Source organism: Streptomyces sp. LS-MS-L19, from assembly GCF_058382285.1.
Window position 1 is genome coordinate 9,217,223 of record NZ_JBYCLL010000001.1, and the last position, 226,897, is coordinate 9,444,119.

The 226,897-nt window shown below is 72.1% G+C and carries 204 protein-coding genes and 1 pseudogene (2 of these 205 cut by a window edge); 124 read left to right on the forward strand and 81 right to left on the reverse strand.

Annotated elements, in window-relative coordinates; all coding sequences use genetic code 11:
• Positions 1-575, forward strand: partial view of a hypothetical protein gene (locus AC2XR2_RS41155; protein ID WP_491517921.1) — the final stretch only. It extends 1,117 nt beyond the left edge of the window; 575 of the gene's 1,692 nt are visible here — the last part of the coding sequence; the start codon falls outside the window, past its left edge; it ends in the stop codon at positions 573-575.
• 13 nt (positions 576-588) lie between these two features.
• Positions 589-2,421, forward strand: coding sequence for a hypothetical protein (locus AC2XR2_RS41160; protein WP_491517922.1), 1,833 nt, complete (start codon positions 589-591; stop codon positions 2,419-2,421).
• 35 nt (positions 2,422-2,456) lie between these two features.
• On the opposite strand, the gene AC2XR2_RS41165 is transcribed toward AC2XR2_RS41160, so the two are convergent.
• Positions 2,457-2,909, reverse strand: a complete 453-nt coding sequence (locus AC2XR2_RS41165) for an NUDIX domain-containing protein (protein WP_381298131.1) — start codon at positions 2,907-2,909, stop codon at positions 2,457-2,459.
• Entirely contained in the window at positions 2,906-3,553 is a 648-nt protein-coding gene (locus AC2XR2_RS41170) for a nucleoside/nucleotide kinase family protein (protein ID WP_381298133.1), read from the reverse strand. Before AC2XR2_RS41170 ends, AC2XR2_RS41165 begins: the two co-directional genes overlap by 4 nt.
• A 47-nt stretch (positions 3,554-3,600) precedes the next feature.
• Between AC2XR2_RS41170 and AC2XR2_RS41175 the strand changes: the two genes are divergently transcribed.
• From AC2XR2_RS41175 to nicT, 7 genes are all read left to right on the forward strand, one after another.
• Complete coding sequence (locus tag AC2XR2_RS41175; RefSeq protein ID WP_381298135.1) at positions 3,601-4,041, forward strand: YybH family protein; 441 nt, start codon at positions 3,601-3,603, stop codon at positions 4,039-4,041.
• A 43-nt stretch (positions 4,042-4,084) separates the two neighbouring features.
• Positions 4,085-4,822, forward strand: coding sequence for a beta-phosphoglucomutase family hydrolase (locus AC2XR2_RS41180; protein ID WP_491517923.1), 738 nt, complete (start codon positions 4,085-4,087; stop codon positions 4,820-4,822).
• Positions 4,819-7,173: a glycoside hydrolase family 65 protein gene (locus AC2XR2_RS41185; RefSeq protein ID WP_491517924.1), complete on the forward strand. Its 2,355-nt coding sequence runs from the start codon at positions 4,819-4,821 to the stop codon at positions 7,171-7,173. Before AC2XR2_RS41180 ends, AC2XR2_RS41185 begins: the two co-directional genes overlap by 4 nt.
• A 136-nt stretch (positions 7,174-7,309) precedes the next feature.
• Positions 7,310-8,797, forward strand: a complete 1,488-nt coding sequence (locus tag AC2XR2_RS41190) for a hypothetical protein (protein ID WP_491517925.1) — start codon at positions 7,310-7,312, stop codon at positions 8,795-8,797.
• Positions 8,794-9,735: a lysylphosphatidylglycerol synthase domain-containing protein gene (locus AC2XR2_RS41195; protein WP_491517926.1), complete on the forward strand. Its 942-nt coding sequence runs from the start codon at positions 8,794-8,796 to the stop codon at positions 9,733-9,735. Before AC2XR2_RS41190 ends, AC2XR2_RS41195 begins: the two co-directional genes overlap by 4 nt.
• A 110-nt stretch (positions 9,736-9,845) precedes the next feature.
• Positions 9,846-10,700 (forward strand): proteasome subunit beta, encoded by an 855-nt coding sequence (gene prcB / locus AC2XR2_RS41200; protein WP_491517927.1) that lies wholly within the window; start codon positions 9,846-9,848, stop codon positions 10,698-10,700.
• Between the two features lie 128 nt (positions 10,701-10,828).
• Positions 10,829-11,986 carry a Nickel transporter NicT gene (nicT, locus tag AC2XR2_RS41205; protein ID WP_491517928.1) on the forward strand — a complete coding sequence of 386 codons (1,158 nt, stop codon included), beginning with the start codon at positions 10,829-10,831 and terminating at the stop codon, positions 11,984-11,986.
• Between the two features lie 22 nt (positions 11,987-12,008).
• Here nicT and AC2XR2_RS41210 read toward each other — a convergent pair whose 3' ends face one another.
• Complete coding sequence (locus AC2XR2_RS41210) at positions 12,009-12,971, reverse strand: hypothetical protein (protein ID WP_381298148.1); 963 nt, start codon at positions 12,969-12,971, stop codon at positions 12,009-12,011.
• An 11-nt stretch (positions 12,972-12,982) separates the two neighbouring features.
• The gene (locus AC2XR2_RS41215) at positions 12,983-14,455 is read right to left on the reverse strand and encodes an APC family permease (protein ID WP_381298150.1); all 1,473 of its coding nucleotides are present in this window, start codon (positions 14,453-14,455) and stop codon (positions 12,983-12,985) included.
• 347 nt (positions 14,456-14,802) lie between these two features.
• On the opposite strand from AC2XR2_RS41215, the gene AC2XR2_RS41220 reads away from it, so the two are divergent.
• Positions 14,803-15,270, forward strand: coding sequence for a DUF5709 domain-containing protein (locus AC2XR2_RS41220; protein WP_330262465.1), 468 nt, complete (start codon positions 14,803-14,805; stop codon positions 15,268-15,270).
• A gap of 19 nt (positions 15,271-15,289) precedes the next feature.
• On the opposite strand, the gene sthA is transcribed toward AC2XR2_RS41220, so the two are convergent.
• Positions 15,290-16,693, reverse strand: coding sequence for a Si-specific NAD(P)(+) transhydrogenase (gene sthA, locus AC2XR2_RS41225; RefSeq protein ID WP_491517929.1), 1,404 nt, complete (start codon positions 16,691-16,693; stop codon positions 15,290-15,292).
• Positions 16,694-17,622: 929 nt separating this feature from the next.
• Between sthA and AC2XR2_RS41230 the strand changes: the two genes are divergently transcribed.
• Positions 17,623-18,744 carry a sulfite oxidase gene (locus AC2XR2_RS41230; RefSeq protein WP_491517930.1) on the forward strand — a complete coding sequence of 374 codons (1,122 nt, stop codon included), beginning with the start codon at positions 17,623-17,625 and terminating at the stop codon, positions 18,742-18,744.
• A gap of 93 nt (positions 18,745-18,837) precedes the next feature.
• Here AC2XR2_RS41230 and AC2XR2_RS41235 read toward each other — a convergent pair whose 3' ends face one another.
• Positions 18,838-19,044 (reverse strand): hypothetical protein, encoded by a 207-nt coding sequence (locus AC2XR2_RS41235; RefSeq protein WP_330262462.1) that lies wholly within the window; start codon positions 19,042-19,044, stop codon positions 18,838-18,840.
• 190 nt (positions 19,045-19,234) lie between these two features.
• Here AC2XR2_RS41235 and AC2XR2_RS41240 point away from each other — a divergent pair, with 190 nt between their 5' ends.
• On the forward strand, positions 19,235-21,508 hold the full coding sequence (locus AC2XR2_RS41240) for an MMPL family transporter (RefSeq protein ID WP_491517931.1): 2,274 nt from the start codon (positions 19,235-19,237) through the stop codon (positions 21,506-21,508).
• Here AC2XR2_RS41240 and AC2XR2_RS41245 read toward each other — a convergent pair.
• Positions 21,465-22,595: a PP2C family protein-serine/threonine phosphatase gene (locus tag AC2XR2_RS41245; protein WP_381298158.1), complete on the reverse strand. Its 1,131-nt coding sequence runs from the start codon at positions 22,593-22,595 to the stop codon at positions 21,465-21,467. The two genes, AC2XR2_RS41240 and AC2XR2_RS41245, sit on opposite strands and share 44 nt — an antisense overlap.
• Positions 22,596-22,653: 58 nt before the next feature.
• On the reverse strand, positions 22,654-23,844 hold the full coding sequence (locus AC2XR2_RS41250; RefSeq protein WP_491517932.1) for a beta-1,3-glucanase family protein: 1,191 nt from the start codon (positions 23,842-23,844) through the stop codon (positions 22,654-22,656).
• 332 nt (positions 23,845-24,176) lie between these two features.
• Between AC2XR2_RS41250 and AC2XR2_RS41255 the strand changes: the two genes are divergently transcribed.
• Positions 24,177-25,073: a GNAT family N-acetyltransferase gene (locus tag AC2XR2_RS41255; RefSeq protein ID WP_491517933.1), complete on the forward strand. Its 897-nt coding sequence runs from the start codon at positions 24,177-24,179 to the stop codon at positions 25,071-25,073.
• 78 nt (positions 25,074-25,151) lie between these two features.
• Here the strand turns inward: AC2XR2_RS41255 and AC2XR2_RS41260 are convergent, their stop codons facing one another.
• Both AC2XR2_RS41260 and AC2XR2_RS41265 read right to left on the reverse strand, forming a co-directional pair.
• Positions 25,152-25,508: a hypothetical protein gene (locus tag AC2XR2_RS41260; protein WP_491517934.1), complete on the reverse strand. Its 357-nt coding sequence runs from the start codon at positions 25,506-25,508 to the stop codon at positions 25,152-25,154.
• A 98-nt stretch (positions 25,509-25,606) separates the two neighbouring features.
• Positions 25,607-26,485: a Gfo/Idh/MocA family protein gene (locus AC2XR2_RS41265; protein WP_381298166.1), complete on the reverse strand. Its 879-nt coding sequence runs from the start codon at positions 26,483-26,485 to the stop codon at positions 25,607-25,609.
• A 224-nt stretch (positions 26,486-26,709) separates the two neighbouring features.
• On the opposite strand from AC2XR2_RS41265, the gene AC2XR2_RS41270 reads away from it, so the two are divergent.
• Positions 26,710-27,567 (forward strand): aldo/keto reductase, encoded by an 858-nt coding sequence (locus tag AC2XR2_RS41270; RefSeq protein WP_491517935.1) that lies wholly within the window; start codon positions 26,710-26,712, stop codon positions 27,565-27,567.
• A 159-nt stretch (positions 27,568-27,726) separates the two neighbouring features.
• On the forward strand, positions 27,727-28,545 hold the full coding sequence (locus tag AC2XR2_RS41275; protein WP_491517936.1) for an SAM-dependent methyltransferase: 819 nt from the start codon (positions 27,727-27,729) through the stop codon (positions 28,543-28,545).
• A gap of 104 nt (positions 28,546-28,649) precedes the next feature.
• Here the strand turns inward: AC2XR2_RS41275 and AC2XR2_RS41280 are convergent, their stop codons facing one another.
• Together AC2XR2_RS41280 and AC2XR2_RS41285 are read right to left on the reverse strand one after the other, a co-directional pair.
• Positions 28,650-29,567: a helix-turn-helix domain-containing protein gene (locus tag AC2XR2_RS41280; RefSeq protein WP_491517937.1), complete on the reverse strand. Its 918-nt coding sequence runs from the start codon at positions 29,565-29,567 to the stop codon at positions 28,650-28,652.
• Positions 29,568-29,698: 131 nt separating this feature from the next.
• A complete protein-coding gene (locus AC2XR2_RS41285; protein WP_123765701.1) occupies positions 29,699-29,929 on the reverse strand; it encodes a DUF397 domain-containing protein in 231 nt (76 codons plus the stop codon).
• A 210-nt stretch (positions 29,930-30,139) separates the two neighbouring features.
• Between AC2XR2_RS41285 and AC2XR2_RS41290 the strand changes: the two genes are divergently transcribed.
• From AC2XR2_RS41290 to AC2XR2_RS41300, 3 genes are all read left to right on the forward strand, one after another.
• Positions 30,140-30,688: an ATP-binding protein gene (locus AC2XR2_RS41290; RefSeq protein WP_491517938.1), complete on the forward strand. Its 549-nt coding sequence runs from the start codon at positions 30,140-30,142 to the stop codon at positions 30,686-30,688.
• 28 nt (positions 30,689-30,716) lie between these two features.
• Positions 30,717-31,259: a hypothetical protein gene (locus tag AC2XR2_RS41295; RefSeq protein WP_491517939.1), complete on the forward strand. Its 543-nt coding sequence runs from the start codon at positions 30,717-30,719 to the stop codon at positions 31,257-31,259.
• Between the two features lie 89 nt (positions 31,260-31,348).
• Positions 31,349-33,115, forward strand: a complete 1,767-nt coding sequence (locus AC2XR2_RS41300) for an ABC transporter ATP-binding protein (RefSeq protein ID WP_491517940.1) — start codon at positions 31,349-31,351, stop codon at positions 33,113-33,115.
• 21 nt (positions 33,116-33,136) lie between these two features.
• On the opposite strand, the gene AC2XR2_RS41305 is transcribed toward AC2XR2_RS41300, so the two are convergent.
• Positions 33,137-33,493 (reverse strand): hypothetical protein, encoded by a 357-nt coding sequence (locus tag AC2XR2_RS41305; protein ID WP_391192437.1) that lies wholly within the window; start codon positions 33,491-33,493, stop codon positions 33,137-33,139.
• Positions 33,494-33,667: 174 nt separating this feature from the next.
• Between AC2XR2_RS41305 and AC2XR2_RS41310 the strand changes: the two genes are divergently transcribed.
• Complete coding sequence (locus AC2XR2_RS41310) at positions 33,668-33,910, forward strand: DUF5133 domain-containing protein (RefSeq protein WP_330262449.1); 243 nt, start codon at positions 33,668-33,670, stop codon at positions 33,908-33,910.
• A 60-nt stretch (positions 33,911-33,970) separates the two neighbouring features.
• Here the strand turns inward: AC2XR2_RS41310 and AC2XR2_RS41315 are convergent, their stop codons facing one another.
• Positions 33,971-34,945, reverse strand: a complete 975-nt coding sequence (locus AC2XR2_RS41315; RefSeq protein ID WP_491517941.1) for a GlxA family transcriptional regulator — start codon at positions 34,943-34,945, stop codon at positions 33,971-33,973.
• Positions 34,946-35,126: 181 nt separating this feature from the next.
• Here AC2XR2_RS41315 and AC2XR2_RS41320 point away from each other — a divergent pair, with 181 nt between their 5' ends.
• The gene (locus AC2XR2_RS41320) at positions 35,127-35,582 is read left to right on the forward strand and encodes a hypothetical protein (RefSeq protein ID WP_491517942.1); all 456 of its coding nucleotides are present in this window, start codon (positions 35,127-35,129) and stop codon (positions 35,580-35,582) included.
• Positions 35,583-35,696: 114 nt separating this feature from the next.
• Positions 35,697-35,912 carry a hypothetical protein gene (locus AC2XR2_RS41325; RefSeq protein WP_330262446.1) on the forward strand — a complete coding sequence of 72 codons (216 nt, stop codon included), beginning with the start codon at positions 35,697-35,699 and terminating at the stop codon, positions 35,910-35,912.
• A gap of 7 nt (positions 35,913-35,919) precedes the next feature.
• On the opposite strand, the gene tgmB is transcribed toward AC2XR2_RS41325, so the two are convergent.
• The 3 genes from tgmB to AC2XR2_RS41340 all read right to left on the reverse strand — a co-directional run bounded on the left by tgmB (position 35,920) and on the right by AC2XR2_RS41340 (position 37,552).
• On the reverse strand, positions 35,920-36,894 hold the full coding sequence (gene tgmB, locus AC2XR2_RS41330; RefSeq protein ID WP_381298186.1) for an ATP-grasp ribosomal peptide maturase: 975 nt from the start codon (positions 36,892-36,894) through the stop codon (positions 35,920-35,922).
• A 17-nt stretch (positions 36,895-36,911) separates the two neighbouring features.
• Positions 36,912-37,103: a putative ATP-grasp-modified RiPP gene (tgmA, locus tag AC2XR2_RS41335; RefSeq protein WP_020134687.1), complete on the reverse strand. Its 192-nt coding sequence runs from the start codon at positions 37,101-37,103 to the stop codon at positions 36,912-36,914.
• A gap of 131 nt (positions 37,104-37,234) precedes the next feature.
• The gene (locus AC2XR2_RS41340; RefSeq protein ID WP_330262444.1) at positions 37,235-37,552 is read right to left on the reverse strand and encodes a YkvA family protein; all 318 of its coding nucleotides are present in this window, start codon (positions 37,550-37,552) and stop codon (positions 37,235-37,237) included.
• Between the two features lie 211 nt (positions 37,553-37,763).
• Here AC2XR2_RS41340 and AC2XR2_RS41345 point away from each other — a divergent pair, with 211 nt between their 5' ends.
• Positions 37,764-38,783, forward strand: coding sequence for a hypothetical protein (locus AC2XR2_RS41345; RefSeq protein WP_491517943.1), 1,020 nt, complete (start codon positions 37,764-37,766; stop codon positions 38,781-38,783).
• 43 nt (positions 38,784-38,826) lie between these two features.
• Here AC2XR2_RS41345 and AC2XR2_RS41350 read toward each other — a convergent pair whose 3' ends face one another.
• The 3 genes from AC2XR2_RS41350 to AC2XR2_RS41360 are packed head-to-tail and all read right to left on the reverse strand — an operon-like array spanning position 38,827 to position 42,470.
• Complete coding sequence (locus AC2XR2_RS41350) at positions 38,827-40,938, reverse strand: xanthine dehydrogenase family protein molybdopterin-binding subunit (RefSeq protein WP_491517944.1); 2,112 nt, start codon at positions 40,936-40,938, stop codon at positions 38,827-38,829.
• A gap of 12 nt (positions 40,939-40,950) precedes the next feature.
• Positions 40,951-41,934, reverse strand: coding sequence for an FAD binding domain-containing protein (locus tag AC2XR2_RS41355; RefSeq protein ID WP_491517945.1), 984 nt, complete (start codon positions 41,932-41,934; stop codon positions 40,951-40,953).
• The gene (locus AC2XR2_RS41360) at positions 41,931-42,470 is read right to left on the reverse strand and encodes a (2Fe-2S)-binding protein (protein ID WP_381298194.1); all 540 of its coding nucleotides are present in this window, start codon (positions 42,468-42,470) and stop codon (positions 41,931-41,933) included. The genes AC2XR2_RS41355 and AC2XR2_RS41360 overlap by 4 nt, the downstream gene beginning before the upstream one ends.
• A gap of 108 nt (positions 42,471-42,578) precedes the next feature.
• Here AC2XR2_RS41360 and AC2XR2_RS41365 point away from each other — a divergent pair, with 108 nt between their 5' ends.
• Entirely contained in the window at positions 42,579-43,241 is a 663-nt protein-coding gene (locus tag AC2XR2_RS41365) for a maleylpyruvate isomerase N-terminal domain-containing protein (RefSeq protein ID WP_491517946.1), read from the forward strand.
• A gap of 9 nt (positions 43,242-43,250) precedes the next feature.
• Here the strand turns inward: AC2XR2_RS41365 and AC2XR2_RS41370 are convergent, their stop codons facing one another.
• On the reverse strand, positions 43,251-44,363 hold the full coding sequence (locus AC2XR2_RS41370; RefSeq protein ID WP_491517947.1) for a hypothetical protein: 1,113 nt from the start codon (positions 44,361-44,363) through the stop codon (positions 43,251-43,253).
• 307 nt (positions 44,364-44,670) lie between these two features.
• Between AC2XR2_RS41370 and AC2XR2_RS41375 the strand changes: the two genes are divergently transcribed.
• Both AC2XR2_RS41375 and AC2XR2_RS41380 read left to right on the forward strand, forming a co-directional pair.
• Positions 44,671-45,063 carry a PadR family transcriptional regulator gene (locus tag AC2XR2_RS41375; RefSeq protein WP_330269511.1) on the forward strand — a complete coding sequence of 131 codons (393 nt, stop codon included), beginning with the start codon at positions 44,671-44,673 and terminating at the stop codon, positions 45,061-45,063.
• A complete protein-coding gene (locus AC2XR2_RS41380; RefSeq protein WP_491517948.1) occupies positions 45,060-46,064 on the forward strand; it encodes a hypothetical protein in 1,005 nt (334 codons plus the stop codon). The genes AC2XR2_RS41375 and AC2XR2_RS41380 overlap by 4 nt, the downstream gene beginning before the upstream one ends.
• On the opposite strand, the gene AC2XR2_RS41385 is transcribed toward AC2XR2_RS41380, so the two are convergent.
• The 3 genes from AC2XR2_RS41385 to AC2XR2_RS41395 form a co-directional block, all read right to left on the reverse strand.
• The gene (locus AC2XR2_RS41385) at positions 46,048-46,542 is read right to left on the reverse strand and encodes a lamin tail domain-containing protein (protein ID WP_449349860.1); all 495 of its coding nucleotides are present in this window, start codon (positions 46,540-46,542) and stop codon (positions 46,048-46,050) included. The genes AC2XR2_RS41380 and AC2XR2_RS41385 overlap by 17 nt on opposite strands.
• 82 nt (positions 46,543-46,624) lie before the next feature.
• Entirely contained in the window at positions 46,625-48,001 is a 1,377-nt protein-coding gene (locus AC2XR2_RS41390) for a glycoside hydrolase family 43 protein (RefSeq protein ID WP_491517949.1), read from the reverse strand.
• Between the two features lie 192 nt (positions 48,002-48,193).
• Positions 48,194-49,534, reverse strand: coding sequence for a jacalin-like lectin (locus AC2XR2_RS41395; RefSeq protein ID WP_491517950.1), 1,341 nt, complete (start codon positions 49,532-49,534; stop codon positions 48,194-48,196).
• 281 nt (positions 49,535-49,815) lie between these two features.
• Between AC2XR2_RS41395 and AC2XR2_RS41400 the strand changes: the two genes are divergently transcribed.
• Positions 49,816-50,712 (forward strand): peptidoglycan-binding domain-containing protein, encoded by an 897-nt coding sequence (locus AC2XR2_RS41400; RefSeq protein ID WP_491517951.1) that lies wholly within the window; start codon positions 49,816-49,818, stop codon positions 50,710-50,712.
• Positions 50,713-50,724: 12 nt separating this feature from the next.
• Here the strand turns inward: AC2XR2_RS41400 and AC2XR2_RS41405 are convergent, their stop codons facing one another.
• The gene (locus tag AC2XR2_RS41405) at positions 50,725-52,119 is read right to left on the reverse strand and encodes an alpha/beta hydrolase family protein (RefSeq protein WP_491518591.1); all 1,395 of its coding nucleotides are present in this window, start codon (positions 52,117-52,119) and stop codon (positions 50,725-50,727) included.
• A 152-nt stretch (positions 52,120-52,271) separates the two neighbouring features.
• On the opposite strand from AC2XR2_RS41405, the gene AC2XR2_RS41410 reads away from it, so the two are divergent.
• Entirely contained in the window at positions 52,272-53,249 is a 978-nt protein-coding gene (locus tag AC2XR2_RS41410; protein WP_381298209.1) for an ABC transporter substrate-binding protein, read from the forward strand.
• Between the two features lie 31 nt (positions 53,250-53,280).
• Here AC2XR2_RS41410 and AC2XR2_RS41415 read toward each other — a convergent pair whose 3' ends face one another.
• Positions 53,281-53,853 (reverse strand): MarR family winged helix-turn-helix transcriptional regulator, encoded by a 573-nt coding sequence (locus AC2XR2_RS41415; RefSeq protein ID WP_123765678.1) that lies wholly within the window; start codon positions 53,851-53,853, stop codon positions 53,281-53,283.
• Between the two features lie 203 nt (positions 53,854-54,056).
• Between AC2XR2_RS41415 and AC2XR2_RS41420 the strand changes: the two genes are divergently transcribed.
• Entirely contained in the window at positions 54,057-55,058 is a 1,002-nt protein-coding gene (locus AC2XR2_RS41420; protein WP_449349856.1) for a zinc-dependent alcohol dehydrogenase family protein, read from the forward strand.
• 6 nt (positions 55,059-55,064) lie between these two features.
• Here AC2XR2_RS41420 and AC2XR2_RS41425 read toward each other — a convergent pair whose 3' ends face one another.
• From AC2XR2_RS41425 to AC2XR2_RS41440, 4 genes are all read right to left on the reverse strand, one after another.
• Positions 55,065-56,228 carry an FAD-dependent oxidoreductase gene (locus AC2XR2_RS41425; protein ID WP_491517952.1) on the reverse strand — a complete coding sequence of 388 codons (1,164 nt, stop codon included), beginning with the start codon at positions 56,226-56,228 and terminating at the stop codon, positions 55,065-55,067.
• 149 nt (positions 56,229-56,377) lie between these two features.
• Positions 56,378-57,742, reverse strand: a complete 1,365-nt coding sequence (locus AC2XR2_RS41430) for an FAD-dependent oxidoreductase (RefSeq protein WP_491517953.1) — start codon at positions 57,740-57,742, stop codon at positions 56,378-56,380.
• 132 nt (positions 57,743-57,874) lie between these two features.
• The gene (locus AC2XR2_RS41435; RefSeq protein WP_330262428.1) at positions 57,875-60,667 is read right to left on the reverse strand and encodes a SpoIIE family protein phosphatase; all 2,793 of its coding nucleotides are present in this window, start codon (positions 60,665-60,667) and stop codon (positions 57,875-57,877) included.
• A gap of 490 nt (positions 60,668-61,157) precedes the next feature.
• Positions 61,158-63,965, reverse strand: a complete 2,808-nt coding sequence (locus AC2XR2_RS41440; RefSeq protein WP_491517954.1) for a SpoIIE family protein phosphatase — start codon at positions 63,963-63,965, stop codon at positions 61,158-61,160.
• A 168-nt stretch (positions 63,966-64,133) separates the two neighbouring features.
• Here AC2XR2_RS41440 and AC2XR2_RS41445 point away from each other — a divergent pair, with 168 nt between their 5' ends.
• The 5 genes from AC2XR2_RS41445 (at position 64,134) to AC2XR2_RS41465 (ending at position 69,245) form a co-directional block, all read left to right on the forward strand.
• A complete protein-coding gene (locus AC2XR2_RS41445) occupies positions 64,134-64,796 on the forward strand; it encodes a helix-turn-helix transcriptional regulator (protein ID WP_491517955.1) in 663 nt (220 codons plus the stop codon).
• 66 nt (positions 64,797-64,862) lie between these two features.
• Positions 64,863-66,041, forward strand: coding sequence for an alanine racemase (locus AC2XR2_RS41450; protein WP_491517956.1), 1,179 nt, complete (start codon positions 64,863-64,865; stop codon positions 66,039-66,041).
• A 289-nt stretch (positions 66,042-66,330) separates the two neighbouring features.
• A complete protein-coding gene (locus AC2XR2_RS41455) occupies positions 66,331-68,133 on the forward strand; it encodes an acyl-CoA dehydrogenase family protein (protein WP_381298223.1) in 1,803 nt (600 codons plus the stop codon).
• Positions 68,134-68,251: 118 nt separating this feature from the next.
• A complete protein-coding gene (locus AC2XR2_RS41460; protein ID WP_381298225.1) occupies positions 68,252-68,614 on the forward strand; it encodes an ArsR/SmtB family transcription factor in 363 nt (120 codons plus the stop codon).
• Complete coding sequence (locus AC2XR2_RS41465) at positions 68,607-69,245, forward strand: SRPBCC family protein (protein WP_449349852.1); 639 nt, start codon at positions 68,607-68,609, stop codon at positions 69,243-69,245. Before AC2XR2_RS41460 ends, AC2XR2_RS41465 begins: the two co-directional genes overlap by 8 nt.
• Before the next feature lie 5 nt (positions 69,246-69,250).
• On the opposite strand, the gene AC2XR2_RS41470 is transcribed toward AC2XR2_RS41465, so the two are convergent.
• The gene (locus AC2XR2_RS41470; RefSeq protein ID WP_491517957.1) at positions 69,251-69,883 is read right to left on the reverse strand and encodes a lipoprotein; all 633 of its coding nucleotides are present in this window, start codon (positions 69,881-69,883) and stop codon (positions 69,251-69,253) included.
• A 106-nt stretch (positions 69,884-69,989) separates the two neighbouring features.
• On the opposite strand from AC2XR2_RS41470, the gene AC2XR2_RS41475 reads away from it, so the two are divergent.
• Both AC2XR2_RS41475 and AC2XR2_RS41480 read left to right on the forward strand, forming a co-directional pair.
• Positions 69,990-70,772 carry a maleylpyruvate isomerase family mycothiol-dependent enzyme gene (locus AC2XR2_RS41475; RefSeq protein ID WP_491517958.1) on the forward strand — a complete coding sequence of 261 codons (783 nt, stop codon included), beginning with the start codon at positions 69,990-69,992 and terminating at the stop codon, positions 70,770-70,772.
• Between the two features lie 127 nt (positions 70,773-70,899).
• Entirely contained in the window at positions 70,900-71,427 is a 528-nt protein-coding gene (locus AC2XR2_RS41480) for a hypothetical protein (protein ID WP_491517959.1), read from the forward strand.
• 38 nt (positions 71,428-71,465) lie between these two features.
• On the opposite strand, the gene AC2XR2_RS41485 is transcribed toward AC2XR2_RS41480, so the two are convergent.
• Together AC2XR2_RS41485 and AC2XR2_RS41490 are read right to left on the reverse strand one after the other, a co-directional pair.
• The gene (locus AC2XR2_RS41485; protein ID WP_330262419.1) at positions 71,466-72,029 is read right to left on the reverse strand and encodes a hemerythrin domain-containing protein; all 564 of its coding nucleotides are present in this window, start codon (positions 72,027-72,029) and stop codon (positions 71,466-71,468) included.
• A gap of 91 nt (positions 72,030-72,120) precedes the next feature.
• On the reverse strand, positions 72,121-74,610 hold the full coding sequence (locus AC2XR2_RS41490; RefSeq protein WP_491518592.1) for a molybdopterin oxidoreductase family protein: 2,490 nt from the start codon (positions 74,608-74,610) through the stop codon (positions 72,121-72,123).
• Between the two features lie 138 nt (positions 74,611-74,748).
• Here AC2XR2_RS41490 and AC2XR2_RS41495 point away from each other — a divergent pair, with 138 nt between their 5' ends.
• On the forward strand, positions 74,749-75,939 hold the full coding sequence (locus AC2XR2_RS41495) for an amidohydrolase (RefSeq protein WP_381298236.1): 1,191 nt from the start codon (positions 74,749-74,751) through the stop codon (positions 75,937-75,939).
• Positions 75,940-75,963: 24 nt separating this feature from the next.
• Here the strand turns inward: AC2XR2_RS41495 and AC2XR2_RS41500 are convergent, their stop codons facing one another.
• Genes AC2XR2_RS41500 through AC2XR2_RS41510 form a run of 3 tightly spaced genes read right to left on the reverse strand, consistent with a single transcriptional unit; the run spans position 75,964 to position 77,650 of the window.
• The gene (locus AC2XR2_RS41500; RefSeq protein ID WP_491517960.1) at positions 75,964-76,689 is read right to left on the reverse strand and encodes a metallophosphoesterase family protein; all 726 of its coding nucleotides are present in this window, start codon (positions 76,687-76,689) and stop codon (positions 75,964-75,966) included.
• Positions 76,686-76,958 (reverse strand): BON domain-containing protein, encoded by a 273-nt coding sequence (locus tag AC2XR2_RS41505; RefSeq protein WP_381298238.1) that lies wholly within the window; start codon positions 76,956-76,958, stop codon positions 76,686-76,688. Before AC2XR2_RS41505 ends, AC2XR2_RS41500 begins: the two co-directional genes overlap by 4 nt.
• Positions 76,955-77,650 carry a nucleotidyltransferase domain-containing protein gene (locus AC2XR2_RS41510; protein WP_491517961.1) on the reverse strand — a complete coding sequence of 232 codons (696 nt, stop codon included), beginning with the start codon at positions 77,648-77,650 and terminating at the stop codon, positions 76,955-76,957. The genes AC2XR2_RS41505 and AC2XR2_RS41510 overlap by 4 nt, the downstream gene beginning before the upstream one ends.
• 256 nt (positions 77,651-77,906) lie before the next feature.
• Here AC2XR2_RS41510 and AC2XR2_RS41515 point away from each other — a divergent pair, with 256 nt between their 5' ends.
• Positions 77,907-79,304, forward strand: coding sequence for a helix-turn-helix domain-containing protein (locus tag AC2XR2_RS41515; protein ID WP_491517962.1), 1,398 nt, complete (start codon positions 77,907-77,909; stop codon positions 79,302-79,304).
• A 31-nt stretch (positions 79,305-79,335) separates the two neighbouring features.
• Here AC2XR2_RS41515 and AC2XR2_RS41520 read toward each other — a convergent pair whose 3' ends face one another.
• Positions 79,336-79,524 carry a hypothetical protein gene (locus tag AC2XR2_RS41520; protein WP_491517963.1) on the reverse strand — a complete coding sequence of 63 codons (189 nt, stop codon included), beginning with the start codon at positions 79,522-79,524 and terminating at the stop codon, positions 79,336-79,338.
• A gap of 443 nt (positions 79,525-79,967) precedes the next feature.
• On the opposite strand from AC2XR2_RS41520, the gene AC2XR2_RS41525 reads away from it, so the two are divergent.
• The 7 genes from AC2XR2_RS41525 to AC2XR2_RS41555 are packed head-to-tail and all read left to right on the forward strand — an operon-like array spanning position 79,968 to position 87,132.
• The gene (locus tag AC2XR2_RS41525; RefSeq protein ID WP_381298246.1) at positions 79,968-80,669 is read left to right on the forward strand and encodes a hypothetical protein; all 702 of its coding nucleotides are present in this window, start codon (positions 79,968-79,970) and stop codon (positions 80,667-80,669) included.
• A gap of 1 nt (position 80,670) precedes the next feature.
• On the forward strand, positions 80,671-81,945 hold the full coding sequence (locus tag AC2XR2_RS41530; RefSeq protein WP_491517964.1) for an ATP-grasp domain-containing protein: 1,275 nt from the start codon (positions 80,671-80,673) through the stop codon (positions 81,943-81,945).
• The gene (locus AC2XR2_RS41535; RefSeq protein WP_449349844.1) at positions 81,938-83,218 is read left to right on the forward strand and encodes an ATP-grasp domain-containing protein; all 1,281 of its coding nucleotides are present in this window, start codon (positions 81,938-81,940) and stop codon (positions 83,216-83,218) included. Before AC2XR2_RS41530 ends, AC2XR2_RS41535 begins: the two co-directional genes overlap by 8 nt.
• A complete protein-coding gene (locus AC2XR2_RS41540; protein ID WP_449349843.1) occupies positions 83,215-84,324 on the forward strand; it encodes an LLM class flavin-dependent oxidoreductase in 1,110 nt (369 codons plus the stop codon). Before AC2XR2_RS41535 ends, AC2XR2_RS41540 begins: the two co-directional genes overlap by 4 nt.
• Positions 84,324-85,613, forward strand: a complete 1,290-nt coding sequence (locus tag AC2XR2_RS41545; RefSeq protein WP_491517965.1) for an MFS transporter — start codon at positions 84,324-84,326, stop codon at positions 85,611-85,613. Before AC2XR2_RS41540 ends, AC2XR2_RS41545 begins: the two co-directional genes overlap by 1 nt.
• The gene (locus AC2XR2_RS41550) at positions 85,610-86,146 is read left to right on the forward strand and encodes a flavin reductase family protein (protein ID WP_381298256.1); all 537 of its coding nucleotides are present in this window, start codon (positions 85,610-85,612) and stop codon (positions 86,144-86,146) included. The genes AC2XR2_RS41545 and AC2XR2_RS41550 overlap by 4 nt, the downstream gene beginning before the upstream one ends.
• Positions 86,143-87,132 carry a 2-hydroxyacid dehydrogenase gene (locus tag AC2XR2_RS41555; RefSeq protein WP_381298258.1) on the forward strand — a complete coding sequence of 330 codons (990 nt, stop codon included), beginning with the start codon at positions 86,143-86,145 and terminating at the stop codon, positions 87,130-87,132. Before AC2XR2_RS41550 ends, AC2XR2_RS41555 begins: the two co-directional genes overlap by 4 nt.
• A 45-nt stretch (positions 87,133-87,177) precedes the next feature.
• On the opposite strand, the gene AC2XR2_RS41560 is transcribed toward AC2XR2_RS41555, so the two are convergent.
• Positions 87,178-87,747 (reverse strand): 3'-5' exonuclease, encoded by a 570-nt coding sequence (locus AC2XR2_RS41560; RefSeq protein WP_491517966.1) that lies wholly within the window; start codon positions 87,745-87,747, stop codon positions 87,178-87,180.
• 262 nt (positions 87,748-88,009) lie between these two features.
• Between AC2XR2_RS41560 and AC2XR2_RS41565 the strand changes: the two genes are divergently transcribed.
• Both AC2XR2_RS41565 and AC2XR2_RS41570 read left to right on the forward strand, forming a co-directional pair.
• Positions 88,010-90,058, forward strand: a complete 2,049-nt coding sequence (locus tag AC2XR2_RS41565) for a DUF1996 domain-containing protein (RefSeq protein ID WP_491518593.1) — start codon at positions 88,010-88,012, stop codon at positions 90,056-90,058.
• Positions 90,059-90,318: 260 nt separating this feature from the next.
• Positions 90,319-91,485 (forward strand): serine hydrolase domain-containing protein, encoded by a 1,167-nt coding sequence (locus tag AC2XR2_RS41570; protein WP_491517967.1) that lies wholly within the window; start codon positions 90,319-90,321, stop codon positions 91,483-91,485.
• A 34-nt stretch (positions 91,486-91,519) separates the two neighbouring features.
• Here the strand turns inward: AC2XR2_RS41570 and AC2XR2_RS41575 are convergent, their stop codons facing one another.
• Positions 91,520-92,446 (reverse strand): GNAT family N-acetyltransferase, encoded by a 927-nt coding sequence (locus AC2XR2_RS41575; RefSeq protein ID WP_491517968.1) that lies wholly within the window; start codon positions 92,444-92,446, stop codon positions 91,520-91,522.
• A gap of 440 nt (positions 92,447-92,886) precedes the next feature.
• On the opposite strand from AC2XR2_RS41575, the gene AC2XR2_RS41580 reads away from it, so the two are divergent.
• From AC2XR2_RS41580 to AC2XR2_RS41650, 15 genes are all read left to right on the forward strand, one after another.
• A complete protein-coding gene (locus AC2XR2_RS41580; RefSeq protein ID WP_491517969.1) occupies positions 92,887-94,074 on the forward strand; it encodes an ATP-binding protein in 1,188 nt (395 codons plus the stop codon).
• Positions 94,071-94,472 carry a roadblock/LC7 domain-containing protein gene (locus AC2XR2_RS41585; RefSeq protein ID WP_330262407.1) on the forward strand — a complete coding sequence of 134 codons (402 nt, stop codon included), beginning with the start codon at positions 94,071-94,073 and terminating at the stop codon, positions 94,470-94,472. Before AC2XR2_RS41580 ends, AC2XR2_RS41585 begins: the two co-directional genes overlap by 4 nt.
• Positions 94,469-94,846, forward strand: a complete 378-nt coding sequence (locus tag AC2XR2_RS41590; protein ID WP_123765658.1) for a DUF742 domain-containing protein — start codon at positions 94,469-94,471, stop codon at positions 94,844-94,846. The genes AC2XR2_RS41585 and AC2XR2_RS41590 overlap by 4 nt, the downstream gene beginning before the upstream one ends.
• Complete coding sequence (locus AC2XR2_RS41595; protein ID WP_037713890.1) at positions 94,818-95,426, forward strand: GTP-binding protein; 609 nt, start codon at positions 94,818-94,820, stop codon at positions 95,424-95,426. Before AC2XR2_RS41590 ends, AC2XR2_RS41595 begins: the two co-directional genes overlap by 29 nt.
• Positions 95,427-95,478: 52 nt before the next feature.
• Positions 95,479-96,831, forward strand: coding sequence for a cytochrome P450 family protein (locus tag AC2XR2_RS41600; protein WP_381298264.1), 1,353 nt, complete (start codon positions 95,479-95,481; stop codon positions 96,829-96,831).
• A 170-nt stretch (positions 96,832-97,001) separates the two neighbouring features.
• Positions 97,002-98,660, forward strand: coding sequence for a hypothetical protein (locus AC2XR2_RS41605; RefSeq protein WP_491518594.1), 1,659 nt, complete (start codon positions 97,002-97,004; stop codon positions 98,658-98,660).
• A gap of 35 nt (positions 98,661-98,695) precedes the next feature.
• Positions 98,696-99,667, forward strand: coding sequence for a phosphotransferase enzyme family protein (locus AC2XR2_RS41610; RefSeq protein ID WP_491517970.1), 972 nt, complete (start codon positions 98,696-98,698; stop codon positions 99,665-99,667).
• 80 nt (positions 99,668-99,747) lie between these two features.
• On the forward strand, positions 99,748-100,173 hold the full coding sequence (locus AC2XR2_RS41615) for an OsmC family protein (protein WP_381298268.1): 426 nt from the start codon (positions 99,748-99,750) through the stop codon (positions 100,171-100,173).
• A gap of 20 nt (positions 100,174-100,193) precedes the next feature.
• Positions 100,194-101,150, forward strand: a complete 957-nt coding sequence (locus AC2XR2_RS41620; protein WP_491517971.1) for a GlxA family transcriptional regulator — start codon at positions 100,194-100,196, stop codon at positions 101,148-101,150.
• 107 nt (positions 101,151-101,257) lie between these two features.
• The gene (gene gap, locus AC2XR2_RS41625; RefSeq protein ID WP_330262402.1) at positions 101,258-102,256 is read left to right on the forward strand and encodes a type I glyceraldehyde-3-phosphate dehydrogenase; all 999 of its coding nucleotides are present in this window, start codon (positions 101,258-101,260) and stop codon (positions 102,254-102,256) included.
• A 110-nt stretch (positions 102,257-102,366) separates the two neighbouring features.
• Positions 102,367-103,059, forward strand: coding sequence for a haloacid dehalogenase type II (locus AC2XR2_RS41630; protein WP_491517972.1), 693 nt, complete (start codon positions 102,367-102,369; stop codon positions 103,057-103,059).
• A gap of 205 nt (positions 103,060-103,264) precedes the next feature.
• Complete coding sequence (locus AC2XR2_RS41635; protein ID WP_491517973.1) at positions 103,265-105,598, forward strand: glycosyl hydrolase family 95 catalytic domain-containing protein; 2,334 nt, start codon at positions 103,265-103,267, stop codon at positions 105,596-105,598.
• 25 nt (positions 105,599-105,623) lie between these two features.
• Positions 105,624-107,513 carry a glycoside hydrolase family 97 protein gene (locus AC2XR2_RS41640; RefSeq protein ID WP_491517974.1) on the forward strand — a complete coding sequence of 630 codons (1,890 nt, stop codon included), beginning with the start codon at positions 105,624-105,626 and terminating at the stop codon, positions 107,511-107,513.
• Positions 107,514-107,615: 102 nt separating this feature from the next.
• Positions 107,616-108,875: a 4-hydroxybenzoate 3-monooxygenase gene (locus tag AC2XR2_RS41645; protein WP_491517975.1), complete on the forward strand. Its 1,260-nt coding sequence runs from the start codon at positions 107,616-107,618 to the stop codon at positions 108,873-108,875.
• Positions 108,876-108,928: 53 nt separating this feature from the next.
• Entirely contained in the window at positions 108,929-109,906 is a 978-nt protein-coding gene (locus AC2XR2_RS41650; protein ID WP_491517976.1) for an expansin EXLX1 family cellulose-binding protein, read from the forward strand.
• A 56-nt stretch (positions 109,907-109,962) separates the two neighbouring features.
• Here the strand turns inward: AC2XR2_RS41650 and AC2XR2_RS41655 are convergent, their stop codons facing one another.
• Positions 109,963-111,771 carry a sensor histidine kinase gene (locus AC2XR2_RS41655; protein WP_491517977.1) on the reverse strand — a complete coding sequence of 603 codons (1,809 nt, stop codon included), beginning with the start codon at positions 111,769-111,771 and terminating at the stop codon, positions 109,963-109,965.
• Entirely contained in the window at positions 111,761-112,462 is a 702-nt protein-coding gene (locus AC2XR2_RS41660; protein WP_330262395.1) for a response regulator transcription factor, read from the reverse strand. The genes AC2XR2_RS41655 and AC2XR2_RS41660 overlap by 11 nt, the downstream gene beginning before the upstream one ends.
• Positions 112,463-112,553: 91 nt before the next feature.
• Here AC2XR2_RS41660 and AC2XR2_RS41665 point away from each other — a divergent pair, with 91 nt between their 5' ends.
• The 4 genes from AC2XR2_RS41665 to AC2XR2_RS41680 are packed head-to-tail and all read left to right on the forward strand — an operon-like array spanning position 112,554 to position 116,269.
• The gene (locus tag AC2XR2_RS41665; protein WP_381298285.1) at positions 112,554-113,102 is read left to right on the forward strand and encodes a hypothetical protein; all 549 of its coding nucleotides are present in this window, start codon (positions 112,554-112,556) and stop codon (positions 113,100-113,102) included.
• The gene (locus tag AC2XR2_RS41670; RefSeq protein WP_491517978.1) at positions 113,089-114,315 is read left to right on the forward strand and encodes an efflux RND transporter periplasmic adaptor subunit; all 1,227 of its coding nucleotides are present in this window, start codon (positions 113,089-113,091) and stop codon (positions 114,313-114,315) included. Before AC2XR2_RS41665 ends, AC2XR2_RS41670 begins: the two co-directional genes overlap by 14 nt.
• The gene (locus AC2XR2_RS41675) at positions 114,312-115,040 is read left to right on the forward strand and encodes an ABC transporter ATP-binding protein (protein WP_491517979.1); all 729 of its coding nucleotides are present in this window, start codon (positions 114,312-114,314) and stop codon (positions 115,038-115,040) included. Before AC2XR2_RS41670 ends, AC2XR2_RS41675 begins: the two co-directional genes overlap by 4 nt.
• Positions 115,037-116,269, forward strand: a complete 1,233-nt coding sequence (locus tag AC2XR2_RS41680) for an ABC transporter permease (RefSeq protein WP_491517980.1) — start codon at positions 115,037-115,039, stop codon at positions 116,267-116,269. The genes AC2XR2_RS41675 and AC2XR2_RS41680 overlap by 4 nt, the downstream gene beginning before the upstream one ends.
• Before the next feature lie 47 nt (positions 116,270-116,316).
• Here AC2XR2_RS41680 and AC2XR2_RS41685 read toward each other — a convergent pair whose 3' ends face one another.
• Positions 116,317-117,921: an AMP-binding protein gene (locus tag AC2XR2_RS41685; protein WP_491517981.1), complete on the reverse strand. Its 1,605-nt coding sequence runs from the start codon at positions 117,919-117,921 to the stop codon at positions 116,317-116,319.
• 490 nt (positions 117,922-118,411) lie between these two features.
• Here AC2XR2_RS41685 and AC2XR2_RS41690 point away from each other — a divergent pair, with 490 nt between their 5' ends.
• The 14 genes and pseudogenes from AC2XR2_RS41690 (at position 118,412) to AC2XR2_RS41755 (ending at position 135,410) form a co-directional block, all read left to right on the forward strand.
• A complete protein-coding gene (locus tag AC2XR2_RS41690; RefSeq protein WP_381298294.1) occupies positions 118,412-118,621 on the forward strand; it encodes a phosphopantetheine-binding protein in 210 nt (69 codons plus the stop codon).
• A gap of 342 nt (positions 118,622-118,963) precedes the next feature.
• Positions 118,964-120,163, forward strand: coding sequence for an arginine deiminase (locus tag AC2XR2_RS41695; protein WP_491517982.1), 1,200 nt, complete (start codon positions 118,964-118,966; stop codon positions 120,161-120,163).
• Between the two features lie 208 nt (positions 120,164-120,371).
• Positions 120,372-121,235: a class I SAM-dependent methyltransferase gene (locus AC2XR2_RS41700; RefSeq protein ID WP_449349827.1), complete on the forward strand. Its 864-nt coding sequence runs from the start codon at positions 120,372-120,374 to the stop codon at positions 121,233-121,235.
• Positions 121,236-121,339: 104 nt separating this feature from the next.
• The gene (locus AC2XR2_RS41705) at positions 121,340-122,659 is read left to right on the forward strand and encodes a condensation domain-containing protein (protein ID WP_491517983.1); all 1,320 of its coding nucleotides are present in this window, start codon (positions 121,340-121,342) and stop codon (positions 122,657-122,659) included.
• Positions 122,656-123,555 (forward strand): thioesterase domain-containing protein, encoded by a 900-nt coding sequence (locus tag AC2XR2_RS41710; protein ID WP_491517984.1) that lies wholly within the window; start codon positions 122,656-122,658, stop codon positions 123,553-123,555. The genes AC2XR2_RS41705 and AC2XR2_RS41710 overlap by 4 nt, the downstream gene beginning before the upstream one ends.
• The gene (locus AC2XR2_RS41715; RefSeq protein ID WP_381305763.1) at positions 123,540-124,697 is read left to right on the forward strand and encodes an acyl-CoA dehydrogenase family protein; all 1,158 of its coding nucleotides are present in this window, start codon (positions 123,540-123,542) and stop codon (positions 124,695-124,697) included. The genes AC2XR2_RS41710 and AC2XR2_RS41715 overlap by 16 nt, the downstream gene beginning before the upstream one ends.
• Positions 124,687-125,871 (forward strand): acyl-CoA dehydrogenase family protein, encoded by a 1,185-nt coding sequence (locus AC2XR2_RS41720; RefSeq protein WP_491517985.1) that lies wholly within the window; start codon positions 124,687-124,689, stop codon positions 125,869-125,871. Before AC2XR2_RS41715 ends, AC2XR2_RS41720 begins: the two co-directional genes overlap by 11 nt.
• 3 nt (positions 125,872-125,874) lie before the next feature.
• Positions 125,875-126,984 (forward strand): annotated as a pseudogene (locus AC2XR2_RS41725) (AMP-binding protein); the annotation flags it as partial.
• A 72-nt stretch (positions 126,985-127,056) separates the two neighbouring features.
• The gene (locus tag AC2XR2_RS41730; protein WP_491518595.1) at positions 127,057-127,797 is read left to right on the forward strand and encodes a phosphopantetheine-binding protein; all 741 of its coding nucleotides are present in this window, start codon (positions 127,057-127,059) and stop codon (positions 127,795-127,797) included.
• Positions 127,784-129,127: a condensation domain-containing protein gene (locus tag AC2XR2_RS41735; RefSeq protein WP_491517986.1), complete on the forward strand. Its 1,344-nt coding sequence runs from the start codon at positions 127,784-127,786 to the stop codon at positions 129,125-129,127. Before AC2XR2_RS41730 ends, AC2XR2_RS41735 begins: the two co-directional genes overlap by 14 nt.
• A 107-nt stretch (positions 129,128-129,234) precedes the next feature.
• Entirely contained in the window at positions 129,235-130,635 is a 1,401-nt protein-coding gene (gene glyA, locus AC2XR2_RS41740) for a serine hydroxymethyltransferase (protein WP_491517987.1), read from the forward strand.
• Between the two features lie 17 nt (positions 130,636-130,652).
• The gene (locus tag AC2XR2_RS41745) at positions 130,653-133,346 is read left to right on the forward strand and encodes a non-ribosomal peptide synthetase (protein ID WP_491517988.1); all 2,694 of its coding nucleotides are present in this window, start codon (positions 130,653-130,655) and stop codon (positions 133,344-133,346) included.
• A gap of 97 nt (positions 133,347-133,443) precedes the next feature.
• Complete coding sequence (locus tag AC2XR2_RS41750; RefSeq protein ID WP_491517989.1) at positions 133,444-134,664, forward strand: MFS transporter; 1,221 nt, start codon at positions 133,444-133,446, stop codon at positions 134,662-134,664.
• A gap of 65 nt (positions 134,665-134,729) precedes the next feature.
• Positions 134,730-135,410, forward strand: a complete 681-nt coding sequence (locus AC2XR2_RS41755) for a 2-phosphosulfolactate phosphatase (RefSeq protein WP_491517990.1) — start codon at positions 134,730-134,732, stop codon at positions 135,408-135,410.
• Between the two features lie 72 nt (positions 135,411-135,482).
• Here AC2XR2_RS41755 and AC2XR2_RS41760 read toward each other — a convergent pair whose 3' ends face one another.
• The gene (locus AC2XR2_RS41760; protein WP_491517991.1) at positions 135,483-135,941 is read right to left on the reverse strand and encodes an SRPBCC family protein; all 459 of its coding nucleotides are present in this window, start codon (positions 135,939-135,941) and stop codon (positions 135,483-135,485) included.
• Between the two features lie 270 nt (positions 135,942-136,211).
• On the opposite strand from AC2XR2_RS41760, the gene AC2XR2_RS41765 reads away from it, so the two are divergent.
• The 5 genes from AC2XR2_RS41765 to AC2XR2_RS41785 all read left to right on the forward strand — a co-directional run bounded on the left by AC2XR2_RS41765 (position 136,212) and on the right by AC2XR2_RS41785 (position 140,228).
• The gene (locus tag AC2XR2_RS41765; protein WP_491517992.1) at positions 136,212-136,748 is read left to right on the forward strand and encodes an SRPBCC family protein; all 537 of its coding nucleotides are present in this window, start codon (positions 136,212-136,214) and stop codon (positions 136,746-136,748) included.
• Positions 136,741-138,360, forward strand: coding sequence for a phytoene desaturase family protein (locus AC2XR2_RS41770; protein WP_491517993.1), 1,620 nt, complete (start codon positions 136,741-136,743; stop codon positions 138,358-138,360). Before AC2XR2_RS41765 ends, AC2XR2_RS41770 begins: the two co-directional genes overlap by 8 nt.
• Before the next feature lie 47 nt (positions 138,361-138,407).
• On the forward strand, positions 138,408-138,869 hold the full coding sequence (locus AC2XR2_RS41775; RefSeq protein ID WP_491517994.1) for a hypothetical protein: 462 nt from the start codon (positions 138,408-138,410) through the stop codon (positions 138,867-138,869).
• Between the two features lie 37 nt (positions 138,870-138,906).
• A complete protein-coding gene (locus AC2XR2_RS41780) occupies positions 138,907-139,785 on the forward strand; it encodes an SDR family oxidoreductase (RefSeq protein ID WP_491517995.1) in 879 nt (292 codons plus the stop codon).
• A 143-nt stretch (positions 139,786-139,928) separates the two neighbouring features.
• Complete coding sequence (locus AC2XR2_RS41785; protein WP_330262382.1) at positions 139,929-140,228, forward strand: hypothetical protein; 300 nt, start codon at positions 139,929-139,931, stop codon at positions 140,226-140,228.
• 130 nt (positions 140,229-140,358) lie between these two features.
• On the opposite strand, the gene AC2XR2_RS41790 is transcribed toward AC2XR2_RS41785, so the two are convergent.
• Positions 140,359-141,285: a hypothetical protein gene (locus AC2XR2_RS41790; protein ID WP_330262381.1), complete on the reverse strand. Its 927-nt coding sequence runs from the start codon at positions 141,283-141,285 to the stop codon at positions 140,359-140,361.
• Positions 141,286-141,677: 392 nt separating this feature from the next.
• Between AC2XR2_RS41790 and AC2XR2_RS41795 the strand changes: the two genes are divergently transcribed.
• Together AC2XR2_RS41795 and denD are read left to right on the forward strand one after the other, a co-directional pair.
• Positions 141,678-143,192, forward strand: a complete 1,515-nt coding sequence (locus AC2XR2_RS41795; protein WP_491517996.1) for an esterase — start codon at positions 141,678-141,680, stop codon at positions 143,190-143,192.
• Positions 143,193-143,300: 108 nt separating this feature from the next.
• Positions 143,301-144,299, forward strand: a complete 999-nt coding sequence (gene denD, locus AC2XR2_RS41800) for a D-erythronate dehydrogenase (RefSeq protein WP_381305721.1) — start codon at positions 143,301-143,303, stop codon at positions 144,297-144,299.
• 26 nt (positions 144,300-144,325) lie between these two features.
• Here the strand turns inward: denD and AC2XR2_RS41805 are convergent, their stop codons facing one another.
• Genes AC2XR2_RS41805 through AC2XR2_RS41820 form a run of 4 tightly spaced genes read right to left on the reverse strand, consistent with a single transcriptional unit; the run spans position 144,326 to position 149,302 of the window.
• Entirely contained in the window at positions 144,326-145,354 is a 1,029-nt protein-coding gene (locus AC2XR2_RS41805) for a Rieske (2Fe-2S) protein (RefSeq protein WP_449349813.1), read from the reverse strand.
• Positions 145,351-146,352 carry a phytoene/squalene synthase family protein gene (locus AC2XR2_RS41810; protein ID WP_491517997.1) on the reverse strand — a complete coding sequence of 334 codons (1,002 nt, stop codon included), beginning with the start codon at positions 146,350-146,352 and terminating at the stop codon, positions 145,351-145,353. Before AC2XR2_RS41810 ends, AC2XR2_RS41805 begins: the two co-directional genes overlap by 4 nt.
• Positions 146,349-147,887 carry a phytoene desaturase gene (locus tag AC2XR2_RS41815; RefSeq protein ID WP_491517998.1) on the reverse strand — a complete coding sequence of 513 codons (1,539 nt, stop codon included), beginning with the start codon at positions 147,885-147,887 and terminating at the stop codon, positions 146,349-146,351. Before AC2XR2_RS41815 ends, AC2XR2_RS41810 begins: the two co-directional genes overlap by 4 nt.
• Positions 147,884-149,302, reverse strand: a complete 1,419-nt coding sequence (locus AC2XR2_RS41820) for a polyprenyl synthetase family protein (protein ID WP_491517999.1) — start codon at positions 149,300-149,302, stop codon at positions 147,884-147,886. Before AC2XR2_RS41820 ends, AC2XR2_RS41815 begins: the two co-directional genes overlap by 4 nt.
• A gap of 210 nt (positions 149,303-149,512) precedes the next feature.
• Here AC2XR2_RS41820 and AC2XR2_RS41825 point away from each other — a divergent pair, with 210 nt between their 5' ends.
• The 4 genes from AC2XR2_RS41825 (at position 149,513) to AC2XR2_RS41840 (ending at position 153,884) form a co-directional block, all read left to right on the forward strand.
• Positions 149,513-150,112 carry an RNA polymerase sigma factor gene (locus tag AC2XR2_RS41825; protein WP_491518000.1) on the forward strand — a complete coding sequence of 200 codons (600 nt, stop codon included), beginning with the start codon at positions 149,513-149,515 and terminating at the stop codon, positions 150,110-150,112.
• 201 nt (positions 150,113-150,313) lie between these two features.
• A complete protein-coding gene (locus AC2XR2_RS41830) occupies positions 150,314-151,507 on the forward strand; it encodes a lycopene cyclase family protein (RefSeq protein ID WP_491518001.1) in 1,194 nt (397 codons plus the stop codon).
• A 53-nt stretch (positions 151,508-151,560) separates the two neighbouring features.
• On the forward strand, positions 151,561-152,292 hold the full coding sequence (locus tag AC2XR2_RS41835) for a methyltransferase domain-containing protein (protein ID WP_491518002.1): 732 nt from the start codon (positions 151,561-151,563) through the stop codon (positions 152,290-152,292).
• A complete protein-coding gene (locus AC2XR2_RS41840) occupies positions 152,289-153,884 on the forward strand; it encodes an FAD-dependent oxidoreductase (RefSeq protein WP_491518003.1) in 1,596 nt (531 codons plus the stop codon). Before AC2XR2_RS41835 ends, AC2XR2_RS41840 begins: the two co-directional genes overlap by 4 nt.
• Here AC2XR2_RS41840 and AC2XR2_RS41845 read toward each other — a convergent pair.
• Positions 153,871-155,100: a PP2C family protein-serine/threonine phosphatase gene (locus AC2XR2_RS41845; protein ID WP_491518004.1), complete on the reverse strand. Its 1,230-nt coding sequence runs from the start codon at positions 155,098-155,100 to the stop codon at positions 153,871-153,873. The genes AC2XR2_RS41840 and AC2XR2_RS41845 overlap by 14 nt on opposite strands.
• Positions 155,101-155,269: 169 nt before the next feature.
• Between AC2XR2_RS41845 and AC2XR2_RS41850 the strand changes: the two genes are divergently transcribed.
• The 4 genes from AC2XR2_RS41850 (at position 155,270) to AC2XR2_RS41865 (ending at position 158,490) form a co-directional block, all read left to right on the forward strand.
• On the forward strand, positions 155,270-155,968 hold the full coding sequence (locus AC2XR2_RS41850) for an NADPH-dependent F420 reductase (protein WP_491518005.1): 699 nt from the start codon (positions 155,270-155,272) through the stop codon (positions 155,966-155,968).
• 91 nt (positions 155,969-156,059) lie between these two features.
• Entirely contained in the window at positions 156,060-156,860 is an 801-nt protein-coding gene (locus tag AC2XR2_RS41855) for an alpha/beta fold hydrolase (protein ID WP_491518006.1), read from the forward strand.
• Between the two features lie 2 nt (positions 156,861-156,862).
• Positions 156,863-158,155 (forward strand): PP2C family protein-serine/threonine phosphatase, encoded by a 1,293-nt coding sequence (locus AC2XR2_RS41860; protein ID WP_381305686.1) that lies wholly within the window; start codon positions 156,863-156,865, stop codon positions 158,153-158,155.
• A complete protein-coding gene (locus AC2XR2_RS41865; RefSeq protein ID WP_381305683.1) occupies positions 158,152-158,490 on the forward strand; it encodes an STAS domain-containing protein in 339 nt (112 codons plus the stop codon). The genes AC2XR2_RS41860 and AC2XR2_RS41865 overlap by 4 nt, the downstream gene beginning before the upstream one ends.
• A 21-nt stretch (positions 158,491-158,511) precedes the next feature.
• Here the strand turns inward: AC2XR2_RS41865 and AC2XR2_RS41870 are convergent, their stop codons facing one another.
• Entirely contained in the window at positions 158,512-159,387 is an 876-nt protein-coding gene (locus AC2XR2_RS41870) for an NAD-dependent protein deacetylase (RefSeq protein WP_381305680.1), read from the reverse strand.
• 59 nt (positions 159,388-159,446) lie between these two features.
• On the reverse strand, positions 159,447-160,094 hold the full coding sequence (locus tag AC2XR2_RS41875) for an HAD family hydrolase (protein ID WP_381305678.1): 648 nt from the start codon (positions 160,092-160,094) through the stop codon (positions 159,447-159,449).
• A 189-nt stretch (positions 160,095-160,283) separates the two neighbouring features.
• On the opposite strand from AC2XR2_RS41875, the gene AC2XR2_RS41880 reads away from it, so the two are divergent.
• The gene (locus tag AC2XR2_RS41880; protein ID WP_491518007.1) at positions 160,284-164,459 is read left to right on the forward strand and encodes a beta-galactosidase; all 4,176 of its coding nucleotides are present in this window, start codon (positions 160,284-160,286) and stop codon (positions 164,457-164,459) included.
• A gap of 78 nt (positions 164,460-164,537) precedes the next feature.
• On the opposite strand, the gene AC2XR2_RS41885 is transcribed toward AC2XR2_RS41880, so the two are convergent.
• The 4 genes from AC2XR2_RS41885 to paaI all read right to left on the reverse strand — a co-directional run bounded on the left by AC2XR2_RS41885 (position 164,538) and on the right by paaI (position 169,820).
• The gene (locus AC2XR2_RS41885) at positions 164,538-165,038 is read right to left on the reverse strand and encodes a GIY-YIG nuclease family protein (RefSeq protein WP_330262362.1); all 501 of its coding nucleotides are present in this window, start codon (positions 165,036-165,038) and stop codon (positions 164,538-164,540) included.
• A gap of 174 nt (positions 165,039-165,212) precedes the next feature.
• A complete protein-coding gene (gene rph / locus AC2XR2_RS41890; RefSeq protein ID WP_491518008.1) occupies positions 165,213-167,825 on the reverse strand; it encodes a rifamycin-inactivating phosphotransferase in 2,613 nt (870 codons plus the stop codon).
• Positions 167,826-168,066: 241 nt separating this feature from the next.
• Complete coding sequence (paaK, locus tag AC2XR2_RS41895; protein WP_491518009.1) at positions 168,067-169,413, reverse strand: phenylacetate--CoA ligase PaaK; 1,347 nt, start codon at positions 169,411-169,413, stop codon at positions 168,067-168,069.
• Positions 169,410-169,820, reverse strand: a complete 411-nt coding sequence (paaI, locus tag AC2XR2_RS41900) for a hydroxyphenylacetyl-CoA thioesterase PaaI (RefSeq protein WP_391192712.1) — start codon at positions 169,818-169,820, stop codon at positions 169,410-169,412. The genes paaK and paaI overlap by 4 nt, the downstream gene beginning before the upstream one ends.
• Before the next feature lie 172 nt (positions 169,821-169,992).
• Here paaI and AC2XR2_RS41905 point away from each other — a divergent pair, with 172 nt between their 5' ends.
• From AC2XR2_RS41905 to AC2XR2_RS41935, 7 genes are all read left to right on the forward strand, one after another.
• Entirely contained in the window at positions 169,993-171,216 is a 1,224-nt protein-coding gene (locus AC2XR2_RS41905; RefSeq protein WP_491518010.1) for a thiolase family protein, read from the forward strand.
• Between the two features lie 127 nt (positions 171,217-171,343).
• Positions 171,344-172,366: a 1,2-phenylacetyl-CoA epoxidase subunit PaaA gene (gene paaA, locus AC2XR2_RS41910; protein ID WP_449349777.1), complete on the forward strand. Its 1,023-nt coding sequence runs from the start codon at positions 171,344-171,346 to the stop codon at positions 172,364-172,366.
• Entirely contained in the window at positions 172,363-172,665 is a 303-nt protein-coding gene (paaB, locus tag AC2XR2_RS41915; protein WP_449349776.1) for a 1,2-phenylacetyl-CoA epoxidase subunit PaaB, read from the forward strand. Before paaA ends, paaB begins: the two co-directional genes overlap by 4 nt.
• Before the next feature lie 20 nt (positions 172,666-172,685).
• Positions 172,686-173,516 carry a 1,2-phenylacetyl-CoA epoxidase subunit PaaC gene (gene paaC, locus AC2XR2_RS41920; protein WP_491518011.1) on the forward strand — a complete coding sequence of 277 codons (831 nt, stop codon included), beginning with the start codon at positions 172,686-172,688 and terminating at the stop codon, positions 173,514-173,516.
• The gene (gene paaD / locus AC2XR2_RS41925; RefSeq protein WP_491518012.1) at positions 173,510-174,070 is read left to right on the forward strand and encodes a 1,2-phenylacetyl-CoA epoxidase subunit PaaD; all 561 of its coding nucleotides are present in this window, start codon (positions 173,510-173,512) and stop codon (positions 174,068-174,070) included. Before paaC ends, paaD begins: the two co-directional genes overlap by 7 nt.
• Positions 174,070-175,173, forward strand: coding sequence for a 1,2-phenylacetyl-CoA epoxidase subunit PaaE (gene paaE / locus AC2XR2_RS41930; protein WP_491518013.1), 1,104 nt, complete (start codon positions 174,070-174,072; stop codon positions 175,171-175,173). The genes paaD and paaE overlap by 1 nt, the downstream gene beginning before the upstream one ends.
• 138 nt (positions 175,174-175,311) lie before the next feature.
• A complete protein-coding gene (locus AC2XR2_RS41935) occupies positions 175,312-176,376 on the forward strand; it encodes a YihY/virulence factor BrkB family protein (protein WP_491518014.1) in 1,065 nt (354 codons plus the stop codon).
• 29 nt (positions 176,377-176,405) lie between these two features.
• Here the strand turns inward: AC2XR2_RS41935 and AC2XR2_RS41940 are convergent, their stop codons facing one another.
• The 3 genes from AC2XR2_RS41940 to AC2XR2_RS41950 all read right to left on the reverse strand — a co-directional run bounded on the left by AC2XR2_RS41940 (position 176,406) and on the right by AC2XR2_RS41950 (position 178,251).
• Positions 176,406-176,798: a VOC family protein gene (locus AC2XR2_RS41940; protein WP_491518015.1), complete on the reverse strand. Its 393-nt coding sequence runs from the start codon at positions 176,796-176,798 to the stop codon at positions 176,406-176,408.
• Between the two features lie 137 nt (positions 176,799-176,935).
• On the reverse strand, positions 176,936-177,883 hold the full coding sequence (locus tag AC2XR2_RS41945) for a M56 family metallopeptidase (RefSeq protein WP_381302666.1): 948 nt from the start codon (positions 177,881-177,883) through the stop codon (positions 176,936-176,938).
• Positions 177,880-178,251, reverse strand: a complete 372-nt coding sequence (locus AC2XR2_RS41950; protein WP_381302667.1) for a BlaI/MecI/CopY family transcriptional regulator — start codon at positions 178,249-178,251, stop codon at positions 177,880-177,882. The genes AC2XR2_RS41945 and AC2XR2_RS41950 overlap by 4 nt, the downstream gene beginning before the upstream one ends.
• Before the next feature lie 124 nt (positions 178,252-178,375).
• Here AC2XR2_RS41950 and AC2XR2_RS41955 point away from each other — a divergent pair, with 124 nt between their 5' ends.
• The 4 genes from AC2XR2_RS41955 to AC2XR2_RS41970 are packed head-to-tail and all read left to right on the forward strand — an operon-like array spanning position 178,376 to position 181,752.
• Entirely contained in the window at positions 178,376-179,032 is a 657-nt protein-coding gene (locus AC2XR2_RS41955) for a phosphatase PAP2 family protein (protein ID WP_491518016.1), read from the forward strand.
• Positions 179,029-179,745 (forward strand): phosphatase PAP2 family protein, encoded by a 717-nt coding sequence (locus AC2XR2_RS41960; protein WP_491518017.1) that lies wholly within the window; start codon positions 179,029-179,031, stop codon positions 179,743-179,745. The genes AC2XR2_RS41955 and AC2XR2_RS41960 overlap by 4 nt, the downstream gene beginning before the upstream one ends.
• A complete protein-coding gene (locus tag AC2XR2_RS41965) occupies positions 179,699-180,361 on the forward strand; it encodes a response regulator transcription factor (protein ID WP_491518018.1) in 663 nt (220 codons plus the stop codon). Before AC2XR2_RS41960 ends, AC2XR2_RS41965 begins: the two co-directional genes overlap by 47 nt.
• The gene (locus AC2XR2_RS41970) at positions 180,358-181,752 is read left to right on the forward strand and encodes a sensor histidine kinase (RefSeq protein ID WP_491518019.1); all 1,395 of its coding nucleotides are present in this window, start codon (positions 180,358-180,360) and stop codon (positions 181,750-181,752) included. The genes AC2XR2_RS41965 and AC2XR2_RS41970 overlap by 4 nt, the downstream gene beginning before the upstream one ends.
• A 76-nt stretch (positions 181,753-181,828) precedes the next feature.
• Here the strand turns inward: AC2XR2_RS41970 and AC2XR2_RS41975 are convergent, their stop codons facing one another.
• From AC2XR2_RS41975 to AC2XR2_RS41990, 4 genes are all read right to left on the reverse strand, one after another.
• Positions 181,829-182,614 (reverse strand): COG4705 family protein, encoded by a 786-nt coding sequence (locus AC2XR2_RS41975; protein ID WP_491518020.1) that lies wholly within the window; start codon positions 182,612-182,614, stop codon positions 181,829-181,831.
• Positions 182,615-182,926: 312 nt separating this feature from the next.
• Positions 182,927-183,751 (reverse strand): thioesterase family protein, encoded by an 825-nt coding sequence (locus tag AC2XR2_RS41980; RefSeq protein ID WP_449348400.1) that lies wholly within the window; start codon positions 183,749-183,751, stop codon positions 182,927-182,929.
• Positions 183,741-184,067, reverse strand: coding sequence for a branched-chain amino acid transporter permease (locus tag AC2XR2_RS41985; RefSeq protein WP_381302674.1), 327 nt, complete (start codon positions 184,065-184,067; stop codon positions 183,741-183,743). The genes AC2XR2_RS41980 and AC2XR2_RS41985 overlap by 11 nt, the downstream gene beginning before the upstream one ends.
• Positions 184,060-184,797, reverse strand: coding sequence for an AzlC family ABC transporter permease (locus AC2XR2_RS41990; RefSeq protein ID WP_381302675.1), 738 nt, complete (start codon positions 184,795-184,797; stop codon positions 184,060-184,062). The genes AC2XR2_RS41985 and AC2XR2_RS41990 overlap by 8 nt, the downstream gene beginning before the upstream one ends.
• A gap of 79 nt (positions 184,798-184,876) precedes the next feature.
• Here AC2XR2_RS41990 and AC2XR2_RS41995 point away from each other — a divergent pair, with 79 nt between their 5' ends.
• The gene (locus tag AC2XR2_RS41995; protein WP_491518021.1) at positions 184,877-185,329 is read left to right on the forward strand and encodes an Lrp/AsnC family transcriptional regulator; all 453 of its coding nucleotides are present in this window, start codon (positions 184,877-184,879) and stop codon (positions 185,327-185,329) included.
• 33 nt (positions 185,330-185,362) lie between these two features.
• Here AC2XR2_RS41995 and AC2XR2_RS42000 read toward each other — a convergent pair whose 3' ends face one another.
• Complete coding sequence (locus tag AC2XR2_RS42000; RefSeq protein ID WP_491518022.1) at positions 185,363-186,331, reverse strand: helix-turn-helix transcriptional regulator; 969 nt, start codon at positions 186,329-186,331, stop codon at positions 185,363-185,365.
• 102 nt (positions 186,332-186,433) lie between these two features.
• Here AC2XR2_RS42000 and AC2XR2_RS42005 point away from each other — a divergent pair, with 102 nt between their 5' ends.
• Complete coding sequence (locus tag AC2XR2_RS42005) at positions 186,434-186,835, forward strand: RidA family protein (RefSeq protein ID WP_491518023.1); 402 nt, start codon at positions 186,434-186,436, stop codon at positions 186,833-186,835.
• A 33-nt stretch (positions 186,836-186,868) separates the two neighbouring features.
• On the opposite strand, the gene AC2XR2_RS42010 is transcribed toward AC2XR2_RS42005, so the two are convergent.
• Both AC2XR2_RS42010 and AC2XR2_RS42015 read right to left on the reverse strand, forming a co-directional pair.
• Positions 186,869-187,561 (reverse strand): IMP cyclohydrolase, encoded by a 693-nt coding sequence (locus tag AC2XR2_RS42010; protein WP_491518024.1) that lies wholly within the window; start codon positions 187,559-187,561, stop codon positions 186,869-186,871.
• Positions 187,562-187,696: 135 nt separating this feature from the next.
• Entirely contained in the window at positions 187,697-188,671 is a 975-nt protein-coding gene (locus tag AC2XR2_RS42015; RefSeq protein WP_491518025.1) for a GlxA family transcriptional regulator, read from the reverse strand.
• A gap of 135 nt (positions 188,672-188,806) precedes the next feature.
• On the opposite strand from AC2XR2_RS42015, the gene AC2XR2_RS42020 reads away from it, so the two are divergent.
• The 4 genes from AC2XR2_RS42020 to AC2XR2_RS42035 all read left to right on the forward strand — a co-directional run bounded on the left by AC2XR2_RS42020 (position 188,807) and on the right by AC2XR2_RS42035 (position 191,857).
• Complete coding sequence (locus AC2XR2_RS42020; RefSeq protein ID WP_381302681.1) at positions 188,807-189,445, forward strand: HD domain-containing protein; 639 nt, start codon at positions 188,807-188,809, stop codon at positions 189,443-189,445.
• 42 nt (positions 189,446-189,487) lie between these two features.
• Positions 189,488-190,411, forward strand: a complete 924-nt coding sequence (locus tag AC2XR2_RS42025; RefSeq protein WP_381302682.1) for an NADP-dependent oxidoreductase — start codon at positions 189,488-189,490, stop codon at positions 190,409-190,411.
• Between the two features lie 61 nt (positions 190,412-190,472).
• The gene (gene ybiA / locus AC2XR2_RS42030) at positions 190,473-190,919 is read left to right on the forward strand and encodes a riboflavin biosynthesis intermediates N-glycosidase (protein ID WP_381302683.1); all 447 of its coding nucleotides are present in this window, start codon (positions 190,473-190,475) and stop codon (positions 190,917-190,919) included.
• Between the two features lie 83 nt (positions 190,920-191,002).
• Positions 191,003-191,857 (forward strand): YwqG family protein, encoded by an 855-nt coding sequence (locus AC2XR2_RS42035; protein WP_491518026.1) that lies wholly within the window; start codon positions 191,003-191,005, stop codon positions 191,855-191,857.
• Positions 191,858-191,912: 55 nt separating this feature from the next.
• On the opposite strand, the gene AC2XR2_RS42040 is transcribed toward AC2XR2_RS42035, so the two are convergent.
• The 5 genes from AC2XR2_RS42040 to AC2XR2_RS42060 all read right to left on the reverse strand — a co-directional run bounded on the left by AC2XR2_RS42040 (position 191,913) and on the right by AC2XR2_RS42060 (position 199,110).
• On the reverse strand, positions 191,913-193,658 hold the full coding sequence (locus tag AC2XR2_RS42040) for an RICIN domain-containing protein (protein ID WP_491518027.1): 1,746 nt from the start codon (positions 193,656-193,658) through the stop codon (positions 191,913-191,915).
• Positions 193,659-193,750: 92 nt separating this feature from the next.
• Positions 193,751-194,572, reverse strand: a complete 822-nt coding sequence (locus tag AC2XR2_RS42045) for a carbohydrate ABC transporter permease (RefSeq protein ID WP_330262331.1) — start codon at positions 194,570-194,572, stop codon at positions 193,751-193,753.
• Positions 194,569-195,555 carry a carbohydrate ABC transporter permease gene (locus AC2XR2_RS42050; protein ID WP_381302686.1) on the reverse strand — a complete coding sequence of 329 codons (987 nt, stop codon included), beginning with the start codon at positions 195,553-195,555 and terminating at the stop codon, positions 194,569-194,571. The genes AC2XR2_RS42045 and AC2XR2_RS42050 overlap by 4 nt, the downstream gene beginning before the upstream one ends.
• A gap of 88 nt (positions 195,556-195,643) precedes the next feature.
• Positions 195,644-196,897, reverse strand: a complete 1,254-nt coding sequence (locus AC2XR2_RS42055; protein WP_491518028.1) for a sugar ABC transporter substrate-binding protein — start codon at positions 196,895-196,897, stop codon at positions 195,644-195,646.
• Between the two features lie 227 nt (positions 196,898-197,124).
• Positions 197,125-199,110 carry a glycoside hydrolase family 127 protein gene (locus tag AC2XR2_RS42060; RefSeq protein WP_491518029.1) on the reverse strand — a complete coding sequence of 662 codons (1,986 nt, stop codon included), beginning with the start codon at positions 199,108-199,110 and terminating at the stop codon, positions 197,125-197,127.
• Between the two features lie 254 nt (positions 199,111-199,364).
• Here AC2XR2_RS42060 and AC2XR2_RS42065 point away from each other — a divergent pair, with 254 nt between their 5' ends.
• Positions 199,365-200,384 (forward strand): LacI family DNA-binding transcriptional regulator, encoded by a 1,020-nt coding sequence (locus AC2XR2_RS42065; protein ID WP_330262327.1) that lies wholly within the window; start codon positions 199,365-199,367, stop codon positions 200,382-200,384.
• 139 nt (positions 200,385-200,523) lie between these two features.
• On the opposite strand, the gene AC2XR2_RS42070 is transcribed toward AC2XR2_RS42065, so the two are convergent.
• Together AC2XR2_RS42070 and AC2XR2_RS42075 are read right to left on the reverse strand one after the other, a co-directional pair.
• A complete protein-coding gene (locus tag AC2XR2_RS42070; RefSeq protein ID WP_491518030.1) occupies positions 200,524-202,536 on the reverse strand; it encodes a glycoside hydrolase in 2,013 nt (670 codons plus the stop codon).
• A 56-nt stretch (positions 202,537-202,592) separates the two neighbouring features.
• Complete coding sequence (locus tag AC2XR2_RS42075; RefSeq protein WP_491518031.1) at positions 202,593-204,182, reverse strand: glycoside hydrolase family 43 protein; 1,590 nt, start codon at positions 204,180-204,182, stop codon at positions 202,593-202,595.
• Positions 204,183-204,569: 387 nt separating this feature from the next.
• Between AC2XR2_RS42075 and AC2XR2_RS42080 the strand changes: the two genes are divergently transcribed.
• Both AC2XR2_RS42080 and AC2XR2_RS42085 read left to right on the forward strand, forming a co-directional pair.
• On the forward strand, positions 204,570-206,219 hold the full coding sequence (locus AC2XR2_RS42080) for a glycoside hydrolase family 27 protein (protein WP_491518032.1): 1,650 nt from the start codon (positions 204,570-204,572) through the stop codon (positions 206,217-206,219).
• 37 nt (positions 206,220-206,256) lie between these two features.
• A complete protein-coding gene (locus tag AC2XR2_RS42085; RefSeq protein ID WP_491518033.1) occupies positions 206,257-207,516 on the forward strand; it encodes a CE1 family esterase in 1,260 nt (419 codons plus the stop codon).
• Between the two features lie 43 nt (positions 207,517-207,559).
• On the opposite strand, the gene AC2XR2_RS42090 is transcribed toward AC2XR2_RS42085, so the two are convergent.
• Positions 207,560-207,928 carry a hypothetical protein gene (locus tag AC2XR2_RS42090; protein ID WP_491518034.1) on the reverse strand — a complete coding sequence of 123 codons (369 nt, stop codon included), beginning with the start codon at positions 207,926-207,928 and terminating at the stop codon, positions 207,560-207,562.
• A 101-nt stretch (positions 207,929-208,029) separates the two neighbouring features.
• On the opposite strand from AC2XR2_RS42090, the gene AC2XR2_RS42095 reads away from it, so the two are divergent.
• Positions 208,030-208,437, forward strand: coding sequence for an NUDIX hydrolase (locus tag AC2XR2_RS42095; RefSeq protein ID WP_491518035.1), 408 nt, complete (start codon positions 208,030-208,032; stop codon positions 208,435-208,437).
• Between the two features lie 10 nt (positions 208,438-208,447).
• Here AC2XR2_RS42095 and efeB read toward each other — a convergent pair whose 3' ends face one another.
• Positions 208,448-209,728 carry an iron uptake transporter deferrochelatase/peroxidase subunit gene (gene efeB / locus AC2XR2_RS42100; RefSeq protein ID WP_491518036.1) on the reverse strand — a complete coding sequence of 427 codons (1,281 nt, stop codon included), beginning with the start codon at positions 209,726-209,728 and terminating at the stop codon, positions 208,448-208,450.
• 47 nt (positions 209,729-209,775) lie between these two features.
• Positions 209,776-211,866, reverse strand: coding sequence for an iron uptake transporter permease EfeU (gene efeU / locus AC2XR2_RS42105; RefSeq protein ID WP_491518037.1), 2,091 nt, complete (start codon positions 211,864-211,866; stop codon positions 209,776-209,778).
• A gap of 226 nt (positions 211,867-212,092) precedes the next feature.
• On the opposite strand from efeU, the gene AC2XR2_RS42110 reads away from it, so the two are divergent.
• The 3 genes from AC2XR2_RS42110 (at position 212,093) to AC2XR2_RS42120 (ending at position 214,351) form a co-directional block, all read left to right on the forward strand.
• Positions 212,093-213,106 carry a cytochrome c oxidase assembly protein gene (locus tag AC2XR2_RS42110; protein WP_491518038.1) on the forward strand — a complete coding sequence of 338 codons (1,014 nt, stop codon included), beginning with the start codon at positions 212,093-212,095 and terminating at the stop codon, positions 213,104-213,106.
• A gap of 226 nt (positions 213,107-213,332) precedes the next feature.
• Positions 213,333-213,728: a GNAT family N-acetyltransferase gene (locus AC2XR2_RS42115; protein WP_491518039.1), complete on the forward strand. Its 396-nt coding sequence runs from the start codon at positions 213,333-213,335 to the stop codon at positions 213,726-213,728.
• 41 nt (positions 213,729-213,769) lie between these two features.
• Positions 213,770-214,351, forward strand: a complete 582-nt coding sequence (locus tag AC2XR2_RS42120; RefSeq protein ID WP_491518040.1) for a GNAT family N-acetyltransferase — start codon at positions 213,770-213,772, stop codon at positions 214,349-214,351.
• A 575-nt stretch (positions 214,352-214,926) separates the two neighbouring features.
• Here AC2XR2_RS42120 and AC2XR2_RS42125 read toward each other — a convergent pair.
• Together AC2XR2_RS42125 and AC2XR2_RS42130 are read right to left on the reverse strand one after the other, a co-directional pair.
• The gene (locus AC2XR2_RS42125) at positions 214,927-215,316 is read right to left on the reverse strand and encodes a hypothetical protein (protein ID WP_449348368.1); all 390 of its coding nucleotides are present in this window, start codon (positions 215,314-215,316) and stop codon (positions 214,927-214,929) included.
• A gap of 120 nt (positions 215,317-215,436) precedes the next feature.
• Entirely contained in the window at positions 215,437-216,930 is a 1,494-nt protein-coding gene (locus AC2XR2_RS42130) for an RICIN domain-containing protein (protein WP_491518041.1), read from the reverse strand.
• 365 nt (positions 216,931-217,295) lie between these two features.
• Between AC2XR2_RS42130 and AC2XR2_RS42135 the strand changes: the two genes are divergently transcribed.
• Complete coding sequence (locus AC2XR2_RS42135; RefSeq protein WP_491518042.1) at positions 217,296-218,126, forward strand: transglutaminase-like domain-containing protein; 831 nt, start codon at positions 217,296-217,298, stop codon at positions 218,124-218,126.
• A 123-nt stretch (positions 218,127-218,249) separates the two neighbouring features.
• Here the strand turns inward: AC2XR2_RS42135 and AC2XR2_RS42140 are convergent, their stop codons facing one another.
• Together AC2XR2_RS42140 and AC2XR2_RS42145 are read right to left on the reverse strand one after the other, a co-directional pair.
• A complete protein-coding gene (locus tag AC2XR2_RS42140; protein WP_491518043.1) occupies positions 218,250-218,813 on the reverse strand; it encodes an MBL fold metallo-hydrolase in 564 nt (187 codons plus the stop codon).
• A 34-nt stretch (positions 218,814-218,847) separates the two neighbouring features.
• On the reverse strand, positions 218,848-219,459 hold the full coding sequence (locus tag AC2XR2_RS42145) for a TetR/AcrR family transcriptional regulator C-terminal domain-containing protein (protein ID WP_381302708.1): 612 nt from the start codon (positions 219,457-219,459) through the stop codon (positions 218,848-218,850).
• Positions 219,460-219,611: 152 nt separating this feature from the next.
• Here AC2XR2_RS42145 and AC2XR2_RS42150 point away from each other — a divergent pair, with 152 nt between their 5' ends.
• The 4 genes from AC2XR2_RS42150 (at position 219,612) to AC2XR2_RS42165 (ending at position 224,498) form a co-directional block, all read left to right on the forward strand.
• Positions 219,612-221,264, forward strand: coding sequence for an amidohydrolase (locus AC2XR2_RS42150; protein WP_491518044.1), 1,653 nt, complete (start codon positions 219,612-219,614; stop codon positions 221,262-221,264).
• An 81-nt stretch (positions 221,265-221,345) separates the two neighbouring features.
• Positions 221,346-222,833 carry an APC family permease gene (locus tag AC2XR2_RS42155; protein WP_491518045.1) on the forward strand — a complete coding sequence of 496 codons (1,488 nt, stop codon included), beginning with the start codon at positions 221,346-221,348 and terminating at the stop codon, positions 222,831-222,833.
• A gap of 263 nt (positions 222,834-223,096) precedes the next feature.
• Entirely contained in the window at positions 223,097-223,828 is a 732-nt protein-coding gene (locus AC2XR2_RS42160) for a hypothetical protein (RefSeq protein WP_491518046.1), read from the forward strand.
• A 67-nt stretch (positions 223,829-223,895) separates the two neighbouring features.
• Entirely contained in the window at positions 223,896-224,498 is a 603-nt protein-coding gene (locus tag AC2XR2_RS42165) for a hypothetical protein (protein ID WP_491518047.1), read from the forward strand.
• Between the two features lie 228 nt (positions 224,499-224,726).
• On the opposite strand, the gene AC2XR2_RS42170 is transcribed toward AC2XR2_RS42165, so the two are convergent.
• The gene (locus tag AC2XR2_RS42170) at positions 224,727-225,848 is read right to left on the reverse strand and encodes a fatty acid desaturase family protein (protein ID WP_491518048.1); all 1,122 of its coding nucleotides are present in this window, start codon (positions 225,846-225,848) and stop codon (positions 224,727-224,729) included.
• Between the two features lie 7 nt (positions 225,849-225,855).
• Positions 225,856-226,897, reverse strand: partial view of a ferredoxin reductase gene (locus AC2XR2_RS42175; protein ID WP_491518049.1) — the 3' portion only. The gene runs 14 nt beyond the window's last position; the window shows 1,042 of its 1,056 coding nt (coding positions 15-1,056); the start codon falls outside the window, past its right edge; the stop codon is at positions 225,856-225,858.

Genomic DNA, 226,897 nt, shown 5'->3' on the forward strand with positions numbered 1-226,897 from the left:
TCCGCGCCGCCGACATGGAACGGCTCGACGACCACCGGTACCGGCTCACCCAGACCCTCACCAGCGCCTACTACCAGCCGCTCCCCAAGGACCGCAGGCGCGACGACGGCGCCTACCGCCTGGTGGACGAGGGCCGCTTCTCCGCGGCGATGGCTTTCCCCGACCGCCCTCAGGACGAGGTCACCCACACGACCCGAGTGGAGGTCGACCTCCGGGAGGACGGGGCCGACCTGCGGATCGACATCAGCGGGCCGACGGTGCCCTGGGCCCTCGAACTGACCTTCCGGCCGGGCGGCGAACCGCAGGGCGCCGTACCGCTCGGCGACGGACGCTGGTGCCTGACGACCGAACCGATGACCTACCGCGTCGGCGACGACGGGATCCGGGTCGAGGCCACCGTCGAGACGGGCGAACCGCTCGCCGGACCCGACCGGAGCGACATACTGCGCTACGACCCGGGCCAGGACTACACCGTGACCGGCGGCACCGACGCGACCACCGGGAACCGCGTCTACCTCGGTGGGCACGGACCGCAGGCACTGACCCTCACACTGCGCGCCACCTCTCAGGCATGAAGGACTGATCCCCGTGCACCTCCCCCGCCAGCTCGGTCCGCTCCACGACCTGCCGGACACCCCGGAGGCCTACGACGCGGTCCTCGCCGACGTCACCGAGCAGGCCCTCGCCCGCCTCACGCCCGAGGGCAGCCTCGAACACCCCGACTGCGTCGACGACATCGGCGACACCTCCCTCGGCATCACCTCGCTGCTCGCCCACGCCTGGCAGCGCGGCAAGGACCCGAGGCTCCCGGACGCGGTCGCCCGCAGCCTCGCCTTCCACCTGCGCGAGCGGGTGTATACCGAAGACAACCCCGGCTACCCGAACCTCAGGCAGCGGAACTCGGGCCTGCCGTACGCCCGTTACACCCTCGCGGCCGGCGCGCACCCCATCGGGGACTGGCCCAGCACGGTGTGGGCGCTGCTCCAGGCGGTGAACATCCTCGACGCCGCCGACGGACTGGTCGACGACGGACAGCGCGCCGAACTCCTCGACGTGGCCCGCGGATACTGGCGCTGGCTCACCGAGGCGACCTTCTTCAACCCGCAGGAGGCCGGCAACCAGGCGATCGGCTGCGTGGTCGGCGGCCTGATGCTGGCGGCCCATCTGCCCGGCGGGGAAAGGGAGTCGGTCCGCGCCCGCGCACTCCAGCTGTACACCGACGAGATCCGCGCCCACCGGGTCACCGACCGCGGCGCGGCCCTGCCCCCCGAGCACGGCGGCGCCTACGACAACAACTACGGCCCGATCTCCCTGTCCTTCCTCGCCCAGGCCCACCGGATCAGCGGCGAGGAGATCTTCGCCGAGGACGGCGACACGCTCGCCCGCTACGTCGACGCCCGCCTGACCAACGGGGGCTTCGACAACGGCGGTCCGCGCTACAGCGAACAGCACTCCGCGTTCGAGTCGGTCCTGGGGCTGCGCTACTTCGGCGCCCGCATCGGCGCCGACCTCGGCCGCTACCGGGGCGACAGCCGCTGGGCCCGGCACGCGGTCAAGGAGGACGGCGGGGTGGACGGCCACTTCGCCTGGATGCTGGTCTGGCAGAGCCAGGACACCACCCGCTGGCACCGGGAGCCGTCCACGGCCACCGCCCGCCACCAACTGCGCGCGGGCACGGTCTCGGTGGCCTTCGACTCGCAGCTGACACCGGCGGTCGTCGAGGCGGCCGGCACGTACTACCTGCCGGCGGCCGTGAACCGCCAGCACGGCTTCGGTCCGGTCGTCGACGGCTTCCTGCTGTGCCGCCCCATGGGCGAGGTCCGGGTCCGCGACCTGCGCGCCGACGGCCTCACGGCCAAGCTCGTCACCAAGCCGGTCGTCGGCCGCGACCACGTCCTGCGCCACCTCCAGTCCCTGTACGTCACCGACGGCACGAGCCTGTGGACCACCGTGACCGTCGAGCGCCTCTCCGGCACGCCCTACCTGCTGGGCGGGCTGCCGTACGCCGAGGACGACGGCGACCGGGTGCGCCGTACGGCCGAGGGGGAGGTGGCGTCCGTGGGCGCCCTGCGGCTGACGCACCCTTCGGCCGAGGGGATCGACCACTTCGACGCCCGCGCGGAGACCACCCAGGAGCTCGCCGCGTTCGCGCTGGCCGCCGATCCCCGCGGCTACGGCAACCCCGACGAGGGCTGGCGCCACCTGGTCAGCTCCACGGCCCTGGAGGCGGACCCCGTGCCGGACGCCCCCGACGACCTGCACGCCTTCGCCGTCCGCTACGGTCCCGGAGCCACGCTCACGGCGACCTTCACACGCGACGGCGCCGGGCTGACGGTACGCACGGAGGCGTTCACGGCGATGATCGGGGACGTGGGGGGCGACGCCCACGGGGAGCCGGAGCTGACTCTGTCGGCCTGCTGAGCGCAGTCAGGAAGGCATCCGAGCGGGCCGGGGCCTCACGCCTCCAGACGGTCCAACCAGGCGTCCTGGCCGTCCGCCAACGGGAACGCCAGGGGCAGCGGCTCGAAACGGCAGTGGAACGTCATGCCGTTGTCGCGCCCCGCGCCCGTCACCTGGTGGTCCCACGCGTCGGGGACGTCCGCGTCGTCGTCCACCTCCAGTTCGAAGAAGGTGGTGTGGCGGGGGAAGCGGCGGATCGGGTGGGGGGTGTGCTCCTCCGCGAGGGGCCGCAGCACCCGCACGCGGGTCAGCCCGCTCTCCTCCGCGACTTCCCGCACCACGGCCTCTTCCAGTGGCTCCTCCGGGGCCACGCCCCCCGCCGGGACATGCGTGCCGGGTGGCAGGTCCGCGTCGTGGTCGAACACGAGCAGTTCCACCGGGTGTCCCGCGCGTCGGCGCAGGACGTAGGCGGCCACCCGGACACGCACGGTCGGGCCCTGGTCGCTCATTCCCCCGCCCCCTGGGTGCGTGTCAGCGCCGGTACCACCAGGTCCGCCCGGTCCCGGGTCGCCGCGACCAGCCGCGCGTTCGGCTGGTCCGAGCGCAGGACCCATGCCACCGCCTCCTCGTGGGTCTTGCCGAACTGCTCGTGCCGGGCGATGAGGCGGCGCAGTCGCTCGTTCTCGTCCAGCTCGCAGAACCACACCTCGTCCAGTTGTGAGCGGACCCGGGGCCACAGCAGCAGGTAGTTGCCCTCCGTCACGATCAGGCGGGCCGTCGGGAACACCGGGATCGCCCCGGCGAGCGGCTGCTCCAGGACCCGCTCGAAACCCGGCGCGTACACGATCTCGTCGTCCCGTTCCTCGCGCAGCCGCCGCAGCAGCGCCGCGTAACCGGCCGCGTCGAAGGTCTCCGGCGCCCCCTTGCGGTCGCGCAGCCCGAGCCGGTCCAGCTCCACGTCGGCGAGGTGGAAGCCGTCCATCGGGACGTGCGCCACCCAGGGCTCGCCCGAGCCGTTCAGCGCCCGCACCAGCCGTTCGGCGAGGGTCGTCTTGCCGGAGCCGGGGGAGCCGGCGATTCCGAGGACGGTCCGCCTGCCGTGCTGGGCGAGGGAGCGCGCTCGGGTCACGAGGTCGTCGAAGGTCAGCGGCACACGCCGAGTGTGTCATTCGAGGATCACCGGCCGGCCAGGCACCCTGGATGCGGAAGGGGGAGAAAGGAGGGCACACCGTGACCCACGACTCCGACGCATCCGACGAGGCGCAGATCCGCGCCCTCATCACCGCGTGGGCCGCCGCCGTGCACCGCGGCGACCTCGCGGGTGTGGTCGCCGACCACGCCCAGGACATCGTGATGTTCGACGTGCCCCCGCCCCACCACGGCATCCGGGGGCTCGCCGCCTACCGCGCGCACTGGCCGCCCTTCTTCGCCTGGCAGGCCCAGGGCGCCTGCTTCGACATCGAGACCCTCCACGTCACCGCCGGCAGCGACGTCGCCTACGCCCACGCCCTGCTGCGCTGCGCCACCCCGGAGGAACTCGCCGCCCACCCCGGCTTCCGGCTCCGGCTCACCTTCGGCCTGCGCAAGGAACGCGGCCGCTGGCTGGTGGCCCACGAGCACCACTCGTTCCCGCACGACTGAATCCACCTGTTGGCGAAGCGAAAGGCAGGGAACCGTGTCCTGTATGACGGATCTCGGTCTGCCCGAAGACATCAAGGCCTGCCTCTTCGACCTCGACGGGGTCGTCACCAAAACGGCCGTCGTGCACGCGGCGGCCTGGAAGGAGATGTTCGACGCCTTCCTGCGCGAGCGCGAGGGCGACCACTTCCGGCCCTTCGACGACCACGACTACGACCAGTACGTCGACGGTCTGCCGCGAGCCGACGGCGTACGCGCCTTCCTGGCCTCCCGCGACATCGAACTGCCCGAGGGAAGCGCCGACGACCCACCCGGCGCCGAGACCGTCAACGGCCTCGGCAACCGCAAGAACGCCCTCGTCCTGGAGAAGATCCGCACCGACGGCGTCGAGGCCTACGACGACACCCTGGCCTACATCCGCGCCGCCCGCACCCGGGGACTGCGCACCGCGATCGTCTCCTCCAGCGCCAACTGCCGGGACGTGCTGCGCGCGATCGACGCCGAGGACCTCTTCGACGTACGCGTCGACGGCGTGGTCGCCAAGGAGCGGAAGCTGCCCGGCAAGCCGCGCCCGGACACCTTCCTGGCCGCCGCCGAGGACCTGGGCCTGGACGCGCCCCGCTCCGCCGTCTTCGAGGACGCCCTCGCCGGCATGGACGCGGGCCGCGCGGGCGGCTTCGGGTACGTCGTCGGCCTCGACCGCGTCGGACAGACCGACGCCCTGTACGAGCACGGCGCGGACATCGTCGTGAAGGGTCTCGCCGAACTGGGAGGACACGCGTGATCACCGACCGCTCCTACACCGTCGAACCCTGGGCCGTCCGCGAGACCTCCCTCAAGCTCGACGTCCTGGCCCAGAGCGAGTCCGTGTTCGCCCTGTCCAACGGCCACGTCGGCTGGCGCGGCAACCTCGACGAGGGCGAACCGCACGGCCTGCCCGGCTCCTACCTCAACGGCGTCCACGAACTGCACCCGCTGCCGTACGCCGAGGCCGGCTACGGCTACCCGGAGTCCGGCCAGACCGTCATCGACGTCACCAACGGCAAGATCATCCGGCTGCTCGTCGACGACGAGCCCTTCGACCTGCGCTACGGCCGTCTCGTCTCCCACGAACGCACCCTCGACCTGCGCCGGGGCGTCCTGGAGCGGTCCTGCGAGTGGATCTCACCGGCCGGCTCCCGGATCCGGGTGCGCTCGACCCGGCTGGTCTCCCTCACCCAGCGGGCGATCGCGGCCGTGGCCTACGAGGTGGAGCCCGTCGACAGCCGCACCCGTGTGGTGATCCAGTCCGAGCTGGTCACCAACGAGAGCCTGCCCGGGCCGAACGGCGACCCGCGTGCCGCCAAGGCCCTGAAGTCCCCCCTGGAGCACGAGGAGGGCTACGCCGAGGGCACCCGGCTGCGGCTGGTGCACCGCACCCGGCAGAGCGGACTGAGGGTCGCCGTGGCCGCCGACCACGTGATCGACGGACCCGGACGCACCACCACCAGCAGCGAGCAGATGGTCGACCTGGCCCGGCTGACCGTCACCTCGGTGCTGGAGCCGGGACAGCGGCTGCGGGTGGAGAAGCTCGTCGCCCACGGCTGGTCCGGCGCCCGCTCCCGGCCCGCGATGAGCGACCAGGTCGACGCGGCCCTGGCCGCCGCCGCCCACAGCGGCTGGGACGGACTCCTGGACGAACAGCGCGGCTACCTCGACGACTTCTGGGGTCGGGCCGACGTCGAGGTCGACGGCGACGAGGAGATCCAGCAGGCGGTCCGCTTCGCGCTCTTCCACGTCCTGCAGGCGGGCGCCCGCGCCGAGGAACGGGCCATCCCCGCCAAGGGCCTGACCGGCTCCGGCTACGACGGCCACGCCTTCTGGGACACCGAGACCTTCGTGCTGCCCCTGCTCACCTACACCGAGCCCCGTGCCGTCGCCGAAGCCCTGCGCTGGCGGCAGCACACCCTGCCCGCCGCCCGCGACCGCGCCGCCCAACTCGGCCTGAAGGGGGCCGCGTTCCCCTGGCGCACCATCGACGGCTCGGAAGGATCGGCGTACTGGCCCGCCGGCACCGCCGCCTTCCACGTCAACGCGGCCGTCGCGGACGCCGTGGTGCGCTACACCGAGGCCACCGGCGACCTGGCCTTCGAACGCGACACCGGCGTCGAACTCCTGGTGGAGACCGCCCGGTTGTGGCGCTCGCTGGGCCACCACGACCACCGCGGCGTCTTCCACATCGACGGCGTCACCGGGCCCGACGAGTACAGCGCCATCGCCGACGACAACACCTACACCAACCTGATGGCCCGCGCGAACCTCCTCGCCGCCGCCGAGGCCTGCGCCCGCCACCCGCAGCGGGCCGCCGCGCTCGGCGTCGACGACGAGGAGAGCGCCGCCTGGCGGGACGCCGCCGACGCCGTGCACATCCCCTACAACGACGAGCTCGGGGTGCACGAGCAGCACGCGGGCTTCACCCGTCACCAGCCGTGGGACTTCGCCGGCACGAGCGCCGACCAGTACCCGCTGATGCTGCACTTCCCCTACTTCGACCTCTACCGCAAACAGGTCGTCAAACAGGCCGACCTGGTCCTGGCCATGTATCTGTGCAGCAACTGGTTCGAGGAGTTCCACGACGAGGAGCAGATCGCCCGCAACTTCGCCTACTACGAACCGCTGACCGTACGGGACTCCTCCCTGTCGGCCTGCGTCCAGGCGGTCGTCGCCGCCCGCGCCGGCCACCTCTCCCTGGCCTACGCCTACACCGCGGAGGCGGCGCTGATGGACCTCGCGGACCTGGAGAACAACACCCGCGACGGACTCCACATCGCCTCCCTCGCCGGTACCTGGACGGCCCTGGTCGCCGGGTTCGGCGGACTGCGCCGGGACGGCGACTCCCTCCGCTTCGCGCCCCGCCTGCCCGATCGGTTCAGCCGGCTCGCCTTCAACCTCCGGCTCCTGGACCGCTGTCTGCGCGTGGAGATCGGCCCGGACAAGGCGACGTACACCCTGGTGTCGGGCGCCCCCCTGACGATCCGCCACCACGGCACCCCGGTGACCCTGGGCGACGACGGCCCGGTCGTCCGCCCGGTGCCGACACCGCGGGACCGCCCGGCCCCGAGCCAGCCCCCGCACCGCGCCCCGCACGCGCGCTGAGCACCGACGGGAGATCCGGCCAGTCGCCGCTTGGCCGAACTCCACCCTGCACCCCCTTCTGCCGCGGGTTACTTTGTCCCTGCCTTTGTAATGGACCAGTCCCCGCGGCAGACGGGGTGAGGGGTGGACGAGGACGATGGCCCACGGCGACAGCGCCCTGCTGACCGGTGCGCGACGACGAACCCCGCCGGTGGACCCGGGCGGATCCCCGTGGGCCGGGGGCAGGCGACTCGTCGCCGCGGTGGCCGCCGCCTTCACACTGGGCCAACTCCTGCTGGTCCGGCCCGGGATGGGCCTCGGCTGGGACGAGACCGTCTACGTCAGCCAGGTCGGCACCCAGGCCCCGGCGGCCTTCTTCAGCGCCCCGCGCGCCCGCGGCGTCTCGCTCCTGGTGGCCCCGATCGCGAGCTGGTCGACGTCGACCGAACTCCTGCGCGTCTACCTCGCCGTGCTGTCCGGCCTCGCCCTCTATCTGGCCCTGCGGACCTGGCGCGGCCTCTTCCCGGACCGCGTCCTGGCCGTCGGCGGCGCCCTGTTCGCCTCCCTGTGGATCACCCTGTTCTACGGCCCGCAGGCCATGCCCAACTACTGGGTCGCCGTCGGCGCGCTGGGGGCGGTCGGCTGCTTCCTGCGGGCCCGGGAGAACCCGAGGGCCCTGTGGGGCGTCGTGGCCGGCGTCGCGCTCATGGCGTGGATGCGGCCCACCGACGCCGTGTGGGTCACCGTCCCGCTGTTCGTCGTCGCCGCCATGACCCGCCGCCCGCGGCTCGTCGTCGCCCTCGTGGCCGGGCTGGTCCTGGGCGGCACGCAGTGGGTGGTCGAGGCGTACACCAGCTACGGCGGTCTGGCCGAGCGACTGCACGAGGGCTCCCGCATCCAGGGCGGCCTCGGCCCGCAGTTCGCCGTCGTCGACCAACTGCGCAGCCTCGGCGGCCGGGCCCTGTGCCGGCCGTGCACCGGACCGCTGCCCAACCCGGCCGTCATGACGTGGTGGTTCGTGCTCCCGCTGCTGGCCGCCGTCGGCCTGGTGGTCGCGGTGCGGGCCGGGCGCACGGCACGCACCCTCGTCCCGCTGGCCTGCGCCGCGACGGCCGCCGTGCCCTACCTCTTCCTGATCGGCTACGCGGCGCCCCGCTTCCTGCTGCCCGCCTACCTCCTGATGGCGATTCCGGTCGCCGACGCGCTGTTCCACCTGGCGACCACCCCGGCGGGCCGGTGGCGTCCGGTCGCCGCGGTACTGCTCGCGATCGGGCTGACGGGCCATCTGGCCGTGCAGTACGCCGTCCTGGAGCGTGCGGTGAACCGCACCACCAACTCCCACCAGGACTGGGCGGACACCGCGGCCGAGCTGCACCGCCTGGGAGTGCGGCCGCCCTGTGTGCTCACCGGCTACCTGTCGGTCCCCGTCGCCTACTACGCCGGGTGCACCTCGGCCGCCGCGTTCGGCCCCAACACCAACAGCACCGAAAGCAAGATCCTCGACGCGTCCCGCCGTATGCCCGTCGCCGTCCTGACCCGGCCCGGCGGCTCGCCGCCCGCCTACGCCCGCGACTGGCCCACCCGGCCCGCCGCCGGGATGGTCCTCCATGTCGCGCCGAAACAGAGCGAACCCGGGCCGACATGACGTCCGAGCAGGTCGCCGTCGCCCTCGGCCGCGGGCGCGCGTACGGGCAACTCGCCCTCACGGCTGCCGTCCTGACGGCCGCGGGGTGTCTGGCCCGCCGCCACTGGCCCCTCCTGGAGACCGGTGCCCTGCGACTGGCGACGGCCGATCGGGGCTGGCTGCTCGTCGCCGCCGCGGCCGCCGCCGTGACCTGGGTGTGTTCGGCGCTGGCCCAACAGGGCGCGGTGCTACGCCCCCTGCCGGCCAGGCGGCTGGTGGCCGCGCAGTTCGCCGCCGGTGCCGCGGGCCAGCTGGTGCCGGCCGGTCTCGGCACCGGCGCGGTCAACCTGCGCTTCCTCATGCGGTGCGGGCTGCCGGCCGCCCGCTCGGCGACCGCGCTCGCGGTGAAGGCCACGGCGGGCGGGCTGACGCGGGCCGCCCTCATCGCCGTACTCGCGACGGCCTGTCCCGGTGTCCTCGGGCTGCCGCGGCTCTCCGCCGGGTGGGTGTTCGCGGCCGGGGCCGCCGTCGTCCTGGCCGGGCTCCTCGCGGCCGCACTGTGGCCGTGCTGCCGCCGGGCCCTGGCGCTCGTCCTGGCCGACATCAGGGCGGTCCACGCCAGGCCGCGCCGGGCGGCGGCCCTGTGGTGCGGCTCGCTGGGCTTCGCGGCCCTGCACGCGGTCGTGCTGATCGCCGTCACCCGGGCCGTCGCGCTGCCGCTGGCCCCGCCGCTGGTGGCCCTGCTCTACCTCACCGCGAGCAGCGCGGCCGCCCTGCTGCCCACCCCCGGCGGACTCGGCACCCTCGACGCGGCGCTCGCCCTCGCCCTCACGGCCGGGGGAGCGCCGGGCGTGGCGGCCGCCTCCGCGGTGCTCGGCTACCGGCTGCTGACCGTGTGGCTGCCCCTGCTCCCCGGGCTGCTGGTGCTCGCCCTGCTGATCCGGCGCAAGGCGCTGTGAGCCGAGCGGCGCTGCCGGGTCCCGGGCAAGGGGCTTGAGCCGACCGGCGTTTCCGGTCCCCGTGCTCCTGGTAGGACTCCGGGTGTCGGCCGGAGGCGAGGGGGAGTGCCATGACGTGGAACGAGCACGGCGGACGGCTGGGGGAGGAGTTCTTCACCCCGGGGTCGTCGTCCTTCACGGAGTTCCTGGCGGCCCACCGCCCCGAGCTGCTCAGCACCCGCAGGGTCCTGCCCGACGGGGTGCGGGCCGCACCGGACCAGGTGCCGCACGGCACCACCGTGCTGGCCCTCTCCTTCCGCGACGGCGTCCTCATCGCCGGTGACCGCAGGGCCACCATGGGCAACCTCATCGCCCAGCGCGACCTGGAGAAGGTGCACCCGGCCGACGACCACACGGCGGTCGCCTTCGCCGGCACCGTCGGGCTGGCCCTCGACATGGTCAAGCTCTACCAGGTCGAGCTCACCCACTTCGAGAAGATCGAGGGCGTCGCCATGACCCTCGACGGCAAGGCCCGGCGCCTGGCCGGCATGATCCGGCAGAACCTCGGCCAGGCCATGCAGGGCCTCGCCGTCGTGCCCCTCCTCACCGGCTACGACCCGGCCAGGCCGGAGGGCGAACGGGGCCGCATCTTCAGCTTCGACATCGCCGGCGGGCTCTACGAGAAGACCGGATTCCACGCCGAGGGCTCCGGCTCGCCGTATGCCTCAGGCGCGTTGAAGAAGCTGTTCCGCAAGGGGCTCGACCGCCGCGAGGCCGCGCTCGCCGCGCTCCAGGCGCTCTACGACGCAGCCGACGACGACTCCGCGACCGGTGGCCCGGACATCAACCGGCGGATCTTCCCGATCGTCTCCGTCATCACCGAGGACGGCTTCGAGCGACTGCCCGAATCGGAGACCGAGCAACTGAGCCGGGAGATGGTCGAACAGCGGCGCGCCAGGCCGGACGGGCCGCACGCGACGCTCTGACAGGGCACTTTCCCCAGTCGTGGGAAAGACCTGCCACGGGCTTTACTGCACATGACTTGCAGGTACCGGAGGATGGCACAAGGCTGCTGATCGCGGCCGTACCCCCTTCGCAAAGGAACCTCCGCCCGATGACGGCCGCCCCTGACTCCGCTCCGCCCCTCCTCCCCGCCACCGCCCCCGCGAGGGGCTCGGTCCGGCACCGCGTCCGTGGCTCCATGACGCGGCAGGAGTGGGTCAGGGCGGGCGGCATGGCCGCCGTCGTGGTGGCGTTGCACGTCATCGGCTGGGTCACCCTCGTCGCGATCGTCGCCCCGCACCACTACAGCGTCGGCGAGAAGTCCTTCGGCGTCGGCATCGGGGTGACCGCCTACACCCTCGGGATGCGGCACGCCTTCGACGCCGACCACATCGCGGCGATCGACAACACCACCCGCAAGCTGATGGGGGAGGGGCAGCGGCCGCTGTCGGTCGGCTTCTGGTTCTCGCTCGGCCACTCCAGCGTGGTCTTCGTCCTGGCGCTGCTGCTCTCACTCGGCGTGAAGGCCCTCGCGGGACCCGTGCGCGACGACGACTCCCGCCTCCACGACGTGACCGGTCTGATCGGCACGACCGTCTCGGGCGCCTTCCTCTACCTCATCGCCGCGGTCAACCTGGTCGTCCTGGCGGGCATCTGGAAGGTGTTCCGGCGGATGCGCTCCGGCCGTTACGACGAGGCGGCGCTGGAGGAGCAGCTGAACAACCGCGGGTTCATGAACCGTCTGCTGGGCCGCGTCATGAAGTCGATCACCAAGCCGTGGCAGATGTACCCGCTCGGACTGCTCTTCGGCCTGGGCTTCGACACCGCGACGGAGATCGCCCTGCTGGTCCTGGCCGGCTCCGGCGCGGCCTCGGGACTGCCCTGGTACGCGATCCTCACCCTGCCCGTCCTGTTCGCCGCCGGCATGTCCCTCCTCGACACCATCGACGGCTCCTTCATGAACTTCGCCTACGGCTGGGCCTTCTCCAAGCCGGTCCGCAAGGTCTACTACAACCTGACGATCACCGGCCTGTCCGTGGCCGTCGCCCTCCTCATCGGCACGGTCGAACTCCTCGGCCTCCTCGCCGACAAACTCGGCCTGCACGGCCCGTTCTGGGACTGGATCAGCGGCCTCGACCTCAACCTCCTCGGCTTCGTCATCGTGGGCCTGTTCTTCGCCACGTGGATCGTCGCCCTGGTGGTGTGGAAGGTCGGCCGGATCGAGGAGAAGTGGACGGCGGGGCTCGCGGAGCAGCCCGCCGCCGACTGACCGGGAGCAGTGTCCCGGCCGCTCAGGTGCGCACCTTGAAGTCCTTGCGCCACTTGGTGAACTGCTGTTCCGCCTCACCGGTGTACGACCACGGCGTGCGGGTGCCGCGGCGGTCCAGCATGCGCAGGAGCGGGACGGCGACCTCCTGGACACCGGCCAGACAGGCCGCGTGGGCCAGGTAGTTGAGGTCGCGGAGCTCGCCGGGGACGACGGTGTGGTCGCTGCGGCCCATGATCCAGCGCTGCCAGGTCCGCCGTACGTCACTGACCGCCCCGTCGTGCTTCCAGTGCTGTCCGAGCCCCACCGAAGCGGGGCGGTCCCCGTCGGCCGCGTCCACCGCCGACCGGTACTCCTCGACCCGCGCGTACTGGACCAGCACCGGCAGCGCGGAACCCGGCGGCGCCACCCCGGCCGCGTCGCGGGCGAAGTCGTACATCAGGCCGTTCGAGCCGTGCCAGCGTGACGAGTAGTAGTGCAGGATCTGCAGGTGCCCCTCCACGCTGTACGGGTCCCGCGCGTGCAACTCGTCCCACCAGCGCCCGAGTTCCTGCCGCCGCACCCCGGCGGGGTACAGCCGCGCCACCGAGATCAGGGAGATCCACGGCGTCGGGTCGTCCACGAACGCCTCGGAGGCCTGGAGACAGGCCATCACCGCGGCGTCGATGCGGCGCTGGTCGATCGGCACCCCCCGGCCCGCCGCGATGGCCAGGTTGAACGCCCTGGCCGTCTCGGTGGCCGCCCGCAGCACCAGCGCGTCGCCGTTGTGCGGCTCGGCCGCCAGCCACGACTCCACCGTCGAACTGCCCGCACAGGCCTGTGCCAGCATCCGGACCCGGTGTCCCCGCGAGAGCCAGTCGGGCCCGGTGGCACGCAGCAGTTCACGCAGCCCCTGCCAGCGGCCGATCACGATGTCCTGTCGGGCGGTGGTGAGGGGGACGTCCCCGCAGTCGGGGTCGAACTCGGGGGCGAATCGGTCTCTCGCCATCGCACAACCCCTCAGAAGTCGGTGGGGAGACCCTCGTGGACCAGCGAGGGCCCGGTCGCCCCGCCGTCGGGAACGTAGTCCGCCTCGACAGTACGGCTCGCGTCAAGCCGTGCGGGCCGGTAGTAGTCGCTGCCCCGCCTCCAGTACCAGAACATCGGGACCAGACCCACGGCCAGCCCGCCCACGCCGATCGAGATCGCGGCCGTGCTCAGCTCGCCCAGCGACTCCACGAAGACCCAGAACATGAACAGGGCGCCCAGCAGCGGCCACAGACCGCCGAGCAGGAAGTCGGTCGGGGACTTCAGCAGCATCTTGCGGTACGCGACGACGACGGCGAGGCCCGTCAGGCCGTAGTAGACGGCGATCTGGAGGCCGATCGCGGAGATCGCGTCGGAGAGGATGTCGCCCACCGAGCCTAGGGCGTTGGAGGCGATGAACATCATCAGCGCCACCGCGCCGACCACCACGATCGCCACCCACGGGGTGTTCCAGCGGCGGTGCACCCGGCCCAGCACGGACGGCATCGTGCGGTCCCGGCCCATCGCGAACAGGGACCGCGTGACCTGGATCAGCGTGGTCTCCAGGGTGGCGATCGTCGACAGCATCACCGCGACGATCAGCAGCTTGCCGCCCCAGCCCGGCCAGACCTCCTCGCCCAGTACGGCAAGGACGTTGGCGTCGTTGTCCTCGATCTGCTTCGAGGTGAGGATGACGTTCACCGCGATGGTGAACACCTCGAACAGCAGGAAGACGATGCCGACCCCGATGAGGCCCGCGAGTCCCGTCGTACGGCGGCTGTTGCGGGTCTCCTCGCTGAGATTGCTGGTGACGTCCCAGCCCCAGTAGTAGAACGCGGCGATCAGCGCGCCCGAGGCGAAGCCCTGCATCCCGTCGAAGTGGCCGAAGCCCAGCCAGGACCACTCGAAGGCGCGGGCGCTGCCCGTGTGGAAGAGGGCGAGCACCGCGAACAGCGCCAGGATCGCGAGTTCGACGCCGGACATGATGAGCTGGGCGCGCACCGTGAGCCGGGCGCCGCCGAGCACCACCAGCAGCATCAGCACGAACCAGGCCGCGCCCACGACGGTCGACAGCGCGGTGTTGTCCGCGAGGTCCTGGTCGAAGAGGGCCAGCGTCATCGAACCGGCGGGCAGCGACCCGGCCACCATGAAGATGGTCGCCGAGATCACCAGCGCCCAGCCGCTGACGAAGCCCAGAAAGGGATGGAGCGTGCGGCCCACCCAGGAGTAACTGGCGCCCGCGTTCACGTCGATGCGGCTGAGATAGCTGAACGCGAGAGCGATGCCCAGCATGGGTATCGCGCAGTACAGCAGTGCCGCGGGGCTGGCCAGACCCACCGCGCCGACCAGGACCGCGGTGGTCGCCGCGATCGAGTACGCCGGCGCGCTGCCCGCCACGGCCATGACCACGGTGTCGAACGTGCCGAGGGCGTTGGCCTGGAGCCCTCTGCCCCTGTTGATGCTCATGTGTTGCGCTGCTTTCCGTAGGGCACGACGCACGGACACCGGCGCCCGCACGGCGCAAAGAGGGTAGGGGGTGGCTCCGCCCCGGGACCGGAGAGGGATGGCCTCGGCCAGGGGTGGTGAAGCAAGGAAACGAGGGTGCGCAGGACCGTACGGCCGCTGCGTCGACGGACGGTCACTCCGCGTGTGCGAGTGATAATAGCCCCATTCCTTGAGCCTTCAAGATTAACTGGGGGGTAACCTTCCGAACCGTGGAATGCCCACTCCGCGCACCTTTTGAGGTTGGAGAGCGCGTTCGGGGAAACGCGGATCAGGACCGCCGATCAACCCCGTGCGTGAAGGAGCGTCCCATGTCCGGCGACCCGATGGCCGACGACGTCTACCAGCCCACCGGTACCAACGAGGAGCAGGAGGACGCGGCGCCGCTCGACCTCCAGGACGCCCTCGACGAGCGGACCTACGACGACACCCTCGACGAAGGCTACTCGCCACCGGAGAAGCCCCTCGGCGTCACCCGGCACGGCACCACGGCGGCCGAACAGCACGACGGCGAGACCCTCGACGAGCGCCTCGCCCAGGAGGTCCCCGAGGCAGGCGAGCCCCTCGGCGACGGGGTGGGCGACCTGCCCGGCGGCGAGGGCGAGCCGGTCGATCCGCAGGCCGGCACCGACCGCGCCGGACGCCTGGTCGCCCCCGACGAGGGCGCCCACTCGGCGACCACCAAGGAGGAGGTCGCCACCGACGTGGGCATCGACGCGGGCGCGGCCGGCGCCGAGGAGGCGGCGGTGCACGTGATCGAGGACCCGGAGCAGCTCTGAGGCACTGGAGGTCGCGGGTTCAGTCCCCGATCCGGTCGATCTGGCGCAGCTTGTTCGTGGCGTCCAGGGCGGCCACCTTGTACGACTCCGCGAGGGTCGGGTAGTTGAACACCGCGTCGACCAGGTAGTCGACGGTGCCGCCGCAGCCCATCACGGACTGGCCGATGTGGATCAGTTCGGTGGCGCCGGAGCCGAAGCAGTGCACGCCGAGCAGAGTGCGGTCCTCGGCGGAGACCAGCAGTTTCAGCATGCCGTGCGAGTCGCCGATGATCTGGCCGCGGGCCAGCTCCCGGTAGCGGGAGATGCCGACCTCGAACGGCACGCGGTCCTCGGTGAGCTGGTCCTCCGTCCGGCCCACGAAACTGATCTCCGGGATGGTGTAGATGCCGATCGGCTGGAGGTGGTGCATCTGACCCACCGGCTCACCGAAGGCGTGGTAGGCCGCCGACCGCCCCTGCTCCATCGAGGTCGCCGCGAGCGCCGGGAAACCGATCACGTCGCCGACGGCGTAGATGTGCGGCACCTCGGTGCGGTAGTGCTCGTCGACCGTGATCCGCCCGCGTGGATCCGCCGACAGGCCCGCCTTGTCGAGGTCGAGGCCGTCGGTGAGCCCCTGGCGGCCGGCCGAGTACATCACCGCGTCGGCCGGGATCTTCTTACCGCTTTCCAGAATGGTCAGCGTGCCGCGGGGATGCCGTTCCACCGCGGCCACGGTCTCCCCGAACCGGAACGTCACCGCCAGGTCCCGCAGGTGGTACTTGAGCGACTCGATCACCTCGACGTCGCACATGTCGAGCATCCCGGCGCGCTTCTCGACCACCGTGATCTTGCTGCCGAGCGCGGCGAACATCGACGCGTACTCCATGCCGATGACGCCGGCGCCCACGATGACCATGGAGCGCGGGACCCGTTCCAGGTTCAGGACGTTGTCCGAGTCCATGATGGTCCGGCCGTCGAACTCGACGCTGTCGGGCCGGGCGGGCCGGGTGCCGGTCGCGATGACGATGTGCTCGGCGCTGAGCAGTCGTTCGTGGCCGGTGACCTCGCGCAGGGCGATCGTGTGGTCGTCGACGAAGCGGCCGGTGCCGGCGAACAGGGCGATGTGGTTGCGGGAGAGCTGGCTGCGGATCACGTCGACCTCGCGGCCCACCACGTGCTGGGTGCGCGCGGTCAGGTCGGCGACGGTGATGTCCTCCTTGAGCCGGTAGCTCTGTCCGTACAGGTCGCGCTGGGTGAGGCCGGTCAGGTACAGCACCGCCTCGCGCAGGGTCTTGGAGGGGATGGTGCCGGTGTGGATGGAGACCCCGCCGACCATGTCGGGGCGGTCGACGACGGCGACCCGGCGGCCCAGCTTGGCCGCGGCGATGGCGGCCTTCTGACCACCCGGACCGGATCCGATGACGAGCATGTCGAAGTCGGGCACCCTCGGAAGTCTGGCAGCCGGGAGGTCCTTTCCGAAAGGGTGAACGGTCAACCGGCAGTGCGTGTGAACGGGCCGGGGTGACGGGGACGTTGTCGTGGGGCCGCCGGGGAGACTCCGTGGACCGCGACGACGGGGACCTTGCGGACCGCGATGCGTGCCGGGGGAGATCTCGCGAACGGCGACGGCGGCACGCGAAGGCGCGGTGACCGTGAGGGTGGCGGGCGAAGGTGCGGTGACCGTGAGGGTGGCGGGCGAAGGTGCGGTGACCGTGAGGGTGGCGGGCGAAGGTGCGGTGACCGTGAGGGTGGCGGGCGAAGGTGCGGTGACCGTGAGGGTGGCGCGCAAAGGTGCGGTGACCGTGAGGGTGGCGGGGCTGATTGCGTGGGCCGTGAGGGTGGCGGGCGGATTGCGTGGACCGCGAGGGCGGCGGAGAGGCTCCCCCGCTTACCGCGCCAGCCGGGGGGAGAGAGCCTGCGCGGACCGCGACGGCGCGGGAGGGTGCGCGGACCGCAACAGCGGCCGGGCAGACTGCGCGGACCGCCACGGCGTGCGGGGAGCTTGCGGACGGCTACTCCTGCCGGGGAGGTTTCGCGGACGGCGACAACTGCGGGGAAGGTGCGGGGACCGCAATAGCGGCGGAGCCGTCTGCGCGGATCGCGACGACTGCGGGGAGCTTGCGCGGACACCGACAGGGGCGGGGCAGACGGAGAGGCACGCGGCTCCTGCGGGGAGCTTGCGCGGACACCGACAGGGGCGGGGCAGACGGAGAGGCACGCGGCTCCTGCGGGGAGCTTGCGCGGACACCGACAGAGGCGGGGCAGACGGAGGGGCACGCGGCGCCTGTGGGGAGCTTGCGCGGGCTGCGGTGACTGTCCTGCGAGCTTTGCACGGCGCGCGACAGGGGCGGTGAAGCGCGGGACAATGCGGTCATGGGTCACCGACTTGCCGATGTGAGCACCCCGGCCCGACTGGCGGCACCCGGCGAGGGCCTCGGCCGGGACGAACTGGCGCTCGCCGCCCGCAACCACGGCCTGCCCCTCGAAGCGATGCGCCACGACCTCACCCCGCCGGGACTGCACTACGTCCTCACGCACTACGACATCCCCTACGTCCCCGAGGACACCCCCTGGCGGCTCGCCATCGGCGGCACGGTCCGCCGCCCGCTCACCCTGACCCCGGCCGACCTGCGGGCCTTCCCCCAGGTCACCACCCGGGTCACCCTGGAGTGCGCGGGCAACGGACGGGCCCTGCTGACCCCCCGACCGGTCAGCCAGCCCTGGTTGGTCGAAGCCGTCGGCACCGCCGAGTGGACCGGCGTCCCGCTCCGGCTGCTGCTCGCCGAGGCCGGACTGGAGCCCGGCGCCGTCGACGTGGTGGGCACCGGCGCCGACCACGGCGTGGAGCGCGGTGTCGAACAGGACTACCAGCGGTCCCTGCCGATCGACGTGGCCACCGGCACCGAGCTCGAGGTGCTGGTCGCCCACGCGATGAACGGCGCACCGCTGCCCCCGCAGCACGGCCACCCGCTGCGGCTCGTCGTACCGGGCTGGTACGGCATGGCCCACGTGAAGTGGCTGCGCGAGATCACCGTCACCGACACGCCGTTCACCGGGTTCCAGCAGACCGTCGCCTACCGGCTTCGGCAGGACCCCGGCGAGGAGGGCGAGCCGGTCACCCGGATCGCACCGCGCGCCCTGCTCGTGCCGCCCGGCTTCCCGGACTTCATGTCCCGGGCCCGGGTGGTCCGGCCGGGCCCGGTGACCCTGGAGGGGCGGGCCTGGTCGGGCCGGGCCCCGGTGACCAGGGCCGAGGTCAGCACGGACGCGGGACACTCCTGGCACGAGGCGCGGCTCGAACCGGACACCGGCCACCGCTGGGCCTGGCGGCGCTGGCACTTCGACTGGCGGGCGGAACCGGGGGAGTTCGTCCTCAGCGCGCGGGCCACCGACGCGGAGGGCCACACCCAGCCGCTGGAACAGCCCTGGAACCGCGGCGGTTTCGCCAACAACCTCGTCCAGCGGGTCCAAGTGCTGTGCCTGGAGGGCGAGTAGCCGCGACACCGGGCCCGGCTGCCTGACGACAGCCGGGCATCCGGGGCCCCGACCACGGCTGTGGCCACGGCAGGGACCTGTCCAAAGCCCCTCCTACGGCAGCAACTTGTCCAGTGCCGCCGGCCCCTCCGCCGCCAGCTTGCGCCGGGCCCATTCCAGGCTGTGCGGGGTGATGTCCTTGCCCGAGGCGAGGACGAGGTCCTCCGGTGACACCTCGGTGCCGGTACGGGTGTGGAGCAGGGCGTCCGGGGTGGCGCGGTCCTCGGGACGCCCGGACGCGTCGGGCTGTGACGTCGGCATGATCTCGGCTCCTCGGATCCGGAAAGCTGGGCGGCCCGGTGAAATCAACGGGTCCGATATCACCATTCAACGCGCGGGCCGACCCTGCATCCGGAGCCGTCCGGACAACGGCCTCCCGGGATGCCCCGCTGATGCGACAGGCGTGTAATGGGGGTACTGAGCACTCGGGGACGGCAGGGAAGACGACGCCATGTCCACCACCAGCCGCAACAGCACGAAGAAGCAGCCCCAGGCATCGAAAGGGTCACTGCGCAGACTGGGCGAGTGGTGCGCCAGGCACTTCGTGATCGTCCTGATCGCCTGGCTCGTGGCCCTCGTCGCCCTCCAGGCCCTCAACCGGTCCTTCGGCGGGGACTACTCCGACAACTTCTCGCTGCCCGGCGTCCAGTCGCAGGAGGGCCTCGACGTCCTGAAGAAGCACGACCCGGCGGCCGGCGGCTACAGCAGCCAGATCGTCCTGCACGACAGTGACAAGGCGATCAGCTCGCTCAGCTCGCAGATGTCCACGACCGTCAGCGACCTGCAGAAGCTGCCGCACGTCCTGTCGGCCCAGAACCCGCTCTCCGCGCCCGCCTCCAAGGTCGGACCGGTCTCCTCGGACGGGAAGACCGCCTACATCACCGTCCGCTTCGACGTCCAGCCCTCCACCCTCGGCGACAGCTACCTGAACGGGGTCGACGACGCCGTACAGCCGCTGCGGTCCGCCGGGGCCGACGTCGAGTACGGCGGACCGCTCGGCGAACTCGCCCGGCCGAACGCCGACGACCGGGTGAGCGAGCTGATCGGCTTCGCCGTCGCGATCGTCGTCCTGCTCATCGGCTTCGGCAGTGTGATCGCCGCCGGCATCCCCCTGCTGACCGCGTTGATCAGCGTGATCGGCGGACTCGCCTGCCTCGGCCTGCTCGCCGCGGCGTTCACCTTCGCGACCGTCTCGCCCACCCTGGCCACCATGATCGGACTGGGCGTCGGCATCGACTACGCGCTGTTCCAGATCACCCGCCACCGGCAGGGCCTCATGGACGGCAGGGACCCGGTGCGCGCGGCGGGCCGGGCCACCGCCACCAGCGGACGGGCCGTGCTGGTCTCCGGCTGCACGGTGATCATCGCCCTGGCCGGACTGTCCGCGTCCGGGGTGGCGTTCATCGGGAAACTCGGACTCGCCGCCGCGGTGACCGTCGTCTCCGCGGTCCTGGGCGCCCTGACGCTGGTCCCGGCCCTGCTGGGCCTGATCGGCACCCGCATCGACCGCTACCGGGTGCGCCGCCCGGTCGCCGAGACCGATGCCCCCGAGGGCGAGACGCCGCACGGGACCTGGCACCGCTACGCCCAACGGGTCGAGCGGCGGCCCTGGCGTTATCTGGCCGCGGGCGTGACGACCGTCGTGATCCTCGCGATCCCGGTGTTCTCCATCCAGCTGGGCCATATCGGCGACGGAGCCGATCCGACCTCCTTCACCGACCGGCGGGCCTACGACCTGATGACCGACGCCTTCGGGCCCGGTTCCAACGGTCCGCTGACCGTGGTCATCGACCAGACCTCCGTACCGTCCTCCCAGCGCTCGGACCTGTCCACCCAGGCGCAGAAGACCCTGAGCGCCGTGCCCGGAGCCGCCACGGTCACCCAGCTGAACCCCACCCAGGACGGTGACGTCCTGCTCGCCACCGTCTACTCCAAGCAGTCCCCGCAGAGCGCCACCACCACCGACCTCACCAACCGCCTGGTCGACACCACCCTGCCCGCAGCAGTCTCCGGCACCGACGCCAAGGGGTACGTCACCGGCACCACCGCCGCCCAGGTCGACTTCAGGGACATCGTCTCCAGCCGGCTGCCGCTGATCATCGGCGTGGTCGTCGCGCTGGCCTTCCTGATCATCCTCGCGGTGTTCCGCGGCCTGCTCGTCGCCGTGAAGGCGGCCGTCCTCAACGTCCTGTCCATCGCCGCCTCCTACGGCGTCGTCGTCGCCGTCTTCCAGTGGGGCTGGGGAGGTCCCGCGCTCGGCGTCTCCGGGAAGGTGCCCATCGAGAGCTATGTGCCGATGATGATGTTCGCGATCATCTTCGGACTGAGCATGGACTACGAGATCTTTCTGCTGTCCCGGGTCCACGAGGCCTGGCTGCGCAGCGGGGACGCCAAGGCCTCCGTCGCCCACGCACTGGAGATCACCGCGCGGGTCATCACCTGCGCCGCGCTGATCATGGTGAGCGTCTTCGCCGCGTTCATCGTCAGCGACAACATCGTGGTCAAGATGCTCGGACTGGGCCTCGCGGTGAGCGTGCTGATCGACGCGACCGTCGTACGACTGCTGATGGTCCCGGCCGTCATGACCCTGCTGGGCCGGCACGCCTGGTGGACACCCCGGTGGCTCGACCGGATCCTCCCGCACATCGACGCCGAGGGGGAGCACGAGTCGGACGACGCGGTCAGCGGGACTCCGGAGCGCCGGGCGCGAGAACGAGCATCGTGACGTCGTCCTCGAGTTCGGGGGCGTAGCGCACCAGGTCGCTCCACACCCGCTCGGCGAGGACCGGCAGCGCGACGGGACCGGCCGGGCCGTCGGCCGAGAACTCGACGAGCCGGTCGAGCAGCGGGTAGAAGGCCCCGGCGGAGTTCCGTGCCTCCCAGACGCCGTCCGAGGCCAGGAAGAGGCGGTCGCCGGGCCGCAGCGGGACCGTGAGCCCGGCCGGGTACGCCCCGTCGGACAGACCCAGGCCGAGCGGGGTGCCCACCGGGGCGTCGAGCTCCACGGCCAGCCCGTCGCGCAGCAGCACGGGGCCGGGCTGACCGCACGCCACGATCCGCACCGCCTCGGCGCGGCCGCCGAACTCCAGCACCACGGCGGTGGCGAACAGCTCCGAGTGCCGTACGGCCGCGGAGTCCACCATCAGCCTGCGGTCGAGCCTCGCCGCCACCGACTCGGGGTCCGGCCGGTCGAGCACCGCCTCCCGGAAGGCCCCCAGCAGCGAGGCGACGGTCGCGACGGCGGACAGCCCGTGCCCCTGTACGTCGCCCATCACCACCCGCACCCCGCAGGGCCCCTCCCGGACGTCGAAGAAGTCACCGCCGACCAGCGTCCCTTGCTGCGCGGCCCGGTACAGACCGGCACACCGCACGCCTCCCACCCGCGCCGGCAGCGGCGGCACCACGGCCCGCTGCGCGGCCTCGGCCACCGCCCGCTCGGTCACCAGCTGGGCGTCACGCCGACTGCGGACGTACGACACGACCACGCTGAGAGCGGCCACGAAGCCCACGGTCAGGGCGTCCTCGGAGCCCGGATCGTTCAGCCGGAACGCCGGGATGTTCAGCACGGCCAGGACGGACGCCCCGAGCACCGCGGTCGCCGCCGGGCCGTACGACAGCACGGCCAGCGGCGGGATGGCGCCCAGCAGGAACCCGACGTCCAGCGGATCAGGGCTCACGAGGGTCGCCAGGCACACCCCGGCCAGCAGCGCGGCGGGCAGCACCCGCACCCAGCCGGGCGGCGGCGCGCCGCCCCGCAGCCAGGTCCGCCCGTCCCGGTCGCGGCGCGACGGCCGGCCGTGCACTCCGCTCACACCACTACGCTGCTACGGCGCGCCGGGCGCCGCACCCCGAGCCGGTCCCCGGACCCGGCTAGAACGGCGTCAGCGTCAGCCGTATCCCGGTCGGTGCCGTGTCCTGGACGTAGGACGCGAAGTCGGCCACGTCGTCGAAGGCGAAGCCGTACGCCCTGCCGTCCTGCGTGGCCGCGTGCATGGCCTTGGCGTAGTGGTTGGTGAGCGCGGTCCGGTAGAAGGACGCGGGGTCGGTGGTCGGCTGGGCGGCGGCGCCGACCAGCGTCGTACGGTTGAAACCGGCGCCGAGCACGGCGGCGACCGATCCCGTGGTGCCGTCGTTGGGAGCGGCGAGCGCGCCGTGGCAGAACAGCACGTCCCGGGTCGAGGGACGGGCGAAGGAGACCTGCGCGGGCCCGGTGAACACGAGCTGCCCGCCGCGCACCCGACCGGTGAAGGTCCCCGCGTTCGTCGTGACGGTCAGGTCCCTGCCGGTGTACGTGCTCCAGACCTCGTCGATGTACGGCGCGAGGTAGTCCGCCGGGAACAGGCCGGCGTCCAGGCCGTGGCCGGGCGCGATGACCCGCGTGTCGTCCACGACCAGCCGTGAGAACTTCTCGACCTGGCGCAGCGCGGCGAAGGCGCCGGCCCGCCCGGAGGCCCGCAGGGTGCCCGTCGTCTGGTCCTGCACGCCGGTCAGCCGGATGCTCAGCGGCACGCTGAACATGTCCACCATGGTGGTGTTGCAGAACATGCCCGCCGCGTTGTGGGTGAACTCGGCGCAGTCGTGCAGCACTTGGTAGTTGGGGTCCGAGGCGACCCAGCCCGCCGGGTACTGGAGGGCCGGGTCGCCGTTGCCGTCCGTGACGACCTTGAACTTCAGCTTCGCGCCCAGGGAGACGTAGATCCGGCCGGACAGGTAGGGGAGGGACAGGCGGGTCTCGCCGCCGCCGGACAGGCTGATCGCGTAGTCGGTGAAGCCGTCGGCGCCGTTGTCCGCGAGCGCGACCGGAGCGAGGGTGCCGTCCGGGGTGACACGGACCTGCCGGCCGTCCACGTTGCCCACGATGTAGACGTGGACGTTGGCGTTGTCGAAGGCGCCGGTGTCGTTGACGACGGTCAGCGGCAGCGCTCCGGCCGCCTCGGCGCGGTTGCTGTCGGCGAGGGCGTGGGGGGCCAGGGCGGCGACGGCGGGCGCGGCCGCCATGGCACCGCCGAGGGCGAAGAGGACCTTGCGGCGACCGGGACCACGCCGGTGACGAGGTGTCATGTGGGGGATCTCCTCAGCTTCGTGAGAGCGCTCTCAGGTGGGGGGCGAGGCCCGATGGTACGGACCATCGGCATGGCGGCCCAGAGGTCGGACAGCGCTTGATCCGGCTTTAAGGGCCGGTTAAGTCGTCCCCTGTGTAACGGAGTTGGCCGCGAAAGCCGGTGGACGCCGTCCCGGAGATCCCGTAGCGTGAGCCGCCACGCCTCGACACCAGCGGAAGGAGGCGAGTGCCATGCAGTTCACGACCGTCCAGCGCTCCCTCTCCGTCGTCCCGGCGTGCCTCGTCTGACCGGGAGCGCCTCACGCAGTACGCATCCCGGAGGAATCCACCCATGACCGATCTGGTCATCCGCGCGCTCGACGAGCGCGACGCCCACCTGTTCGACGCCCTGCCCGACCCGCTCGGCGTCCGCGAGTCCCACCGGCTCACCCGGCACCGCCCCGACTGGAAGCGGGTCGCCCTGCGCGACGGCGAGGTCGTGGCGCGCGCCGCCTGGTGGGGCGGCCCCGACGACACCGCGCCCCTCAACGTCAACTGGTTCGACGTGGCCGAAGGGCAGGAGGAGGCCGGCGCCGAACTCCTGCGCACCGCCCCCTGGCAGGTCGAACTGGAGATGAACCTGCCGGCGGGCTGGCGCGAGGACCCGGTCCTGCACGCGGCCGCCGACACCCGCCTCACCGCCGTACAGAAGGCGGGATACGAGCTCGTGGTCGAGCGGTTCCTGTACCGGTGGACACCGGACTGCGGACTGCCCGAACGGCCCGGCCGCCTGGAGTTCCGCCCCGAACCGGACGACGCCGTCTTCCTCGACCTGCTCCGCCGCATCCACTCCGCCACCCTCGACGCGCACGCCCTCAAGGCCATCGAAGAGGGCGGACTCGACCGGGCCGCCCAGGAGGAACTCGACTTCTTCCACTGGTGCCCCTCGCCCCGGGAGTGGTGGCAGATCGCGTACACCCCCGAAGGCGACACGGCCGGCATCCACATCCCGGCCCACAACCCCTCCGGGCCGTGCGTCGGCTTCATCGGCGTCGTGCCGGAACACCGAGGACACGGCTACGCCTACGACCTCCTCGCCGAGTGCACCCACCACCTGGTCGAGCGGGGCGCCGAGTTCGTCTCCGCCGCGACGGACCAGGGGAACTTCCCGATGGCCGCCAACTTCACCAGGGCGGGCTACCCCGTCGTACGGGAACGGCTGAACTTCCAGCCCGCGCGGGGTCGTTGACCTGAACTCCCACCCGGCGTGGCGCGACGAGCCGCTCACTCGCCCTGCGTGGACCCGTCAAGTGTGCCGCGTCCCGGCTCAGCTCGACAGGACGGCGACGGCGATGAGCGCCGCGAGCATCAGCACCACGCAGCCGCAGGTGGTCAGCGCGTCGCGTCGGGCGCCCTTGACTCCCTCCTCGGTGTCCGCCCGCCAGGACGGGTCGAGGACCACCTCGCCGGACTCGAGGGCCGCCGCCACCCGCTGGACCTCGGCATGGGAGTACACCGTGCAGGTGTTCACGCCGAGGGTCCCGTAGCCCTTCCGCTCCTGGGTCGCCACCCCGTGGGCGGAGGCCACCTGGGGCACGTACTTGCGTCTGACCGTCCAGAGAGCGGCGGCCCTGTCGGCCTGTACCCAGCTGAAGCCCGAGGGCGGCACGTCCGGCGTGGTCATGCCCACCATGGTCCCGCCGAGGGCGGCACGGGACAAGACGGCACCAGCGACCCCACCCGGCGTCAACGGCAGCCTGTGCTTGTCGCGCCAGAGACGGCCTAGCGTTCCAGCAGTGCCTCCGCCTCCGTGAGGATCTCCGTGACGCGCAGGCCGAACGCGGCGTCGCACGGGTGGGGTTGCCCGGTGCGGGCGGCGCTGAGCAGGGCGTCGGCCGCCCGGGCCATGGCCGGTCCGACGCCCTCGGACGATTCCGGGAGCCGGGCCACCCCACCGGCACCGCGCAGCTCCACGCCCGCTCCCGCGGCCGCCGACGGCGCCGTGAGGCTCAGCGTCAGGGTGCTCGACGCGCCGCCGGTGTGCCGCAGCACCAGGTGGACGGTGTCACCGGGACCGTGCGCGGCCGCCGCCACCTCACGGACCTCGCCCAGGACCGGCAGCAGCACCGACAGGGCGTGCGGACCCACGTCCCACAGCGCGCCCTTCTCCCGTCGCCACGGCGAGTCCGCGAACGGGCTCTCGCTGGTGAACACCGACCCGAGCCACTCCGCCCGCCCGGTGAACCAGCCCTCCACACCCGCCTGTTCACCGATCCACGCCTCGGTCTCGGCCAGGAAACGGGAGGTGAAGAACACCACCGAGGCGACCTGGGCCTCCCGGACGGCCTCGACCACCGCCCGCCCCTGCTCGACCGTCGTGGCCAGGGGCTTGTCCAGCAGCAGATGGCATCCCGCCCGCGCGGCCCGCGCCGCGAGCTCGGCCTGCACGCCCGGCGGCAGGGCCACCGCGACGGCGTCCACGTCGGCGAGCAGCGCGTCGACGTCGTCGTACCCGCGCGTGCCGTGCTCGTCGGCCAACTCCTTGGCGGCGTCCGGACGACGGCCCCACACCCCGGCGAAGTCCAGCTCCGGGTGTGCGCTGAGCGCGGGGGCGTGGGCCATCCGGGCCCAGGGACCGGTTCCGAGCAGTCCGATACGCATGCCGCCACCTCTCTCGCCACTGCCGAATCTCACGACGACCGGCCCCGGCGGAACCGGGTGGTCGAGGTGAGGGTGTCACACGCGGGCGGCCGTCGCGCAACCACCGCGATTCAGTGGTCCGGTCGCTGAATCCGTTCTCGTTCTTCTATTGGACCCTCGGCCCGGGAGGCGGCCACTCTGGAAGATGCTCTGTCCCGTTTGACAGCCGAAAGAGGTCCAAGGCCATGCACACCCGCCGCATCGGTGATGTCGACGTCAGCTCGATCGGCCTGGGCGCGATGCCCATGTCCATCGAGGGGCGGCCGGACGAGGAACGCTCCATCGCCACCGTCCACGCCGCGCTCGACGCGGGCGTGACCCTCATCGACACCGCCGACGCCTACCACCGCGACGCCGACGAGGTCGGACACAACGAGACCCTGATAGCCAAGGCGCTCGCCTCCCACGAACGGGGAGGTGACGTCCTCGTCGCCACGAAGGGCGGCCACCTGCGCCCCGGCGACGGCAGCTGGACCCTCGACGGCAGCCCCCGGCACCTCAAGGAGGCCTGCGAGGCCTCCCTGACCAGGCTCGGGGTGGAGGCGATCGGGCTGTACCAGTTCCACCGCCCCGACCCCCGGGTCCCCTACGAGGAGTCGGTCGGCGCCGTGCGCGACCTCCTCGACGAGGGCAAGATCCTCATGGCGGGCGTCTCCAACGCGAACCCGGAACAGATCCGGCTGGCCAACGAGGTCCTCGGCGGCCGACTGGTCTCCGTGCAGAACCAGTTCTCCCCGGCCTTCCGCTCCAGCGAGCCGGAACTGCGCCTGTGCGACGAGCTCGGCATCGCCTTCCTCCCCTGGAGTCCCCTCGGCGGCATCTCCCGCGCCGGTGAACTCGGCTCGGCGCACGCCCCGTTCGCGCGGATCGCCGAGAAGTACGGGGTGAGCCCGCAGCGCGTCTGCCTGGCCTGGATGCTCGCCAAGTCGCCGGTCGTCGTGCCGATCCCGGGCTCCAGCCGCCCCGAGACCATCCGCGACTCGCTCGCCGCCACCGACCTCGAACTGAGCGCCGACGAACTCGCGGAGCTGGACGCCGCCTGAATCCGCCCCGCAGGGCATCCCGCCGGTGCAGTCCCCCGGTCCGTCACGTCGCTCGTCCGTGGCCTTTGACCGTGTGCGGACTGGCACCGGCGATCGTGGTGTCTCTAGGATGGACTCCCTGCCCTGCCAGGCCAGTTGGCGGCAATAGCTGGGGGAAAGATGAGCACCGGTAAGAAGCTGTCCACCTCGATCGACGCCTCCGTGCCCACGGCCGCGCGTATGTACGACCACTATCTGGGCGGCAAGGACAACTACGCGGCCGACCGCGCCGCCTGCGAGGAACTCGACAAGGTCGTCCCCAGCACCCGCAGGCTCGCCGTGAACAACCGGCGCTTCCTCCAGCGGGTGGTGCGGACCCTCACGCAGGAGCACGGCATCCGGCAGTTCCTCGACCACGGCTCCGGTCTGCCCACGCAGGACAACGTCCACCAGGTCGCCCAGGCTGTCGACCCCACCTCACACGTCGTCTACGTCGACAACGACCCGATGGTCCTGGTGCACGGCCGGGCGCTGCTGGAGCAGGACGAGCGCACCGCCGTCATCCACGCGGACATGCGGGAGACCGAGGCGATCTTCGCGCACGAGGACACCCAGCGGCTGATCGACTTCTCGCAGCCGGTGGCCGTGCTGTTCAACTCGGTCATGCACTGCATCCCCGACAGCGACACCGACGGCCCTGCCGCCCTGGCCGCCCGGGTGCGCGAGCGGCTCGCGCCGGGCAGCTTCATGGTGATGTGCCAGCTGGTCAGCGAGGACCCCGAAGTCCGCGCCTTCGTCACCGACTTCATGGACAAGGCGACCCAGGGGCACTGGGGCCGGGTGCGTGAGGAGAAGGACGTCGCCGAGTGGTTCGACGGCCTGGAGATCCTCGAGCCCGGCCTCGTGGAGGTCTCCACCTGGCGCCCCGACTCCGAGGTGGCCCCCCGTCAGCTCACCCACGAGTGGATCGAGTTCGGCGGAGTCGGCCGGCTGCCCTGACCCCCCACTCACACCCCGACGCCCCTGGCGCGACCGAGCAGGTCCAGTGCCAGGGGCGTTGCCGTGCCGACGTGACCGGGCCCTGAGAGGCGACGCGCGACGCGTCAGCCGCCGTAGCGCTGTTCCATCGTCTCGCGCAACCGCTCCAGCGAGGCCCGGGGTTCGAGCGCGTCGTCCGCCAGGCGGTCCAGGGCGAGGCGGTACTCCTCCGTCTCGTCCCGGTCCTCCAGGAAGTTGGCGCTCTTGATGTGCTCCAGATAGACGACGTCCGGCAGATCGAGGCCGCCGAAGCGCAGATACGTGATCGGGATGGCCGGGGCGGAGGCGTTCGTCACGTCCAACGGGATGATCTGCAAGGTCACATTGGGCCGCTGGGCCATCGTGACGAGATGCGCGAGCTGCTCCCGCATGACCTCCCGGCTGCCCAGCACCCGCAGCAGCACGGACTCGTCGATCACCGCCCACAGCTGCGGGGCGTCGGGGCGCAGCAGCAACTGCGCGCGCCGGGTGCGCAGTTCGACGCGCCGGTTCACCTCGCTCGCGGGCGCGGTCGGCAGGCCCCGCTCCACCACCGCACGGGTGTAGTCGGGAGTCTGGAGCAGTCCGGGGACGTACTGGATCTCGAAGGTACGAATGGCCGCGGCCGCCTCCTGGAGCCCCACCAGCCGGTCGAACCACTCCGGCATCAGCCGCTTGTCGTAGCGCTGCCACCAGCCCGGCTCGCCGGCCCGCTGGAGCAGCTTGAGGAGCACCGAGGACTCGTAGTCCTCGGTGCCGTACAGCTCCAGGAGGGCGCGGACGTCGCTCTCGGACGGGGGCCTGCGACCCTTGCCCGACTCGATGCGGGACAGCTTGGCGGGGCTGAACCCGAGGGCCCGCGCCGCCTGGTCCTGGGCGAGCCCGGCATCCTCGCGGAAACCCGCCAACTGGACGCCGACCAGCATCTTCAGCAGCGTGGGAGCCGGTTCGGACCGGTCCAGGTACGGTTCCAGGCGGGAGATGCGGTGGGACGCGGCAGACATCCTGACTCCCAGTAAACCGGCACAGAGACGACTCACACTATCGCACGCAGCGTGGCCGTACCGCATCATTCCGTAGAAGCCGGTCGCCGTACGGGAGGTGAAACGGCCGTCACTCCGCCCCCGCCCGCACCTCACAGCAGGTGGTCGAACTCACCGTCCTTCGCGCCGGCGACGAACGCCGCTACCTCGGCCGGGGTGTAGACCAGCGCGGGGCCGTCCGGATAGCGGGAGTTGCGCACCGCGACACCACCGTCGACCAGTGAGGCCACTTCGACGCAGTTGCCCTCGGCGTTGCTGTGGCGGCTCTTGACCCAGCGGGCGTCGAGCGAGCTCGCCCGCACTCCGTTCTGCACTGGTGGCACTGCTGTCTCCTTGCTGTTCACGTTCCTCGCCGGGCGCTGCCGCCCGGCCCTTCGGACGGGAGGGGGCGCACATCCACAACCTCCGTGGCCCCACCCGCCCTTCGCGCAATTTCTCGTGCAATTGCACGCGGGCGCCTTCAGCGTGGATAATAGCTCCGGCGTCAACCCCTGCGGTTGCGCCCCGTCTTGACGTCGCATCAGGGAGATGCCGTGTCATCACCTGCGAAACATGTGCTCCGGCCGCCGATCGAGGCTGTGCCGGAGGCGGGTGATGCGGGCACGGCCGGTGAGCCCCCGCGGCGCCCGGACCCCGTCGGTGCCCGGCGCCCGCCTGCGGGCGGACCGCTGGTCTCCGCCGCGCTGCTCGTCGCGTGCAGCGGGGAGGGGTTCGCCCGGGCCCGCGCCTTCACCCGCGAGACCCTCGGCGGCTGGTCCATCGGCCACCGCAGCGACGACGCCACCCTGGTCATCACCGAACTCGCGGCCAACGCCGTGGCCCACGCGGTGCTGCGGCCCGCGGCGGACGGTACGGCCGAGGTGTGGCTGGGGCTGTCCCTGGGCCCCTCCCATCTGCTGGTCACCGTCTCCGACCCCGGGGACGAACCACCCGCGTACACCCCCACCGACGACTGCTCCCTGCGGGAGCACGGCCGGGGGCTGTACATCGTCGACGCCCTGGCGGAGGAGTGGGGCTGGACCTCGCGGCCACCGGCCGGCAAGACCGTCTGGGCCAAGCTGTCGACCACCCCTCCTCCCTGACATGACCGCCGCGGAAAGGTCTCATGCCATGCGCACCGCTCCGGACCAGCCGAGCCACGAGCGCACCAGCAGCCCCGCTCCCTCCGCCGGGGTGGCGCGCACCACGCCCCTCTCGGCGCTGAGCCGGGTCCCCTGGGGCGAGATCCAGGACTCCACCGGCAATGCGGCGGCCATCCCGCTCCTCCTCAACAGCGTCGCCTGGGGTGACCCCGACACCGCCGGCGCCGCACTCGGTGAGCTGCGCCGGCGCATCTGCCAGTACGGCTTCGTCGTCGAGCAGGCCACCGCCGCCACCGTCCCCTTCCTCTGGGAGCTCGCCCAACTGCCCCAGGTGACCTGCCGGGCCGAGATCATCCAGCTGCTCCGGAGCATCGCCGGGGCCCGCCAGTGGGAGAGCACCGCGGCCGTCTATCCCAAACTGCTCAACCACCGCGAGAACCCGGTGGTCTGGGAGCGCCAGGCCCGCCAGGCCGTGCGGGCCAGGAGCGGGGCCCTCAGCACCCTGATGGCCGACGACGACACCGAGATCGCCCACGCGACCACGGAACTCGCCCGCACTCTGGACGAGTAGGAGGCCGTTCCGCCGGCTGGTGTATCCCTGGTCGACGAGGGGGAGAAAGCGCTTGCCCTCACATCGGCAACCGGGGAGGACCGCCGACGATGGCATCGTCGCTGGAGAAACCGCTCGACCACCGCTATCGGGGCGAACACCCGATACGCACACTCGCCTACCTGTTCCGCGCCGACCGCCGCCGACTGGCCGCGGCCGTCGCGGTGTTCACCGTCAAGCACAGCCCGATCTGGCTGCTGCCGCTGATCACCGCGTCCATCATCGACACCGTCGTGCAGCACCAGCCGGTCTCCCGGCTCTGGACCAGCGTCGGCGTCATCCTGTTCATCCTGCTGATCAACTACCCCCTGCACGTCCTCTACGTCCGCCTCCTGTACGGCAGCGTCCGCCGCATGGGGACCGCCCTGCGCTCCGCCCTGTGCACCCGTATGCAGCAGCTGTCCATCGGCTACCACTCACGCGTCAGCGCCGGAGTGCTCCAGGCCAAGGTGGTGCGGGACGTCGAGACCGTCGAGCAGATGGTCCAGCAGACCGCCGAGACCGGCCTCGGCGCCACCACCGTGCTGATCGGCGGACTGGTCATCATCGCCGTACGGACACCGGAGTTCGTGCCCGTCTTCCTCGTCGTGGTGCCCGCCGCCGCCCTCGTGGTCGCCCGGCTCAGAGCCCGGCTGCGCACCCACAACGAGCACTTCCGGCACGAGGTCGAGACCCTCTCCTCCCGGGTCACCGAGATGACCCGCCTCATCCCGGTGACCCGCGCCCACGGCCTGGAGAACAAGGCGCTGCGCCGCATGGACGGCACCCTGCGCCGCCTGCTCACCTCCGGGAACCGCCTCGACCTGGTCAACGGCCGCTTCGGCTCGCTGGCCTGGGTCGTCCTCAACGTGGTCGGCGTGCTCGTCCTGACCGCGGCGGCCCTCGTGTCGTACTACGGCGTCTGGGGCGTCACCGCCGGCGACGTCGTCATGCTCAGCGCCTTCCTGACCACCCTCACCAACTCCACTACCACGCTGGCGGGACTCGCCCCCGTCATCACCAAGGGCCTGGAATCCGTCCGTTCCGTCGGCGAACTGCTCCAGGCGCCCGAACTGGAGGACAACGAGGGCAAGGCCCGGGTCGAATCGGTGCGCGGGGCCGTCGAGTTCCAGGGCGTGGAGCACGCCTACGACAACGGACGGCCCGCCGTACGCGACTTCACCCTCTCCGTCACCCCCGGCGAGACCGTCGCCCTGGTCGGCGCGTCCGGCGCGGGCAAGTCCACCGTCCTCAACCTCGTCATCGGCTTCATCCGGCCCACCAAGGGCCGGCTGCTGCTCGACGGCACCGACATGAACACCCTCGACCTGCGCACCTACCGGCGTTTCCTGTCCGTCGTCCCGCAGGAGTCCATCCTGTTCGACGGCACCGTCCGGGAGAACGTCGCCTACGGCATGGACGACGCCGACGAGGAGACTGTACGGGCCGCCCTGCGCGACGCCAACGCGCTGGAGTTCGTCGACCGGCTGCCGCGGGGCCTCGACACCCTGGTCGGCGAGCGCGGCGCCCGGCTGTCCGGCGGGCAGCGCCAGCGCCTGGCCATCGCCCGGGCCCTGATCCGCGACCCGCGGGTCCTGGTGCTCGACGAGGCGACCTCGGCCCTGGACACCCGCTCCGAGGCGCTCGTCCAGCAGGCGCTCGCCCGGCTGCTGCACGGCCGTACGACCTTCGTCGTGGCCCACCGGCTGTCGACCGTACGCGGCGCCGACCGGATCGTCGTCCTGGGGGAGGGACGGATCCTGGAGACCGGCACCCACGAGGAACTCCTGCGCCGCGGCGGCGCCTACACCGCGCTGCACGCCGGTCAGCTCGCCTGAGGCGCCGGCTCCCGCCGGGTGTCACGCGGCGCTGCTGCGGGGCACCCGGCGCGGGCACGTCGAGTCGTGGTCGGTGCCGCAGCTCGTCCACCAGCGCTCGCAGCACGCGGTGTCGAGCTCGGCACGGACGATCTCGTCGGCGACCCCCGCACCGGGCCCGCCGGAGGTGGCCGCACGCCTTCGCATATCGGCCAGCGCCCGCCGCTGGTCGCAGATCACGCACTCCCGCACGACGGCGATCACCGGCACCAGGCTCGCCGCCGCGAACAGACACGCGGCCCACGGCGGCCCGTCGCGCAGGGCCAGCGCCGCGGCCCAGACGAGTCCGGTGGTCGTGGCGAGGTAGAGGGCACTGAGGAGTCCTGCGGAGCGGTTCATGTGCGTATACCGTTCATGGTGCGAGGGATGCCCCTTGTCCAACGGTTTGCGACCCCTCGGGGAAGCGGGTGCGGTCGCACGGTATTGCGCCAATTGCGTGCCGGGCGGCGGCGGATGGGATTGGGCCGGGACACACGGGGCATACGCAGCGAAAAATCGAGAGAGGGGCACTACGTGCTCGTGCCGGACCCGAAGGCCGTCAGAACGCTGCTGACCCGCTACGCGTCACTGAGGATCGCGCAGGCGGAGAGGGAGAGGCCGGCGACGGCCCGTGAGCTGGCCGACGTCAGCTACACACTGTGCGTGATGATGGGCACCACCGACGTCGGTGAGGCGGTCGCCAGGGCGGACGCCCTGCTGCCGGCCGTGGGACGTACGGATCCCGAAGGGGAGAGCGGCCTGCCGCTGGCCGTCTGATCCGCGAGGACAGGGGCCTCCGCGAGGACACAGGCCCACGACGCCGGACCCGGCGGGCGGTCACGAACCCGCCGCCGCCGGGACCGCGTCCTTCGCGTGGAAGGCCGCCCGGTACGCCTGCGGAGTGGTGCCGACCACCCGGCGGAACCGCTCCCGGAACGCCGTGGGAGAGCCGAACCCCGCCTGCCGCGCCACCCGTTCGACCGGGTGCGAGGTGTTCTCCAGCAGGTACTGGGCGCGCCGCACCCGGGCCCGCAGCAACCATTGCAGGGGTGTGCTGCCCGTCTGCTCGCGGAAGCGGCGGCTGAAGGTGCGCTCGCTCATCCCCGACCGTGCCGCCATCGCCCCCAGGGTGATCTCGTGGGCCAGATTGTCCTCCACCCACTCCAGCACCGGCTCCAGCGTCGAACCGCGGGGCACCGGGGGATGGTCGTACACGATGAACTGGGCCTGTCCGCCCTCCCGTTCCAGCGGCATGACCGACATCCGGGCGGCGTGCGCGGCGACCGCCGAGCCCAGGTCCCGGCGGATCATGTGCAGACACATGTCGAGGGCGGCGGCCGCGCCGGCCGAGGTGAGGATCTGACCGTTGTCGACGTACAGCACGTCGGGCTGGACCTCGACGGCGGGGAAACGCCGTGCGAGGTCGCCGGCGGCCACCCAGTGGGTGGTGGCGCGCAGTCCGTCCAGGAGTCCGGCCTCGGCCAGCACGAACGCGCCCACGCACACGGACGCGATCCGGGTCCCGGCCGCCGCCGCGTCCCGCAGTGCGGCCAGGACGCGCGGGGACGGCGGTCCCGCCACGGGGGAGCGGCCCGGCACGATGATCGTGTCCGCCTCCGTGAGGGCGTCGAGCCCGTGCTCGACCCGCAGGGCGAACCCCCCGTCCGCGCGGACCTCTCCCGACTCGGCGCACAGCCGGACCCGGTAGCCGGGGCGGCCGTCGGGCAGGTGCGTCCAGTCGAACACCTGCATGGGCGCCGCCATGTCGAAGGGCACCACGTCGTCGAGAGCCAGGACCGCCACGGAATGCATGACCGCCACGATAGGCGGGTTCCCGCCAGAGCCGTACGCCCGGGTGCCTGGGGGAAAGTGCTGTCAGCGGAGTTGGCGGGAATCCGTTGGAAGCTGTCGTTTCTGCCGCTGGGGTGATCGTCTCGCGGCTTCCTAGGGTGGGCGGGCACGCCGACCGCACCGGAGAAGGACACCCCGCCCCATGACCAAGTTCCTGCTGACCCTGCACGTCCTCGCGGCCATCGTCGCCGTCGGGCCGGTGACCGTCGCGGCCAGCATGTTCCCGCCCGCGGCCCGCCGGGCCCACGAGGAGGAGACCGGGGCCGGCACTCTCCGGCTGCTGCACCGCATCTGCCGGGCCTACGCCGGTGTCGGCCTCGCCGTCCCCGTCCTGGGCGTCGCCACCGGAGCCGCGATGGGCGTCCTCGGCGACGTGTGGCTGACCACGTCCATGGCCCTGACCGCGGCGGCCGCCGGTGTCCTCGTCGCCTTCGTCCTGCCCCGGCAGGGCGAACTCCTGGAGGAGCTCACCGGACAGGGGAGCGTCGAGCGCCGCGGTACCGTCCAACTCGCCATGTTCACCGGGGTCTTCAACCTGCTGTGGGCGACCGTGACCGTCCTGATGATCGTCCGGCCGGGGTCCACCACCGGGGCATGAGCGCCGTCGGGCCGTCAAGCCCGACACCGGAATTCGCACTCCGGTGCGTGGGGGCGCCTAGACTCGACAGCCGGCCCACGCACGTGGGCCGCGAAACGAAAGGCGCGTTGACGGGTGTTCCAGGATTCCCCCATCTACGACCGACTCGTCGCCGAGCGCGGCGACGTCCCCGCTCTGACCCGCAGGGAGGCCGAGCGCGTACGCAGGGAACTGGAGTACGTCATGCGGCCGTACCAGTCCCTCATGCCCCCGCCCGCCCCCGAGCGTCCCGCCTCGCCCGGTCAGGGCTGGGTGCCCGCCCTCCCGCCCGCCGCCCCGCGGCCGTACTGACCCGGCCTCAGGACACCGCCGAGTTGGCCCCGTTGGCCGAGGAGCGCTGCTCCGGACCCGGCCGGGCCAGCCATGCCGCGATGCTGCGCGCGATGGGCTGCCCGGTCTCCACCTCGACGAAGCCGAACTGCCCCGACTGGTTGCACTCCAGGAACCACCAGGTCCCGTCCCCGTCCTCGGCGAAGTCGAAGGCACCGTAGGCCAGTTCGGCCGCCCGGAGATACTCCCGGACGGCCGTGGCCACCCGGGGCGGGACGTCGACGGGCTGCCAGGTGGAGGTGGGCGGGGCGAAACGGACGTCCACCTCGTCGTCCGGCCCGGTGGCCTTCCGGGCGGCCAGCATCGTCTCTCCCACGACGGTCAGCCGTATGTCGGCCCGCTTGGCCACCCGCCGCTGGAGCAGGGTGGGACCGAACGCGACGGCCGCGAAGTCGGTGTCCGGGTCGACCCGGCTGGTCGGCACCGCCCGCGGCGGATCCTGTGGATGCGCGCCGGAGACCGGCTTGACCACCAGATCCGGATAGCGCTCGGCGAACTCCCGGGCGGCCTGCGGGAACGTCGTCACGATCGTGGCCGGCACGGGCAGCCCGCAGCGCTGGGCGAGCCGTAGCTGCCAGGGCTTGTGCCGGGCCCGGGCGGCCGCGTCGGGATGGTTCATCCAGCGGGCGTCACTGCCCCGCAGCATGCCGTACAGCGCCTGGGCGGACTCCTCGGTCAGCCACTCCGAGGGCACGGCGGCCCGCGCCGCGGGCGTACCCGGACGGCGGACCCAGATCGAACGCAGCCCGGAGATGCCCACCAGGCGTCCCCCGGCCGACAGATGGCCGCGGAAGCGGCCGTGCACGTACTCGCCGGACAGCGCGACCCCGTCGGTGAGATCGGCCGGATCGAGCCGGACCACCGGAACCCCCGTGGCGTTGAGGTGCACCACGACCATGTCGGCCGTCACGTCCTCTTCGCAGGTCAGAATCAACACGGTCATCAGTCGTCGACCTGTGTTCAGTCGTCGAAGTGGGTCTTGGAGCCCGCCGTCGAGGTGGTGGTCCCCAGCTCTCGCATCAGGGCGTGGTCGCGGGCCGCGACCCGGCCGTCCATGAGCACGTTCAACTGCCGTCCGGAGTCGTAGACGTACGGAGTGGTCGCCTCCAACGCCGCTGCCGGACGTGCATAGTTGAGCGCGAACGGTTGCATCGTCTCTCCCTCGCCGGTACTGCCTCTAGCGGACGGCCGTCTCCCCACGACGCCGCCGGGTCACCGACTTTCTTCGGTCCCCAGAGACTTATACGAATCGAACGAGTGATTGGTTTCGTTACACTGCGTAATCACGGTCGGCGCGAGGCCTCCCGGTCCCCCTCGCCCAGCCGCAGGGCGGCCCGGTCGGCCGGGGAACCGCGCAGGGTGCGCAGGGCGAGCAGCAGGACACCGATGTCGTCGAGATACACCGGGTCCGGCACCAGATCGGTGGGCAGCACGAAGTACAGCAGCGCACCCCAGAAGACCCAGCGGGGCCCGGTGGGCAGTCCCGCCCGGCGCAGCCCGCGCCGGGTTCTGACGAGCCGTACCAGCAGTCCCACGGCCACCGCCAGCGCCAGCGCCGCGAGCACCGCGACGACGACGATCAGTGCTGTGGTCGTATCCACGGGCCGACCTCCTCCTCGGGCGCCCGACGGCGCGCTGACTGACGGATTCCCGCATCCGGCCGCCCTAGGCTCACCGAGGGCGGCACTCACACCCGTGGCTCATCCGAGTGGCACGCCGTCGTGGACCCGCTTACGAATGGGAGACCTCAATGTCGCGGTCGCACGACGGGGGCGCGTAGCAGCGACCGCACCCTGTGTCTGGAGCAGAAGCATGACCACCGGCCCGTCAGCAGCCCACCCGAACGAACCCGCCATACCGATCGAGACGGCGTACGGCGACACCGTCGGCGACCTGGTGCGTGCCGCCGTGGCCGACCGTCCCCTGGAGGACGTCGTCCACCTCATCACCCTGCTGGAGCAGTCACCCCAGTACGCGCAGGCCACGGCCGCGGCCCTCCGTGCCGTCGGCGTGGACCGGTCCGTGGACGACGTCACCCGGCTCGTCGCCCTGCTCACCCGGCCGCCCCGCGACCCGGACAGCGCCGACGAGGCGATCCGGGCCGCCGCCGAGTCCCGTCCCGTGGAGGACGTGACCCGCCTGGTGGCCCTGCTCAACCGCTCCGAACTGCAACCCCACTGCGGTCAGGAGGCGGTGCGGGCGGCCGCGACCGGACGGCCCGTCGAGGAACTCGTCGAGCTGATCGGCCGGCTGGCGCAGGAGAGGCCCGCGCAGCCGTCGTACGAACCGTCCGGGCCGCACCCGGCCCAGGAGGAGTACCCGATGCCGGGCCCGGAGGGGTTCCCGGCGCCTCCACGGCATCCCCCCGCACCCCGGCGGGCCGCACGCACCCCGGCCTGGCCCGGCCGCCTCGCCGCCCTCTTCCTGCTGGTGTGCGGTGTGCTCTGCTTCCCGGCGCACCGGGACGGGGCGTCGCTGCGGGTGTACGGCTTCGCCGTCGGCGTCTCGGCGCTGTGCGCCGTCCTGGCTCTGCTGCTGGCGATCCGGCCCGTCGTCCCGCTCCTCGCCCTGGCGGTGGTCCTGCCGGCCGGCGTGGCCGCGGGCCAGCTCCTCGACGGCCATCTCCGCCCCGCGGGCCTGTCCCGGGCCCTGGAGCTCCCGCTCGCCCCGGCATGGCTCGCCGGTACGGCGGCGGTGTGCGCGTCCCTGGCCGCGCTGACCGCGCTCGTGGTGCAGCTGACGGTGCCGGCCCGGCCGGAGCGGGCCCTGGCGGAACGGCGGACGGCGGAGCGGCCGGTCCGGGAGACGGCGGACGCTCCGCTGGCGCCGTAGCCGAGCATCCCGGGGTTCCGGCCCGTTGTAAGAACGGCCGGCGCTAGGAACTGCCCCTCTCCCGGACGCCGTTGAGCACGCGGTCCGGGGTGAGGGGCAGTTCGCGGAAGCGGACGCCGGTGGCGTGGAAGACGGCGTTGCCGATCGCGGCGGCCGTCCCCACGATGCCGATCTCGCCGATGCCCTTGCTGCCCATGGGGTTGAGATGGGGGTCGTCCTCGTCGATCCAGTGCGCCTCGACGTCGGGCACGTCGGCGTGCGTGGGCACGTGGTACGAAGCCAGGTCCGACTCCGTGAAGTCGCCGAACGCGGCGTCCATCGTGCTGCCCTCGGTGAGCGCCATGCCGAGCCCCATGGTCATGCCGCCGACGAACTGGGAGCGCGCGGTACGGGAGTTGAGGATGTGCCCGGCGGCGTACACCCCGAGCAGCCGGCGGACCCGGGTCTCGCCGGTGACCGTGTCGACGGTGACCTCCGCGAAGTGCGCGCCGAAGGCGTGCCGGGCGTAGGGGCTGTCGGCGTCGGCGCGGCCCGCGGTGTCGGCACGGACCTCGACGCCCTCCGCCGGCAGGGGCCCTTCGGCGAGGCGTTCCGCGAGCCGGGCGCACGCCTCATGGACCGCCCAGCCCCAGGACGCCGTGCCCGACGAGCCCCCGGCCAGCGACGCGGCGGGCAGGTCGCTGCACCCCACCTCGGTCCGCACCCGGGCGACGGGCACCCGGAGCGCGTCCGCGGCCACCTGCGCCAGCACGGTCCGGGCGCCGGTGCCGATGTCGGTGGCGTTGATCCGGACGAGGAAGCTCCCGTCGGGCCGTGCCCGCACCGCGGCCGTGGACGGTTGCGCCATGACGGGGTAGACGGCGGCGGCGACTCCTGATCCCACCAGCAGCGGGCCCTCGGTGCGGGAGCCCTGGACTGGATCGCGTGCGGCCCAGTCGAAGCGCCGGGCGCCCTCGCGCAGACACTCCACCAGGTGCCTGCTGCTGAAGGGCTTGCCGCTGTCGGGCTCGGTGTCCGGTTCGTTGACGACCCTCAACTCCACCGGATCCATGTCGAGTTCGGTGGCCAGTTCGTCGATGGCCGACTCCAGGGCGTACATGCCGGGCGCCTCGCCGGGGGCCCGCATCCAGGACGGGGTGGGCACGTCGAGGGGCGCCACGCGGTGTGCCGTACGGGAGTCGGGGGCGGCGTACATCACGCGGGCCGGTACGGCGGCCTGTTCGACGAACTCCTTGACGTGCGAGGTGTGGGTGGTGACCTCGTGGATCAGGGAGACGAGCCGTCCGTCGGGGCGGGCGCCGAGGCGCAGCCGGTGCAGGGTCGGGGCCCGGTGTCCGACGACGGCGGGCATGAGACGGCGGGGGAGTGCCAGGGTGACCGGCCGGCCGGTGTGACGGGCGGCCAGGGCGGCGAGCACCACGTCCGGGCGGGGCGTGCCCTTGGAGCCGAAACCGCCGCCCACGTGCTCGGCGACCACGGTGACCTGGTCCTCCGGGACGCCGAACAGGCCGGCCAGGACGCCCCGTACGACCGTGGAGCCCTGGGTGGAGGTGTGCACCGTGAGCCGGCCGTCGTGCCACTCGGCCGTCGTCGCGTGCGGTTCCATGGGGTGGTTGTGCAGGGGCGGCACCCGGTACCCGACGTCGACGCGGACGTCGGCGGCGGCGAACGCGCCCTCGGGGTCGCCGTGTTCACGGGTTCCCGGGTATCCGGCGTTGGCCTCCTCGGGGGCGTACGCGGCCGGATGATCGGCGGTGAGGGTGACGTCGTGGTCCTCCACGGCGTAGTCGACCCGGACGGCGGCGGCACCCGCGCGGGCGGCCTCCAGCGTCTCGCCGACCACCAGGGCGACGAACCAACCCCGGTGCGGGACACGGGAGTCGCGCAGGACCGCGAGCGTGGGATCGTCCGGCTCGGAGAGCCGCGGTGCGTTCTCGTGGGTGAGCACCGCCAGGATGCCGGGCAGGTCCAGAGCGGCCGTGGCGTCGATGCCGGTGACCCGGCCGCGGGCGATCGAGGCGGGCACGGGCCAGGCGTGCGCACGGCCGGGACGGGGCTGTTCGGCTGCGTAGCGGGCGGTCCCGGTGACCTTCTCCCGGCCTTCCCGGCGTTCGACGGGAGCGCCCAGGGCGGTGCTGTGCGCGGTGGCGTCCATGCGTTCTCCTCCTCAGGCCCTGGTGAGCCGGGTCAGCACGTCCAGGGCGAGCGAACGCGCCAGCGGGAGCTTGTAGGCGTTGTCCCGCAGCGGCTCGGCGGCGGCGAGCTCCAGGTCGACCGCGTGCTCGAACGCGGCCCGGGTGGGCGCCGCGCCCACCAGCGCCTGTTCGGCCCGGCGCGCCTGCCACGGCCGGTGCGCGAGCGCGCCGAACGCGATCCCGGCGTGGTCGACCACCCCGTCCGTCACCCGCACCACCACGGCCACCGAGGCGAGCGCGAACGCGTACGACGCCCGGTCCCTGGCCTTGCGGTAGGCCGACGGCAGCCCGGCGGCGGTCGCGGGCAGCAGCACCCCGGTGATGAGCTCGCCCGGCAGGATCTCGGTGTCCCGCTCCGGATGTGCCCCCGGCAGCCGGTGGAAGTCGGCCACGGGCACGCTCCGGGCGCCCTCCGTGCCGTACAACTCGACGCGGGCGTCCAGCGCGGCGAGCGCGACGGCCATGTCGGAGGGGTGGGTGGCGATGCAGTGCGGGGAGTGGCCGAGCACCGCGTGGTCCCGGTGCACGCCCTCGCGTGCGCCGCAACCACTGCCCGGGGCCCGCTTGTTGCAGGGTTTGGAGACGTCCTGGAAGTAGGGGCAGCGGGTGCGCTGGAGCAGGTTGCCGCCCGTGGTGGCCGCGTTGCGCAACTGCCCCGAGGCGCCCGCGAGCAGGGCCTGGGACAGGACGGGGTAGCGCTCGCGCACGGCCGGATGGGCGGCCAGGTCGCTGTTGCGGACCGTGGCACCGACGCGCAGTGAACCGTCGGGCAGCTCCTCGACCCCGTCCAGGGGCAGACGGCTGACGTCGACGAGCGTGTCCGGTCGCTCGACGCCGAGTTTCATCAGGTCGACCAGGTTGGTGCCGCCGCCGAGATAGCGGGCGCCGGGGCGGGCGGCGAAGAGTTCGGCCGCCTCTTCGGGGGTGGTGGCCCGTACGTAGTCGAAGGTCTTCACCGGATCACGTCCTCGACCGCGTCGACGATGCGTGGATAGGCGCCGCAGCGGCACAGGTTGCCGCTGAGCCGCTCCCGGATCTCGTGCCGGTCCAGCGGCACCGGACGGCCGGCGGGCGTGTCGACGGTGACGTGCGACGGGTGGCCCGCGGCGGCCTCGTCGAGCATGCCGAGCGCCGAGCACAGCTGGCCGGGCGTGCAGTAGCCACACTGGAAGGCGTCACGGTCCAGGAAGGCCCGTTGCAGGGGGTGGAGTTGCTCCCCGTCGCCGCCGAGGCCCTCGACGGTCCGGATCTCGCAGCCGTCCAGGGAGACCGCCAGCAGCAGACAGCTGTTGACACGGCGACCGTCCACCAGGACCGTGCAGGCCCCGCACTGGCCGTGGTCGCAGCCCTTCCTGGCACCCCACAGATCCAGGTCCTCGCGCAGCACGTCGAGCAGGACGCGCCGGTGGTCGACGAGCAGGGTGTGGGGTTTGCCGTTGACCGTGAGTGTCGTCTCCGAGCAGGTGGCGCTGTCGTCGTTCTCGCCGCTCATGATGACGGTGTCCTTCCGGACGGGCCGAGGTGCTGTCCCCACCGCGTATCCACAGTCGGCCCTCTGACACCTCCCGTCTCCCGGGCCGGGCATCCCGCCTAGGCTGGCGTGCATGGACGCCGACGTACTGCGTGCCGCCTACGAGGCCTTCGCCGCCGTCGTACGCCCCTGGGCGACGAGGAGTCCTGGCGGCCCACCGGCTGTACCGGCTGGGCGGTGCGGGACCTGGTCTTCCACTGCGCCGGGGACGCCCAGCGCGCCCTGGTCGCACTGCACACCCCCGCTGAGGGGCCACCGGACCGGGACGCCGTGACCTACTGGCGGGACTGGGCGCCGGACCCCGTCGGCGCGGCGAACGGGCGGCGCTGGAACCGGGTGTGCGCCGGGATGTTCCTGGACTTCCGTGAGCTGCGCGACCTGTACCTGGAGACCACCGCGGCCACCGTGCGGGCCGCCGCGGACACCCCGGCGGAGCTGCGGGTCTCCACCCAGGGCCATGTCCTGACCGCCGCCGACCTGGCGTCCACCCTCGCCGTCGAGGCCACCGTCCACCACCTGGACCTCGTCGCCGACCTGCCGGACGCGCCCGGCCCGGCCCCCGAAGGGCTGGCCGTGGTGCGGGCCACCCTCGACGGGCTCCTCGGCCGGCCCCTGCCGCTCGACTGGAGCGACGAGCACTACGCCCGCGCCGCCACCGGACGCGCGCCGCTGACGGACCCGGACCGCCTCGCGCTCGGCGCCGACGCGGACCGCTTCCCGCTCTTCAGCTGAACCGCCTCTTCAGCCGATCCGCTGGTCCGGGTCCTCGTCGCGGGCCGCGGGCCGCAGGGTGTCCTTCCAGCGGCCGAAGGTCCGCGAGAGCTGCTGCAACGGCGAGCCCGCCTGCGGGTCGGCCGGGACCTCGGGCGCCGGGGCGTTCTCGCGGTAGATGGCGAGCGCCTCGTTCGCCCGCTCGGCGGCCTCCCGGTACAGGTCCCGGGACTTGGTCATGGCCTCCAGCGCCTCGGCGTACATCGCCACCAGCGCGCGCTCCCGCTCGAGTTCCTCCTCCAGGGTCAGCAGCTGCCACTGCTCGCGCAGCGCGGTGAGGGCCGCCTCGCCGCCCTCGGGCAGCGGCTTCGGCATCGAGGCGTAGCGCGTCACGGTCGCGAGCAGCTCGGTGGGCTCCGAGCCGTCGAGGAACACATTGCGTACGGAGAAGTCCTGGCCGTCGTAGCCGGGCGGCACCGGCGTCCCCGGCAGCACCACGGCACCACCGCGCGGCACCTCCACGCCGAACTCCTTCACGGCCCAGTTCAGCACCCGCAGCTGATGCGGCTGCGCCCGGTGCTCGACGACCCGGTGGCGCAGTCCGGGCGGCAGCATGTCGGCCAGGGGACGCCGGCCGCCCTGGCCGGGGGTCATGGCTTCGTGGACGACGACGTGCACGGCCCAACTGCCGCGCACGGCCTGCCGCAGCACCCGCCGGACGTCCTTGTCCTCCTCGGGCAGCACGCTCAGATCCCGCAGCCGCAGTCCCGTGGCGGCGTCCCGGTCCCAGAAGACGTCCTCGCTCTCGGGCCAGAACATGGTGGCGGGCGAGGGCCAGCGCAGATCCCACGGCTGTTCCGCCTCCGCCGCCAGCACCCACTCCTGACTGCCGCTGGAGACGGGGGACAGCGAGAGGCGGGCCCGGACGGTCACCTCGTCCCCGACCCGCCAGCGGGCCTCGAAGATCCGCTCCGGGAGGTCGTCGGTCCCGGACGGCTCCTGGAAGTCGTCGAGGACCGCGCTCTCCTTCAGTCGCTCCAGACTTCGGCGCAGGACGTCCGCCGCGTCGGATCCGAGATGGCGGCCGCGGGCCAGCCAGACGGTGGAAGGTGCCGTGGAGTCTGCCGTGGGAGTGCTTGACATGGGTCCATCTGTGAGAGGGGGTGGTGCGTGCCAGGGCCAAGTATCGTCGCCGCCGGCCCGTCCGGGCCAGGCGGGGTCCGGCAGGCGGACGGCGCCCGCGCACACGGGGCGCACAAGGTCCACACCGAGCAACCGCCTTTCACTTGTGCCCGGTTCGCGGTCCGCCACGCCAGAATGACCTCTCGAACAGGGCGCGCCCACCATCCGCATTGGGGCGAGCCCTGTTCGCCGTTTCCACCGGATCGTGCGTTTCGGCTCGCTGAATATATCGGGAGCCGATATATTCGCGTTCATGGCACCGAGGAACATGACACAGGCGGCGTTCTTCGTACTGACCGCCCTCGCCGATCAGCCGCGGCACGGCTACGGCATCCTGCGCGAGGTCGAGGAGCTGTCCGAGGGGGCCGTGCAGATGCGCGTCGGCACCCTCTACGGCGTACTGGACCGGCTCACCGCCGACGCACTGATCGTGCTGGACCGCGAGGAGGTGCAGCAGGGCCGGCTGCGGCGCTACTACCGCCTCACCGACGAGGGGACCGCGGCCCTGGACGCGGAGGCGGAGCGGCTCGCCGCCGGGGCGAGCGCCGCCAAGAAGCGGATCGCCGAGGGGCGGCGCGGTCCGGGGCCGGCCCCGGGCCGTACGTCCGGAACGACCGACGGGCCCGTCGCCGGCCCCGGACTCGCCGGAGGTCTGGCATGACGACCCTGCTGGAGACCCGCTACCGCGCCGTGCTGCGTCTGCTGCCCGCCTACTACCGGCGCGAGCGCGAGGAGGAGATGGTCGAGACCTACCTCTGGGACATCGACCAGGAGACCCAGGAGCAGAGCCGGCCCACCCTCGGCGAGGTGGCGAGCGTTCTCGCGCTGGCCGTGCGCTCCAGGCTCGGTGCCGGTGGCGCGCCCCGCCGGTACGCGCTGCTGGGCTCGGCGGTCCGCCTCTTCGCGCTCTTCGCCGTACTGCTCCAGGCGGCGTCCGCCGTGGTCGACCGGGTGCTGGGTCTGACCTGGGCGTCCACCCGCGGCGGGAGCCAGTGGGACCTGTTCACGGACGGCTTCACCGGCCACGGCGTGTGGGCCGGCGTCGGAGCGGTCGCCCAGTGGTTCCTGCCGCTGCTGTGGACGGTCTCCTACTTCGCCCTGCTGCACGACCACCGCCGTCTGGCCCAGGGGTCCGCGCTGGTCGCGGTCCTGCCCACGCTCTGGCCGCTGTTCGACCTGTGGACGCTCGACTTCGCGCCCTCGGACTCCGCCTATGTCGTCGCGGCCACCGTGCTGGCGTGGTCGTCGGCGCTGGCCCTGTGTGCGGCCCACCACCGCGACGCGCCCCCGGCCGCGCTGCCCGCGGGCGCGCCCGGACTGGTCTTCGCCGCCTGCTGTGTGCTGATGGGCGGCTCGGTGGTGGCCCTGCCCGACGGGGTCGACACCGCCGCGCTCGTCACCTGCTATCTCGTGACAGCCCTCGCCTGGCTGCTCTACCGCGTCCGGGGCGGGCGGCGCGGCCCCGCCGCCGGGGAGGCCGCCGCCCTCGCGGCCCTGGGGCTGCTCCTCCTGGCGGTCCGGATCACCGCGGTGTACCCGTGGCTCGACGACCTGCCCGGCACCCTGCGGGTGGGGGTCCTGAGCCAGGCGGCGGCCCTGGTCGCCCTGACCGCCGCGCTGACCGTCGTGAGCGGACGCGACCTGCTCAGCCGTGGTACGTGATGTACCCGTTGCCGTCCCGGTCGTCGCCGCTCGCGGTGTACGCGTGGGTGTCGGCGTGCGCGCCCGAGGGCTTGAAGAGGCGGATCGTGTCCTTGTCGTTGTTCCAGATGAAGTTGCAGTTGTTGCGGTAGACGACGTTCCTCGCGTCCGAGTCGGTGCCGTGGCCGCCGCGCAGCTTCACGTAGTCGCCGGGCTGGAGCGTGTGGTTCTTCGTGAACGTGAACTTGTTGGTGCTGGTGGAGTCCCTGACGACGTACCCCTTGAGGTTCACCGTCGCGGTCCGCGAGTAGTTCTTGATCGTCAGGTACTCCTCGTCGGTGTTGCCGGTGGCACAGCTGTTGGAGTCCGGGCCCGGGGCGTTGTACTGCACGCCCTTGATCTTCAGTGCCGACGAGTACTCGGTCGCGTGGGCCGGAACGGCGGTCAGCACGGTCAGCGCACCCGCGGCCGCCACGGCGGCTATGTGTCCTCTGCGCATCGAAAAGCCCCCCTGTGAAGGTCTGGTGAAGAAGACCTGGAGCGTATACAACGCGGGGGGCCAGGGGGGCTTTTCGGTTGAATCAGTAACCGACTCGGAATGTCGCGTCCTGCTGGTCCGTGGCGGTGGAGATCGGGTCGATGCGCAGGACGTAGTCGGCGTGCCGGATGTAGCGGGTCGGGTTGTTGTACGAGCGGAAGGACGCCCAGCTCGCGTCCGCGAGGCCCGCCGTGCGGGAGAAGGTGGCGTCCCCGGCGAACGTCGAGGTGCCGTCGTTGACGTCGAGCCGGAGCTGGTAGTTGTAGTGCCGCAGATAGCGGTCGGGGTAGTTGACCGACCGGAAGGAGACCCCGGAGCTGTCGGCGAGCCCCGGGACGAGCGTCCACAGGGAGTCCTTGTACGGCTCGACCGGGTACTCGTCGATCCGGCCCGTGTAGTTGGAGTGGCGGACGTAACGGGCCGGGTAGTTGTAGGACTTGAGCCGGTTCCAGGCCGGCGCGCCCCACTTGGCGAGCAGGTTGTTGTACTCCGCCGTGGTGATCGTCGCGATGCCGCAGTGCTTGGAGTTGACCGGCTGGGTGTAGGTCCTCTGGTCCAGCGCGGTCCAGGTGCCGGTGGCGGGGCTGCTGGACTGCCAGGCGTAGAAGACGCCGTTGGGCGTGTAGGTGTCGCCCCAGAGCCACCACGTGTTGGACGTCAGGGACTTGACGACGGTCGGCGCCTCGGTGCCGCCGTGGGCCACGCCCGCGCTGAACTCGGTGAAGCTGCCCGGGTTCAGTGAGGTGGAGCGCGCGGAGACCAGGGTCTGGTTCTTCTTGAAGAAGAGGTAGTTGTAGCCGTTCACCCCCACCGCCATGTCGCCGTCGATGACGTCGTAGCCCGGGTCGAAGAAGACCTGCGGGGCCGAGGCGGTGACGAAGTCGCTGGTGTAGTTGACCATGATCACGTTGTGGCCGCTGCTGTTCACCGAGGAGTAGATGACCGCGTACTGGCCCCGGCCCGCGTCCCAGAACGCCTCCGGCGCCCAGCTGTGGGTGGTCATGTCGTGCAGTTTCAGGCGCCGGTAGCCGGTGAAGGTGCGCAGGTCGGCGGAGTCCCAGACATGGATGTACTGGCTGTTGTAGTTCCAGTCGGTGCCCTTGAGGTCGGTGGCGAGCACCACGAACGTGCCGTCCTGCTTGCGCATCAGGAACGGGTCGCGCAGACCGAGGGCGCCCGCCGTGGGGGTGACCAGGGGGTTGTTCTGGTTGAGCGGGGTCCAGTTGAGCCCGTCGGGGCTGACGGCGAGGTGGAGGCCGTAGTCGGTGCCGTCACCGAGGTTGGTCGACTCGGTGAAGTAGACCATCGCGTAAGCCGAGTCGGCGGCGTGCGCGGTGCCCGCGCCGAGGGCCAGGGCGAGCGGTACGGCCGCCGTCATGCCCAGCAGGCCGCGACGGGACAGGTGGGGGTTTGCGCTCATCGTGTTCTCCAAGGTGGCGTGCGGGGGGACACCTCAACGACCGATATTTCGAACGGAGTTCGGGAAATCGATCAGAAGGTAGGCCCTGGCCATGAGCGCGTCAATCGTCCGGCCGCACTTTTGTGGTTCCTGTGCACCCCGGGGCGCGGGAGGGCGCCCCGGGGTGGGTCGGTCGGCGCTGGGGCGGGTGGTTCAGCGCTGGGTGTAGACGAAGCCGATCTTGTCGACCTCGTCGCCCGTACGGCCGTGGAAGCCGGCGATCTGCCAGCCGGTCGGCGCGGTGCGGGTCACGCAGTCCGAGGTCGTGGTGCCACCGGCCAGCGTGCGGCCGAGGCTGGTCGTGAACTTGGCGTAGAAGATACGGGTGTTGCCGTCCTTGACGCCCTGGCACAGCTGCGCCGAGGTCAGGTACTCACCGCTGCCCAGCGTCAGCGAGGAGGCCGTGCCGCCGGTCCCGCCGTGGCTGAGCGCGGTGCCGTTCGCCAGGGTCAGGCTCAGCTGGTCGACCCGGGAACCGGCGCGCAGTCCGACGGTGGTGGCGCGGGCGCCGGCGGGGACACCGGTGATGTCGTTGAAGTAGTCGCCGTGCGGGCCGCCGAACTGGTCGCTCAGCTGGAAGGCGGCGTTGCGCGACCAGCTGAACCCGACCGTGATCGGGTCGTGGTCGGAGAGCATCAGCCCGTCGCCGGTGAGGAACTTGGCGTGCTCGTTGTTGTACGACGTCGCGTTGAGGGAGACGAGCTTGCTGCCCCGGTAGAGGACCTTGTCGACGACCTCGCAGGTGTTGGGCACGGTGGCCCCGGTCTGGTCGCAGACCAGGGCATCGCTGCCCTTCGCGGGCGGGGTGCCGCCGCGGATCAGCTGGACCCAGGCGTCGGTGAGGCCGTTGGCCGCGGCGAACTCGCCGATGGTGTCGCCGGAGCGGGTGTAGCGCGTGTTGGTGTCGCCCATGACGACGACCGCGTTGCCCTTGGAGTGGCTGTTGATGAACGTGGTGAGCTGGTTGAGGTTGTCCGCCCGCGAGGCGAGGTCGCCGTCGTTGGTGCCCGCGTTGGTGTGCAGGTTGTAGAAGTCGACGTAGACGCCCTCGGCGAGGCGCTCCCGCATGAAGGTGAAGCCCTTCGGGGTCAGGCAGTCGCCCGAGTCGTACTGGCAGGAGTTCCAGCGCACCCGCTCGAAGTCGTCCACGTCGTAGGGGATCTTCGAGAGGGTGTTGAGACCGCTGCCGATGCCGGCGCCACCGCTGGTGGGGGTGCGGTAGGCGTGGTTGGTGTCGCCCGCGTAGAGGTAGGCGTGGTAGTTGAAGTCCTCCTCCACATGGACGATGTCGTACGGGGCGATCCGCTGGCCGATCGCCGTGGTGCTCGGCTCGCGCGGGGTCGGCGCGCTGGAGATGGCCTCGGGCAGGCCGGCCACGTTGTAGCTGAGGACGCTGAAGCTGCCCGAGTCGGCGGCCGAGGCGGCCGGGGCGGCCGCGGTGAGCCCGCCGAGGACGGCGGTGGCCGCCGCCAGACAGGCGAGGAGTCTGCGCATGGGGAGTGTCTCCTGAAGGAGTGGCGCGGGTGGTGCTGGCGGGACAGAAGTTACCGCTGGTTACCCCATGTTGTCGCGGGTCCGTGCACTCATCTTCCGTCAAGTCGCCCACGTCTGGCGGGGTGTTGGGGCCCCGCGTCCGCCTCCGTTCACCCTCGCTTCACGCGCGGTGGCTGAAACTCGGCCCTGCGGATGTGGCCGTTCCAGATCGATAGGAGGTGTGGAATTTCCGCGCGGCATATCTGTCTACGATATGAAGATCGTACGGAGAGGGAACGCGCGTGAGTGAACCACCAGTCCTCGTCTGCCCTGAGTGCGGGGCGCCCCGGGCGGCGGACGGCACTCCCTCCTGCACCTGCGCGCACCGCGCGGCCGAGGCCCACCTGGAGTCCCGTACGGCCGAGGCGGCGGCCGCCGAGGACTTCGATCCGGTGCGGATCCGGCCGTTCGTGGAGGTCGGCGAGGAGCCCGCGGACCCGGCGGACGAGCCCGAACAGCCCAGCATTAAGGGGGACTTGCCGACCGGGGGCGACGCGGTGTTGCCTGCCCCCGTCGAAGAGCCGGCCGTTCGGTCCCCGGCCGACGGCGAACCCGGCCGCCCCGGACGGCGGACGGTACTCCTCGCGGGAGCCGGGGCGGCCGTCGCCGTCCTGGTCACCGGCGGATTCGTCGGCGGACTCTTCTCGTACGACGGCCCCGCGCGCGACGGCTCGGTGGCCGGCGGTGTACGGGCGGGCGTACCGGAGCAGTCGCCGCAGTCGAGCGGCCCGTCCGCCATCTCCCCTTCCGCTACGGCGACTTCGGCCGAGGCGTCCGCGTCGCCCTCCTCCTCGCCGAGCGCGGACCCGAGCGGCAGCGCGACCCCGTCGGGCACACCCACCCCGACCCTCGCCCCCTCCAGCGCCGCCGCCACCTCGACCGTGGCCCCGAGGCCGACCGGCTCGAACGGACAGCCCCCGGTGCTCCGTTACGGTGACCAGGGCGCCGAGGTCGTCGAGCTCCAGCTCCGCCTGAGGCAGGTCGGGCTCTACGACGGGGAGGCGGACGGCGACTTCAGCCGGACCGTCGAGAGTGCGGTGCGCACCTACCAGGTCACTCGCTTCGTCCTCCAGGACGACTCGGGGGTGTACGGCACGGAGACGCGGGCCTCGCTGGAATCCGAGACCAAGGAGCCGTGACGCGTTCTCCGGTCAGGGCTGTCGCCGGTGCTCGTCGGACGGACGGGTCCGGTCGTAGGGGCGGGGGTAACGCGTCGGCACGTACGGAACATAGCGTGCCGCCGAGGCCGGATCGGCTTTCGTGGCACGGGAGTTGAGCGTGGCGGGGTCGCTACCGCGCCAGTGGCCGGTGGTGATGCGGTCCTCCAGGGTGTGCAGCGCGGCGATCTGCTCGCCCGGACTGAACGTGCAGTGGCCCGCGTTGTCGACAAAGCGCTGCCGCAGCAGGGGCGCCGAGCCCGCGGCCGTGGCGGCCCGGCGGTAGGCACTCTCGGACTGCACCGGGATCAGCGCGTCGCCGGTGGTGTGGATGTTCAACTGGGGCCTGGTGAGACGGCCGGTGAAGGTGCTCGTCCGGCTCATCCACCGGACGGCCTGGGCGTCGGCACGGACCCGCGGGGCCCTGTCGAGGGCGTTGAGGTCGGACGTCAGGGACCGGCCCGCCTTCGCGTACAGCTCCTCGACCTCCTTGAGGTACGGGGAGCGGTGGAGCATGGCGCGGTAGTCGACGCCGGTGTTCCACGACATGGAGCCGCCGGCCCGGGACTCGGCCTCCTGGCGCCAGACGAAGGCCGGGAACCGTACCAGCCCGAGGACGGCCTGGTACTGGCCGGTCTGCTGGGCGTCCCAGTCGGTGGGGGCGGGCCGTGGCTGCGACGGGTCGTTCCAGCCGGGGATGTTGTGCAGGGCCGCGGCGAGCGCGATGCGGGCCCGGCCGTCGGCGGTCCGCTGCGCCCCGGCGAGCACGGCGGTCATCGCGTCGGAGGCCTCGGTGGCGGCGGTCTGGTTCGGCAGCCGGGTCAGGGGGATGCCGGAGCCGGGGGCGAGGAGTGTCCTGAGGGCGAAGACCGGGTCCAGTGTGCTGTTCCAGTTGGCGACACCGCCCTGCACCAGCCCGCACATCGACAAGGACCCGGCCAGCCGGGACGGGTGACGCTCCGCCAGGGCGGTGGTGACCAGACCGCCGTAGGAGGTGCCCCAGGCCAGGGTGCGTCCGGCGCGGCCGAAGCGGGCGGTGAACGTGTCGAGGGTGGCCAGCTGGTCGGGCACGGCCTCGGTCACGGCCCACCCGGTGGTGGCGTACGAGGATCCGATCAGCGCGTAACCCTGCTTCAGGAGCAGGGACTTGGTGGTGTCGTCGGGCGCGTTGCGCGCCGGGTTGGGCGCGCCGGCCGGCGTGTAGCCGTGGCTGTAGAGGAGGACCGTGCCGTTCCAGTCGGCGGGTACGTCCATGAGGTAGGCCGCTCCGGACGGCAGCCGGCCCTCGACATGGACGTCCTCGGCGGCGGCGTGGGCGGCCGGGACGACGGGGGCGGCGAGCAGCAGTGCCGCGACGGCGACGAGCGTACGGGTGCGGATGCGGTGCATCACGAGACGTGGGCTCCTTGGCGCAGTCCGGTTTTCCTGCGGTCGGGGGGACTGACACCGCGAAGGTAGGCGTGTACATTGCGGGCGTCAATGATGTGCACAACATCAATGGGCGGGTCATGAGGTGTCTGCCGCCTCGTCAGGAGGGCCCCATGCGAAGGCGCATGCTCGGACTGGCCGTTGCGGTGATGACCCTCGCGGGTGCCGCCGGGTGCGGATCGTCGGACTCCGGCAGCGGCGGCGCGTCGTCCGCGGGCGGCGGGAAGAAGACCCGGGTGACGGTCGGGGTCATCCCCATCGTCGACGTGGCGCCCCTCTATCTGGGGCAGAAGAAGGGGTTCTTCGCCAAGCGCGGGATCGAGCTGAAGACCGTCACCGCGCAGGGCGGGGCGGCCATCATCCCCGGGGTGGTGAGCGGGCAGTTCCAGTTCGGCTTCAGCAACACGACCTCACTGATGCTCGCGCAGACCAAGGGCGTGCCCGTGAAGTCGGTGGTCAACGGGGCCGCGTCCAACGGCAAGGTGGGGGCCGACGTCACCGCCGTCCTCGTCAAGAAGGACAGCACCGTCAAGTCCGCCAAGGACCTGGCCGGACGTACGGTCGCCGTGAACACGCTCCAGAACATCGGGGACACCACGGTCCGCGAGTCGGTGCGCAAGGCCGGCGGTGACCCGGCGAAGGTGAAGTTCGTCGAGATCCCCTTCGACCAGATGCCGGCGGCGCTGGACGGCGGCCGCGTGGACGCCGCGTGGATGGGGGAGCCGGCCCAGACCGTCGCCAAGGCACAGGGTGCCCGGGTCGTCGCCTCGCCCTTCGCCGAGACCGACCCCGAGCTGACGGTCGCGACCTGGTTCACCTCGGCGAAGACCGTGCAGCAGGACCCGGCGCTGGTGAAGAACTTCACCGAGGCGATGACGGAGTCGCTGGCATACGCCAGCGGTCACCCGGACGAGGCCAGGCAGATCCTCACCACCTACACCAAGATCGGCGGCGATGTGCTGAGCGGGCTCATCCTGCCCAGCTGGCCGGCCGAGGTCGACACGGCCTCCCTGGAGAAGCTCGCCGCCCTCGGCGAGGAGGACGGCATCTTCGGCGGCAAGAAGCCGGACATCCAGGCCCTGTTCTCCTGACGGGTCCCCGGGTCTTCCGGCGGGACCGGCGTCAGGCCTTCGGGCGCCGGCCGCTGCGCCGCGGGGCGGGCTCGGCGCCGTCGAGCAGGGTGCGGCGGCGCTCCTCGCCGTGCTCCTCCACCTGGAGGACGACCTGCCGGAGTCCCTCGGCGAGGCCCCGGCACTCCGCGTCGCTGAGGCCGGCCGTCACGAAGGCCTCCTCCTCGTTGAACGCCGGGAACACCCGCTGCATCAACTCCTCGCCCTTCTCGGTGAGTCGGAGCAGCACCAGGCGCCCGTCGGTCGGGTGACCGGAGCGGCTGAGCAGCCCGCGCGACTCCAGGGTGCGGGCCACACCGGTGAGCGTGCCCTTGGAGATCCCGGCCTCCTCGGCGACATGCCGGGTCTCCGACTCGCCCCACACCCACACGACCCACAGCACCACGAAGGCCGTCCAGGTCAGGTCGGAGCCGCGCAGGACGGAGTTCTCCAGGTGCTGGCGCACCGCGGACGCGGCCCGGTAGATGTTCGCCACGGCCGCCATCCGGTCCCGGCGGATCGCGAACCCGCCGAGCTTCTCGGCCGCGAGCTTCTCGGCTTGGGTGATGGATCGCTGGCCGGGCACGGGCGGCTCCTTCGTCGGGCGCGGGTCGTTCGTCGGGCGGAGGTCGTTCGGACTCAAATTCTAAAGGCCTGGTGGTCGGTGAGAGGGTTGAGCACCCGATAAGTTCGAAGCCTCTCGTAGTTTGACAGCTATCGTACTTTGCGCTTGGCTCGGTGCCGGGAGTACGGCGCTGCCGGCGCCGTCCGACGGGAGGGGGACACGTGATGACCAGGACGGTACGGTTCCATGAGCTCGGCGGACCGGACGTGTTGAGGATCGAGGACGTCGAGGTCGGCGCACCGGGCCCCGGCGAGCTGCTGGTCCGCGTGGACGCGATCGGTCTCAACCGCGCCGAGGCCCTGTTCCGCAGCGGCAACTACATCGAACCCGTCAAGGAGTTCCCGGCCCGCCTCGGCACCGAGGCCGCGGGTGTGGTCGAGGCCGTGGGCGCGCGGGTGAGCGGGTTCGCGGCGGGACAGCCGGTCAGCGTGATCCCCGCCTTCTCGATGAACGACCACGGCGTCTACGCCGAACGCGCGATCGTGCCCGCCCACGCCGTCCTGCACCGCCCGGAAGGGCTCGACGCCGTCACGGGCGCCGCGGTGTGGATGCCGTACCTGACCGCGTACGGCGCGCTCGTCGAGGTCGGCGGCATGCGGGCCGGCGACACCGTGGTCCTCACCGCCGCCTCCAGCAGTGTCGGCCTGGCCGCGATCCGGACCGCCCGCCGCGTCGGCGCCACCCCTCTCGCCACCACCCGCAGCCCCGCCAAGAAGGACGCGCTGCTGGCAGCAGGAGCGGCCGAGGTGATCGTCACCGACGAGGAGGACGTCGCCGCCCGCGTGCTCGAACTGACCGCCGGACGTGGCGCCGAGTTCGTCTTCGACGCCGTCGCCGGACCCGGCGTGCGCGATCTCGCCCGCGCGGTGGCGCCCGGCGGCACCCTCTTCCTGTACGGCGCCCTCAGTGGCGAACCCACCCCGTACCCGGGCTTCGACCTCGGCATGCCCGCGCTGAACATGCGCACCTACACCGTCACCCGGGAGACGACCGCCGACCCCGAACGGCTCCGCAGGGCCGCGCAGTTCGTCACCTCCGGGCTGAGCGGCGGGGCGTTCGCACCGGTCGTCGACCGGGTCTTCGGCCTGGACGAGATCGTGGCGGCGCACCGCTATCTGGAGGCGGGGTCGCAGATCGGGAAGATCGTGGTGACCGTCGACCACTGACGGGCGCTAGCCGCGCGACCCCCGTCGCTCCGTCCAGAGGTCGGTGTTCCAGTCCAGGAGCCGCACGAGCTCCTCGTCCGGGGAAGCGGGCCGGGGTCCGCCGGAGGGGGTGTGGGTGCCCCGGGAGATGTTGCCGCTGACGGTGATGTTGTGCTCCACGCGGGGGCGGCGAAGCCGCTCGTACAGGGCGAGCGCGGTGTCCGTGTCCGGCGTGTCCCGCAGCGACTTCGCGAGGACGACGGCGTCCTCCAGCGCCATCGAGGCACCCTGGCCGGTCGCGGGGGAGGCCGCGTGCGCCGCGTCCCCGGCCAGCAGGATCCTGCCGGAGCGCCAGGGGGTGCCGGCGGGGATCTCGGTGGCGTTGGTGACCATGAGCTCCTCGCCGGTCGCCGCGACCAGGTCCGCGGCCGGCGTGGCGTCCTCGCGGAGCAGCGGCAGCAGCCGCTCGCGCCAGTGGGCGGGCGTGCCCGACGCCAACTCCTCGGCGGACAGCGGATCTCCGCTCACCCGGGCGAACCAGTACGTCTCACCCTCGGGCGACACCGCGTAGCCGAAGGCGGCCCCGCTGCCGCGGACCATGGTGATGCACGCGTCCGGGCCGGAGGGGGCGGCGGCGCGTGCGCAGCCGTAGAAGACGTACTGGCCGGAAGGGAACGGCCGGGTCGCGGGCGTGACCGACCGGCGTACGGCGGAGTTCAGGCCGTCCGCGCCGATCAGCAGGTCACCGCGCGCGGCGGAGCCGTCGGTGAAGTGCGCGGTGACGCCGTCGGGGCCGTCCTCGACCGACGCGAGGCGTGCGCCGTGCCGCAGGGGGATGCCCCGGCGGGCCGCCTCGGCCTGGAGCGCGGTGTTGAGGTCGCCGCGCCGCAGGCACCGGTAGTTCAGCAGCGGGTCCAGGGCCTCGCCCATCGGCGCGTGCGCCAGCTCGGTGCCCCGGTCGTCCAGGACCCGCAGCGAGGTCAGCGGGAAGCCGATCGCGGTGACCGCCGCGGAGGCGTCCAACTGGGCCAGCGCGCGCATGCCGTTGCTCGCCAGGGTGAGGAACGCGCCGATGTCCTCGGCCGAGTCGGGATGGGCCTCGTGCACCGCGACCTCGAAGCCCGCCTTGTGCAGCGCCAGGGCCGTCGCCGTACCGGCGACACCGCCGCCGATGACCAGTACGCGTGCCACACCCACCCCCGTTCGTCCCGCGTCCGCCCGCACGGCCGTACAGGCACGAGGGGAACGACCGGACGAGGGCCGGGGTTCCGCCGGTCGGCAGCGGAAAGCCGGTCGTGCCTCCCCTGAGGGACTCCGGCACGACCGGCTTTCTGTTCGGATCAGGCGCCGCTCTCCCGCAGCATGTCCTCGCGCTCGACGAGCTTCACGCGCTCACGGCCCTGCGGCTCGCCCAGCGCCTTCTCGGCGGCGTCCAGCCTGTACCAGCCCTCCCAGGTGGTGAAGCGGACGTTCCGCTCGGCGAGGAACGCGTCCACGGCCTCCGGCTCCGGCGAACCGGGCGTCTGGAGACGGTCGTTCGCGAAGTCGTCCAGGAGGTTGGCCACCGTCTCGTTGGCGTCGCCCTTGGTGTGGCCGATCAGGCCCACCGGGCCGCGCCGGATCCAGCCGGTGACGTACGTCGACTGAAGGTGCTCGCCGCTCTCCTGCATGACGCGGCCGCCCTGGTCCGGGACCGTGCCCGAGTCGATGTCCCAGGGGAGCTTGGGCAGCTTGTCGGAGAGGTAGCCGACCGCGCGGTAGACCGCGGAGACGTCCCAGTCCTTGAACTCGCCGGTGCCCTTGACATTGCCCGTGCCGTCCAGCGCGGTGCGCTCGGTGCGCAGGCCGACGACCTCGCCGTCCTCGCCGAGGATCTCGGTGGGCGACTCGAAGAAGTGCAGGAACAGCTTGTGCGGACGGTCGCCGACATCGCGGATCGCCCAGTTCTCCAGCGTCTTGGCGACCATGTCGGCCTGCTTGTTGCCGCGCCGGGTCTCGATCGAGCCCTCGTCGTAGTCGATGTCCTCGGGGTCGACGATGACCTCGATGTTGGGGGAGTGGTCCAGCTCCCGCAGCTCCATCGGGGAGAACTTCGCCTGCGCCGGGCCGCGGCGGCCGAAGACGTGGACCTCCAGCGCCTTGTTGGCCTTCAGGCCCTCGTAGACGTTCGGCGGGATCTCCGTCGGGAGGAGCTCGTCGGCCGTCTTGGCGAGGATGCGGGCCACGTCGAGCGCGACATTGCCGACGCCGAGGACGGCGACCTTCTCGGCCTCCAGCGGCCACGTGCGCGGCACGTCCGGGTGGCCGTCGTACCAGGAGACGAAGTCGGCGGCGCCGTACGAGCCGTCGAGGTCGATGCCCGGTATCCGCAGCTCGCGGTCGGCCGTCGCGCCCGTGGAGAAGATCACGGCGTCGTAGAAGGCGCGCAGGTCGTCGAGGTTGATGTCGGTGGGGTAGTCGACGTTGCCGAAGAGGCGGATCTGGGGCTTGTCGAGCACCTGGTGCAGGGCCGTGATGATGCCCTTGATCCGGGGGTGGTCCGGGGCCACGCCGTAACGGATCAGTCCGAACGGGGCCGGCATCCGCTCGAAGAGGTCGATGGAGACACCGGGCTCGGCGGCCACATCGGACTTGAGCAGCGCGTCGGCTGCGTAGATCCCGGCGGGGCCGGCTCCGACGATGGCTACCCGCAGGGGGCGGGGCATGATCAGGTTCCCTTCGAGCGGTGACAGATCAACTCGAGGGAAGCCTAAGCTAAGGCAAGCCTAACCCGGTACGCGGGTCCGATCTATGGGCTCATAAGACCGGCTTATGGGTGGCCAAAGGCGTCCATGGGGTCACGGCAGCGGTTGTTCCGCCCAGATGACCTTGCCCGCCGGGGTGTACCGGGTGCCCCAGCGCTCGCTGAGCTGCGCGACCAGGAACAGACCCCGGCCGCCCTCGTCGGTCATCGCCGCGTACCGCAGATGCGGTGAGGTGCTGCTGCTGTCGAAGACCTCGCAGATCAGGGAACGGTCGAAGAGCACCCGTACCTGGACGGTGTCGCCGCCGTAGCGGATCGCGTTGGTGACGAGCTCGCTCAGGATCAGCTCCGTGGTGAAGGCGAGCTCGTCCAGGCCCCACAGGGACAGCTGCCGCGACACGGACGCCCGGACCTCCGAGACGGCGGCCGGGTCGGCGGGGACCTGCCACTCGGCGATCCGGTCGGCGGCGAGCGCCTGTGTGCGGGCCACGATCAGGGCGATGTCGTCGATGGCCCGGGACGGCGGCCGCGCGTCCAGCACGGCCCGGCAGGTGTCCTCGGGCGAGGGGCCCGCCTGCTCCAGGGCGGTGCGCAGCAGCTCCAGGCCCACGTCGATGTCGCGCTCCCGGTCCTCCACGAGCCCGTCCGTGTAGAGCACCAGACGGCTGCCCTCGGCGAGCTCCAGGTCGGCCGTCTCGAACGGCAGGCCGCCGAGGCCCAGCGGCGGACCGGCGGGCACGTCGGGGTACTCGACGGTGCCGTCGGGGTGGATGAGGGCGGGCGGGGGATGGCCCGCGCGGGCGATCGTGCACCGCCGGGAGACCGGGTCGTAGACGGCGTACAGGCAGGTCGCGCCGGTCACCGGGGAGTTGCCGCTCTCCTCCGCCTCGTCCTGGTCGATCCGGGCCACCAACTCGTCCAGCAGGGCGAGCAGTTCGTCGGGCGGCAGATCGAGGGCGGAGAAGTTGTGCACCGCCGTGCGCAGCCGGCCCATGGTGGCGGCCGCGTGCAGTCCGTGCCCCACGACGTCACCGACCACGAGGGCGACCCGGGCACCGGACAGCGGCAGTACGTCGAACCAGTCACCGCCCACGCCCGCCTGCGCGGGCAGGTACTTGTAGGCGATGTCCAGGGCGTCCTGCTCGGGCAGCCGGCGAGGCAGCAGACTGCGCTGGAGCGTCACGGCCATGGTGTGCTCGCGGGTGTAGCGGCGGGCGTTGTCGATGGAGACCGCGGCCCGGGTGACGAGCTCCTCGGCGAGGGCGACCTCCTCGGTGTCGAAGGGCTCCGGCTTCTCCGAGCGCCAGAAGCTGACCGTGCCGAGCACGAGGTGGCCGGCCCGCAGGGGGACGGCGATCAGCGAGTGGATGCCGTACTCCATGACGTGGGCGGAACGCTCCCGGTCCTGGGCGTGCCATCCGGTGGCCTCGGCGAGCCGTGGCTCCAGGACCGCCTTGCCGCTGCTGATGCCGCGGGCCTGGGGCGCGGAGTCGACCAGGGGGATGCGTTCGCCGACCTTGTACAGCGGGGCGTCCTCGCGGATCCCGCTGAGCGCGGTGCGGCGCAGGGTGGTCGCCGCCTCCGGCTGCCCGCCGCTGAGCACCTCGTCGAACAGGTCGACGGTGGCGAAGTCCGCGAACCGCGGTACGGCGAGCTCGGCCAGCTCCTCGGCGGTGCGGGTGACGTCCAGGCTGGTGCCGATGCCCACCGTGGCGTCGTACAGCATGTCCAGGCGCTCGCGGGCGACCTCGGCGCGTCCGGACAGGGCGCGCAGCTCGGTGGAGTCGCGCAGCGTGGCGACGCTGCCGGGCGGGCCGCCCTGGATGTCGGTGGGCCGCTGGTTGACCGCGAGGAGCCGGTCCCTGACCCGGTGCACCTCGTCGGTGGCGACCCGTCCGGAGGCCAGCAGCCCCGCGGTGTCGGCGGGCAGGGCGAGGTCGAGGACGTGCCGGCCCTCGGCGTCGGCGGGCAGGTCGAGCAGTCGGTGCGCCTCGTCGTTGGCGAGCAGCAGCCGGCCCTCGCCGCTGACGATCAGCACCCCCTCGCGCACGGCGTGCAGCACCGCGTCGTGGTGCTCGTACATGCGGGTCATCTCGTGCGGGCCCAGGCCGTGCGTCTGGCGCAGCAGCCGTCTGCTGACCAGTGCGGTGCCGCCCATGGCGAGGGCGAGTCCGACGGCGGCGGCCGTCAGCAGCAGCGGCAGCTGCTCGTCGGCGGTGCCGCCCACCTTGGCGGTCGTGATGCCGGCCGACACCAGGCCCACGACCTTGCCGTCGGTGTCCTTGATCGGGACGACGGCCTGCACGAGCGGTCCGATGGTGCCGGTGATGTCCTCGGTGACCACGCGCCCGGCCAGCGCGGGGCCGATGTCCCCGACGAACTTCTTGCCGATGCGGTCCGGTTTGGGGTGGGTGTACCGCACCCCGTCGGTGTCCATGACGACGATGAAGTCCACATCCGTCGCCCGGCGGGCCGCCTCGGCGCGCGGCTGGAGCACCGCCGAGGGGTCGGGGCTGTCGAGGGCCTCCAGGGTGCCGGGCGCGTTGGCGAACGCCTGGGCCACGGCGACGGAACGGTTGCGGGCCTCCACGGTGCTGTCGTGCCGTACCTGGAGCACCAGGGCGACCACCGCGGCCACGACCAGCAGCAGGACGATCACCACTTGCAGGACGAACACCTGTCCGGCCACGCTGCGTCCGCCGACTGCCGCCCGCAGCGCCCCGGGTCCCCGCCCGCTCCGGGCTCCGTCGCGCTCCACCCGGGTCGGTGAACTGCCCCGTGCCGGGCCCTCGTGCTGGTCGTGAGTGCGGTCGGGTGTCTGCGGTGGGCGGGGACCGCCGGGGCGACGGGCCGACCCGCCCCCGGAACGGCCCGGGAGTCGGACCATGTGCCCATGTCTACACTGCCGCGCCGCAGGAGGCGAGGGGCGTCACACGGTGTGACAGAACAGCGACAGACCCTCCACGGGGCGCACGCAGGGGAGGGGGAGGTGGGGGGCCGGGTGGGCGTGGTGGGGGTGGTCAAGGGGAGCGGGGGCGGGCGTGCTGGGTGCGGGCTGGGTGGGGGTGCCGGGTGCGTATGTGCGGGGCTGGCATGGGGGTGGGTGCGCTGAGTGCGCGTCGGCGCGCCCTGAACAGGGGTGCTGGCTGGGCGTGCTGAGTGCGCGCTGGGTGGAGGTGCGGCGCGTCTGCGCGGGCTGGACCGGAGTTGTGCGCTGTGTGCTGGGTGCGCGCCGGGCGAGCGTGTCGGGCGCGTCGGCGCGGGCTGGGAAGGGGCGGCCTGGGGCCGGGCGGGGTGCGGTGCGTGTTCGCGGGATGGGCGGGGCCCGGCGGGGTGCCGTGCGGGTTCGTGGGCCTGGGGTGGGGTGGTGGGTGTGGTCAGTGGGTGCCGGGTGGGGGCTCTGCGCGGCGGGTTGCCAGCAGTAGTGCGATGTCGTCGGGGCGGTCCGGGGCGTGCCGGGCCGTGGCGGTCAGCCGGTCCGCCACGCCCGCCAGGAAGCGCTGGCCGGGACGGGCTGCGGGGGCGCCGGCCTTCGCCAGGGCCACCCGCAGCGCGGTGATCCCCTCGTCGATGTCGCAGCCGGGCCGCTCCACCAGTCCGTCCGTGTAGAGCGCGAGGACCGTGCCGGGGTCCACCTGGAACTCGGTGACCGGATAGCGGGCCCGCGGATCCACCCCGAGCACCACCCCGCCGGGCAGGTCCAGGACACGGGTACGGCCGTCGGGGCGGCGCAGCAGCGGGGGCGGATGGCCGGCGCGGGCCGCCCGGGCCAGCCCGGTGGCGGGGTCGAGGCGGATGTAGCAGCAGCTCGCGAAGAGTCCCGGGTCGAGGTCGATGAGGAGATGGTTGGTGCTGCTCATGACCTCGTCCGGCGGCCGGTCGCCGAGCGCGAACGCCCGGACCGCGCTGCGCAACTGGCCCATCGTGGCCGCCGCCTGCACGCCGTGCCCCTGGACGTCCCCGATGACCAGGGCCAGCCCGTCGCCCGACTCGACGACGTCGTACCAGTCCCCGCCGACGTCCATCCCCGCGGTGCCCGGCAGATAGCGGCCCGTGGTCTCCAGCAGCGGGTGCGCCGACAGCCGGCGGGGCAGGAGCACCTGCTGGAGGCCCCGGGCGAGCGCGGTCTCCGACTCGTAGCGCTGCGCCTTCTCCATGGCGTGGGCGATCAGTCCGGCCAGCGCGGTGAGGACCGTGCGCTCCTCGGTGGAGAAGCTGCGGGGCCGGTCGAAGCCGAGGATGCAGGAACCGACGGACCGGCCGGAGGCGATCAGGGGCAGGAAGACCCGGGCGCCCTCGGTCGCGTCGAGGGCGATCCCGGGGTAGGCGGTCGTCAGCTCCTCCATCGAGTCGAAGAACAGCGGTCGGCCGCTGGTGAGGGTCTCGACGCCGGGGAGGCGTGCCTCCAGGCCCACGCCGTCGAAGGGCGCGAGGAAGCCCTTCGGGAAGCCGCTCTCCCACGCCAGGTACAGATGGCGGTCCTGGAGCAGGTAGATCGCGAGCCGGCGACCGCTGAACGCGGGCAGCAGCTCCCGCATCACGACGGCGGACACCTGCCGGGCGGTGACGGCCTCGCTCAGCGCGATGGCGAGGGCGATCGGCCGGTACAGCGGCGCGAGTGGGCTCGCCCCCGTCTCGGCCGCCTCGGCGCCCCCGTGTCCGGCAGGACTGTCCGCCACCCGGCTCGCGGGCCGCACCGTGCAGGTCAGCCGGTCGGGACCGGGATACACGGACAGCGCCAACCAGTCGCCTTCGTACGACTGCGGCGCGGGGTCGGTGTCCTGCGGCGAGGGCGTGGAGCGCGAGGGCACCTCCCGCGCCGCGGTGTCCCGGACCTGAGCCTTCTGCCGCGCTGCGGTGCCGTGTGCCTGCGGCTCGTGCTCCGGTGTGGTGCCGTGTGCCTGCGGCTCGTGCTCCGGTGCGGTGCCGTGTGCCTGCGGCTCGTGCTCCGATGTGGTGCCCTGGGCCTCCGGCTCGTGCTGCGCCGCGTCCCCCGGCACCCCCGCCCCGTCCTGCGCTGCGCTGCCCTGCACCCCCGGCCCGGTGTCATCGATCCCCGCCTCATCCGCGGCCTCCCGGAGCCGTGGACGTTCCAGGTGGAAGTGGACCGGGTCCGGGGCCAGGAGGGCCGCGCGCAGGTGGTCCTCGAAGTCGGGGCGGCCCAGCCAGGGCACGGCCTCCCACAGGTCGCGGCCGACGAGCTCGGTGCGGGGGCGGCCCAGGAGCTGGGCGGCGCGGGGATTGGCGTAGACGACGAGGCCCAGCCGGTCGAGGCAGAACACGCCGTCGGGCAGCAGGTCCGCCGCCGAGTCGGCCGTGGGGGCAGGGCCCGGCGTCACCACCACGCCCCGGACCGCGGGCTCGGCGGGCGGGTCGTGGGCGGTCCACAGGTCCAGCAGACGCAGCGCGCCGTCCGCGTCCCGCAGGTACAGCGGCAGCGCCGGAGGCCGACCCGCGGCGGTGTCGCGCAGGGTGCCCAGGATGCGGTGCGCGTCGCTGGGGGCCACGGCGTCGGCGAAGGCCTCAACGGTGCCGGGGAACTCGCTCGGCGGTACGCCCAGGAGGGTGTGCAGATCCTCGTCGAGGGTGATCGCGGTCGTCGTCGGGTCCCAGGCGAAGCGGCCGACCCGCCCCACCGACGTGGAAGCGGTGGGCGGCCGCAGGTACATCGGCTCGCCGTCCCAGGCGACCTGGTCGGAGTCCTCCTCCTCCAGGCCCCGCAGCGCCGCACCCAGAATCTGCGCGAGCCGCACCACGCGGTCGCGCTCGGAGAGCAGGTCGGCGGCGTCGGTGACGGCCGGGCGCAGCACGGTCAGCACGCCGTAGGTCGTCGAACCGCTGACGACCGGTACGTAGAGCGAGCCGAAGTCGAAGGGCAGGCCCGCCGCGAACTGGGCGTAGCGGCGCATGGTCTCGGTGGCGTTCGGCAGGACCACCTGGACACCCAGCCGGTAGGAGTCCGCGACGGGGAAGGGACTGTCGACGTGCAGGCGCCACCAGGGCCGGAAGAGCGGGCCGGGAAGTCCTGACAGGACGGCGAGCCGGAGCACTCCGGGCGTGCGGGAGCGCAGATAGACCCCTCCGGCGTGGCCGCCGGCCGCACTGATCGCCTCCGTCGAAGCATCGATCAGCAGCGCCGCCAGCCGCCCGGCCGCGGAGTGTGCCTCCTTGACGCTCCCAGTCATCGGCCCTACCTCGTCCGTGCGCCGTCCCGCGGGCGACACAGCAAGAATGCGCCACCAGGTCACCGGCCCGCACCCGGGCGGCCCATATGTATACCTCGATCACCCCGCTGGACAACTGTCGGTCGGACTCTTAGAGTCAATATCCAGTTCTGGACAATCAGTCCAATCATGTGGTGGGGCGGTGCGCTGGTCGTGGAAGGCGTCGTTGGCGGTGCGGACGAGCACCTCATCGGTGAGGCCGAGAAGATCGCCGTGGCGCTCGGTCGTATGTTCCCTGGGTTGTGCGAGGTGGTGCTGCACGACCTGCGGGACCCGCGGCACGCGATCCGGGCGATCGAGAACAACCTCTCCGGCCGCCGGGTCGGGGACTCCGCGACCGAGCTGGGTCTGGCCCGGATCGCCGATCCGGACTACCCGAGCGTCCTCCAGAACTACCCCAACCGCTTCCCCGACGGCCGCCCGGCCAAGAGCACCTCCATCGGGATCAAGAACACCGCCGGGGAGTACGTCGCGGCCCTGTGTCTCAACCTCGACGTGTCGGTCCTCTCGCCGGTGACCCTGGCCCTGTCGTACCTCGTGGCCACCGACACCGAGCACCGGGACCAGCCCCTGGAGACCCTGCGGGACCGCACCACACGCGAACTGCGGCAGGTGGTGGAGGAGTTGGCGGCCGAGCGCGCGGCCACGCCCCGCTCGCTGAGCCGACCGGACAAGAAGGAACTGGTGCGGCAGCTGCACCGGGACGGCTGGTTCGACTCCCGCGACGCCGCCCGGACCATCGCGGACCTCCTCGGTGTGTCCCGGGCGACCGTCTACAACTACAGCAAGTGACGGCCCCCTTATGCGCCTCCCTGTACGCCCGCTTGTACGCCCGCTTGTGAGGACGGACCTCTCCACGTGACTTCCGTGCACCACCCCGTGAGCGCCGACGCGCGCACCCTGGCCGACCCCGACACCCCGTTCGCGGTGGTCGACCTCCACCGGACCCGGCGCAACATCGAGCGACTGGCCGCCCGGGCCGAGCGGCTCGGCGTGGCCCTGCGCCCGCACGTGAAGACGGCCAAGAGCCTCGATGTCGCCGCCCTGCTGCACGAGGGCGCGACACCCTGTCCCGTCACGGTCTCCACCCTCGCCGAGGCGGAGGCGTTCGCCGCGGGCGGGTACACCGACATCACCTACGCCGTCGGCATCGACCCCCACAAACTCCCGCGCGTCCTCGCCCTGTTGCGGCGCGGCGTGACCCTGCGCGTCCTCCTGGACAGCACCGAACAGGCGGAGTCCGTCGCCGACGCGTCCCGGCGGGCCGGGATCGCCGTCCCGGCCCAGATCGAGATCGACTGCGACGGCCACCGCGGCGGCCTCAGGCCCGACGCCCCCGGGCTCCCCGGGATCGGCCGCGTCCTGCACGAAGCGGGCTGCCTGGACGGCGTGCTGACCCACGCCGGCGAGTCGTACTTCGCTCCCACCGCGGAGGAGCGGAGACGGGCCGCGCGGAACGAACGGGACAGCGCGGTCGCCGCGGCGGAGCGACTGCGGTCGGCCGGCCTGCCCGTGGCCACCGTCAGCGTCGGGTCCACCCCCACCGCCCACGCCGCCGAGGACCTCACCGGAGTCACCGAACTGCGCGCCGGCAACTACGTGTTCTTCGACCTGGTGATGGCCGGCCTCGGCGTCTGCGGCCTCGACGACCTCGCCCTGTCGGTCGTCGTCACGGTCATCGGACACCGCCCCGAGTACGGATGGATCGTCACCGACGGCGGCTGGATGGCCATGTCCCGCGACCGCGGCACCGCCGCCCAGGCGCAGGACCAGGGCTACGGCCTGGTCGCCGACCTCGCCGGAAACCTCCTCCCGGGCCTGGTCATGACCGCCGCCAGCCAGGAGCACGGCACCCTCACCGCCCGCGACGGCGACCGCCTGCCCGACCTTCCCCTCGGCACGCGGCTGCGTATCCTGCCCAACCACGCCTGCGCCACCGCGGCGCAGCACCAGGGCTACCACGTCGTGGACAGCGCCCGCCCGGCCGGTGACGCGCCCGCCGTGCGGGGGTTCTGGAACCGCGTCAGCGGCTGGTGACCAACCGGGGGAACCAAACCGGCCGTTGAGCCGTCGACGAGAAACACACGTCTCGTTCACCCGGAACGGTGGGTAGGAGACAGGGCGACACGCCGGAGGCACGGGGGTGGGTGAAGTCGACCGGGAGCGCGGGGCGTAGAGTCCCGCACGGGAGGGCAATCACCTTGTGTGGATTGTGACTTGTGGTATTAGAGGGGCCGTTTAAGGGGTAACTACCACCACACGCGGGTCTTCAATCGTGGTGATGATCATGATGTGATCAGAGGGTGCCCCGGGCTACGTTGCCGCTGTGATCACCTCTCAACTCCCCGTAACGTCACCGCCGCTGACCGAGACCGCCGCCCTCAGGCACCTGCTCTTCGACGCACAGGCCGAGATCCACGAGCCCTGGCGCCGCCTGTTCGGCTCCGACGTGTTCGCCCACCACGAGGGGCTGACGCACGAGGAGCGAATAAAACTCTCCTATCAACGCCTACGTTCGGTGAACGCGGCGGTACCCGATCCGCAGGCCCTGGCCCGGGACCCGGTCGCCCTGAGCGCCCTGCACGAGTGGGCCGGGGTGGTGGACCCGGGCATGACCACGATCGCCAGCATCCACTACAACCTGTTCCTCGGCAGTCTCCTCGAACACGACCGCGACGGCCGGGACCTGGGCCCCTGGCTGCGGATGGAGCGCGTCGGCACCTTCCTGTGCACCGAGCAGGCGCACGGCAACGACGCACCGCAACTGGAGACCACCGCGACCCTCGACCGGGCCACGGGCGGGTTCGTGCTCACCACTCCGACGCGCGGGGCGCGCAAGTGGATGCCCAACACCTCCGCGATCGGCGGCCCGAAGGACGCCGTGGTGGCCGCACGGCTGATGATCGACGGCAAGAGCCAGGGAGTGTTCCTCTTCCTGACCCCGCTGACCGACGCGCACGGGCGTCATCTGCCGGGCGTGGAAGTGGAGTCGCTGCCCCAGACGGCCAGCAGCCCGGTCGACCACTGCGCCACCTCCTTCCACGGGGTCCGGCTGCCGCGGACGGCTCTCCTCCAGGGTGATCACGGCCGACTGACGCCCGAGGGCGAACTCGTCTCCAACCTCGGCAGCCCCCGCAAGCGGTTCCTGCGCTCCATCGGGCGCGTCACCATGGGCAAGCTGTGCATGAGCGCCTACAGCCTGGGCGTGACCCGGCACGCCCTGGCCGTCGCCGTGCGCCACGCCCACCAGCGCGTCACCTCCGGCATGACCAGCGGACAGCGGGTGCCACTCTTCAGCCACCGCACCCACCACGCCCCGCTCGTGGAGGCCCTGGCCACGACCTATGCCGCCACCCTGCTCCAGCGCGGCGTAGTACAGCGGTGGGCGCGGGCCGCCGAGGGCGAACGTGAGGAAGCCGAGCGGCTGGTGGCGGTCGCCAAGGGGTGGATCACCTGGCAGGCCCGGTCCGTGATGACCGAGTGCCGGGAACGCTGCGGCGCCCAGGGGCTGTTGCTCTCCAACGGGATCGCGGGCCAGCTCGCCGCCAACGAGGGCACCATCACCGCGGAGGGCGACAACACCGTCATCTGGGTCAAGGCGGCCGGCGAGATGCTGCTGGGCGGCTTCACCCCGCGCCCGCCCAGCGAGACGCCCCCGGCCGCCCGGACCCTGCACGACCCGGAGTACCTGCATGACCTGATGGGCGACCTGGAGCGGGTCCGTCACGAGCGGGCCCGGGGGCGGCTGCGCGCCAAACGGGTCGGCTCCTCCCTGGACCGCTGGAACGGCGCCTCCTCGGCGGCACTGTCCCTGGTCGACGCCCATGTGCACCGGCTGGCCGCCCAGGAACTCCTCGCCGCGGCCGGGCGGGCCGCCGACCCGCGGGCGGGCCTGCTCCTCGACCACCTCCACCGGCTGTTCGCCCTGCGGTACGTGGCCGCGAACAGCGGTGAACTGCTCGCCCACGAGCGGCTGACCGCCGAACAGGTCCGCTACCTCCCGGAGGTGCTGGAGGCCACGGTCGCGGCGCTGGCACCGCACGCCCTGACCCTCGTCGACGCCTTCTCCGTGCTGGAGGAGGTGACGGCGCAGCACCCGATGCTGCGCGCGGAGGCCAGACCGGCCTGACCGTCCCCGCCACACCACCGCTCAGCAGTCCGAGGGCCGCCGGAACCCCGTCGGCCCTTCTGCGTTGCCGACCCGGTCCCTATTTAAGACTTGGCTTATATAAGCAGCGAGTGGCATAGTGGGTCGCGTGCACGCGTTCGACGTACTCGGGGATCCGGTCAGGCGCCGGATATTGGAACTGCTCGCCTCGGGGGAGCAGGCGTCGGGCGAGGTCAGTGCCGTGATCCGGGACGAGTTCGGGATCTCCCAGCCGGCTGTCTCCCAGCATCTGAAGGTGCTGCGGGAGAGCGGCTTCGCCTCCGTCCGTGCCGACGGCAACCGGCGGCTCTACGCCGTCCAGGCCGCGCCGCTGCGGGAGGTCGACGCCTGGCTGGAGCGCTTCCGCGGGTTCTGGGAACAGCGGCTCGACGCCCTCGGAACAGAGCTCGCGCGCGGACAGCGGGAGCGCAGACGGCAAGGAGAGGTGAGCCAAGGTGAGTGAGATCGCCGACGAGATCAACCGACTGCACCGACGGGTCGGCACCCGGCAGGTCGAGACCGGTGAGGCCCGGACCGTACTGCTGCGGCGCACGTACGACGCCGAGATCGCCGACGTGTGGGACGCGGTGACCTCCCCCGAACGCATCGCGCGCTGGTTCATGCCGGTCAGCGGCGAACTCAAGGTCGGCGGCCGCTACCAGCTGGAGGGCAACGCCGGCGGCGAGATCCTCGAGTGCGTGGAGCCCGAGCGGCTCAGGGTGAGCTGGCTGTACGGCCCCGACCCCGGCTTCAGCGAGGTCGAGGTGCGCCTCACGCCCGAGGACGGGGAGCGGACCGTCCTCGAACTCGAGCACGTGGCCGTCGTACCGGACGAGTTCTGGGACCAGTTCGGTCCCGGTGCCGTAGGAGTCGGCTGGGACCTCGGGCTCTACGGGCTCCGGCTGCACCTCGCGGGCGGCGGGCTCAGCAAGGAGGAGGCCGCGACCTGGCACACCACGCCCGAGGGCAGCGCCTTCATCACCGGCTCGGGCGAGGCGTGGGGCGAGGCCTACGCCGCCTCCGGAGCCGACGCCGAGACGGCCGCCAGGACGACGGCCGCGACGATCGCGTTCTACACCGGAACCGAGGCCTGACCGGCTCAGGCGGCGCGCAGGGTGCGCTTGGCGAGCTCGTACGCCGGGAGCATCTCCTCGTGCTCCTCGGTGTCCAGCCCGCCCAGATGCAGGACCACGGGCCCGTCCGGGGTGACGACGGCGAGAGCGCGCTCCTTCTTCGTCTCCTCCAGGAGCTCGCTGGTGTAGAGGTACTCCACCTCCACACCGGAGAGGCCACCGGAGGTGAAGGTGCCGTACTTCTCCTTGCTCGCGCCGTCCTCGCCCGCGACGAAGGCCTTCAGGACGCTCCGGGCATCGGCGTCACCGGGCTTCGCGGCCCACACCCGCAGGAAGCCGATGCTGCCCGCGGGCTTCGCGTCGATCTCGCACGCCAGGGCGACCGGCCCCTGGCGCAGCGGCGACTCGACGGCCTCGGCCTTCCAGTTCCTCGCCGTGTCGAACGTGACGGGCAGTTCGCACGCCGAGCCGGCGGCGCCGATCGCGCCGCCGCTGCTCGCGGACGTCCCGCCCGCACCGGGCGTCCGCGCCGACGCCGACGGGCTCGCCGACTTCTCGGAGTCACCCTCCTCGGCGGTCCCCGAACAGCCCGCCAACACACCCACCAGCAACGCCACCTGGGCCACCCGACGCCCTGCGCTCCCCGCCCCGACCCGCATGTCCGTGTCTCCCCGTCCGCCGCAGTGCCGCTGAATTCCGTAGTGGATCTCGAAGGAGTCAGGTTAGGTGGCAGGGATAACGAATCGTGCAGCGAAGGGGGAAGCGTTGGTGACCTTCGACGACCACTGCGACGCGATCGTCGCCCAGACCGGCCTGCTCGCCCGCCACGCCGAGGGCGCGGACCCGGCCGCCCCGGTGCCCACCTGCCCAGGCTGGGACCTCGGCCGGCTGCTGCGGCACGTGGGCGCCGACCACCGCTGGGCGGAGGAGATCGTACGGACCCGCGCCACCCGGCCCACCGACGACGACTCGGTCGACGATCCGGCCGCCTACGCCGACCTCGCCCCCTCCGCACTCGGCGACTGGCTCGTCGAGGGCGCCACCCGGCTGGCCGGCACCCTGCGGGCCGCCGGTCCGGACACGCCGGTGTGGACACCCGCCGACGAACACCTGATCGAGCAGTCCACCCGGTTCTGGGCTCGTCGCATGGCCTACGAGACCCTGCTGCACCGTGCCGACGCGGCCCTGGTGACCGGCGCGGAGTTCGTGGTCGACGAGCGGCTCGCGGCGGACGCCGTCGAGGAGTGGCTCCAGTTCTCGACCGTCCCGGAGGCCTATGAGCCGCTGCCCGGCGTGCCCGACCTGCTCGCACCCGGACGCGCCCTGCGCTTCGACGCGGGAAGCGCGGGGGAGTGGCTGCTCGACCTCGGCGGGGAGCGGCCGCGGTGGCGGCGGGGCGGCGGCGAGGCCACGGCGAGCGTCCACGGGCCGGTGACCGGCCTGCTCCTCTTCCTCTACGCCCGCCCCGCGCCCGGCGTCAGCACGCGAGGCGACTCGGAGCTGCTGGACCTGTGGCTGAAACGCACCCGGTTCTGGCTGGAGCTGTAGCGCGCCAGGAGGTGCGGTGTGGCCGAGACCACGTGCCCGCCGAGGTCGGAGCCATGTCGTCCTCCCCGGCCCGCGGGCTACCGTTTCGGCCAGACCCCTTCCCACCAGCAGCTCGGGCGGCCCGGCAGTGCAAGCAGATCTCTCCCCGGTCATCGCGGCGACCGCTCACTGGCTGAACCGCGCCTACCCGCCCTCGGGCGGCGCGCTGGCCGCCGCGCTGTGCGAGGTGCAGGCCCGGCAGGCGGTCACCGTCGCCGCGTGGCTGCGCTATCCGACGGCGATGGACGCCGCGCTGCTCGGCATGGCGGGCCCGGGCGGCTCCGCCCGCCTGGACTGGGTCACCGGCGCGGACGCCGCCGGCGACCGGGACACCGAGGACCACCCCTGGCGGACCTGGGTGGACGAAGTCGTGGCCAGCTGGGCGGCCTGTCTGCTCACCGACCCCGAACTGGCAGAACTGGCCGTGACCGAGGTCGCCGGGGGCGAGCACACGACGGCCACACCGGCCGCGTTCCGCCGCCTGCTCACCCCCGACGCCACGGACCGCCGCGCGGCGGCCCTGCTCAGGCATCCGGACCTGCTGGCCCCGGTGGCCGGACTGCACCGGGACCAGCTGCTGGACCGGCTGGGCTCGGACGAGGCGCTCATCGCCTGAGGTCCGCCCTCGCCCGAAGGCCCTGCTCCGTGTCGGCGTCAGTCTTCCTTGCCGCGGCCCGACAGCGCGTCCCGCATCCGGTCGACCAGCCCGGCGCCGGGAGCAAGCAGCTTGTTCGCCGGAGGAGTGTCCGGGGCCGAGGGGTGCGGACGGGTCGGCGCCATCTTCTTGGCGCGGCGCACCTTGTCGCCCAGGTCGTTCAGCTCCTTCTCCGAGCAGGCGACACGCAGCTGCGGGAAGAGGGTCTGCTCCTCCTCGGCGATGTGCGAGCGGACCTCGCTCATCAGCTCCCCCACGAGCCGGTCGAACTCGGGGTCGTCCGCCTCGCAGCCCTCCAGGTCCTTCATCAGCTGCTCGGCCTTGGAGTGGTCGTCGATCTCCCGGTCCGCCATGGTGTTCCCGTTGACCAGGTGCTCGCGTACCGCCGGGTACAGGTACTCCTCCTCGGCCACCGAATGCCGGATCAGCTCCATGGTGACCTGCTCGGCGTACACCTTCCGGTTCTTCTCACCGGGCGACAGCGCCTCGATCTTCCCGAACAGCTCCTCGACCTCACGGTGATCGGTCATCAGCTCGTCGATGACGTTTCCTCCGTGTCCCATGTTCATCACCTCCGGCCCCCGAGTGCCCTGGGCCGTACGCCTTATTCCTGGTCACAGGCTCGTCGGGTGGACTTCGTGGTCCTGCCGGACTTCATGACCTGCCTCCCGGATCCCGGGCCGGACCCTCGCCGTAGCCAGGGTCCTGTGTCGCCTGGGCCTGTCGGCCACCCGCCGTGACGGGCACGGAGCCGGGGTCCGCCGGGGCCGACGCCGTGGTGGTGGGGGCCGGGGCGTACCGCCCGTCCGCGCGGGTGACGAGGGTGAGGGCTGCGGCCGCGGTCTTGAACAGGGGCTGCTTGGACGCGGGGTCCCAGTCGGTGATCGTCGTCTCGTTCGCGGCCCGCCCCGGACCGCCCCCGTCCGGGCCGTCGCCCTCCTTGGTGTCCCAGTAGCCGTAGTGGAAGGGCACGAAGAGCAGCCCCGGCCGGATGTCGGTGACCCGCAACCGTGCCTGAAGGGCGCCGCGCCGGGTGGCGACCTCCACCAGGTCGCCCTCGCCGAGACCGAGCCGGTCCGCGTCCGCCGCGCTCACCTCCGCCCACACCTCGGGGGCCGCCTCGTCGAGCTGTGCCACCCGGCCGGTCTTGGTGCGGGTGTGGAAGTGGTAGAGCGTACGGCCCGTCGAGAGCTGGAAGGGGTACCGCTCGTCCGGCATCTCGTGCGGCTCGACGTACGCGGCCGCCTTGAGCACCGCCTTGCCGTCCGGGTTGAGCGAGCGGTACTCCACCGGATCCACCGCCGCCCCGGTCTCCAGGTCCTTCCCGTAGCTCTCGCAGTCGTCCGGGTGGGCCCAGGTGATGCCGTCCGTGTAGAGGCGCGCGGTGCCCCCGGGCCGCTCCTCGGTGCAGGGCCACTGGATGCCACCGGCCTCGCGGAGACGGTCGTAGGAGATGCCCGTGTAGTCGCAGGGCCGGCCCGCGCTGCACCGCTTCCAGGCCTCGAACGCCTCCTCGGGCCCCCGCCAGCCGATCAGCGGTCCGCCGTCCTTGTCGCGGAAGTCCATGCGCCGCGCGAAGTCCAGGAAGATCTCCAGGTCGGGCCGGGCCTCGCCGGGCGGCTCGACCGCCTTCTCGCACAGGTGGACCGTGCGGTCGGCGTTGGTGATCGTGCCGGTCTTCTCGCCCCAGGTCGCCGCGGGCAGCACGACGTCGGCGAGCCGCGCGGTCTCCGTCAGGTACAGGTCCTGGACGACGGTGCAGAGCCGGTCCTGCGCCAACAGGGCGCGGATGCGGGCCAGTTCGGGCAAGGACACCGCGGGATTGGTGCCGCTGATCCAGAGCATGCCGATCGAGCCCTGCTCGGCGTAGCGGAACATCTGCATCGCGTGCGTGGGCGGCGCGTAGTGCGGGATCCGGTCCGGCTCGACGTTCCACACCTGCGCCAGGTCGGCGATGTGCTTCTCGCTCTGCCAGTTGCGGAACCCCGGCAGATCGCCGTCGGCGCCGCACTCGCGGGTGTTCTCGGCGCTGGGCTGTCCGTTCATCTGGAGCACGCCCGCGCCCGGGCGGCCCAGCATGCCCCGGATCAGATGCAGGTTGTTGACCTGCACGGCCGCGGCGGTGGCCTGGTGCGCCTGGTAGACGCCCTGGAGGACCGTGGACAGCAGGGCGTCCGCCGTGCCGACGAGCTCGGCCGCCGCACTGATCCGGGCGGCCGGCACGTCACAGATCTCCGCGGCCCACTCGGGCGTGCAGGACGCGACCCGCGCGGACAGCTCCTCGAAGCCGACGGTGTGCGCCTCGACGAAGTCGTGGTCGACCCGGTCGTGCCGGATCGTCTCGTGCAACAGGGCGTTCAGCAGCGGCACGTTGGTGCCGACCCGCGGTGCCAGGTGCACGGCCGCGTGCCGCGCCACCTGGGTCGGACGGGGATCCACGCACAGCAGCCGCGGCGGGTCGGCGCTCGCCAGCCGGTCCAGGACCCGCGCCCACTGCACGGTCTGCGTCTCGGCCATGTTGTGGCCGAACAGCGCGATCACGTCGGCGTGGTCGAGGTCGTCGAAACTGCCGGGCTGGCCGTCGCAGCCGAACGACTCCTTCAGCGCCTCGGCCGCCGTCGCGGTGCACAGCCGCGTGTTGCCGTCGAGGTGATTGGTGCCGATGCCCGCCCGGGCCAGCACCGCGAGCGTGTAGTACTCCTCCAGGAACAGCTGCCCGCTCGTGTAGAAGCCGATCGAACCGGGCCCGCGCTCCTCCAGCAGCTCACGGGTGCGGGCCGCGATCCGCTCCATCGCGGTGTCCCAGTCCGTCTCCACCAGGTGCCCGTTACGCCGGACGAGCGGCCGGGTCAGCCGGTCCGGCGAGGCGTTCGCCTGCCAGCCGAACAGGTCCTTGGGCCCCAGCCTGCCGCGGCTGACCCGGTCCACCGCCCGCCCGCGCACACCGGCCATCCGGCCGCCGACCACGGCGATGTCCATGGCGTCACCGCCGGAGTGCAGCAGCGAAGCCGCCGGCACCCACGCATCGACGGCCCCGGGCGCCACACCCTCCGCGAGGAACGTGTCCACCCTGGCCGGCCAGGACCCGTGCCGCCGGTACGGCGTCCGGGCACCCCAGGGATCGGCGATCCGGTCCGCCTTCATCGCGGCCTCCTTGACGACGCCCACTGATCGCTCCTGAGTACCCGCACCCCGGTGCCGGTAACGGTGACCGGGTGTAAGCAGGCCCGCTCGATGGAACCCGGACCGGGACACGGACGTACGACGCCAGGGGAGGACGATGTGACCGACGCCGTGGACGAGGTGCTCGCGCGGGTGCACGGGGAGGTGGCGGCACGGGCCGACCGGCTCTGGGACATGGCGCGAATGCTGCACTCCGACCCGGAGTACGCCTTCGAGGAGCACCGGGCGGCGGCGCTGCTGTGCGGAGAGCTCGAATGGGCGGGATTCGAGGTGCGGCGGGACGTGGCCGGCCTGCCCACCGCCTTCACCGCACGCTCCGGCACCAGGACCCGCCCCGCGGTGGCCCTGATGCTGGAGTACGACGCCCTGCCCGGCCTCGGCCACGCCTGCGGCCACAACCTGATCGCCGCGGCCGGCCTCGGCGCCGCCCTCGCCGCGCGGGCCGTGCTCAGCAGGGACGCGGGCACCGTCTGGGCCATCGGCACCCCGGCCGAGGAGGGCGGCGGAGGCAAGGTCGCCGAGACCGACGCCGGGGTGTTCGACGACCTCGACGCGGCGCTCATGTTCCACCCCGGCGTGCACAGCTGGCAGTGGGCCCCGCTGACCGCGCAGGCCCAGTACCGGGTCGGCTTCCACGGCCGCGCCGCCCACCCGACCGGCAACCCCACCGAGGGCGTCGACGCGCTCGCCGCGCTCATCCAGCTCTTCAACACTCTGGCCGTGGTGGGGCGCAGGCTGCCCGAGGGGTCGCACGTCCAGGGCATCGTCACCGACGGCGGCAGGGCCACCAACATCGTTCCCGAGTACGCGGAGGGCCTGTTCGGTCTGCGCGCGCTCACCACCGGCGCCCTGGAGGACCTGGCGGGCGAACTGCTCACCTGCGCCCAGGGCGTGGCCCGGGCGACGGGGACCACGGTCACCGTGGAACGGGCCACGCCCCGCTACGAGCACTTCCGGGACAGCTCGGTGCTCTCGGCCCGGTTCGCCCGGTACCTGGCGGGCACCGGGATCGAGATGACCCCGCCCGCGCCCGGCGTCTACCTGGGCTCCTCCGACGTCGGCAACGTCAGCGGACGGGTGCCCGCCATCCACCCCTTCGTGGCGATCATGGAGGAGGACGGCTCCGACCACACCCCCGAGTTCGCCGTCGCGGCCGGCTCCGAGCGCGCCCGCCGGGTGATGCTGGCCGCCGCCGAGGCCCTGGCCAGCACGGCGGTGGAAGTGCTGCTGCGGCCGGAGCTGCGGGACGCGGCATGGGAGGACCACGACCGGGCCACGGCCCACAGCTGACGGTGCGCGTACGGGGGCGGCCGCTCAGTTCTCGTGCAGGTGGTAGACGTTGAAGGCCCGCCGGATCACCGGCTGGGCCACGTTCCGCACCCGCACCCCGCCGGCCGTCATCCCGTGCTCGGTGCCCGCGTGCGCGTGTCCGTGCACGCTCAGGTCGGCGCCCGCGGTGTCGATGGCCTCGGCCAGCAGATAGCTGCCGAGGAACGGATAGATCTCCAGCGGCTCACCGGCCAGGGTGTCGGCCACGGGGGAGAAGTGGGTGAGCGCCACCTTGGCCCCGCAGCTTTGCCGGTCCAGTTCCTCCAGCGCGGTGCGCAGCCCGTCCGCGCAGCGCCGTGAGTACCGTACGAACTCCTTCATCAGCGGCTCGCCGAACTCCCCGGCACTGCGGCCCACGAACCCGCCGCCGAACCCCTTGGTCCCGGCGATGCCCACCCGGGTGCCGCCGCACTCCACGACGGTTCCCTCGCCCTCCAGGACCCGCACCCCCGCGTCCTCCAGCAGGGCGGCCACCTTCTCGGGCTGCTCGTCGTGGTGGTCGTGGTTGCCGAGCACCGCGACCACCGGCACCGGCAGGCCCCGCACCTCCTGGGCCACCACCCGCGCCTCCTCCGGCGTGCCGTGCCGGGTGAGGTCGCCGGCCAGGAGCAGCAGGTCGGCACAGTCGGGCAGGGTGTCGAAGGCGGGGCGCAGCACGCCCTGGCTCTCCGGCCCCATGTGGATGTCCCCCACGGCGGCGACACGGATCACGGCAGTTCCTCCGCATGATCGGGCGTGGCGGTCTCCGCCACCACCACGTCGGTGTGCACGGCGAGCCCGGCCAGCTCCTCGCGGACGGTCCGCAGCACGGTCTCCCGGCACTGCGCGGACGGCACCGTGCCGGTGACGACCACCGCCCCGGCCCGCACCTCGGCCCTGACCCCCAGCTCACCCGGTTCCTCCGCGGCCAGCCGGTCACGGAAGTGGGCGACGCGGTACTCGACGTTCTCGCCGGAGTGTTCCGGCGCGGACCCGCTCATGTCCGGCCCTCCTCGGTCTGCTGCTGCCTCGCGGCCCTCGGTTCGATGACCTCCAGCCGCTCCAGGAAGTAGAAGAACGCGTCCGGCATCGGCGCGTCCCCGCAGCCCCGGCGTACGGCGTCCCAGTCGACCTTCTCCCGCAGCGTGCGGGCGATCGGCAGCACGGCCCCGAAGTCGCAGTGGTGCTCGGAGAACGCGGACAGCAGGCTGTGCAGCAGGTCGGTGGGGGACAGCACCGGCATGAACACCGAGTCGACGGAGAGTTCGTCGGCCCGCTCCAGCAGTTCGGTGGTGACCGGCTGGTGCGCCAGCTCGAAGATCAGGTCGACCTGCTGTCCCAGGCAGTCGGCCTTCAGGAGCCAGTCCTCCGGAGGAGTCCGGACCGGGAGGCCCGCCGCGCGGAGGGTCTCGGCCACGGACTCCGCGTCCTCGGGACGGATGGCGAAGTCGACGTCGTGCTGGAGGTTCTGGGCGCCGCCGTGGGCGTACACGGCGACACTGCCCGCGAGCGCGAAGGCGTGTCCCTCCCGTTTCAGGATCGCGCCGACCTGCTTGGCCGCCTCCAGGATCGCCTGGTTGCGGTCGACGGGCAGACTCTGGGCGAGCGCCTCACCGGCGGCTTCCCCGGTCGCCAGTCGCAGTCCGGCGACGCCCCCGTGGCGGGCGACGTCGTCGTCGGCGTGCTGCGTCATCAGTGCCCCCTTCCTGGCCGGCCCGCATCCGAGGGGCCGGGACGGGCGGTTCGGGTACCCGGGACGGCGGGGTTCGACACGGCGGACCTCGGCGCGGGGCGGGGCCGCGCGACCGAGCGTCACGGCCCGCAGCGGGGATTGCGGCCCGGCGTTACAGCTGGTTCCGGCGTCGGGCCTGCTCCACCGGCCGGTTGACTCAAAGGTATGACCGGGTAGTGTGTTCCAAATGCCTCGTTGTCAGTGGAGGGGGGCAGCGGTGACCAAGTCCGCCGACACTCTGGGGCAGCGCCTGCGCGCGTTGCGGCGCGAGCGGGGTCTGAGTCAGACCGACCTGGCCTCGGGCGCGGTCTCGGCCAGCTATGTGTCGCTGATCGAGTCCGACCGGCGCACTCCGGAGCCCCCGGTGGTCGAGCTGCTGGCCGAACGCCTCGGTACCACCGTCGAGTACCTGCTGACCGGCCGGGACCGCGCCGAACTCAACGAACGCCGGCTGCGGCTGCGCTTCGCCGAGCTGGCACTCGCCAACGGCGCCGCCCTGGAGGCCAGGGACCGGCTGCTCGAACTGGCCCAGGAGAGCGATCCCGAGCTGCGCTGGGAGACCCTGTGGGCGCTCACCCGCGCGCACGAGGCGCTGGGCGAGACCGACCGGACGCTGGACGGGGTCGAGCGGCTGATCGACGCCGCCCGGCGGGGTGAGGCGCTGCCCGTCGGACTGCTGCCTCTGCTCATGCAGCGATGTCGGATCCTCAGCGAGGCCGGCGACTTCGGCCGCAGCATCGAACTGGGCGAACAGGCGCTCCAGGAGGTGCGTCAGCTGGGCCTGGAGGGCACCGACGACGAGATCCGGCTCGCCTCCACCCTGGTGGCCGCCTACTGGGGCCGGGGTGACCTGGCGACCGCGCAGCGGCTGGTCTCCCGCGTGATCGAGCGGGCCGAGCGCAACGGATCGCGCCGGGCGCGCGGCTCCGCCTACTGGAACGCGGCGCTGGTGGCCGAGGCCCGTGGCGACGTCGCGCTGTCGCTGGAACTGGTGGAGAAGGCCCTCGCCCTGATGGCCGAGGACGACTCCGAGCACAGCCTGGCCCGGCTGCGCCTGACCTACGCCTGGCTGCTGCTGCGGGCCGAACCGCCGGAGCTGGAGCAGGCCGGGCTCCTGCTGAACCAGGCGTACGACGTCCTGGTGCGGGTGTCGGACACCGGTGACCTCGCCGCCTGCGAGACGGAGCTGGCCCGCCTGGAACTGCTGTCGGGCCGCCCCGCGGAGGCCATCGGCATCGCGCTGCGCGCCATGGGACGACTGGAGTCCCGCAAGGCGGTCGAAGCGGGCCGGGCCCGTTGGGTGCTCGGCCTGGCGATGGTCTCGGACGGCCGGACCGCTGCCGGGATCGAGGAGTGCCGGACGGCCGCCGAGGAACTCCAGTCACTGGGGGCCGCGTCGGAAGCCGCCCAGGCCTGGCGTGAGGTCGCCGAACTGGAGGCCCGCCACGGCGGCGCGGACCAGGCGCTGGAGGCCTACCGCCGGATGGCGGACTGCGCCGGGGTCAGGTCCCCGGCCCGGATTCCGGATCCGCAGGCCGGACACCCCGGCACGTCGGCGTCCGAGACGGCCGCGGCCGACGATCTCGCGTCGGCCCGCGTCAAGGACCGCCGCTAAGAGCCGCCGACCGCGCGAGTGCGTCCGGCGCTCAGCCCGCGTCCGCGGTGAGTTCGACGCTCTTGCAGCACGGTCCCGGCCCGTCCGCCTTGGCCTCGACCGTCGTCGTGACCGTCGAGCCCGTCAGTCGCCCGGTGGCCGGGACGGGAGCCGGCAGTGCGGCCGTCAGCACGGCGAGGGCGAGCGTTGCCAGCACTTGTCGCACGTGAGTCGTCGTCATGTCATGTCCTCCCCCGGTGTGGGCCCAGTCGTGGCCCTCTGTTGAACGTCAGTGACGATCGCGTAGTCAAGGCAGCCTGTCAACTCCACTCCGGCATGCTTCATGTGCAGTTCACACCGGAGCGTGCTTCTCGCTCGCAGAAACGTTCTGAACTGCTCTTTTGGGAGTCCGCTCGTCGAAGCTGCGGACTGGAGCCGTCCATTTGCGTGATCTTCGCATAGCGCTCTGTGAGTCGAGGAATTCCTTGACTGGCTTCTTGCGGGCTGTGTACGGTCAGGTCGAAGTCATAGCGATGCTGTGATCGCCAAGACTCATGTGCCTGTGAATGCAATACGGGGGAGGCACTGCACCTTCGAACCATGGGTGTGCTCTGCCTGACCTCCCTCTCACGTCGTCGACGGCAACGCGACGAATGTCCAGTGAAGAAGGGTTGTCACACCACCATGTCCAAGCTTGACCGTGCGCGTCTCGAAACGCTGGCCGCGGAACTCCTGGAGAAGCAGTTCGAACGCGTACCCAAGCTGCGCGAGCTGCACCGCGGGGAGTGGATCGACCGGGACTACTACGTCCGGCACATCACCGAAACGGTTCTGCGCATCCGTCTGAACAACGAGGTCGACAGCTACGCCCTCTACAAGGTCGGCTCCCAGGACGACAACCTGGCCGCCAAGCTCGCCCGCTACCTCGCCGAGGAGTTCGGGCACGAGAACATGTTCACCAAGGACCTGAAGAGGTTCGGTCTGAGCATCGAGGACCTCAACGCCACCCCGGTCTTCCCGTCCACCGCCAAGCTCATGGGCTACCTGCGGCTGGAGGCCGACCGGTCCGGCCCGGCGCCCACCACGATCTGGGACTGGTTCGTGGAGTGGTACTCCGACCGCTACAACCCCGTCATCACGGCCAAGGCGGAGCAGGAGTTCGGCAAGGAGTACGTGCACGGCACCCGTGCGCACCTCGCCTTCGACGAGGACCACGACCACGACGAGCTGATGTTCCGCACGGTCTCGCGCGCCGTGGAGAAGTTCAGCACGCCCGAGCAGGCCGAGGTCTACCTGACCGTCTTCATCGACCTCATCGGCGACTACTTCACCGAGCTGTACGAGTCCACGGTCGGGGCACGCGAAGCAGTGCCGGCCGGAGTCTGACATGACGACCGACCTCCGCGACGCGCGACCCGGCCGGCTGCTGGTGGTCGAGCCGGTCTCGTCCGGGACGGCGTTGCTGAGCGCCGCCCGGGACCTGGGGCTCGAGACCGTGGTCGCGTCCTTCGACGCCGACGACCGCCGGCTTCCCGACCGGGTCCGGCAGGACATCGACACCCTGGTCACCGTCGACACCAACGACGAGACCGCCCTCACGCGGGCCGCGATCCGGCTCCACGAGGACGGCGGCCTGCTCGGTGTCCTGCCGGGCTTCGAGTTCTTCGTCCCCGCGGTCGCCCGGCTCGCCGCCCGCCTGGGGCTGGCCGGAGTCGCGGAGGACTCGGTCGAGCAGGTCCGCGACAAGAGCGCGATGCGGCGGCGCGTCGAGGCCAGCGGACTCCGGGTGCCCCGGTGGGCCGCGGCCTCGTCCGCCGCCGAACTCGACGCCGCCGCCGACCACGTGGGCTTTCCCTGCGTGCTCAAACCCACCGACTCGGCCGGCAGCGTCCACGTCAGCCGCGCCGACACCCGCGCCGAACTCCACCGGGCGTACCGCCTCCTGGCCGCGGACTCCCGCCCGGACCTCGGGCGCCGACTCGACGGCCGGGTGCTGGTGGAGGAGTACATCGACGGGCCCGAGGTGTCCGTGGAGGGCTGCGTCAGCGCCGACGGCGAAGTGGCCATCGTGGCCGTCACCCGCAAACTCCTCGGTCCCGAACCGTACTTCGTGGAGCTGGGCCACATCGTCCAGGCCGGACTGAGCACCACCGAACGGGACGCCGTCGAGGCGTACGTGACCCGGGCGGTCGCCGCACTCGGCGTACGGGTCGGGCCGTTCCACTGCGAACTGCGGCTGCCCGGTGGCGAACCCGTCCTCATCGAACTCGGCGCCCGCATGGGCGGCGACCACATACCCGACCTGGTCCGGCTGGCGACCGGTGTGTCCCTGCCCCACCTCGCGGTGGCCGCGCACACAGGTCTGCCCCTGGACCCGACCCGACTGACGACCGGTGTCCCGACGGCGCCGCACGCCAAGCACGCCGCCATCCGCTTCTTCACCGCGCCCGGGCTCTCCCGCTACCGCACGGTCTCGGGCCTCGCGGACCTGAAGGCCCGGCCCGAGGTGCTGGAGGTCGAGCTGTACCTGGCGCCGGGCGAGCCGATAGCGCCCGCGCACGACTTCCGCTGCCGGATCGGGCACGTCGTCCACACCACCGACTCGTACGCCGACGCCGTCGAGTTCGGGCACCTCATAGACCGTGGAGTGAGCTTTGAGTAACGCCGCATCCCTGCCCGCGTCCGATCCCCTGCCGCTGCTCCTGGTCATCAACCGGTACGACGACGAGTTCGGCGAGTACCACCGCTTCGTCCCGGACGGCACCCACCGGCTGGCCTACCTCACCACCGAGGACGGGCTGCCGCCGCTGGACCGCGACACGGCCGTGGCGACCGTCGTCGTACCCGACCTGGCGTACGACACCCTGCTGCCGCACGCCCGGAGCATCGCCGAGGAGCACGGACCGCTCGCCGGCATCGTCGGCGTCTCCGAGTTCGACCTGCTCACCGCCGCCGAACTGCGCGCCGCCCTCGGCGTCCCCGGCTGGAGCACCGCCTACGTCACCCGCTTCCGCGACAAGACCGTCATGAAGCGCTGGATCGGCTACGCGGGCATCCGCGTCCCCCGGTACCTCGGGCTGGGCGCCGACGCCACCGCCGACACCGTCCTGGCTCCCGATACCGGACTGGGCCTGCCGCTGATCCTCAAGCCCCGCGACGGCGCCGCCTCCAAGGGAGTCAGGCTCGTGCGCGACGAGGGGGAACTCGCTGCCGCACTGCGGGACATCGGTCCCGCGGCCCTGGAGGGATACGAGGCTGAGGAGTACGTCGAGGGCCGGATCCACCACGTGGACGGCATCCGCAGCGGCGGCCGGTTCCACTTCGTCACCGTCTCGGAGTACGTGAACACCTGCCTGGACTTCAACGGCGGCACCCCCCTCGGCTCCGTGCTCCTCGACCGCGGCCCGCTCCGCGAGCAGCTCACCGGTTTCGCCGCCGACTGCCTGGACGCCCTGGAGCTGTGGGACGGTCCCTTCCACCTGGAGCTGATCCTCACCGGGACCGGTGAACCGGTCTTCCTGGAGGTCGGCCTGCGTCCCGGCGGCGCCGGCGTGCCCTTCCTGCACCGCGACCTGTTCGGCATCGACCTGTACTGCGAGGCCGTCCGCACCACGATCGGGCTGCCACCCCTCACCGACGAGGCCGTGCTGCGCGGCACCGAGGCGGCCGGCGGATGGCTCGTCTTCCCCGAGCCCCACCCCCTTCCGGCCCGGGTCACCACCCGCGACTCCCTGGTCGGCGTGGTCCCCGAGGTGTACGCCGAGGCGCTGCCCGAGAGCGGCCACGTGTTCGACGGCGACGGCGGCTACGACCACGCCGGCGGCCGCTTCCTGCTCCGCGGCACGAGCCAGGCCGCCGTACGCAGGGCCGTCCAGGAGGCCATCGTCCGCTACCGGCTGGTGGCCGAGCCCGTCGCGGTGGAGGTCGGCGCGTGAGCGAGCTGCGCTTCCACTGGGGCTCCGCGCTGGACGACGGCCAGGAGAAGACCGCCCAGAAGTACGCCTCCGAGGTCCTGGACCTCGACGGTGCCATCGACTTCACCCGGGAGGCCGACGAACTCGGGGTCGACTCCCTGCTGATGGCACAGAGCTTCGACCTGCCGGATCCGCTGCCGATCATCGGCACCTTCATGCGCGAGACCCGGCGGCTGAAGTTCATCCTGGCCTACCGGCCCGGTCTGCTCTCACCGACCCTGTTCACCCAGGTCGTCAACACGCTGTCCTGGATGTCCGGCGGCCGCGTCTCGCTCAACATGATCGCCGGTATCTCCCCGGCCGAGCAGGCGTACTACGGGGACTTCCTGCCGCACGACGAACGCTACGCCCGTGCCGCGGAGTTCCTGGATATCGCCCACCGCTTCTGGCGCGACCCGGCCACCCCCTTCGACTACGAAGGCGCCCACTACCGGGTGCGGCAGGCGCAGTTGGGCCTCGGCTTCCACGGCGGGGGCCGACCCGAGATCTACGTCAGCGGTGCCTCGGCCGTGGCCCAGGCCAACGCCGTCCGCTACGGGGACTGCTGGTTCCGGTACGCCGACGTCCCCTCCGCGATCGCGCGGTCCGCCGAGCCCGTCCTCGCGCAGGGCTGCCGGGTCGGCCTGCGGATGCAGGTGCTGGCCCGCGAGACCCGCGAGGAGGCCCTGGCCGACCTGGCCGCGGTCGTCGCGGGTGGCGACGAGAAGCATCGGGAGTGGGTCGCCGAGTTCGTGGAGCAGGGCGACTCCCAGGCCGTGAAGAACTCCTTCCGGCTGGCCGAGGAGGCCGGTCACGGCTGGCTCGACCCGGTGCTGTACTCGGGTGTCGTCGCCTACCGGGGCGGCCCCGCACTGTGCCTGACGGGCAGTTACGAGGAGGTCGCCGAGGCACTCCTCGCGTACAAGGCCGCGGGCGTCGGCGAGTTCATCCTCTCCGGCTGGCCCGCCCGCGACGAGATGCGGCGCTTCTTCACCCGGGTCCTGCCGCTGGTGCGCGCCCTCGAACGGCGCGAGGAGCACGATCAGCGGGAGCCGGCCGGGTCCGTGCCGGAAGGGCAGACGGTCTGATGGCAGGCGAACGGGCCCGGCGCACGCTCTTCTCGGGCGGCGTCCTGATCGGGCTCATGGCACAGCAGATCGTGCTGTTCGCCGTACCGCTGATCATCTACCGGGAGACCGGCGGGGTCGCGGCACTGGGGCTGGCCTACGCCCTGGAATGGCTGCCGAACCTGGTGGCCTACCCCTTCGCCGGGGTGCTCGCCGACCGTGACGGCGGGGTCCGGCTGTTCTCCCGGGCGAACCTCGCCCGGGCCGTCCTGCTCGGTGCCGCCGTGCTGCTCTGCCTGACCCTGCCCGGCTGGTCCACACCCGTGCTGCTGGTCAACGGCGCCCTGCTCTCCACGCTGATGGCGGGTGTCCACATGTCCGTGGAGAAGGTCGTCCCGCAGATCGCGGAGGGCGAGAACCTGGTGAGGACGCAGTCCCTGGTGCAGAACATGGAACTGCTCGCCATGGCGCTGGGTCCGGGCCTGGCGGTGGTCGCCGTCCTCGCCCTGGGCAAGGTGGGGCTGCTGGGCCTGGCCGGCGCCATGTTCGCCACCGCCGCGGCCTGCTGGCTGCCGCTGCCCCGGCACCGACCCGAACCGGCCGTGCGAGCGGATGCCTCGGCCTCGGGTGCCCTACGGGACTCCGTCGCCGAGATCCGGCAGGGCTGGCGGCTGCTGGTCGGCAACCGGCCCGTGCTGACGCTCGCCGGCTTCAACTTCCTGATCAACCTGGTGGCTTCGGTGGCACTGGCCACCAACGTCGCCGTCGTCACCGGTGTGTTCAAGGCTCCCGAGTCGACCTTCGCGCTGCTCAACACCTGCGTCGGCGTGATGGGCCTGGTCAACCTCCTGATCATCCCGCTGCTGCTGCGCCGGTTCCAGGTCAGCGCGTTGGGCGTGATCGGCTTCACCGGACTGTGCGGCGCGCTGCTGCTCCTCGGGTTCGCGTCGTCGCTCACCGCCTACGCGGTGGCGTTCGTCGGGATGTGGGTGGCCGCCGCGTACTTCAACGTCTACAACCGCACCCAGCGGGTGAAGGCGATCCCCCGTGAGCACCTGGGCAAGGTCACGGGCTCCTTCTTCATCATCAACGACCTGTCCTTCCCGCTCGCCGGAGCGGTCGTGGCGATCGCCGGCGACTCGATCGGGCCGCAGCGGCTCACCGCCGTACTGACCCTGCCCCTGGCGCTGTTCGGGGCGGTGTTCCTGCCGCTCACCATCCGTGGCTTCCGACGGGCCCTGGCCGACCGCCCCACCGGTGCGGAGCAGACGACGGCCGCCGTCACGGCCCTGACGGGAGGGCAGCCGTGAGCGCCCCGGCCCGTCACCCGGCGGCACCGCTGGACGCCGGCACGTTCCGCGAGGCCATGTCCCGGCTGGCCACGGCGGTGTCCATCGTCACCACCACCGACGGCCACGGGCGGCGCTGGGGCTTCACCGCGGGCTCCGTCGTCTCCGTCTCGCTCGATCCGCCGCTGCTGCTGGTGGGCGTCGACAACGGATCCAGCTGTCTGGACGCCATGACCGGGTCCCACGAATTCGCCGTCAACGTCCTCGGGGAGCGGCACCGCGACCTCGCCGCGCTCTTCGCCCGGTCCGGCGCCGACCGCTTCGACGGCACGGGCGCGCACGCGTTCGGGCCCTGGCCCGGCTCCCAGGACGGCCCACCGCTGCTGACGGGCGCCAACGCCGCCTACCGCTGCACCACGGTCGACAGCGTGCCGGCCGGCGACCACCACCTCGTCATCGGCCGGCTGACCGGTCTCGTCACCCGCGAACAGGCCGAGCCGCCCCTCGTCTGGTACCGCAGAGCCTTCGTCACCACGGGAGAACCCCAGCAGTGAACACCTCCGCCCGCGGCCGGCGCCGTGTCGTCATCACCGGCGCCCCCTTCCCCGAGCCCTCGGTCCGTGCGCTCGACGAGGCCGGCTTCGAGGTCACCGCGGCCCCCGGCGATCTCGACGAGGAAGGGGTGATCAAGGCTCTCGAAGGTGCCTGGGGGTACGTCCTCGGCGGCAGCGAGCGGCTGTCCGCCGAGGCGTGGGACCGGCTGCCGGACCTGTCCGTCGCGTGTTTCCTCGGCACCGGCTACGGCTCCTTCATGGAACTGCCGGCGCATCCCTCGCCCGTCCGCTTCGCCAACACCCCGCACGCCAACGCGGTCGCGGTCGCCGAGATGTCCCTCGCCCACATCCTCGACCTCGTCCGGGCCGTGACCCGCACCGGTACCGAGGTCGCCGCCGGGCAGTGGAGCGAGCGGGCCACCCCCTCCCTGGCCGGGGCGCGCTTGGGCATCGCCGGCATGGGACACATCGGCCGCGAACTGGCCCGGATGACGCACGCCGCCTTCGGCACCGAGATCCTCTACTGGAACCGGACGCCCAGGCCGGAACTGGCGGCGCTGCCCTACCGGGCGGTCGGCTCGCTCCTCGACCTGTTCCACTCGGCCGACGTGGTGAGCCTCAACTTCGCCCACGAGCCCGGCGTGAACGACGGGGTCGTCACCGCCGAGCATCTGGATGCGCTGGGCCCCTCGGGCTACCTCGTCAACTGCTCGCGCGCCGAACTGGTCGACCCGGCCGCCCTGCGGTCCGCGCTGGCCGGCGGCACCATCGCGGGCGCGTCCATCGACGGCTACTACACCGAGCCCACCCCGGCCCCCGCCGACGACCCGCACGGCCTGCTCGCCCTCGCCCCGACCCGTCTGCTCGTCACACCGCACAGCGCCTTCCACAGCACACAGGCGATGGCCCGGATGGCCGAGATGGCGGTGGAGAACCTGCTGGCCGTGCACCGCGGCGAGGCACCGCCGTACGCCGTGTCCGGGTGACCGGCCGCCACGCGGTGCTCTCCTCGCCGCACTGAGGAGGGGGGACTAGGACCGGGGCCAGCCGTTCCGCTTCGCGAGGTGCAGGACGAGGGCCGCGATGTTCCAGGCGTCGTCCTCGCCGCGGTGGTGGCGGCCTTCGAGCGGCAGGCCGGCGATGGTGAGGGCCTGGGCCATGCCGGGGCGCTTGCGCAGGCCGTGGACCTCGGTGAAGACCGCCTTGGCGTTGGTGTGACGGCGGCCGAAGGGGTACGGCGTCCTCGCGGCCCCGCACTGCCGGGTGAACTGGAGGCGGTCGTAGTCGCCCCAACTCGCCCAGGGACGCGCACCGGAGGCGTGCTCGGCGGCCAACACCCGGCAGGCCTCACCGAACGGCAGGCCCCGGTTCACCTCTTGCTGGGTGATACCGGTCAACTCCGTGCAGAAGGTGCTGACGTCGGACCGGACGGGCCGGACCATGATGCGGTGCCGCGCCACCCGCTCGGCCGTCGACAGGTCCACGACGGTGAGCCCGATCTCGATGATCTCGCTGACCGAGCCCGGGGGAGGGGAACCGGGCCAGCACGTGGCTTCGATGTCCACCACGTTCAGGAGCCGGTCGGTGTCCGTGCCGTTCATGGGCAGACCGTAAGGGCGCAGACAGGTGCGAGTCATCTCGATTTCCCTGCACAGAGGTTCGAGAGGGATGGTGGAAGCCGGTGTTCCGTATGAGAGTGCTGTGAATTTCCGATGCGCTTGAACACCGGGGGCCCTCCGTCCGTATGAGGCGGGGGACTTGCATGCCCGGAGAGCCGAGACGCGCAGGAGTATTTCCGTGGGACGCAGTAATCGCAGACGACCGACCGGCGCACGACGTGCGACCTTCGCCGCAGTGGCCCTGATGCTCGGGGGTGGTGGCCTGGTCGCGGCGAACGTGTACGCCTCCGCCACGGAGAGCGGCACGCCGCAGCAGACGTCGTGGGGAGCCGTCACGATCGACTGCCCGGACGTGGGCGACGCGCTGACCAGCGTGCCCGACGGGGCGCGGGCGGACGTCGACAAGGAACTCGCCCAGCTGGACCAGCAGATAGCCGAGGCCTACCAGCAGCTCCAGGACCCGTCGGTGCAGGACCGCGACGCCGCCCAGAGCCGCATCGTCGACCCGCTCCAGGAGAACCGCGCCGCGACCATCGAGCGCATCACCGCCGCCCTCCAGAACGCGGGCGCACAGCCCGAGGGCCTCGGCGACAAGGCCGGCTGCACCCTGCGCCAGACCGAGAACCAGAACGGCGACGGTCAGGACCAGCAGCAGGGCGACGGCCAGAACCAGGACGGCCAGGGCGACGACCAGCAGGGCGACGGTCAGGACCAGGGCGGTCAGGGTGACGGCCAGGACCAGGGCGGCCAGCAGCAGGGCAACGGCGGGCAGGCCGGCAACGGCCCCGTGGCCGCCGACTACGCCGACATCAACAGCGCCCCACCCGCCGCACAGGCGCCGCCGGCTCAGGGCGACGCCTCCCGCGGCACCTTCGTCACCAGCTGCGGTGTCAACGCGAACGGCCTGTTCAACTCGGACAACGTCATCGTGGCCCCGGGTGTCTCCAACGGCGCCCACCACTTCCACGACTACATCGGCAACCAGTCCAACACCGCCTTCGCGAGCGATGAGGACCTGGCGAACGCCGAGACGAGCTGTGTCGACCAGGGCGACAAGTCCACGTACTACTGGCCGGTGATCCGGCTCCAGAACGGCACGCAGGAGCAGGACGCCAACAAGCCGGGCGGTGGCATCGAGGGCAACGCCGGTGAGATCGTCACCCCCAAGGAGGTGACCCTGACGTTCGTGGGCAACCCGCGCAGCAAGGTCACCGCGATGCCGCGGCTGCTGCGCATCATCACCGGTGACGCCAAGGCCTTCGTCAACGGCACCGCCAACGCCAACGCGTCCTGGAGCTGCACCGGGTTCGAGGACCGCCAGCTGAAGGACAAGTACCCGCTGTGCCCGCAGGGCAGTGACGTGGTGCGCACCTTCAAGTTCCAGAGCTGCTGGGACGGCCGCAACATCGACAGCGCCAACCACCGCACCCACGTGGCGTTCGCCCAGAACGACGGCACCTGCCCGAACGGCTTCCAGGCCATCCCGCAGCTGGTCCAGCGGATCGTCTACGACGTCGACGCGCCGAGCCTGAACGACGGCGGCCGCACGACCCCGCTGTTCGCGGTCGACTCCTTCCCGGAGCAGCTGCACAAGGCCGTCACCGACCACGGCGACTTCATCAACGTCTTCGACGAGGACCTGATGAACGAGATGGTCGGCTGCATCAACGACGGCCGCCAGTGCGGCGCCGGCACCGGACAGGACGACCCGGGCAACGGCGGCGACAACGGCAACGGCGGAGACAACGGCGGGAACGGCAACGGGGGTGACAACGGCGGCGGCCAGAACGGCGGCGGCCAGAACGGCGGCGGCGGCCAGAACGGCGGCGACGACGGCAACAGCGCCGACCCCGACCCCGGCAACAGCAACGACCCCGGCAACGGTGGCGACAACGGCAACGGTGCCGAGGAGAACCCCGGAAACGGCGACGACCCCCAGCAGCAGCCGACCCCGACCGCCGAAGCCCCCGCCGGTGACGCGTCGACGGCCCCCGCCGACGACCAGCCGAAGACCTACAGCTCACCCACCGCCCACAGCACGACGGCACCCGACACCGGGAACGTCAACGGCAACGGGAACGGCGACGAGCAGGCAAACCAGCCGAACCCCCAGGACAACACCACGACGACTGCCCCGGAAGCAGTCGCCCAGCCCCCCGTCGCCGCTGAGCCCCAGGGCAACCAGGGCAGTCTCGCCGAGACCGGCACCAAGCTGTGGCCGGCCGCACTCGGTGCGATCCTCCTGATCTCCGGCTTCGTTCTCCTACGACGCACCAGCCGCCGCTCGATCTGACACCGACCGGCACAAGCATGAAGCGGGGGGTGGCGGTTGTCCGCCACCCCCGCTTCACACTCATAATCGGCGTCCTCGGAGAGGCCGGTGTACCCACCAACTAAGCCGGACAAACGTCACTGCTGATCTCGGCGGGACGAATTCACGGCAGCGCTCGGCGCCCGCGTCCACTCGTCCGTATGCAGCAGTAAGGGAAGCACGGGGGCACGACTCACAGTGAGGCTGGACGGACCATGACGTCCGTCCCCCCCGGAGCCCCCATGTCTCTACGCCGATCCCGCCTGCGAGCCGGGTCCGTCCTCGCGGTCTGCCTCGCCGCGCTGGCCCCCGCGACAGCCGGTGCCGCCGCCGACCCGGACGGCCGGCAGGCCCTGCAGCGTCAGCTCGAGGAGTTCGTGCGGAGCCCCGGCGGACCGCCGGGAGCCATCGCCGTCCTGCGCACCGAGGAGGGCACGCGCGTCGTGCGCGCCGGTGTCGCCGACATCCGCACGGGCCGCCCGCCCCGGCCCGACGACCACATGCGCATCGCCAGCACGGCCAAGGCCTTCAGCGGGGCGGTGGCCCTGACGCTGGTCCACCACCGCGTCCTGCGTCTCGACGACACCCTGCGCAAGCGGCTTCCCCAACTCCCCGATGCCTGGGGTGAGGTGACGCTCCGTCAACTCCTGAACCACACCAGCGGTCTGCCCGACTACTCCCGCAGCGCCGGGTTCCTCGACGAGCTGCGCGCCGACCCGCGCCACCGGTTCGACTCCCGGCGCCTGCTCGACTACGTGGCCGACCAGCCCCTGCTCTTCGCGCCGGGCAGCGAGTACCGCTACTCGAACTCGGACAACATCGCCGTGGCACTCATGGCGGAGGCGGCGACCCGGACGCCGTACGAAGAGCTTCTGCGCAGACTGGTCTACCGGCCGCTCGGCCTCCACTCGACCAGCCTCCCGCAGGGCTACCGGATGCCGAAGCCGTATCTGCACGGCTACGACGTGGAGCCGCCCGCGCCCCCGGAGGACGTCAGTGAGGTCATCGGCATGTCGGGCGTCTGGGCCTCCGGAGGCATCGTCTCCACGCCCGCCGACATGACCCGTTTCATCCGCGGCTACGCGAGCGGGCGGCTCTACGGCAGGAAGGTCGTCGAGCAGCAGCGCCGGTGGATCGAGGGTGCCGCCTCCGAGCCCGCAGGGCCGGGCCGCAACTCCGCGGGTCTGGCCGTCTTCCGGTACCAGACGCGCTGTGGTGTCGTGCTGGGCCACACCGGCAACACGCTGGGCTATACGCAGTTGATCGCGGCCACCCCCGACGGCCGCCGTTCGCTGACGTTCTCGGTCACGTCACAGATCACCGAGTCCACCGGTGGCGAGCGGCTGCAAAGAATGCGCGCTCTGCAGGAGAACTTCGTCTGTGCATTGCTGCGAAGCAAGGGGGAATAGCGGTCCCCGGCGGCCGTAGAAAATCGTTGGGAATTCAACTCACCATGATTTCCCAGGTGTCGACGGCGTAATGGACCGACATTCCGTTGCGCGCGTACAACTCGGGGGCGCCGGTGGCGTTTTCGGTGTCCACGCCGAGGCCCACCGAGGTGCGCCCCCGGGCCGCGAAGGCGGCGAACGCCTGGCGCAGCAGGATTCCGCCGAGGCCCCGGCCGCGGGCCTCGCGGACGAGGCCGAGACTGCGGATCCAGCCCATGGCCTCGCGGTCGTCGCGGGCGATCAGGAAGCCGGCGTCCCCGAGGTCCTCGGCGGAGACGAGCCACACCAGGGACCAGTCGAGCCGGTCGGTCTGGATGTCGTGCAGCCACTGCTCGTACGAACGGGGCTGGAAGTCGAAGTGCTCGGCGAAGGAGGTCTGGTGAAGGGCGTGGACCTGCTTCCGGTCCGCCTCGTCCACGCACGGCCGCACCCGCACGCCGGCCGGCGGCTCGGGCGGCAGGTCCGTGTCCGCCCGCAGCGCCCGCTCCAGTACGTGATAGCGCCGGACGACCGTCCAGCCGCGGGCCCGTATCCGGGTGAGGTCGGTCGTGGGCGCCGAGTTGAGATGCAGATGGACCACGGCCTTCGAGGCGCCGTTGGCCCGCGCCTTCTCCAGTGACCTGGCCTCCAGCGCCTCCAGGAGCAGCTCACCGGCCTCTTGGTGGTCGGGCAGCACGTAGTGGTCGGCGTCGATGCGCTCACCCTGCGACTCGTCCCACACCAGGGCGTACGCCACCAGCCGTGTGCCGTCGAAGGCCAGCCAGGAGTCGTGGTCCAGGTCGACCTCGGGGTGCTTGAGGTCGGCCTCCACCGTGTGCAGATCGGTCTCGGGCCGCCCGATCTCGATGCGGTCGATCTCGTTCAGCAGGCCGGTGACGGCCGGCGCGTCGGTGAGCGCGGCAGCGCGCAGGAGATAGGGCATGGGCCAAGGGTCCGGACCGGACCCGGTGGCCGCAAACGAGTTTTGCCACCAGGAGGGGGAAAACGTTCCCACGCCCTTGGTAGGCTGCCCCGCGTTGATCATGAACGAGTGGCCGGAACAGGGGATCCCAGGCGGGCGGGACGCGGACCCGCCACCCGGCCCCGCGCGGCGATGAGGTCTTGCTGCGGGACATTTGTGGAGAGTCGTCAAGTGTGGTGCCTGGTACGCCTGTTGACACCGTGACAACTGATAAGATCATTGTACTTTTCAGTAGGCTGATGACGCGTCATACGCGCGTACGGGGGACAGCCACAACGGCCCCATCGTGAAGGAGTGACGGTTGGTCCGCCGGCAAGGTCCGCCACCCCAGGGTGACGGGCGTTCCCGGGGGTCTCATGCACGGTCAGTCTCCCGACGCGAGGCGACTTGAAGAGAGTCTCATGACGTCATTGTTCGAAGATCCACTCCTGTGGGTCCTGCTCGTGGTACTCATCGCTGCGATTTTCGCAGTGATGCGCGCACGGAGAACCAACATCCAGCTCCGCGCGAACAACAACAAACTGCACGGCGACATGGCGAGCGTGCGAGGCCAGCTCGCCGAGCTCCAGACGACCTACTCGTCGGTGAGCGCACGGCACGCCGCGGATCTGGAAGAGGTGCGCAAGGACGCCGAGTCCGCGACCAAGGCGACCCTGAAGTCGGCCGTCGGCACCCTGGCCACCCTCGCCGAGGAGCAGCTGTCCCTGCTCGACGGCCTCCAGCAGAAGTACGGCGACGACCACGCGGTCCTCGCCGACCTGATGCTGGTCGACCACACGGGCAGCCAGTTCAGCCGCCGTACCAAGGGCATCTCGGTGCTCTGCGGCGGCTGGCTCGGACGGCGTGACCGGGACGCCTCGGTCTACGACGTCGCCCGCAGCGCCCAGGGACGCATCCGTGACTTCGAGCGGGTCAACGTCCACTCCCAGGCCAGCGTCGCCATCACCAGCCGCGCGGTCGAACCCGTCGCCATGGTCCTGGCCGAACTGCTGGACAACGCCACCAAGTACAGCGCCCCCGGCACCCCCGTCGAGATCAACATCCAGGCCGTCCCCACCGGGATCTGCCTGATCGTCGACGACGCCGGTCTCGGCATGGACCAGGAGACCAAGGCCCGTGCCGCGTCCCTGCTGACGGCGGGCGGGGCCGTGGACATCACGAGCCTCGGCGACCCGCCCAAGTTCGGCTTCGCCCTGTCCGGCAAGCTCGCCGCCCACTACGGCTTCCACGTCTCCGTCGACGCGGTCTCGCCGTACGGCGGTGTACGGGCCGTGATCCGGGTGCCCGAGAACCTTCTGACGGCGGACGTGCCCGCACCCGCACCCGTCGTGCTCGACCAGTTCGAGGACGAGCCGGCGGCGGCCAAGCCGTCCCCGGTGGCCTCCCTCGTCGTCGGACAGACGGCCGGCGGCCTCCCCAAACGCCGTCGGCGCCGCAACGGCGCCGTCTCCGTGGTGGCCACGCCCAGCGCGGAGGTGCCCGACCTGGACGCGGCCGGTGAGGAGACCGCCTCGCGGCTCAAGGCATTCGCTCGCGGAACCCTGCTCGGGCGGGACTCAGACAACACGGAAGGACCTCAGAACCAGTGAATCCCGACCTGTCGTGGGTGTTGAACGACGTGCTCGAGGTGCGTGGGGCCCGTCACGCCATCCTCGTCTCGGCGGACGGCCTGCTGATGCAGCGGTCCGACGGCATCGTCCGTGACGACGCCGAACGCAACGCCGCCGCGATGAGCTCCCTGCAGTCCCTGTGCCGCAGCGTCGCCCCGTTCGTCGGCGGCGGCAAGGGCCTGTGGAAGCAGACCCTGATCGAGTTCGACGGCGGCTGGATCTTCCTCATCGCCGGGGGCAGCGGCTCCTACCTCGCCGTCTCCACCGCCCTGGACGTCGACATGGAGGCCATGTCCATCCGGATGCAGAAGACGGTGGGCGCGCTGACCAAGGCGATGAGCGCCGTTCCGCGCCAGAACACCGGCGTAGACGCATGACCTGGCCAGGCGAGGACGCTCCGGTAACCAGCGACTTCGTCCGCTCCTACGTCATCACCGGCGGCCGTCGTCTCCCCTCCGACGACGACCTGGCCCTGCACACGCTGGTGTGCATCGCACCCGAGCGGACCCTGCCGCTGGGCGCCGGCCCCGAGGTGCGGGCGATCTGGGAGCTCTGTTCGGGCGGCTACCTGTCGGTCGCCGAGGTCGCCGGGCACCTGGGACTGCCCGTCGGCGTGGCCCGACTCCTGCTGTCCGATTTATTCGAGCAGGGGCACCTCCTGCGCCGCGCTGAACCGGCCCCCGCCCAGCACGTTCCCCGAGCGATACTCGAGAAGGTTCTGCATGGACTCGAAACCCTCAACATCGGCTGACCCCGGGGCGAACGGCTCCATCTACGTCTCCGCCGATGTGACCACCGCCGCGAAGATCCTGGTGGTCGGACACTTCGCCGTGGGCAAGACGACCTTCATCGGGTCGCTGTCGGAGATCACTCCGCTGCGCACCGAGGAGAAGATGACCCAGGCGTCCATGCACGTCGACGACCTGCGCGGGGCCCCGGACAAGGCGACCACCACCGTGGCGCTGGACTTCGGCCGGCTGACCCTGAGCGACGAGCTGGTGCTGTACCTGTTCGGCACCCCCGGACAGCAGCGCTTCATGCAGCTGTGGGAGGACATGGCCCGCGGCGCGCTCGGCGCCCTGCTCCTGGTCGACCCCTCACGGCTGGAGGAGACGTTCCCGGTCATCGACCTGATCGACGAGTACGGCCTCGAGTACGCGATCGCGGTCAACACCTTCTCGCAGACCAGCCACTTCGAGGAGGAGGAGATCCGGGAGGCCCTCGACCTGCTCCCGGACACCCCCGTCATCTACTGCGACGCACGCGACCAGCGGTCCTCCGCCCGGGCCCTGATCGCCCTCGTACGCCACCTGCTCGACCGCGCCGCCTGAACCACCGCCCCCCGCCCGGACCGCACGGTCCGGGCCAGCTAAGGACACAGACATGGACGTTCACGACACGGCCGCCACCGGCGCGGCCAGATGCCCCATGTACGACGGCTCCTTCGCCGCCGACCCGCAGAAGGTCTACGACTACCTGCGGGCGCACGGCCCCGCGGGCCCGGTCGAGCTCGCCCCCGGCGTCGACGCCACCCTGGTCGTCGGACACGAGACGGCCCTGCGGGTGCTCCAGAACCCCACCCTCTTCGCGCGCGACGGCCGCCGCTGGACCGCCCTCAACGACGGCCGGGTCCCGCTCGACAGCCCGGTCCTGCCGATGATGGCGTACCGGCCCAACTGCCTGTTCACCGACGGCGCCCAGCACCTCAGGCTCCGCAAGGCGGTCACCGAGAGCCTCGACCGGCTCAACGTCACCCGCATCCGCCGCGACGTCGAGCCGATCGCCGCCTACCTCATCGACCAGTTCAGCGAGCGGGGCCGGGCGGACCTGATCAACGACTACGCCAAGCTGCTGCCGATGCTGCTGATCAACAAGCTCTTCGGCTGCCCCGCCGCCATCGGCGACCGGGTCACCAGCGCGATGGCCGACATGTTCGACGGCAAGGACGCGCTGAAGGCCAGCGACGAACTGACCGCCTGCTTCATGGAGCTCATCACCCTCAAGCGCCGCGAGCCCGGTGACGACATCACCTCCTGGCTCGTCCAGCACTCGGCCGGTCTCACCGACGAGGAGCTCAAGGACCAGCTGGTGATGCTGATCGGCGCCGGTGTGGAACCGACCCGCAACCTCATCGCCAACGCCCTGCTCCTGCTCCTCGGGCCGGAGGGCGAGGACGGGCCGAGCATGCAGATCGAGGACGCCCTCGACCACGTCCTGCTCAACAACCCGCCGATCGCCAACTACGCGACGCACTTCCCGGTACAGGACGTCGACCTCGGCGGAGTGGTGGTTCAGGCGAACTCCCCGCTGGTCATCAGCTTCGCCGGAGCCAACAGCGACCCCGTGCTCACCGCGTCGGGCCAGGCCCACAGCCGCGGCGCCCACCTCGCCTGGGGCGCGGGACCGCACGCCTGCCCTGCCAAGAGCCCGGCCCAGGTCATCGCGGTCACCGCCATCGAGCAGATCCTCAACGCGCTGCCCGACCTCGTCCTGAGCGTCCCGGCCCAGGAGCTCCAGTGGCGTCCCGGCCCGTTCCACCGCGCCCTGGCCGCCCTCCCCGTCCAGTTCGGCGCCACCCCGGCGACCCGGATGGCCTCGGCGTACGGCGTGCCCACCGCGCCCCGTCCCTCGGTGGTCCAGCAGCCCGCGCCCGCGGCCCGCATCCCGGCCCCCGCGGCGCAGAAGCCGGCCAAGAAGGGATTCTGGAGCAGCTTCCTCGAGATCTTCCGTGTGTGACGGCTTAGCCCCGGCCACCTGGTGCCGGAGAGGGGGCTGACGACACTTCGCGTCCCCTCTCCGGCACCGCGTTCGTTCGGGGGACAGATCGGCTCCCACTCTCCCGAAAGCGCCTTCTTCGGGCAGAATCGACTCCCGTGCAGCACAGCCGGCAGCGCGAGGAGCGCCGTATGGAGTACTACGACCTCGGCTCCCACGGCCGACCCGTCACCACCGCATCCGCCGAGGCCCAACTCTGGTTCGACCGGGGCCTGGTGTGGACGTACGCCTTCCACCACGAGGAGGCCGTGGCCTGCTTCGAGAGGGCGGCCGCCGCCGACCCGGACTGCGCGATGGCCCACTGGGGCATCGCCTACGCGCTGGGCCCGAACTACAACAAGCCCTGGGAGTTCTTCGACGACCGGGACCTCGCCCGGACCGTCGAACGCACCCATACGGCCGTCGAGGCGGCCCACGAGAAGGCCGCCGCCCGGGCCACCGTGGTGGAGCGGGCCCTGATCGGCGCCCTGCGCGCCCGGTACCCGCAGGCGAAGCCCGCCGAGGACTGCGCGGTGTGGAACCCGCCGTACGCCGACGCCATGCGCGCGGTCCACGAGCTCGCCCCGGACGATGCCGACGTGGCCGCCCTGTACGCGGACGCGCTGATGAACCTCACCCCCTGGCAGCTGTGGGACCTGCGCACCGGCGAACCCGCACTCGGCGCGCGCACCCGCGAGGCCCGGGCCGTCCTGGAGCGGGCGCTCACCAGCGCCACCGGACGCGACCACCCGGGCGTGCTGCACCTGTACGTCCACCTGATGGAGATGTCGCCGACGCCCGAGTCGGCCCTGTCCGTCGCGGACCGGCTGCGCGGCCTGGTCCCGGACGCGGGACACCTGCTGCACATGCCGTCCCACCTGGAGGTGCTGTGCGGCGACTACCGCCGGGTGGTGTCCGACAACAGCGCGGCGATCGCCGCCGACGAGAAGGTCCGGGCCCGGGCGGGCGCCATGAACTTCTACACGCTCTACCGCTCGCACAACTACCACTTCAAGATCTACGGGGCGATGTTCCTGGGCCAGTCGGAGGTCGCCCTGGAGACGGCCGCGCAGCTGGAGGCATCGATCCCGGAGGAGCTGCTGCGGGTCGAGAGCCCGCCCATGGCCGACTGGCTGGAGGGCTTCCTCGCGATGCGGGTCCACGTCCTGATCCGCTTCGGCCGCTGGACCGACATCCTGGACCTGCCGCTGCCCGCCGACCCGCGGCTGTACTGCGTGACGACCTCGATGCTCCACTACGCCCGTGGCGTCGCCCTGTCCGCCCTCGGCCGCGTCACCGAGGCGGAGGCCGAACGCGCCCTGTTCCAGGCGGCGGTCGCCCGCGTCCCCGGGTCCCGGATGCTCTTCAACAACACCTGCGCCGACATCCTGGCCGTTGCCTCGGCGATGCTCGACGGCGAACTCGCCTACCGCAAGGGCGACTTCGCCACCGCCTTCGCCGCCCTCGCCCGGTCGATCGACCTGGACGACAACCTCCCCTACGACGAACCCTGGGGCTGGATGCAGCCCACCCGCCACGCCTACGGCGCCCTCCTGCTCGAACAGGGCCGGGTGGCCGAGGCGGAAGCCGTCTACCGCGCCGACCTCGGCCTCGACGACACCCTCCCGCGCCCCCTCCAACACCCGGGCAACGTCTGGGCGTTGCACGGCCTCCACGAATGCCTGGTCCGCGGCGAGAAGGACGGGGAGGCGCGGATCGTCGCCCAGCAACTGCGCACCGCCGCGGCCCTGGCCGACGTACCGGTGGAGGCGTCGTGCTTCTGCCGCGTGGGGACGGGCTGCTGCGGCTAGGCTCACGCAACAGGACGGCGGAGGCGGGGAGTTGCATGCGCGAGACGGGTCAGTTCATCACGGATGCCTATGCGCTCGGCGCCGGGGAGTGGACGATGACCCCCGTCGCCCGCGGCGCCCTCGGGCAGATCTGGAAGCTGTCCGGGAACGGCACCTCGTGGGCCGTGAAGGAACTGCTCTTCCAGGAGGGCGAGCCGGACGCCGGTGCCGAGGCCGCCCTGCGCGACGCGGCGGAACCGCTGGGCATCTCCGCGCCCCGCCTCGTGCCCGACCGCACCGGCGCCCACGTCGTACGGCTCCCCGAGGGCTCCTGGGTGAAGCTGTACGACTGGGTCGACGGCACCGAGGCCGACCCGTCGGACCCGGAGATCCTGAGCTGGTGCGGCCGTACGCTCGCCCTTCTGCACCAGGCGGGCCAGGGCACGGACGGGACGCCGGGCGGCTGGTACGAGGAGTGCCCCCGGGACGCCGACTGGGCCGCACTGCTGGACCGGGTCGACCGTGCGGGCGTGCCCTGGGCCGGGGAGCTGGGGCGGTTCGTCGCCACGACCGCGGTGGAGCTGGGACACCATGTGTCGCCGTCGGCTCCCGACGACGTGGTGACCTCGCATCTCGACCTGCGTCCGCAGAACGTCCTGGTCGGACCGGGCGGGCCGGTCCTCCTCGACTGGGACAACGCCGGGCCCGTCTCGGCGGAGCGTGAACTCGCCCGGGCCCTGTACGTGTGGTCGGGCGGCAACGATGCCGACGCCGGGGCCGCCCGGCGGCTGGTGCGCGCCTACCGGGACGCCGGGGGCCGCGCGGTGGTCAAGGGCGTGGACGCCTTCTCCATGCTGTTCGCGACGGACCTCAACTACGTCCACGTGCAGGCCGCGTGCGCGGTCGATCCGACGGCGACCCCCGAGCAGCGCGACTTCGGGGGCCGGGAGGCGGTGGCGAAGCTGCGGAGCCTGCCCGACCTGCGATCCGTGACCCGGCTGACGGAGGCCGTGGCGGGCGAGTGGTGACGCGGCACCGCGCGGCCGGGTGGTGCCGCGGCACCGGGCCCCCGAGGCACCGTTCGGCGCCCGGCACTAATGTCCTCGGCATGAGCGAAAACTCCGAGCGGTCCGTCACCGTCGAGCGCACCGGCACCGGCCACTTCGTCGCCACCAACACCCGGGGCGGCACGATCAGCTTCGGCACCGGATCCGACGAGTTCACCCCCGTCGAACTGCTGCTGGCCGCGCTCGGCGGCTGCACTGCGGTGGACGTCGACCTCGCCACCAGCCGCCACGCCGAACCGAGTGTCTTCACCGTCGAGGTGACGGGCAACAAGGTCAACGACGACCTCGGCAACCGGCTGACCGACCTCGCGGTGACCTTCACCGTCGCCTTCCCGGACGGCGAGGGCGCCGAGCGGGCCCGCACGATCCTGCCCCGCGCGGTCAAGACCTCCCACGACCGCCTGTGCACGGTCAGTCGCACGGTCGAGATCGGCACACCCGTCACCGCCGGGGTCGAGGACGCCTGACCGCTGCGTACCCTGTCCCCGTGCCAGCCTCCCGCCTCCGTCGTGTCGCCGTGCTCGTCCTCGAAGGCGCGAAGCCCCTGGACGTCGGGATCCCCGCACAGGTGTTCACCACGCGCGCGAGCATGCCGTACGAGGTACGGCTGTGCGGCGCGGCCCCCGGGCTCGTGAGCGGCGGGGACGGGCTGTCGTACCACGTCGCCCACGGGCTGGAGGCGCTCGCGTGGGCGGATCTCGTCTTCATCCCGGGCTACCGGTTCCCGGACCGTGAGGACCCGCCGTCGGCCGTCGTCGAGGCCCTGGTCGCCGCCCACGGCCGGGGCGCACGGCTCGCCGCCATCTCGACCGGCGCCTTCGCCCTGGCCGCGACCGGCCTCCTCGACGGCCGGCGCGCCACGACCCACTGGCACTACACCCGAGCGCTCGCGGCGAAACACCCCCTCGTGCGGGTCGACGAGAACGTCCTGTTCGTCGACGAGGGCAGCGTCCTGACCTCGGCCGGCGCCGCCTCCGGCATCGACCTGTGCCTGCACATCCTGCGCGGCGACCTCGGTGTGGCCGCCTCCAACCACGCGGCCCGGCGCCTGGTCGCCGCCCCTTACCGCAGCGGCGGCCAGGCGCAGTACGTGCCGCGCAGCGTGCCCGAGCCGCTCGGCGAGCGCTTCGCCGCCACCCGGGAATGGGCCCTGCACCGGCTCGACGAGCCCCTCACCCTGGACCTCCTGGCCCGCCAGGCCGCCGTGTCGCCGCGTACCTTCTCCCGCCGCTTCGTGGAGGAGACCGGATACACGCCGATGCAGTGGGTCATGCGGGCCCGCATCGACCGGGCCCGCGAGCTCCTGGAGCGCTCGGAGCGCGGGGTCGAGCAGATCGCGACCGACGTCGGACTCGGGACCGGGGCGAACCTGCGGTCGCACTTCCAGCGGATCCTGGGCACCACGCCGAGCGAGTACCGGCGCACCTTCACCCGGGGCGAGTGACCGCCTGGACCCGCGTGGCGCGATCCTTTTGAACCATGGCGATCGCGCCACTGTCAGCGGCGCATGCCGCGAGCGAGCCTGGTGGACATAGGGAAGGGACACCATTCATGACTCGCATCGCCATCAACGGATTCGGCCGTATCGGACGCAATGTGCTGCGCGCGCTCCTCGAACGCGACACCACCTTGGAGGTCGTCGCCGTCAACGACCTCACCGAACCCGCCACCCTCGCCAGGCTCCTCGCCTTCGACAGCACCGCCGGCCGGCTCGGCCGCCCGGTCACCGTCGACGGGAACACGCTGGTCGTCGACGGCCGCCGGATCACCGTCCTCGCCGAACGCGAACCGGCGCAGCTGCCCTGGGCCGACCTCGGCGTCGACATCGTGCTGGAGGCCACCGGGCGCTTCACCTCGGCCAAGGCCGCCCGCGCCCACCTTGACGCGGGCGCGAGGAAGGTCCTGGTCAGCGCGCCCTCGGACGGCGCCGACGTGACCCTCGCGTACGGCGTCAACACCGACGCCTACGACGCGGACCTGCACACGATCGTCTCCAACGCGTCCTGCACGACCAACGCGCTCGCCCCGCTGGCGTCGGTGCTCGACGAACTGGCCGGCATCGAGCACGGCTTCATGACGACGGTGCACGCCTACACCCAGGAGCAGAACCTCCAGGACGGACCGCACCGCGACGCCCGCCGCGCCCGTGCCGCCGGCGTCAACATCGTGCCGACCACCACGGGTGCCGCCAAGGCGATCGGCCTGGTGCTGCCCAACCTGGACGGCAAGCTGTCCGGCGACTCGATCCGCGTCCCGGTGCCGGTCGGCTCGATCGTCGAGCTCAACACCACCGTCGCCCGCGACGTGACCCGCGAGGACGTGCTCGCCGCCTACCGCACCGCCGCCGAGGGGCCCCTCGCGGGCATCCTCGAGTACTCGGAGGACCCGCTCGTCTCCTCCGACATCACGGGCAACCCCGCCTCGTCCATCTTCGACTCGGCCCTCACCCGGGTCGACGGCCGCCATGTGAAGGTGGTCGCCTGGTACGACAACGAGTGGGGCTTCTCCAACCGAGTGATCGACACGCTCCAGTTGCTCGCGCAGGGCTGAGACACACGCGGACGCGGTCCACGTCGTATCACCACCTTGACCGGTGACGGTTCCGGCTGACAGGATCGTCACCGGTCGGACGGGTGATATCTACGCGAACGGGAGACCGCATGGCAGCGTTCCGTGACATCGACGTCGTCGTCCTCGACGTCCTCGGCACCCTGGTCGACGAACCCGGCGGACTGCGCTCGGCGATCCGCGAGACGGTCCCCGCGCCGGGCGAGGAGACCGTCGACGACCTGCTCGACCTCTGGCTGCGGCACGGCGAGCGCGAGCAGCGCCGCATCGCGCAGGGGCGGCGCCCGTACGTCACCTCGGAGACCCTCGACGCGGAGGCCGCCCGGAAGGTGGCCGGCCGGGCCGACGTCACCGACCCGGCGGCCGTCACCAGGCTGGCCACGGCCGGGCAACGCCTGTCGCCCTGGGCCGACTCGGTCACGGGCGTCGAGCAACTGGCCCGACGGCTCCCGGTGTTCGGGCTCTCCAACGCGGGCCGCACCACCCTGGAGCGGCTCAGTGCCCATGTCGGACTCCGCCGGCACCAGGCCCTGTCCGGAGAAACGGTCCGCGCCTACAAGCCGGCGCCGGAGGTCTACCGGCTCGCGACCGACACCGCCGGATGCCCGCCCGAGCGGGTGCTCATGGTCGCGGCCCATGCCTGGGACCTGCGGGGCGCGCGGGCGGCGGGGATGCGAACCGCCTACGTCCACCGACCGGCCGGGGACCCGCCGACCCGTCGCGACCACTTCGACGGGCACTTCGACGGCATGGGTGAACTGGTCACCGCGCTGACGGGCGGTTGAGTTCTCCCGCCGTCAAGATACATCGGAGGAGTCGCGCTCTTTGGTCTGGGCCTACTGAGGTGCAGGTCGGAGCCCGAAAACCCGTGTGCGGCTCAACTGTCATGTGATTCGCGTGGTGCTGAAGTCATTGACAGGTGCATAGGTGCCTCCTAGGTTCCTCGATACACCCGATGTATCGACGATCCGTCAGGTATGGAGGACGACGATGACCTCACCCCCGGAGAGACACCCGCACCCGGCCCGCAGGGCCGTGCTCGGCACCGCGCTGGGCGGAGCGGCCGCGACCGCGTTATCCGGTGCGCCGGCCGCCGCGTTACCCGGCGCGGCCCCCGCCGGAGATCCGACGTCCGCCCAGGCCGCCGCCCCGCGCCCCTGGAAACTCCGCGACACCATGAGCACCGACGACGCCTGGGCCCGCTTCCTGCGCGACCAGGACCTGTTGTGGAAACGGCTGCCCACCCTCTGGTACGAGGGCCCCTTCCTCGGCGACGGCCAACTGGGCAGCATGGTCTACCAGGAGCCCGGCGCCAACCGGATCCGCTTCACCGTCCAGCACGGCCGGGTCCAGGACCACCGCCCCGAGTTCGGCAGCGGCTGGGGCACCTGCCGGCTCCCCGTCGGCCACCTCACCCTCGAACCGGCCGGCACCATCACCGCCGTCGACTGGCGCCTCAGCCTCTGGAACGCCGAACTCACCGGCACCGTCACCACCACCGCCGGCACCCTCACCCTCGCCGCCCTGATCCACGACGAGGTCCTCGCCGTCCGTGTCACAGCTCGCGGCGGCGAGCGGGCCACCTGGACCTTCCACCCCGAGGAGGCCATCAGCCCCCGGAAGATCAGCGAGGCCCCGCCCGCCGACTACACCGCCAACCCGCCGTGGACCACCCGCACCGCCCCCGACGGCACCGAGCAGGTCCTCCAGCCCCTCACCGGCGGCGGACAGACCGCCACCGCCCACCGCCGCACCGGCGACGACCTGCTGCTCAGCGTCGGCCACAGCCACCCCTCCGACACGGCCGCCGAGGCCGACTCCCTGCGCAACCTCCGCCGCGCGAAGTCGTACAGCGCGCTCCGGCAGCGCCACACCAACTGGTGGCACGCCTTCTACCGCAAGAGCTTCGTGTCGTTCCCCGACCAGCGGCTCCAGAGCTTCCACTGGATCCAGCTGTACAAGGTCGCCTCCGCCAGCCGCGCCGGCGGACCCGTCATGGCGACCTCGGGCCCCTGGCTGGAGCCCACGCCCTGGCCCGCGGTCTGGTGGAACCTCAACGTCCAGCTGGAGTACTGGCTCATCAACGGCTTCAACCACCCGGAGCTGGACTCCCTCGCCACCACACTGCGCCAGAACCAGGAACAGCTGACCGCCAACGTGCCCGCCGCCTACCGCGCCGACAGCTCGGGCGTGGGCCGCAGTTCCGACATGTTCGCCAACCGCGGCGTGGGCCGGCCCGGCACCGGCGCCGAAGTCGGCGACCTCACCTGGGCGTTGCACAACGTGTGGCTGTCCTACCGCCACTCCATGGACACGTCCCTGCTGCGCGACACCATCTACCCGGTGCTGCGCCGGGCGATCAACTACTACCTGCACTTCCTCACCCCGGGCAGCGACGGCAAGCTCCACCTGCCCAGCACCCTGTCGCCCGAATACCCGGTCGTACCGCCCCAGGACACCAACTACGACCTCGCGCTGATCCGCTGGGGCTGCCGGGCCCTCCTCGAGTCCGCCGAACTCCTCGGCATCGAGGACGAGTTGGCCCCGCGCTGGCAGGAGGTCCTCACCAGGCTCACGCCCTACCCGGTCGACGGCAACGGCTTCATGATCGGTGCGGACACCCCGTACGCCCAGTCCCACCGGCACTACTCGCACCTGCTGATGGTCTACCCGCTCCACCTCGTCAACTGGGACCAGCCCGAGAACCGCGACCTCATCACCAGGTCGATCGTCCACTGGCACGCGCTCACCGGCTCCCACCGCGGCTACAGCTACACCGGCGCCGCCTCCATGTACGCCATGACCGGCGACGGGGACACCGCGATCACCTATCTGCGGAAGTTCTTCGACCCCACCACCCGCTACCCCTGCCGCCCCAACACCCACTACACCGAGGCCGGTCCGGTCATCGAGACCCCGCTGTCCGCCTCGCAGTCCCTGCACGACATGTTCTGCCAGAGCTGGGGCGGGGTGATCCGGGTCCTCCCGGCGGTCCCGACCGCCTGGGCGGACCTCACCCTGCACAACTTCCGCACCGAGGGCGCCTTCCTGGTCAGCGCCGTCCGCAAGGCGGGAACCACCCGCTTCATCCGGATCCGGAGCCTGGCCGGCGAACCCCTCAAGCTCCAGCACGGCCTCACCGGACGCCTCACCGCCGTCCTCGACGACGGCACCCCGGCCCGCACCCGCGACCTCGGCGACGGCACCCTCGCCATCGACCTTCCCCGCGGCCGCGAGGTGCTCGTGCACACCGGTACCCGCCCCGACCTCACCCTCGCACCCGTCGCCGTCAGCGAGCCCGGACCGGCCTGGGGACTGCCGTAAAGGCCACACAACTCGGAGGACATCGATGGCAGTTCCGATCAGAACGGCGGTCACCGCACTCTGTGCCTCGCTGGCGGCCGCACTCCTCACCACCGCACCCGCTCAGGCCGAACAGCGTGACCAGACATGGTCGTTGTCGGCGGGAGCCCACGCACCGCGCGCCGAGGTCGGCCTCGACGACACCACCGGCCGGCTCACCCTCGCCGTGTCCCGCGACGGCCGTACGGTCATCGAACCGTCACCCGTCGGCCTCGTCACCGAACAGGCCGACCTGTCGAAGGACTTGCGCCTCCTGCACCGCAAGAGCCGCACCGTCGAGGAGCGTTACCGCACCAAGTCCGGCAAGCGCCTCGACCGGCGGGTCCGGATGAACGAGACCCGGCTCTCCTTCGCCGGCGCCGCGGGCGCCCGGTTCGACCTCGTGGTCCGCGCCGCCGCGGACGGCATCGCCTACCGGTACGTCCTGCCCGCCGGCTCCGGTGACGTGCTCGGGGAGGCGTCCGCCTTCAACCTCCCGGCCGACGCGAAGGCGTGGCTCGGCACCTACCGGGTGGACAACGAGGGCCAGTTCGCCCAGTACACCGCCGCGACCGCGCCCACCGGCGAGTACTCCGACCAGGCCCTCTTCGCGACCGACGGCGGGTACACCCTGCTCGCCGAGTCCGACCTCACCGGCGGCTACTCCGGTGCCCGGCTCGCCCATGACCAGGGCACCGGCACCTACCGCGTCAAGCTCGCCGACGAACGGGTCACCGCCACCGGCGCGTTGGCCACCCCGTGGCGCGCCATGGTCACCGGCGACCTCGCCACCGTCACCCGCTCCACCTTCACCGACGACCTCGCCGCCGCCTCCAAGGTGCGCGACACCTCCTGGATCAGGCCCGGCACCGTCCTGTGGACCTGGCTCGCGGGCGGTAGGGAGGCCGGACAGAGCCTCACCGCGCAGAAGGCCTACGTCGACCACGCCGCCGAACGCGGCTGGCCCTACGAGGCGGTCGACGCCGGGTGGTACTACCGGCCGGGGGAGTGGGACGTCACCGACCCCGACTGGCAGACCAATAGCTGGATGCCGGAACTCGTCCGGTACGCCCGCGCCAAGGGCGTCGGCATCATCGTCTGGATCCACCAGCGCGACCTCGACACCGCCGAGGAACGCGCCCAGTGGCTGCCCACCCTGGAGAAGTGGGGCATCAAGGGCGTCAAGATCGACTTCATGAACTCCGAGGCCCAGCCCATGCTCCGGTGGTACGACACCATCCTCGCGGAGACGGCCGCCCACCACCTCATGGTCGACTTCCACGGCTCCACGATCCCCAAGGGCATCCAGCGCACCTGGCCGCAGGTCATGACCCTGGAGGGGGTCGCGGGCGAGGAGAAGCGCACCAACACCGCCGCCCACCTCACCACCCTGCCCTTCACCCGCAACGTCATCGGCTCCATGGACTTCACCCCCGGCGCCTTCCAGCGGGTCGGACTGCGCCCCAACTCCGACGCGGCCGAGGTCGGCCTCACCGTCGCCTACGAGTCGGGCCTGCAGATGTTCGCGGGCACCCCCGAGTCGTACGAGGCGAGGCCGCTCGCCCGCGCCTACTTCGACCAGGTCCCGGCGGCCTGGGACGACACCCGGCTGCTCGCCGGCACCCCCGGCCAGGAGGCCGTGCTGGCCCGCCGCAGCGGTGACCGCTGGTTCCTCGGCGGGGTCTACGCGGGGGCCGCCCGCACGGCCCAGGTGCCGCTGTCGCTCGGTCCGGGCCGGTGGCTGGTGGAGACGATCCGGGACGGCGACGGCGGCCTCGTCCAGGACCGCCGGGTCCTGCGCGGCGGCGACACCCTCACCGTCGACGTCGTCGCGAACGGCGGCTTCGCCGGACTCGCCTGCCCGTGGCGGCCGGGCCTCACCACCTGCCACCGCTGAGCACACGGTCGTTCCGGGAACCGTGTCCGATCGACGAGAGGTTGATCGGACACGGCTCGGACGGCCGGCTTCCTCGCTAGGCTGGGTGCCGGAGGTGCCCAAGTGGCCGAAGAAGCAAGCCAGTTGCAGGACGCTCCCGAATCGACGAGGGTCGTGGTGATCGGCGCGGGCCCGGCCGGGATGACCGTCGCCACCCTGCTCCAGCACAGCGGCATCGACTGCGTCGTCCTGGAGCGCCGCTCCCGCGAGCACGTCGCCCGGCGCCAGCGGGCCGGCATCGTCGAGACCCGCGCGGTCCGCATGTTCGACTCGTGGGGACTGACCGACCAGGTCCTCGGCGGCATCCCGTACGACGGCATCCTGGAGTTCCGGGTGGACGGCCGCAGCCACCTGGTCTCCGACAGCGACGGCTCGGACGGTCCGGCCGCCCGACTGTGCCCCCAGCAGGTCCTCGTGCAGAAACTCACCGAGACCTTCCTGGAGGGCGGCGGCGACCTGCGCTTCGAGGCCTCCGACGTCTCCCTGCACGACCTGACCGGCGACCGCCCCACCATCCGCTACCGCGCGCCCGACGGCACACCGCACTCCCTCACCTGCGATGTCGTCGCCGGGTGCGACGGCGACCACGGAGTCAGCCGTACGGCCGTCCCCGACGGCGTCCTCACCGCGCACGCCTTCGACCACGGCATCGGCTGGCTCACCGTCCTGGCCGACGCCCCGCCCCCCGCCCACCCCCTCCTCGCCGTCAGCGCCCAGGGCTTCGCCGCCCACTTCCCGCGCGGCCCCCACGCGAGCCGCTACTACCTCCAGTGCCCGCCCGACGACACCCCGGACGCCTGGCCCGAGCAGCGCGTGTGGGACGCCCTGCGCACCCGCCTCGGCGACCCGGACCTCGTCCCCGGCCCGATCACCGACCGCGAGGTCTTCCGGCTCCGCAGCCTCGTCCACGACCCCATGTCCTACGGCCGTCTCTTCCTGGTCGGCGACGCGGCGCACATCGTGTCGCCGATGGGCGGCAAGGGCATGAACCTCGCCCTGTACGACGCCGACCTCCTCGTACGGGCCGTGCGGGACTTCGTCCGGGACGGCGACGACACCGCGCTGCACAGCTACTCGGCACGCTGTCTGCGCCGCGTCTGGAACGACCAGGAGTTCTCGCACTGGCTCACCCGGACCCTCCACGACGCCGGGGACGCCGACCCGTTCCCGCGCCACCTCGCCCGGGCCCGTCTCGACCGGCTCTTCCACTCCCCGGCCGCGGCCCGCGCCTTCGCCGAACTCATGACCGGGATGGACCTGACCGGGGGAGCGGCGCCCTTCCAGGAACGGTCCGGCAACCTTTCCACGAGCGGCGGCGACTGACGGTCGGAAGTCCCTCCGCCGGAGGCTCGTACGCACCACACAAGGACTTGGCCGTGGCAACTCGCTCACACCGTTCCCCTTCGTCTGCGTCAGGCAGACGGCGCGCGGCGCTCGGCGCCGCGGTCGCCGCGGTGGCCGTCGCACTCGTGGCCGCCCTGATCGTGGCGTTCGGCCCGGACCACGGGAGCACCGCCGGCCCCGCCGGGGCCACCTCCGTCGCCGAGGCCCGCGCGACGCCGACCGCGACCACACCGGCGGCGGAACCCACGACGGCCTCTCCGTCGGCCTCAGCGTCCGCCTCGCCCTCGCCCTCCTCCCGCAGGAGCGCCCCGGCCGCCGCGGGCAGCGCGTCGTCCCGTGCGGCGGCGACCCCGGCCGCCGAGCCGGCTCGGAAGGCGTCCGGTTCCGCCCCGCTCGCCGGGCGTATCAAGCCCGGTGTCTCCTACGAGGGCGTGGCGACCTTCTACGACGTGGGCAACGGCGACGGGGCCTGTCTGTACGGGCCGACCACCGACGTCATGACCGCGGCGATGAACACCACGGACTACGAGACGTCCAAGGCCTGCGGGGCGTACATCCTCGTCCGGGCCGCGAGCGGTGCCTCCGTCACGGTACGGATCACCAACGAGTGCCCGCTGCCCTGCGCACCCGGTCAACTCGACCTCAGCCCGCAGGCTTTCGCGAAGCTCGCCGCCCCGGTCACGGGGCGCATCCCGATCACGTGGAGTCTGCTGAGCCCCAGCACCTCCGACACGATCTCGATCCGCTACAAGACCGGATCGACCCGCTACTGGTGCGGGATCCAGGCCATCGGCCACCGCAACCCGCTGGCCCGGCTCGAGGTCCGGACCGCTTCCGGCTGGAGCGAGTTGCCCCGTACGGACTACAACTACTTCCTCTCCGAGCAGGGCAGCGGGTGCGGGGGCGCGATCAGGCTCACCGACATCTACGGCGAGCGACTGGAGATCACCGGGATCGCCGTGCGGCCGGACGTGGCGCAGTCGACCGGGATGCAGTTCGCCCGGCACTGACGGGCGGTGCGGCACCGCGCTGACAGCCTTCCGGGCCACGCATGACGAGATCGGTCTCAGCGGGTCCGCGGCGCCTCGTCGCAGGTGTGGGGCAGGCGGAGTGTGAAGACCGTCTCCCTGCCGGGGGTGCTGGTGACCGAGACCGTGCCGCCGTGGGCCTCGACGAGCTGGCGGACGATCGCGAGGCCCAGGCCGCTGCCGCCGGTCTGCCGGCTGCGGGACCTGTCGGCCCGCCAGAAGCGGTCGAAGACGCGGGGCAGGTCGTCGGCGGCGATACCGGTACCGGTGTCGGCGACCTCGATCACGGTCACCTCGCCCTCGCCGCGGCAGCCGAGCGTGACGGCGCCTCCGGGAGGCGTGTGCCGGAGCGCGTTGGACAGGAGGTTGCCGACGGACTGGCGCAGGCGCGCGGGATCGGCGTGCAGGACCGGGGTGTCCTCGATGCGGGTGGTGAGCGTGACTCCGGCGGTCTCGGCCCGGCCGCGGTGGGCCGCGGCCACGTGGTCGAGGAGCTCCCGCAGGTTCAGGGGTTCCGGGTGCAGGCGCAGTCGGCCCGCGTCCGCCTGGGCCAGGTGCTGGAGGTCGTCGACGATGTGCTGGAGCAGCAGGGCCTCCTCGAGGAGGGAGGCGACGAACTTCTCGTCCGAGGCGGCCAGGCCGTCCTGGGCCGCCTCGAGCCAGCCGCGGATCGTGCTGAGCGGTGTGCGCAGTTCGTGGGCGACGTCGCTGACCATCGCCTTGCGCTGGTCCTCCAGCCGCTCACGGCGCTCGGACAGGTCGTTGAACGCGGCGGCCAGGTGACCGATCTCGTCGTTGGTGGTCACCGGCACCCGCAGGTGTTCCTGAGGGGAGTGGCGGGCCGCGTCGGTCAGCGCCCGCAGCGGTCTGACCAGCCGGGTGCCGACGGTGACGGTGACCGCAAGGGTGAGGACGAGGACGAGCGCGGCGACACCGGCGACCTTGGCCGTGTTGGCGGACGAGAGGTCGAAGCCGGGGGCGGCCGGCGTTCCGGCCGGGGTGGTGACGAACAGCAGTGCGGGCGGGGCGACATAGGGGGCGAGCTGCTCGCGGCGGGCGGTGTCGACGCACCGCTGCTCGGGCTCGCTGACGCTCCTGGTGGGAGCGAAGCCGAGACCGACTTCGACGGGGTCCAGCCGCTGGCGTTTCAGGCAGCCGCTCACCAGGGTGTTGAGCCGGTCGAGGGCCCGCTTCTCGGTCCTGGTCGGATCGTCGAGTTCGAACACCCCGCACACCTCGCCGACCTTCCGCTGGATGTCGCGGTCGCCGGTCATGACGAGCGAGGGCCTGCCGCTCGCCCCTTCGGTGACTCCGGCGGCGAAACCGGCACCCCGCAGGCAGGTCTGCAACTTCCGCGCGAGGTACCGCAGTTCCTTGCGCTCGGCGTCCGGCAGCCGGTACGGGCCGACCGCTCGCGGGTCGACACCGTCCGCCTGGACGCCCGGCAGCAGGGCCGGGTCGGCCCGCAGGGGGTCGACGAGCGCGGAGGCGTTGGCGGGGAGCTGCTGGGAGACGGTGCCGGACGTGGCGACGGGCCGGCGGTCCTGGGTGGTCAGGGTGATGTGCCGGCCGGTCCGCGCGGAGAGCCGCTTCAGCGCGGGCGTCACCGCCGACCAGTCGGTGTGCTCGGCCGCGTAGCCGACGAGCGTGTCGTAGATCTGGGCGTCGTCGGCGAGGACCTGTCCCTGCTCCTGCTGGATGGCACTGGTGGTGGTGCGCGCAGCCAGCCAGGCCGTGGCCGCGACCGAGCACACGGCGATGGTGATCGACGCGGCCAGCAGCCGGACCAGCAGACTCCGGCGCAGGGGCAGTCGGCCGTGCGGGCGCACCCGCCGCTCAGCGGCCACGGCTGCCGTCGGAGAGGCGGTAGCCGACGCCGAACACCGTCTGGAGGTAGGCCGGTCGGCGGGGGACGCGCTCGATCTTCTTGCGGAGGTTCAGGACGTGCACGTCGATCGTGCGCTCGGTGATGTAACGGTCGTCCCCGCGGGTGCTCGCCAGCAACTGGCGCCGGGTGAAGACCCGTTCCGGTTCGGCGGCCATCGTGGCGAGCACGTCGAACTCACCGGGTGTGCAGGCCACTTGGCGGCCCTCGACCTCGACCACGCGGCGCACAGGGTCGACGGCCAGGGCGCCGACCCGCAGCACCGGGTCGTTCGGGACCGTGCCGGACGCCCGGGTCCGCCGTAGCAGCGTACGGACGCGGGCCATCAACTCGCGTGGGCTGTAGGGCTTGGTGAGGTAGTCGTCCGCGCCGAGGTCCAGGCCGAGCAGCAGGTCCTCCTCGGTGCTGCGGGCGGTCAGCATCAACACCGGCAGATCGCTCTCGCGGCGCAGGATGCGGCACACGTCCAGACCGTCGACGACCGGCATCATCACATCGAGGACCAGCAGGTCGGGCCGGTGGCGGCGCACCTCGTCCAGCGCGGCGCGCCCGTCGTGGACGAGCAGGGCGGTGTGGCCCTCGCTCTCCAGGTAACGGCGGATCACCTCGGCCTGTTTGGTGTCGTCCTCGGCCACGAGGACACGGGCGTTCATGGGGTCAGCGTAGGCACGCGGCGATCAGGTCAGACGGCTTTCTGACGGCGTCCTGACAGGATCGTCATAACTTCGGGCCATGGTCTGCGCCATGTTGAACCTCTTCAGACGAACCGCGGTCCTCACCTCCGTCGGCGCGGCCGGGCTGCTCCTCCTGACCGCCTGCGGGGGCGTCGGCGGAGACGACGACGCGGGCAAGGGCGGTGACGGCGAGGTCGCCTCGCTCACCACACCGGCGGCGGACGGCGGTTCGGCGAGCGCGAGCGCCGATCCCGACGCGGGCCGGCCGCAGATCCGGCTGGACAGCACCAACGAGGAGGTCAACCGCCTGTACGACGCCTGGCTCGCGTGTCTGAAGGACCACGGGGCGGCGGAGAAGTACAAGCGCAAGCCGAACGACCCCTCGGTGCTGGCCTGCAAGGGGAAGGAGCCGCTCAATCCGCCGGAGCTGGACCCTTCCAAGAACCCGGACTACAGCGACGACGTGCGCGAGATGGTGCAGTGCATGAAGGGTCACGGCATCAAGGCCCTGGTCTACGAAGGCAATTGGGCCCTGGAGACCGGGGACGAGATGAACCGCCCCCACTACGACGAGTACGAACTCCAGTGCCAGGTGAAGGCGTTCGGTGAAGACAAGTAACGACACCGGGACCGGCCGGCGGCCGGGCGGACGGCGGCTGGTCGTCTCCGTGGTGGCGTCGGCGGTCGTCGTGGCGAGCGCGTTCACCGTGACCGCGTGGCAGAAGGACGACGGGAAGGCGGACAGCGCGAACGGCGACGCCGTCCGTACCGCGACCGCCGTCGTGACGAGGAGCGACCTGTCCAACGCCCAGACACTCGACGGGAGTCTCGGCTACGGCCGCGCCACCACGGTGAAGGGCGGCAGACCCGGCCTGATCACCTGGCTGCCGCCGACGGGGGCGACGGTGAAGCGGGGCGAGCCGCTGTACCGGGTCGACAACGTCCCGGTACCGGTCTTCTACGGCGGCACACCGCTGTACCGGGCCCTGGAGGCCAGGGGCACCACCGGCCCGGACGTGAAGACCGTGGCCGACAACCTCAGGGAACTCGGTTACGACATCGGCGCACAGCCCGCGGTGGGCACGTGGGTCACCCCGGAACCGGCCACGAGCGAGCCGGTGCCTTCCGGTACGTCCTCGGCGGTGCCCGCATCGAGTGCCGCCCCCTCGCCTTCCGCAACTCCGGTTCAGGTCAGGCGTGGTGACGCAGTCCTGACCGCCGCTCTCGTGGCCGCCGTGAAGCGGTGGCAGACCGCGGCCGGTATGCCGGCCACCGGTGTGCTGGGCGTCGGCGACATCGCGGTGCTGTCCGGTGCCGTACGGGTCGACGGCGTCCAGGCACAGCTCGCCGACGCGGCCGACGAGACCCTGATGACGGTCACCTCCACCACCAAGTCGGTGACCGTGTCGGTGGATCCGGACGAGGCGGGCTCGATGAAGCGGGGCGACGAGGTGACCGTGACGCTGCCCGACGACTCCACGGCCCGGGGCACCATCACCGCCGTCGGCGCGACCGTCCGCACCAGCGACGCGTCCGGCGGCGACGACACCGCCGGACAGCCCCGGCTGACCGTCGGCATCGCCCTTGCTGACACCGCGGCGGTGCGCGGACTGAACTCCGCCCCCGTGCGGGTGCGGTTCACCTCGGAGACCCACAAAGGCGTACTCACCGTGCCCGTCGGCGCCCTGCTGGCCCTGCGCGAGGGCGGCTACGGCGTCCAACTGCCGAGCGGCCGACTGGTGGCGGTGAGGACGGGGATGTTCTCCAAGGGGCTGGTGGAGGTCAGCGGCGCGGGCATCAGCGCCGGGACCAAGGTGGTGACGACGTCATGAGCACGCGGCCGGAACTCGGCGCGCCCCCGGTCCTCGCGGTGCGCGGCGCCAGCATGGTCTACCCGGGCGGGGTCACGGCGCTCGACGACGTCTCGCTCACCGTCGAACAGGGCGAACTGCTCGGCATCGTCGGCCCGTCCGGCTCGGGCAAGTCGACCCTGCTGAACATCATGGGCACGCTGGACCGGCCGACGAGCGGCACCGTGGAGATCGGCGGCCAGGACGTCGCCGACCTCTCCGACCGCCGGCTGTCGGCGCTGCGGGGACGCCGACTCGGCTTCGTGTTCCAGCAGTTCCACCTCACCGACGGGCTCACCGCAGCCGAGAACGTCGCCACCGGACTGCTCTACGCCGGCGTGCCGCGCCGCAGGCGCCGCGCGCTGGCCCTGGAGGCGCTGGACCGGGTGGGCCTCGCCCGCCGGGCCCGGCATCTCCCGCAGCAGCTGTCCGGCGGCGAGCGGCAGCGGGTGGCCATCGCCCGCGCGCTCGTCAACCGTCCCGTCCTGGTCCTCGCGGACGAGCCCACGGGCGCCCTGGACACCGCGAACGGCGTGGCCGTACTGGATCTGCTGACCGCGCTGAACCGCGAGGGCACCACCATCGCCGTCATCACCCACGACCGGGACATCGCCGCCCAGTTGCCCCGCCGGGTGGAGATCCGCGACGGCCGCCTCCGCTCCGACGTCCGCACCGACACGTACGCCCGTACGGAAAGCTGGTCATGACCATCACCCCGACGAGGACCGCCGGCCGTCGCGCCGGCAGCAGGCCGGTACGGCTGGCACCGCTGGACATCCTGGGCCTGGGGCTGCTGGGCATCCGCACCCGCAAGGTGCGGGCCGCCCTGTCCGCCCTCGGCATCTCGATCGGCATCGCCACCCTCATCGTCGTCACCGGAATCCCGGCGTCCAGTCAGAAGGCCCTGATGCGGGAGCTCTCCGCGCTGGGCACCGACATGCTCCAGGCCGTGCCCGCCCGCCAGGACCCACCCGTGCTGCTGCCACCGGAATCCGTGGACATGGCCCGCCGGATCGGCCCGGTCACGGCGGCCAGCGCGGTCGCCAACACGCACACCGAGGTCCTCCGCAACGACCGCCAGGGCGCCGCCGACTACACCGGGCTCACCGTCCTGGCGAGCAGATCCGATCTGCTGCGCACGATCAACGCCCAGGTCGGCTCAGGCCGGTTCCTCAGCGCCGACACGCAGAGGTTCCCGACGGCCGTCCTCGGCTCGGTCGCCGCCTCGCGGCTCGGCATCCCGAAGATCACTCCCGGGCAGAGCACCCCGCAGATCTACGTCGACCGCCGCTGGTTCACGGTCATCGGCGTCCTGGAGAAGACCCCGCTGTCGCCGGACATCGACCGCTCGGTGCTGGTGGGCTGGGACGCGGCGCGCTCACTGCTCAGGTTCGACGGCCACCCGACCGTGATCTACCTCAAGGCGAAGGAGTCGCAGATCGAGGCCGTACGGGACGTGCTGCCCGCCACCGTCAACCCCGAACTGCCCGGAGTGGTCCAGGTCAGCCGGCCGTCCGACGCGCTGGCCGCCAAGCGGGCCACCGAGTCCACGTTCTCCGCGCTCTTCCTGGGACTCGCCGGGGTCGCTCTCCTCGTCGGCGGCATCGGAGTCGCCAACACCATGGTCATCTCCGTCCTCGAACGCCGCCGGGAGATCGGTCTGCGCCGGGCCCTCGGCGCCAACCGGGGCCAGATCCGCGCCCAGTTCCTCACCGAGTCGGTCGTCCTGTCGGGACTCGGCGGCCTGGCCGGCGTCGCCCTGGGCACCCTCGCCACCTACGCCTACGCCACCCACCAGCACTGGCCGCCGGTCGTCCCCCTCACCTCGGTGACCGCCGGGTTCGCCGGGGCGGTCCTGATCGGCATGCTGGCCGGCGTCTACCCGTCCGTCCGCGCCGCCCGCCTGACCCCGACGGAGGCGCTGGCTACGGCCTAGACGGCGAGCGGGGCCGCGGGGTGATCGTCGCCTGCAGTGCCGTACCTTCACCGCTGGGGCGTCGGCGCCGTGGGGACCTCGGCCCGGGCGCGGGCCGCGGGCCGTTCCAGCTCCCGAGCCAGGCGGGCCCGGTCGAGTTTGCCGTTGGCGGTCAGCGGAAGCGCGTCACGGTGGACGATGCGACGGGGGAGCATGTACGGCGGCAGCAGGCGCCGCAACCGGGCCAGGAGAGGCCCGGCCAGTCCCTGGGGGCCCAGGTAGACGGCGTGGAGTTCACGTGCCTCGGGCGGCCCCAGCGCGATCACGCACGCGTCGGTGACGGACGGGTCCGAGCGCAGCGCGGATTCGATCTCGCCGACTTCGATGCGGTACCCGCGGACCTTCACCTGCTGGTCGAGCCGTCCCAGGTGCACGAGCCCGCCCTCCTCGCGGGCCACGAGGTCGCCGGTGCGGTACCAGGCCTCGGGCGGCGGAGCCCCCGCCGGTGCCGGACGCAGACCGCTCTCGGCCGTACCCACGGCGAACCGGCCGGTGTTGTCGGCCGGATCGAGGTAGCCCGCGAAGCGCTGCGACCCCCGTAGGCACAACTCGCCCTGCTCGGCGGGCCGTCCGTCCTGACCCACGACCAGGTGCTCGAGATGGGGCAGCGTGTCGCCGATGGGCACGGTGCCGTTCGAGGTGTCGGGGCAGTCCTGCCCTGCGGCGCGGCGGAAGGCCGTGCAGAAGACGGTGACCTCGGTCGGTCCGTAGGTGTTGTCGATGACGCTGTGCGGAGCCGCGGCCCTCCAGCGGTCCCACTGGCGCCGGGTCAGCCGGTCTCCGCCGAACAAGGTCCAGCGCAGGCCGGGCATGCTGCCCTCGGCGAGGTCGCCGAGGCGCTCGGCGACCGAGATGACCGAGGGCACGGAGAACCAGTGCGTGAGGCGGTGCCGGTTCACGTACGCGGCGGGACGCAGCACCGCGCCGCGCTCCGGTACGACGAGCGTCCCCCCGCCGCACCAGGTGGCGAGCATGTCGAAGACCGAGGGGTCGAAGGTCAGGTCGTAGGTGTGGGAGAGCCGGCTGCCCGGGCCGATCTCGTAGGCGTCGACGCAGTGCCGGAGGAAGGGGACCAGGTTGCGGTGGCGGATGGGCACACCCTTCGGGCGACCTGTCGTCCCCGACGTGAAGATCACATAGGCGATGTCGTCCGATCCGCCGGGTGCGGGCGGCGCGGGGAGGCCGCCCCCGCGCAGATCGGTGCCGTTGTCGTCCAGGACCAGCGTCGCGGCCGGGATCCGGGCGGCGACCGTGTCCATCTGCCCGGCGCCGGACTCGTCGGCGAGCACCACGTGCGCTCGGGCCGCCTTCGCCACGGCGGCGTTGCGCTCGGCGGGGAACATCGGGTTGAGCGGGACCACCGTCCAGCCGAGTCGGGCAGCGGCCAGGTAGCCAGCGTACGCGGGCAGGCTGCGCGCGGCGCAGAGTGCCAGGGTCGCAGGGTGCTCTCCGATGGATTTCACGAGGAGAGAGGCGATGGTTTCGGCCATCCCGAACAATGCACGGTAGCTGTGACTGATCCCGGAAATTTCCAGGGCTGTTTCCTCTGGATTGCGGCGGACTGTGGCCGAAAGCAGTTCGGATAAGGCGGGCGAGGGTGCAGAAGGCGTCATCGACTGGCTCCGCTGGAATCGGGCGCGAGAAGGGAATCGGGCAGGAAGGGCTGAGCGGCCTGCTTGCACCTGCCTATTCTCCCGTTATTTCGAGAGGGCCTGACGATGAGTACCCGAGGCCTCCACCCTCAAACAAAACTTCTTGGTCGAGGCATCTATGCAGGTGAAGTGGTCTTTCCTCGCGGTTCGAGGCAAGCGGATGTTGATAATCCATTTGTTCACAGAATCTGCGCCAAAGTTATTTCAAGCGGCCATCCTGCTCGTCGTGATCCCAGGTCGGACAAGGTCTCAAGTCCTCTGTGGCAGCTCGCCGCGAGCCCTCTTTCATGCTGAGCCGGTTGACATCGAACTCCGCACCTTCGTAGCGTCGTATTCCTCGGGTGGCGGCCTTCCGCCGAATTCCTCACCTCTACCCTCCACATCGTCGTGGGAGGATGAATTGAACACCGAAGACAGTCCGGGTTCCTTAAGTCCCCGTCCACCCTCGAGTGTGACGCAGGCCCTCTGGCGGGAAATCCTCGGCCCCTCCGCCGACCCCTCGCGAAGTTTCCTCGACAACGGCGGCGACTCCTTCCACGCCGTGTTGCTGAGCACGCGCCTCTTCGAGACCACCGGCGCCGAGGTCGACTACCTCGACGTGCTCACGAGCGACGACCTGAGCACGTTGCTGGCACTGACGGACGACCGCACCACGGCCTGAGCCCCGTCGTCCGCACCCCCGCCTTCGCACTGCCTCACCTCGGGACACGCTTTGAATGACCCGTTACCGAACCCTCCGTTACCGAACCCCGCGTTATCGAACCCTCCGTCATCGCATCACCCGCCGGCCGGCCGACCTCCGGTGAGCCCTCGGTCGGCGGCTGCGTCTCTGGCCCCTGCCGCAGCCGTCGGCGCTCCGGCACACCCACGGCCCACCTCCGAGGCACCACCCGCCCCCCGTCCCCTGCGGCAGGTCACCCCCCACGCCGCCACACCCCTGGCGAACGCGGAGTCCCGCCACGATCCGGCCGACTTCCTCCAGGCCGCCCTCGGCGACTGCCGAGTGGACTCGGAGACCGCCACCCTGCGGCGCGTGCTGCTGCACCGGCCCGGTGACGAACTGGAGCGCCTGGTCCCGGAGAACCACCGCGACCTGCTCTTCGACGACATTCCCTGGCTCAGCGCCGCCCAGCGCGAACACGACGCGTTCAGCGCCCTGCTGCGGGACCACGGTGTCACCGTGGTGGAACTGACCGACCTGCTGGCCGCCGCAGCGGCCCTGCCCGACGGGCGACGCCGACTGGTCGACGCGGCGACCGGCCCCTTCGCCGGCTTCCCGTACGGCCGGCGGGCCGCCCGCGAACTACGGGGCTGGCTGCACGATCTGCCCCCCGAGCGCCTCGCCGCCCACCTGCTCCTGGGCGCCACCCCGCAAGAGCTTCCCGCACACCGGCGTGCCGCCCTGGACGAGAGTCTGGGCACCGGTGAACGACCGCCCGGGTGGCTCGCGCTCCCCCCGCTGCCCAACGCCATGTTCGTGCGCGACACGCTCAGCTGGATCGGAGGGCACCGCACCGCCGGCCGGATGGCCTCGACGGCCCGGGCCCGCGAAGGAGCCCTGGCGGACGCACTGCTGGGCGCCGCTCAGGTGCCCGGCGCCCTCGCGGCGGACGACCCCGGACCGCTCACCCGTGAGGGCGGCGACATCATGGTGGCCGGAGCAGGCTGCGTCGTCCTGGGGGTCGGCCGACGTACGACAGCCGCGGCGGCCGAGGCCCTGGCCCGCTCGCTGCTGACCGGCGGCGCCGCCCGGCGCGTCCTCACCGTCTCGCTGCCCGGGAGCCGCCAGACCATGCACCTGGACACGGTGATGACCATGGTCGACCACGACACCGTCCTGGTCAGTCGAACCCACCACCAGGACTGCCGGTGGCACACGCTGGAACTCGACCGCGGCGAGATCCGCGCACGCGCGGCGGACGACGGTTTCGCGGCCCTGGCCGACGCCCTCGGTCTGCCGGCCCTGCGGATCGTGGACACCGGCGACGACGGTTTCGCCGTACGCCGAGAACAGTGGAGCGACGCCGCGAACGTACTGGCGCTGCGCCCCGGACTCGTCGTCGCCTACGACCGCAACGACGCCGCCAACCGATGTCTGCGACGCGCCGGCATCGAGGTACTGACCTTCCCCGGCTCCGAACTCGCCCGTGGCCGCGGGGGGCCGCACTGCCTTTCCAGCCCGCTGCTGCGCGACCCGTCCTGAGCGTCGGACCCGCCCCGCACGAGTCACCACTGCACGAGTCACCACCGCACGAGTGACCAGCGCTCGAGTCATGCCGGCACGAGGCATCCCCCCCCCGTACCAGCCACCGCCGTACGAGTCATCCCGCACCACGGCGGCAACGACTGCCGTCGCCCAGCGCCGGCCCGGCACGCCCGCGGCCCGGCCCACACCCCCCAGGAGAATCAGCATGACCACCTATGAAGAGGACCTGACCACCACCGGAGCCGGCGCGCCGCCCCGTGAGCCGGCGCAGGTCAAGGACACGGTCCGATCCGTCTACCAGCGCGTCGCGCAGGAGTACGACGAGCGCATCCCCGGCGCCGGCCCCGCCGACGACATGTTCACCGCGGCGGAGCGGAACTTCCTGCTGAACAAGATCCGCCCCGGACAGCGGGTGCTCGACATGGGCTGCGGGACCGGCCGGTTCACCGTCCCCATGGCCGAACTGGGAGCTGACGTGACGGGCCTGGACCTGTCCCGCGCCATGCTCGACATGGCGCGGGACAAACTCTCCGCCCAGGGACTGGAGGCCGACCTGCGCGAGGGCGACATGGCCGCGCTGCCCTTCCCGGACGAGTCCTTCGACGTCGTCACCAGCATGCTCGCGTTGATGCACATACCGCTCCAGGACAGGCCCGCCGTGTTCGCCGAGGTCAGGCGGGTGCTGCGGCCGGGCGGCCGCATGCTGCTGGGGGTCAAGAACACCCTCATCGAGCAGTTCTTCAAGGCCGACCGCTTCGCCTCCGTAGACGTCACCGACGTGACCGGCAAGGAACTGCTCTTCACCCGCACGCGCAGCGGCGAGGAGTACTCCGCCCCCTGGTACAGCTTCAGCCCCCAGGACCTCAACGCGCTGTTCGCCACCGAGGGCATGGTGGTCACGCAGCTGCGGGGCAACTCGACGCTGGCCGCCTGGCTCGCCGACGAGGTGCTCGGCGACCCCGCTGTCGCCCTCGCGGTGCAGTCCTTCGAGCGGGCCCTGTGCGACACCCCGCCGTTCAACCACCTCGGCTACCACCTCCTGGTCGAGGCCGTGAAACCGCGCCACTGACCCCAGGCCAGGGCCCGCCGCGCCGAACGGCTCACCGGCGGGCCCGGCTTCCCCCGCACCATCCCGCCGGTATCGCTTCCGCAGCGCACTCACAGGACGCCGTCATGCCTCTTCAGGAAACGACAGCACCCCCAGGTCCCGGTACGACGCCCCAACCGCTCACCGACACCCAACTGGGGCTGTGGCTCGTCCACCAGCTCCGGCCGGACGACGCCGACCTGCACGTGGTACGCGCGTTCAGGGTGTCCGGGCCACTGGACGAAACCGCCCTGCGCCGGGCGCTGCGGGACGTGACCACGGCCCACCCGGCACTGCGGTCCCTGCACCCCGCCGACGGTCCGGGCGGCCCCGTCCGCAGTGTCCAGCCACCGCCCGGCGCCCCCGAGTGGGCGGATCTGGGCAGTGGGTCGGGGAGGGACCTGGCCGACTTCCACCGGCGTCCCTTCGACCTGGAGACCGAGACACCCCTGCGTGCCGGGATCGGCCGTCCGGACCCGGACGGCCGCACCCTGGTCGCCTTCTGCTTCCACCACATCGCCATGGACGCCGTCTCGGCCGCCGTGTTCTGCCGGGACCTCGCGGCGGCCTACGACCTCCGGACCGGCGCGGATCCATCGGCCACGGCCACCCCCGCGTACGGTCGCCCGACACCACGCAGCGCCACCGGGGCGCGCACCGCGGGCCGCTCCGACGCCGAGGAGACCCACGCCTACTGGGCGCACCGCATGAGCGCACCGCCCGCCCCGCTGCTGGACGCCCCGGCCGCCCGCGTCCCGGTCACCGGCCGACCCGCCAGGACAGCGGAGCTGCGCCGCGGCGCGCCTGCCGCCCGGGCCCTGCGGCGCACGGCCCGGGCCGCCGGGGTGACCGCCCACATGGTGCTGACCGCCGCCTACGCCAAGGCCCTCGGAGACGTCTTCGGCCGGGACGAGGTCGTCGTCGGCTGCCCCGTCTCACTGCGCGGCGCCGGTGACGCGGACGTCGTCGACTGTCTGGTGACCATGCTCCCGCTGCGGGTACGGCTGGAGAGCGACTGCGGGGCGTCCCCGTACCGGCAGGTCCGCGAACGCAGCGTCGAGGCCCAGCGGCACCGGGCCGTGCCCGCGGCCGTCCTGGCCGCGGCCGCGGGCACGGCGCCACTCGAATCGCCCTACCAGGCCGTCATCGACGTACGCCAGGACACCGCGCCCCGGCTCCCCCTGCGCGGCTGCCGCACCGAGGCGGTGGAGACCGGGGCGGGCTCCGTGCAGTACCCGCTGGATCTGGACGTCCGCATCGGCGACGACACCGTACGGCTGGTGCTGCGCACGGACACCGCGACGGTCTCCCGCCGCCGGGCCGACGCCGTGCTGACCGCACTCGACGCCCTCCTGTGGCCCGCGCCCTCGCCAGGGGAGAACCGGCCGGAAGGAGGTGCGCCGTGACCCGCCCCCGCGTGCGCCCCGACGACACCCCACGCCACCGCACGAACCCGCGCCCGCCCGCCGACCGGGCGGACACCGGCGTCGGCGATCCGCCCGCCCAGGCGGTGACCCCCCTGCTCCCGGGGCCCCCGGACGCGACCCCGTGCTATCTCGTGCACCCCGTGGGCGGCGGCCTGCTGTGCTACCTGCCCCTGGCGAGGGCCCTGTCGGCCCGGCACGCGGTACGCGGCATCCCCTCACCGCTGCTGTCCGGGCAGCCCGTCCCCGGCGGACTGTCCGAACTGGCCGTGGACTACGCAGCCCGGATCGACGCCGACAGCAGCGGCCCCTGTCTGGTCGGAGGCTGGTCCTTCGGCGGCGTGGCGGCCTTTGAAACGGCCCGCCGACTCACCGCGCGCGACCGCGCCGTCCGCCTGCTCGTCCTGCTGGACGCCCCACCGCCCGGCAGCTCGACCGGCCCCGTGGACGACGACACCCTGGCCCGGCAGTTCCTGTACGAAGTGCGCCGCATGAACGGCATGTCCCACGACGAAGCCCGGGCCGCGCCCGTCTCGGACCCCCTCGGTGCGGCGGCCGACGAGCTGGCCCGAGTCGACCCGGACGCCGGACCGGAGGAGACCGCACGGCGCTTCGAGACCTTCAGCCGGCACAGCCGCAGCCTCACCGGCCACCGGCCCGCCCACCCCCATCCCGGCCCGGCTCTCGTCGTCGACACCCGGCCGGCCGACGCCAGCGCGCCACGCGGCGCCGCATGGCTGCCCCACCTCACCGGCCCCGTGCACCGACTGACCCTGCCCACCGACCACTTCGGCCTGATGGGCCCGGCAGCCGCCGAAGCCGTCGCCGCGGCCGTCGAGCGCGCACACCTCGGAGACGCCCCGTGGACATCCTCCTGACGACGCGACAGCGGGACTTCCGTACCCGCCTCCGTGAGCTGCTGGGCGGGCCGGAGATGCGCCGGGCCCTCCTCGAAGGCAGCCGCGAGCACCCCGACGACCCCGACCCCGGGCCGGCCTACCGTGTGCTCGGCCGACACCGGTGGCTCGCCCCCGACTGGCCGACCGAACTGGGCGGAGCCGGCCTCGACACGGCGTGCGCCAACATCCTCACCGAGGAACTCGCCGTCCACCGCGTCCCCGACAGCGCCCATGTCAACAGCGTCCGCAACGCGGGCCGTTGCCTGCTGCTGTGCGGCAGCGCGCGGCAGCGCGAGCGGCTGCTGCCGCCCCTGGCCCGCGGCGACCTCCTGGCCGCGGTGCTCTACAGCGAACCCGAGACCGGATCCGACCTTGCCGCCCTGCGCACCACAGCGCGGCCGGCCCACCACGGATGGGAGCTGCACGGCACGAAGGTGCACAGCGTCAAGACGGCCCACTGCGACCTGGCGATTGTCGCCGCCCGCACCCGGGACCACCCGCAACCCCTGCTCGGGATCACCCTGTTCGTGGTCGACCTGCACGCGCCCGGCGTCACCGTCCGCCCGGTCTCCGGCGTCAACCACGAGCCGTTCCACCACGTGAGCCTCGAGGGCGTGAGGGTCGGACCGGACGACGTCGTCGGAGAGGTCGACGAGGGATGGCTGGTGATCACCGAGGGACTGGCCGTCGAACGCGTGGGCATGGACTACACCGCCCGGGTCCGCGCCCACCTCGCCTGGCTGCGCACACGGGCCGCCGACCGGTTCCGAAGTGATGACGTGGCAGAACGGCTCGACAGGCTCTCCACCGCCGCCGAGGCCGGCCGTCTCCTCGCCTGGTCCATGGCCGCCCGGCTCGCGGACGGGGACCTCGACCCGGCCGAGGCCGCCGAGTCGAAATGGCTCAACAGCGAGCTGATGCGGGAGGTGTGGGAGCTCTCGCAGGAACTGTCCGGCCCCCACGACCTGCTGACGGCAGCAGACCCCGGAGCGCCCGAGGACCTCACCGCGCTCCTGCTCAACCAGGAGGCCCCCGGGCTGAGCCTGTCGGCCGGCACCTCGGAGATGATGCTCCAGGTCATCGCCGCAAACCTCGGACTGGAGGCCGGCGATGCACGGTGACCCCGGCTCGACACCCTCCGCACTGGCCGCGGAGTTCCGGAGCGCGCTGGAGACGAACCCCGCCGGGACGGCCGCCCTCGCGCCCCACTGGGCCACCCTGACCGTGCCGGCTTCCCGCGGCGGTCGCGGACTCGATCAGGCGGCGGCCGTGACGGTCGCCGAAGAGATCGGACGTGCCGGACGCGACGGCACTCTGCTGGACATGATCGCGGCGGCGGAGACCCTCGCCGCAGCGGGCCCCGGACCGGCCGCCGAGGCGCTGGACGGCCTGGCGACCGGTACGGACGTGCCCGCCGTGAGCTGGTGGCCCGCACCCGGTGAACGGCACGAGAGTGAAGGCGCACCTCCCGGACACCGGGACTTCGCGGTCGGACTGCCCGCCACCACCGCGCTGCTGCGGCTGCCGTCGGCTCCCGGGGCCGGCGAGCGCTTCGCTCTCGTCGCTCTGCACGGCGCCACCTGGCGGCCGCAGCCGGGCCTGCACGGTGAGCCACGCCACCGCCTGGACCTCGACGACCGGGCGGACCTGCGCCGTCCGGCAGTCGTGGACGTGGACGCGGGCGCCGCTCCGGGCGGCAGCGGCCCGAGTCCGGCCGACCTCGACGGCATCCGCCGGGCCGCGTATCTGTGGGGGCTGGGCGACGCCGCTGTCGGCGCGGCCGTACGACGGGCCCGGGAGCGGCACCAGTTCGGTGTCCCGATCGGCCGCCACCAGGCGGTCGCCTTCCCCCTGGCCGCCCTCACCGCGCGCCTGCGCGCCACCCGCCTGCTCATCCACTCCACGGCCGCGGCCACCGGTCCTGCCGTCGCCCGCGATCCCGCCGTAGCCGTAGCCGTAGCCGTAGCCGCCGCCCCGGCCGCTTCCACCGGTCCCGCCGTCGCCCACGATCCCGCCGCAGCCGTAGCCGCAGCCGCAGCCGCCGACCCGGCCGCGTCCATCGGTCCCGCCGCCGACGACGAGGACAAGCGCCCGTTCACCGAGCGGGTGGCGCGGCTCGTGCGGCACACCGGCGAACTCGCCCTGGACGCCACCTGGTGCGCCCTGCACCTGCACGGCGCCCACGGACTCACCGACGCATCACCGGCCCAACTGCTCTACCGGCGGGCGTTGTTCCACACCGCGCTCCTCCGGCCGGGCCGCCACCCGCATCCGCCGTACTCGCGAAGGACATGACCGATGACCAGCCTCGCCCACCCTTCCCCCGGCCTGTCGCCTCCGCCCACCCCGGACGGCCTGCTGCACGACCTCGTCCGCGACCAGAGCCTGCGCACCCCGGACGCCCCCGCGGTCACCGACACCACCACCACCCTGACCTACCGTCAGCTCCAGGAGCGGGCAGACGTCCTGAGCGGCCACCTCGCCGACGCGGGCTGCGGCCCCGGCACGCTGGTCGGCATCGCCCTCAACCGCAGTGCGGACGCGGTGGCGGCCGTCCTGGCCGTGCTCCAGGCCGGCGCCGCGTACGTACCCCTCGACCTGGGCTATCCGGTCGAGCGGCTGCGCGCGGTGCTGGCGGACGCACGGCCCCGGCTCGTCCTGGCCGCCGACCGGGAGGCAGCGGAGCGGCGGCTGGGCACCGACATCCCCGTGACGGCCGTCGACGCACTGCCGACCCGGGCCGAAGCCCGGCCACGGATGCCGCGCCGGCGACCGGAGCCGCACGCGCCGGCCTACGTCCTCCACACCTCGGGCTCCACCGGACGACCCAAAGGCGTCGTGGTGCCGCACCGCGCCATCCGCTCGCGCGTGGTGTGGGAGACGACCGCCTTCCCCACCGGGCCCGGCGACAGCGTCCTGCACCGCACCTCCCTGGCCTTCGACATCTCCCTCCAGGAGATCTTCCCTCCGCTGGCCACCGGAGCCCGCGTGGTCGTCGCCGACGAGGACGGACAACGCGACCCGGCCCGGCTGGTATGACTGCTGGCCCGCGAGAACGTCACCACCCTGGCCCTGGTGCCCTCGCTGCTGCGCGCCCTCCTCGACGAGGACGAGGGCCTGCGGTCCTGCCCCCGGCTGCGCGAGGTGTTCGTCGGCGGCGAGCGACTGGACCGCCCGCTGCACGACCGGTTCCTGCACCACGCCAAGGCCCGGCTGCACAACATGTACGGCCCCACTGAGTACGCCATCGACGCCACCTACTGGACCTGCCGGCCCCTGCCTGCCGGACAGGAGGTGCCCATCGGCCTCCCGCTGGAGCGCACCGAGCTGTACGTCCTCGACGAGTCCCTGAAGCCGGTGCCCGAGGGAACCGCGGGGCAGTTGGCGGTCGCCGGCGACCAACTCGCCCTGGGCTACCTCGGCGACACGGAGGCAACGGCCCGCGCCTTCCCGGACAACCCGTTCGTACCGGGTTCGCGCATGTACCTCACAGGCGACCTGGTGCGCCGGCGTGCGGACGGCGCCCTGGAATTCCTCGGCCGCGGGGACGACCAGGTCAAGATCCGCGGCCACCGGATCGAACTGGGGGACGTCGAGGCGCACTTGCTGGCCCTGCCCGGCGTACGGGCCGCGGCGGCCCGTGCCTTCGACGAGCCGGACGGGCAGGACACCGCGCTGGTCGGCTACGTGGTCCCCGGACCGGAGGGCGCCGACCCGCCGACCCTGCGCCGCGCCATGGCCGAACGGGTCCCCGCCCACATGGTCCCGGCCGACATCCTGCCGCTGGAGTCACTGCCGCTCGGGCCCACCGGGAAGACCGACCGCGCGGCGCTGCCGGAGCCCCGCCGCGCCGCCCCCGGCCCGCCCGGCCGAGAGCCGGCGGGGGCGCAGGCATCGGGCGGGTCGGGCGGCGGGAGCCAGGGACCGCAGTCCTCGGACGGGGCGACCGGCGAGGGTGCAGGGGGGCAGGCCCCGAACGGATCGGCCGACGAGGTCGCGCAGGCCGTCGTCGACGTCTTCTCGGAGGTGCTGCGCCGCCCCGAGGTCGGCCCGCACGACGACTTCTTCGAGCTCGGCGGCAGCTCCCTGCAAGCCGCGCGGCTCGTCAACCGGCTGCGCAAACGCCTGGGCCGCGACCTCGCCCTGGCCACGCTGTTCGAGGCCTCCACGCCGGCCGGCATAGCCGCCGTACTGGAGGAGGGTTCCCGTGCCCGCACCTGAACGCGCGGCCGTGGCCACGACGCAGCACACGGACGGCGGGCGTCCGGCATCCGACCCCGCCGGCGCGCACGCACCGGGTCGTACCGCATCGGCCAGGCCGACGACGGCCGCGGAGCGCCGCTTCTGGGCACTGGACCACACCTCCGGCACCCGCACGGCCGCGACGACCTTCGCCCACTTCCGGCTGACCGGCCCGCTCGACCCCACCGCCCTGACGAAGGCCCTGCGCGCCGTACGCGAACGGCACGAGGCCCTGCGCACCGCGTACACGATCCGGGGCGCGACCCTGGTCGCCGAGGTCACCGACCGCCCACCGGAACACGAACCGCTGCTCCTGCCGTCCGGGACCACCCAGAGCCAGGCGGTCGGCATCCTGCGGCGCTCGGTCGCGTTCGACACCGCGGCGGCCGATCTGTTGCGCTGGGCCGTCGCACCCCTGCCGGACGGGGCGGATCTGTACCTGGCCGTCCATCACATCGCCTTCGACGGCGCCTCGGGCGAGGTGCTCGCCGCCGACCTTGTCCACACCTACGCCACCGCCCTCGCCGGAGAACGCCCCCACCTGCCCCCAGCCGCCCGCGGCCCGACGCCCGTCCTCGATCCTGACGGCCGCGCGGAACTCGAACGGCATTGGCACCGAGCGCTCTCCGGCATCGGCGATCTGCCGGACGAAGGGCGCGACCTGACCCGGCGCGACATCGTCACCGGCACCCTCGTGCAGTCTCCCGTCCGCTTGGACCGGGCCGCCTCGACGGCTCTGCGCGAACGGGCCCGTGCCGCGGCGGTGACGCCCTTCGCCGTGCTGCTGGCCGCCTACGCGCGCGCTCTGGCCACGCTCGCCGACGCCCGGGACTTCGCGATCGGGACCGCCGTCGCGGACCGTCCCGCCGGCACGGAGGAGGAGGTCGGCTGCCGTTTCACGATGGTGCCCGTGCCGGTCCGCGACCCGCTCGCCGCGGACTGCGTGACACGGGTGTGGGACACCGTCGTCGACTGCGTGCTGCACGCGGCCCTGCCGCTGGAGGACATCGTGCGTGCCACCGGCCGCGGCCGCAGCCGACGCATGCCGCTGTACCAGGCGACGTTCCTGCTCCAGAACTGGCCGCGCCAGGCACACCGCGCGGGCCCCGTCACCGTCCGCACGCGCCCGGTCCCGCCCACCGCGCCCCAGGCCGAGGTGCTGCTGGAGCTCTACGACGACGGCGACGGACCGGTGCACGGCGTCCTCCAGGCACCCGACACCTCCGTGTGGGCCGACCGTCTCCCGCTGCTCGCCGACCACTGGCACCGGCAGACCCTCGCGGCCCCGGCCGACCCCAGCGCCGGCTGACGCCGCGCACGTCCGGCGGGCGGGCCGTGGCCCGTTGCGGATCCCGCTCCCCGCCGCGGCCCGGCACCCGCCGCGCCGCACCCCGTCACTCCCTTGGGGAACCCTTCATGATCACTGGACAAGCGCCCCTGACCGCACCCCGATCGGCACCACAGCCCGCCGTCACCGCCGGATCCCACCGGCGCCTCCTCGACCAGGGCGCCGGCACCCTGCCCCACGACGATCCCGCGCTGGCCGGCCTGCTGGACGCCGAAGTCCGCTTCCAGCAGGAGAACCTGGCGATGGTCGCCTACGCCAGCCTGGCCCACCCCTCCGTCCTCGCGGCGGCGGGCAGCGCCCTGTCCAACGTCACCGCCGAGGGCTACCCCGGCGCCCGCTACCACCCCGGAGCACACGTCTTCGACGAGGTCGAGCGGCTCGCGGCCCAGCGGGCGACGGCCCTCTTCGGCGCCCGCCACGCCAACGTGCAGCCCCACTCGTGCTCCTCGGCCAACCTCAGCGTGCTGTTCGCCCTGATGCGGCCCGGCGACACGCTTCTCGGCCTCGACCTGGACGCCGGCGGCCATCTCACCCACGGCGCCCCGGCCTCGGTGACCGGCCGGTACTTCCGCGCGGTCCACTACGGCCTGGGTCCCGACGGCCGCATCGACCTGGACGAGGTGGCCGCCCTGGCCCGTCGGCACCGGCCCAAGGTGATCGTGGCCGGCGCCAGTGCCTACCCGCGCACCTGGGACTACGGCCCCTTCCGGGCCGTCGCCGACGAGGTGGGCGCCTGGCTGCTGGCTGACATCTCCCACGTCGCCGGGCTGGTGGCCGCCGGCCTCCACCCCAACCCGGTGGACATCGCCCACGTCACGACCACCAGCACCTACAAGCAACTGGGCGGACCGCGCGGAGGGCTCATCCTGCTCGGGGCCGCGGCCGAAGAGGCCACCGGTGCCCACGGCAGTGGGCCGCTGGCCGAACGGATGCGGCGAGGGGTGTTCCCGCGCACCCAGGGCACGCCGAACGCGGCCGCGATCGCGGCCAAGGCACGTGCCCTCGGTCTGGCGGCCGGCCCCCGGTTCACCACGCTCGCCCGGCGGATCAGGACCGACGCCCGGGTGCTGGCCGACGCCCTGGTGGCCCGCGGGCACCGTCTGGTCAGCGGCGGCACCGACAACCACATGGTGCTGCTGGACCTGTCCGCGGGCGGGGTGAGCGGAGCGGACACGGAGCGGGCGCTGGAGACGTGCGGAATCCTCGCCAACCGCAACCGCGTCCCGGGGGACACCCGGCCACCCCTCGTCACCAGCGGGCTGCGGCTGGGCACCAACATCCTCGCGCAGCGCGGTCTGGGGCCCGCCGAGATGGACACCTGCGCCGAGCTCGTCGACACGGTCGTACGGGGCCTGGGCGCAGGAGGCGGACGGGACCGTCTCGACCCGGCGCTCGCCGCGCGGGTGCGCGCGACCGTGCAGGACCTCTGCGACCGCTTCCCGGTCCCCCAGTACCCGGCCGCGCCCTGACGAGGAAGGACACGCCGATGCAAGCCCTGACACTTCCCGTGACCGCGAGGCGAACAGAGGCCCACGGCGGAGGGCCCTCCGTCCACGAGGTGACACTGCCCGGCACCCCTGAGCGGGACGACGGCCCAGGGCTCGCCGAAGCCGTGACCGTCTGCGCGGTCGTCCTGGCCCGGTACGCGGGCGCCGACGACTTCGTCCTCCCCGTGGTGACCGGGAGCCCGGCCCGACGGACCACGCGCATCGCCGTGGATCTCAACGGACCACCCTCGTACCGCGCGCTGCTGGCGAACGTGCGGGCGGCCCTGAGCTCGGGGGACACCGCCCCCGCTCCCGCCGACGCGGACGGCGCGGAGCCGACGGAAGGCTCAGGGCGGGCGGACGGCCCGCTGCCCGTGCGGGTGACCACCTGCCGCAGAGGGCACCTCGACCCCGCCGCGGAGGCCGGGCGGCTCAGCCTCGCCGTGGACGACGGGCCCGGCGGTGGTGCGTGGCTCGTGGTGCCGCCCCGGACCTTGTCGCCGGACGCCGCCGAGCGGTTGTGCGGCCACCTGAGTGTCCTGGCTTCGGCGGCGGTCGCCGATCCGGACCTTCCCGTGACGGAGCTGCCGATGCTGACGCCCGCAGAGGAACAGCTGATGCTGGTGGAGTGGAACCGTACGGCCGCCGAACTGCCGCACGACCGGTGTCTGCACGAGCACTTCCAGGACCGGGCCGCCGCGCAGCCGGATGCCGTCGCCGTGCGGGAGGGCGGCCGGGCCACCACCTTCGCCGAGGTGAACGCCCGGGCCAACCGCCTCGCCCGCCGACTGGCCGGGCTGGGCGTGGCACCCGGTGCGGTCGTGGGCGTGTGCCTGCCACGCTCCACCGACCTGCTCGTGGCCCTGCTGGCGGTACTGAAAGCCGGTGGCTGCTATCTGCCGATGGATCCCGCCTACCCGGCCGAACGGCTGGCCTTCCTGCGTCGCGACGGCGCCTGCGAGGTCGTCCTGGCGACCCCGGCCACGGCGGCGACGCTGCCCGAGGGCCCGGGCCGGCTGCTGACGCTGTCCCCGCCCGCGACCGGCCCCGGACACGTCACGGGCCCTGAGCCTGCGGCCGACCTGGCCCACGTCACCGGCCCGGAGCGTGCGACCGACCTGGACCACCTCACCGACCCGGAGCGTGCGACCGGCCCGGAGCGCGTCATCAGCCCGGATCACCACGTGGCACCCGGCACGGCGGATCCGGACGAGACGGCCCTGGCCGCCGGGCGTGACCTGCCCGCCCGCGCCCGGGCGGACGACCTCTGCTACGTCATCCACACCTCCGGCTCCACCGGGGAGCCCAAGGGCATCGAGCTGCGGCACCGGGGCGTCGTCAACAATCTCACCGACCTCAACGGGCGCTTCGGCATCGGACCGGGCGACGCGGTCCTGACGCTGTCCTCACCCGGCTTCGACATGTCGGTGTACGAGTTCCTCGGCATCACCGCCGCCGGCGGCACTGTCGTCGTACCGGACTCCGAGGGCCTCCAGCGCCCGTCCCACTGGGCGGAACTCGTCCAGGCACACCACGTCACCGTGTGGAACTCCGCGCCGGCGCTGCTGGAGCTGTTCGTGGAGCACGCGGAGCGCCACGGTCTGGAGTTCCCGGGACTGAAGGTGGCGATGCTGGGCGGCGACTGGATCGGGGTGGACCTGCCCGGGCGGCTGCGGGCACGCGCGCCGCGGATCCGGGTGGCCGCTCTCGGCGGGGCCACCGAGTCCTCCATCCACTCCACGCTGTACGAGGTGCCGGCCGCGGGCGGACCGGACTGGCCCAGCGTGCCCTACGGTCGCCCGCTGGCCAACCAGCGTCTGTACATCCTCGATCCCGCGGGCCGGCCGGTTCCGGTCGGTGTGCCGGGCGAACTGCACCTGGCCGGTGTGGGCCTGGCCCGTGGCTACGCGGGCCGCGCCGACCTGACCGCCGAGCGTTTCCGTCTCTGGCACCACCCGGCGGTGGGGGAGGACCGGCTCTACCGCACGGGCGACCTCGCCCGGTATCACCCGGACGGGCTCGTGGAACTCCTCGGCAGGCTCGACTTCCAGGTCAAGATCAGTGGAGTGCGGGTCGAACTGGGAGAGATCGAGCACCACCTGCGCGGGGTTCGCGGGGTGCGGCAGGCTGTCGCCGTCGCGACCGCCGGGCCCGGGGAACGCCGGCTCGTCGGCTACGTCGTGCCGTACCCGGAGGAGACGGTCGACGCGTCGGCGGTGCGCGCACAGCTGGCCGCGCGGCTCCCGGCGGCGATGGTCCCCGGCACGGTGGTGGTGACCGCAGACCTGCCGCTGAGCCCCAACGGCAAGGTCGACCGGCGACGGCTGACCGGGACGCCGCCCGCAGCGGACGACCTGACGGCGATGCGGAGGGCCCACGGCAGGGACGGGACAGCGGAGGGCAGGGATCTCAGCGAGGAGGGGACGGCGAGGGGGAGGGATCTCAGCGAGGACGGGACGGCGAAGGAGACGGCCCTGGACCCCGACGAGGAACGGGTGGCCCAGGTGTGGGCACGCATCCTGGACGTGCCGCCGCCGAGCCCTGACGCGGACTTCTTCGCCCTGGGCGGCGACTCCTTTCGGGCCCTGCGCGCCATGAGCGTCCTCGCTCCCGACCAGTCGCCCGCCGAACTGTTCAAGCACCGCACGGTCGGAGCGCTGGCCGCCCGGCTGCGCGCGTTGCGGCGACCGTGACCACCCATGAAGACAGCACCCCCGGGAACCCGGTCCACCTGTGGGCCGACGGGGCGTGCCCGGTGACGAGGGACCGGCAGGGGAGAGGAGAACCCGGGTGGACGCCCAGGTGAGCGCACGGCCGACCGGCTACCGGCAGGTGATGGCGGCGCCCGGCTGGCGGCCCTGGGCCCTGACCACGCTGCTGAGCCGCATACCGGACGCCATGGCGCCGCTCGCCCTGGTCCTGCTGGGCCACCAGGCGGGTTCCTTCGCGGTCGGCGGTCTCGCCTCCGGCGCCCACGCGATCACCGAGGCGGTCCTGGCCCCCTGGCTGGGCGCCTTCGCCGACCGCTGGCCCGGCCACCGCTATCTCCGGGTGGCCCTCGGCGTCCGCGCCGCCGTCTACGCCCTGCTCGCCGCCACCGCCACCGTCCTGCCGGCCCCGGCACTGGTCGTCCTGGCCGGTGTGGCCGGTGGTGTCGGGGCCGGTGCCCCGGGACAGCTCCGCGCGTTACTGGCCCGGAGCATGCCGAGGCCACTGCTGCATCAGGCGATGAGCCTGGACACCACCCTCCTGGAACTGGCGTGGACGGTGGCCCCGGCCGCCGTGGCGGGCCTCGTCGCCCTGGGCGATCCACGGCTCCCGGTGGCGGTCATGGCCGTGCTCGCCGCCGCCTCGGCCCTGATGTGCGCCCGGCTGCCCACCGCACCCGCCCGCGAAGACGGCGGCCGGACCACAGGGCGGTTGTCGCGCGGGACCCTGCTGCGGGCGGCGGTGCCCTCGCTCGCCCTGGGTGTGGTCGGCGGGTTCGCGGGCGGCACGCTGGACACGGCGATACCACCGGCTCTGGACGCCGCCGGATCCCCGGCCTCCCTGGCGGGAGTCCTCTTCACCGGCTACTCGATCACCAGCGTGCTGGGCGGTCTCGTCTACGGCCTGCGCAGGTGGCCGGGGCGCATCCACCGTCAGGCGGCCGTGTTCCTGGCGCTGCTGTGCGCGGTGCTGCTGCCCTCCGCGCTCGTGCCCAGCCTGCCCGTCATCGCGATCAGTGTGGCGGCGGCCGGGCTGTTCGCCGCACCGCAGATCACGGCACGTGCGCTGACCCTCCAGCGCGACCTGCCCGAATCGGCGTGGAGCGCGGGTTTCTCCTCCCTCTACGCGGCGAACGGCGCCGGCTACGGTCTGGCCGGGTTCGCGATCGCCGCCATGCTCCCGCTGGGCGTGCACATCGCCTACGCCGTCCCCCTGCTGGTCTGCCTGACCGTCGCCCTCCTGGCGGTCCTGCCCGCGGGGCCGGCGCCGACACCCGACTCCGCCGGGCCGGACGGCAAGTGACGGACCCGTTCCGGCCCAACCGGAAATTCACCGACGACCACCCCGGTGTACGCGATCATGGTCGGATGGACCCTCGTTTCCTCGGCACAGCCGAACTGACCGAAGTCCCGTCCGTAGCCGTCGTGGTCGACGTCATGCGGGCCTTCACGGTGGCCGCGTGGGCCTTCGGCCAGGGGGCGGAGAAGATCGTGCTCGCCGAGTCCCTGGACGAGGCCCTGGCACTGAAGGAGCGCCACCCCGACTGGGTGGCACTCAAGGACGGTCCGCCCGCGCCCGGCTTCGACACCGTCAACTCGCCCGGCCTGCTGCGCTCCCTCGACCTCGCCGGACGGACCGTGGTGCAGAAGACCACGGCCGGGACGGTCGGCGCACTGGCCGTCAGGGAGGCGTCGCTGGTGCTCTGCGCCTCCTTCGTGGTCGCGGAGGCGACGGTCCGGCTTCTCCGGGCCCGCGGGGGTGACGCCGTCACGTTCGTGGTCACGGGCGAGGACGGACGGGCCGAGGAGGATCTGGCGTGCGCCCAGTACCTCGCTCGCCGTGTCACCGACCCCGAAACCGACGCGGCGGAGTTCCTCCGCCGTGCCGCCGAGTCCCGTGCCGCCACCGAACTCGCGGAAGGCGTCCGCAAGGGCGTCCACGCCGACGACGTCGCCCTCTGCCTCGAACTCGACCGGTTCCCCTTCGCCATGGCGGCCACCCAGGAGGACTCCCTCATGGTCCTGCGCCCGCATGCCGCGCCCGCGTAGACCGAAGAGCCCCTGCGGCGGGCACCGCCATGGCCGTACCCCTGAAGGATCCGGCACGGCATGGGCCTGTCGTCAGCCCGCCGGGATCGCCCTCTCCGCGGCCGCCTTGATCCGCGCCCCGAACGCCGGCGCGTCCTTGCGGGCCGCGGCCAACGCGAGACCGACCAGCAGCTTGCCCAGTCCATGGCCGTCCAGGACGTTGAAGATGCGGACGCGGGTCCTGCCGTCGGGCAGGGACTCCAGGTCGTAGCCGCCCTCGCGCACGGTCACGCTGTTCTTGGACACCTCGGCCCAGCGGATCCGCACCGGCGCGTCGAGCTCGGTGATGCGGAACTCCCGGGCGGACTTCATACCGGCGTCCTTCACGGTGCTCCGGAAGACCGTGCCCACGGCCGTCGGCGTCTCGGGGATCCGCTCGATCTTGAGGACCCGGGGGCTGAACTGCGGGTCGTTGCGCCCGTCGGCGAGGTACTCGTACACCTCCTTGACGGGCCGGTCGACCTCGACCACCGCTTCGAACTGTCCGGACATGGGCACTCCTCATCGGTCGAGCCAGGACGCATGCGCGGCTCGCCTTGACGGGCGGTTCTGCCAGGGCGGCACAGCGACCCTACGGGAGGGCAGGTTCATCGCGCGAGACGTAGGGGGCCCGCACCGCATCCGAACAGGGGGTGGGCCCCGAAGTCCTCTCCACAACGCACCGATAGGGACGAGGTCTTTGCTTCGGGTTGGGCTCCGGATGTACGGGCACTCGGGGCGAGGCCGCAGGGCACCCCGTCCGAGGCCGTCCGGGAGGTATTCGTGGCCCGTCGTCATCGTCTGATCCGAGTCAGCCCGAGCGCGGTGTGGGACGTCCTCGCGGACGGCCACCGCTACGCCGACTGGGTCGTGGGAACCTCGCAGTCCGAGCCGGTCCGCGGCACATGGCCGCACCGGGACGCGGCGATCCGCTTCCAGGTCCCGCTCGGCCCGCTGCGCCTGGTCAACGAGACGGTGGTACGGCACTGCGAGGAAGGCGTCACGCTGGAGCTGGAGGCCCATGCCGGTGTGCTGGGCACGGCACGCATCGCGATCGAGCTGCGGGAGTGGGGCGAGCACTGCCTGGTCATCGTGGACGAGCACCCCTTGCGGGGAGCGGGCGGCACGCTCCACAACGTCGGATTCGACGCGCTGATCCAGCTGCGCCACCGCACCATGCTCGCCCGGCTCGCCCGGCTCTGCGAGCACCCGGAGCCGGACGGACCGGACGAGTCGGCTGCCCGAGGGACCCGAGGGGCGCCCCATCTCGTCGCGGTGGACCGGGACGGGTCGGGAGCGGAGAGGCCCGGTCATGCCTGACGCCGTGGTGATCGGGGCGGGCCCCAACGGCCTGGTGGCCGCCAATGTGCTGGCGGACGCCGGATGGAGCGTCGAGGTGCTGGAGGAGCAGCCGGAGCCCGGCGGCGCCGTCCGCCACGACCACGGCGTCGACCCCGCCTTCGCCAACGACCTCTTCAGCTCCTTCTACCCGCTCGCGGCCGCCTCCCCGGTGCTGGCCTCCCTGCGCCTTCAGGACCACGGACTGCGGTGGGGCCACGCCCCCAGCGTGCTCGCGCACCCCCTCACCGACGGCAGCTGCGCCCTCCTGGACCGCGACCTCGACACCACCGCCGCGTCCCTGGACGCCTTCGCGCCGGGCGACGGGGACGCGTGGCGACGCCTGCACGACATGTGGCAGCGCCTGCGCCCCGACCTCCTGGACGCCCTGTTCACGCCCTTCCCGCCGGTCCGTGCGACGGCCCGCATGGCGTGGCGGCTGCGGGTCGCGGGCGGCCTGCGCATCGCCCGCACCCTGGCCCTCCCGGTACGGCGGATGGGGGAGGAGGAGTTCCGCGGACAGGGCGGCCGCCTCCTGCTGGCCGGCAACGCCCTGCACGCCGACCTCGCGCCCGAGTCGGCCGGCAGCGGCGGCTTCGGCTGGCTCATGGCCATGCTGGGACAGACGTACGGCTTCCCCGTCCCCGTCGGCGGCTCCGGCGCCCTCACCGAGGCACTGACCCGGCGCCTGCACTCCCTCGGCGGCCGGGTCCGCTGCGGGCAGCGCGTCGACGAGGTCGTCGTCCGCGGCGGACGGGCCGTCGGCGTCCGTACGGCGGCGGGCGACGCGGTGCCGGCCCGCCGGGCGGTGCTGGCGGACGTGTCGGTGCCCGCGCTGTACGGCGGCCTCGTGGACCCCGAGCACCTGCCCGCGCAGCTCCTGGACGACCTGCGTCGCTTCCAGTGGGACTTCGCCACCTTCAAGGTCGACTGGGCGCTGGACGGACCGGTGCCCTGGCAGGCCGAGGCGGCGTCCCGGGCCGGCACCGTGCACCTCGCCGACGGAGTCGACGAGCTGACCCGCTTCGCCGCCCAGATCGCCATGCGGCAGGTCCCGGACCGCCCCTTCCTGCTGTTCGGGCAGATGACCACCTCCGACGCCACCCGCTCCCCGCGGGGTACCGAATCGGCCTGGGCCTACACCCACATCCCGCACGAGATCGCCGCCGATGCCGCGGACGAGGGCATCACCGGACGCTGGGACACCAAGGAACAGGAGCTCATGGCCGACCGGGTCGAACGCCAGGTGGAGCGCTTCGCACCCGGCTTCCGCGCCCTGGTCCGGGCCCGCCGCATCCTCGCGCCCCCCACCCTCCAGGCCATGGACGCCAACCTGTACGGCGGTGCCATCAACGGGGGCACGACCGCCCTCCACCAGCAGCTCGTCTTCCGCCCCGTGCCCGGCACCGGACGCCCGGAGACCCCGGTCCCCGGCCTCTTCCTGGCCTCCTCGGGCGCCCACCCGGGCGGCGGGGTCCACGGCGCGCCGGGCGCCAACGCGGCCCGGGCCGCCCTGCACCGCCACCGGCCCCCCGGCCTGACCCGCGCCCAACGCATGCTGACCCGCCGCGACCGCACCGGGACCAGACACTGACCGCACGACACCGCCCCACCGGGGTGGCCGCACCGTCGAGGAGACCCATGAACGAGCAGGAGGTGGCCCACGACGGCCCCGACCGTGACCACCGGCGCCCCGCAGGCGTCGACGACACGACCGTCGAGGCCCTCGGGGCACTGTCCAAGGCACTGGAGACGACCGAGCGGGCCAGGGGCCGGCTGTACGACTTCCACCAGATGACCGGCACCGCCGACCTGCAACTGGACCGAGCCGTAAGGCTGTTGGAGGAGGCGGGGCATCCCGAGTGGGCCGCGAAGATCCGCTCGGAGATCCTCGGCCGCAATGTCATCCCCGGGCACTGGACGTTCCAGATCGTCGAGGCCTACAACGCCACCTACTACCGGCCCTTCCAGCGGCTGGAGACGAGCGCGGTGCAGGAACTCGCCCAGGGCCGGGACCACTTGTACGAGGCGGAGATGAAGGAGGAACGCCGTACACCCGGCCATCCCGACCATGTCTCCCGCCTGCCGGACCCCGAGATCTGAGAAGCGGCCGAGTCGCCCCGACGGAAGGACCCGCCCCATGCACACCAGTCCGCTCGCCGGCCGCACGGTGGTCGTCACCGGAGCGGCCCGGGGGCTGGGCGCGGCCATGGCCCGCGAAATGGCCGCCCGTGGCGCCCGGTTGGCGCTGCTGGGCCACGAGAAGGCCCTCCTGGAAACGGTCGCCGCGGCCCTGCCCGGACCCGCCCTGGCCGTCGAGGTCGACGTCACCGACCCGGACGCGCTGACCGCCGCCGCCCACACCGTACGGGCCCGCCTCGGACGCCCCTCGGCCGTGGTGGCGAACGCCGGTATCGCCGAAGGCGGCCCGTTCCTCGCCTCGACGGCGGCCGCCTGGAGCCGGGTCGTCGAGGTCAACCTCATCGGCAGCGCCCACACGGCCCGGGCGTTCCTGCCCGATCTCCTCGACACCGCGGGCTACTTCCTCCAGGTCGCCTCGCTCGCGGCCATCGGCGCGGCCCCCCTGATGAGCGCCTACTGCGCCTCCAAGTCGGGCGCCGAGGCCTTCGCGCACTCCCTGCGGGCGGAGGTGGCACACCGGGGCGTGGGCGTCGGGATCGCCTACCTCAACTGGACGGACACCGACATGATCCGCGACGCCGACCGGTACGCCGTCCTGCGGGAACTGCGCACCGCCATGCCCGGCCCGGCCGGTCGCGTGTACCCCGTCGACACAGTCGCCGCCCGGCTGGTGAAGGGCGTGGAGCGACGGCGTACGGCCGTGTACGCGCCGGCCTGGCTGCGCCTGACCCAGCCGCTGCGCGCCGCCCTGCCACCGGTCGTCCTGCGCGTCGCGCGCCGCTCGCTGCCCCGCCTGGAGGCCGAGGAGCCCGTGGAGTACACCGGCCCCCTCGGCGCCGGCGGCCTCGCCGACAGCGGTCCGCGCCGGAAGAGCTGACACACCGGCCCGGAAGCTCACGCGCCCGCGCGCGGGGGCGCCGGGCCGCTCCGTCACGCTCCCGCACGCTGCTCGTCCCGGGTCTCGTCCCGCGGGACGATGCGGGGAAGCGACCAAGGGGAACAGCGACCAAGGGGTGGGGCATGTCCGTGGTGATGTCGATGAACTGGGCCGGGGTCACGCCCGAGCAGTACGACGTGGTGCGGGAGGCCGTCGGCTGGGAGGAGTCCGCGCCGGTCGGCGGTGAGGTCCATGTGGCCTGGTTCGACGAGCGGGGCCTGCAGGTGATCGACGTCTGGGAGTCGGAGCAGGCCTTCCAGGCGTTCTTCGCCGAACGACTGGCCCCCGCGGTGGAGAAGGCCGGTATCAGCGGCGCCCCGGAGACCGGCTTCAGCCCCCTGTACCGGCGTTTCGTCGCCCCGGGAGTCTCCGGCGCCGCCTGAGAACGTACGACCGGCGCCGCGACGGCAGCTTCGCCCCGGACCCGTGTCCCGGTCGCCCGGGCGCGTGTCCGGGCCCGGGGCGGAGCTGCGTCAGCGGTTCACCGCGTGGCGGTGCCCGCCGGTCACCCGGTCAGGAGCGCCGGGCGCGGCGGCGGGTGCCGTAGAGCGCTGCGGCGCCCAGGGCGATCACCGCGGCGGCGCCGGCGGCTATCGGCCCGACCGGCGCGCTGGAGCCGGTCTCGGCCAGCGGCGGGGTGCTGTCGCTGGGCGAGGGCGCCGGGGCGGTCGGCGGCGTCGACTCCAGCGGCGGCACGTCCGGAGTGGTCGGCGGGGTGCTGGAGCTGGGCGGCGGGGTGGTGGACGTGGCCGGCGGGGTCGTCTCCGCGGGCGGCTCACTCGCGGGCGGGCTGCTCGGGTTGTCCGGCGTGGACGGGGAGGCCGGCGGCGTGGGGGAGCTCGGCTGCTCGGGGGTGCACGACTTGTCGCCGCCGTTCCACGCCGCGATCAGGTGGTAGGGCGTGACGACGTTGTCGGGCTGGTAGGGCGCGGGTCCGTGCCCGTCCCCGGACTTGCCGTCGTAGATGACGTCGTCGCCGTACAGGTCGATCTGCCCGTAGCAGTCGGGCGCCTTGACCGTGAGCTTCTGCCAGGTCCGCTTGGCGTCGTCGGAGCCGGGGAGGTCCTCGGCGCCGAGGTAGACCGTGGCGTGGTCGACGAGCGTCTGGAGACCGGAGGTGTACCAGTTCGGTCCCTCGGTGGTGTATTCGGCCAGTGAGACCGGGTACTTGCAGCCGTCGCCGACCGTCTGCCCCGGCGCGAGCCGCACCTCGACGGTGCCGGGCGCGTCCTTCCACTGGTGGAAGCCGCCCTGGGAGGTCCAGTCGGCACCGACCGGCTTTCCGGCGGCGTCGACGAGGCGGTACTGGACCGTGGCGGACTGGCAGCCGCCGGCGGGCGTGGCGCTCGCGGCGGTGGCCCCGAACAGCGGGGTGACGGTGGCGACGAAGGCGGTGGCGGCGAAGGCGGCCGACGTTCTGGAGCGTGAAAGGCGCGTCAAGATCTGCCCTTGCGGATGAGAGTGTGGGAGGTGGCAGGACGCGAGCAGCCGGTGTCCGCGGAGAATGGGAATGCCGTGGCCGAGCCACTCGCGTCACTTCGCTCACTTCAGTCACAGTGAGCGAGCCGCATTCTTGTCGCTCTTCACAACTTCCGTCAATCTTTCACCAGTTCAGCACGCCATTACTCATCCGGCATGCGTGGTATGCCCCGTTATCCGCAGGTCAGTCGCCTTGTCCGCCGCCCGCCGTCGCCGCCCCGCAACAGTTGTCACCGCTGTGTCACAGCAAGCGGCGACCCCACAACTCACGCCGTGCCACCCGTGTCGAACCTCGCGTCGGAACCAAGACCGTCCGACTGACAGAGCGTCAATCTTCCACGGGGGAAACAGACATGAGCTTCACCGCGCGCACCACCCGCCGTACCGCGGGCTCCGCCGCCGTCGCGGCCGCCTCCTTCCTGCTGCTGGCGGGCGCGGGCATCCTCGCCGCACCCACCGCCTTCGCGGGCGTCCCCGGCGGCACCGCCGCCGTCGACCGCAACGACGACTTCGACGGCGACGGCTACGCCGACCTCGTCACCGGCGTCCCCGACGGCACCGTCGACGGCAAGGAAGGCGCCGGATACGTCACCGTCCAGTACGGCGCGCCCAACGGCATCGGCACCAACACCACCGTCCCCAAGGGCGAGGTCCAGCTGCTGAGCCAGTCCAGCAAGGGCGTACCCGGCACCTCCGAGACCGGCGACCGCTTCGGACAGGCGGTCGCGAGCGGCGACCTGGACGGCGACGGCTTCGACGACCTGGTCGTCGGCGCGCCCGGCGAGGACGAGGGCACCGCCGAGGACGCGGGCCGCGTGACCGTCCTGTACGGGTCGAAGACGGGCCTCGGCACCGAGCGCACCGCGAGTGTCACCGCGGCGACGCCCACCGCGGGCGCCCGGTTCGGCCTCGCGGTGGCCGCCGCCCGGTTCACCGGGGACACCGTCGCCGACCAGCTCGTCGTCCTGGACCAGAAGACGGGCCTGCACGTCTTCACGTACCACGCGGGCGTCCTGCGCCAGGTCGGCACCCCGCGCTCCACCGGACACGCCCTCCAGAGCGCCTACCTCACCACCGGCGACTACGACGGCGACGGCTTCGCCGACCTCGTGGTCTCCGGATACAGCCCCGACGACGACTACGCCAAGGGCTGGTCCGCCTACTACGCGGGCGGGACCGAGGGCCTGAGCTTCCAGCGCGACCTGCACGGCGGACTGGGCACGGCCTCCGGGGACATCAACGGCGACGGTCACGACGACCTCGTCGTCGGACAGCGCGGCGGCGTGGACGAGACGGCCGGCGACGCGGACGCCCCCGGCGGTCTGGTCGGTGTGTACTACGGCGGCGGGGACGGCCTGGCCGGCACCGAGGGCCCCGGCACCGCCCCGCAGTGGTGGTCGCAGAACTCCCCGGGCGTGCCCGGCGCCGCGGAGCAGGGCGACGCGTGGGGCAACGACCTGTCGGTCGCCGACGTCGACGGTGACGGCTTCGCCGACGTGGCCGTCGGGTCCCCCGGCGAGGACGCGGACGGCGAGGCCGACGCCGGCGCGGTCTGGCTGCTGCGCGGCACGCAGGACGGCCTCACCGGCACCGGCGCCCGGTCCTTCGACCAGAACACCCCCGGCATCCCCGGCGCCGCCGAGGCCGGTGACGCCTGGGGCGCCCAGGTACGCCTGGTGGACACCGACGGCGACGGCCGCGCCGAACTCGTGGCCGCCGCCCCCGACGAGAACGCCGGCGACGGCGCCGTGTGGCTCCTGCCCGCGAGCGGCAACGGCCTGCTGGCCGACGGTTCCCGCTCCTACGGCGCGTCCGCGCTCGGCGGCAGCGCCCATGGCGCCCACTTCGGGTCCGTCGTCGACGAGTGACGGTTCGCCGACGACATCGGCGGTCGTCGGTAGGGAGCCGGGTAGGACATCGAAAGGGGTCCGGGCAGGACGTCGGTGCCACAAGCCGTCTGCGAGGGAGACGAACGGATGAGGATCGTCGTGACGGGTGCGTCCGGGTTTCTCGGGCGGCTGCTGGTCCGCGCACTGCTGCGGGCGGGAACCTTCGCGGGCAGGCCGGTCGGCCGGTTGGTCCTGGTCGACCGCGTTGCCTGGCCCGAGGCGGTGGGCGGGGCGCCGGTGCAGGTGGTGGAGGGGGAGCTGGGTGAGCACCTGGACACGGTGTTCGCCCAGCCGGTGGACGTGGTGTTCCATCTCGCCGCCGCGGTGTCGGCCGAGTGCGAGGCCGACTTCGACCTCGGGATGCGCGCCAACGTGGACGTCACCCGCGCGCTGCTGGAGGCGGCACGGGCGCAGTCCCGCTCGGGCGGACCGGTGGCGCGGCTGCTGTTCGCCGGCAGTATCGCCGTCTACGGCTCCCATCCGGACCTGCCCCTGCCACCGGCGGTCAGCGAGACGACACTGCCGGTGCCGCGGTCGAGTTACGGCACCCAGAAGCTGATGTGCGAGCACCTGATCGCGGACTGCACCCGCCGCGGCTTCGTCGACGGGCGGGTCGCGCGGCTGATGACGGTGGCGGTACGCCCGGGCAGGCCCAACGCGGCCGCCTCCGGCTTCCTGTCCGGCATCGTGCGCGAGCCGCTCGCGGGACTGCCCGCCGTCTGCCCGGTGGACCCCGCCCTGACCGTGGCCCTCTCCTCACCCCGGCGTACCGTCGCGGGCATCCTCCGGGTCGCCGAGGCGGAACGCGGCACCGGACCGGGGCGCCTCGAGGGCCCGCTGCCGGTCAACCTCCCCGCCCTGACCGTCTCGGTCGCCGAGATGCTCGCCACCCTGCGGCAGGTGGCCGGTGACACCGTCGCCGACCGGGTCACCGTCGCGCCCGACCCGGCCGTCGAGGCGATCGTCGGCTCCTGGCCGGCCGTCTTCGACCACCGCCGCGCCGCGGCACTGGGCCTGGACCCCGACCCGAGCTTCCTCTCGGTGCTCCAGGACTACATGGCGGACCACCCCGACGCGGTCACCTGACGGTCGGACTGAACCCGGCGGCTCGGTCAGCCCGGGAAACGGCCCGTGGAGCGCAGCAGCCAGCGGCGTTCCGCGTACGCCAGGTCGTCGCGCCACAGCCGTGCCGCTCCCGCCGTCATCACGCGGCGCAGCACCGGGCGCAGGGCGCGGGCCGCCGCGAAGCCGGGTCGCTCGGAGGCGGCCACGACCGCTTCCACCACGGCGGTGCGCGGCCGGCCCGAGGCGTCCGGACCGAGCGGAGTCACATGCGTCTCGACCACCGAACCCAGGCCCTCGCCCTCGGTGATGCGCATGAGGACCGTCCGGGGATCGGGCGTGGTGAAGACCGCCCGCACCGGCACGACCAGCCGCCCGGCCACCTTGAACGAGACGTCCACGGTGAACCCGTCCTCGCCCGCCCCCTCTTCGCCCGCCCCCTCCGAGCCGGGCGTGTCCACCACGGTCAGGTCGACGAAGGAGTACGGGTGGAACCAGGCCCCGTGCCAGGGGTCGAGGCGGTTGGCCACGACGTCCTCCGGCTCGCAGATCCCGACCCCGGAGTACACGGCGGCGACGGAGCGCGACAGCTCCGGCCGGGCGGGCACGACCGGTGCCGGCGTCGGCGGTTCACCGCCCACCGGGTCCAGCCGCACCCAGACCAGCACCCCGTCGTCGTACAGCGGCAGCGGCTCCCAGCCGGCGAACGGGCCGCCGTCCAGGGCCAGTCCGTGCCAGTGGCAGACCAGCGTCCCGCAGCGCACCGGGCTGTCGGCGAGCGGCGCTCCCAGATGCGGGCAGATGCCGGGGCCTCCCGCGAGCTTGCCGTCGGCGGTGCGCCAGACGACCACTTCCTGCCCGGCCACCGTCGCCGACAGCGGCCGGTCGCCGCGTACGTCCCGTGAGGCGCCGACGACGTACCAGTTGCCGGACGGGCGCGCCTGGGCCCGCTTCAGCGCCTCGGCGATCAGGGCGGGCCGGGCCTGCCGCCAGGTCGGCCGCTGTTCCTCCCACCGCACCGGGCGGCGCCGCAGGGACAGCGGGTAGCGCCTGCGTTGCGTGTGCCGACGGGATGTCATGCGACCCTCCGCGTGGACGGGGACGTCTCGGCCGGCGCGCCGGACACCGGTGGTACTCCGGTCGACCTGTGCCGCAGCCGCGCCGCGCCGACCCGGACCAGGCCGTCCAGGGCCACGACGGCACGGCGGCGCCGCGGGACCACGGCTCGGCGTTGCACCGAGCGGTACCCGTCGGCGGCGACCGCGTCCAGGATGCCGCCGTACAGGACGAAGGCGGTGCGGATGCACGGGCGGGAGACCGGGGCGAGCATGGCCAGGCCCGGCTCCGCCTCGCGGTAGATCCCGCGGGTCAGCTCCTCGAACTCCCGCAGCGCGGCGGTGATCCGGCGGTCGGGCCGTCCGGTGTCCCGGCTCCAGCGCAGCAGCCGCCGGTCGACGCCGTGCGCGGTCAGCAGGTCGGCGGGCAGATAGACACGGCCGCGGTCGAGGTCCTCGCCCACGTCCCGGAGGAAGTTGGTCAGCTGGAACGCCACGCCGAGGGTCGCCGCGTGCGGTGACGCCTCCTCGCGCGGGACGACCGTGCCGAGCACCGGGAGCATCTGCAACCCGATCACCTCCGCCGACCCGTAGGTGTAGGTGCGCAGATCGGCGTACGTGGCATAGCCCGTGATGTCGAGGTCGGCGCGCATCGCGGCCATGAAGTCGGTGAAGTGGCGGTGGTCGATGGCGTAGCGCCGCGCGGTGTCGGCCAGGGCGCGGACGACGGGTTCGGCGCTGTCGCCCGTGCGCAGTCCCGTCTCCAGCTCGTGCTGGAGACGGGTCAGCCGGTCGGCGCGCTCGGCGGCGGTGGTCGTACCGTCGAGCGTGTCGACGATGTCGTCGGCCCAGCGGGCGAACCCGTACAGCGCGTGCACGGCCGGCCGCCGTGCCGGCGGCAGCAGGCGGGTGGCGAGGAAGTACGTCTTGCCGTGCCGGGCGTTCAGCGTCCGGCACCGGGTGTACGACTGCCGCAGCGCCGGATCGGTGACGCCGGCCGCGTCGAGCTCACGGTCGGTCATACCGGCCTCCGTTCGCGGGATTCCCGTACGGCGGGGCGCGCTCGCCCGGCGCGGGCACCGCCGGTGATGCGCGCCGCGGCGAGCTTGCCCGACAGCAGCACGGTCGGGACGCCGACGCCGGGCGTGGTGCCGCAGCCGGCGAGGACCGCGTTGACCGTGCCGCGCACCAGGTTGCGCGGCCTGAACGGTCCGGTCTGCGCGAAGGTGTGGGCGGCGGAGAAGGGCGAGCCGGCCGCGTGACCCTGCGCCTGCCAGTCGGCCGGGGTGACCAGGCACTCCTCCTCGATGGCGTCGGCGATGCCGTCCAGGCCGCGCCGCTGGAGTTCGGTGAGGAGGCTGTCGCGGTAGCGGGGGGCCAGTTCGCGCCATTCGGCCGCGCCGGGGCCGAGGGCGGTGTTCGGGCAGGGGGCGAGGACGTAGTGGAGATGGCGGCCGGGCGGTGCGAGGCCGGGGTCGGTGGTGGTGGGGCGGGTGATGAGCAGGGACGGATCGCTCATCAGGCGGCCGGTCTCGGTGAGTTCGGAGAAGGTCCGCCGCCACGCCGTGCCGAAGGAGAGGGTGTGGTGGGCCAGCCAGGGCCAGGTGCGGTCGGTGCCGATGTGCAGGATCACGGCGGAGGGCGAGAACCGCAGCCCCACCGGGCGCCTGGGCGCGCGGCCCAGCAGCCGGTAGGTGACGGGCAGGTCGGGGGTGAGGACGACGGCGTCGCAGGCGATCCGGCCGGAGTCGGTGACGACGGCCGTGATCCGTTCCCCGGAGCGTTCCAGCCGGGTGACCGTCTCCCCGAACCGCAGCTCGGCCCCGGCGTCCGCGGCGGCGTCGGCCATCGCCCGGGGCAGGGCGTGCATGCCGCCGCGCGGGAAGTGGACGCCCGCCACCGTGTCCATGTAGGCGATGACGGCGTACGCGGCCAGGGCGCGCTCGGGCGCCACGCCCGCGTACAGGGACTGGAAGGAGAAGACGCGCCGCAGCCGCTCGTCGCTCAGGAACCGTCCGATGCGCGCGTCCAGGCGTCCGAAGCCGCCGAGGGCGGCCAGCCGGGCGAGGTCGGGGTGGAGCAGCTCCAGGGGCGAGTCGAAGTCGGCGTCGATGAACCGCCGCATCTGCACCCGGTAGAGCTTCTCCAGCCAGGTGCGAAGGCGCCGGTAGCCGTCGGCCTCGCGCGGTCCGGCGAAGCGCTCGACCTCCGCCTCCATCGCCTCGGCGTCGGTGTGGACGTCCAGGGTGCTGCCGTCGGCGAACCGGGCCCGGTAGGCCGGGTGCAGCGGCAGGAGGTCCACCCGTGCGCGCAGGCTGTCGCCCACGGCGGCGAACGCCTCGTCGGCGAGGTGCGGCATCGTCAGCACGGTGGGCCCGGTGTCGAGGTGGTAGCCGCCGCGGACCACGCGCCCGGCGCGGCCGCCGGGCAGCGCCTCGCGCTCCACCACGGTCACCCGGCGCCCGGAACCGAGCAGATGCAGGGCGGCGGCGAGTCCGGACAGCCCCGCACCGACGACCACGACGTGGTCGGTGCGGCCGGGAACGGTACGGGTCATCGGGCGGACCTCTCGGTTGCGGTGGCCGCGGTGCCGGTCTCGTCGGCGGAGGCCGCGGTGTCTCCTGGCGGTGGGGCGGGCTCTTCGCCCCCCGGCGGCGGAGGCGCGGTGTCCCCGTCGCGGGCCGTGAGCCTCGAGGACACGTCCACGACGTCGGAGGCTGTGCTGCCGGGGACGCCGGTCGCGGAGCGCAGCATGGCCTCCAAGCGGCTCGCGGGCTCGGGTTCGAGCACCGCCGAGTTCAGGTGGCGGAGCCCCTGGGCCGTGAGCCTGCGGATCTTCTCCTCCACGGTGTCGCACGCCCCGGTCGCCACGAACACGGCGCGCACCGCGGCGAGTTCGGTGTCGGAGGCGTCCGCGCGGCCGAGCGTGCGGTGCAGGACGTCGAGGGCGCGCCGGTCATCGGAGGCCTCGGCCCGTGCGCGGGCCACGGCGGCCAGGTAGGTGGGCTTGCCGCTGCGGACGTCACCGCCTGTGGGCTTGCCGGTCTCGCGCGGGTCCCCGAAGACGTCGAGGAGGTCGTCCCGCAGCTGGAACGCCAGCCCCACACAGCGGCCCGCCGAGCACAGGGCCCGGGTGGCGTCGGGGGCGGCCCCGGCGAGGGCCGCCCCCAGCGCGAGCGGGCGCTCCACGGAGTACAGGGCGCTCTTGAGACAGGCCGCCCGGACGGCCCGGGCCAGCGACCGCTCCGCGGTGGCCTCACCCTGCACGTCCAGGTACTGCCCGGCCACCATCTCCGTCCGCATGGCCCGCCACAGCTCCCGTACCCGCCGTGCGGTGGCCCGCGGCAGCTCCGTGTCCGCGATGACGTCGTCCGCCCAGGCCAGGGCCAGGTCACCGGCGAGGATCGCCGAAGCCTCCCCGAGGCGCGCGCCGTGCGGCCCGTCGGCGTACTGCTGCGCCACGTCGACGTGCAGCGCCGGCCGCCCGCGGCGCGAGCGCGCGCCGTCCATCACGTCGTCGTGGACCAGGGCGCAGGTCTGGATCAGCTCCAGCGCCGCTCCGATCCGCAGCGCCGCGTGGGTCTGCCAGGGCTCGGCGCCGCCGCAGGCCCGCAGCGCCCACCACACGAAGCGGGAGCGGGCGAGCTTGCCGCCGCCCTGGGTGAAACGGGCGACCCGGGTGGCCAGGTCCGCGCCGAAGAGCGGGTCCACGGCCTCCGCCGCGGCCACCTGCCCGGCGAGCAGGTCGCCGAGCACCGTGCGCACGGCACCGGTGACGTCCGCGTCCACGGCGCGCGGGTCGTCCCCGTACGCCGGGCGCGTCGCGGGCGGCGTGGCGCGCACCCCGTCGTCGCGGCCGTGGTCCCGCTGTCCGGCCGCCCGCCGCGCCGGAGCGGGGGAGACCTGTTCGGCGTCCGGGTCCGCGCACGGATGTCGGTCCGCGCGGTGATCCTTCGCCACGGTGGAGCTCATGCCGGTTCCCCTCATAGAGACCCTCGTGATCAGAGCTGGCGTCGTCATGACCGGTTCGCCCCCGGAAGGGGAGTCGGATGCGGGCGGTCGAAAACCGCTCGCGGCAATTCGATGCAGAGTCGATGCGAGTTGTTCCCCTCTGGTCGAAGCCGCAGGGTGAAAGGGCTGCGGTCGCTCTCGGCGACCACCAGGCCCAGCGGAGGAGTGACGATGACGACCGCACAGCGAACCGGCGCGGACCTCGACGACGGCGTCGACGACAGCGCGCTCGTGGACGGGTTCCTCAGCGGGGACGAGGCATGCCTCACCGTCGTGCACCGCCGTTGGGGCCCGCTCGTGCACGCCCTCGCCCGGCGCTCGCTGGGGGACGCCAGAGAGGCCGAGGACGTCACCCAGCTGGTGTTCCTCGCCGCGTGGCGGGGCCGGGCCGGATTCGCCCCGGACCGCGGCACCCTGCCCGGCTGGCTCACCGGCATCGCCCGGCGCAAGATCGCCGACGCGCTCGCGGCCCGCACCCGCCGTACCGAACTCGTCGCGGCCGCCAGCGCCCAGCTGCTGCTGCGGGCCGAGGACGAGGCGGTACTGCCGGAGACGGCCATAGACCGGGTCCTGCTCGCCGACGAGATGGCCCACCTGCCGCCCCCGCAGCGCCGGGTGCTCAACCTCGCCTTCTACGACGACCTCACCCAGACCCAGATCGCCGAGCTCACCGGCTGGCCCCTGGGAACGGTCAAGAGCCACGCCCGCCGCGGGCTGCGCCGCCTCGCCGGCCGGCTGGGCGCGGACGATCCGGCCGAGTGCGCCGCGTGAGACCGACGCACAATCGATGCATCACTCCAACGGCCCCATTCGGACCCCGAAACAGGTGAGGACCGCATCCACCGGGGTACCGCGACCGGAACACCGCCGCGGAGCAGCGCGAGCCAGGGCCACCACGGCAGCGGCCGTCAGGAAGTGCCGGGCACCACAGCCGCGGAAGTACGGCGACACCACGGAGGGAGTGAGCCGGACGTGCACGAGGCCGACGTCGCCATCGTCGGAGCGGGGGCCGCGGGCCTGTCCCTCGCCCACCGTCTCACCCGGCCCGCCCCCGGCGCCCGGCGTCTGTCCGTCGTCCTGGTGGACGCCCCGCCCGGACCCCTGCGCCCGCCGCGGCGCACCTGGTGCTTCTGGGAGAGCGGCCGCGGACCCTACGACGCCGCGGTCACCCGGTCCTGGCGGCACCTGCGCGTGCACCGGCCCACGGGGGAGCCGATCGAGCACGACATCTCCCCCCTGCGCTACAAGATGATCCGCTCGGACGACTTCGAGGCCCTGATCGAGCACGACCTCGCGGACAGCGGCCGGGTGCGACGCGTCGAGGCGGCGGTCGAGAGCATCGAGTCACTCCCCGAGGGCGCGTGTGTCCACGCCTGTACGGCCGACGGGCATCACGAGGCCGTACACGCGCGCTGGGTGTTCGACTCCCGGCCGCTGGGCAGTCTTCCGGCCGCCCGCACGACCTTGCTCCAGCACTTCCACGGCTGGTTCGTCCGCACCGACCACCGCGCCTTCGACCCGGACCGTGTCGAGTTCATGGACCTGCGCACCCCCCAGCCCGCGCAGGGCCTCTCCTTCGGTTACGTCCTGCCCACCGGCCCGGGGCAGGCCCTGGTCGAGTACACGGAGTTCTCCCCGGCGGTCCTGTCCGCCGACGCGTACGACGAGGCGCTGCGGCACTACACCGGCAGCGTGCTCGGTCTGGACGACTTCGAGGTGACCGGCACCGAGACGGGCGTCATCCCGATGACCGACGCGCGGTTCGCGCGCCGGACCGCCGCGTCCGTCTTCCGGATCGGGGCGGCCGGGGGCGCCACCCGCCCCGCGACCGGCTACACCTTCGCCGGTGTGCAGCGCCAGACCGCGGCCGTCGCGGCGGCCCTGCGCCAGGGCCGGACTCCCGTGCCGCCGCTGCCCCACTCGGCGCGCGCCCGCGCCATGGACGCCGTCCTCCTGCACGCCCTCGACAGCGGCCTGGTCAACGGCGCGGACTTCTTCTCCCGCCTGTTCGCGAGCGTCCCCCTGCCCCGCCTCCTGCGCTTCCTGGACGGCGGGACCCGCCTGCACGAAGAACTCGCCATCGGCCTGCGCACCCCCGTACTGCCCATGCTGCGCGCCGCCACGCGCGTACCCCGGCTCCCGCCCCGCCCCTTCCCCGGCCCCTGACCCGCATGTCCGCCCCGGACGCACCGCCCCCGACGCCCTCACCAGGAGGCAGCATGACCCTGCTGCGTGACGCAGACCTGGCCGCCGCCTTCGACCACGCGGCGCACAGCTACGACGCACTCGTGGCCGCCAACCCCGGCTACCACGCCCATCTGCGCCGCTCGTCCCGCCGACTCGGGCTCCCGCACCCGGGGACGGGCCTGCGCGTCCTGGACCTCGGCTGTGGGACCGGCGCCTCCACCGCCGCGCTCGCCCGGGTGCTGCCCGGCGCCGACATCACGGCCGTGGACGCCTCCTCCGGCATGCTGGACCGCGCCAGGGCCAAGCCGTGGCCCGGCGGGGTCAGGTTCGTGTGCGCTCCCGCCGAGGGCCTCGCGGCGGCGGGTGTCACCGGGCCCTTCGACGCGGTGTTCGCCGCCTACCTCTTCCGCAACGTCGCCGACCCGGACGCCGTCCTGGACGCCGTCCACGACCTGCTGGCCCCGCACGGCCGCCTCGCCGTGCACGAGTACACCCTCAGCGGCCACCCACTGCACCGCGCCGTGTGGACGGCGGTGAGCCGAGGACTGGTGCTGCCCGTCGCCACCGCCCTCGGAGACGGCGACCTCTACCGCCATCTGTGCCGCAGTGTCGTCGACTTCGACACCGTCGACCGGTTCACGGACCGCGTCCGCGCCCGGGGGTTCGACCAGGTGCGGGCCCTGCCGCTGCCCGGCTGGCAGACCGGCATCACCCACACCGTCGTCGCCCGCCGCGCCGTCCCGCCCGCCCGGGGCGCACGGTGAGCGCCGCCCGCCCCGGGCGGGACCGCCGCGCCGTCCTGCTGCCCCCGCCGCCCGGAGCGAGCCGGGTCGGAGGCCGCTCGCGCAGCACCGCCGTCGTGGGCGGCGGCATCGCGGGCATCGCCGCCGCCACGGCACTCGCCGAACGGGGCGTGCGGGTCACGCTCTACGAGCGCGAGCCCTACCTGGGCGGCCGCGTGGGCGGCTGGAGCACCGAGCTGTACGACGGCTCCACCGCGACGATGAGCCGCGGCTTCCACGCGTTCTTCCGCCAGTACTACAACCTGCGGGCCCTGCTCCGCCGTACCGATCCCCGCCTGGGACGCCTCACCGGCCTGCCCGACTATCCGCTCGTGCACCGCGACGGGCTGCACGACAGCTTCCGCAGAGTGCCGCGCACGCCACCCCTGAGCGCGCTGGGCTTCGTGGCGCTGAGCCCGTCCTTCCGCTGGCGGGACCTGGCACGCATGAACCCCGTCGCCGCCCTGCCCCTGCTCGACGTCAGCGTCCCCGAGGTCTACGCCGAACTGGACGGGGTGAGCGCCGACGACTTCCTGCGCTCGCTGCGCTTCCCGGCCGCCGCGCGCCACCTGGCCTTCGAGGTCTTCTCCCGCAGCTTCTTCGCCGACCCCCGCGAGCTCTCGGCCGCCGAGATGGTCCTGATGTTCCACATCTACTTCCTCGGCAGCTCCGAGGGACTCCTCTTCGACGTCCCCGTGGACCCCTTCCCGACCGCCCTGTGGGACCCCCTCGCCGAGCATCTGTCCCGCCACGGCGCCGACCTGCGCCCGTCCACCCCCGTCGAGAGCGTCACGCCCGCCGCCGACGGCACCTTCACCGTCGCCACCGACCGGGAGGAGCTGCCGTACGACAGCGTCGTCCTGGCCCTCGACACGGGCGGGCTGCGCTCCCTGGTCGGCCGCTCGCCCCGGCTCGGGGACCCGGCCTGGCGCGAACGGATCGCCCGCCTGCGCACCGCCCCGCCCTTCCTCGTCTCCCGCCTCTGGCTCGACCGCCCCGTCGCCCCCGAGCGGCCCGGGTTCCTGGGCACGGCCGGGTACGGCTCGCTGGACAACGTCAGCGTCCTGGAGCGCTGGGAGCGGGAGGCCGCTGCCTGGTCCACCCGCACCGGCGGCTCGGTGGTCGAACTCCACGGCTACGCGCTGCCGGAGACCGCCGACCCCGACACCGAGGCCCGGCACCTGATCGCGCGGCTCCACGACGTCTACCCCGAGACCCGCGACGCGCGGATCCTCGACGCACGCCACGAATGGCGCCGGGACTGCCCCCTGTTCCCCGTCGGCGGCTACGCGGACCGCCCGGGCGTCCGGACACCGCAACAGGGCCTGGTGCTCGCCGGTGACCTGGTGCGCACGGACCTCCCGGTGGCCCTGATGGAACGCGCCGCCACCAGCGGCTTCCTCGCGGCGAACGCCCTGCTGCAGACGTGGGCGGTACGAGGTCACCCCGTGTGGACGGTCCCCGACGGCAGCCGGGGCCGGGTCCTGGGAGCCCTGGCGTCGGTCCGGCGCGGGAAGAACGGCACGGCCGTCACCGCCTCGCGTCCGACGGCCCGCCGCGTCACAGGCGGATGACCACCAGGGCGGTGTCGTCGGCGTTGCCCGTGGGCGGCAGCAGCTCGGCGAGCAGGGCGTCGGCCAAATCCTCGGGGCCGGCGTCGCGGTGGCGGGTGAGCGAGTCGGCCAGACGGTCCAGGCCGATGTCGATGTCCTCGGTACGGCGCTCGATCAGACCGTCCGTGTAGAGGACCAGCGTGGCGCCGTCGACGAAGGGCGCGCTGGCCTCGGGGCGCACCGAGTGCTCGACGCTCGCGCCGAGCGGCGGGTCGGTGGCCCGGTCCAGGAAGGTCACCGTGCCGTCCGGGTGCAGCAGGGCGGGCGGCAGATGGCCCGCGCTGCTGTAGGTGAGGGTGTGGCTGCCCCAGTCGACGAAGGCCGTCGCCGCCGTGGTCGACTCGGCGCCCTCGACGGAGCGGGCGTACAGCCCGAGGGCCTCCAGAGCCCGGGCGGGACCGTCGGCGACCAGGGTGGCGGCGCTCAGCGCGCTGCGCAGCTGGCCCATGACACAGGCGGCCGCCAGGCCGTGTCCGACCACGTCACCGACGGCCACCGCCAGACAGTCGTCGGGCAGGTCGACCAGGTCGTACCAGTCACCGCACACGTTCAGGGCGCCCACGGCGGGCCGGTAGCGCACGGCCGCCTCGCGACGCCCCAGGGGGCCGGGGGCGGGCAGCAGGGCCTCCTGAAGGGCCAGGGCCACCTCGCGTTCGCGGGCGTGCGCCTTGCGCAGGCGTTCGTTGACCTCCTGGAGCTCCCGGGCCCGGGTGTACAGCTCGGCCTCCAGCACCCGTGCCCGGCTGTCGCCGCCCGGCCCGCCGCGGTGCCGGATGAGTTCGGTGACCTCCTCCACCCGGTGCACGAGCAGCGTCACCTTCCCGTCGGCGCCGAGGACGGGGGCGTTGACCGGACTCCAGAAGTGCTCCTCCCAGTGACCGGGCCGCTGCGGATCCTCGATGTCGTAGCGCAGCACCGCCATGGTGTCCCGCTCACCGGTGGCCACCGCGCGCAGCATCGACTCCCGGGTCTCCCGCATTCCGGCCGCGGCGTCGTCGTGCGGATTCTCCGGGAACACGTCGAAGATGTAGCGGCCGACGAGCTGCTCGCGGGCGCGACCGGTGATCCGTACGAAGTCGTCGTTGACGTTCACGTACACCAGCTCCGGCGTCAGCAGCGCCACCATGCCGGGCAGGGCGCGGAAGACCGCCGCGTGGTCGATCTGCGGTTCCCTCATGTGCAGCCTGCCTCGAAGCGAGCCATCATGATGTGATTTTCCACGATAGAGGGGATCAGGCGGACGTATCGACCACTACTGTCGGCAGGCGACGGGCCATGACCCGGTTCGCCGTCGTGGTGGCAGGCACCCCTCCCGATCGCCCGAGCTCGCGAAAGGACCCACTCGAATGAGTTACGCAGTCCTTGGTACCGGCATCGTCGGCCGGACCGTGGCGGCCAAGCTCGCTTCCCTCGGCCACGAGGTCGTCATCGGCACCCGCGACCCCGCGGCCACCCTCGCCCGCACGGAACCCGACGGCATGGGCAACCCGCCCTTCGGGCGGTGGCACGCCGAGCACCGCCAGGTGCGCCTCGCGACCTTCGCGGAGGCCGCGGCCTCGGGAGAAACGATCGTCAACGCCACGGCCGGCGGACAGAGCATCGAAGTGCTCCTGGCGGCCGGCGCGCGCAACCTGAGCGGCAAGGTCCTGATCGACATCGCCAACCCGCTCGACTTCTCCGCGGGGATGCCGCCGACGCTCGACCCGGTCAACACCGACAGCCTCGGCGAGCGCATCCAGCGGGCCTTCCCCGACGCGCTGGTGGTGAAGACCCTCAACACCATGAACTGTTTCGTCATGGTCGATCCGGCCAGGGTGGCCGGGGAGCACACCGTCTTCGTCAGCGGCGACGACACCGGCGCCAAGAAGGCCGTGACCGCTCTGCTGGGCTCCTTCGGGTGGCCGGAGTCCAGCGTCATCGACCTGGGCGACATCAGCAGCGCCCGAGGCGCCGAGATGCTCCTGCCGATCTGGCTGCGCCTCTACGGCACGTTCGGCCACGGCGACTTCAACTTCCACGTGCAGGGCGCCCGCCCGGGCGTCTGAGCCGAGCCCCCGCTCCCCGTACCGAGCCGCACCCCCGCTCTCCGGTACCGCGCGTCACGGGGCGCGGGTGCGACTTGAGAGACTGTCCGGTATGGACATCGCGAGCAGAAACCACGTGACCGTCACCGGTAACCCCCAGGGGCCGACGGTGGTGCTGGCCCATGGCTTCGGCTGCGACCAGAACATGTGGCGGCTGACGGTGCCCGCGCTGGCCGACGACCACCGCGTGGTGCTGTTCGACTACGTGGGTTCGGGCCGCTCGGACGCCTCCGCGTTCTCCGAGGACCGGTACTCCTCCCTGGAGGGGTACGCCCGGGACGTCGTGGAGGTGTGCGAGGCGCTCGACCTGAGGGACGCCGTGTTCGTGGGCCACTCCGTCAGCGCGATGATCGGGGTGCTGGCGGCCGGCCTGGCTCCCGACCGGATCGGCGCCCGCGTGATGGTCGCCCCCTCCCCGCGCTACATCGACGACGAGGGTTACCGGGGCGGTTTCAGCGCCGAGGACATCGACGAGCTGCTGGCCTCGCTGGAGGCCAACTACCTCGGCTGGTCGGCCGCGATGGCCCCGGTGATCATGGGCAACGCGGACCGGCCCGAACTGGGCGACGAGCTCCGCAACAGCTTCTGCGCCACCGACCCGGACATGGCACGCGTCTTCGCCCGGACCACGTTCCTGTCGGACTCGAGGGACGACCTCAAGGGCGTGACCGTGCCGACCCTGATCCTGGAGTGCACCCAGGACGTCATCGCCCCGCGGGAGGTCGGAGCCTTCGTCCACCGGGCGGTCCCCGGCTCGACCCTGGTCACCCTCGACGCCACCGGACACTGCCCGCACCTGTCCGCGCCCGAAGCCACCAACCAGGCGATCACCGACTTCCTCGCGAGCCTGTGATGATGTGCCGCGCCGACCAGCAACCCGACCCGCAGGACGCCGACGGCGAGAAGGTGACGGACGCCGCGTTCGCCGCGCTGCTGGAGGACGGAGCCGAGGACCTGTACGAGAACGCGCCCTGCGGATACCTCTCCACGCTGATGGACGGCACCGTAGCGAAGATCAACACCACGCTGCTGGACTGGCTCGGCCTGGAGCGGGAGGACGTGGTGGGCCGGATGCGGTTCACCGACCTGCTGACCATGGGCGGCAAGCTGTACCACGAGACGCACTTCGGCCCGCTGCTGCGGATGCAGGGCGAGATCAGCGGCATAGCCCTGGAGATGAAGCGGACCGGCGGCGGCCGGATGCCCGTGCTGGTCTCGTCCGCGGTCAAGCACGGCACCACCGGGCAGCCGCTGCTGATCCGCACCACCGTCTTCGACGGCCGGGACCGCCGCGCCTACGAGGAGGAGCTCCTGCGCCGCCGGGAAGCGGCCGAGGAGGCCCGCCGGCAGGCGGAGGCCGACCGCACCCGCCTCCAGGAGGCGCTCGCGGTCCTCCAGCAGTCGCTGCTGCCGGACACCCTGCCCGAGGTACCCGGGGTGCGGACGGCCGCCCACTACCACACGGCCTCGCCCGACCGGCTGGGCGGCGACTTCTACGACGTCTTCGCCATCGACGGCAAACGCTTCGGGTTCTTCCTCGGCGACGTGTGCGGCAAGGGCCCGCAGGCCGCGGCCCTCACCTCGCTGACCCGCTACACCCTGCGTGCCGCCGCGGTCCACGACCCCGACCCCGTCTCCGCCCTCACCACCCTGAACAAGGTGCTCCACGAGCGCTACGCAGGCAGCGGCGACCCCCGCTACTGCACCGCCGTGTACGGCACCCTCGAACCCGATCCCGCGACCGGCCGGCTCACCGTCCACCTCGCCTCGGGCGGCCACCCCCCGGTCATCGTCCTGCGCGCGGACGGCACGGCCGACTTCCTGCGCACGCCCGGCGGCCTGCTCGTCGGCATCCTGCCGTCGGCGCCCTTCACCACCGCCACGACCGTGCTCGGCCCCGGCGACACGCTCCTCCTCTACACGGACGGCCTCACCGAGGCCCGCACCGGCCAGGACCGCACCGGTCTCTACGGCGACGAGGCGCTCCTCGCCTTCGTCACCGCCCATGCGGGCAAGAGCCCGCACTCCGTCATCGAGGCCCTGACCGGCCTCCTGGACAGCTTCGGTGACGGCCTCGACGACGACACCGCCCTGCTCGCCATCGGCGTCCCCGCCGCCGACGACCCCCGGACGAGAAACGAACGATGAGCCCGCTGAACATCACGACCCGAGACGCCGCGACCGGTCCCGTTGTGGAGATCGCCGGCGAACTCGACTACGCCAACGTCTCCGCACTGCAGAAGCGCCTGGACGCCCTCACCCTCGGCCCTGGACAACGCCTGGTCCTGGACATGAGGGGGCTGGAGTTCTGCGACTCCAGCGGCATCACGGCCCTGCTCGCCGCCCGCTCCCGCGCCGAGACCGTCCAGGCCGACATCGCGCTGGCCGCCGTACCGCCGAACATGCTGCGTGTGCTGCGCATCGTCGGCCTCGACCAGATCTTCACCATCCACCCCGACAGCGAGACGGCCACCCGTCCCTGACCCGCCGGGGCGCACACGGGCTCAGAGGTTCAGCCGGTCCGCGACCGCGGACAGGGCGGTGCCCAGCGGGAGGCCGACGCGGGTGTGGGCGAGCGCGTCACCGCGGGTGGGATCCCGGTTGACGATGAGGACCGGCTTGTCGGCCTGAGCCGCCTGGCGGACGAACCGGAGCCCGGACATCACCGTGAGCGAGGAGCCGAGGACCAGCACCGAACTCGCCTCACGGACCAGCCCGCGGCAGTGCTCGATCCGCTGGACGGGCACCGACTCGCCGAAGAAGACGACGTCGGGCTTGAGGATCCCACCGCAGTCGGTGCAGGGCAGGACGCGGAAGCCGGCGACCTGTTCGTCGGAGAGGTCGGCGTCGCCGTCCGGGTTGATCGCGGCGGCCACCGGCGCGAATCCCGCGTTGGCCGCTTCCAGCCGTACGGCGAGGTCACCACGCGGGGTCATGGCGTCACAGGCGAGGCAGCGGACCCTCGCCAGGCTCCCGTGCAGTTCCACGACACCCTCGCTGCCGGCGGCCTGGTGCAGGCCGTCGACGTTCTGGGTGATGACGCCCGAGAGCAGACCGTGCCGGGCGAACGCGGCCACGGCCCGGTGCCCGTCGTTCGGGCGGGCGCGGCCGAAGGTACGCCACCCCAGATGACTGCGCGCCCAGTATCTTCGCCGGGCCTGCGGGGAGGCGGTGAAGTCCTGGTACGTCATCGGCGTGTGGCGGGTCAGACTGCCGCCCGCGCCCCGGTAGGCGGGGATGCCCGACTCCGTGGAAATGCCCGCCCCGGTGATCACCAGCACCCCGCCGACGCTCAGCGCGTCGACCACGGGCCGAAGATCGGTGGTCCCCGGCGGCAGGTCCGGGGGTGGGGTCCAGTGGAGCGTGGGACGCGTGCGCATGCGTGCCAGGGTACGGAACCGGGGGCTGAGCCGGCGTCGATGCGGAGCCGGTCCTGGCGCTACGCGGAGTCCTCCGCGAGCAGGTAGTCGATCGCGCCGACGACGTCCTGGACCGTGTGGTGCGGCGTGAGCAGCCCTTCGGGCCAGGGGCGGCCGGTGACCCAGATGGTGCGCAGCCCCGCCTCGTGGCCCCCGACGATGTCGGTCTCGGGATTGTCGCCGGTCATCCAGTCGCCGGGGCTGAGCTGCGTCCCGCAGCGCGCGGCGGCCAGTTCGAACAGCCGCGGGTCGGGTTTGCGGATGTCGATGTCGCCGGACGCCGCGATCCCGTCGATCAGGTCGGCGAGCCCGGTGGCCTGGATCTTGGCCCGCTGGATGTCGCTGGCGCCGTTCGTGGCCACGCCGACGCTCCAGCCCGCCTCCTTGAGCCGCTCCAGGCTGCTGAGGACGGCGGGGCGGCAGTGCACCGAGGACGCCATGCGGTCGATGTAGACGCGCCACAGATGGTCGGCGCTCTCCCGGACCGGGAAGGTGGCGCGCAGCCGGTCGAAGTCGGCGCGCTCGGCGTGGTCGGCCAGCTCGGTCAGCAGCCACTGCTCGACCTCGGGGCCGTAGCCGTGGTCGCCGCTCAGGCTGGTGACGGCGTCGGCGAAGGCGCCGCTGCGGTCGACCAGGGTCCCGTCCAGATCGAAGATCGCGAGTCTCACGCTGTCGGACCCTACTTGCCGCGACGGGCATCCGGTACGGGTCCGCCGTCCGGGGCGGTGAGTTCGGGCGGGCGACGGGCAAAGTCCTTGTCTTCTTCCGACCCATTGTGTTGAGCCAACTGCCCCCCTACTGTTCGACTTTGCCTGAGTCTGTGTGATGTTGATTGCTCAGGCCGTAAGGAGGCCGCAGTGCGGGGTAATCGGAACGATTCGGAGACCGCGAGACCCGGTCGCCGCGGGTGGGGGAGGGCGGTCCTCGCGACGGCCGCGACCATCGCCCTGGCGACGGGAACGATCGCGCCGGCCGCGGCGCGGGAGGCGGACGGGCCGCCACCGGCCGCCGCACCTGCCGCCGACCCGACGCCACACACGGTGAGTTACGACGGCTACTCGTTCCTCGTCGACGGCAGACGCACCTACCTCTGGTCCGGCGAGTTCCACTCCTTCCGGCTCCCGAGCCCCGACCTGTGGCGGGACATCTTCCAGAAGATGAAGGCCGCCGGCTTCAACTCCACCTCCCTGTACTTCGACTGGGGCTACCACTCGCCCAAGCCGGGCGTGTACGACTTCACCGGCGTCCGGGACGTCGACAAGCTGCTCGACATGGCCGAGGAGGCCGGCCTCTACGTCATCGCGCGCCCCGCGCCCTACATCAACGCCGAGGTCGACAGCGGCGGCCTGCCGGGCTGGCTGACCACCAAGGCCGAGAACAACCGCAGCGACGACCCGCGCTTCCTGAAGTACGCCGACGAGTGGCTGACGCAGATCGACCGGATCATCGCCCGGCATCAACTCACCAACGGCACCGGCTCGGTCATCGCCTACCAGGTCGAGAACGAGTACTACAACGGCTCCGCCTCCGCCCGCTCCTACATGAAGCACCTGGAGGACAAGGCCCGCGCCGACGGCATCACCGTGCCGCTCACCGGCAACAACAACGGCACCTTCAACTCCGGCGACGGCGCCCTGGACGTGGACGGCCCGGACTCCTACCCGCAGGGCTTCGACTGCTCCAACCCCACCAAGTGGAACGGCGTCCCCGACATCAGCTACGACCACCCCGCGGGCAAGCCCCTGTACTCCCCGGAGTTCCAGGGCGGCGCCTTCGACCCCTGGGGCGGACCGGGCTACGACAAGTGCGCCCAGCTGATCAACGACCAGTTCGCCAACGTCTTCTACAAGCAGAACATCGCCGTCGGCGCGACCGCGCAGAGCTTCTACATGACGTACGGCGGCACCAACTGGGGCTGGCTGAGCATGCCCCAGAACTACACGTCGTACGACTACGGAGCCGCGATCCGCGAGACCCGCCAGTTCGACCCGAAGTACGACGAGGACAAGCTGATCGGGTACTTCACCCAGGCGGTCGCCCCGCTCACCAAGACCGACGCGATCCGGGCCACACCCCCGGACGACTCCGCGGTCGTCGACACGGCACGCATGAACCCCGACACCAAGACGCAGTTCCACGTCCTGCGGCACGGCAACTCCACGTCCACGGCGGTCGACCGGACGCACATCGCGCTGGACTTCAACGCCCAGCCGGCCGGGGACACCACCTACACCTGGGACGACCCCGACTCCGCGCTCCAGTACAGCGGTTCGTGGTCGCACGTCGCCAACACCAGCTACACCGGCGGCGACTACAAGCACACCGAGTCGTTCTCCAACAAGGCCGGTGACTCCCTCACCGTGCCCTTCGACGGCACCGCGATCCGCTGGATCGGCTCGAAGACCAACAACCACGGCAACGCGGACGTCTACCTCGACGGCACCAAGGTCGCCACCGTCGACGACTCCGGCAGCGAGAACCAGGCGGTGATCTTCCAGAAGACCGGCCTGACCCCGGGTGCGCACACCCTGAAGATCGTCGTCACCGGGACCCACGGCTCGGGCTCCACCGACAACTACGTAGCGATCGACGCCATCGACGTGCCCACCGGTACCGCCGCCGAACAGCCGACCTACCCGGTCGTACCCCAGCAGCCCGGCACCGCGATCACCCTCGACGGCCGCGACTCCCACGTCATCGTCGCGAACTACCGCCTCGGCGAAGCGCAGTTGCAGTACTCCACATCGGAGCTCATGACCGACGCGACCATCGGCGACCGGGACGTCGCGGTGCTCTACGGCGACACGGACAGCGACGGCGAGACGGTCCTGCGCTACGCCTCCAAGCCCACGGTGACCGCCACCGGCGGCACGGTGACGACCACCTGGGACGCCACCACCGGCGATCTGCGCCTCGACTACACCCACAAGGGCCTGATCCGCGTCACCGTCACCGCCCCCGGACAGCGTCCGCTGCTGCTCCTGGTGGGCGACAAGGCCACGGCGAAGACCTTCTGGCGCCAGGACACCGCGACCGGCCCGGTCCTGGTGCGCGGCACCCATCTGCTGCGCACGGCGACCAGTCTCGACAACGGCCGTACGGTTGCGCTCACGGGCGACAACGCCGACGACAACAACATCGAGGTGTTCACCTCCGCCGGTCACGTCACCTGGAACGGCCGACCGGTGAAGACCCGGACCACCGACACCCCGAGCCTCACCGGCAAGATCCCGACGGCCGCCGCGATCCACCTGCCGGCGCTGACGAACTGGAAGCACGCCGAGGAATCCCCCGAAGCGGCCCCCGGTTTCGACGACACCAGCTGGCAGGTGGCCGACAGGACGACGACCAACAGCGTCTCCGGCATCAACAAACTGCCCGTGCTCTACGCCGACGACTACGGCTTCCACACCGGCAACACCTGGTACCGCGGCCGTTTCCACGCGAGCGGCAAGGAGACCGGCATCCACCTGGTCTCCGACTCCGGCGGCGGCGCCCAGGCGTTCTCCGCCTGGCTCAACGGCACCTTCCTGGGCAGCTCCACCACGGGCAGCGCCGACTTCACCTTCCCGGCCGGCGCGGTCAGGTCCCAGGGCGACAACGTCCTTTCGGTGCTCACCGTGAACATGGGCCACGAGGAGGACTACAACTCCACCAACGGCAACAAGACCGCGCGCGGCCTCACCAGCGCCTCCCTCGTCGGAGCCCCGCTGACCTCCGTCACCTGGCGCCTGCAGGGCGTACGCGGCGGCGAGGACCTCCAGGACCCGGTCCGCGGCCCGCTCTCGACCGGCGGCCTGTACGGCGAGCGGGCGGGCTGGTCCCTGCCGGGCTACCCGGACGCCAAGTGGAACCGGGTCTCCCTGCCGACGACCGACACCCGCCCCGGTGTCTCCTGGTACCGCACCGACGTCAGCCTGGACCTGCCGCGCGGCCAGGACACCTCGCTCGGCCTGACGTTCACCGACGACCCGGCACGCAAGTACCGGGCCACGATCTTCGTGAACGGCTGGCAGGTCGGCAACTACGTCAACTACCTCGGCCCGCAGCACACCTTCCCGGTCCCCAACGGCATCCTCGACCCGAACGGCCACAACAGCATCGCCATCGCCGTGTGGAACCTGGACGGCAGCACCGGCGGCCTCGGCAAGGTCTCCCTCACGAACTACGGCAGCTACGCCTCGTCCCTGCGGGTCGCGCAGAACGACAGCCCGCGCTACGACGCCCGGAAGTACGCGATGCCGAAGCGTCCGGGAGCCGACGTCACCCTGGCCGTGCCCGACACCGCCCAGCCGTCGGAGGCCTTCACGGCGAGCACGACCGTGACGGTGCCGAAGGGCGGCAGCCCGGCGTCCGACCTGACGGCCGCGCTCTCCGCCCCCGACGGGTGGAGCGTCAGCGCCACGAGCCCCACCTCCCTCACGTACCTGCGACCCGGGAAGTCGGCCACCTTCACCTGGAAGGTCCAGCCACCGGCCGGGGACCTGCCCTCCGCCTCGGCGCTCACCACCACCGTGCGCTACGCGCAGAACGGACGGCGGGCCACCGGCAGCGACGAACGCGTCATCGGCGGCATCCCACCGGCTCCGCCGGCCGGGAAGAGCGCGGTGAGCGATCTGCCCTTCCTGTCCTCCACCAACGGATGGGGCCCGGTGGAGCGGGACAGCAGCGTCGGCGAGCAGGCGGCCGGGGACGGCCGTCCGATCAGCATCGCCGGCGTGACCTACCCCAAGGGCCTCGGCACCAACTCGCTCAGCGACGTCCAGCTCTACCTCGCCGGACAGTGCACGCGGCTGACGGCCTCCGTGGGCGTCGACGACGAGACCGGCGGGGCGGGAACGGTGACCTTCTCCGTCATCGCCGACGGCAGGACCCTGGTCACCACGCCGACGATCCGCGGCAAACAGGCCGCCGTGCCGATCGACGTCGACGTGAGCGGCGCGCAGGTGGTCGACCTGAAGGTCGGTGACGCCGGCGACGGCAACGGCAACGACCACGGCGACTGGGGGGCACCCACCCTGACGTGCGGCTGACGGCCGTAGCCGGAAAACGGGCGCCCGAGGGCCGACCGCACAGGCGGTCGGCCCTCGTCGGGCATCAGCGGTCCCGCATCAGCCCTTGGCGGCGGAGCGTCGTGCGGCCTCGGTCACCGCGATCTCCTCGGTCAGCCTTGCGATCGCCGACTGCGCCGAGGCGATGCCCCGGACGAGGAGCCGCAGATGGGTCGTGGACTCCGGTACGGCCGCCTCGAACTCCGCCAGCCGCCGCTGGTGCGCGGCGAGCCGGGCCCTGAGCCGGGCGACCGGGTCGGGGGGCGGGGGAGGAGTCGCCCCGTTGAAGACCACGTTGTACAGGGGGCGTTCGGCCTGGACGGTCTCGCGTTCGGCGGCCTCCGCGTGGTCGGGGTAGTCGATACGGACGGCGATGACGCGGGGCCCCCAGGGCTGCTCGCGCAGATGGGTGCGGATGCGGGTGAGCGGGCTGGTGGTGATGCCGACGTACAGCAGCCCTTCGAGGCCGTAGAGCCGGTACAGGGCGGTGCGGCCGGCGGCGTGCAGGCTGCCCTCCTCGTCGAACAGGCCGCGCAGGAACTGGGTGTCGATGTCCTTCACGGCACGGCCCCCTCGCACCAGGCGCCCACGGCGGCCGACCCGGCCGTCGCCGCGCAGGCCCCGACCACGTGCCGCCCCTCCACCGACCACGCTCTCACGGGGGTCTGACAGAGCGTCGGGCCGGCCGCTCGGGGACGAGGGGTCCCGTGAGCCGCCGGCCCGTCGCCGCGTCGGTCAGGACAGGATCTCGACGTACCCGTCGGTGCCGTGCACCCGGATCCGCTGCCCGTCCCGGATCAGCCGGGTGGCCCCCTCGACGCCCACCACCGCGGGCAGGCCGTACTCGCGGGCGATGACCGCGCCGTGGGTCATCAGGCCGCCCACCTCCGTGACCAGGCCCGCGATGCCGACGAACAGCGGTGACCAGCTGGGGTCCGTGAAGGACGTGACCAGGATGTCGCCCGCTTCGAGATCGGCGTCCGCCATGTCGAGGACGACACGCGCCCGCCCCTCGACCGTCCCGGCGGACACCGCCAGGCCCACGAGGGAGCCGTCCGGCACGTCGTCGCGCCGGTACGCCCCGCTGACGGCCTCACCGTCGGAGGTCAGGACCCGGGGCGGGGTGAGTGCCTGGTACGCCCGGAACGCCTCCTTGCGCTCCTGGACGAGCGGCTGGTCCACCTCGTCGGACCGTACGGCGTCCCGGAACTCCTCGAAGGTGAGGTAGAAGCAGTCGTCCCGCTCGGCGAGAACCCCGGCCCGCACCAGCCGCTCGGCCTCCGCCAGCAGCGCCTGCTTGTAGACGAAGTAGCGGCTGATGATGTTGTACTTCGGATACTCCCGGTACCCGATGAAGGTGCGGACCCGGTCGATCATCCGCTTGGTCTCCTCGGCCTTGACCTCCCCGTCCGGCAGGGCCCGCAGCCGGGACAGCACCTCCTGTTCCTTCCGCTCGGCCTTCTGCCGGCCCTCCTCGAAACGCCGCCGGGCGGCGCCCGGTTCGAAGTTCCTGACGTTGTCGAGGATCACGGGCACGAGCGTGGTGGGGCGCTCCCGCCACCGCGGCCTGGTGATGTCGATCTCGCCGACGCAGCGCATGCCGTACCGGTCGAGATAGGCCTCGATCGCTTCCCGCGCCTCGGTACCGCCCGCGACCTTCGGCAGCTCGTCCAGGAAGCCCTCGTCGTCGACGCCCTGGAGGAACTCGACCACCTCCGGACGCGCGCGGACCACGTCCGCGACGTCGAGCAGCGCCAGGCCCATCTCCGAGGTGATGTTGTCGGGGGCGGACAGCGTGAGCGTGTCCGCCACGTTCCTCTCGCCCAGCCACTCGTGCAGCTTGTCGTTGAGCCACCAGGTGGCCTCCATCCCCGCCATGATCACCGGCAGGTTCAGCGGATCGGTGAGGACCCGCTTGTGCTCCACGAACGCGTCCTGGAGGAAGTCGAACAGCTCCGGGCCGGTCTTCGTGCGGATGTCACGCTCCAGGGCGGCGACGGACGCCTCGCTGCGTTCGATCAGACCGGTCACGATGGCCGGATCGGTCTCGATCGGCGCGGGCGTGCGGCCGGCAGCGGACGCCGGGGCGGACGCCGCGCGGGACGGTGGTCCGGCGGGCCCCGGCTCCGGGAGCGGCAGGACGAAGTCGTCCCGGTCGAGGACGGTCTCCAGCGCGTCCCTGACCAGCGGGTCGCCCTTCCCCATGAGGTCCAGGAGGGCGGCACGGCCCGCGGGCGAGGCCAGGCGCCGGGTGACGTCGACGAACAGCCTTCCGCCCGCCTCGGACATCGGCACCATGGCCGTGTGCTGCCACATGGACAGCCCCAGCGGCTTCATGGCGTCGGTCATCATCTGCTGATGGCCGACGGAGACGTAGATGTGGTTCTCCCCGTCGTCACTGGCCGGGACGGGGAACAGCGTGGTGATCGGCCGGCTCTGCACGATGTGGAAGCCGTCGTCCACCAGGCACCACTCGATGTCCTGCGGGCGGCCGAAGTGCGCCTCGACCACCCGCCCCAGCCGCACCAGCTCGATCGCCTGAGCGTCCGTCAGCGCGGGCTGCTCCTGGCGTCCCGCCTCGACGGCCGTCTCCTGGGTGCCACCGGTCGGCAGCGGCAGCACGGCACGCTGTTTGGCGGCGATCGTCCTGGAGACGACCTCGCCGTCGCGCACCGTGAAGACGTCCGGGTTCACCAGACCGGAGACCAGCGCTTCGCCGAGGCCGAAGCCGGCGTCCACGGTGGCCACCCTCCGGTTGCCCGTGACGGGGTCGGCCGTGAAGAGGATGCCGGCCGCCTGCGGGAACACCATCCGCTGCACGACCACCGCCATGTGGACCGCACGGTGGTCGATGCCGTTGCGCTGACGGTAGGTCACCGCCCGCTCGGTGAACAGGGACGCCCAGCAGCGGCGGACGTGCCGGAGGATCTCGTCCGGCCCGACGACGTTCAGGTAGGTGTCCTGCTGGCCGGCGAAGGAGGCCGTCGGCAGGTCCTCGGCCGTCGCGCTGGAGCGGACGGCGTAGGCGCCCTGCTCACCGAGCCGGGCGAGCGCGCCGGTGATCGCGGCGGCGATGCCGTCGGGGACGGCGATCTCCTCGACGGTGAGGCGAAGCCGCGCACTGAGCGTACGGATCGCCTCCCGGTCGTCCGGGCTCACCAGCGCCAGTCGCTCGAGCTGATCCTCGATCGACGGTTCCTCCGCCATGATCCGACGGAAGGCGTCCGTCGTCACACAGAAGCCGGCCGGCACCCGCACGCCCTCGATCCGCGACAAGTCGCCCAGGTGCGCGCCCTTGCCTCCCACCAGGGCGACCTGACTCCGGTCGGTCTCCTGGAGAGCGGACACATACTGCTCGCTCCTCGTGTTCCCCCCCGAGACAGCGGTGGTCCGTTGCGTTGACACACGCACGTTCGCGCCCTCATTTCCGCAGGTTGTGGCCTCGGCCGAAGATTCTGCGCCGTACCCCGGGTCTTGCCGCAAGCCCCCCTGTGCGCTATAACTTGAGACAGGCAAGGAGAGCACTCTCCTTGCCTTTGCCGTTTTCTGACCGGGGTTCAGTGCGACGCAGGGCCTCCGGCCCGGCCCGTCACGCCTTGCGGAGGTCCTTGACCCGGCGCAGTTTGCCGAGGGAGCGCTCCAGGGTGTCGGGGTCGACGACCGTGACGCCCACGGTGACACCCACCCCGTCCTTGACGCCCTGGGCGATCGAGCGCGCGGCGGCTTCCCGCTGGTCCTCGGGGGTGCCGGGGCGGGCCTCGACGCGGACCGTCATGTGGTCCATGCGCTCCCGCCGGGACAGCTCGATCTGGAAGTGCGGGGCGACCCCCGGGGTGCGCAGCACGATCTCCTCGATCTGGCTCGGGAAGACGTTCACCCCGCGCAGGATGATCATGTCGTCGCAGCGGCCGGTGATCTTCTCGATACGGCGGAACGCGGGCCGTGCGGTGCCGGGCAGCAGCCGGGTCAGGTCACGGGTGCGGTACCGGATGATCGGCAGCGCCTCCTTGGTGAGCGAGGTGAAGACCAGCTCGCCCTCCTCGCCCTCGGGCAGACTCTCGCCGGTGATCGGGTCGACGACCTCGGGGTAGAAGTGGTCCTCCCACACGTGCAGCCCGTCCTTGGTCTCCACGCACTCCTGGGCGACACCGGGACCGATCACCTCGGACAGGCCGTATATGTCGACGGCGTGGATGTCCATGCGCTCCTCGATCTCCCGGCGCATCTCCTCCGTCCACGGCTCGGCGCCGAAGAGGCCCACCCGCAGGGAGGTGGAGCGCGGGTCGACGCCCTGCCGCTCGAACTCGTCGAGCAGGGTGAGCATGTAGGACGGCGTGACCATGATGATCTCGGGCCTGAAGTCCTGGATGATCTGCACCTGGCGCGCGGTCATGCCGCCCGAGGCGGGAATCACCGTGCACCCCGCCCGCTCGGCGCCGTAGTGGGCGCCGAGGCCGCCGGTGAACAGGCCGTAGCCGTAGGAGATGTGCACCTTGTGGCCGGGGCGGCCGCCGGCGGCGCGGATCGAACGGGCGACCATGTCGGCCCACATCGACAGGTCGTTCTCGGTGTAACCGACCACGGTGGGGCGGCCGGTGGTGCCGCTGGAGGCGTGGACGCGGCGGACCTGGTCCATGGGGACGGCGAACATGCCGAACGGGTAGGTGTCGCGCAGATCGGCCTTCGTGGTGAACGGGAAGCGGGCCAGGTCCTCGAGCGTCCGGCAGTCCTCGGGGGCGACACCGGCCTCGTCGAGCTTCTTGCGGTACAGCTCGACGCGGTCGTAGGCGTGCCGCAGCGTCGCGCGCAGCCGGCTCAGCTGGAGGGCGCGCAGCTCCTCGCGGGACAGGCGCTCCCCGTCGTCGAGCAGGCCGTCGGGAAGCGGCTCTCCCCGGCGGGCGGGGGCCGTCGCCGGGGTCTCGCGCTCGCTGGTCATGGCTGTGACTCCTTGGTGCTCGTACCGATGCTGCGGCTGCGCCCGCGGAACTCCGCGATCACCTCGTCACCCCGCAGGACACTCACGTCGTATATGCCGCTCCGGCCGTAGCGGGTGCGCTCGACGGCGACGGCCGTCAGGACGTCGCCCTCGTGGGCGGAGGCGACGAAGTCGATGCCGGCCCCGGCCGCGACGGTCACCGGCCCGTGGCTGTTGCAGGCGCACGCGAAGGCGGAGTCGGCGAGGAGGAAGAGGCAGCCGCCGTGGGCGACGCCATGGCCGTTGACCATGTCCGCCGTCACGGTCATGCGGAGCACGGCCGTTCCCGGACCGTGTTCCAGCAGCTCGATGCCCAGCGCCCGGGACGCCCGGTCCCCGGCGAACATCGACGCGACGGGGTCCGCCATCGCGTCAGTGGCTCGTGTCACCGTGTGCACCACCTTGTGGCCCGACCGAACATTCGGTTAGCGTGCGGCACGGCCAAGTAATCCAGCCGGACCCCTGCCTGTCAAGAGGTGGACCACATGGCGCCGCCAGGCCAGGGGGAGGCGCCCCACCGCAGCCGTAGAGGAGCCGCCCATGCCTGACGAGGTCTATCTGATCGACGGCGCCCGCACCCCGCAGGGCCGCTACGGCGGTGCCCTGGCCGGTGTCCGTCCCGACGACCTGGCCGCCCTCGTCGTGGGAGAGGCGCTGCGGCGATCCGGCGCGCCCGGCGAGGCCGTGGACGAGGTGGTCCTGGGCGCCGCCAACCAGGCGGGCGAGGACAACCGGGACGTGGCCCGCATGGCCGTACTGCTGGCCGGGCTCCCGCACACCGTGCCCGGCCACACCGTCAACCGGCTCTGCGCCTCGGGCCTCACGGCGGTCGCCTCCGCCGCCCAGGCGATCCGGGCCGGTGAGGCGGACCTGGTGGTCGCCGGGGGAGTGGAGTCGATGACCCGGGCCCCCTGGGTGATGGCGAAGCCCGGCACCCCCTGGGCCAAGCCGGGGGAGGTGCACGACACCTCGCTGGGCTGGCGCTTCACCAACCCCCGCTTCACCGCCGCCGACCGCGCCGTGCCCGCGGACGCCGGGCCCGAGGCGGTGAAGGTGACCCTGTCGATGGGGGAGACCGCCGAGGAGGTCGCCGCGCTCGACGGCATCACCCGCGCCGAGTCCGACGCCTTCGCCCTGCGCAGCCACGAGCGGGCCCTCGCGGCCCAGGCGGCCGGGCACTTCGACCGGGAGATCGTGCCGGTCCCGGTGAAGGACGGCGAGGTCACCCGGGACGAGGGCCCGCGTCCCGGCACCACGCTGGAGAAGCTGGGCGCACTGCGCACCGTCTTCCGCGCGGACGGCATCGTGACCGCGGGCTCCTCCTCGCCGCTGTCCGACGGGGCGGCCGCGCTGGTGGTGGCGAGCGCGGCGGCGGTCGAACGCTACGGGCTCACCCCGCGCGCCCGGATCGTCACCTCCGCCTCGGCCGGTGTCCAGCCGAACCTCATGGGCCTCGGGCCGGTCCCCGCCACCGACAAGGCGCTCACCCGGGCCGGCTGGCAGACCACGGACCTGGGCGCGGTCGAGCTCAACGAGGCGTTCGCCGCACAGGCGCTCGCCGTTGTGCGCCGCCTCAAGCTCGACGAGGAGAAGGTCAACGCCGACGGCGGGGCCATCGCGCTCGGCCACCCCCTCGGCTGCTCGGGTGCCCGCATCCTGCTCACCCTGCTGGGCCGACTGGAACGGGAGGACGCCCGCAGGGGGCTCGCCGCCCTGTGCGTCGGCGTCGGCCAGGGCGTCGCGATGCTGGTGGAGCGGGTCTGAGCGCGGATCCCGCGGGGGACCGTCCTCGCAGGTGGGCGGCCTCTTCGCGAAGGTCGCCAGGGGTACTGGTGGCCCGGTGGAAACAGTCGTACAATTAGCCGAACGAACGGTCGGTTGGGGAGAGTCCATGACAGACACGCAGTCCGGTCCGGCGGCGCCCGCCGAACCGGAGCTCCAGAGGCACTTCGACGCCACGATCGCCCGCGACCAGCGCATCGAACCGCGCGACTGGATGCCCGACGGCTACCGCAGCACGCTGATCCGGCAGATCGCGCAGCACGCCCACTCGGAGATCATCGGCATGCAGCCGGAGGGCGAGTGGATCACCCGCGCGCCCTCGCTGCGCCGCAAGGCGATCCTGTTCGCGAAGGTCCAGGACGAGGCCGGCCACGGCCTGTACCTGTACTCGGCCGCCGAGACCCTCGGCGCGGACCGCGCGGACCTCACCGAGCGGCTCATCGCGGGCCGTCAGAAGTACTCGTCGATCTTCAACTACCCGACGCCGACCTTCGCCGACGTCGGCGTGATCGGCTGGTTCGTGGACGGCGCGGCCATCTGCAACCAGGTTCCGTTGTGCCGCAGTTCCTACGGCCCCTACGCGCGCGCGATGGTGCGGATCTGCAAGGAGGAGTCCTTCCACCAACGGCAGGGCTACGAACTGCTGATGACCATGATGCGCGGCACCGACGCCCAGCGGGAGATGGTCCAGGACGCGGTGAACCGCTGGTGGTGGCCCTCCCTCATGATGTTCGGCCCGCCCGACGACAACTCGCCCAACTCGGCGGCCTCCATGGCGTGGAAGATCAAGCGGCACAGCAACGACGAACTGCGCCAGCGCTTCGTCGACATGACCGTGCCCCAGGCCGAGAAGCTCGGCGTGACCCTGCCCGACCCGGAGCTGCGGTGGAACGAGGAGCGCGGCCGGCACGACTTCGGCACCCCCGACTGGGACGAGCTGATGCGGGTCATCAAGGGCGGCGGACCCTGCAACGCGCAGCGCGTCGAACGACGCCGCAGCGCCCACGAGGACGGCGACTGGGTACGGCAGGCGGCCGCGGCGCACGCGGCGAAGAACAAGGCACGCGCGGCCGGGCGGCAGACGCTCACGGCCGGGCTTCAGGCGGGCGCGCACGAAGGAGCGGCGGTATGAGCGACGAGCACGAGACCAGGGCGAACTGGCCGCTGTACGAGATCTTCGTGCGCGGCAAGCGGGGACTGAACCACGTCCACGTCGGCTCGCTGCACGCGGCGGACGACCGCATGGCCCTCACCCACGCCCGCGACCTGTACACGCGGCGCAACGAGGGGGTGAGCATCTGGGCCGTCCGCTCGGAGCACATCGCGGCCTCCACCCGCGACGAGAAGGACCCCTTCTTCGAGCCCAGCGCCGACAAGGTGTACCGCCACCCCACCTTCTACGACATCCCCGACGACGTCCCGCACATCTAGGCCCGCACCGAGGAACAGGCATGAGTGACGACCACGTCTACATGACCCTCGCCGAGGGACACGACGACAGCGACGCCCGGTGGGCGTTCGGCACCGGCTTCGAGGACCCCTTGCACGGCGTGGACACCGGTGTCCCCGCGGGCGTCGACCGGGACGACCTCGCCGCGCGCTGCCTCGCGCTCGGCGACGACGCCCTCGTCTCGGCGCAGCGGCTCGCCGAGTGGACCACCCGCGCGCCCGAACTGGAGGAGGAGGTGGCCCTGGCCAACATCGGCCTCGACCTCCTCGGCCAGGCCCGGCTCCTGTACGCCCGCTGCGGCCAGGCTGACGGCACCGGCCGCGACGAGGACGCCTACGCGTACTTCCGCGACCCGGACGACTTCCGCAACGTACGCCTGGCCGAACTGCCCAACGGGGACTTCGCGTTCAGTGTCGTACGGCTGCTGGTGCTGTCCAGCTGGCGTCTCGCGCACTTCGAGCGGCTGACCCGCGATCCCGACCCGGTGCTCGCCGCCGTCGCCGCCAAGGGCGTCAAGGAGCTGGCCTACCACCGGCAGTGGGCCGCCGAGTGGGCGGTACGGCTCGGTGACGGCACCGAGGAGTCGCATCGCCGTACCCAGACCGCTCTCGGCCAAGTCGCGCCCTATATGGGGGAGTTGTTCGCGGCGTACGACGTGCGTGACGAGGTGGTCGCCGTCCTCCAGCAGGTGACGGAGGCGGCCGGACTCAGCATGCCCGCCTGGCAGCCCCTGCCCGGCCGGGGCCGCGAGGGCCGCCACACCGAGCATCTCGCGCCGCTGCTGGGCGAGTTGCAGTCCGTGGCCCGGGCGCATCCGGGGGCGACATGGTGACCGCCTCGACTGTGGTGACGGCCTCGACGGCCTCGGCCTCTTCGACCGACGCCGGGCACGCCGGGCACGCCAGGCACATCGCCTCACAGGTGCCGGACCCCGAGCTGCCCATGCTCACCCTGGCCGACCTCGGGGTGCTGCGCGAGGTCGAGGTCGGCGCGGACGGCACCGTCGTCGCGACCCTCACCCCGACCTACTCCGGCTGCCCGGCGATGGCGGAGATGCGGGCCGCGGTGGCCGCCCGGCTGACGGAGGCCGGGTACGCGCGCGTGGAGATCCGCACCGTGCTCGACCCGCCCTGGACCACCGACTGGATCACCCCCGACGGGCGCCGCAAGCTCGCCGAGCACGGCATCGCCCCGCCCGGCCCCGCGCCCCGGTCCGCGCCCGGCCCGGTACCGCTGGTGCTGTCCCCGACCCGGCACCAGGTGGCCTGCCCGCGCTGCGGCTCGGCGGACACCGAGGAGACCTCCCGGTTCGGCGCCACCTCCTGCAAGGCGCTGTGGCGCTGCCGCGCCTGCCGCGAGCCGTTCGAGTACCTCAAGGAGATCTGATGGAGGACCTGTTGAGCCCCGCCCCGGTCCGGGCGCGGCGCCGCCGGCCCGCGTTCCACGCGCTGCGGGTCGCCGAGGTGCGGCGGCTCTGCGAGGACGCGGCCACCGTCGCCTTCGAGATCCCCGACGAACTGTCCGAGGAGTTCGCCTTCGCGCCCGGGCAGTCGCTCACCCTGCGCCGCCAGGTCGACGGGCGGGACGAGCGACGGTCGTACTCCATCTGCGCCCCGGCCGGAACCTCGCCCCGCATCGGCGTGCGGGAGGTGCCCGGCGGCCTGTTCTCCTCCTGGCTGGTGCGCGAGCTCGCGCCCGGAGACGTCGTCGAGGTGATGGCACCGACCGGCGCCTTCACCCCCGACCTCGCAACCCCCGGCCACCACGTCCTGATCGCGGCCGGCTCCGGCATCACCCCGATGCTGTCGATCGCCGAGTCGGTCCTCGCCGCCGACGACCGCTCCCGGGTCACCCTCTTCTACGGCAACCGCCGCACCGACTCGGTCATGTTCGCCGACGAACTCGCCGACCTGAAGGACCTGCACCCCACCCGCTTCCAGCTCGCCCACGTCCTCTCGCGCGAGCCCCGCGAGGCCGAGGTGCTCTCCGGTCGCCTGGACGCCGAACGGCTCGCCGCGCTCGTCGACGCGCTGGTGGACGTCGGCTCGGCCGACCACTGGTGGCTGTGCGGCCCGCACGGCATGGTCCGCGACGCGCTGCGCGTGCTCACCGACCTGAAGGTCCCCGCCGACCGGATCCACCAGGAGCTCTTCTACGCCGACGACGAGCCGGTGCGCGAGGTGCGGCACGAGGAGGCCGTCGCCGAAGGGCCCGTCAGCCAGGTCACCATCACCCTCGACGGACGCTCCACCACCGGCGCCCTGTCCCGCGCCCGGACGATCCTGGACGGCGCCCAGAAGACCCGCCCCGACCTGCCGTTCGCCTGCAAGGGCGGAGTCTGCGGCACCTGCCGCGCCCTGGTCACCGAGGGCGAGGCGGACATGCGCCGCAACTACGCCCTGGAACCCGCGGAGGTCGACGCCGGTTACGTCCTGACCTGCCAGTCCTTCCCGGCCTCCGAGACGCTGACGGTCGACTACGACAGCTGAGGCGGCACGTGGGCGTGGGCGCTCTGCGCGGGGGCGCCCATCGACCCAGTCCGCCCCGCCCACCACCTCGGCTCCCTGCACCGACCTGGGGCCGTTTTTCCGGGGCGTAGGCAGGGGCGCCGGGGTTACTCGATGCGCATGGCGAGGTTGCATCTTCCAGGAAACAAGGCGCATCACAGCGACGACGAGGTCGAGGCCCGCGAGGCTCCGGCGCCCGAGGAGGCCGGGCCGGGGCCCGACGTGGAGCGCGAGGCACCGGACACGCCGACGCGGCTGCCGAAGCATGCGTGGCGCGGGGTCCTCAAAGGAGCCGTGCGCGAGTTCAAGGACGACGAGCTGACCGATCGCGCGGCCGCCCTGACGTACTACGGTGTGCTGTCACTGTTCCCGGCCCTGCTGGTCCTGGTGTCCCTGATGGGCCTGACCGGCAAGTCGGCCACCGACAAGGTGCTCGACAACCTGAAGCAGCTCACCCCGGGTTCGGCCCGCGACATCATCACCCGGGCCGTCGAGCAGCTCCAGGGCAACGCCGGCACCGGCTCCGTCATGGCGATCGTGGGCCTGGTGCTGGCGGTCTGGTCGGCCTCCGGCTACATCGCGGCGTTCATCCGGACCGCGAACAGGGTCTACGACATGCCCGAGGGACGCCCGGTCTGGAAGATCCTGCCCCTGCGGGTCGCGCTCACCGTCGTGCTGATGGTCCTCGCCGTGGTCAGCGCCCTGATCGTGGTCTTCACCGGTGGCATCGCCCAGCAGGCCGGCACCGCCCTCGGCATCGGGGACACGGCACTGACGGTGTGGTCGATCGCCAAGTGGCCGGTCCTCGTCGTCCTGGTCACCCTCATGATCGCCATCCTGTACTGGGCCAGCCCCAACGCCAAGGTCAAGGGCTTCCGTTGGATCACCCCGGGCAGCTTCCTGGCCCTGCTCATCTGGATGATCGCCTCCGCCGGCTTCGCGTTCTACGTGGCGAACTTCGCCTCGTACAACAAGACCTACGGCACCATGGCGGGCGTCATCGTCTTCCTGGTGTGGCTCTGGATCAGCAACCTGGCCATCCTGCTCGGGCTGGAGTTCGACGCCGAGAGCGTCCGGCAGCGGGCGATCGTCGGCGGGCTGCCGCCGGACAAGGAGCCGTACACCGAACCGCGCGACACGCGGACGTGGACCGAGGAAGACGTACAGCGACTGGACGAGACCTGATCCTGGCCATGGAGACCCGGGGCCGCCCGTCACACGTCCGGGCCGGCGTGCACAAAGAGGCAGAAGGGATGGCCCACCGGATCGAGTAGCACGCGCACATCGTCCTGGGGCTGGAGTTCCGCCAGGGTGGCGCCGAGGGCGAGGGCATGGTCGACGGCCGACGGCAGATCGTCCACCTCGACGTCCAGATGCATCATCATCTGCTGCTCGGCCTCGCGGGCGGGCCACTGCGGGCGGGTGAAGCGCGGCTCCGTCTGGAACGACAACCCGGGACCGCCGTCGGGCGGCGCGATCTCGACCCAGCCCGGTTCCTCCTTGCGGGCCGACCACCCCAGCAGTTCCCGGTAGAACCGGGCGAGCTCATGGGCGTCCGGCGCGTCGAGGGTGGTCGCAGCCAGGGTGAAACGCGGGGAGGGCTTCATTCAGTGCTTGTGCCCGGTCCAACGACCGACGAAGACCCGGTGGCGGGCCGGTAGCGGAGGTCCTCCCGGACCCCGAGCGCAGGAGCCGTCGACCCCTTGAACCGTGCCGACGCGCCCCGGAGCGGCCGCGCTTCGGCTCAGCCGCCCGTCTCACCCTGGGCGATCTCGATGTCCTCATGGACGCGGACCGCCCCGGTCGCCGCAGTGGCGCAGGAGAGTACCGCGCACGCGGCCAGCAGCGCGGCGAGCCACGGCACGGCGCGGCGTGTGGGCCGGGCGGGAGCCATGAGGGCGGCCACGCGCTGGGGCACCGGGCCCGTGGTCGCGGCGGGGGTGACCGTCGGACGGGCTGTGTCACGGCCGGTGGTGGCGGTCGTGGCGTTCGTCGCCAGTGCCGCGCGGGCGATCGCACGCGCGGTGAGGCGGCGGTCGCCCACGGAGCCGGCCGCGGCCTCGTCGGCGGCCCGTTCGACGGCGAGCCGGATGGCTTCGCGGACCGGGCGCAGGGCCGGGTGGCAGTGGGCGGTCAGCTCGGCCACGGCCAGGAAGTAGTGGTGACCACCGGCGTTGTGGGCGCGCTCGTGGGCGAAGAGCGCCTCGCGCTCTGAGGCGTCGAGGCTGCGCAGCATGGCGGTGGTGACGACGATGCGGTGCGGGCGCCCGGGGAGGGCGTAGGCGTCCGGACGCGGGGAGTCGATGACACACAGGTCGCCCACGGCGGGCTGCCGGTCGGCCGCGGCCCGGGCGGTGCGCAGGCCCGCGGTCTGACGTACGAGGGACAGACCCAGGGTGAGGGCGGCCAGGGTCAGCAGGCCGGCCGCGAGCGCGGCGAGCGGCAGCACCACCCGCTCCGAGGGGGTGCGCAGGGGGTGGACCAGCTCACCCAGCGCGGCGAAGGCCGGGAGCTTGAGCAGACCGGTCAGGGTGAGGGTGCCCAGGGCCGCCACGGTGCCGCCCGCGAGGAGGACGGCCGAGACGGTCAGGGCCCACAGGGCGGCGACCGGGGAACAGCGGGCGGGCACCCGGCGCGCCAGCGCGGGGGCGGCCCAGGGCAGGAGCAGCGGGACCACCAGCAGCGTGATCATCGCGGTCCGTCCTCGAGCAGCTGACGCAGGACCTGCTCGTCGTCGGGGCTGAGCCGGTCGACGAAGCGGGCCAGGACGGTCGCCCGGTCACTGTCGCGGTCGAGTTCGCCGTGCATGCGCAGGGCCGTCAGGCCGTGCGGGTCCGCGACGGGGCGGTAGGCGAAGCCGCGGCCCCGTCGCTCCCGTTCGAGGGTCCCCTTCTCGTGCAGCCGGGACAGGATCGTGGTCACCGTGGTGCGGGCCAGGTCGGAGGCGAGCTCCGCCTGGACCTGGGCCGGGGTGAGCGGTGTGTCCGCGGCCCACAGGGCGGCCAGCACGGCCGCCTCCAGCTCACCCGCCGGCCGCCGGTCGTCCCTCGCCTCGGTCATGGGAACCTTCCTCACTCCGCGATCGTCTACAGTGACGTAGACCGTCTACATAATTGTAGTCGGTCGGGGACCGTCGTGCCGGGGTCCCGTCCGTCCGCCTGGTCGCAGCGAAGGGAATCACCGGATGACCGCCACCGTAGCCGGGCCGCCGCACCTGGCGGTGGGCCCCACGGGAAAGCTCCTCGCCCTCGGCGGAGCGTCCATCGACGGCTCGGCCTACCGGCATGTCGTCGCGCTGGCCCAGCGCGCCCCCGGCTGGCTGGACACCGTGGTGTCGGCGTGGTCGGCGTACGGGCTGCTGCTCTTCGCCCTGTTGATGGTCGCGGGGTGGTGGCGCGCCAGACGCGTGGACGCCCCGGCGGCGATCATCGCGCTGGCCGTGCCCGCGACCGTCGCGGCGGCGTACGGGGTCGACGCCGTGCTGAAGCTCCTCGTGCACGAGCAGCGGCCCTGCCGGAGCCTCGCGGTCAAGACGCTGGAGGCGTGTCCGACGCCCGGCGACTGGTCGTTCCCCAGCAACCACGCGGCCGTCGCCGCCGCCTCGGCCGTCGCGCTGCTCTTCGTCTCCCGCCGACTGGGCGCGTGGGCCGTGGCCGCCGCGCTCGCCATGGCGGCTTCCCGGGTGTGGGTCGGCGTGCACTATCCGCACGACGTGCTCGCCGGGGTGACCGTGGGGGCCGCTGTCGCCTTCGGCCTGATGACCCTCACAAGACGGCGGGCACAGACCGTCGCCCGTCTCCTCACCGGCACACCGCTGAACCCGTTGGTCACGCTGTCATGAAGCGCGGTGACGTCACCGAACTGGCCGGCAGTGTCGGCGTCGGCGCCTGGACGGCGTTCGCGGTCCTGGCCGTCACCACCCACGGCGGCCCGCTCTGGTTCGACCACTCCCTGCTCACCTGGTCGCTCCACCACCGCCCGGGCCTGCTGTTGGCCCTGGCGCGAGGCGTGACCGCCACCGGCACCGGAGCCCTTCCCTACCTCCTCGCCGCGCTCGCCGGTGTCGTGGCCGGACGGAGCGCGCGGCAGCGCCTGTCGGCCGCGGCACTCGGCCTCGCCTGCCTCACCGGCGGACAGGCCCTGCGCTACGGCGTGATGGAGGCCCTGCACCGGCCCCGCCCACCGCGCGTCGACTGGGCGACGGCGGCGAGTGGCTGGTCCTTCCCCTCGGGACATGCCACCACCGGGGCACTGACGGCGGGACTGCTCGTCGTCGCGCTTTCCCTGCGCGCCCCACGCGGCGGCACCGCCCTGTGCGTCGCCGTGGGCTGCTGGGGAGCACTGGTCGGGCTGACCCGCGGCTACCTCGCCGTGCACTGGTTCAGCGATGTCGTCGGCGGCTGGTTGTTCGCCGGCGGCTGGCTCGGGCTGTGCCTGTGCGCCGCCGCCCACTGGCTGCCCGCCACCTTCCTCGCCCCGCCCGAAGATCCGCAGTCCCCGGAGGAGCATGCGCCCCAAGATCCTGGTCGTCGAGGACGATCACGCCCTGCGTGACGTCCTGCGCCGCGCCCTGTACGACGAGGACTTCACCCCCGTCCTCGCCGCCGACGGAGCCACGGCCCTGCGCCTGGCCACCGTCGACGTCGCCGGCGTGATCCTGGACGTCGGGCTGCCCGACGCCGACGGACGGGACGTGTGCCAGGCCCTGCGCGCGGGGGGACTCCGCGCGCCGGTCCTCTTCCTGACGGCCCGTCACCACATCACCGACCGGCTGTCCGGCTTCTCCGCCGGAGGCGACGACTACCTGCCCAAACCCTTCCACCTCGCCGAACTCACCGCCCGGCTGCGCGCCGCGCTCAGACGCGCCGGACCTCCGTCGCCGGCCACCGCCGGTGACCTGGTCCTGGATCCGGTGGGCCACCACGCGACCGTGCGGGGGGTGCCCGTCGCCCTCTCACCGACAGAGTTCCGGCTGCTGGCCGTGCTCGCCGCGGCGGGCGGGGACCTCGTGCGCAGGCGGGACCTGGTCCGGGCCGGCTGGCCGGAGGGCGCGCACGTCAGCGACAACACCTTGGACCAGTACCTCAGCCGCCTGCGGCGCAAGCTGCGCGCGGCGGACAGCGAAATGACGATCGGCACCGCACGGGGGATCGGACACCGCCTCTCATGAACCGCGTCCTGCGGCGCCTCACTCCGCGCACCCCGCACACCCCGGCCACCCTGCGCGGGCGTCTCTCCCTGGTGGCACTGACCGCCGCCGCACTGCTGATGACGGTCCTGACCGTGGTCTTCAACACCGTGATGGAACGGCACCTGCGACAGCAGGCCGACGACGAACTGCTCGGCCGGGCGGCCGCGGTCGCCACGACCGTCGACACCACCGGCCCGCACGTGCGCGTCCTGGCGACCGGCCACGACGGCCTCCTCGATACCAACACCTGGATCTACACCGGGAACCACCTGCTGGAGAAACCACCGTCCGCCACGCCCCACAACCCCCGCACCGTCGCCGCCGGCCGGCTCGCCGCGCACGAGGGACGGACCTGCACGACCGTACGGGGGGAACGGCACCAGTCCGTCCGGCTGTGCTCCGACCTCGTGACCGGGGGTCGTTCCACCGCCACTGTCGTCACCGCCCTGGACCTCTCGCCCTACCGAAGTTCGGCCGACACCATGCTGGTCGGCTCCCTGGTCCTGGACGCCGTGACGCTCGCCTGCACCTGCGCACTGACCCACCTCATGGTCGGCCGTGCACTGCGCCCCGTCCGCACGATGACCGACCAGGCCACCCGGTGGTGCGCCGTGGGTTCCGCCCAACGCTTCGGCACCGCACGGCATCCGGCCGAACTCGCCCGCCTCGGCGCCTCCCTCGACGCCCTCCTGGACCGCATCCGTGCGGTACTGCGACACGAGCAGCAGCTGACCGCGGAGCTGTCGCACGAACTGCGCACCCCGCTCACCCGCATCGTCGCGGAACTCGACTGGTGGCGCGCCCGCCCCCGCTCGGCGGCCGAGACGCACGCCACCCACGCGGTGATCGCCGAGGCGGCCCGATCGATGCGCGCCATCTGCGACACCCTGCTTGACGAAGCGCGCGACAGCACCAGGGACCCCGCGACCGCTCCCGGCACCGCCGACGTCGGCCCGCTGCTCCGCCGGCTGACCGAACTCCAGGACGCCGCCCGCGGAGTGAAGATCCGGGTCGAGACCCCGGACGCGGAGCTGACGGCGGGCGTCACCGACACCGTCCTCGAACGGATCGTCAGCCCCCTGCTGGCCAACGCCCTCCGCCACGCCGACGCGACGGTGACCGTACGCGCACGCCCGGCCCCCGGCGCCATCCGAATTGATGTCGAGGACGACGGCCCCGGCGTACCGGACACCTTCACCACCGACCTCTTCCAGCCCGGCCGCCGTGCCGACCCGGACGACGGCCACGACGGCGCGGGCCTCGGCCTGTCCCTCGCACGCCGCCTGGCCCGCCAGGCCGGGGGAGAAGTCGTCCATGACGCCCGGCACACACCGGGAGCGAGGTTCACGGTCACCCTGCCGGTTGGATGAGCGACATTCGAGAGGAAGCGAGCCCGGCACGCCCCGTGCAAGCCCCACCTGCTGGCCCTCGCAGACGGCTTCCCGCTCAGCCGTCGCCGCGCACGTCGCGCCGCGACACGCCGAGGTAGGCGACGAACGCGGCGATTGCGGCCGTCCAGGCGAGGGTGACCGGCGCCAACCCGAGCCCCAGCCCGCCACGGGTGTGCCCCACGGCCATCCAGTCGGCGAGGGAGGCACCCAGCGGGCGGGTGATGACGTACGCCGTCCAGAAGGCGGTCACCGCGTTCAGGTTGCCGAAGCGGTGAGCGAGGGCCGGCAGACAGATGGCGGCGGCGAAGAGCACGGCCGAACCGAGGTAGCCGAACCCGATACCGGCCGTGAGGTCGCCCGCGGCGGTACCGAGGGCGAAGGTCGCGAGGACGGTCGCCCAGTAGAACGCCTCGCGGCGGCGCGTGCGGATGCCGTGGATCGACAACGTCCGCTCGGAGCGGTACCAGAGGGCGAAGACCGCGGCCAGCACGACGAGGAAGGCCGGCGTCGAGACGACGTACGGCACACCTAGGCCGACATGCAGGACGTCGGCGGCCATGGTGCCGAACACGCTGACCATGACGACGGCCGTCCAGTAGGCCCAGGCGACATAGCGCCGTAGAACGAACTGCACGGCGAGCGAGGCGATCAGGGCGAGACCCCCGAGTCCGACCGCGGGCACCGGCCCGAGGACCTTCGCCAGAAGATCCGACGCCGTCTCGCCCATCCCGGTGGTCAGCACCTTGATGATCCAGAAGTAGACGGTGACTTCCGGCACCTTGTTCGCCGTCCGGCGCACAGGAACGAGGGGCCGGCCGTCCAGGACGTGCTCTGCGGTCATGATCCGCACGATGGCACCGGTTGCCTGAACACGACCTGAACGTCACCCCGGATCCGACCGGGGTGCAGCGAGGTTGCGGAGTCCGCCGAGGGTCCGCAGCCCGGCCCGGGTCGGTGCGCCGGGACACGACCCGGCTGCCGACGGAGGTGCCGCCGACGGCGAGGGCGGTGAGCGGGAGCAGGGTGAGCGCGGCGACCGTACCGACGAGGGGCGGGCCGGTGAGGCTGGGGGGGGGAGGACTCCAGAGCGGCCCCTCCTGCCTTCGCCAGGTGGGATCGCAGCCGAAACGTGTCCGGGACGCCGCCCTCGACCTCACGCTCCCGGCAGCCGCCGGACCGTGAGGATCTGCTGGGCGTGTCCGACCGGCCCGTCGAGGTCGTGCAGGACCGTGCTGGTGAGGCCCTGTCCGGAGGGGCCGAAGGTGACCGTGGTGTCCAGCCCCGTCCAGGGCCCGCGTGGTGGGCGGTGCAGGTGGACGGTGAGGTCGACGTTGGGGAACATCCACTGCCCGGGCGGCTGCCGTACGGCGATGCCGTTGGCCGTGTCGACGAGGGCGAGGTAGGAGGCGACAGGACCGCTGGGCCGGCCGGCGACCAGGTCGAGAGGCGTCGAGATCCAGGCGGCCGTACGACCTGGTCGGGGCGGTGCGACGGGGCGGACGTCGAGGGAGGCGATGTAGCCGCCGGGCCAGGTGTCGGACAACCGCCAGGACCCGAGGGACTCCGGTGGCGGGAGCCGGTCGTCGGGGCCGCCCGCCACGGCGGTGGTGTCGTGCGCCGCCAGATACCAGGCGCGCGCCCGCACCACCGGACGGTCCTCTATCCGTACGACCGCCTCCAGCAGCTCGATGGTCCGGCCCGGCCGGATCGTCTCCACCTCGACGTGGCACTCGTCGAGGGCGAGGCGGCCGAGGATGTCGTAGCTGATCCGGGAGAGCACCAGAGTGCCGTCCGGCCGCGCGGCCCGGTGGCGTTCGAGGGCGTGGACGATCAGACCGCCCAGCGGACTGAAGTGCTGCTCCTCGGGATCCCAGGCGCCCCCCGCGTGCCGGGTGGGCTTGTAGCGGTGGTCGTCGATCGCTTCGAAGTAGCTGTCGGTGGTCAACGGGACGTTCTCCCCAGGGTGTTCAGAGGGCATTGAGCAGGACGACATACAGGGCCGTGCCGGCGCCCACACTCAGGATGGTGCGACGGCCGAACACCAGGTGGACGCCGACCGTGACGGCGACAGCGAGCAGCGCGTACCAGGTGCCGCCCGGGTCGGTCGTGACCGTGCCGTGCAGTGCGGTCACGGCGAGGATGCCGAGGATCCCGACGGGCATCCACAGGGCGAGGCGGCGCACGATCTCCGAGCCGCGCAGCCGGCCGAGCACCGCGAAGGGGAGGGCGCGCAGGGCGAGCGTGATGCCGAAGACGATCGCCAGGACGGCGATCAGGTACGAGGTGCTAGGCATCGGCGCTCCTCCGTGCCGTCGCGAGGTGGCGGACCAGGAGCAGGGCGACGAACACCAGGAGCGCCGTGAACATCGCCATGCCCGGCGTCAGGACGAGGGCGACGGTCGCACTCGCGCCCGCGAGCAACAGGGACGGCAGCTCCGCGCGCGAGCGGAAGGCGTCCAGGGTGAGCACCGTGAACAGGGCGCACAGGGCGAACTCCAGGCCTTTGACCGGGGCGGGCAGGGCCGCTCCCAGGGCGACGCCCACCAGCCCGCCGCCGACCCAGTACGTCTCACAGGCGATCTGCAGGGCCAGCAGCCGGGGCGCAGACCGCTCGTGCTCCGGCAGCGAGGCGTTGACGGCGTACGCCTCGTCGATCATCGCGTAGACGGCGTAGGCCTTGGCCACCGGGTGCCTGACCAGGTGGAGCGGGAACGAGAAGGCGTAGAAGACATGCCGGAAGTTGACCACGAGCACGGTCAGGGCGACCGCGGCGAGCGGTGTGACGGCGGCCATCATGCCGACGAGCAGCAGTTCCAGGGAGCCGGCGAACGCGGCCAGGGAGAGGGCCGGGGCCAGCCACCAGGGCAGCCCGGCCTGGACGATCAGCAGGCCCAGCGCGATGCCGAGCGGGAAGATGCCGAGGCCCGCGGAGAAGGAGTCGCGCACGCCGAGGGCGATGCGGGACCTGGGGGCGGGAGCGGCCGGGGCCGTAGCGGCCGGGCGGGGGGACACGTCTTGTCGCACGGATCCATCGTCGCGCAGAAGCCGAGACATGTGGTTGCGAATATTGCCCAGGCGGCCCTCTGTGGCGCAATATTCTTTCGTGGACGCGATCGACAGGGCAATCATTGCCGAGCTGGAGCGGGACGGGCGGCTGACCAACGTGGAGCTGGCCCAGCGCGTCGGCCTGACCGCGGGGCCGTGCCTGCGGCGGGTGCAGCGCCTGGAGGCCGACGGGGTCATCCGGGGCTACCGGGCCGTGATCGACCCCGCCTCGGTGGGCCGCTCCTTCGAGGTCCTGATCGACCTCAGCCTCGAGGCGCAGGACGCGGAGACGGTCCAGCGCTTCGAGGAGACGCTGGCACAGGCGGACGAGGTCCTGGAGCTACGGCGCCTGTTCGGGAGCCCCGACTACTTCGTGCGCGTGGCCGTCGCCGACCTGCCGGCGTACGAGGCGTTCCTGAGCGGCCGCGTGATGACCATCCCCCGGATCAAGAACGTCACGTCCCATTTCACGATGAAAACCGTGAAGCCGAGTCCTGGGGCCAACGCCTGACAGGCAGGGCTGCACCACCACGAGATGTGCAGCTCACGACGCCGCGTAGCGCCTGGCGATCGCGGAGGCGCGGTCACGCAGGGCGGTCCGCAGCGCTGCCGGGGCCAGCGCCTCCGCGTCCGTGCCCAGCTGCCACAGCGCCCATTCGGCGTGGCGCAGATCCTGGAACGTCACCGTCAGCCGCAGCCAGCCGTCCGAGTCGGGTTCCGCGGCGCGGAGAGCCACCACGGTGCTCAGCAGTTCCTCCCGCCGCGCGGGATGCACCCGTACCAGTACGACGATGTGGCCGTCGGACAGAAACCGGGCGCAGCGTTCCCGCCAGACCCGGTCCAGGTCAACCGCGTTCGGTCGCTGCGCCGGTTCGGGAAGTTCCTCGGCGGCCAGGACCCGCGCCAGCCGGTAGGTGCGGTCCGCGCCGGATCGCGTGGCCAGCAGGTACCCCCGGTCGCGCACGGTGACCAGTCCGATCGGATCCACCGTGCGCCACTGAGGCGCCTGGCCCGTGGCCGCGTAGTGGATGCGCAGTCGGTGACCGGCCAGCACGGCGCGCCGGATCTCGATCATCGCCGTACCGGACACCTCCTCGGCGACCGGCCGGCGCGAGAGCAGGTCGGTGTCCGGCTCGACGAGGAAGCGCCGCGCAGCGTCGCTCGCGGCGGCCTGGTGGGTCTCGGGCAGCGCGTCGACGACCTTGCGCATGGCGGAGGCCAGCGCCGAACCGAGTCCGAACGCCTGATCGCCCCGCCCGGATCCGGCGGTCAACAGGGCAAGGGCCTCGTCCTGGTTCAGACCGGTGAGCTCGGTGCGGAAACCCGGCAGCAGCGCGAACCCGCCATGCCGACCGCGTTCGGCGTAGACCGGGACCCCGGCCGCGGACAGCGCCTCGATGTCCCGCAGCACGGTACGGGTGGACACCTCGAGCTCGCGGGCCAGCGCGCCCGCGGTCAACCGACCGCGCTGACGCAGCAACAGCACGAGCGAGACCAGCCGATCGGCACGCATACGCGGACCCTATGCGAATACATGACCAAGGGTGTCACGTTTCCTTGGCAGGCTCCTCACGACAACGGAACTCACGCCAATCCGCAGGGAGTTGACGCAGCAGTGACACTCGAACGAACGGCCATCAATCCGGTGACGTGGTCCCTGGGACTGGGCTTCAACCAGGCGGAGCTCGTCTCCGGCCACACGCGGACCCTGTACTGCTCCGGCCAGACCGCGATGGACAGCGAAGGCAAACCGCAGCACGACGGCGACATGGCCGCCCAACTGGCCCTCAGCCTAGACAACTTGGAGGCCGTGCTGAACAAGGCCGCCATGACCCTCGCGCACCTCGTCCGCCTCACCATCTACACCACCGACGTCGACCGACTCCTCCCGCACTACGGCGTACTGGCGTCCCGCCTGACCGCGGCCGACGCGAAACCACCCACCACGCTGCTCGGCGTGACTCGTCTGGCGATCCTTGGCCAAATGATCGAACTGGAGGGAACGGCGGTCGCCTGAGGCGCTGGGTGACCTTCAGTTTTGTGCCGCTGCTCAGCCACTCGGACGCGAGAGCTCTCGGATGGTGGCGCCTGTCAGGTCTCCGGGTGTGAAGACGGCCGCGGCGATGCGGAGGCGGGGTGGCAGTGTCGACCACAGTTCGTCGAGGAGGGTGTCGCTGTTCTCGGCGGTGGTGCGGATCTCCGTGAAGGGGGCGCCGGTGGTGATGTGCTGTCCGTCGGACCGGTAGGTCGTCATGAGCACCCCCTCGCCGGGAGGCAACTCACTGACATGCAGGGTGAGTCGGTTGGTGGTGGCGCGGTCCCCGGCACTGCGTCGGGCGGCGCCGAACCAGGCTTGGCCGTCCGCCCCCGCGACCACGGTCAGACGCGGGGTGAAGATCGGCGGGTCGGGTTCGTAGTCGAGGCCGTCCAGGGCAAGGAGCGGAGCCTGTCCCGCGTCGAGCCGGTCGGCGACCGTGGAGACCTGCTCTCCGTTGCCGAAGACCAGCCACCGCGGAGTCCGACGGGCGGCGACGTAGTGCCGGAGGCGGTCGTGCTCGCGTACGCCGGTCGCCGCGACGATCAGTTCGCCTTCGGGAGTGGAGCGCAGGGTACGGGCCTGCGAGGCGGGGCTGCGCCCGGTGAGGAAGTACGCGCCGCGCGCAGTGCCGTCACCCGTGGTGCACCACAGCACGCCGCGGCCGGGGTAGTCGTTGGCGGCCAGTACGTCTTTGAGCGAGTCCACTGCGCTTGCACCCCTCTGCGTGGTGACGTCACGGCGCGAAGCCGCTGGTGACATCCAAGCGGACCAAGGGCATCCAGCCCCTCGCGGTGAGGTTGTCACCTGGCAAAGACTCCGAGGACGAGCAGGTGGGGGCCGCTAGGGCCGGTCCACGCGCCGCGTCGTCGCGAACCGGCGCTGGTAACCGGCCGGCGTGAGGGACAACTCCCGTGCGAACACGCGGCGCAGGCTCTCGTAGCTCGGGAAGCCTGCCATGGACGCCGCCTGTGTCGCGGTGTACCCCTGGTCGAGCAGTGACTTCGCGACGTCGAAACGGATCGACTCGACGTACCGGGCCGGTGTCGTGCCGAGTTCGTCGCGGAACAGCCTGGTCAGGTGGCGCGTACTGACGTTGAGCCGCCCGGCGAGTTCGGCCAGGGAGTAGTCGCCGACGGGGTCCGCCGTCACCAGGTCGACGACCCTGCGCAGGGCGGGCGAGCGGGGCGGTGGACCCTGCAGGGGTGCGGAGAACTGGGATTGGCCGCCCGGTCGTTGCAGATAGACCACCAGGGAGCGGGCCACCTCCCTGCTGACGTCGGGCCCGTGGTCCTCCTCGACGAGAGCGAGGGCGAGGTCGATGCCCGCGGTGACGCCCGCCGAGGTGTAGATCGTGCCGTCGCGCACATAGATGGCGTCGGGGTCGACGTGTGCCTTGGGGTGCCGGGCGGCGAGTTCGCCGGCGATCTTCCAGTGCGTGGTCGCCCGTCTGCCGTCCAGGAGACCGGTCGCCGCGAGGACGAACGCGCCGGAGCACACGGACGCGACCCGACCGGCACGGGCCGCCAGATCGCCGACCGCCTGCGCCAGGTCGCGCGTGATCGCGGTCCTGGGATAGACATCACCGCCCGGCACCAGGAACGTGTCGGGGTCCGGCTGCGTGGCGGCGCTGCCGTCGACCGCGATCCGCATGCCGACCGAGGACGTCACGTCGGCGCCCGTCGACGACACCAGGGCGATCCGGTAGTCGGCGCCGAGCAGATTCGCCTCCCCGAACACGTCGGCGGGACCGGCGACGTCCAGCAGCTTGACGCCGTCGTAGACGAGGACCGCCACCCGGTGCGGAGCGGAGCTCACTGGCCCACCCTGGGATGACCGGATTCGAGTGGTTCATGGCCGGACCGAGGCGGCGCCGCCCACCGCACGTTCGGCACCGTGGAGGACGGACACAGGGTGCGTCCACCACACATCGCATCGGAAAGCACGGGCATCATGACCGACATCATCGCAGGCGTGGAAATACCCGATACCCCGGCCGTCGCGGAGGCCACGGAGTTTCTCCGGGAGAGGACGAACCCTCTGATCTTCCACCACTCCCGGCGGGTATTCCTCTTCGGTTCCCTCCACGCGCGTGCCAGGGATCTCCGGCCCGATCCCGAGCTGCTCTGCATATCGGCGATGTTCCACGACACGGGACTGGTGATCCCGTTCTCCGACACACCGCAGCGTTTCGAACTGGACGGCGCCGACCACGCGCAGAAATTCCTGCTCGACCGCGGTTTCTCCACGAGCGCCGCCCAGGTGGTCTGGAGAGCGATCGCCCTGCACACCACACCGGGAATCCCGGCCCGGATGGACCCCGAGGTCGCCGCCACGAACTACGGCGTGCTCACCGACGCGGTCGGCTGGGAGCTGGACGGCCTGGAAAAGGACCGTACGAAGGAGATCGTCACCGCTCATCCGCGGGGCGATTTCAAGAAGGAATTCCTTCAGGCATTCGTCGATGGCCTGAAAGACCGCCCCGACACCACCTACGGAACCGTCAACGCGGATGTCCTGGAACACTTCGTCCCCGGATTCCGCCGTACGTCCATGGTGGAACGCATTCTCGACGCGCCGTGGCCGCGGTAGCACCGGCACATTCGCGGCACGGCACACCAGGAAGGACCACTCGTGCAAGCCATCACCGTCCGGGACCGCAAGGCCGGAATCACCGGCCTGAGCCTCGAAAACCTTCCCCACCCCCACGCCTCCGAGAACGACGTCATCCTCCGGGTGCACGCCGCGGGCTTCACCCGAGGAGAACTCGACTGGCCCGCGACCTGGACCGACCGCGCGGGCCGCGACCGTACGCCCAGCGTGCCCGGCCACGAGGTCTCCGGGGTGGTGACCGAACTCGGATACGGCACGACCGGCCTCACCGTCGGCCAGCGGGTCTTCGGGCCGGCCGACTGGACCCGCGACGGCTCGCTCGCCGAGTACGTCGCCGTGGAGGCCCGCAACCTCGCCCCGCTCCCCGCCGACATCGATCACACGACGGCCGCGGCCCTGCCGATCTCCGGACTGACCGCCTGGCAGGGCCTGTTCGACCACGCCCGCCTCACCACCGGCCAGACCGTCCTGATCCACGGCGCGGCCGGCGGTGTCGGCTCGCTCGCCGTCCAGTTGGCGCGCGAGGCGGGAGCCCGCGTGCTCGGCACGGGCCGTGCCGCGGACCGGGACACCGTGCTCGACCTGGGCGCGCACGCGTTCCTCGACCTGGAGGCCGACCGGTTGGAGGACACCGGGCAGGTCGACGTCGTGTTCGACGTCATCGGCGGGGACGTGCTCGACCGTTCGGCGGCCCTCGTACGCCCCGGCGGCACCCTCGTCACGATCGTCCAGCCACCCACCGTGCGCCCCGACGACGGCAGGGCCGTCTTCTTCGTCGTGGAACCCGACCGCGCCCGCCTCGCCGACCTCGCCCAGCGTGTGCGGGACGGCCGGCTCCGGGTACGGGTCGGCGCGGTGCGGCCCCTGGCCGAGGCGCCCGCCGCCTTCACCTCAGGACAGCGGGTTCCCGGCCGCACGATCATCCGCGTGGCCGAGGGAAACTGATTGCGGGCGACGGGAGCGTGTCCGAAACTGTGCGAGCTTCAGTGACTCCCGTGAGGTCCTCATGACGATCTACTTCTACGGCGCCGACGAGGTCCCGTACGGATGCTTCTCCAACTTCTCCGCTCATGGCTTCGACCTCGACGGGTCCTGGTGGCCCACGTCGGAGCACTACTTCCAGGCACAGAAGTTCGCGGGCACCCGCCACGCCGATCTCGTCCGGCGTGCTCGCACACCCCTGCGTGCGGCGGAACTGGGGCGTGATGCGTCCAAGCCGCTGCGCAGGGACTGGGAGCGGGTCAAGGACGACGTGATGCGCCGCGCGGTAGCGGCGAAGTTCCGCACGCATGCCGACATCCGCGAGGTTCTGCTGTCCACCGGTGACGAAGAGATCGTCGAGGACACCACCACCGACCACTACTGGGGCCGGGGCAGGACCGGGAACGGCAAGAACATGCTCGGCAGGATACTCATGCGCACCCGAAGCCGGCTCCTCGTCGAGGGTCGGTGAAACCACGCAACCGGCTACGTAATCCAGTGACCGGGGGCCCGAGTTCCGGGGAGTGGCTCTGCGGCCGTTGAAAGATGACTGCCATGACCGATGAGCAGTACTCCCGGCTGGCCGCCGAGCACCTTCCCGGCGATCTCGCGCAGCGCTGGACGGCGCTCCTCCGCCCGTGTGCCCGCCTGCGCCGGGCCGAGGCCGGCGAGCCGATCGTGGCTGTCCTCGGCGGCGCCCCGGACCTTCCGGCGGGGACGGCCTGGCCCGAGTGGCCCGGACACGGACCCTTGTCCTTCGTCGCTTCGGTGCGTTGTGCCGCGCTGCCACGAGACGGACTCGCCGAGGAGTTCCCCCGGGACGGGACGCTGCTCTTCTTCTACTTCGACGGCCAGGCGGACGAGGACGCCTTCGTCTCCGTCGACGATCCCGAAACCCGGGCCGGAGCCCGGGTGCTGTACCTCCCGGAGAACACCCCCGTCCTCCCCGCGGACCCGCCTCCGGTCCTGGCGGGGTTCCCGCGCGTGGAACTCGCCGCGGCCACCGGGCAGAGCGCCCCGGACCTGTGGCTGCCCCAGACCCGGCGAGCCCTCCTCGGCGACACCCGCCCCTGGCCCCACCCCCGCGACACCCCGGCCGGACTCAAGCCGTTCGTCCGCGCCTTCAGGCGGCTGCGCACCCGGGTCGACCACCAGATCGGCGGCCACGCCGTGCCCGTCCAGGGCCCGGTGGAGTACGAGATCGCGAACGCGACGTACGGCGGCACGCTCGCGTGGGGCGACGAACCACTGGACCAGGAGGCCGAACGCTGGGTGCTGCTGGCCCAGTTCGCCAGTGACAGCGACGCGAGGACGACCTGGGGCGACGACGGCGTCCTGTACTGGCTCATCCGCCCGGAGGACCTCGCCGCCCGGCGCTTCGACCAGGCCCGGGTCACCCTGCAGGGCTAGCACGCGGGGTGGGACACGCGACCGTGCCCCACCCACACGTCCGACACCCACCGGCTCAGCGCGCGGTCAGCCTCCACAGATGGTCGGCGGTTCCGTTGTCGTCCCACTGGAGTACCTGGGCACCGGACGCCGTACTCATCTGATCGACCCCGAGAAGCCGTCCGCTGTTGTAGTTGGCGATCTTGTAGTACCCGTCACGGGCGGGGATGAGCTGCCAGAGGTGGTCGGCCGTGCCGTTGTCACCCCAGACCAGCGCGGTGCCGCCGGAGGCGGTGCCGGCGTTGGTGATGCCGAGCAGCAGCCCGCTCTTCTGGTTGACGATCTTGTAGAGCCCCGAACCGGCGGCCACCAGCGTCCAGTTCTGGTCCGTGCCGGTCGTGGAGGTCGCCTGGACCACCGAAGTCCCCTGCGCGGTGCCCGCGTTGAGGGTGTCCAGCGCGAGACCGCTGTTCTTGTTGGTGATCTGGTACCGCCCGGCCAGTGACGTGGACGTGCCGCTTGGCGTGATCACCAGGTGGTAGCCGTCCGACGCGTTCATCGTCACCGGGACCGTGATCGAGCCGCCCGAGACCGTGTAGTCGGCGTCCGAGATCGTGATCGGGCCCGGAGAAGCGGTCGTACGGCCGGTGTTGGGCGTGTACTCCAGCTTCACGTGGACCGTACCGCCGAACGCGGACAGCGACGACAGGCCGTTGACCGTCACCGCGCAGGAACCCGCGCAGCCGCCCGCGATCACGCTGAGCTGGTTGCCCGAGCCGTTGAGAGAGGCGATGCCGTCGATGCCGGTCTGCGCCGGGGGAGTGGTGACCACCATGTTCCCCGACATGTCGCCGTACCACTTGTACATCCAGTACGAGCCGTTGGGCGATCCGCCGGTGTCGGTGAGGGTGTCGCCGAGGGTGCCGTAGTGGTTCCAGAAGGCGAGCTCGGCGTCATGCACGCCCGCCCGCTCGAACTTGGCGACATAGCCGATGAGCGAGCCCGGTATGCCCATCTCGGACGGCTCGGCGTACTCCTCGATGGAGATCGGCCGCGGGCTGATGCCGAGGCTCGACTCCAGCGCGCGGTACGCCGAGACATGCGCGGCGATGTCCTTGCTGCCCTGGAGCTCGTGCCAGGCGATGACGTCGGGGACGGTCCCGCCGGCCTTGGCGTCGGTGAGGAAGGTCGTCATCCACGACTGGTTCCACGCCGAGTAACTCGGGCCCTGGATCGGCGTCGTGGCGTCCTTCGCCCGGACCTCCTTGTACGTCCGCGCCCAACCGGCGTCGAAGGCGCCCGCGTTGGTGGTGTCCCACGTCCAGTCCGGTTCGTTCCACAGCTCGTAGGCGGCGATGTTCGTGGCGCCGGAGGACTTCACCGAGGCGATCTGCTTGTCCACCGCCGACAGCCAGTCGGACCAGCTCACCCACTTGTAGGGGAAGTTGGGGTACCAGTCCGGCATCCGGACGACCACCTTGGCGCCGGCCCGGGCCGCCTTGGGGGCCACGACGAGCGCGTCACCGGCCGGCGAGGGCTCGCCGTTGGGCAGCTGCGAGCCGCCCGGGGCCATCTGCACGAAGGTGTTCGGCTTCAGCGCGTTGGTCAGGCTGTCGGAGGGGGTGCTGTCGCTGGCGAGACCGTAGAGGCTGCCGGTGGCGACATGGGTGACCGAGCGCAGGGTCTGGTTGGCGTTGACCACCAGGGTGGTGGAGGAGGTCGGGACCGCCTGCGCCGGAGCGGCGGTGGCGAGTCCCGCCGCGGCGAGCGCGGTGGTGGCGAGGGCGGCCGTGAGGCGCGCGTGTCTGATACTGCGGCTCATTGAGGGATCTCCTGAGGAGAGGAGGAGGGGGAGGGGGAGAAGGACCTTCCTGGGGGCGAACGTGCCGGGGCGGGCCTGCCCGGGGGGCGGGCTCAGTCCTTGACCGCGCCCGCGGTGACCCCCGCGGCCACATAGCGCTGGGCGAGTACCAGCAGGACCGCCGCGGGGACGGACGCGACGACGGCGGTGGCCATGATCGCGTTCCATTCCTGGTTGTTGTTGCCGATGTACTTGTAGATGCCGAGGGTGATCGGCCTGAGGTCGCCGCCGCTGTCGAGGGTGTTGGCGAAGACGAAGTCGGACCAGGCCCACAGGAAGCTGAAGAGGGAGACGGTGACCAGGGCGTTGCGGCTGACCGGGAGCACGACCGACCAGAAGGTGCGGAACGTGCCCGCGCCGTCGATGCGGGAGGCCGCGATGAGCTCACCGGGGATGCCGGACATGAACGCCGTGAAGATCATGACTCCGAACGGCACGGCGATGGTGGAGTCGGCGATGATCAGCCCCCACCAGGAGTTGAGCAGACCGAGGTCCAGGAAGATGCCGTAGAAGCCCATCGCCATGACGATGCCGGGGATCATCTGGGCGACCAGCAGGGCGAGTCCGAGCGCGCCCCCGCCCCACGGCCGCAGCTTGGCCAGCGCGTACCCGGCCGGGGCGGCGAGCAGGAGCGTGAGCGCGACCGTGCCCAGACCGATGAGGAGGCTGGTGCCCAGGTAGGGCATCTGGTCGTCGAGGACGGCGCGGTAGCCCTCGAAGGTGGGGTGCAGCGGCAGCAGGTCCGGCGGATCCTTGCGCATGTCCTGCTGCGGGGTGAGCGACACGTTGATCATCCAGTACACCGGGAACAGCATCACGGCGGTGAGCAGGAGCCCGATGACGGTGTAACGGCGCTTGCCGGTACGGGAGTTCACGCTTCCTGCCTCCTCTGGACGCGGATGTACAGCAGGCCGAAGACGAGGGCGATCAGGATGAGGATGTTGCCGACCGCCGCGCCGGGGCCGAACTTGGGCAGCAGGCTGCCGAAGCCGAGCTGGTACGACCAGGTCGCGAGCGTGGAGGAGGAGTCGTCGGGGCCGCCCTTGGTCATGATCCAGATCAGGTCGAACACCTTGAGGGTGTAGACGAGTCCGAGCAGCAGGGTGATCGCCGAGACGGGGCGCAGCAGCGGGAAGGTGATCCGGCGGAACTGCTGCCAGGCGCTCGCCCCGTCCAGGGAGGCGGCCTCGTACAGCTCGCCCGGGATGTTCTGGAGTCCGCTGTAGAGGATGACCAGGTTGAACGGGATGCCGATCCAGATGTTGGCGATCACGACCGAGGTCAGCGCCCAGTCCGGCGAGGTGAGCCAGTCGACGGGGGAGGCGCCGACCAGTCCGAGGGCGTAGTTGATGACGCCGGACTCGCTGTTGAACATCCACGACCAGGTGGACGCCGACACGATCAGCGGGAGCAGCCACGGGATCAGGAACAGGGCCCTCAGGGTGCCGGCGAGGCGGAAGTGCCGGTTGAAGAAGACGGCCAGCGCGAGCCCGAGGACGTACTGGAAGGCGATCGACACGAAGGTGAACAGCATGGTGTGCCGTAGCGCCGGCCCGAACGTCGGATCGTCGAGGACCGTACGGAAGTTGTCCCAGCCGGAGAACGGCGCGTCACCGGCGACGAAGGAGCGGACCGTGTAGTCGCGCAGGCTCAGGTCGAGGTTGCGGTAGAGGGGATAGACGTAGAACGCGGCCAGGTAGACGGCCAGCGGGGCGAGGAACGCGAGGGCGGTCAGCCGGCTCCTGCGGCGCCGGCGACGGCGCAGCGCGCGGATCTCCGCCTCCTCGGCGGTGCCGGTCGCCCCGGACCTGGTGGCCGGGGCCCGCTGGGGACGGTGGCCGACGCGGGCGGTGGTCATGTGAACTCCTGGATGCGGGTGGCCTGCCCCGGGCGAGGGCTGTCTGCACGATCGCGCCGGGGCGGGCCACTGTGGAGGGAGCCGAGCGTCAGCTCGTGCCCTTGCCGGCGGCCGTCTGCGCGGTGTCGAGCGCGTCCTGGGGGCTCTTGCCGCCGGACACCGCGGACTGGACGGCGGTCCACATCGGCTGGGAGATCGTCGGGTACTTGGTGCCGAGGCCGCCGCTGGTGCGACCGCGGGCCGAGGCCACCGCGTCGACCCACGGCTTGAGCGCCGGGTTGGCCTTGACCTGCTCGGACTGCACGGCCGCGGTGGGCGCGACGTACGCCAGGGTGGTGTCCGTGGCCAGCAGGTTGGCGGAGTTGGTGAGACAGGTGACGATCTTCTTGCTCACGTCGTAGCGCGAGGTGTCCTTCTGCACCGGGACGGTGACGAACTCGCCGCCCGTCGGCACGGGCGCCGAACCGCCGTGCTGCGCCGGGATGCTGAGGACGCCGTAGCCGAAGCCGGCCTTCTCGGCGTTGCCGAGCTGCCAGGTGCCGTTCTCGCCGAACGCGTACTCGCCGGTGGCGAACTCCTGCCAGCTGGTCGTCTGGGTGTTCTGGAGGACGTCCTTGGGCGCGTAGCCCTCGTCGACCCAGTCCTTCCACAGGGTCAGCGCGGCGACGCCCTGCGACGAGTTGAGCTTGGTGAGGTCACCGCCGGCGCCCCAGAACCACGGCAGGAACTGGAAGCTGCCCTCCTCGGTGTTGATGGCGGAGAAGGTGATGCCCTTCTTCCCGGCCGCCTTGACCTTCTTCAGGGCCGCCGTCAGCGACGCCCAGTCCTTGATGGAGGCCGGGTCGACCTTCGCCGCGGACAACACGTTCTTGTTGTAGTAGAGGGCGAGCGTGTTCGCACCGATCGGGACGCCGTACGAGGCACCGTCGATGGTGCCCGCGCCGATGATGTTCTTCTGGATCGACGCCGTGTCCAGGCCCAGGTCGCTCGTCTTGTTGAGGATGCCCGCCTCCACCAGCGTGGAGACCACCGGGTTGTCCACGAGCATCACGTCGGGGGCGTTGCCCTGCTGGGCGGCGAGCAGCGCCTTGTTGCCCAGGTCGGTGGTGTCGTACGGCGTGCGCTTGACGGTGACCCCGGCATCGGTACCGCACTTGCTCACGAGCTTGCCCCACGCCGAGGAGGCGTCGAACTGCGGGTACGGGTCCCAGAAGGTGTACGTCCCGCCGGTGCTGCCCGACCCGGAGGAGGCGGAGTCGGACCCGCCGCCGCAGGCCGCGACGGAGGTGAGCGCGCCGATGGCGGCTATGGCGGTGATCAGGGTACGGCGGGACTTTCTCACGGTGACCTCGTTGTCTCGGCTCGGCGGAGAGGAAGCGCGGGGGGAGGGGTGGGGTGGAGCGGGGGAGGTGGAGCAGGGGGGCTCAGGTGGTGGAGAGGGGTGAAGCAGGGGGGCTCAGGTGGTGGAGAGGGGTGAAGCAGGGGGGCTCAGGTGGTGGAGAGGGGTGAAGCAGGGGGCAGGTGGTGGAGAGAGGTGGAGCAGGGGGGCAGGTGGTGGAGCGTGGGGGTTCAGGAGGTGGGCAGCCAGACGCGCATGCTGCCGTCCCGGCGGTTGGCCCACGCGTAGTAGGGGATCGCGGTCAGTTCGAGCGGTTCGCCGGGTGTCGTCGGCGCTTCGGTGTCCTCCGCGCTCCGGTACGGCCACCAGCCGGTCTCGGGGAGCCGGCGGCGATGTCCGGCGGCCACCACGGTGGTGACTCCGCCCAGCAGGTCCGGGCGGTGCTTCACGGCGAGCGGGCGGGTGGTGTCGATGACCAGGTCGTCGAGACCGCCGCCCGGGTGGTCGACCTGTTCCAGGCAGTAGACGAGCGGCCCGCGCTCGATCGCCACGCAGCCGCGCACGGCGTCCACCCGAGGGTCGGCGGCGGTGAGACGCGGCTCCATGCCGAGGTCGAGCACGACCTGGTCGCCGGCCGTCCAGGTCCGCTCCAGCCGCAGCCAGCCGTCGGTCACGGGCGCGTCCGTCCGGTCGTACACCGTCTCGCCGACCCGCACCTGGAAGTCGCGGCACCACTGCGGGACGCGCAGCGACAGCGTCCAGGGCCGGTCGGCCGGGCTCTCCTCGACGGTCAGGGCGATCGTGCCCTGCCAGGGGTAGTCGGTCTCGGCGGTGACGGCGACGGGTGTCCCGCCGAGGTCGCCGGCGTAGCGGCCGGTGACGTACTGGTGGATCTGCAGACCGCCGGCGTCGGCGGAGGCGAGGTAGTGCTCCAGGGACGCCATCAGCCGCATGACGTTCGGCGGGCAGCACGCGCACTTGAACCAGCGGGTGCGGCGCGCCGACTGGTCGCCGCCGGGGTCGGTGTGCCCGTCGCGCACCTGGAGCGGATTGACGTACAACCAGCGCTCGCCGTCCAGCGACACCCCCGCGAGGAACCCGTTGAACAGGGTGCGCTCGATCAGGTCGGAATAGCGGGCCTCGCCGGTCAGCAGGGCCATGCGCCAGCTCCACTGGACGGAGGCGATGGCGGCGCAGGTCTCGCAGTAGGCCCGCTCGTTGGGCAGCTCGTACGGGTCGCCGAAGTCCTCCTCGTCGTGGTGGGCGCCGAGCCCGCCGGTGAGGTGGGTCTTCGCGGCCGTCATCGCCGTCCACAGCCGCTCCGCGGCGGCCCGCAGCTCCTCGTCCCCCGTCTCGGTGGCCAGGTCGGTGGCGGCGGCCAGCAGGTACAACTGGCGTACGGCGTGCCCCTCGACGTCGGTCGCCTCGCGCAGCGGCACCCGGTCCTGGCAGTACGCCTCGCCGCCGAGCAGGCCGTGGCCGAAGCGGTCGACGAAGTAGCCGGCCAGGTCCAGGTAGCGGCGCTCGCCGGTCTCCCGGTACAGCTCGACCAGGGCGGTCTCGATCTCGGGGTGGCCGTCGATGCCGTCGATCGGCTTGCCGGTGTCCGGCAGACCGAAGACCGAGTCGACGTGGTCGGCGAACCGGCGTGCCACGTCCAGGAGTTCGTCGCGGCCGGTGGCCCGGTGGTGGGCCACCGCGGCCTGGATCAGATGCCCGGCGCAGTACAGCTCGTGACCCCAGCGCAGGTCCCTGTACCGTTCACCGCCCTTGAGGAGCTGGAACCACGTGTTGAGGTAGCCGTCGCTCTGCTGCGCGGCGGTCACGAGGGTGACGATGCGGTCGACGTCCGCGCCGAGCGCCTCGTCCTCCCCCTGACCGAGCTGCCAGGCGGCGGCCTCCAGCCACTTGTAGACGTCCGAGTCCACGAACGGGTAGGCGCCCTTGAACTCGCCCTCGGCGATGCCCGCCACCACGCGCAGGTTGTGCAGGTTGCCCGCCGACTCCAGCAGGCCGGGGCCCTGGGGGACGGAGGTGCGTGCGTTGACCTGGCGGCGGGTGTCCCAGAAGCCGTCACGCAGCTCCACGGCGACGGGAGCGAGCGCGGCGTGGGCCCCGGCGCCCGGACCGAGGCGGACCGGACCCGTGGAGCCGCGTCCCGGTCCGGGCGAGGCCGGGGACGGGGGCGTGGGCACGGTGGAACGTGGGCGGGGCATGGCTCTCCGGACAGCTAGGTGGGAGGCGGGTGGGCGGACGCACAGGGGGTGCGGTGCCGTCCCGGAACCGGACACTGCTCGACGGCTCCGACCCGATTGCGCAATCGTTTTTCTAGGCGGAAACGTAGGAACCAGGCAGGCTGGAGTCAAGAGGTGTGGCGCATGTATTTACTGGTGCATCAGCCAGGCTGGTCAGCGCGGGCGATCGGTGTCAGGATGAACGCCGTCCATGGTGTCCAGGAAAAGGGTTGCGCGTGACCGCCGTTCCAGGTTCTCCCCCAACAGGGCGGGCGAAGCTCGCCGACGTCGCCAAGCTGGCCGGTGTGAGCGTCGGGACGGCTTCCAAGGCGCTGAGCGGCAGCGGCAGGATGCGGCCCGAGACCAGGCAGCGGGTGCTGGACGCGGTGGCGGCGCTCGACTTCCGGCCCAACCAGCACGCCCAGAGCCTGCACACCGGGCGCAGCTGGACCGTCGGGCTGATGACCACCGACGGCATCGGCCGCTTCAGCACGCCGGTCCTGCTCGGGGCCGAGGACGCGCTCGGCGCCGGGAAGATCTCGGTGCTGCTGTGCGACACCCGCGGCGACGCGATCCGCGAGCAGCACCACCTGAGCAACCTCATGGACCGCCGGGTCGACGGCATCATCGTGACCGGCCGCCGCACCGACCCGCGCCCGCCCCTGAAGGGGATCGAGCCGATCCCGACGGTGTACGCCCTCTCGCCGTCCACCGACCCGGACGACATCTCCGTCGTCTCCGACGACCGCAGCGGAGCCCGGCTCGCCGTCGAGCACCTCATGGCGACCGGCCGCACCCGGATCGCGCACATCACCGGCCCGGCACACCACGCGGCCGCCCACGACCGCGCCCGCCACACGGTCGACCTCCTCGACGAGGCCTCACTCCAACTCGCCACTGGACGCGTCCACTTCGGGGAGTGGAGCGAGGCCTGGGGGCGCCGCGCCGCCGAGGCCGTCCTGCGTACGGCGCCCGACACCGACGCCTTCTTCTGCGGCAACGACCAGATCGCCCGGGGCGTCGCCGACACCCTGCGGGAGAAGGGCCTGGACGTCCCCGGCCAGGTGGCCATCGTGGGCTACGACAACTGGGACATCATGGCCCTGGCCAGCCGCCCGCCCCTGACGACGATCGACACCGACCTCGGCGAGATCGGCAGACAGGCCGCTCTCCGACTCCTGGACGCCATCGGCGCGGAACCGGAGCCCGGGGTGCACACGGTGCCGTGCCGGCTCGTGGTGCGGGAGTCGACCTGAGCGGGTGTCCGGCGGGTGGGGGGCGTGGGTGCCGCCGGTGGTGGACGCTCACTGCCTGAGGCGCCGAACGCCCGTGTAGGTCAAGGGCGTTCGGCGCTCGCCGTCGCAGTAGCCCGGCACAGGGTGCGGGCCCCTCCGGTCAGCAGGTGGAGTTGGTCTGGGTGAGCAGTCCCAGCCGCCAGGGCAGGCTGTTGTAGTCACCGCCGGCGTTGGGATCCTTGCCCTGGTACAGGTACTGGAGCTTGCAGGCGGGGATCGTGAGCGTCTGGTCGTAACCCGCGCGGATCATCTCGCCGTGACTGATGTCCCGGCTCCAAGTACCCGCGGGGAAGGTCACGTTGCCCGACTTGGCGAACGGGTTGCTCTCGGACGCGGCCAGGGGCGACCACGCGCCGGCGAGGCTGCTCGACGTCCAGGAACGGAAGTAGCGCCGGCCGTCCGAGCCGATCGCCTCGACGAGGAGCAGGTACTGGTTGCTGCCCTGCACCTTGTACACGTTGCTCGCCTCGAACAGCGCGTACTTGGAGTCCTGGGCCGCGATGACGGTGTTGGTGAAGCCGTTCGGGAACTGGCCCACGGTCGTCTGGGACCGGTAGAGATGACCGTTGTCGTCCGAGGAGAACAGGTAGCAGTCGGCGCTGTCGCAGATCACCCACATGTCGACCCAGTAGCCGTTGCCGATGTTCTGCCGGATGATGTCGGGCATCGACGAGTAGAAGTTCTTCGGGGCGCTCCACCCGTTGGGGTTGCTGATGTCGGGGTTCGTCGAGTACGACGCGTTGCCGGTCTGGTAGACGAGGTACCACAGGCGTTGCGGGGCGTTGTAGAAGACCTGCGGCGCGGCCCGGTACCCGGCGCCGATGGCGGTGCGGTCCAGGTAGTGGTGGGTGGCCGAGCCCGCCTGGGACCAGTCGGAGAAGCTCAGGTACACCAGGTTGTACCCGGCGGCGTTCGCGGTGCTCGCGAACACGTGGTACTTGCCGTTGTAGTACACGACCGACGGGTCCTTGATCCCGGCGACGGTGTGGGTGGCGTCCGACTTGGGGGAGATCAGGGGTCCGCTGGAGCTCCAGCGGAAGGACGAGGGGAGTGCCGCGGCCGACCGGACGTCGGCTCGCTGTGCTGCCGAGGCGGTGCCGCCCAGGGCGGTGAGCGTCGACTGGTAGGCGGGCTTCTTGTTGCCGTTCCGGTCGAACAGCAGCGGGTTCTCGCCGCTGCGCCAGGAGTCGCTGTCGCGGATGCCCCAGACGGTGATGCCGGTGCAGCGGGCCACGTTCATACAGGCCCGCACCGTGTTCGCGTACGCGGTCGCGGGCGCCTGTGCGATGTCCAGTTCGGTGATCTGGACGTCCACGCCGAGGGCGGCGAAGTTCGCCAGTGTCGTCTGGAAGCCGGCCGGCGGACCGCCCGTACCGAAGTGGGACTGGAGTCCGACGCAGTCGATGGGCACGCCGCGCGCCTTGAAGTCGCGCACCATGCGGTAGACGCCCTGGGTCTTGGCGTCGCTCCAGTTCTCGATGTTGTAGTCGTTGTAGCAGAGCTTGGCCGACGGGTCGGCCGAGCGTGCGGTCCGGAAGGCCTCCTCGATGAAGCCGGTGCCCAGCACGTCCCGGAAGACCGAGCTGCGCATCTGGCCGCTGCCGCCGTCGGCGAAGGCCTCGTTGACCACGTCCCAGGCGTAGACCTTGCCCTTGTAGTGGTTCATCACCTGGGTGATGTGGTTGTTCATGACGCTGCGCAGGGTGTTGGCGTCCCTGATGGAGCTGACCCAGGACGGCAGTTGCTGGTGCCAGACCAGGGTGTGTCCGCGCAGACGCTGCCCTCGGGACGCGGCCCGGTTGGCGATCTGGTCGCCGGGACCGAAGGTGAACTGGCCGCGGGAGCGCTCGACGGTGTCCCACTTCATCTCGTTCTCGGGCGTGACCGAGTTGAACTCGCGGTCCAGGATCCCGGTGTACGTGCCGTCGCCGAGCCGTCCGGCGGCCACGGCGGTGCCGAAGTACCGTCCGGACTGGGCTGCCTGGGCGCCCAGCGTGGAGGCGCGGACGTCGTCGGATGCGGCGCTCGCGGCGCCGGGAGTGACCAGCGCTGCCACGGCCAGCAGGGACAACACCGAGGCTCGGCGACGGCCGAGCCTTTTCAGAGGGTTCATGGTTCTCCTCGTGCGGGTGAGTGGGGGGTTGCGCCGTGCGATCGACGGGACGGGGGTCAGGGCGTCGACAGCTCGAACCGCGGGACGCGGACCGCGCCGCCGAGCGCCTGGGTGGCGTGGTTGAAGAGGGCGAACCGGTAACCCATGAAGAAGCGCCAGTCGTTGCCCAGGGAGAAGGCGGGCCCGAGCCGGGTGAAGCGGGTGCCGTCGGTGCTGTAGGAGAAGGTGCCGGAGCGGGCCGCGCCGGGGCGGATGTCCGCGGTCGCGCGCAGCCAGACGCTGCCCGCCGGTACGGGCGTGCCCGCGACTTCGGTGCCGGTGCCCGTCGTATTCCAACTGCCGTCCATGGTGAGCCCGTTGACCATGACCAAGCGTGTCGTGCCGCCGTCGCGTTTGAGGCCGATCCACGCGGAGGAGTCACGCAGCAGCGCGAGTCCCGCGCGGTCGCCGTCGCGCATCGCCGAGGGGTCCAGTTGGACGGTGGCGGTGGAGGTGGGTCCCTGGATGCGGTGCGTGAGGGTGTTGCGGGCCCAGTACAGGTCGTTGGTGACGGTCGCGGTCCGCAGGGTCAGGCCGTTGCCGGCGGACCACCTGGTGTTGTCGGGGTTGTGGTTCCACTCCCACCTCGGCCCGAGGGTCGCGCGGTCGAAGGTGTCCACGCCGGTCATGGGGGTGACCTGCCGGGGCGGAGCGGGTACGGCCGGGGCCGGATACGACACGCCCCAGGCGCCGTCGACCAGTTGCACGACGGGCCAGCCGTCCGAGGTCCAGGTGACCGGCGCGAGCACCGGCACCCGGCCGCCGGGGTAGGCGTCCACGAAGGCCATGTAGTACCAGGCGCCGCCCTGCGTCTGCACCAGCCCGCCCTGGTGCGGGACACCGCCGCCGGGGATCGGCCCGCGCAGGTCCAGGAGGACCTGTCGCATCGCGTACGGGCCGAAAGGGCCGCCCGACGACTTCAGGACGTACTGCCCGTTGGCCGGGCGGGTCAGGAAGATGTAGTACTGCCCGTTGATCCGGTAGAAGCGGGAGCCCTCCAGGGTGCCGACACTCGACGGTGTGGTGAACACCTGCTGGGCGCGGACCTGGGTACGGCCGTCGGGAGAGAGCTGGGCCACGCTGATCGTGCCGTTGCCGTACGCCACGTACAGGGTGTCGTCGGTGTCCACGAGCAGCCCGGCGTCGTAGTACGGCGTGCTGATGGTCGTCAGTCTGCTCCACGGCCCCTCGGCGGCGGTGGCGGTGTAGACGTACGTCCGGGCGAAGTCGATCTGGCCGAGCCAGTAGAAGGTCCTGTTGCTCGGGCGGTAGGCCAGTGACGACGCCCAGATCCCTCTGACGTATCCCCGCGCTCCGTTGAGGTCGTACTTGGCGCCGAAGTCGAGGACGGGTACCGAGTGGCCGGCGATCTCCCAGTTCACGAGGTCGTACGAGCGCAGGACGGGCGCGCCCGGAGAGTAGTGCATGGTCGAGGCCGAGGCGTAGTAGGTGCCGCCGACGCGGATGACGTCGATGTCCGCGAAGTCCTGCCAGACGACCGGGTTCGTGTACGACACCGCGGCCGCGGGGGCCGGTCCTCGGGCGGGAGCAAGGAGAGCGCCGCCGGCCAGGCCGGCGGCGGCGGTCAGTGCACGGCGGCGGTCCATGTATTGGCGAGGGCATGACATATCCATGTGTCGTTCTCTCTGCGAGGGAGCGCGGTGGGGGAGGGCTGATCCTGCTCGTTCGAGAGTGCGAACGCCGGTGGTGTGGTGAGCAACCAGGATGGTAGGAGGCCCACACATCCCGTCAATACCTCTCGCATGATTCGCCGTTGGGCTCGAAATATTTCGAACCTCCAAGGGTTCGAATGCGGTCGGATGAGCTTCTTCTTCCCGGACAGTGTTGACATGTCCAGCGCGATCCCTAGCATCCGTACAGCCGAGCATCCGGAATCGGCTCGAAATTTCGAACCGCCGACAAGAGTCCACTGAGTGGCGTCGGTCGGACCTGTGCAGTGGTCATCCCCTGTCTGCCCACGAAAGGAGAGCACGGTGCCCCGACCCACTGGCGGACGACTGCTCCGTATTCTCGCGGCCACCACGCTGGCCGTCACCGCGTCCTTGACGGTCTCCGCGTCCGCGACCGCTACGGCCGCCGCCCCCGGCAGTCCAGCCCTCACCCCGCCGCTGGGGTGGAACAGTTGGAACAGCTTCGGGTGCGGGATCACCGAGGCGCAGGTCCGTCAGGCCGCCGACGCGATGGTGTCGTCGGGCATGCGGGACGCCGGCTACCGGTACGTCGTGGTCGACGACTGCTGGTTCGACCCGCAGCGCGACGCGGCGGGCAACCTGCGGGCGAACGCGACCAAGTTCCCCGGCGGGATGAAGGCGCTCGGCGACTACATCCACGCCAAAGGCCTGAAGTTCGGCATCTACCAGGTGCCGGGCGAGCGCACCTGTGCCCAGACCACCGGCGCCTATCCGGGGTCGACGGGTAGCCGGGGACACGAGGTTCAGGACGCCGCCACGTTCGCGTCATGGGGCGTCGACTACCTCAAGTACGACTGGTGCTCCTCCAGCGGCACCCGCGACGAACAGGTCGCACGGTTCACGCTGATGCGCGACGCCCTGCGGGCCACCGGACGGCCGATCGTCTACAGCATCAACCCCAACAGCTTCCACGCCATCACCGGCGCCGGCTACAACTGGGGCGAGGTCGCCGACCTGTGGCGGACGACCGAGGACCTGCTCGACATCTGGCAGAACGGCAACACCAACAGCTACCCCATGGGCGTCGGCAACGTCCTGGACATCACCGCACCGCTGGCGGCGCAGTCCGGCCCCGGGCACTGGAACGACCCCGACATGCTGGTGGTGGGCCGTCCCGGCCTGTCCCTGACGGAGTCCCGCGCGCACTTCGCCCTGTGGGCGCTGCTGGCCGCACCGCTCATGGCGGGCAACGACATCCGCACCATGTCCGCCGACGTGAGCGCGATCCTGCGCAACCCGCGTCTGCTGGCGGTGAACCAGGACCCGCTGGGCGCCGGCGGACGCCGGGTACGGGACGACGGCAACGTCGAGATCCTCGCCAAGCCGCTGTCCGACGGCTCGGTCGCCGTGGGCCTGTTCAACCGGGGATCCGCGACGGCGACGGTCACCACCACGGCCGCCCAAGTCGGTCTGTCCGGCGGCCCGTTCACCCTGACCGACCTGTGGACCGGCGGCGTGTCCAGCACCGCCGGCCAGATCTCGGCGAGCGTGCCCGCGCACGGCGTGGCCGCCTTCCGGGTGACCGGCGGCAGCCAGACGCCGTCCACCACCTCCCGGCTGCGCGGCAACGCCTCCGGCCGCTGCGCGGACGTGGACAACGCCTCCACCGCCGCCGGGGCCACGGTGCTGCTCTGGGACTGCCACACCGCAGCCAACCAGCTGTGGACCACCTGGGCCGGCGGCGAGATCCGCGTCTACGGCGACAAGTGCCTGGACGCCTACAACCAGGGGACCGCCGACGGCACCCGGGTCATCACCTGGACCTGCAACGGCCAGGACAACCAGAAATGGACCGCCGGCTCCGACGGCACGATCCGCAACCTCCACGCGGGCCTGTGCCTCGACACCGACGGGTCAGGCACCGCCAACGGCACCCCGCTCCTCCTGCGGACATGCAACGGCCAGGCCGGCCAGAAGTGGAGCCGGGCGTGAGCCACCCGACACCCCCCACACGAAGGGCAGTTGGACGATGACGAGGACAAGAACCCTGTTATGGCCCGCAATGGTCGCGGTGCTGCTCGTCCTGAGCCTGGCCGGCACGGCACTGGGCCGTGGCCAGGCCGACACCACCCGGCTCACACCCGCCGCCGCGAGCACCGGCTGCGGCAAGGCCCCCACTCTGACGAGTGGCACGTACACGATCCAGAGCGGCGGCAAGAACCGCAGCTTCATCCTGAAGCTCCCGGACGGCTACGACCGCAACCACGCCTACCGACTGGTCTTCGGATTCCACTGGCTGGGCGGCACCTCCACCGATGTCGCCACGGGCCGCACGGTGGACACGGGCACCTGGGCCTACTACGGCCTCCAGCGACTGGCGAACAACAGCGCCGTCTTCGTCGCGCCACAAGGCCTCAACAACGGCTGGGCCAACTCCGGCGGCGAGGACGTCACCTTCGTCGACGACATGCTCCGCCGGATCGAGAACGACCTGTGCGTCGACACCACCCAGCGCTTCGCGCTCGGCTTCAGCTACGGCGCCGCCATGTCGTACGCCCTCGCATGTGCCCGTGCCACGGTCTTCCGCGCGGTCGCGGTGCAGAGCGGCGGACAGTTGAGCGGATGCAGCGGCGGCACCCAGCCCATCGCCTATCTCGGAGTGCACGGACTCAGGGACAACGTCCTCGGCATCTCCGGCGGCCGGACCCTTCGCGACAGGTTCGTCAGGAACAACGGCTGCACTCCCCAGAACCCGCCCGAGCCCGCCCAGGGCAGCCTGACACACCGGATCACCACCTACGCGGGCTGCTCGGCCGGACATCCGGTCGCCTGGGCCGCCTTCGACGAGGGCCACATCGCGGCCCCGCAGGACGGGGCCCCCGGTGACAGCGGCAGGACCTGGGTGCCGGGAGAGGTGTGGAAGTTCTTCACACAGTTCCAGAGCTCCGACCCTTCTCCCGGAACCGCCACCTGCCGCGTCACCGACACGGTCAGCGCGTGGAACAACGGACTGACCTCGAACATCACCATCACCAACACCGGACCCACCCCGATCGACGGCTGGTCCCTGCTCTTCACCCTGCCCGGCGGCCAGGCCATCACCTCCGGCTGGAACGCGGACTTCTCGCCCGCCTCGGGCCAGGTCACGGCCAGAAACCTCTCCCACAACGCCACGATCGCACCGGGCACCTCGGTCGGCATCGGCTTCCAGGCCACACACACCGGAGCCACGGCCGCACCGGCATCGTTCACCCTCAACGGCACCAGCTGCGAAGTCACGGTGAGCTGACCGCGCCAGAGGCGGCGCGTCGGACCACCGACCTTCTGACGTCCTACTCGTCGAGGAACTGATGGTCCTGGCTCGCGGCCCGGATCGTCACCGAACCTTCGCGGACCTGCCATTCACTCATCCCGTCGATTTCGTGGCTGACGAGAAACAGGCCGACGATCAGGTCGTTGTCGTCGTCCGAGGCCGGAATCCGAGCCAGGCTCCGCAGTTGCTCAAGAAACCAGTCGAGAGACTGAGCGGCTATCTCGGCCCCGAAGAAGACCCAGTTGGTGAAGTTGTACTGCCTCGGCGGAAAGGACCAACCACCGCTGTACGTCCGGTCGGCATCGTCCGCTTCGATGATCTCTCTTACCTGGCTGAGCTGCTCGTCGTCGCACTCCAGCCAGCCTCTGATCCGGACGATAACACCCACGGCGCTCGTTCTCCCCTACATGCCGGGCCGTATTCCATAGCGGTGGCCACAGCCTTGCGGTCACCGCATGGTCGGGCCCGTGGCGTGGGTAGGGCCCGGGCATGGGAGACAACGAGGTCGTTCCGGAGAAGGTGGCATGGGTTCTGGTGCGTGGCGGGCGGGTGTTGGTGACGCGGAACCGGGGTGTGGAGCTGTTCTACTTCCCCGGTGGGAAGCGTGAGCCGGGCGAGTCCGATGCCGAGACCTTGGCGCGCGAGATCGACGAGGAACTCCAGTCCCGGGTCGACACCGCCACGATGACGCACGTGGGCACCTTCGAGACGCGGAGGGACCATGACGGCCGCCCCGAGTTCCGGATGATCTGCTACACCGCCGAGTACGCCGGCCCACTGCTTCCCGCGCGGGAGATCGCCGAGTCGGACTGGTTCGGCTACGACGATCGTGCGCGGGTCTCGCCGGTGGACCAGTTGGTGTTCGACATGCTGCGCGCCTCCGGCCAACTCTCCTGAAGGCTGCGGTTCAGGCCGAGAGCAGTCCGCGGCCCAGCCAGTCCTTCGTGTCCCGCACGCCCGGCAGAGCGAAGAAGTACCCACCGCCGGTGGGGGAGATGTAGTCGACGAGCGGCTCGTCGATCAGGCGGGTCTGCGTCGCCTCGAACTGCCGTTGGACGTCCTGCTGGTAGCAGCAGAACACCAGCCCCATGTCGAGGTCGCCGACGGAGTCGATCCCGCGGTCGTAGTTGTAACCGCGCCGCAGGATACGGGAGTTGTCGGTGCGGGCGGTGCGGGGATTGGCGAGCCGGATGTGCGCGTCGAGCGGGATCGCCTCGCCCTTGGGGTCCTTGGCGTAGTTCGGGATGTCGGTCTCCTCGGCGCCGTCCAGCGGAGCACCGGTGTCCTTGCGCCGGCCGAACATCAACTCCTGCTCGCTGAGCGAGACCCGGTCCCAGAACTCCACCAGCATCCGGATGATCCGGATCACCTGATAGCTCCCGCCCGACGCCCAGGCAGGCTCACCGTCCCCGTCACCGACCCAGATGAGCCGACCGGTCTCACGCGCCGAGTGGACGTCGGGATTGGCGATCCCGTCCTTGAAGCCGAGCAGATTGCGCTGGGCGCCGGTCGGACGGGGCGCGTTCTGGAAGCCGTCGATGCGCCACTTGATCTGCATGGCACCCCGCGTGTGCTTGGCGATGTCGCGCAGCGCGTGCAGCACGGTGTCCTGGCGGTCCGCACAGATCTGGAGGGACAGGTCGCCATGGCACTCGGCGGCTTGGAGGTTGTCGTTGGGGAAGGTCCGCATCGCGGTCAGCCGGCGCGGCCTGGCCTTGCCGAGGCCGTAGCGTTCGTCGAAGAGGGACGCGCCGACGCCGACCGTCACCGTGAGGCCGTCGGCGGGGACGGTCGGACCGAGGATGCCGTTGTCGGAGGGTGGGGCGCCGACGCCGAGGTCGGCCGGGGTGCCCCCGGAGGTGAGGAAACGGGCCCGGGCGGTGATCGTGCGCAGCAGGTCCGCGAGTTCGGCCCGGCCGTCGGCGATCACGTCGAACGACACGAAGGTGGCCGCCGCCGGCGCGGGCGTGATGATCCCGGCCTGGTGGGTGCCGTGGAAGGGGACCGCGGGGGAGTTCTCGGTCTGCGTGGCGGCCTGCGCGGTGCCGCTGCTCTCGGCGAACGCGAGACCGCCGCCGGCCAGCACCGCCCCGGCGGCCCCGGCGCCCAGGGCCGTCTTCACGAAGGAACGGCGGCCGGCACCGGCGGGACAACCACCCTGCGGGGCGGGCGATTCGGTGGACGGCATGGGGGCGTTCCCTTCGCTCTGTGCGGAGTTGTCGTGTCGGATGCTCATCAGGCGGACTTCCGGATCTCCAGCAGGTCGGGAACCGGGGAGAGGTCCTCCAGGAGCTGCCCGGTGGCTCCGTTCACGCGAGCCCGCGCGGTGGCGTCGAGCTGAGTGACGGGGGTCCAGGCGCCACCGCGCCGGGCCGCGTCGAGGAGCGCCTGAAGACGGGCGATGTCGGCGTCGACGGTCGGCAGCAGGCGTGGCGCGCGCGTGGTGAGCAGTGGCTTGAGTACGGCGAGCAGTTCGCGTGTGCCGGCGAGATTGGCGTCGGCGGTGGCGAGGTTGGTGCCGCTGCCCTCGTCGGTGTCGCCGGTCAGTTCGAACTGGAGGGTGTTCTCGAGGATCTCGTGGGCCCGCAGCGGCAGGTCGGACGGGTCGAAGTCCTGGTGGGGGAAGGCCTTCCGCAGTCCCGCCACGTCCGTGGCGAGCTGCTGTGCCGGAGCGGTGAGCGAGGCCGCGGACTCGCCGTGCCACAGGCCGTACTCGACGCGGTGGAACCCGGCGAAGTCCTTGTCGTGCACGCCACCCGGCAGACCGTCGGCCCTGCCGTTGATCTTCTGGTCGAAGTCCTCGAAGGTGCCGTAGGCGGCACCGAGGGAGGCGTAGGTGAGGTGCGCGGTGAGCCAGTCGCCGCGCGCCTTGCCGAGATGCCCGCCCCTGATGTCGGCGGCGAGGGTGCGAGTCTGGCCGACGAGTGTGGTCAGGCCTTCGTCGACGTACGACGTGTACTGCCCGAGCGGGCCCGAGAGGTCCTGTTCGGACACCGGGACGACCGCCCGCGAGCTGCCGCCGCCACTGACCCGGACCGCCTCGGAGGTCACGGCGGCCCCGCTGCTCGGCACGCAGCGCCATGCGTACGTGCCGCCCGCGACGGTGGCGACCAGAGCCCGGGTCGTGCCGGGCGCCAGGCCCTCGACCTCGCCGTAGACGGCGTTGGTGGCCGGATCGACGAGGTACACCTCGGACGTCTTGTCGCCGGTGTTGTGCATCTGGAAGGTCTGGCGCCCCGGCTTGGGCGCGCTGAAGCCCTGACCGCAGTCCTTCTCCGAGACCGCCACGGTCTCGGCGGCGGCGGGCTTGGGGCTCCCGAAGACCACCGCGGCGCCCGCGATCACCGCGGGGACGGTGACGACGGCGACCGGCACGACCCAGGTGGGGCGGCGCCGGGAAGGGGAGGTTTCGGGGGCTCCTGCGACTCCGGCAGCTCCGGTGACTCCGGTGACCCCAGCGGCTCCGGCGGCTCCGGTGACCCCGGCGGCCTCGGTGGCAATCCGCTTGGGCGTCGCGTCCCGCACCCCTCGCACGAACAGCGTCATCACCACGGCGAGATACCCGCTGTAACCGAGGACCTGAAGCCATGTCATGGCCGGCGTCAGATTGAACACGCCCTGGACGAGGGTGCTGTACCAGGCCCCGGCATCGATGCTGCCGCTCAGATCGAAGGCGTACGACGTCTGCCCGGGCAGTACGCCACCCTCCTGGAGGTCGCGGAGGCCGTAGCCGAGGACACCGGCGGCTATGACGATCAGCACCGCACCGGTCGCGGTGAAGAACTTCGTCAGGTTGATCCGCAGGACCCGCCGGTACAGACCCCAGCACAGCGCGGCCGCGAGGACGAGCCCGATGGCGGCACCGGTCAGCGGGCCCGCGGACTCCCCGGCGGCCTGGGCCGTGGTCCACAGGAACAGCGCGGTCTCCAGGCCCTCCCGGCCCACGGCGAGGAAGGAGGTGGCGACCAGGACGCCCGCGCCCATGCCGAGCGCGCCCGTGACCTTCTCCTTGATCTCGCCGGACAGGCGGTGGGCCGAGCGGCGCATCCAGAAGACCATGGCGGTGACGAAGGCGACCGCGATCACGCTGAGGGTGCCGCCGAAAGCCTCCTGCGCGGTCGCGGACAGGGAGGCCGCGGTGAAGGTGAGGACCGCGCCGAAGCTCAGCGCGAGCGCGATCGCCGCGAGGACGCCGGTCCACACCTGCGCAAGCCGGGCACGGGCACCGGCCCGCACCAGAGTCGCCACGAGGATGGAGACGATGAGTCCCGCTTCCAGTCCTTCCCGCAGTCCGATCAGGAAGCTCGGAAACGCGTCATCCCACATGCGGTCCTCATTAGCGTAGGCATGCCTAAGTTCAACGCGGACCATCATGACTGCGGGTATGCAATCAATCAGTCCCGGAAAGGTAATTCCGGAGCCAAAACCCGTTCAGGAGTTTCGTCCCGTCGTACGAAGAAGGCCCCGCTGTCGGCCCGGGATCCTCCGACGGCTACCGTCCCGCTGGGACGAGACACGCCTCGTCCCGACCGGTCCGGAGGAGACGGCCCGCATGACCAGTGACCCCTCGACGACTGCCCTGTCGGCCGGACAGCTCGCCGAGCTGACGGCGGGGCGGCTGCTGTCGTCCTGGCAACTGGACATCCCGGCGCTGCTCCTGATCGCCGCGCTGGCCACGCTGTACGGCTGGGGCGTACGGCGGGTCCACCGGCGCGGTGAGCGCTGGTCGCCCGCTCGCACCGCCGCGTTCGCACTCCTCGGACTGGGCGCCCTGACGGTGGCCACGATGTCCGGGCTCGCCGTCTACGACCACGTGCTGTTCTGGCCGGCCGCCGTCCAGAACATCCTCCTCGACCTGGTGGCACCCCTGGGCCTCGCCCTCGGCGACCCGCTGCGCCTCGCGGTCGAGGCGCTTCCCGAGGGCGCGGCGGCGCGGGTCCGGCGCACGATGACCGGCAGGCTGGTACGCGTCCTGACCTTCCCCCTGGTCAGCACGGTTCTGGTGCTCGCCACCGAACTGACCGTGTACTTCACGCCGTACTTCGCCACCGCCCTGCGCGTGGGCTGGCTGCACCAGCTGATGTACCTGCACCTCCTGGTCGCGGGCTGCCTCTTCGTCGTACCGGTCCTGACCCGTGAACAGACGCTGCCCGCCTGGTGCACGCATCCGGTGCGGGCGGCGCTGGTCTTCCTCGACGGCATCGTCGACGCCGTTCCGGGCCTCGTCGTCATGACCCACGGCACGCTCATCGCGGGAGCCTGGTACCTGCACCATGCGCCCTCCTGGTCCCCGGACGTCCAGCACGACCAGCAGATCGGCGGCGGCGCGATGCTCGGCATCGCCGAACTGACCGCCCTGCCCTTCCTGCTGGCACTCCTCTTCCAGTGGGCCCGTGCGGAGCGGCTCCAGACGGCAGCCCTGGATCGCCGCCTCGACGCGGAGTTGCCCATGACCGCGCCTCCGGCTCCAGGTCAGGCCCCACCGCCCGAACGCGTCCGTCCCTGGTGGGAGACCGAACAGAACGAGGTGGCCGCGCGGATACGCCGTCATTACGGTGAGGATTGACGGGGCTTGCGGCCGTGAACTGACGTGAGCCGTTGTGTACCAGGGAGGTTGTTCTGCCGCCGAGGCGTTGGAGCAGCGGCGTGCGGCGGCATAGCAGGGGTGCCTGGAACTGGTCACCCGGGCCGAGGACGGTGGGCAGAGCCCCCCCGGACAGTGCCTGTACGAGGCCATGCTCCGCGCAGGAGCGGACAGCGCTGCACTTGGCGCCGGACCGTACGATCCAGGAATGACGGTCACGTACGAGTGGCGGGGCGACTTCGACAACTCCGCCCTCAACATCCTGCACGCCGAAGGATTCGACCACCCGCCCGCACAGACGGACTGGCGGACACGACTTGAGCGCCACAGTCTCGGCTGGGTCTGCGCATGGGAAGACGGTTCCCTGATCGGCTTTCTCAACGTCGTCTGGGACGGCGGAGTCCACGCCTTCATCCTGGACACGGTGGTCGCCGCCGATCGCCGAGCGAGGGGCATCGGCGCCGCGCTGATCGCCACCGCGATCCACGAAGCCCGTGCCGCGAAGTGCGAATGGCTCCACGTCGACTTCGAGGAGCATCTGCGGTCGTTCTACTTCGACGCCTGCGGCTTCAAGGAGACGACGGCCGGCCTGATCGCTCTGTAGAGCTTGGAAAGTCCGATGCCACACTCAAGGCAGGAGGCTGCATGAACCGGTCCGCGCGGGCCCAGCCGGACGGCCGGGGGATGCGGTTGCAGCCCTTGACCGAGACGGGGGCACACCAGATCGAGCACTGGTTCGATCACCCAGAGGTCCAGAATCGGCTGGGGGACCGTTCCTGGATCCACCGTCAGCTGCAACTGATCGGCCAGCGCCCGGGCGCCGTCTTCCGCGGCGCGGTCGTATTGCGCTCCCACGCATGGATCGGCCTGGATGAGACCGGAACCCCGGTCGCCTTCATCTGCGGCGATGTCTATGACCGCTGGGTCCGCTACCACGGCGAAGGTCCCGAGGGTCCCGTCCTGTCCGACACCGACACCGACCCTCGACGCGCCATGGGCCTGGCCTACCTCGTCGCTCCCTCCCGTCGGCGGCAGGGCCACGGCCGCTCCGCCCTGCGAACCGTCCTCACCCACCCCGCCACCGGCGATGTCGAGACGTTCTTCTGCGGCATCGACGCCGACAACCACGCCAGCCGCCAGTGCGTCGAATCCGCCGGCTTCACCCTCCCCGACCCCGAACCAGACCACGAAGGGATGCTCTACTACCGCGCTACCCGGCCGAGTTGAGCAAGCGAGAGCAGGTCTGACGGTCTGACAGTCAGCGCGGCTACGGCGCCGTCGAGGAAGTGGGCCCCGATCGGAGCGACTGAGCCCACCTACCTCTTCGCCGCCCAGGAGGCGTACAACACCGTCGCCTTCGACTACGCGAAAGGCGTCAAAGCCCCCGCGGAGCTGGACCGGTTGGCTCTTGCGATGTTGGCCTCCTTCGCCGATGTCCTACAGGTGGTCGGGCTCGGACCGGTAGTCGACTTTTTCGGCATTGATCTGTCCCCGAAGATGATCGAACTGGCCCTAGGGGCCTTTCCGGGGCTGCGCTTCGAGGTGGGCTTAATGACGGCACTGGACATCCCGGACAACCACCCCGGCGGGCGGCATCCTGGCCTACCACTCCACCCACCAAACCCCACCGGAGTCGCTGCCCCAGGTGTTCACGGAGTTCCATCGCACGCTCGCACCCGGCGGCCGCCTGATGATGGCCAAGCGCACGGAGGCCATCCCGTGTCCTGCGAGTTGCACCTCCTCTCGCCACGTTCCTAGCAAAGAAGCCCGAGCAGGGATGATGTCGAGGAAGCTGTGGGCGGTCAGCCGTCAGGGTCGACTTCAGGGTGCGTGAACCGCACGGGCTTCCCCAGCCGCCGGGCATAGGCGATTTCCGCTCGGGTGCTTTCCCCGATGTAGTCGCCGACTACGAGCACTTCATCAGCGAGTCGGATCTTCGCCCTGTGCAGGTCGCCGAGTCGAGCTTTCAACGCCTCGGACTCGGCAGGATCAGCGCGGAGTTGGTGAGGCGACTTCATGTCGACCGCCGGTTTGACGACAATCTTCCCGGCGCAGGTCTCCCGCACATCTGCCTCGTTCATCTCGGCCAGGAAACGGACGGAGCCGCAGATCACGACGATCCGCGGGAGGCTCATCAACCTCTTCGCGTCGGCGAGCCTCTCCTCGGGCGTGGGCGGTTGCGGGGGTGACACTGGTTCCCCCTGATGAAGTGGTCCGGGCTCGCCGTCGAGAAGCCGGCCCGCGAGCCGAGCCGCCACGGCCGTGGGTGACCCCGGTGGCCCGCGCACGCGCTGGGCCACCGGGGCGTACCGTCAGGACAAGGTCCAGGTCTCGCTGTTGGCGCTCGCGCTTCCGCCGAGTTCCTGGTCCACCGCCACTCCTTGCGTGGTCGAGCCCGCGACGCCGATGTTCAGGCCGCTGCCGATGCCGACGAGCATGTAGTTGCTGCCGGTGTAGCTTCCGGTCAGGTCGAGGGCCCACTGCTGGTTGGTACCGCCGTTGCAGGTCCACTGCTGCAACTGGACTCCGGCCGTGGTCGACTGGCTCGGCACGTCCAGGCACAGACCGCTCTTGACGCTCTTGAGCGTGTAGACGTTGTCCGCCAGCTTCGTGAGGGTCCACTGCTGGTTGGCCCCGCCGGTCGACGGCCACTGGATGACCTTGGCGCCGGTCGCCGTGGACCCGCTGGAGACGTCCATGAACTGGGAGCTGTTCACGTTCTTCAGGGTGTAAGTCCCCGCCGCGGGGATCCCGCTACCGGCGGTCCACGTGCCCGCGGCCGCGTCGAGGGACCAGGTGGGGTACTGGCCGAGATTGACCGTCGTACCCCGGATGGTCAACGGCAGCCAGATCAGCTTCGAGGAGCCGAGGTCGGAGGTGTCCCAGCGGTCGCCGGCGTAGATGTAGGTGGTGCCGGCGGTGCCCTGGACGGTGATGACGTTCGCGGTCTGACTGCCGTAGGTGTGGGTGCCCGGCGCGGCCAGGTCCCGGAACGCCGACCACGGACCGCTCAGCGAGGTCGCGGTGGCGTAGATGTTGTCGTTGAGGCTCCAGCCGGTGAGGTGGGAGCCGAAGACGTAGTAGAGGCCGTCCTTCTTGATCATGGCGGGAGCCTCGACGCTGTTGCTGCCGCTGCTGCCCAACACCGCCACCGAGCTGTCCACCGACAGGTAGTCGGCCGACAGCCTGTAGATGCGCAGGCCGTTGTTGCGGTCCTCGCTCAGCAGGTAACCGGTGCCGTCGGTGTCCTGGAACAGCCCGAGGTCCCGGCTGAGGTTGTTCATCGGCCGGAAGCTGCCCCGGTAGGTGTACGGCCCGCACGGCGTGCTGCTCGTCGCCACCCCGACCTTGGCCTCGGAGTAGTTCGTGCTGTCGATGTGCATGTACATCACGTACGTGCTGGTCGACGCGTTGTAGAGGACCTTGGGCCGCTCCACCACGCGGCTCGGGCCGAGGTCACCGCTGCTCTGCCTGCTCAATGCCTGGCCCTGGTAGGTCCAGTTGGCGAGGTCGGTCGAGGTGTAGCAGGGGATGTCCTGGAACGACGTGTCCGCCGACGTCTCACCCGTCTTGTCCTCGCCGAAGCCGTACCAGGTGCTGCCGACCTTGACGATGCCGAGTCCGTGCAGCTGGAGAGTGTTGCCGGCGGTGTCGGTTCGCGCGCCACCCGTCGTGAACGACACGGTGGCCGCGTGCGCCTCCGTCGCCGGAAGCAGGAGTGCGGCGAGGCCGCCAAGTAGCGTCAGGAAGGCGGCGGTTCTGCGCCGCCACCGGCCGGCACGCGGATGGGGTGCTCCCTTGGACATGCTCGTCCCTCTCCTTCGAGGCTCAGGTAGCCGAGGCACCTTGCGTTGGAGTCGTCCGCCCCGTACGCGGCTCGTCGCCAAGACGATCTCTTGCCCCTGCGGGGACCCATCAGAAGTGCGACGGGTTCACAGCGTCAAGGAGCGCGATCGGCTTTGTTGATTCTTGACTGATTAACTCGGCCTCGAATGCGGGTTTTTGGTGTGAAAGGGCAGCACATCTGCGGTGCTTCGCTTCGCGCGATGGGCTTCCCCGGTCAAGAACTTGTTACTTGCTGGTCGGGTTTGTTCGGGAGGAACGCGGCGTGGCGGTGGCAGCGGGTTGTGCCCGGTCTCGATGTCAGCCCCGGCCCCTACCATGCTCGGTCATGACCGATGACGTGCTCGACTACTCCCGACCCGGGCCCTTCACGCGCTTCGACGACAGCCAACTCCCGCTCCTTGAAGGGCTGCCGGAGGATCCCGTGGGCGTCTGTGCCGCCGTGCAGAGCCTGGTCATCCAGCCCGCGGACGCCGTGGCAGCGGGGGTTCCGGAGAGCCGGGTCGCCGAGAAGAACATACGGTCCGTCAACGAGCTGATCACCGCGCTGACCGCCCTGAACCCCGCGCCGCTGCATCAGCCCCGCACTCCCGAGACGCGAGTGATCGGCACCTGTCGTCACTTCGCCACCATCGCCTGTGCCGTCCTGCGCGCTCGGGGCATCGCCTCACGAGCCCGTTGTGGTTTCGGCACCTACTTCCTCGAGAACCGTGGCGTCGATCACTGGATCACCGAGTACTGGGACGACGATCAGAACCGCTGGGTGCGGGTCGACACCGAGCACCTCGGCAAGAACTACGTCGACCGCCCGGACGATCTCGCCCCGGGCGAGTTCCTCACCGGGGGTGAGGCCTGGATCCGGTATCGCAGTGGGGTGATCGATCCGTACATGTTCGGGGTGGCGGGCACCGACCATGCGTGGGGACCGCACGAGATCAGCGGCAACGCCGTCCGCGACCTCGCCGCGCTCTGCAAGCGGGAGACACTCAACTGGGACGAGTGGGGGCGTATGACCGCGGCCTACGAGGGCAAGACCGGCCCGGACTACGACCAGCTGATCGACGGTGTCGCGGACGCCTGCGCCAAGGACGACCCGCAGACCCTGACCCGTCTGTTCGGGCACGAGGACCTGGCAGCTCCGAGGCATCTGGTCGATTGAGCCCGGCGGAGACCGGCACCGTGGGTGTCCCCACCTTGCTCAGGCTGCGGACGCGGCCCGCCCGCGAAGTGGCCCCCGCGCAACCAGGGCTCCACTCCGTCCCCGAGCAGCCCCGACGCCGAACTAGACGGGCGTAGCCGCCGAAGGCGCGAAGGGCGCACCATGGCCGGGCACGATCAGGGTCGGACCGAGGGCCAGGACCTTCTCCCTGGAGGAGCGCAGCTGGGCGCGGTCGGGTGCGAACGGGTCGTCGGCCGGGCCGTGTTCGCCCCACCACAGGTGGGTGAGGACCACCAGGCCCTGGTCGGTGCGGACGAGCGTGCTGACGTCCTCCGCGGTGTGGCCGGGGGTGGTCATCAAGGTGATGGAGGGGGAGAGCGCGAAGCCGTCGGCCGGCCGGTCCTCCCAGATGTCGTCGCGGTAGACGGCCATGTGGTCGTGGAAGCGGGCGCGGGGGAAGAGGGCCGCGTTGAGCGTGTGGTCCGGGTGGTGGTGGCTGAAGATCACGTCGGTGATCTCCCGGACGTCGATGCCGCGTTCGGCGAGGGGGTCGAGGATGAGCCCCCGGTCGGCGACCATGCCGGGGTCGACGACGGCCAGGGTGTCGCCCTCGGTGAGGAGGGTGACCGTACCGGCGACGCGGTCATGGGCGTATCCCGTGGTCAGGACCTGGAACGAGGCGGTCATGATCGACTCCCTGGGGTGTGGGCTACGGCGGCGGTCAGTGATCGAGCAGGTCGCCGAAACCGGTGAGCAGGGCGCGCAGTCCGAGCTCGAACGCCCGGGTGGCGCGGGTGCGGTCGGCGGGTGTCTGGTCCAGTACGGCGCTGAGGTGCGGAGCCGTGTCGCGGGCGACGTCGGAGACCATCACGGGCGGCGCCACCAGGTCGAGAGCGGAGCCGAGCACGAAGCTCTCCAGCGCGGTGATCAGCGGCATGACGTCCTGCGCGGCGAAGCCCGCCTCCAGGAGCAGGCCCGCGACCTTCTCGTACATCTCGTGCATGAAGGGCTCGGCGAGCGGGGCGGTGGCCAGCAGGGGGACCGCTCCGGGGTGGGCGGCGAAGGCGGCGAGGTAGGAGCGGGCCCAGCCTTCGAGGGCCACGGTCCACGGCTGTGACCAGTCCTGGGTGTCGCCGGTCGTCAGGGCCAGCTCCTCGCGCATGAGCGAGATGATCTCGTCACGGCCGGCGACATGGTGGTAGAGCGCGGACGGGGCGACGCCCAGGGCCTTGGCCAGGGCGGGGATGGAGAAGGTGCCCTTCTCGTCGGCCAGGCGCAGTGCCGCGGCACCGATGCGCCGGCGGTCCAGCAAGGGGGTGCGCGGCCGTCCCACGGGGGCTCCTCGTCGTCGTATGCCGTAATCCAGACTTTACCGAATGACATTCAGTAAAAGTCTTCCCAGTCGCCCGGGCGGCGCCTACATTACCGGAAACCGAACACCTTTCAGTTATGTGGTCGGTCGAGGGAAAGGCACTGCCACACGCCATGCACGCCGACATCGTCTTCATCGCAGGGACCGTCCGGACCGGGGACGCGGACACGCCCGTCCACGACGCCCTCGCCGTCACGGACGGCCGGATCTCCGCCCTGGGCGCGGACGCACTGGCGGCCCGGGGGCCTCGTACGGAAGTCGTCGATCTCGGCGGGGGAGCGCTCCTGCCGGCGTTCGGCGACGGACATGTGCACCCCGTCATGGGCGGCCTCGCGCTCGGCGGGGTCCCGGTCCGGGGCACGGCGAGCGTCGAGGAGATCGTCGAGGCCGTACGGCACTGGGCCGCCGAACACCCGGACGCGGAGTGGATCACGGGGGACGGCTTCGACCCGTGGCTCGCCCCCGACGGCCGGTTCGACGCCAGGTGGCTGGACGCCGCCGTACCCGACCGCCCCGTCGTCCTGCGCACCATGGACCACCACACCGCCTGGGTGAACAGCGAGACACTGCGCCGGGCCGGTTACACGGCCGCCACCCCGGATCCTGCGGACGGGAAGATCCTGCGCCGGGACGGAAGCGCGGAGCCGCTGGGCACCTTGCGCGAGTTCGGGGTCCTCGGCCCGGTCCTCGCCCTCATCCCTCCGGCCACCCACGAGGCCCAGGTGGCCGCGCTGCGCGAAGCCGCCGCCCGGTTCGCCGCGGCCGGCGTGACCTGGGTGCAGGACGCCTGGGTCGAACCCCACCAGGCCGACGTCTGGGTCACCGCCGCGACCACCGGCCCCGGACTCCCCGTCCGCGCCGACCTCGCCTTCGTCCTGGAACCCGGCGACTGGCGCGAACGGATCATCCGGTTCGCCGCCGACCGGGACCGGGTGGAGAGCTCCGCTCCCGGACTGCTGACCGCCCGGACGGTGAAGTTCTTCGCCGACGGTGTCATCGAGTCCGGCACCGCCGCCCTGCTGGAGCCCTACACCGACTGTCCGCACTCGCACGGCATCGCCAACTGGACCCCCGCGGAACTCGCCGAAGCCGTCACCGCCGTCGACGCGCTCGGCTTCCGCGCGCACCTGCACGCCATCGGCGACGCCGGCGTACGGGGCGCCCTGGACGCCATCGAGTCCGCCGCCCGCGCCAACGGCGCCCGGGACCGCCGTGCGGTCGTCGCGCACGCCCAGCTGATCGACCCCGCCGACCTGGCCCGCTTCGCCGCGCTCGGGGTGATCGCCAACCTCCAGCCGCTGTGGGCCCAGCCCGACCCCCTGATGACCGAGCTGACCCTGCCGAGGATCGGCCCGGAACGCGGCGCGCGGCAGTACCAGATCGCCGCCCTGCTCGCCTCCGGTGCCCAGCTCTCGTTCGGCAGCGACTGGCCGGTCACCGCACACGAACCGCTGCGGGGCATCGCCACCGCGGTGACCCGCCAGACGCCCGACGGCCAACCCGCGGGCGGCTGGCTCCCCGAGGAGCGGATCGACATCGACACAGCTCTCGCCGCCTACTCCGCGGGATGCGCCCACCAGGCGTTCGAGGAGAAGGAATGGGGCGCCCTGCGCCCCGGCATGCGCGCCGACCTGGTGCATCTCGCCGCCGACCCGGTCGGGACCGCCCCCGGTGACCTCGCACAGCTGCCCGTCCTGGGCACCTGGCTCGCGGGCCGTCGCACCCATGCCGCCGCTTCCCAGCACACGGGCGCCGGGAGACGATAGCCCCATATCGTCACCACCGGCCCGTGTGTCTCCGACATCCCACCCACTCGCTCGACCACACGCACCACGCGGAGACCCCTCATGACCGAGCCCCTCGTCCCCACCGCTCCCCAGCAGCCACCCTCGGCCACCGGCGCCGACCCGAACCCTCACCTGCAACGCGGCTCCCTCGGCGTCGCCGACATCGTCTTCTTCGTCGTCGCCGCGGCCGCCCCGCTCACCGTGATGGCCGGCGTCGCGCCCCTCGCCATCCTCTTCGGCGGCATCGGCGCCCCGGCCGCCTATCTCGCCGTCGGCGTGGTGCTGGTCCTCTTCGCGGTCGGCTTCACCGCGATGACGCCGTACATCCGGAACGCGGGTGCCTTCTACTCGTACATCGCCCGCGGTCTCGGGCGCCCGGCCGGGCTCGGTGCGGCGCTGCTCGCGGTGTTCTCCTACAACTCCCTCCAGATCGGCATGTTCGGGGCCTTCGGCTTCTTCGCCTCCACCACGGCCAACGACCTCCTCGGCGTCGACCTGCCCTGGCCGGTGTACGCCTTCGCCGGGATCGCGGTCGTCTGGCTCCTCGGGTTCCGCTCCATCAACCTGGGCGCCAAGGTCCTGGCGGCCCTGCTGATCGCCGAGACCGCCATCCTGGCGCTGCTCGCCGGCGCGGTCCTGGTCAAAGGGGGCGCGAGCGGGCTGACCTTCGACTCCTTCGCCCCCTCGAACGTCTTCGTCTCGGGGATGAGCGGTCCGATCGGTCTGGCCGTCGCCGCGTTCATCGGCTTCGAGGCCACCGCGATCTACCGCGAGGAGGCCCGTGACCCCGACCGCACGGTGCCCCGCGCCACCTACCTCGCGATCGGCTTCCTCGGCCTCTTCTACGCCTTCATCTCCTGGATCATCGTGCAGGCGTTCGGCAGTGACCAGGCCGTGGCCGCCGCGGCGAAGAACCCGGCGGAGATGTTCTTCACCGCCATGACCCAGTACGTCGGCGGCTGGGCCAGCGACGTCCAGCGCGTCCTGATCGTCACCAGCGTGCTCGCCGCCCTGCTCGCCTTCCACAACGCCATCACCCGGTACGTCTACGCCCTTTCCGCCGAGCGGGTCGCCCCCGCTTCGCTGGGCCGCGTGCACCCCAGGCACGGCTCGCCGTGGGTGGCCGGCGTCGCGCAGAGCGTCCTGGCCGCCGTGGTCGTCGCCGTCTTCGCCGTGATCGGCGTCGACCCCTACACCAAGTTCTTCCTCTGGGTGAACACACCCGGTGTGGTCGGGATCCTCGTCCTCCAGGCCCTGGCGGCCTTCGCGGTGGTCGCCTTCTTCCGCCGCAACCGGGCCGAGCACGGCGAGGGATCCGTCCGCACCCTGGCCGCGCCCGCCGCGGCCGGCATCCTCCTCACCGCCGCCACCGTCCTGGTCTGCCGCCGCCTGGACCTGTTCACCGGCGCCGGCCCGGCGGTCAACTGGAGCCTGGTCGCACTCACGCCGGCGGTGTTCCTGGCGGGCGTCGTCTACGCGGTACGCATCCGCCGCACCCGGCCCGAGGTCTACGGCAAGCTGGCGACGACCGACGTGGACAGCGTCTGAGCCTTGGCGTGCACGGTCCCCTCGACCGTCCGCTCCTTTGCTGTACGGCGGTCCCGCCGGCCGGCCCGACGCCGGGCGCGGGACCGCCCTGAGGCATGCGCGCCCGAGATCGAGGCGGCCCACGCGGAAGTCGCGCGCCCATGACACCTCAGCCGCAGCAGGAGACCGGCGTGGCGCCGCCCGGCCGGCAGGCCGACGATCACTGCCGCTATGACGCCATGGACCGAACATCGGGGTCGCGGCCGTACGGCTAGCCTGCGGGAATGTCGTACGAGTTGAACGCCGTCATTGGACGTTTCGACCTGCTCAGGAGCCGGACCGCCGCGATGGGGGCAGAGGTGGTCGCCCCGCTCCGGCAGGGCATGGGACTGGTGCCGGTCACGATGATGTCCCCGTCCTTCGAACAGGCTTTGAGGGTGTGGTCGCAGGGCGGGCCGGTCGCCTGCGTGGAGGCGGACTTCCATGGCGGGGACGGGTACCAGACCGCTGCCGTATGGCACATGGGTGCGGTGGTGTGGGGCCCGGTCCATGCCAAGGATTTCACCGGCCCACGGGAGAGCTGGCCGATCAATGGCGCGCTCGCCCAACTCGATGTCGTCATGAGCGCCTCCGAGCAAGCCGAGGGCCATGATCTGTTCCGGGTGCTGGGGCTCGGATGGGAACAGGACCTGGAGGGCTGGCATTCGGCCGCCCGGAGGGCCCGTTGGGCGGCAACCTACGACGACTGGTATCAGGAACAGCTGGCGGAACGGGAGAGATCGGCGCGTGCCGCCGCGGAGTCGGAGAAGTACAGGAGGCTCCCGGATGTTCCGGTGGCCCTGGACGGCAAGGCGATCATGGAGCTGCTCGACCTGCCTCCCGGCCCGCTGATCGGCGCGGCCACACGCCATCTGCAGGAACTGCATCTGGAACGCGGCCCGTTGTCGCGGGATGAGGCCGTCACCCGGCTGAGGGCTTGGGCCGTTGGGCAGGACATGGGCCACAGCGGCGGGTGACCGGCCAAGTGGCCGGCTGCTGCGGGACCGGCGAGGGGCAGGGGCTCGTGCCGAAGGCGCTGGTGGCATGATCCGCGCCATGGATCAGGTCCCCTACTCGGCTTCGTGGCTCTCGCAATGGCGTGACGAGATCACGGATGTGCTGAGCTGCATGATCTTGACGTTCAAGCAGACCTACGGCTACGAGCCGGGCACAAACGAAGTCCGGGACGCCGATGAAGAGGACCTTCGCGCTGCCCGTGCATACAGCCAGGAGCCCCTGGGATGCGCGGATCTGCTGACGTTCTACGAGTCGATCGGAGAAGTGGTGTTGCCAGACGTCGGCAACGGCTGCTTCGTCCACTCGGCGCGTGACGTCCTGGACAGACTGGCAGAGGACGGCGCCGTCTTCCTTCCAGAAGCCGATGACCCCCACGGCATGGTGATCGCTTCGAACGGCGGCGGCAACCTGTACGTCGCCGACTGGGGCGGCGCGATCCACCGTTCTCGGACCGCCTCCATGGAGGACGCGGAGTTCGACAAGATCGCGGACAGCGTGCCGGAGTTTCTTGACCACATGCGCAACTGCGTCGTCCGCTTCGTGAAGACGGGAGCGACCGGAGAGTTCCAGCGATCAATCGGGCGGGACAGGGGCGGGGCCCGCAGCTTCGGCCGGGGCCAACCCGGCTGACATGGCGGGCTGCCGGACCTGGTGCGGTCGGTAGCCGAGTTGGCGCCACAGGCCGGTGGCAAGCGCCGCCCTGCCCGGGTCCGGCATTCCACTGCCCGACCTCGTGCGATGCCGGCCGGCCGCGCGGAGTGTCTGGCCACCGGGTTGCCCACGGCAGCCGACACTCGCCGTACGACGACACTCGGCCGTCCCGTCGGACGGCCGAGAGAATCCGACCCCTCCCGGGAATCAGGCGGCGACGAGCTCCTTCTCGCGTTCCGGCGTCTTGATCACGGGCTCCTTCTTGTTCGGCAGCGAGAGTCGGAAGACCTTGCGCCATGCGGAGAAGACCTGCTTGGGGAGCGGCCCGGTGACGTACTCCAGCTCGTACTTCTCGAACAGAGCCCGCACCTTCACCGCGACCTCGGCGTACCGGTTGCTCGGCAGGTCCGGGAACAGGTGGTGCTCGATCTGGTGCGAGAGGTTGCCGGTCATGAAGTGCATGGCCTTGCTGCCGCTGATGTTCGCCGAGCCCATCATCTGGCGCAGGTACCACTGGCCGCGCGTCTCGCCCCGGATCGACCGGCGCTCGAAGACCTGCACGCCCTCCGGGAAGTGGCCGCACATGATCACCGAGTGGGACCAGAGGTTGCGGACCAGGTTCGCGGTGAACGTCGCGGCGAGCGTGGGGAGGAACGACGGGCCCGACAGCAGCGGGTGGATCACGTAGTCCTTGAGCACCTGCTTGCGGATCTTGCGGCCCACGGCCTTGGCCCGCGCGCGGAACTCCGGGTTCTTGCGGCGGCGCTTGTGCAGGTTCTTGCCGAGCTCGAGGTCGTACGCCGCGATGCCGTACTCGAAGAAGCAGGCGTTGATGAAGTTCCACAGCGGCTGGCCGAGGTGGAACGGGTGCCACTTCTGGTCCTCGTCGACGCGCATGATGCCGTAGCCGAGGTCGTTGTCCTTGCCGACGACGTTGGTGTACGTGTGGTGCAGCTCGTTGTGCGAGTGCTTCCATTGGTCGGCCGGCGAGACGTGGTCCCACTCCCACGTGGTGGAGTGGATCTTCGGGTCCCGCATCCAGTCCCACTGGCCGTGCAGGATGTTGTGGCCGATCTCCATGTTGTCCATGATCTTCGCCACGGACAGCCCGGCGGTGCCGAGGACCCACGCGGGCGGGAACATCGAGAACAGCAGCACTGCCCTGCTGGCCAGTTCGAGCTTGCGCTGCGCACCGATGACCTTCCGGATGTACGCGGCGTCCTTCTCGCCGCGGCCGGCGATCACCTCGTCGCGGATCGCGTCCAGCTCGCGGCCGAGCTCCTCGATCTGCTCCGCGGTCAGATGGGCGGTGGGGTCGATTGCGGTCAAGGGGTTCCTACCGTTCGATGTCGCAAGGGCCCGCCGCGGCGGACACACAGGTCTGGATGAGGACGCCCGGCTCGGCCTCGGTGATCTCGCCGGTGCGCAGGTCGCGGACGGCGCCCGCCTTCAGGGGTGAGACACAGCCGAAGCAGATGCCCATACGGCACCCGGAGGGCATGAGCACACCGGCCGCCTCGCCGACGTCCAGCAACGGCGTGGCGCCGTCCGCGTCGACGGTCGTGCCGGTGGTGCTGAAGGTGACCTCGCCACCGTCGCCGGCGGCGACGATGGTGGGGCGGAAGCGTTCGGTGTGCAGGCGCTCCGGGACGCCGTGGTCGCTCCAGTGCTTCTCGGCGGCGTCGAGGAGGCCCGCGGGCCCGCAGGCCCAGGTCTCGCGCTCGGCCCAGTCGGGCACGAGGGCGTCGAGGCGGGCGATGTCCAGCACGCCGTCGGTGTCGGTGTGCACCTCGGTGAGCCGCAGCTTCCCGTCCGCGACGAGGTCGTGCAGTTCGCCGCGGAAGATCACGTCCTGGGGCCGTGGCGCGCAGTGGACCATGACGACGTCGTCGAACTCGGTGTTGCGCAGCATGCCCATGACGGGCGTGATGCCGCTGCCGGCCGTCAGGTAGAGCACCTTGGCGGGCTTGGCCCGCGGCAGTACGAAGTCACCGGTCGCCTGGTCGAGCTGGATCAGCGTGCCCGGTCGCGCCCTGCGGACCAGGTGGTTGCTGACCTTGCCGTCCGGGATCGCCTTCACGGTGATCGTGACGCGGCCGTCCGGGCGGTCGGTCGGCGAGGTGAGGGAGTAGGCACGCCACAGGCGCACCCCGTCGACGTCGACCCCGATCCGCACGTACTGACCGGCGGTGTGGCCGCGCCAGCCCCGTCCCGGTCTGATCACGATGGTCGCGGCGTCACCCGTCTCGGGGTGTACGGCCTCGATGCGCCCCCGCAGGTCAGCACCCGCCCGCAGCGGGCTGACCAGGTCGAGGTAGTCCGACGGCAGCAGCGGCGTCGTGACCATCTCCAGCAGTTTCCACGCCCTGCTGCGCAGG

Excerpts from the sequence above, each read along its gene's own strand:
- AC2XR2_RS41490 (WP_491518592.1), bottom strand. The coding sequence starts at position 74,610 with ATGAAGGCGGACCGGATCGCCGATCCCTGGGGTGCCCGGACGCCGTAC.
- AC2XR2_RS41865 (WP_381305683.1), top strand. The coding sequence starts at position 158,152 with ATGAGCCCGCTGAACATCACGACCCGAGACGCCGCGACCGGTCCCGTT.
- AC2XR2_RS41610 (WP_491517970.1), top strand. The coding sequence starts at position 98,696 with ATGCGCGAGACGGGTCAGTTCATCACGGATGCCTATGCGCTCGGCGCC.
- AC2XR2_RS41440 (WP_491517954.1), bottom strand. The coding sequence starts at position 63,965 with ATGACTGGGAGCGTCAAGGAGGCACACTCCGCGGCCGGGCGGCTGGCG.
- efeU (WP_491518037.1), bottom strand. The coding sequence starts at position 211,866 with ATGTGGGATGACGCGTTTCCGAGCTTCCTGATCGGACTGCGGGAAGGA.
- AC2XR2_RS41370 (WP_491517947.1), bottom strand. The coding sequence starts at position 44,363 with ATGTCAAGCACTCCCACGGCAGACTCCACGGCACCTTCCACCGTCTGG.
- AC2XR2_RS42000 (WP_491518022.1), bottom strand. The coding sequence starts at position 186,331 with ATGCGTGCCGATCGGCTGGTCTCGCTCGTGCTGTTGCTGCGTCAGCGC.
- AC2XR2_RS41270 (WP_491517935.1), top strand. The coding sequence starts at position 26,710 with ATGCACACCCGCCGCATCGGTGATGTCGACGTCAGCTCGATCGGCCTG.
- AC2XR2_RS41755 (WP_491517990.1), top strand. The coding sequence starts at position 134,730 with ATGGACCCTCGTTTCCTCGGCACAGCCGAACTGACCGAAGTCCCGTCC.
- AC2XR2_RS41250 (WP_491517932.1), bottom strand. The coding sequence starts at position 23,844 with ATGACACCTCGTCACCGGCGTGGTCCCGGTCGCCGCAAGGTCCTCTTC.
- denD (WP_381305721.1), top strand. The coding sequence starts at position 143,301 with ATGAGGATCGTCGTGACGGGTGCGTCCGGGTTTCTCGGGCGGCTGCTG.
- AC2XR2_RS41445 (WP_491517955.1), top strand. The coding sequence starts at position 64,134 with ATGTGGTGGGGCGGTGCGCTGGTCGTGGAAGGCGTCGTTGGCGGTGCG.
- AC2XR2_RS41305 (WP_391192437.1), bottom strand. The coding sequence starts at position 33,493 with ATGAACCGCTCCGCAGGACTCCTCAGTGCCCTCTACCTCGCCACGACC.
- AC2XR2_RS41700 (WP_449349827.1), top strand. The coding sequence starts at position 120,372 with ATGACCACCTATGAAGAGGACCTGACCACCACCGGAGCCGGCGCGCCG.
- AC2XR2_RS41640 (WP_491517974.1), top strand. The coding sequence starts at position 105,624 with ATGGCAGTTCCGATCAGAACGGCGGTCACCGCACTCTGTGCCTCGCTG.
- AC2XR2_RS41190 (WP_491517925.1), top strand. The coding sequence starts at position 7,310 with ATGGCCCACGGCGACAGCGCCCTGCTGACCGGTGCGCGACGACGAACC.
- AC2XR2_RS41680 (WP_491517980.1), top strand. The coding sequence starts at position 115,037 with ATGACCATCACCCCGACGAGGACCGCCGGCCGTCGCGCCGGCAGCAGG.
- AC2XR2_RS41530 (WP_491517964.1), top strand. The coding sequence starts at position 80,671 with ATGACGACCGACCTCCGCGACGCGCGACCCGGCCGGCTGCTGGTGGTC.
- AC2XR2_RS42040 (WP_491518027.1), bottom strand. The coding sequence starts at position 193,658 with ATGAGCCGCAGTATCAGACACGCGCGCCTCACGGCCGCCCTCGCCACC.
- paaE (WP_491518013.1), top strand. The coding sequence starts at position 174,070 with ATGGAGGACCTGTTGAGCCCCGCCCCGGTCCGGGCGCGGCGCCGCCGG.
- AC2XR2_RS41705 (WP_491517983.1), top strand. The coding sequence starts at position 121,340 with ATGCCTCTTCAGGAAACGACAGCACCCCCAGGTCCCGGTACGACGCCC.
- paaK (WP_491518009.1), bottom strand. The coding sequence starts at position 169,413 with ATGACCAGCGAGCGCGAGACCCCGGCGACGGCCCCCGCCCGCCGGGGA.
- AC2XR2_RS41385 (WP_449349860.1), bottom strand. The coding sequence starts at position 46,542 with ATGCGCAGAGGACACATAGCCGCCGTGGCGGCCGCGGGTGCGCTGACC.
- tgmA (WP_020134687.1), bottom strand. The coding sequence starts at position 37,103 with ATGCAACCGTTCGCGCTCAACTATGCACGTCCGGCAGCGGCGTTGGAG.
- nicT (WP_491517928.1), top strand. The coding sequence starts at position 10,829 with ATGACGGCCGCCCCTGACTCCGCTCCGCCCCTCCTCCCCGCCACCGCC.
- AC2XR2_RS41380 (WP_491517948.1), top strand. The coding sequence starts at position 45,060 with ATGACGACCCTGCTGGAGACCCGCTACCGCGCCGTGCTGCGTCTGCTG.
- paaA (WP_449349777.1), top strand. The coding sequence starts at position 171,344 with ATGACAGACACGCAGTCCGGTCCGGCGGCGCCCGCCGAACCGGAGCTC.
- AC2XR2_RS41295 (WP_491517939.1), top strand. The coding sequence starts at position 30,717 with ATGCGCACCGCTCCGGACCAGCCGAGCCACGAGCGCACCAGCAGCCCC.
- efeB (WP_491518036.1), bottom strand. The coding sequence starts at position 209,728 with ATGCCGTCCACCGAATCGCCCGCCCCGCAGGGTGGTTGTCCCGCCGGT.
- AC2XR2_RS41180 (WP_491517923.1), top strand. The coding sequence starts at position 4,085 with ATGACGGATCTCGGTCTGCCCGAAGACATCAAGGCCTGCCTCTTCGAC.
- AC2XR2_RS41850 (WP_491518005.1), top strand. The coding sequence starts at position 155,270 with ATGAGTTACGCAGTCCTTGGTACCGGCATCGTCGGCCGGACCGTGGCG.
- AC2XR2_RS41795 (WP_491517996.1), top strand. The coding sequence starts at position 141,678 with ATGAGCTTCACCGCGCGCACCACCCGCCGTACCGCGGGCTCCGCCGCC.
- ybiA (WP_381302683.1), top strand. The coding sequence starts at position 190,473 with ATGACGATCTACTTCTACGGCGCCGACGAGGTCCCGTACGGATGCTTC.
- AC2XR2_RS42135 (WP_491518042.1), top strand. The coding sequence starts at position 217,296 with ATGACCGATGACGTGCTCGACTACTCCCGACCCGGGCCCTTCACGCGC.
- AC2XR2_RS41595 (WP_037713890.1), top strand. The coding sequence starts at position 94,818 with ATGGACTCGAAACCCTCAACATCGGCTGACCCCGGGGCGAACGGCTCC.
- AC2XR2_RS41905 (WP_491518010.1), top strand. The coding sequence starts at position 169,993 with ATGCCTGACGAGGTCTATCTGATCGACGGCGCCCGCACCCCGCAGGGC.
- AC2XR2_RS41320 (WP_491517942.1), top strand. The coding sequence starts at position 35,127 with ATGACCAAGTTCCTGCTGACCCTGCACGTCCTCGCGGCCATCGTCGCC.
- AC2XR2_RS41810 (WP_491517997.1), bottom strand. The coding sequence starts at position 146,352 with ATGACCGACCGTGAGCTCGACGCGGCCGGCGTCACCGATCCGGCGCTG.
- AC2XR2_RS41210 (WP_381298148.1), bottom strand. The coding sequence starts at position 12,971 with ATGGCGAGAGACCGATTCGCCCCCGAGTTCGACCCCGACTGCGGGGAC.
- AC2XR2_RS41630 (WP_491517972.1), top strand. The coding sequence starts at position 102,367 with ATGGCAGCGTTCCGTGACATCGACGTCGTCGTCCTCGACGTCCTCGGC.
- AC2XR2_RS41300 (WP_491517940.1), top strand. The coding sequence starts at position 31,349 with ATGGCATCGTCGCTGGAGAAACCGCTCGACCACCGCTATCGGGGCGAA.
- AC2XR2_RS41815 (WP_491517998.1), bottom strand. The coding sequence starts at position 147,887 with ATGACCCGTACCGTTCCCGGCCGCACCGACCACGTCGTGGTCGTCGGT.
- AC2XR2_RS41945 (WP_381302666.1), bottom strand. The coding sequence starts at position 177,883 with ATGATCACGCTGCTGGTGGTCCCGCTGCTCCTGCCCTGGGCCGCCCCC.
- AC2XR2_RS41860 (WP_381305686.1), top strand. The coding sequence starts at position 156,863 with ATGTGCCGCGCCGACCAGCAACCCGACCCGCAGGACGCCGACGGCGAG.
- AC2XR2_RS41615 (WP_381298268.1), top strand. The coding sequence starts at position 99,748 with ATGAGCGAAAACTCCGAGCGGTCCGTCACCGTCGAGCGCACCGGCACC.
- AC2XR2_RS41635 (WP_491517973.1), top strand. The coding sequence starts at position 103,265 with ATGACCTCACCCCCGGAGAGACACCCGCACCCGGCCCGCAGGGCCGTG.
- AC2XR2_RS42155 (WP_491518045.1), top strand. The coding sequence starts at position 221,346 with ATGACCGAGCCCCTCGTCCCCACCGCTCCCCAGCAGCCACCCTCGGCC.
- AC2XR2_RS41545 (WP_491517965.1), top strand. The coding sequence starts at position 84,324 with ATGGCAGGCGAACGGGCCCGGCGCACGCTCTTCTCGGGCGGCGTCCTG.
- AC2XR2_RS41195 (WP_491517926.1), top strand. The coding sequence starts at position 8,794 with ATGACGTCCGAGCAGGTCGCCGTCGCCCTCGGCCGCGGGCGCGCGTAC.
- AC2XR2_RS41785 (WP_330262382.1), top strand. The coding sequence starts at position 139,929 with ATGTCCGTGGTGATGTCGATGAACTGGGCCGGGGTCACGCCCGAGCAG.
- AC2XR2_RS41280 (WP_491517937.1), bottom strand. The coding sequence starts at position 29,567 with ATGTCTGCCGCGTCCCACCGCATCTCCCGCCTGGAACCGTACCTGGAC.
- AC2XR2_RS42095 (WP_491518035.1), top strand. The coding sequence starts at position 208,030 with ATGGGAGACAACGAGGTCGTTCCGGAGAAGGTGGCATGGGTTCTGGTG.
- AC2XR2_RS41660 (WP_330262395.1), bottom strand. The coding sequence starts at position 112,462 with ATGAACGCCCGTGTCCTCGTGGCCGAGGACGACACCAAACAGGCCGAG.
- AC2XR2_RS41175 (WP_381298135.1), top strand. The coding sequence starts at position 3,601 with ATGCGGAAGGGGGAGAAAGGAGGGCACACCGTGACCCACGACTCCGAC.
- AC2XR2_RS41410 (WP_381298209.1), top strand. The coding sequence starts at position 52,272 with ATGCGAAGGCGCATGCTCGGACTGGCCGTTGCGGTGATGACCCTCGCG.
- AC2XR2_RS41420 (WP_449349856.1), top strand. The coding sequence starts at position 54,057 with ATGACCAGGACGGTACGGTTCCATGAGCTCGGCGGACCGGACGTGTTG.
- AC2XR2_RS42060 (WP_491518029.1), bottom strand. The coding sequence starts at position 199,110 with ATGCCCCGCCCACGTTCCACCGTGCCCACGCCCCCGTCCCCGGCCTCG.
- AC2XR2_RS41975 (WP_491518020.1), bottom strand. The coding sequence starts at position 182,614 with ATGACCGCAGAGCACGTCCTGGACGGCCGGCCCCTCGTTCCTGTGCGC.
- AC2XR2_RS41675 (WP_491517979.1), top strand. The coding sequence starts at position 114,312 with ATGAGCACGCGGCCGGAACTCGGCGCGCCCCCGGTCCTCGCGGTGCGC.
- AC2XR2_RS41430 (WP_491517953.1), bottom strand. The coding sequence starts at position 57,742 with ATGCCCCGCCCCCTGCGGGTAGCCATCGTCGGAGCCGGCCCCGCCGGG.
- AC2XR2_RS42050 (WP_381302686.1), bottom strand. The coding sequence starts at position 195,555 with ATGACCACCGCCCGCGTCGGCCACCGTCCCCAGCGGGCCCCGGCCACC.
- AC2XR2_RS41845 (WP_491518004.1), bottom strand. The coding sequence starts at position 155,100 with ATGAGGGAACCGCAGATCGACCACGCGGCGGTCTTCCGCGCCCTGCCC.
- AC2XR2_RS41510 (WP_491517961.1), bottom strand. The coding sequence starts at position 77,650 with ATGACGCAGCACGCCGACGACGACGTCGCCCGCCACGGGGGCGTCGCC.
- AC2XR2_RS42075 (WP_491518031.1), bottom strand. The coding sequence starts at position 204,182 with ATGGACCGCCGCCGTGCACTGACCGCCGCCGCCGGCCTGGCCGGCGGC.
- AC2XR2_RS41980 (WP_449348400.1), bottom strand. The coding sequence starts at position 183,751 with ATGCCCTCTGAACACCCTGGGGAGAACGTCCCGTTGACCACCGACAGC.
- paaI (WP_391192712.1), bottom strand. The coding sequence starts at position 169,820 with ATGGCGGACCCCGTCGCGTCGATGTTCGCCGGGGACCGGGCGTCCCGG.
- AC2XR2_RS42150 (WP_491518044.1), top strand. The coding sequence starts at position 219,612 with ATGCACGCCGACATCGTCTTCATCGCAGGGACCGTCCGGACCGGGGAC.
- AC2XR2_RS41770 (WP_491517993.1), top strand. The coding sequence starts at position 136,741 with ATGCCTGACGCCGTGGTGATCGGGGCGGGCCCCAACGGCCTGGTGGCC.
- AC2XR2_RS41350 (WP_491517944.1), bottom strand. The coding sequence starts at position 40,938 with ATGGACGCCACCGCGCACAGCACCGCCCTGGGCGCTCCCGTCGAACGC.
- AC2XR2_RS41960 (WP_491518017.1), top strand. The coding sequence starts at position 179,029 with ATGAAGCGCGGTGACGTCACCGAACTGGCCGGCAGTGTCGGCGTCGGC.
- AC2XR2_RS41525 (WP_381298246.1), top strand. The coding sequence starts at position 79,968 with ATGTCCAAGCTTGACCGTGCGCGTCTCGAAACGCTGGCCGCGGAACTC.
- AC2XR2_RS41405 (WP_491518591.1), bottom strand. The coding sequence starts at position 52,119 with ATGCACCGCATCCGCACCCGTACGCTCGTCGCCGTCGCGGCACTGCTG.
- AC2XR2_RS41315 (WP_491517941.1), bottom strand. The coding sequence starts at position 34,945 with ATGCATTCCGTGGCGGTCCTGGCTCTCGACGACGTGGTGCCCTTCGAC.
- paaB (WP_449349776.1), top strand. The coding sequence starts at position 172,363 with ATGAGCGACGAGCACGAGACCAGGGCGAACTGGCCGCTGTACGAGATC.
- AC2XR2_RS41560 (WP_491517966.1), bottom strand. The coding sequence starts at position 87,747 with ATGAACGGCACGGACACCGACCGGCTCCTGAACGTGGTGGACATCGAA.
- AC2XR2_RS42110 (WP_491518038.1), top strand. The coding sequence starts at position 212,093 with ATGACCAGTGACCCCTCGACGACTGCCCTGTCGGCCGGACAGCTCGCC.
- AC2XR2_RS41775 (WP_491517994.1), top strand. The coding sequence starts at position 138,408 with ATGAACGAGCAGGAGGTGGCCCACGACGGCCCCGACCGTGACCACCGG.
- AC2XR2_RS41275 (WP_491517936.1), top strand. The coding sequence starts at position 27,727 with ATGAGCACCGGTAAGAAGCTGTCCACCTCGATCGACGCCTCCGTGCCC.
- AC2XR2_RS41395 (WP_491517950.1), bottom strand. The coding sequence starts at position 49,534 with ATGCGCAGACTCCTCGCCTGTCTGGCGGCGGCCACCGCCGTCCTCGGC.
- tgmB (WP_381298186.1), bottom strand. The coding sequence starts at position 36,894 with ATGACCGTGTTGATTCTGACCTGCGAAGAGGACGTGACGGCCGACATG.
- AC2XR2_RS41255 (WP_491517933.1), top strand. The coding sequence starts at position 24,177 with ATGACCGATCTGGTCATCCGCGCGCTCGACGAGCGCGACGCCCACCTG.
- AC2XR2_RS41940 (WP_491518015.1), bottom strand. The coding sequence starts at position 176,798 with ATGAAGCCCTCCCCGCGTTTCACCCTGGCTGCGACCACCCTCGACGCG.
- AC2XR2_RS42020 (WP_381302681.1), top strand. The coding sequence starts at position 188,807 with ATGACCGACATCATCGCAGGCGTGGAAATACCCGATACCCCGGCCGTC.
- AC2XR2_RS42085 (WP_491518033.1), top strand. The coding sequence starts at position 206,257 with ATGACGAGGACAAGAACCCTGTTATGGCCCGCAATGGTCGCGGTGCTG.
- AC2XR2_RS41590 (WP_123765658.1), top strand. The coding sequence starts at position 94,469 with ATGACCTGGCCAGGCGAGGACGCTCCGGTAACCAGCGACTTCGTCCGC.
- AC2XR2_RS41955 (WP_491518016.1), top strand. The coding sequence starts at position 178,376 with ATGACCGCCACCGTAGCCGGGCCGCCGCACCTGGCGGTGGGCCCCACG.
- AC2XR2_RS41780 (WP_491517995.1), top strand. The coding sequence starts at position 138,907 with ATGCACACCAGTCCGCTCGCCGGCCGCACGGTGGTCGTCACCGGAGCG.
- paaD (WP_491518012.1), top strand. The coding sequence starts at position 173,510 with ATGGTGACCGCCTCGACTGTGGTGACGGCCTCGACGGCCTCGGCCTCT.
- AC2XR2_RS41730 (WP_491518595.1), top strand. The coding sequence starts at position 127,057 with ATGTACCTCACAGGCGACCTGGTGCGCCGGCGTGCGGACGGCGCCCTG.
- AC2XR2_RS41220 (WP_330262465.1), top strand. The coding sequence starts at position 14,803 with ATGTCCGGCGACCCGATGGCCGACGACGTCTACCAGCCCACCGGTACC.
- AC2XR2_RS42115 (WP_491518039.1), top strand. The coding sequence starts at position 213,333 with ATGACGGTCACGTACGAGTGGCGGGGCGACTTCGACAACTCCGCCCTC.
- AC2XR2_RS42130 (WP_491518041.1), bottom strand. The coding sequence starts at position 216,930 with ATGTCCAAGGGAGCACCCCATCCGCGTGCCGGCCGGTGGCGGCGCAGA.
- AC2XR2_RS41870 (WP_381305680.1), bottom strand. The coding sequence starts at position 159,387 with ATGCGCACGCGTCCCACGCTCCACTGGACCCCACCCCCGGACCTGCCG.
- AC2XR2_RS41965 (WP_491518018.1), top strand. The coding sequence starts at position 179,699 with ATGCGCCCCAAGATCCTGGTCGTCGAGGACGATCACGCCCTGCGTGAC.
- AC2XR2_RS41565 (WP_491518593.1), top strand. The coding sequence starts at position 88,010 with ATGCTCGGGGGTGGTGGCCTGGTCGCGGCGAACGTGTACGCCTCCGCC.
- gap (WP_330262402.1), top strand. The coding sequence starts at position 101,258 with ATGACTCGCATCGCCATCAACGGATTCGGCCGTATCGGACGCAATGTG.
- AC2XR2_RS41230 (WP_491517930.1), top strand. The coding sequence starts at position 17,623 with ATGGGTCACCGACTTGCCGATGTGAGCACCCCGGCCCGACTGGCGGCA.
- AC2XR2_RS42120 (WP_491518040.1), top strand. The coding sequence starts at position 213,770 with ATGAACCGGTCCGCGCGGGCCCAGCCGGACGGCCGGGGGATGCGGTTG.
- prcB (WP_491517927.1), top strand. The coding sequence starts at position 9,846 with ATGACGTGGAACGAGCACGGCGGACGGCTGGGGGAGGAGTTCTTCACC.
- AC2XR2_RS41375 (WP_330269511.1), top strand. The coding sequence starts at position 44,671 with ATGACACAGGCGGCGTTCTTCGTACTGACCGCCCTCGCCGATCAGCCG.
- AC2XR2_RS41970 (WP_491518019.1), top strand. The coding sequence starts at position 180,358 with ATGAACCGCGTCCTGCGGCGCCTCACTCCGCGCACCCCGCACACCCCG.
- AC2XR2_RS41215 (WP_381298150.1), bottom strand. The coding sequence starts at position 14,455 with ATGAGCATCAACAGGGGCAGAGGGCTCCAGGCCAACGCCCTCGGCACG.
- AC2XR2_RS41470 (WP_491517957.1), bottom strand. The coding sequence starts at position 69,883 with ATGCGGGTCGGGGCGGGGAGCGCAGGGCGTCGGGTGGCCCAGGTGGCG.
- AC2XR2_RS41760 (WP_491517991.1), bottom strand. The coding sequence starts at position 135,941 with ATGTCCGGACAGTTCGAAGCGGTGGTCGAGGTCGACCGGCCCGTCAAG.
- AC2XR2_RS41570 (WP_491517967.1), top strand. The coding sequence starts at position 90,319 with ATGTCTCTACGCCGATCCCGCCTGCGAGCCGGGTCCGTCCTCGCGGTC.
- AC2XR2_RS41235 (WP_330262462.1), bottom strand. The coding sequence starts at position 19,044 with ATGCCGACGTCACAGCCCGACGCGTCCGGGCGTCCCGAGGACCGCGCC.
- AC2XR2_RS41575 (WP_491517968.1), bottom strand. The coding sequence starts at position 92,446 with ATGCCCTATCTCCTGCGCGCTGCCGCGCTCACCGACGCGCCGGCCGTC.
- AC2XR2_RS41240 (WP_491517931.1), top strand. The coding sequence starts at position 19,235 with ATGTCCACCACCAGCCGCAACAGCACGAAGAAGCAGCCCCAGGCATCG.
- AC2XR2_RS41345 (WP_491517943.1), top strand. The coding sequence starts at position 37,764 with ATGACCACCGGCCCGTCAGCAGCCCACCCGAACGAACCCGCCATACCG.
- paaC (WP_491518011.1), top strand. The coding sequence starts at position 172,686 with ATGAGTGACGACCACGTCTACATGACCCTCGCCGAGGGACACGACGAC.
- AC2XR2_RS41745 (WP_491517988.1), top strand. The coding sequence starts at position 130,653 with ATGCAAGCCCTGACACTTCCCGTGACCGCGAGGCGAACAGAGGCCCAC.
- AC2XR2_RS41485 (WP_330262419.1), bottom strand. The coding sequence starts at position 72,029 with ATGGGACACGGAGGAAACGTCATCGACGAGCTGATGACCGATCACCGT.
- AC2XR2_RS41820 (WP_491517999.1), bottom strand. The coding sequence starts at position 149,302 with ATGAGCTCCACCGTGGCGAAGGATCACCGCGCGGACCGACATCCGTGC.
- AC2XR2_RS41580 (WP_491517969.1), top strand. The coding sequence starts at position 92,887 with ATGACGTCATTGTTCGAAGATCCACTCCTGTGGGTCCTGCTCGTGGTA.
- AC2XR2_RS41505 (WP_381298238.1), bottom strand. The coding sequence starts at position 76,958 with ATGAGCGGGTCCGCGCCGGAACACTCCGGCGAGAACGTCGAGTACCGC.
- AC2XR2_RS42160 (WP_491518046.1), top strand. The coding sequence starts at position 223,097 with ATGTCGTACGAGTTGAACGCCGTCATTGGACGTTTCGACCTGCTCAGG.
- AC2XR2_RS41835 (WP_491518002.1), top strand. The coding sequence starts at position 151,561 with ATGACCCTGCTGCGTGACGCAGACCTGGCCGCCGCCTTCGACCACGCG.
- AC2XR2_RS41855 (WP_491518006.1), top strand. The coding sequence starts at position 156,060 with ATGGACATCGCGAGCAGAAACCACGTGACCGTCACCGGTAACCCCCAG.
- AC2XR2_RS41165 (WP_381298131.1), bottom strand. The coding sequence starts at position 2,909 with ATGAGCGACCAGGGCCCGACCGTGCGTGTCCGGGTGGCCGCCTACGTC.
- AC2XR2_RS41985 (WP_381302674.1), bottom strand. The coding sequence starts at position 184,067 with ATGCCTAGCACCTCGTACCTGATCGCCGTCCTGGCGATCGTCTTCGGC.
- AC2XR2_RS41435 (WP_330262428.1), bottom strand. The coding sequence starts at position 60,667 with ATGGTCCGACTCCCGGGCCGTTCCGGGGGCGGGTCGGCCCGTCGCCCC.
- AC2XR2_RS42165 (WP_491518047.1), top strand. The coding sequence starts at position 223,896 with ATGATCCGCGCCATGGATCAGGTCCCCTACTCGGCTTCGTGGCTCTCG.
- AC2XR2_RS42070 (WP_491518030.1), bottom strand. The coding sequence starts at position 202,536 with ATGAACCCTCTGAAAAGGCTCGGCCGTCGCCGAGCCTCGGTGTTGTCC.
- AC2XR2_RS41605 (WP_491518594.1), top strand. The coding sequence starts at position 97,002 with ATGGAGTACTACGACCTCGGCTCCCACGGCCGACCCGTCACCACCGCA.
- AC2XR2_RS41390 (WP_491517949.1), bottom strand. The coding sequence starts at position 48,001 with ATGAGCGCAAACCCCCACCTGTCCCGTCGCGGCCTGCTGGGCATGACG.
- AC2XR2_RS41665 (WP_381298285.1), top strand. The coding sequence starts at position 112,554 with ATGTTGAACCTCTTCAGACGAACCGCGGTCCTCACCTCCGTCGGCGCG.
- AC2XR2_RS41600 (WP_381298264.1), top strand. The coding sequence starts at position 95,479 with ATGGACGTTCACGACACGGCCGCCACCGGCGCGGCCAGATGCCCCATG.
- AC2XR2_RS41805 (WP_449349813.1), bottom strand. The coding sequence starts at position 145,354 with ATGACATCCCGTCGGCACACGCAACGCAGGCGCTACCCGCTGTCCCTG.
- AC2XR2_RS41360 (WP_381298194.1), bottom strand. The coding sequence starts at position 42,470 with ATGAGCGGCGAGAACGACGACAGCGCCACCTGCTCGGAGACGACACTC.
- glyA (WP_491517987.1), top strand. The coding sequence starts at position 129,235 with ATGATCACTGGACAAGCGCCCCTGACCGCACCCCGATCGGCACCACAG.
- AC2XR2_RS41720 (WP_491517985.1), top strand. The coding sequence starts at position 124,687 with ATGCACGGTGACCCCGGCTCGACACCCTCCGCACTGGCCGCGGAGTTC.
- AC2XR2_RS41260 (WP_491517934.1), bottom strand. The coding sequence starts at position 25,508 with ATGACCACGCCGGACGTGCCGCCCTCGGGCTTCAGCTGGGTACAGGCC.
- AC2XR2_RS41520 (WP_491517963.1), bottom strand. The coding sequence starts at position 79,524 with ATGACGACGACTCACGTGCGACAAGTGCTGGCAACGCTCGCCCTCGCC.
- AC2XR2_RS42140 (WP_491518043.1), bottom strand. The coding sequence starts at position 218,813 with ATGACCGCCTCGTTCCAGGTCCTGACCACGGGATACGCCCATGACCGC.
- AC2XR2_RS42035 (WP_491518026.1), top strand. The coding sequence starts at position 191,003 with ATGACCGATGAGCAGTACTCCCGGCTGGCCGCCGAGCACCTTCCCGGC.
- AC2XR2_RS41685 (WP_491517981.1), bottom strand. The coding sequence starts at position 117,921 with ATGACGCCTTCTGCACCCTCGCCCGCCTTATCCGAACTGCTTTCGGCC.
- AC2XR2_RS41950 (WP_381302667.1), bottom strand. The coding sequence starts at position 178,251 with ATGACCGAGGCGAGGGACGACCGGCGGCCGGCGGGTGAGCTGGAGGCG.
- AC2XR2_RS41935 (WP_491518014.1), top strand. The coding sequence starts at position 175,312 with ATGGCGAGGTTGCATCTTCCAGGAAACAAGGCGCATCACAGCGACGAC.
- AC2XR2_RS41265 (WP_381298166.1), bottom strand. The coding sequence starts at position 26,485 with ATGCGTATCGGACTGCTCGGAACCGGTCCCTGGGCCCGGATGGCCCAC.
- AC2XR2_RS41825 (WP_491518000.1), top strand. The coding sequence starts at position 149,513 with ATGACGACCGCACAGCGAACCGGCGCGGACCTCGACGACGGCGTCGAC.